192 protein-coding genes, 1 other RNA gene, 5 pseudogenes and 1 riboswitch (2 of these 199 running past the window's edge) are annotated in these 230686 nt (G+C 64.5%); of the genes and pseudogenes, 143 read left to right on the top strand and 55 right to left on the bottom strand.

Annotated features, from left to right (window positions below; all coding sequences use genetic code 11):
* The 3 genes from ABKF58_RS19090 to ABKF58_RS19080 form a co-directional block, all read right to left on the bottom strand.
* A protein-coding gene (locus ABKF58_RS19090; RefSeq protein ID WP_482582772.1) for an MFS transporter crosses the window boundary here: on the bottom strand, positions 1-1132 show its 5' portion. 335 nt of this gene lie to the left of the window's left edge; 1132 of the gene's 1467 nt are visible here — the first part of the coding sequence; it begins with the start codon at positions 1130-1132; its stop codon lies beyond the left edge, outside the window.
* Between the two features lie 451 nt (positions 1133-1583).
* The gene (locus ABKF58_RS19085) at positions 1584-2345 is read right to left on the bottom strand and encodes an ABC transporter permease (protein ID WP_008955500.1); all 762 of its coding nucleotides are present in this window, start codon (positions 2343-2345) and stop codon (positions 1584-1586) included.
* Complete coding sequence (locus tag ABKF58_RS19080; RefSeq protein ID WP_008955499.1) at positions 2342-3268, bottom strand: ABC transporter ATP-binding protein; 927 nt, start codon at positions 3266-3268, stop codon at positions 2342-2344. Before ABKF58_RS19080 ends, ABKF58_RS19085 begins: the two co-directional genes overlap by 4 nt.
* A 195-nt stretch (positions 3269-3463) precedes the next feature.
* Here ABKF58_RS19080 and ABKF58_RS19075 point away from each other — a divergent pair, with 195 nt between their 5' ends.
* A complete protein-coding gene (locus tag ABKF58_RS19075) occupies positions 3464-4438 on the top strand; it encodes a LysR family transcriptional regulator (RefSeq protein ID WP_482582770.1) in 975 nt (324 codons plus the stop codon).
* Between the two features lie 23 nt (positions 4439-4461).
* On the opposite strand, the gene katG is transcribed toward ABKF58_RS19075, so the two are convergent.
* The 3 genes from katG to purU all read right to left on the bottom strand — a co-directional run bounded on the left by katG (position 4462) and on the right by purU (position 9953).
* Positions 4462-6642 carry a catalase/peroxidase HPI gene (gene katG / locus ABKF58_RS19070; RefSeq protein ID WP_482584404.1) on the bottom strand — a complete coding sequence of 727 codons (2181 nt, stop codon included), beginning with the start codon at positions 6640-6642 and terminating at the stop codon, positions 4462-4464.
* Positions 6643-6981: 339 nt separating this feature from the next.
* Entirely contained in the window at positions 6982-8958 is a 1977-nt protein-coding gene (locus ABKF58_RS19065; RefSeq protein WP_482582769.1) for a helicase-related protein, read from the bottom strand.
* A gap of 131 nt (positions 8959-9089) precedes the next feature.
* Complete coding sequence (purU, locus tag ABKF58_RS19060; RefSeq protein ID WP_014086599.1) at positions 9090-9953, bottom strand: formyltetrahydrofolate deformylase; 864 nt, start codon at positions 9951-9953, stop codon at positions 9090-9092.
* A gap of 373 nt (positions 9954-10326) precedes the next feature.
* Here purU and ABKF58_RS19055 point away from each other — a divergent pair, with 373 nt between their 5' ends.
* From ABKF58_RS19055 to ABKF58_RS19035, 5 genes are all read left to right on the top strand, one after another.
* The gene (locus tag ABKF58_RS19055; RefSeq protein ID WP_008955494.1) at positions 10327-11580 is read left to right on the top strand and encodes a sarcosine oxidase subunit beta family protein; all 1254 of its coding nucleotides are present in this window, start codon (positions 10327-10329) and stop codon (positions 11578-11580) included.
* 10 nt (positions 11581-11590) lie between these two features.
* Positions 11591-11887, top strand: coding sequence for a sarcosine oxidase subunit delta (locus tag ABKF58_RS19050; protein ID WP_008955493.1), 297 nt, complete (start codon positions 11591-11593; stop codon positions 11885-11887).
* A complete protein-coding gene (locus tag ABKF58_RS19045) occupies positions 11884-14901 on the top strand; it encodes a sarcosine oxidase subunit alpha family protein (protein ID WP_482582766.1) in 3018 nt (1005 codons plus the stop codon). Before ABKF58_RS19050 ends, ABKF58_RS19045 begins: the two co-directional genes overlap by 4 nt.
* Complete coding sequence (locus ABKF58_RS19040) at positions 14894-15568, top strand: sarcosine oxidase subunit gamma (protein ID WP_482582765.1); 675 nt, start codon at positions 14894-14896, stop codon at positions 15566-15568. The genes ABKF58_RS19045 and ABKF58_RS19040 overlap by 8 nt, the downstream gene beginning before the upstream one ends.
* A gap of 233 nt (positions 15569-15801) precedes the next feature.
* A complete protein-coding gene (locus ABKF58_RS19035; RefSeq protein ID WP_482582763.1) occupies positions 15802-16719 on the top strand; it encodes a dipeptidase in 918 nt (305 codons plus the stop codon).
* Between the two features lie 234 nt (positions 16720-16953).
* Here ABKF58_RS19035 and ABKF58_RS19030 read toward each other — a convergent pair whose 3' ends face one another.
* Together ABKF58_RS19030 and ABKF58_RS19025 are read right to left on the bottom strand one after the other, a co-directional pair.
* Entirely contained in the window at positions 16954-17472 is a 519-nt protein-coding gene (locus ABKF58_RS19030; protein ID WP_008955488.1) for a ComEA family DNA-binding protein, read from the bottom strand.
* 293 nt (positions 17473-17765) lie between these two features.
* Complete coding sequence (locus tag ABKF58_RS19025; protein WP_014086604.1) at positions 17766-18419, bottom strand: peroxiredoxin; 654 nt, start codon at positions 18417-18419, stop codon at positions 17766-17768.
* A 448-nt stretch (positions 18420-18867) separates the two neighbouring features.
* Between ABKF58_RS19025 and ABKF58_RS19020 the strand changes: the two genes are divergently transcribed.
* The 26 genes and pseudogenes from ABKF58_RS19020 (at position 18868) to msrA (ending at position 47382) form a co-directional block, all read left to right on the top strand.
* Positions 18868-19923, top strand: a complete 1056-nt coding sequence (locus ABKF58_RS19020; protein WP_482582760.1) for an HAD family hydrolase — start codon at positions 18868-18870, stop codon at positions 19921-19923.
* A gap of 88 nt (positions 19924-20011) precedes the next feature.
* Complete coding sequence (locus tag ABKF58_RS19015; RefSeq protein WP_008955484.1) at positions 20012-20860, top strand: glycine betaine ABC transporter substrate-binding protein; 849 nt, start codon at positions 20012-20014, stop codon at positions 20858-20860.
* A gap of 519 nt (positions 20861-21379) precedes the next feature.
* Positions 21380-24301, top strand: a complete 2922-nt coding sequence (locus ABKF58_RS19010; protein WP_482582758.1) for a type VI secretion system Vgr family protein — start codon at positions 21380-21382, stop codon at positions 24299-24301.
* Positions 24291-24668 (top strand): hypothetical protein, encoded by a 378-nt coding sequence (locus ABKF58_RS19005; protein ID WP_482582756.1) that lies wholly within the window; start codon positions 24291-24293, stop codon positions 24666-24668. The genes ABKF58_RS19010 and ABKF58_RS19005 overlap by 11 nt, the downstream gene beginning before the upstream one ends.
* A gap of 47 nt (positions 24669-24715) precedes the next feature.
* Positions 24716-25189, top strand: coding sequence for a hypothetical protein (locus ABKF58_RS19000; RefSeq protein ID WP_482582754.1), 474 nt, complete (start codon positions 24716-24718; stop codon positions 25187-25189).
* 23 nt (positions 25190-25212) lie between these two features.
* On the top strand, positions 25213-25719 hold the full coding sequence (locus ABKF58_RS18995; RefSeq protein ID WP_482582752.1) for a hypothetical protein: 507 nt from the start codon (positions 25213-25215) through the stop codon (positions 25717-25719).
* A 289-nt stretch (positions 25720-26008) separates the two neighbouring features.
* The gene (locus tag ABKF58_RS18990) at positions 26009-26314 is read left to right on the top strand and encodes a hypothetical protein (RefSeq protein ID WP_482582750.1); all 306 of its coding nucleotides are present in this window, start codon (positions 26009-26011) and stop codon (positions 26312-26314) included.
* Positions 26315-26567: 253 nt separating this feature from the next.
* Positions 26568-27035, top strand: coding sequence for a hypothetical protein (locus tag ABKF58_RS18985; RefSeq protein WP_482582748.1), 468 nt, complete (start codon positions 26568-26570; stop codon positions 27033-27035).
* Between the two features lie 521 nt (positions 27036-27556).
* Complete coding sequence (locus ABKF58_RS18980; protein ID WP_482582746.1) at positions 27557-27748, top strand: hypothetical protein; 192 nt, start codon at positions 27557-27559, stop codon at positions 27746-27748.
* 278 nt (positions 27749-28026) lie between these two features.
* On the top strand, positions 28027-28560 hold the full coding sequence (locus ABKF58_RS18975; protein ID WP_482582744.1) for a DUF5943 domain-containing protein: 534 nt from the start codon (positions 28027-28029) through the stop codon (positions 28558-28560).
* Positions 28561-28569: 9 nt separating this feature from the next.
* Positions 28570-28698 (top strand): annotated as a pseudogene (locus ABKF58_RS18970) (hypothetical protein); the annotation flags it as partial.
* 151 nt (positions 28699-28849) lie between these two features.
* Positions 28850-30631, top strand: a complete 1782-nt coding sequence (locus ABKF58_RS18965; RefSeq protein ID WP_482582743.1) for an oxidoreductase — start codon at positions 28850-28852, stop codon at positions 30629-30631.
* 1 nt (position 30632) lies between these two features.
* On the top strand, positions 30633-32534 hold the full coding sequence (locus tag ABKF58_RS18960; RefSeq protein ID WP_482582741.1) for a DUF3483 domain-containing protein: 1902 nt from the start codon (positions 30633-30635) through the stop codon (positions 32532-32534).
* A gap of 14 nt (positions 32535-32548) precedes the next feature.
* Complete coding sequence (locus tag ABKF58_RS18955; RefSeq protein WP_482582739.1) at positions 32549-33676, top strand: electron transfer flavoprotein subunit alpha/FixB family protein; 1128 nt, start codon at positions 32549-32551, stop codon at positions 33674-33676.
* Positions 33673-34446 carry an electron transfer flavoprotein subunit beta gene (locus tag ABKF58_RS18950; protein ID WP_482582737.1) on the top strand — a complete coding sequence of 258 codons (774 nt, stop codon included), beginning with the start codon at positions 33673-33675 and terminating at the stop codon, positions 34444-34446. The genes ABKF58_RS18955 and ABKF58_RS18950 overlap by 4 nt, the downstream gene beginning before the upstream one ends.
* A gap of 78 nt (positions 34447-34524) precedes the next feature.
* Positions 34525-35784, top strand: coding sequence for an aromatic ring-hydroxylating oxygenase subunit alpha (locus tag ABKF58_RS18945; protein ID WP_294864858.1), 1260 nt, complete (start codon positions 34525-34527; stop codon positions 35782-35784).
* Between the two features lie 153 nt (positions 35785-35937).
* Entirely contained in the window at positions 35938-37041 is a 1104-nt protein-coding gene (locus ABKF58_RS18940) for an FAD-binding oxidoreductase (protein ID WP_482582734.1), read from the top strand.
* A gap of 369 nt (positions 37042-37410) precedes the next feature.
* Positions 37411-38589, top strand: coding sequence for a quaternary amine ABC transporter ATP-binding protein (locus ABKF58_RS18935; protein ID WP_482582732.1), 1179 nt, complete (start codon positions 37411-37413; stop codon positions 38587-38589).
* 64 nt (positions 38590-38653) lie between these two features.
* Entirely contained in the window at positions 38654-39526 is an 873-nt protein-coding gene (locus ABKF58_RS18930) for an ABC transporter permease (protein ID WP_482582730.1), read from the top strand.
* Between the two features lie 148 nt (positions 39527-39674).
* Positions 39675-40658: a GlxA family transcriptional regulator gene (locus tag ABKF58_RS18925; RefSeq protein ID WP_014086619.1), complete on the top strand. Its 984-nt coding sequence runs from the start codon at positions 39675-39677 to the stop codon at positions 40656-40658.
* Between the two features lie 209 nt (positions 40659-40867).
* Positions 40868-41806, top strand: coding sequence for a choline ABC transporter substrate-binding protein (locus tag ABKF58_RS18920; RefSeq protein ID WP_482582728.1), 939 nt, complete (start codon positions 40868-40870; stop codon positions 41804-41806).
* Between the two features lie 854 nt (positions 41807-42660).
* A complete protein-coding gene (locus ABKF58_RS18915; protein ID WP_482582726.1) occupies positions 42661-44019 on the top strand; it encodes an MFS transporter in 1359 nt (452 codons plus the stop codon).
* A gap of 234 nt (positions 44020-44253) precedes the next feature.
* On the top strand, positions 44254-44754 hold the full coding sequence (msrB, locus tag ABKF58_RS18910) for a peptide-methionine (R)-S-oxide reductase MsrB (RefSeq protein WP_482582724.1): 501 nt from the start codon (positions 44254-44256) through the stop codon (positions 44752-44754).
* A 16-nt stretch (positions 44755-44770) separates the two neighbouring features.
* Positions 44771-46393, top strand: a complete 1623-nt coding sequence (locus ABKF58_RS18905) for a cytochrome c biogenesis protein DipZ (RefSeq protein WP_482582722.1) — start codon at positions 44771-44773, stop codon at positions 46391-46393.
* The gene (locus ABKF58_RS18900; protein WP_482582720.1) at positions 46326-46523 is read left to right on the top strand and encodes a hypothetical protein; all 198 of its coding nucleotides are present in this window, start codon (positions 46326-46328) and stop codon (positions 46521-46523) included. The genes ABKF58_RS18905 and ABKF58_RS18900 overlap by 68 nt, the downstream gene beginning before the upstream one ends.
* 214 nt (positions 46524-46737) lie before the next feature.
* Entirely contained in the window at positions 46738-47382 is a 645-nt protein-coding gene (gene msrA, locus ABKF58_RS18895) for a peptide-methionine (S)-S-oxide reductase MsrA (RefSeq protein ID WP_482582719.1), read from the top strand.
* Between the two features lie 74 nt (positions 47383-47456).
* Here msrA and ABKF58_RS18890 read toward each other — a convergent pair whose 3' ends face one another.
* The 3 genes from ABKF58_RS18890 to cobA (ABKF58_RS18880) form a co-directional block, all read right to left on the bottom strand.
* Positions 47457-48857 carry an L-serine ammonia-lyase gene (locus ABKF58_RS18890; RefSeq protein WP_482582717.1) on the bottom strand — a complete coding sequence of 467 codons (1401 nt, stop codon included), beginning with the start codon at positions 48855-48857 and terminating at the stop codon, positions 47457-47459.
* Positions 48858-49087: 230 nt separating this feature from the next.
* Positions 49088-50344 (bottom strand): serine hydroxymethyltransferase, encoded by a 1257-nt coding sequence (gene glyA / locus ABKF58_RS18885; RefSeq protein WP_482582715.1) that lies wholly within the window; start codon positions 50342-50344, stop codon positions 49088-49090.
* 254 nt (positions 50345-50598) lie between these two features.
* Positions 50599-50687: riboswitch (glycine riboswitch) on the bottom strand.
* A 263-nt stretch (positions 50688-50950) separates the two neighbouring features.
* Positions 50951-51691: a uroporphyrinogen-III C-methyltransferase gene (gene cobA, locus ABKF58_RS18880; protein ID WP_482584403.1), complete on the bottom strand. Its 741-nt coding sequence runs from the start codon at positions 51689-51691 to the stop codon at positions 50951-50953.
* A gap of 250 nt (positions 51692-51941) precedes the next feature.
* Here cobA (ABKF58_RS18880) and ABKF58_RS18875 point away from each other — a divergent pair, with 250 nt between their 5' ends.
* From ABKF58_RS18875 to ABKF58_RS18810, 14 genes are all read left to right on the top strand, one after another.
* On the top strand, positions 51942-52367 hold the full coding sequence (locus ABKF58_RS18875; protein ID WP_008953030.1) for a c-type cytochrome: 426 nt from the start codon (positions 51942-51944) through the stop codon (positions 52365-52367).
* A 45-nt stretch (positions 52368-52412) separates the two neighbouring features.
* Positions 52413-53858 (top strand): cbb3-type cytochrome c oxidase subunit I, encoded by a 1446-nt coding sequence (locus ABKF58_RS18870; RefSeq protein WP_482582713.1) that lies wholly within the window; start codon positions 52413-52415, stop codon positions 53856-53858.
* A gap of 113 nt (positions 53859-53971) precedes the next feature.
* Complete coding sequence (locus tag ABKF58_RS18865; protein ID WP_482582711.1) at positions 53972-54562, top strand: cytochrome c oxidase subunit 3 family protein; 591 nt, start codon at positions 53972-53974, stop codon at positions 54560-54562.
* A gap of 157 nt (positions 54563-54719) precedes the next feature.
* Positions 54720-54980 (top strand): cytochrome C oxidase subunit IV family protein, encoded by a 261-nt coding sequence (locus ABKF58_RS18860; protein ID WP_014086629.1) that lies wholly within the window; start codon positions 54720-54722, stop codon positions 54978-54980.
* A gap of 9 nt (positions 54981-54989) precedes the next feature.
* The gene (locus ABKF58_RS18855; protein WP_008953026.1) at positions 54990-55796 is read left to right on the top strand and encodes a CbbQ/NirQ/NorQ/GpvN family protein; all 807 of its coding nucleotides are present in this window, start codon (positions 54990-54992) and stop codon (positions 55794-55796) included.
* A 1-nt stretch (position 55797) separates the two neighbouring features.
* Positions 55798-56193, top strand: coding sequence for a hypothetical protein (locus tag ABKF58_RS18850; RefSeq protein WP_482582708.1), 396 nt, complete (start codon positions 55798-55800; stop codon positions 56191-56193).
* Between the two features lie 2 nt (positions 56194-56195).
* Positions 56196-58031 carry a nitric oxide reductase activation protein NorD gene (locus ABKF58_RS18845; RefSeq protein ID WP_482582706.1) on the top strand — a complete coding sequence of 612 codons (1836 nt, stop codon included), beginning with the start codon at positions 56196-56198 and terminating at the stop codon, positions 58029-58031.
* Positions 58032-58156: 125 nt separating this feature from the next.
* Entirely contained in the window at positions 58157-59878 is a 1722-nt protein-coding gene (locus ABKF58_RS18840) for a cytochrome D1 domain-containing protein (RefSeq protein ID WP_482582704.1), read from the top strand.
* Positions 59879-59940: 62 nt separating this feature from the next.
* Positions 59941-60252, top strand: coding sequence for a c-type cytochrome (locus tag ABKF58_RS18835; RefSeq protein WP_008953022.1), 312 nt, complete (start codon positions 59941-59943; stop codon positions 60250-60252).
* 185 nt (positions 60253-60437) lie between these two features.
* On the top strand, positions 60438-60755 hold the full coding sequence (locus ABKF58_RS18830; RefSeq protein ID WP_482582702.1) for a c-type cytochrome: 318 nt from the start codon (positions 60438-60440) through the stop codon (positions 60753-60755).
* Positions 60756-60994: 239 nt separating this feature from the next.
* Entirely contained in the window at positions 60995-62104 is a 1110-nt protein-coding gene (locus ABKF58_RS18825; RefSeq protein ID WP_482582700.1) for a cytochrome D1 domain-containing protein, read from the top strand.
* A 3-nt stretch (positions 62105-62107) separates the two neighbouring features.
* Positions 62108-63142, top strand: coding sequence for a siroheme decarboxylase subunit beta (ahbB, locus tag ABKF58_RS18820; protein ID WP_482582698.1), 1035 nt, complete (start codon positions 62108-62110; stop codon positions 63140-63142).
* Positions 63135-64112: a siroheme decarboxylase subunit beta gene (ahbB, locus tag ABKF58_RS18815; protein ID WP_482582696.1), complete on the top strand. Its 978-nt coding sequence runs from the start codon at positions 63135-63137 to the stop codon at positions 64110-64112. The genes ahbB (ABKF58_RS18820) and ahbB (ABKF58_RS18815) overlap by 8 nt, the downstream gene beginning before the upstream one ends.
* Before the next feature lie 405 nt (positions 64113-64517).
* The gene (locus ABKF58_RS18810; protein ID WP_482582694.1) at positions 64518-65141 is read left to right on the top strand and encodes a glutathione S-transferase family protein; all 624 of its coding nucleotides are present in this window, start codon (positions 64518-64520) and stop codon (positions 65139-65141) included.
* Between the two features lie 102 nt (positions 65142-65243).
* Here the strand turns inward: ABKF58_RS18810 and ABKF58_RS18805 are convergent, their stop codons facing one another.
* A complete protein-coding gene (locus tag ABKF58_RS18805) occupies positions 65244-66113 on the bottom strand; it encodes a DMT family transporter (protein ID WP_482582692.1) in 870 nt (289 codons plus the stop codon).
* A 339-nt stretch (positions 66114-66452) separates the two neighbouring features.
* On the opposite strand from ABKF58_RS18805, the gene nirJ reads away from it, so the two are divergent.
* From nirJ to narI, 9 genes are all read left to right on the top strand, one after another.
* Positions 66453-67658, top strand: coding sequence for a heme d1 biosynthesis radical SAM protein NirJ (gene nirJ / locus ABKF58_RS18800; RefSeq protein WP_482582691.1), 1206 nt, complete (start codon positions 66453-66455; stop codon positions 67656-67658).
* The gene (locus ABKF58_RS18795) at positions 67655-69196 is read left to right on the top strand and encodes a cytochrome D1 domain-containing protein (RefSeq protein WP_482582689.1); all 1542 of its coding nucleotides are present in this window, start codon (positions 67655-67657) and stop codon (positions 69194-69196) included. Before nirJ ends, ABKF58_RS18795 begins: the two co-directional genes overlap by 4 nt.
* Positions 69197-69626: 430 nt before the next feature.
* On the top strand, positions 69627-70316 hold the full coding sequence (locus tag ABKF58_RS18790; protein WP_482582687.1) for a Crp/Fnr family transcriptional regulator: 690 nt from the start codon (positions 69627-69629) through the stop codon (positions 70314-70316).
* Between the two features lie 275 nt (positions 70317-70591).
* A complete protein-coding gene (locus ABKF58_RS18785; protein WP_482582685.1) occupies positions 70592-71848 on the top strand; it encodes an MFS transporter in 1257 nt (418 codons plus the stop codon).
* Between the two features lie 59 nt (positions 71849-71907).
* Positions 71908-73290 (top strand): NarK family nitrate/nitrite MFS transporter, encoded by a 1383-nt coding sequence (locus ABKF58_RS18780; RefSeq protein WP_482582683.1) that lies wholly within the window; start codon positions 71908-71910, stop codon positions 73288-73290.
* Between the two features lie 311 nt (positions 73291-73601).
* Positions 73602-77288 (top strand): nitrate reductase subunit alpha, encoded by a 3687-nt coding sequence (locus tag ABKF58_RS18775; RefSeq protein WP_482584402.1) that lies wholly within the window; start codon positions 73602-73604, stop codon positions 77286-77288.
* 147 nt (positions 77289-77435) lie between these two features.
* On the top strand, positions 77436-78986 hold the full coding sequence (gene narH, locus ABKF58_RS18770; RefSeq protein ID WP_008953007.1) for a nitrate reductase subunit beta: 1551 nt from the start codon (positions 77436-77438) through the stop codon (positions 78984-78986).
* Between the two features lie 11 nt (positions 78987-78997).
* Positions 78998-79639 (top strand): nitrate reductase molybdenum cofactor assembly chaperone, encoded by a 642-nt coding sequence (gene narJ / locus ABKF58_RS18765; RefSeq protein ID WP_294864868.1) that lies wholly within the window; start codon positions 78998-79000, stop codon positions 79637-79639.
* A gap of 60 nt (positions 79640-79699) precedes the next feature.
* Positions 79700-80386, top strand: a complete 687-nt coding sequence (narI, locus tag ABKF58_RS18760) for a respiratory nitrate reductase subunit gamma (protein WP_008953005.1) — start codon at positions 79700-79702, stop codon at positions 80384-80386.
* Positions 80387-80454: 68 nt separating this feature from the next.
* On the opposite strand, the gene ABKF58_RS18755 is transcribed toward narI, so the two are convergent.
* Entirely contained in the window at positions 80455-82479 is a 2025-nt protein-coding gene (locus tag ABKF58_RS18755) for a site-specific recombinase (RefSeq protein ID WP_482582681.1), read from the bottom strand.
* 498 nt (positions 82480-82977) lie between these two features.
* Here ABKF58_RS18755 and ABKF58_RS18750 point away from each other — a divergent pair, with 498 nt between their 5' ends.
* From ABKF58_RS18750 to ABKF58_RS18720, 7 genes are all read left to right on the top strand, one after another.
* The gene (locus ABKF58_RS18750) at positions 82978-84948 is read left to right on the top strand and encodes a methyl-accepting chemotaxis protein (protein ID WP_482582679.1); all 1971 of its coding nucleotides are present in this window, start codon (positions 82978-82980) and stop codon (positions 84946-84948) included.
* Between the two features lie 166 nt (positions 84949-85114).
* On the top strand, positions 85115-86089 hold the full coding sequence (gene moaA / locus ABKF58_RS18745) for a GTP 3',8-cyclase MoaA (RefSeq protein WP_008953002.1): 975 nt from the start codon (positions 85115-85117) through the stop codon (positions 86087-86089).
* Position 86090: 1 nt separating this feature from the next.
* Positions 86091-86738: a carbonic anhydrase gene (locus ABKF58_RS18740; RefSeq protein ID WP_482582677.1), complete on the top strand. Its 648-nt coding sequence runs from the start codon at positions 86091-86093 to the stop codon at positions 86736-86738.
* 175 nt (positions 86739-86913) lie between these two features.
* Complete coding sequence (locus tag ABKF58_RS18735; RefSeq protein WP_482582675.1) at positions 86914-88671, top strand: ATP-binding protein; 1758 nt, start codon at positions 86914-86916, stop codon at positions 88669-88671.
* Positions 88672-88702: 31 nt separating this feature from the next.
* The gene (locus ABKF58_RS18730) at positions 88703-89371 is read left to right on the top strand and encodes a response regulator (protein ID WP_008952999.1); all 669 of its coding nucleotides are present in this window, start codon (positions 88703-88705) and stop codon (positions 89369-89371) included.
* An 11-nt stretch (positions 89372-89382) separates the two neighbouring features.
* Positions 89383-89691 (top strand): hypothetical protein, encoded by a 309-nt coding sequence (locus ABKF58_RS18725; RefSeq protein WP_482582674.1) that lies wholly within the window; start codon positions 89383-89385, stop codon positions 89689-89691.
* Positions 89692-90050: 359 nt separating this feature from the next.
* Positions 90051-90806 carry a sulfite exporter TauE/SafE family protein gene (locus ABKF58_RS18720; RefSeq protein ID WP_482582673.1) on the top strand — a complete coding sequence of 252 codons (756 nt, stop codon included), beginning with the start codon at positions 90051-90053 and terminating at the stop codon, positions 90804-90806.
* A 113-nt stretch (positions 90807-90919) separates the two neighbouring features.
* Here the strand turns inward: ABKF58_RS18720 and ABKF58_RS18715 are convergent, their stop codons facing one another.
* Positions 90920-91696 (bottom strand): helix-turn-helix domain-containing protein, encoded by a 777-nt coding sequence (locus ABKF58_RS18715; protein WP_482582671.1) that lies wholly within the window; start codon positions 91694-91696, stop codon positions 90920-90922.
* 405 nt (positions 91697-92101) lie between these two features.
* On the opposite strand from ABKF58_RS18715, the gene ABKF58_RS18710 reads away from it, so the two are divergent.
* The 8 genes and pseudogenes from ABKF58_RS18710 (at position 92102) to ABKF58_RS18675 (ending at position 100130) form a co-directional block, all read left to right on the top strand.
* On the top strand, positions 92102-92923 hold the full coding sequence (locus ABKF58_RS18710) for a proline racemase family protein (RefSeq protein WP_482582669.1): 822 nt from the start codon (positions 92102-92104) through the stop codon (positions 92921-92923).
* Entirely contained in the window at positions 92841-93029 is a 189-nt protein-coding gene (locus ABKF58_RS18705) for a proline racemase family protein (RefSeq protein WP_482584401.1), read from the top strand. The genes ABKF58_RS18710 and ABKF58_RS18705 overlap by 83 nt, the downstream gene beginning before the upstream one ends.
* 217 nt (positions 93030-93246) lie before the next feature.
* Positions 93247-94194 carry a dihydrodipicolinate synthase family protein gene (locus ABKF58_RS18700; protein ID WP_014086655.1) on the top strand — a complete coding sequence of 316 codons (948 nt, stop codon included), beginning with the start codon at positions 93247-93249 and terminating at the stop codon, positions 94192-94194.
* A 108-nt stretch (positions 94195-94302) separates the two neighbouring features.
* On the top strand, positions 94303-95874 hold the full coding sequence (locus tag ABKF58_RS18695; RefSeq protein WP_482582668.1) for an aldehyde dehydrogenase (NADP(+)): 1572 nt from the start codon (positions 94303-94305) through the stop codon (positions 95872-95874).
* Between the two features lie 3 nt (positions 95875-95877).
* Positions 95878-97139, top strand: a pseudogene (locus ABKF58_RS18690) (NAD(P)/FAD-dependent oxidoreductase).
* Between the two features lie 44 nt (positions 97140-97183).
* Positions 97184-98329, top strand: coding sequence for a branched-chain amino acid ABC transporter substrate-binding protein (locus ABKF58_RS18685; RefSeq protein WP_482582666.1), 1146 nt, complete (start codon positions 97184-97186; stop codon positions 98327-98329).
* A 132-nt stretch (positions 98330-98461) separates the two neighbouring features.
* Positions 98462-99466, top strand: a complete 1005-nt coding sequence (locus tag ABKF58_RS18680; protein WP_482582664.1) for a proline racemase family protein — start codon at positions 98462-98464, stop codon at positions 99464-99466.
* Between the two features lie 238 nt (positions 99467-99704).
* On the top strand, positions 99705-100130 hold the full coding sequence (locus tag ABKF58_RS18675; protein ID WP_482582662.1) for an acyl-CoA thioesterase: 426 nt from the start codon (positions 99705-99707) through the stop codon (positions 100128-100130).
* 88 nt (positions 100131-100218) lie between these two features.
* Here ABKF58_RS18675 and mnmC read toward each other — a convergent pair whose 3' ends face one another.
* From mnmC to mnmH, 3 genes are read right to left on the bottom strand one after another with little or no spacing between them, the layout of a single operon-like run.
* Positions 100219-102207, bottom strand: a complete 1989-nt coding sequence (gene mnmC / locus ABKF58_RS18670) for a bifunctional tRNA (5-methylaminomethyl-2-thiouridine)(34)-methyltransferase MnmC2/FAD-dependent 5-carboxymethylaminomethyl-2-thiouridine(34) oxidoreductase MnmC1 (protein ID WP_482582660.1) — start codon at positions 102205-102207, stop codon at positions 100219-100221.
* 48 nt (positions 102208-102255) lie between these two features.
* Positions 102256-102762 carry a tRNA 2-selenouridine(34) synthase MnmH gene (locus ABKF58_RS18665; RefSeq protein WP_482582658.1) on the bottom strand — a complete coding sequence of 169 codons (507 nt, stop codon included), beginning with the start codon at positions 102760-102762 and terminating at the stop codon, positions 102256-102258.
* Positions 102644-103297: a tRNA 2-selenouridine(34) synthase MnmH gene (mnmH, locus tag ABKF58_RS18660; RefSeq protein ID WP_482582656.1), complete on the bottom strand. Its 654-nt coding sequence runs from the start codon at positions 103295-103297 to the stop codon at positions 102644-102646. Before mnmH ends, ABKF58_RS18665 begins: the two co-directional genes overlap by 119 nt.
* Before the next feature lie 33 nt (positions 103298-103330).
* Between mnmH and selD the strand changes: the two genes are divergently transcribed.
* The 5 genes from selD to ABKF58_RS18635 all read left to right on the top strand — a co-directional run bounded on the left by selD (position 103331) and on the right by ABKF58_RS18635 (position 109819).
* The gene (gene selD, locus ABKF58_RS18655) at positions 103331-104356 is read left to right on the top strand and encodes a selenide, water dikinase SelD (RefSeq protein WP_482582653.1); all 1026 of its coding nucleotides are present in this window, start codon (positions 103331-103333) and stop codon (positions 104354-104356) included.
* A 3-nt stretch (positions 104357-104359) separates the two neighbouring features.
* Positions 104360-104890 (top strand): LexA family protein, encoded by a 531-nt coding sequence (locus ABKF58_RS18650; RefSeq protein WP_482582651.1) that lies wholly within the window; start codon positions 104360-104362, stop codon positions 104888-104890.
* A gap of 288 nt (positions 104891-105178) precedes the next feature.
* Entirely contained in the window at positions 105179-107755 is a 2577-nt protein-coding gene (gene clpB / locus ABKF58_RS18645) for an ATP-dependent chaperone ClpB (protein ID WP_482582649.1), read from the top strand.
* Positions 107756-108068: 313 nt separating this feature from the next.
* Positions 108069-109352, top strand: a complete 1284-nt coding sequence (locus ABKF58_RS18640; RefSeq protein WP_482582647.1) for a sensor domain-containing phosphodiesterase — start codon at positions 108069-108071, stop codon at positions 109350-109352.
* Positions 109353-109516: 164 nt separating this feature from the next.
* Complete coding sequence (locus ABKF58_RS18635; RefSeq protein WP_008953678.1) at positions 109517-109819, top strand: hypothetical protein; 303 nt, start codon at positions 109517-109519, stop codon at positions 109817-109819.
* Positions 109820-109929: 110 nt separating this feature from the next.
* Here the strand turns inward: ABKF58_RS18635 and ABKF58_RS18630 are convergent, their stop codons facing one another.
* Entirely contained in the window at positions 109930-110502 is a 573-nt protein-coding gene (locus tag ABKF58_RS18630; RefSeq protein WP_482582645.1) for a DNA-3-methyladenine glycosylase I, read from the bottom strand.
* Between the two features lie 180 nt (positions 110503-110682).
* Here ABKF58_RS18630 and ABKF58_RS18625 point away from each other — a divergent pair, with 180 nt between their 5' ends.
* The 6 genes from ABKF58_RS18625 (at position 110683) to ABKF58_RS18600 (ending at position 118085) form a co-directional block, all read left to right on the top strand.
* Positions 110683-111261, top strand: a complete 579-nt coding sequence (locus ABKF58_RS18625) for an ANTAR domain-containing response regulator (RefSeq protein ID WP_482582643.1) — start codon at positions 110683-110685, stop codon at positions 111259-111261.
* A 247-nt stretch (positions 111262-111508) separates the two neighbouring features.
* Positions 111509-112789 (top strand): CmpA/NrtA family ABC transporter substrate-binding protein, encoded by a 1281-nt coding sequence (locus ABKF58_RS18620; RefSeq protein ID WP_482582641.1) that lies wholly within the window; start codon positions 111509-111511, stop codon positions 112787-112789.
* 24 nt (positions 112790-112813) lie between these two features.
* Positions 112814-113728: a nitrate ABC transporter permease gene (ntrB, locus tag ABKF58_RS18615; RefSeq protein ID WP_482582639.1), complete on the top strand. Its 915-nt coding sequence runs from the start codon at positions 112814-112816 to the stop codon at positions 113726-113728.
* 3 nt (positions 113729-113731) lie between these two features.
* The gene (locus ABKF58_RS18610; protein ID WP_482582637.1) at positions 113732-114523 is read left to right on the top strand and encodes an ABC transporter ATP-binding protein; all 792 of its coding nucleotides are present in this window, start codon (positions 113732-113734) and stop codon (positions 114521-114523) included.
* A gap of 518 nt (positions 114524-115041) precedes the next feature.
* Positions 115042-116253, top strand: a complete 1212-nt coding sequence (locus tag ABKF58_RS18605; protein ID WP_008953684.1) for a nitrate/nitrite transporter — start codon at positions 115042-115044, stop codon at positions 116251-116253.
* A 161-nt stretch (positions 116254-116414) separates the two neighbouring features.
* Entirely contained in the window at positions 116415-118085 is a 1671-nt protein-coding gene (locus ABKF58_RS18600; protein WP_482582635.1) for a bifunctional protein-serine/threonine kinase/phosphatase, read from the top strand.
* 10 nt (positions 118086-118095) lie between these two features.
* Here ABKF58_RS18600 and ABKF58_RS18595 read toward each other — a convergent pair whose 3' ends face one another.
* Entirely contained in the window at positions 118096-118980 is an 885-nt protein-coding gene (locus tag ABKF58_RS18595) for a LysR family transcriptional regulator (protein WP_482582633.1), read from the bottom strand.
* A gap of 94 nt (positions 118981-119074) precedes the next feature.
* Between ABKF58_RS18595 and ABKF58_RS18590 the strand changes: the two genes are divergently transcribed.
* From ABKF58_RS18590 to ABKF58_RS18555, 8 genes and pseudogenes are all read left to right on the top strand, one after another.
* Positions 119075-119485 carry an EamA family transporter gene (locus ABKF58_RS18590; RefSeq protein WP_014086677.1) on the top strand — a complete coding sequence of 137 codons (411 nt, stop codon included), beginning with the start codon at positions 119075-119077 and terminating at the stop codon, positions 119483-119485.
* A gap of 285 nt (positions 119486-119770) precedes the next feature.
* Positions 119771-122203: a nitrite reductase large subunit NirB gene (gene nirB / locus ABKF58_RS18585; protein WP_482582631.1), complete on the top strand. Its 2433-nt coding sequence runs from the start codon at positions 119771-119773 to the stop codon at positions 122201-122203.
* A gap of 68 nt (positions 122204-122271) precedes the next feature.
* A complete protein-coding gene (gene nirD, locus ABKF58_RS18580) occupies positions 122272-122583 on the top strand; it encodes a nitrite reductase small subunit NirD (RefSeq protein WP_008953689.1) in 312 nt (103 codons plus the stop codon).
* A 158-nt stretch (positions 122584-122741) separates the two neighbouring features.
* Positions 122742-123716, top strand: a pseudogene (locus ABKF58_RS18575) (molybdopterin-dependent oxidoreductase); the annotation flags it as partial.
* Positions 123717-123795: 79 nt separating this feature from the next.
* Positions 123796-125448, top strand: coding sequence for a molybdopterin-dependent oxidoreductase (locus ABKF58_RS18570; protein WP_482582629.1), 1653 nt, complete (start codon positions 123796-123798; stop codon positions 125446-125448).
* Position 125449: 1 nt separating this feature from the next.
* The gene (gene cobA / locus ABKF58_RS18565; protein WP_482582628.1) at positions 125450-126205 is read left to right on the top strand and encodes a uroporphyrinogen-III C-methyltransferase; all 756 of its coding nucleotides are present in this window, start codon (positions 125450-125452) and stop codon (positions 126203-126205) included.
* Between the two features lie 477 nt (positions 126206-126682).
* The gene (locus ABKF58_RS18560) at positions 126683-127744 is read left to right on the top strand and encodes a porin (protein ID WP_014086681.1); all 1062 of its coding nucleotides are present in this window, start codon (positions 126683-126685) and stop codon (positions 127742-127744) included.
* Between the two features lie 196 nt (positions 127745-127940).
* Positions 127941-129137 (top strand): amino acid aminotransferase, encoded by a 1197-nt coding sequence (locus tag ABKF58_RS18555; protein ID WP_482582626.1) that lies wholly within the window; start codon positions 127941-127943, stop codon positions 129135-129137.
* A 306-nt stretch (positions 129138-129443) separates the two neighbouring features.
* On the opposite strand, the gene fliW is transcribed toward ABKF58_RS18555, so the two are convergent.
* Positions 129444-129890, bottom strand: coding sequence for a flagellar assembly protein FliW (gene fliW / locus ABKF58_RS18550; protein ID WP_014086683.1), 447 nt, complete (start codon positions 129888-129890; stop codon positions 129444-129446).
* A 186-nt stretch (positions 129891-130076) separates the two neighbouring features.
* On the opposite strand from fliW, the gene ABKF58_RS18545 reads away from it, so the two are divergent.
* From ABKF58_RS18545 to argS, 4 genes are all read left to right on the top strand, one after another.
* Entirely contained in the window at positions 130077-130289 is a 213-nt protein-coding gene (locus ABKF58_RS18545; RefSeq protein WP_008953695.1) for a hypothetical protein, read from the top strand.
* A 167-nt stretch (positions 130290-130456) separates the two neighbouring features.
* Complete coding sequence (locus ABKF58_RS18540) at positions 130457-130876, top strand: hypothetical protein (protein ID WP_008953696.1); 420 nt, start codon at positions 130457-130459, stop codon at positions 130874-130876.
* Positions 130877-130897: 21 nt separating this feature from the next.
* A complete protein-coding gene (trhP, locus tag ABKF58_RS18535) occupies positions 130898-132241 on the top strand; it encodes a prephenate-dependent tRNA uridine(34) hydroxylase TrhP (protein WP_482582623.1) in 1344 nt (447 codons plus the stop codon).
* A 341-nt stretch (positions 132242-132582) separates the two neighbouring features.
* A complete protein-coding gene (gene argS, locus ABKF58_RS18530) occupies positions 132583-134301 on the top strand; it encodes an arginine--tRNA ligase (protein WP_482582621.1) in 1719 nt (572 codons plus the stop codon).
* A gap of 56 nt (positions 134302-134357) precedes the next feature.
* Here the strand turns inward: argS and ABKF58_RS18525 are convergent, their stop codons facing one another.
* From ABKF58_RS18525 to ABKF58_RS18515, 3 genes are all read right to left on the bottom strand, one after another.
* Complete coding sequence (locus ABKF58_RS18525) at positions 134358-135185, bottom strand: substrate-binding periplasmic protein (protein ID WP_482582619.1); 828 nt, start codon at positions 135183-135185, stop codon at positions 134358-134360.
* Positions 135186-135305: 120 nt separating this feature from the next.
* On the bottom strand, positions 135306-136487 hold the full coding sequence (locus ABKF58_RS18520) for an acetyl-CoA C-acetyltransferase (protein ID WP_014086687.1): 1182 nt from the start codon (positions 136485-136487) through the stop codon (positions 135306-135308).
* A 94-nt stretch (positions 136488-136581) separates the two neighbouring features.
* The gene (locus tag ABKF58_RS18515; protein ID WP_482582617.1) at positions 136582-138351 is read right to left on the bottom strand and encodes a PHA/PHB synthase family protein; all 1770 of its coding nucleotides are present in this window, start codon (positions 138349-138351) and stop codon (positions 136582-136584) included.
* Between the two features lie 307 nt (positions 138352-138658).
* On the opposite strand from ABKF58_RS18515, the gene ABKF58_RS18510 reads away from it, so the two are divergent.
* Together ABKF58_RS18510 and ABKF58_RS18505 are read left to right on the top strand one after the other, a co-directional pair.
* Positions 138659-139312 (top strand): fumarylacetoacetate hydrolase family protein, encoded by a 654-nt coding sequence (locus ABKF58_RS18510; RefSeq protein ID WP_482582615.1) that lies wholly within the window; start codon positions 138659-138661, stop codon positions 139310-139312.
* On the top strand, positions 139309-139719 hold the full coding sequence (locus tag ABKF58_RS18505; protein WP_482582613.1) for an RNA-binding S4 domain-containing protein: 411 nt from the start codon (positions 139309-139311) through the stop codon (positions 139717-139719). The genes ABKF58_RS18510 and ABKF58_RS18505 overlap by 4 nt, the downstream gene beginning before the upstream one ends.
* A 60-nt stretch (positions 139720-139779) precedes the next feature.
* On the opposite strand, the gene ABKF58_RS18500 is transcribed toward ABKF58_RS18505, so the two are convergent.
* Complete coding sequence (locus ABKF58_RS18500; RefSeq protein WP_482582612.1) at positions 139780-140565, bottom strand: helix-turn-helix transcriptional regulator; 786 nt, start codon at positions 140563-140565, stop codon at positions 139780-139782.
* Between the two features lie 314 nt (positions 140566-140879).
* Between ABKF58_RS18500 and leuC the strand changes: the two genes are divergently transcribed.
* The 16 genes and pseudogenes from leuC to accD all read left to right on the top strand — a co-directional run bounded on the left by leuC (position 140880) and on the right by accD (position 156675).
* Positions 140880-142286, top strand: coding sequence for a 3-isopropylmalate dehydratase large subunit (gene leuC / locus ABKF58_RS18495; RefSeq protein WP_482582610.1), 1407 nt, complete (start codon positions 140880-140882; stop codon positions 142284-142286).
* Positions 142270-142557: an entericidin A/B family lipoprotein gene (locus tag ABKF58_RS18490; protein WP_008953706.1), complete on the top strand. Its 288-nt coding sequence runs from the start codon at positions 142270-142272 to the stop codon at positions 142555-142557. Before leuC ends, ABKF58_RS18490 begins: the two co-directional genes overlap by 17 nt.
* 33 nt (positions 142558-142590) lie before the next feature.
* Positions 142591-143229 (top strand): 3-isopropylmalate dehydratase small subunit, encoded by a 639-nt coding sequence (gene leuD, locus ABKF58_RS18485; RefSeq protein ID WP_482582608.1) that lies wholly within the window; start codon positions 142591-142593, stop codon positions 143227-143229.
* A 63-nt stretch (positions 143230-143292) separates the two neighbouring features.
* Entirely contained in the window at positions 143293-144357 is a 1065-nt protein-coding gene (leuB, locus tag ABKF58_RS18480; protein WP_014086695.1) for a 3-isopropylmalate dehydrogenase, read from the top strand.
* Positions 144358-144695: 338 nt separating this feature from the next.
* Positions 144696-145808, top strand: coding sequence for an aspartate-semialdehyde dehydrogenase (asd, locus tag ABKF58_RS18475; RefSeq protein ID WP_482582606.1), 1113 nt, complete (start codon positions 144696-144698; stop codon positions 145806-145808).
* Between the two features lie 93 nt (positions 145809-145901).
* The gene (locus ABKF58_RS18470; RefSeq protein WP_482582604.1) at positions 145902-146240 is read left to right on the top strand and encodes a hypothetical protein; all 339 of its coding nucleotides are present in this window, start codon (positions 145902-145904) and stop codon (positions 146238-146240) included.
* Positions 146147-146914: an aspartate-semialdehyde dehydrogenase gene (locus ABKF58_RS18465; protein WP_482582602.1), complete on the top strand. Its 768-nt coding sequence runs from the start codon at positions 146147-146149 to the stop codon at positions 146912-146914. The genes ABKF58_RS18470 and ABKF58_RS18465 overlap by 94 nt, the downstream gene beginning before the upstream one ends.
* A 174-nt stretch (positions 146915-147088) precedes the next feature.
* Positions 147089-149425, top strand: a complete 2337-nt coding sequence (locus tag ABKF58_RS18460) for a motility hub landmark protein FimV (protein WP_482582600.1) — start codon at positions 147089-147091, stop codon at positions 149423-149425.
* Positions 149426-149503: 78 nt separating this feature from the next.
* Positions 149504-150451, top strand: coding sequence for a type IV pilus assembly protein FimV (locus ABKF58_RS18455; RefSeq protein WP_482582598.1), 948 nt, complete (start codon positions 149504-149506; stop codon positions 150449-150451).
* Positions 150439-151695 (top strand): type IV pilus assembly protein FimV, encoded by a 1257-nt coding sequence (locus tag ABKF58_RS18450; protein WP_482582596.1) that lies wholly within the window; start codon positions 150439-150441, stop codon positions 151693-151695. The genes ABKF58_RS18455 and ABKF58_RS18450 overlap by 13 nt, the downstream gene beginning before the upstream one ends.
* 31 nt (positions 151696-151726) lie before the next feature.
* The gene (locus tag ABKF58_RS18445) at positions 151727-152326 is read left to right on the top strand and encodes a hypothetical protein (RefSeq protein ID WP_482582594.1); all 600 of its coding nucleotides are present in this window, start codon (positions 151727-151729) and stop codon (positions 152324-152326) included.
* Positions 152323-153109 (top strand): annotated as a pseudogene (truA, locus tag ABKF58_RS18440) (tRNA pseudouridine(38-40) synthase TruA). The gene ABKF58_RS18445 and the pseudogene truA overlap by 4 nt, the downstream one beginning before the upstream one ends.
* A 1-nt stretch (position 153110) precedes the next feature.
* Positions 153111-153734: a phosphoribosylanthranilate isomerase gene (locus ABKF58_RS18435; RefSeq protein ID WP_482582592.1), complete on the top strand. Its 624-nt coding sequence runs from the start codon at positions 153111-153113 to the stop codon at positions 153732-153734.
* Entirely contained in the window at positions 153721-154920 is a 1200-nt protein-coding gene (trpB, locus tag ABKF58_RS18430) for a tryptophan synthase subunit beta (protein ID WP_482582590.1), read from the top strand. Before ABKF58_RS18435 ends, trpB begins: the two co-directional genes overlap by 14 nt.
* A 12-nt stretch (positions 154921-154932) precedes the next feature.
* On the top strand, positions 154933-155721 hold the full coding sequence (gene trpA / locus ABKF58_RS18425; RefSeq protein WP_008953717.1) for a tryptophan synthase subunit alpha: 789 nt from the start codon (positions 154933-154935) through the stop codon (positions 155719-155721).
* 84 nt (positions 155722-155805) lie between these two features.
* Positions 155806-156675 (top strand): acetyl-CoA carboxylase, carboxyltransferase subunit beta, encoded by an 870-nt coding sequence (gene accD, locus ABKF58_RS18420; RefSeq protein ID WP_014086704.1) that lies wholly within the window; start codon positions 155806-155808, stop codon positions 156673-156675.
* 89 nt (positions 156676-156764) lie between these two features.
* On the opposite strand, the gene serA is transcribed toward accD, so the two are convergent.
* Entirely contained in the window at positions 156765-157994 is a 1230-nt protein-coding gene (serA, locus tag ABKF58_RS18415; RefSeq protein WP_482582589.1) for a phosphoglycerate dehydrogenase, read from the bottom strand.
* An 81-nt stretch (positions 157995-158075) separates the two neighbouring features.
* Between serA and ABKF58_RS18410 the strand changes: the two genes are divergently transcribed.
* Positions 158076-159464, top strand: coding sequence for an FAD-binding oxidoreductase (locus ABKF58_RS18410; RefSeq protein WP_482582588.1), 1389 nt, complete (start codon positions 158076-158078; stop codon positions 159462-159464).
* Between the two features lie 305 nt (positions 159465-159769).
* Here the strand turns inward: ABKF58_RS18410 and ABKF58_RS18405 are convergent, their stop codons facing one another.
* A complete protein-coding gene (locus ABKF58_RS18405) occupies positions 159770-160486 on the bottom strand; it encodes a glutathione S-transferase N-terminal domain-containing protein (protein ID WP_482582587.1) in 717 nt (238 codons plus the stop codon).
* Between the two features lie 360 nt (positions 160487-160846).
* On the opposite strand from ABKF58_RS18405, the gene ABKF58_RS18400 reads away from it, so the two are divergent.
* Positions 160847-161284: a GFA family protein gene (locus tag ABKF58_RS18400; protein WP_482582585.1), complete on the top strand. Its 438-nt coding sequence runs from the start codon at positions 160847-160849 to the stop codon at positions 161282-161284.
* 195 nt (positions 161285-161479) lie between these two features.
* Here ABKF58_RS18400 and ABKF58_RS18395 read toward each other — a convergent pair whose 3' ends face one another.
* From ABKF58_RS18395 to ABKF58_RS18335, 13 genes are all read right to left on the bottom strand, one after another.
* Entirely contained in the window at positions 161480-162244 is a 765-nt protein-coding gene (locus ABKF58_RS18395; RefSeq protein ID WP_482582584.1) for an EAL domain-containing protein, read from the bottom strand.
* Positions 162196-162720: a response regulator transcription factor gene (locus ABKF58_RS18390; RefSeq protein ID WP_482582583.1), complete on the bottom strand. Its 525-nt coding sequence runs from the start codon at positions 162718-162720 to the stop codon at positions 162196-162198. Before ABKF58_RS18390 ends, ABKF58_RS18395 begins: the two co-directional genes overlap by 49 nt.
* On the bottom strand, positions 162710-163810 hold the full coding sequence (locus ABKF58_RS18385; RefSeq protein ID WP_482582582.1) for a protein-glutamate methylesterase/protein-glutamine glutaminase: 1101 nt from the start codon (positions 163808-163810) through the stop codon (positions 162710-162712). Before ABKF58_RS18385 ends, ABKF58_RS18390 begins: the two co-directional genes overlap by 11 nt.
* 73 nt (positions 163811-163883) lie before the next feature.
* Complete coding sequence (locus tag ABKF58_RS18380) at positions 163884-164732, bottom strand: CheR family methyltransferase (RefSeq protein ID WP_482582581.1); 849 nt, start codon at positions 164730-164732, stop codon at positions 163884-163886.
* 169 nt (positions 164733-164901) lie between these two features.
* Positions 164902-165462 (bottom strand): chemotaxis protein CheW, encoded by a 561-nt coding sequence (locus tag ABKF58_RS18375; protein ID WP_482582580.1) that lies wholly within the window; start codon positions 165460-165462, stop codon positions 164902-164904.
* Positions 165463-165471: 9 nt separating this feature from the next.
* Entirely contained in the window at positions 165472-167112 is a 1641-nt protein-coding gene (locus ABKF58_RS18370; RefSeq protein WP_482582579.1) for a methyl-accepting chemotaxis protein, read from the bottom strand.
* Positions 167113-167151: 39 nt separating this feature from the next.
* The gene (locus tag ABKF58_RS18365; RefSeq protein WP_482582578.1) at positions 167152-168840 is read right to left on the bottom strand and encodes a chemotaxis protein CheA; all 1689 of its coding nucleotides are present in this window, start codon (positions 168838-168840) and stop codon (positions 167152-167154) included.
* Positions 168816-169319, bottom strand: a complete 504-nt coding sequence (locus tag ABKF58_RS18360) for an Hpt domain-containing protein (protein ID WP_482582577.1) — start codon at positions 169317-169319, stop codon at positions 168816-168818. The genes ABKF58_RS18365 and ABKF58_RS18360 overlap by 25 nt, the downstream gene beginning before the upstream one ends.
* A gap of 20 nt (positions 169320-169339) precedes the next feature.
* The gene (locus ABKF58_RS18355; RefSeq protein WP_482582576.1) at positions 169340-169657 is read right to left on the bottom strand and encodes an STAS domain-containing protein; all 318 of its coding nucleotides are present in this window, start codon (positions 169655-169657) and stop codon (positions 169340-169342) included.
* An 8-nt stretch (positions 169658-169665) separates the two neighbouring features.
* Entirely contained in the window at positions 169666-170871 is a 1206-nt protein-coding gene (locus tag ABKF58_RS18350; protein WP_482582575.1) for a methyl-accepting chemotaxis protein, read from the bottom strand.
* Positions 170872-170930: 59 nt separating this feature from the next.
* Positions 170931-171296: a response regulator gene (locus ABKF58_RS18345; RefSeq protein WP_482582574.1), complete on the bottom strand. Its 366-nt coding sequence runs from the start codon at positions 171294-171296 to the stop codon at positions 170931-170933.
* A 402-nt stretch (positions 171297-171698) separates the two neighbouring features.
* Entirely contained in the window at positions 171699-173012 is a 1314-nt protein-coding gene (locus ABKF58_RS18340) for an MFS transporter (protein ID WP_482582573.1), read from the bottom strand.
* 103 nt (positions 173013-173115) lie between these two features.
* Positions 173116-174285: a M20 aminoacylase family protein gene (locus ABKF58_RS18335; protein WP_482582572.1), complete on the bottom strand. Its 1170-nt coding sequence runs from the start codon at positions 174283-174285 to the stop codon at positions 173116-173118.
* 126 nt (positions 174286-174411) lie between these two features.
* On the opposite strand from ABKF58_RS18335, the gene ABKF58_RS18330 reads away from it, so the two are divergent.
* Complete coding sequence (locus ABKF58_RS18330; protein WP_482582570.1) at positions 174412-175365, top strand: LysR substrate-binding domain-containing protein; 954 nt, start codon at positions 174412-174414, stop codon at positions 175363-175365.
* Positions 175366-175412: 47 nt separating this feature from the next.
* Here ABKF58_RS18330 and ABKF58_RS18325 read toward each other — a convergent pair whose 3' ends face one another.
* The 3 genes from ABKF58_RS18325 to ABKF58_RS18315 form a co-directional block, all read right to left on the bottom strand.
* The gene (locus tag ABKF58_RS18325; RefSeq protein ID WP_482582568.1) at positions 175413-176402 is read right to left on the bottom strand and encodes a CobW family GTP-binding protein; all 990 of its coding nucleotides are present in this window, start codon (positions 176400-176402) and stop codon (positions 175413-175415) included.
* 276 nt (positions 176403-176678) lie between these two features.
* The gene (locus tag ABKF58_RS18320; protein WP_482582566.1) at positions 176679-176882 is read right to left on the bottom strand and encodes a YbdD/YjiX family protein; all 204 of its coding nucleotides are present in this window, start codon (positions 176880-176882) and stop codon (positions 176679-176681) included.
* Complete coding sequence (locus ABKF58_RS18315) at positions 176854-178959, bottom strand: carbon starvation CstA family protein (protein ID WP_482582564.1); 2106 nt, start codon at positions 178957-178959, stop codon at positions 176854-176856. The genes ABKF58_RS18320 and ABKF58_RS18315 overlap by 29 nt, the downstream gene beginning before the upstream one ends.
* Positions 178960-179239: 280 nt before the next feature.
* Here ABKF58_RS18315 and ABKF58_RS18310 point away from each other — a divergent pair, with 280 nt between their 5' ends.
* Positions 179240-180580 (top strand): cache domain-containing protein, encoded by a 1341-nt coding sequence (locus ABKF58_RS18310; protein WP_008953784.1) that lies wholly within the window; start codon positions 179240-179242, stop codon positions 180578-180580.
* A 145-nt stretch (positions 180581-180725) separates the two neighbouring features.
* Complete coding sequence (locus ABKF58_RS18305) at positions 180726-181373, top strand: response regulator (RefSeq protein WP_482582562.1); 648 nt, start codon at positions 180726-180728, stop codon at positions 181371-181373.
* Between the two features lie 272 nt (positions 181374-181645).
* Here ABKF58_RS18305 and ABKF58_RS18300 read toward each other — a convergent pair.
* Positions 181646-183554, bottom strand: a pseudogene (locus ABKF58_RS18300) (ATP-binding cassette domain-containing protein).
* A 188-nt stretch (positions 183555-183742) separates the two neighbouring features.
* Positions 183743-184768: a tRNA (adenosine(37)-N6)-threonylcarbamoyltransferase complex transferase subunit TsaD gene (gene tsaD, locus ABKF58_RS18295; protein WP_482584400.1), complete on the bottom strand. Its 1026-nt coding sequence runs from the start codon at positions 184766-184768 to the stop codon at positions 183743-183745.
* A gap of 308 nt (positions 184769-185076) precedes the next feature.
* Here tsaD and ABKF58_RS18290 point away from each other — a divergent pair, with 308 nt between their 5' ends.
* The 12 genes from ABKF58_RS18290 (at position 185077) to flgL (ending at position 195824) form a co-directional block, all read left to right on the top strand.
* A complete protein-coding gene (locus ABKF58_RS18290; protein WP_008953788.1) occupies positions 185077-185496 on the top strand; it encodes an OsmC family protein in 420 nt (139 codons plus the stop codon).
* Positions 185497-185716: 220 nt separating this feature from the next.
* Positions 185717-186127, top strand: a complete 411-nt coding sequence (gene flgB / locus ABKF58_RS18285; protein WP_014086724.1) for a flagellar basal body rod protein FlgB — start codon at positions 185717-185719, stop codon at positions 186125-186127.
* 2 nt (positions 186128-186129) lie between these two features.
* Positions 186130-186540: a flagellar basal body rod protein FlgC gene (flgC, locus tag ABKF58_RS18280; protein ID WP_008953790.1), complete on the top strand. Its 411-nt coding sequence runs from the start codon at positions 186130-186132 to the stop codon at positions 186538-186540.
* 17 nt (positions 186541-186557) lie between these two features.
* A complete protein-coding gene (locus tag ABKF58_RS18275) occupies positions 186558-187250 on the top strand; it encodes a flagellar hook assembly protein FlgD (protein ID WP_008953791.1) in 693 nt (230 codons plus the stop codon).
* 36 nt (positions 187251-187286) lie between these two features.
* Entirely contained in the window at positions 187287-188546 is a 1260-nt protein-coding gene (gene flgE / locus ABKF58_RS18270; protein ID WP_482582559.1) for a flagellar hook protein FlgE, read from the top strand.
* A 22-nt stretch (positions 188547-188568) separates the two neighbouring features.
* Positions 188569-189309, top strand: a complete 741-nt coding sequence (gene flgF / locus ABKF58_RS18265) for a flagellar basal-body rod protein FlgF (protein WP_008953793.1) — start codon at positions 188569-188571, stop codon at positions 189307-189309.
* A 36-nt stretch (positions 189310-189345) separates the two neighbouring features.
* Positions 189346-190128, top strand: coding sequence for a flagellar basal-body rod protein FlgG (gene flgG, locus ABKF58_RS18260; RefSeq protein WP_008953794.1), 783 nt, complete (start codon positions 189346-189348; stop codon positions 190126-190128).
* Between the two features lie 30 nt (positions 190129-190158).
* Positions 190159-190842, top strand: a complete 684-nt coding sequence (locus tag ABKF58_RS18255) for a flagellar basal body L-ring protein FlgH (protein WP_482582557.1) — start codon at positions 190159-190161, stop codon at positions 190840-190842.
* A gap of 36 nt (positions 190843-190878) precedes the next feature.
* On the top strand, positions 190879-191979 hold the full coding sequence (locus tag ABKF58_RS18250) for a flagellar basal body P-ring protein FlgI (protein WP_014086727.1): 1101 nt from the start codon (positions 190879-190881) through the stop codon (positions 191977-191979).
* Between the two features lie 92 nt (positions 191980-192071).
* Positions 192072-193040, top strand: coding sequence for a flagellar assembly peptidoglycan hydrolase FlgJ (gene flgJ / locus ABKF58_RS18245; RefSeq protein WP_482582555.1), 969 nt, complete (start codon positions 192072-192074; stop codon positions 193038-193040).
* Positions 193041-193088: 48 nt separating this feature from the next.
* Positions 193089-194885 carry a flagellar hook-associated protein FlgK gene (gene flgK, locus ABKF58_RS18240; RefSeq protein WP_482582553.1) on the top strand — a complete coding sequence of 599 codons (1797 nt, stop codon included), beginning with the start codon at positions 193089-193091 and terminating at the stop codon, positions 194883-194885.
* Positions 194886-194909: 24 nt separating this feature from the next.
* Positions 194910-195824, top strand: a complete 915-nt coding sequence (gene flgL / locus ABKF58_RS18235) for a flagellar hook-associated protein FlgL (RefSeq protein ID WP_041702881.1) — start codon at positions 194910-194912, stop codon at positions 195822-195824.
* 64 nt (positions 195825-195888) lie between these two features.
* On the opposite strand, the gene astE is transcribed toward flgL, so the two are convergent.
* From astE to ABKF58_RS18220, 3 genes are all read right to left on the bottom strand, one after another.
* On the bottom strand, positions 195889-196902 hold the full coding sequence (gene astE / locus ABKF58_RS18230; protein WP_482582551.1) for a succinylglutamate desuccinylase: 1014 nt from the start codon (positions 196900-196902) through the stop codon (positions 195889-195891).
* 225 nt (positions 196903-197127) lie between these two features.
* Complete coding sequence (locus ABKF58_RS18225; protein ID WP_482582549.1) at positions 197128-197919, bottom strand: enoyl-CoA hydratase-related protein; 792 nt, start codon at positions 197917-197919, stop codon at positions 197128-197130.
* Between the two features lie 20 nt (positions 197920-197939).
* Positions 197940-198728 (bottom strand): alpha/beta fold hydrolase, encoded by a 789-nt coding sequence (locus ABKF58_RS18220; RefSeq protein ID WP_482582547.1) that lies wholly within the window; start codon positions 198726-198728, stop codon positions 197940-197942.
* Positions 198729-198934: 206 nt separating this feature from the next.
* Here ABKF58_RS18220 and ABKF58_RS18215 point away from each other — a divergent pair, with 206 nt between their 5' ends.
* The 11 genes from ABKF58_RS18215 (at position 198935) to aauR (ending at position 213328) form a co-directional block, all read left to right on the top strand.
* Positions 198935-200608, top strand: coding sequence for a GGDEF domain-containing protein (locus ABKF58_RS18215; RefSeq protein ID WP_482582545.1), 1674 nt, complete (start codon positions 198935-198937; stop codon positions 200606-200608).
* The gene (locus ABKF58_RS18210) at positions 200568-200708 is read left to right on the top strand and encodes a hypothetical protein (RefSeq protein ID WP_482582544.1); all 141 of its coding nucleotides are present in this window, start codon (positions 200568-200570) and stop codon (positions 200706-200708) included. The genes ABKF58_RS18215 and ABKF58_RS18210 overlap by 41 nt, the downstream gene beginning before the upstream one ends.
* Positions 200709-201242: 534 nt before the next feature.
* Entirely contained in the window at positions 201243-202388 is a 1146-nt protein-coding gene (locus ABKF58_RS18205) for an ABC transporter ATP-binding protein (protein WP_482582542.1), read from the top strand.
* 10 nt (positions 202389-202398) lie between these two features.
* A complete protein-coding gene (locus ABKF58_RS18200; protein WP_482582540.1) occupies positions 202399-203319 on the top strand; it encodes an ABC transporter permease subunit in 921 nt (306 codons plus the stop codon).
* Positions 203312-204211 (top strand): ABC transporter permease subunit, encoded by a 900-nt coding sequence (locus ABKF58_RS18195; protein ID WP_482582538.1) that lies wholly within the window; start codon positions 203312-203314, stop codon positions 204209-204211. Before ABKF58_RS18200 ends, ABKF58_RS18195 begins: the two co-directional genes overlap by 8 nt.
* 178 nt (positions 204212-204389) lie before the next feature.
* Complete coding sequence (locus tag ABKF58_RS18190) at positions 204390-205772, top strand: sensor domain-containing protein (RefSeq protein WP_482582536.1); 1383 nt, start codon at positions 204390-204392, stop codon at positions 205770-205772.
* Between the two features lie 290 nt (positions 205773-206062).
* On the top strand, positions 206063-206380 hold the full coding sequence (locus tag ABKF58_RS18185) for a hypothetical protein (protein WP_482582534.1): 318 nt from the start codon (positions 206063-206065) through the stop codon (positions 206378-206380).
* The gene (gene speA / locus ABKF58_RS18180) at positions 206361-208250 is read left to right on the top strand and encodes an arginine decarboxylase (protein ID WP_482582532.1); all 1890 of its coding nucleotides are present in this window, start codon (positions 206361-206363) and stop codon (positions 208248-208250) included. Before ABKF58_RS18185 ends, speA begins: the two co-directional genes overlap by 20 nt.
* A 460-nt stretch (positions 208251-208710) precedes the next feature.
* The gene (locus ABKF58_RS18175) at positions 208711-210012 is read left to right on the top strand and encodes a dicarboxylate/amino acid:cation symporter (RefSeq protein ID WP_482582530.1); all 1302 of its coding nucleotides are present in this window, start codon (positions 208711-208713) and stop codon (positions 210010-210012) included.
* Between the two features lie 135 nt (positions 210013-210147).
* Positions 210148-212010 carry a sensor histidine kinase gene (locus tag ABKF58_RS18170; RefSeq protein ID WP_014086741.1) on the top strand — a complete coding sequence of 621 codons (1863 nt, stop codon included), beginning with the start codon at positions 210148-210150 and terminating at the stop codon, positions 212008-212010.
* Complete coding sequence (gene aauR, locus ABKF58_RS18165; RefSeq protein WP_014086742.1) at positions 212003-213328, top strand: two-component response regulator AauR; 1326 nt, start codon at positions 212003-212005, stop codon at positions 213326-213328. The genes ABKF58_RS18170 and aauR overlap by 8 nt, the downstream gene beginning before the upstream one ends.
* Positions 213329-213380: 52 nt before the next feature.
* Here aauR and ABKF58_RS18160 read toward each other — a convergent pair whose 3' ends face one another.
* Positions 213381-215534, bottom strand: coding sequence for a methyl-accepting chemotaxis protein (locus ABKF58_RS18160; RefSeq protein ID WP_482582528.1), 2154 nt, complete (start codon positions 215532-215534; stop codon positions 213381-213383).
* Between the two features lie 241 nt (positions 215535-215775).
* On the opposite strand from ABKF58_RS18160, the gene mmuM reads away from it, so the two are divergent.
* Positions 215776-216741 (top strand): homocysteine S-methyltransferase, encoded by a 966-nt coding sequence (mmuM, locus tag ABKF58_RS18155; protein ID WP_482582526.1) that lies wholly within the window; start codon positions 215776-215778, stop codon positions 216739-216741.
* A 261-nt stretch (positions 216742-217002) separates the two neighbouring features.
* Here mmuM and kdpE read toward each other — a convergent pair whose 3' ends face one another.
* The 7 genes from kdpE to kdpF form a co-directional block, all read right to left on the bottom strand.
* Entirely contained in the window at positions 217003-217686 is a 684-nt protein-coding gene (kdpE, locus tag ABKF58_RS18150; RefSeq protein ID WP_482582524.1) for a two-component system response regulator KdpE, read from the bottom strand.
* 2 nt (positions 217687-217688) lie between these two features.
* Entirely contained in the window at positions 217689-220361 is a 2673-nt protein-coding gene (locus tag ABKF58_RS18145) for a DUF4118 domain-containing protein (protein WP_482582522.1), read from the bottom strand.
* Positions 220362-220374: 13 nt separating this feature from the next.
* Positions 220375-220950: a potassium-transporting ATPase subunit KdpC gene (kdpC, locus tag ABKF58_RS18140; protein WP_482582520.1), complete on the bottom strand. Its 576-nt coding sequence runs from the start codon at positions 220948-220950 to the stop codon at positions 220375-220377.
* Between the two features lie 23 nt (positions 220951-220973).
* Entirely contained in the window at positions 220974-223175 is a 2202-nt protein-coding gene (gene kdpB, locus ABKF58_RS18135) for a potassium-transporting ATPase subunit KdpB (RefSeq protein WP_482582518.1), read from the bottom strand.
* An 18-nt stretch (positions 223176-223193) separates the two neighbouring features.
* Positions 223194-223269, bottom strand: a non-coding RNA gene (locus ABKF58_RS18130) — sX9 sRNA.
* Positions 223270-223331: 62 nt separating this feature from the next.
* Positions 223332-225119 (bottom strand): potassium-transporting ATPase subunit KdpA, encoded by a 1788-nt coding sequence (kdpA, locus tag ABKF58_RS18125; protein WP_482582517.1) that lies wholly within the window; start codon positions 225117-225119, stop codon positions 223332-223334.
* A complete protein-coding gene (gene kdpF / locus ABKF58_RS18120) occupies positions 225116-225208 on the bottom strand; it encodes a K(+)-transporting ATPase subunit F (RefSeq protein WP_008953820.1) in 93 nt (30 codons plus the stop codon). The genes kdpA and kdpF overlap by 4 nt, the downstream gene beginning before the upstream one ends.
* A 499-nt stretch (positions 225209-225707) precedes the next feature.
* On the opposite strand from kdpF, the gene ABKF58_RS18115 reads away from it, so the two are divergent.
* The 3 genes from ABKF58_RS18115 to ABKF58_RS18105 form a co-directional block, all read left to right on the top strand.
* Positions 225708-227579, top strand: coding sequence for a methyl-accepting chemotaxis protein (locus ABKF58_RS18115; RefSeq protein WP_482582515.1), 1872 nt, complete (start codon positions 225708-225710; stop codon positions 227577-227579).
* Between the two features lie 710 nt (positions 227580-228289).
* Complete coding sequence (locus ABKF58_RS18110; RefSeq protein WP_482582513.1) at positions 228290-230338, top strand: HDOD domain-containing protein; 2049 nt, start codon at positions 228290-228292, stop codon at positions 230336-230338.
* Between the two features lie 121 nt (positions 230339-230459).
* A protein-coding gene (locus tag ABKF58_RS18105) for a PAS domain-containing protein (RefSeq protein ID WP_482582512.1) crosses the window boundary here: on the top strand, positions 230460-230686 show its beginning. Its footprint extends 484 nt past the window's final position; the window shows 227 of its 711 coding nt (coding positions 1-227); the start codon lies at positions 230460-230462; the stop codon falls past the right edge of the window.

Here is a 230686-nt window from a genome sequence, read left to right as displayed (position 1 = left end):
CGATGGCGGCAAGGTAGCCCGCCACGCCGAATACCCCAGGGAGCAGCGCGAGTGCCGACAACCCCGCGGCCATGACGACCAGCCCCGCGGTGGTCATGGCGGGCGCACCCCAGCGGTCGACGCCGCGTCCCGCCGGGACACCGCTCAATGCCGAAATGATCGGGCCCATCGCCAGGACGATTCCGACCGCCGCCTCGCCCAGGCCGAGCGCGCGTGACAGGTAGAACGGCCCGACCACCAGCGTCGCCATCATCACCGTGGAGACGAGCCCGTTCATGGCGAGACTCGCGCTCAGCTCGCTGTTGCGGAACGCCGCCAGGCGGATCAATGGCGACGCCACGCGCGCCTCCACCAACACGAAAAGGCCCCCAGCCAGAACCGCTGCTAGCAACAGGGCCAGGTTCAGTCCAGCGAAGCGGCCTCTCCCCAGCGTCACGGCGAGCGCATACGCCGCGAGCGAAGCCCCAATCAGCAGCGTGCCCACTGTGTCGAAGCCTGCCTGATCCGTCAGCGATGCCCTGCGATCGACGGGCAGGGCGCGATAGGCGAGCAAGAAAGCCAGGATGCCCAGCGGCACGTTGACGAGGAAGATGGCGCGCCAGCCGAAGCCAGCGATGAGCGTGCCGCCGAGCGCTGGCCCCAGCGCGGTGCCCATCGCGGACATGGTGCCGAGCAGGCCCATGGCGCTGCCGGTTTTGTCCTTCGGAACCGCGTCCCCGACAAACGCCATGGTGAGGGCCATCATGATGGCCGCGCCCAAGCCCTGCGCTGTGCGTGCGGCAATCAGCAGCCACAGCGAGGGCGCCACGCCGCACAGCACCGAGGCCAGCGTGAATAGAAAGAGGCCGAACAATAACAGCCGGCGTCGCCCGGCCAGGTCGCCGAGCCGCCCGACGCTGACGATCAGGGTGGTGATGGCAAGCAGATAAGCCAGGATGATCCACTGGACCTCCTGGAAGGAAGCGGCGAACACCCTGGCCAGCGTCGGCAGGGCGACATTGGCAATGCTGGTGCCGAGCGAGGACAGCAGCATGGAGAGCGACAGGCAGGCCAGCACCCATGTCGTCGACGGTGGGGCTTTCCCCTCGGCGGCGACGGCCTCGTCGCCTGCTTGAGTGAGTGGTTTCAACATGAACTCCTTCTTCCGGGTGCCCCGAAGCGGGGCTTTCAGAGAGGAGTCTAGGTGGCAGCCGAATAGGGCGGAAGGCGCAGCATTTGCACTTAATTCGTGCATTAAACGCCATGTCACGATCAAGCGTGCCAGGGCTGGAACACGTTTTGTTCCTGTCTATTGAAGTCGAAAACTGAACCGCCCCGGGTGTCGTGGCTGGCCTCTTCGCATCGGCGGCGCGACAGGGGGTGAGGCCAGCGGCCCGGTTACCTCGCCTGCCCGTGCCGCGCGTATTTCGAGGGCTACGTCATGGGTCCGGGATGCCGGATTGACCGGCCGGTCCTGCCTGCTGTCTCCGGTCCCGACCTGCCAGGGCGCTACTTCAACCAGGCCGTTGGCATGACTTATCGAATCCGCACGCTGAGTGTGTCAGCTATTGGCTCTCAGAAAGAAACAGGATGCGGATGATGGCCTAGGCCTTGATGCGATAGCCGGTCTTGAAAATCCACGCCACGATCGCCGTGAACAGCGCCAAAAAGCCGATTGTCATGGCGAGGCTGATGCCGACGCTGACGTCGGCAATGCCATAGAAGCTCCAGCGAAAGCCGCTGATCAGGTAGACCACCGGGTTGAACAGTGCGGCGGTCTGCCAGAACGGCGGCAGGATATCGATGGAGTAAAAGCTGCCGCCGAGAAACGTCAACGGCGTGATGATCAGCAGCGGGATGATCTGCAGCTTTTCGAAGCCATCCGCCCAGATGCCGATGATGAAGCCGAACAGGCTGAACGTTACCGAGGTCAGCACCAGGAACAGCAGCATCCACAGGGGGTGGGCCACCTGCAGCGGCACGAACAGGCCCGCCGTCGCCAGGATGATCAGGCCGAGAATCACCGACTTGGTCGCCGCCGCCCCGACATAGCTCACCACCAGCTCCAGATAGGAAACCGGCGCCGACAGCAACTCGTAGATCGTCCCCGTGAACTTGGGGAAATAGATGCCGAACGAGGCGTTGGCGATGCTCTGCGTCAGCAGCGACAGCATGATCAGCCCCGGCACCAGGAAAGCACCGTAGCTGATGCCATGGGTTTCGGGGATGCGCGAGCCGATGGCGGCGCCGAACACGACAAAATAGAGCGAGGTGGAGATCACCGGGGAGATGATGCTCTGCATCAGCGTGCGCCCGGCGCGGGCCATCTCGAAGCGGTAAATCGCACAGACTGCATACAGGTTCATTTTCTCTCCCTCACCAGGCTGACGAAGATGTCCTCCAGCGAGCTTTGCGTCGTTTGCAGGTCCTTGAAGCGTATCCCCGCCGCGTTGAGAGCCTGCAACAGCGCGAGGATGCCGGAGCGTTCGCCCTGCGCGTCGTAGGTATAGACCAGCTCGCTGCGGCCATTCGCCAGATCCAGCTCGTAGCCGCCAAGCTCGGAAGGAATGCTCTCGAGCGGGGCCTCCAGTTGCAGCGTCAGCTGTTTCTTGCCGAGCTTGCGCATCAATTCGGCCTTCTCGTCCACCAGGATGATCTCGCCCTTGCGGATCACCCCGATGCGGTCGGCCATCTCCTCGGCTTCGTCGATGTAGTGGGTGGTCAGGATGATGGTCACCCCCCGCTCTTGCAGCGAGCGCACCAGCTGCCACATGTCCTGGCGCAGTTCGACATCAACCCCCGCCGTTGGCTCGTCGAGAAACAGGATCGACGGCTCGTGCGACAGCGCCTTGGCAATCAGCACGCGCCGCTTCATGCCGCCCGACAGCGTCATGATGCGGTTGTCCTTCTTGTCCCACAACGACAGCGCCTTGAGCACTTCTTCGATGTAGGCCGGGTTCTTGCGTTTGCCGAACAGGCCGCGGCTGAACGACACCGTGGCCCACACCGATTCGAAGGCGTCGGTGGTCAGCTCCTGCGGCACCAGGCCAATCATGGCGCGGGCCGCGCGGTAGTCGGTCACGATGTCGTGGCCATCAACCAGAATCCGGCCTTCGCTCGGATTGACGATGCCGCAGATCGTGCTGATCAACGTGGTCTTGCCGGCCCCGTTCGGGCCCAGCAAGGCGAAGATTTCTCCGCGCCGGATCTCCAGATTGACGCCCTTCAAGGCCTGGAAGCCTGAAGCGTAGGATTTGGAGAGATTCGATATGGTGATGATGGGTTGCATAGATAGGACGATAGCAGATGGCGGGCTTTTGGTGGCGTCGGCGGCGGCGCATTTTATCCAAACGGTATTGATCGTATGGCCCGGCATGCTATCAATGGTGCATTCACCTCCAGCCTGCTGGCGTGCTCCTTAACAGGGCCTCTGGACGCCTTGCGGGAGCTGGAGCTTGCTTTCGAATTCAATAGGCCAGAATACATGTCGACACCCGATTTCAATTTGCTTGTCACCCTTGACGTGCTGCTCGCCGAAGGCAGCGTGGCGCGCGCTGCCCGGCGCTTGCGGCTGAGCCCCTCGGCGATGAGCCGGGCTCTGGCGCGCTTGCGCGAGACGACGGGCGACCCCTTGCTGGTCAGGGCGGGGCGCGGGCTGGTGCCCACCCCGCGTGCGCTTGAACTGCGCGAGCAGGTCAGCCAGCTCGTTCAGGACGCCGCAGCGGTGCTGCGCCCGGCAGAGAAGCTCGATCTCACCCAGCTCGTCCGCACCTTCACGCTGCGCGTCGGCGATGGTTTCGTGGAAAATTTCGGGCCGAGTCTCATCGCTCGGGTCGGCGAGGCTGCTCCCGGGGTCCGGCTGCGTTTCATGCCGAAATCGAACAAAGACACCGCGCCGCTGCGCGACGGCAGCGTCGATCTGGATACCGGCGTGGTGGGGGAGGGAACAGGCCCGGAGGTGCGTGTGCGCGCTTTGTTCCAAGACCGTTTCATCGGTGTCGTGCGCCAGGGGCACCCGCTCTGCCGGGGGGAGATCACCCCCGTCCGTTATGCGGCGGGCCGGCATGTCCTGGTCTCCCGGCGGGGGAGCGACAAGGGGCCGGTTGATGAAACCTTGAGGACGATCGGGCTGGAACGGGAGATCATGACCATCGTCGGCGGTTTTGCCCCGGCGCTGGCGTTGGCGCGGGCCACGGATCTGGTCGCCACGGTTCCCGAGCGCCATACCGGCACCCTGCGTGACGGGATGCACAGCTTTGCCCTTCCGTTTCCCGCTCCTGAGATCACGGTTTCCCTGCTCTGGCATCCGCGAATGGATGCCGATCTGGCGCATCGCTGGCTGCGCGGTTGCGTGCGGGAGGTTTGCACAGCAACGCTCGCCAATTCAGTGACAGTGGCAAGCGCAGCCGCTGAGGGCGTGTCATCCCTGCTATCCGACTCTGCGCCGGAGAAACACTAGACGACACGCCCTGGGGGCGAGCATCACGCCAGGTCGAAGCGGTCGAGGTTCATCACCTTGTTCCAGGCGGCGACAAAGTCATGGACGAACTTTTCCTGGGCGTCCGCGCTGCCATAGACTTCCGCCAAGGCCCGCAGTTGGGAGTTCGAGCCGAAGACCAGATCGACACGGGTGCCGGTCCATTTGAGTTGCCCCGTGGCGCGATCGCGCCCTTCGAACACGTCCTTGGCGTCTGACGTGGCCTTCCACGCCGTGCCCATGTCGAGCAGGTTCAGGAAGAAATCGTTGCTCAATACCTCTGGTCTTTGAGTGAAGACCCCGTGCCGGCTCTGCCTGACATTGGTGCCCAGAACCCGCAGGCCGCCCACCAGCACCGTCATCTCCGGCGCCGTCAGCGTCAGCAATTGCGCCTTGTCGACCAGCAGGGCCTCGGCCGGGACGGCGTATCTGCCCTTGAGGTAGTTGCGGAAGCCGTCCGCGATGGGTTCGAGCACCGCCATGGAGACCACGTCGGTTTGCTCTTGGGAAGCGTCCATGCGGCCCGGTGCAAACGGCACCGTCACGGTGTGGCCAGCCTTCTTCGCCGCCTGCTCGACGCCGGTGCAACCGCCCAGCACGATCAGGTCGGCGAGCGAGACCTTCTTGCCGCCGGACTGGGCGTTGTTGAACGCGTGCCGAATGCCTTGCAGGGTCTCGAGTACTTTCGCCAGTTGCTCGGGCTGGTTGACTTCCCAATCTTTCTGCGGCACGAGGCGAATACGGGCACCGTTGGCACCGCCGCGCTTGTCGGAGCCGCGGAAGGTGAACGCCGACGCCCAGGCGGTGGAGACCAGTTGCGAGACGGACAGGCCCGACGCCAGAATCTTGCCCTTGAGGGCGGCAATGTCCTGTTCGTCGATCAACTTGTGATCGAGCGCGGGGATGGGGTCTTGCCAGAGGAGCTCTTCTGCCGGCACTTCCGGGCCGAGATAGCGTGCGCGCGGCCCCATGTCGCGGTGCGTGAGCTTGAACCACGCCCGGGCAAACGCGTCGGCGAACTGGTCCGGGTTCTCGTAGAAACGTCGCGAGATCTTTTCATAGGCCGGGTCGAAGCGCAGCGAAAGATCGGTGGTCAGCATCGTCGGAGCGTGATGCTTCGACGGATCGTGCGCGTCCGGAATGGCCCCCGCACCCGCGCCGTCCTTGGCGACCCACTGGTGCGCGCCGGCCGGGCTCTTGCTCAGCTCCCATTCGTAGCCGAACAGGTTCTCGAAGAAGTTGTTGCTCCACCGGGTCGGCGTGGTGGTCCAGGTCACTTCCAGGCCGCTGGTGATGGTGTCGCCGCCTTTGCCGGTGCCGAAGCGGCTCCTCCAGCCGAGCCCCTGCTCTTCAAGGCCGGCGGCTTCCGGCTCGGCCCCTACATGGGATGCCGGGCCGGCGCCGTGGGTCTTGCCGAAGGTGTGGCCGCCTGCAATGAGCGCCACCGTCTCTTCATCGTTCATCGCCATGCGGGCAAAGGTCTCGCGGATATCCTTGGCCGCCGCGAGCGGGTCCGGGTTGCCGTCCGGGCCTTCCGGGTTCACGTAGATCAGGCCCATCTGCACGGCGCCGAGCGGATTTTCCAGATCCCGCTCGCCGGAATAGCGTTTGTTTTCCAGCCAGGTGGTTTCGGCGCCCCAGTAGACGTCTTCTTCCGGCTCCCAGACGTCTTTCCGCCCGCCGGCGAAGCCGAAGGTCTTGAACCCCATCGACTCCAGCGCGACGTTGCCGGCGAGAATCATCAGGTCGGCCCAGGAGATCTTCCGGCCGTACTTCTGCTTGATCGGCCACAGCAGCCGGCGCGCCTTGTCGAGGTTGGCGTTGTCGGGCCAGCTGTTGAGCGGGGCGAAGCGTTGCTGGCCGGCTCCGGCGCCGCCACGGCCGTCGCCGATGCGGTAGGTGCCGGCGCTGTGCCAGGCCATGCGGATGAACAAGGGTCCGTAGTGACCAAAATCCGCCGGCCACCAGTCCTGCGAGTTAGTCATCAGCGCCAGGAGGTCCTTCTTCACGGCCGCCAGATCGAGATTCTTGAATGCTTTGGCGTAGTCGAAGTCCTCGCCCATGGGGTCGGACAGCGACGAGTGTTGGTGCAGGATTTTCAGGTTCAGCTGATTGGGCCACCAGTCCTGGTTCGACGTGCCACCGCCTGCGGTATGTTTGAAAGGGCATTTCGATTCAGTCGACATGGGTTCTCTCCTGGGGACATTGGCACTCACACCCGGCTCCATGTGGAATACATGAGCCTCTCCTAAAGAGTAAGTAGTCTCAATTTAGTCGGGAAATTGATTTATTCGATGACCAGGAAATAAAAAAACTAAGACCCGTGTTTAGCTGTCTTCGGGGCCCTGTTCAACGATCGCGAACAGGTTCTGACGTCACCTGCACGGCATGGCCTCCTGTTGCGGGGCTGGGCATGAGGCTAACCGCGGCTGGCGCCGAGGGGGGGACGGGGTGGCGAGAGGCCCCGTGCCCGGAAGCCAAGCAGGCCACATCCCCGCCTGGGCTTCCGGGCACGGTATCCGGGCTCAGCGCCGCCCGGGCTTGAGCTGTCGGGGTTTGCCGTTGCCGGGCTGGCGGCGTTGGTCCTGCGGCGCGCGGCGGCCGTGGCGGCGGGTGTTCTGGGCCTGCAACAAGGCGTCGATCTTGTCGGAGGTGGACTGCATCAGTGTCTGCGCCATCTCGCCGTGCGGGAAGGTGTCGGCCATGCGGTAGCCCAGCCAGGCGTAGGCGGCGTAGAGCTTGCAGGTGTCTTCGAGGTATTGCAGTTCGTTACGCCCGCCCATGCCTTCCATGCGCAACAGCGGCGCCTCGCGGCCGTCGGCGCGGTACTGCGCCCAGTCCTGCAGCGCGCGTTCCAGCATCGGAATCTTGGTCGATACCGGGCACAGGCTGAAGGTGACGCGGTCGGCCAGCGTCAGCGGCAGGGCGTCGAGCCAGCGCGCCTTCTCGATCTGGTCGGCGAGGTTGGCGGGCAGGAAGAATTCGTCGTGCACATTGATGTGCTTGGTGAACAGCTCCAGCAGCGCCTGCAGCTTGCTCTGGCCGGTGGCGGCGGCGATCTGCTGCAGGTAGTCGAGGCTGGGCGCGACGTAGAAGCCGGAGGCCGGCAGCGGCTCGGTCGTTTCCTTGAGCAGATTGGCGATGATCTGGTGGGTATGGCTGTCGAGCCCGGCGACGTAGCCCGCTTCGTGCGCGCCGAAGCGGCCGGCGCGCCCGGCGATCTGCTTGGCCAGCGCGGCCGGGATTTCGCCTTCGCTGTAGCCGTCCCACTTGCTGGCGGTGGTGAAGATGACGCGCCGCGCCGGGGTGTTGAGGCCCATGCCGATGGCGTCGGTGCCGACCACGATCTTGGTTTCGCCGTCGATGAAGCGTTCCGCCTGCGCCTGGCGCACTTCCGGCGACAGGTTGCCGTAGATCGCCGACACCGCGAAGCCCTGTTCGATGGCCTGGTCGCGCCAGTTGAGCACTTCGCGGCGCGAGAAGGCGATCAGCACGTCGCCCGCCTGCAGGTTCTTGAGCGAGCCCAGCGGTTTCTTTTCCATCACCAGCGGCGATTTGCGCTGCAGCTTCTTCACTTCCAGCGTGCCGCCGACGCGCTTGACCAAGGCCTCGATCGCCGGCTCCGCTTCCAGCGCGCCCAGCAGGTACACGGTGCTGGCCGGCACGCCGCACACCGCGGCGGTCCAGGCGGCGCCGCGGTCGGGGTCGTCGAGCAGCTGGATTTCATCGATCACCGCCACGTCGAGCGGACGGTTCGGGTTGAGCATCTCCACCGTGCTCGCCACGTGGGTGGCGTCCGGGTGCAGCTTGCGCTGTTCGCCGGTGATCAGGCTGACCGCCACGCCGGCGTCGAGCAGGCGCTGGTAGTTTTCCAGCGCCAACAGCCGCAGCGGGGCGAGATAGGCGCCGGTGCCGGCCTGGGCCAGGTGTTCCATCGCGGCGTGGGTCTTGCCGGAGTTGGTGGGGCCCAGCACGGCGATGAAGTGGCGGCGCATGCTTTGCGCCAGCGTGAACGATTCCGGGTAGAGCGACAGGTTGACCGCGTTGCGGGTCTTTTCGGCCTGACGCGTGGCGGCGTGGCTGTCGCGCAGCGCGGCGATGCGGTCGAGCGCCAGCGAGCAGCGCCGCTTTGCCAGTTCGTACTTGGCAAGAAAGGCCTGCAGCGCGCCGGTGGGGTCGAGCTCGTATTGTTCGGCCAACGTCAGCACGCGCTCGGCGCACTCGCGCACGTGCGCTTCCAGCCGGGCGCGCGTCGCGCTGTTCCAGCGTTCCTGCACCAATGCCGGGCGCGCCGCATCGTCGAGCTTGCGCCACTTGGCGGTCTTGCCGAGGAAGCCTTCGTCCGGCACCAGGTGATAAGGCACGCGGCGCGCGCCGACGAGGATGTCGCCGTGCACCGACAGGGCGTAGCTGCCGTCGGTGGTGACCAGTTTGGCCTGGTGGGCGTCGAGGTAGGCGTCGAGGGCGGTGATATCGGCGATATCGGTGGACGTGTCGGTCATGGAGCGGGGGAGGAAATGAGGCAAATGACCGGCATGATAGGGCAGGATGCCGTGCGCGAACAGTGCGTTGCAGCAAAAGCGTTGCAGGGCCCCGCGGACGACGTGCCAGCGCCGCCGCGGGGCAGGGTGGGTCAGCGCAGTACCACGGTACGGTTGCCGTTGAGGAACACGCGCCGTTCGAGGTGGAAGCGCACCGCGCGCGCCAGCGCCAGGCACTCCATGTCGCGCCCGGCGGCCAGCAGCTGCTCCGGGCGGTAGGCGTGGTCGACGCGCTCCACCACCTGCTCGATGATCGGACCTTCGTCCAGATCGTCGGTGATGTAGTGGGCGGTGGCGCCGATCAGCTTGACGCCGCGTTCGTGCGCCTGGTGGTAGGGCTTGGCGCCCTTGAAACCGGGCAGGAAGGAATGGTGGATGTTGATGGCGCGTCCCGAGAGCTTCTTCGACATCTCCGGCGACAGCACCTGCATGTAGCGCGCCAGGATCACCAGCTCGGATTGGGTTTCTCGCACCAGTTCCAGCAGTGCCGCTTCCTGCTGCGGCTTGGTGTCGTGGGTGACCGGCAGGTGGTGGTAGGTCAGGCCGTGCGCGGCGGCGATCGGCGCCAGGTCGGCATGGTTGGAGACGATCGCGGTCACTTCCATGTCGAGGTCGCCCATCTTGCAGCGGTAGAGCAGGTCGTTCAGGCAGTGGTCGAGTTTCGACACCATGATCAGCACACGCGGACGGGTGTGCGTGTCATGCAGCGTCCATTGCATGTCGTAGTGGCCAGCCATGTCGGCGAGGCCGGCTTCCAGAGCGGCGCGGTCGAAGCCGTCGCCGAGCGAGTGGAAGGTGCAGCGCACGAAGAAGCGCTGGGTGTCCTCGTCGTCGAACACCGCCAGCTCGTCGATATAGCAGTGGTGCGCGTCGAGTAGTTGCGTGGCGCGGGCGATCTGGCCCGGTGCGCTTTTACAGGTGAAGGCCAGGATGTATCTGAGTTGGGACTGGGACATGTTCGTTTTCTCGGTCACCGGCTGGCGGTGTGCCGCTCCTTTGGCTATCCGTTGATCGACGCTGTCGTTGGCCGGTTTGTTACCGACGACGCTGCTTCACCTTAGCGCGCGCGAAAAGGGGGCTCTGGCCGTCAGCCGCCAGGTTTTGTCGTTTTTTGGACATGGATTTTGGCGGGGCATGGCGAGGGTTTCGGCCAACCTTGGGTGCCTTGCCGAGGCTTTCAAGGGGGCGAGGGGATAAATATCGGGTAAATGATCTGGGTCAAGGGCGCTTTGTCGTAAATCGGCAAGTGATCGTCCTTTCCAGTCAATCGGAACGGGGCCGGCTCGCCAAGAATGAACTCACCTTGGCACCTCAATACGGACCCGTCCCATGGCAAACCGTTACTCCCTCTGGAGCCTGTTGAAGAACGGGCTCAAACATAATGAAAGCTGGCAGCCGGCCTGGCGCAGTCCGCAGGCGAAGCCTCGTTACGACGTGATCATCGTCGGCGGCGGCGGCCATGGTCTGGCGACAGCTTATTACTTGGCCAAAAACCACGGCGTGAAGAATGTCGCGGTACTGGAAAAAGGCTACCTCGGCGGCGGCAACACCGCGCGCAATACCACCATCGTGCGTTCCAACTACCTGTGGGACGAGGCGGCGCAGTTGTACGAACACGCCATGAAACTGTGGGAAGGCCTGTCGCTGGATTTGAACTTCAACGTGATGTTCAGCCAGCGCGGGGTGATGAACCTCGGCCACACCCTGCAGGACATGCGCGACATCGAGCGCCGCGTCAACGCCAACAACCTGAACGGTATCGACGGCGTGGTGCTTTCGCCGAAGGAAATTCAGGACATCGTGCCGCTGATGGACATCAGCGCCAAGACGCGCTATCCGGTGATGGGCGCCAGCTACCAGCCGCGCGGCGGCGTGGCGCGCCACGACGCGGTGGCCTGGGGCTTCGCCCGCGGCGCCAGCGAGCTGGGCGTCGACATCATCGAGCAGTGCGAAGTCATCGACATGATCATCGAAGACGGCCGCATCAAGGGCGTCAAGACCACCAAGGGCGACATCTTCGCCGACCGCGTCGGTTGCGTGGCCGCCGGCAACTCGACGCCGCTGGCCAAGATGGCCGGCGTGCGCCTGCCGCTGGAAAGCCACCCGCTGCAGGCCTTCGTGTCCGAATCGATGAAGCCGTGCCTGGACACGGTGGTGATGTCGAACGCTGTGCACGGCTACGTCAGCCAGTCCGACAAGGGCGAGCTGGTGATCGGCGCCGGTATCGACAGCTATCTCGGCTACGGCCAGCGCGGCAGCCCGCACGTGATCGAGCATACCGCGGCGGCGATCATCGAACTGTTCCCCAGCTTCTCGCGCGTGCGCATGAACCGCCAGTGGGGCGGCATCGTGGACGTGGCGCCGGATGCCTGTCCGATCATCAGCAAGACCAAGGTCAAGGGCCTGTACTTCAACTGCGGTTGGGGCACCGGTGGCTTCAAGGCCACCCCGGGTTCGGGCTATGTGTTCGCGCACACCATCGCCAACGATGAGGCGCATCCGCTGAACAAGGCGTTCGCGCTCGACCGCTTCAATACCGGTCATCTGATTGACGAGCACGGCGCCGCCGGCGTTGCGCACTAAGGAGCCGCAGATGTTCCAGATTCATTGTCCGCACTGCGGGGCAACCCGCGAGGAAGAAGAATTCAGTTACGCCGGCGAGGCCTACATCCCCCGTCCGGCCAACCCGGAAGAGGCGACCGAAGCCGAATGGGGTGATTACCTGTTCATGCGCAAGAACACGCGCGGCTGGTTTTGGGAGCAATGGCAGCACACCGCCGGTTGCCGCAAGGTGTTTGCGGTCAAGCGCAACACCGTGAGCTATGAAATCGCCGGCACCTGGACGCTGGCCGCAGGCAAAGAGCTGTATCTGAAGGAGAGCGAAGCATGAGCGCTTACCGTGTCCACCGTAGCAGCCAGCGCATCAACGAAAAGGCGCCGCTGACCTTCCGCTTCGACGGCAAGAAATACCAGGCCTTCGCCGGCGACACGCTGGCCTCGGCCCTGATCGCCAACGGCGTGAAACTGATCGGCCGCAGCTTCAAGTACGGCCGCCCGCGCGGCATCGTCGGCCACGGCGCCGAAGAGCCGAACGCGCTGATCCAGCTCGAGACCGGCGGCCATACCGTACCGGACCTGAAAGCGACCCAGGTGGAGATGTACGAGGGGCTGTCCGCCACCACCACCACCGGCTTCCCGTCGCTCAACTTCGACCTGAAGGGGCTGGCCGGCCAGTTCAGCCGCTTCATGCCGCCCGGTTTCTACTACAAGACCTTCATGGGTCCGGCGAAAGCCTGGCCGTTTTATGAAGAGATCATCCGTAAGGCCGCCGGCTACGGCCGCGCTCCGGTCGATCCGGATCCGGAATTCTACGACCACCTGCACCACCACGTGGATGTGCTGGTGGTGGGCGGCGGCGCCTGCGGCCTGTGGGCCGCTACGCTGGCCGGCCGTGCCGGCCTCAAGACCCTGCTGGTCGACGAGCAGAGCGAGGCGGGCGGCTGGATGCTGTCTGATGCCCGCGCCGTGATCGACGGCAAGCCGGCGATGAAGTGGGTCAGTGAGCGCCTGGCAGAATTGAAGAGCCTGTCCAACGTCACCGTGCTGACCCGCACCACGGCGTTCGCCCACCACGAGCAGAACCTGGTGCAGGCGGTCGAGCTGGTGCAGGACCACCTGCCGATCGCGCAGCGCGTCGCCACCCTGCCGCGTCAGCGCCTGCACAAGATCCGCGCGCACCACGTGGTGCTGGCCACCGGCGCCATCGAGCGTCCGCTGGTCTACGGCAACAACGACCGCCCGGGCGTGCTCACCGCCGCCGCCGGCCATACCTACCTGAACCGCTACGGCGTGGCGGTCGGCCGCAAGGTGCTGCTGCTCACCCATAACGACGCGTCGTACGACACCGCGCTGGACCTGGCCGAGGCCGGCAGCCGCGTGACCCTGATCGACACCCGTCAGCGCGGCGCCGCCGCCTGGCGCCTGGATGCGGCGAAGAAGGCCGGCGTCGAGCTGCTGCTCGGCTACGGTATCGCCGAGGTGCAGGGCGGCAAGGCCGCCAGCGGCGCCAAGCTGGTCAAGCTCGACCCGCACTGCCTGACCGTGACCGGCAAAGGCCCGACCCTGTCGGCCGACGCCATCCTGTCCTCCGGCGGCCTGACCTCGACCGTGCACCTGTTCTGCCACAACAACGGCCGCCCGTACTGGAACGAAGAACGCCTGTCCTTCGTCACCCCGGACGAAGGCCGCCAGGGCATCAGCGTGGCCGGCGCCATCACTGGCCGCTGGGGCCTGGGTGAGGCGCTGGCGCAGACGCACGCCTCGGTCAGCGCGATGCTGATCGGCTTCGGCCGTACGTCGTCCAGCACCTGCCCGGTCAGCGAAGACAAGGACATCCAGCCGACCCGCCGCGTGTTCCGTGTACCGGACGGCAAGCCGGAAGGGCACGGTGCCAAGGCGCTGGTCGACTTCCAGAACGACGTGGCCGCCGCCGACATCCATCTGGCCGTGCGCGAGAACTACCGCTCGATCGAACACGTCAAGCGCTACACCGCGCTGGGCTTCGGTACCGATCAGGGCAAGCTGTCCAACGTCAACGGCTTCGCCATCGCCGCCGAGGCGCTCGGCATGCCGATCTCGCAAGTGGGCACCACCACCTACCGTCCGGCCTACACCCCGGTGACCTTCGGTGCGCTGGCGGGCAGCCACGTCGGCGATACCTTCGACCCGCGCCGCTACACCGCGATGCAGTCGTCGCACGTCGCCCGCGGTGCGCTGTTCGAGACCGTTGGCCAGTGGATGCGCCCCTGGTACTTCCCCAAGGGCAACGAAACCATGCACCAGGCGGTGGACCGCGAGTGCCTGGCGACTCGAAATAGTGTTGGCGTGATGGACGCGTCGACCCTGGGCAAGATCGACATCAAGGGCCCGGACGCGCGCGAATTCCTCAACCGCATCTACTCCAACGCCTGGACCAAGCTCGACCCGGGCAAGTGCCGCTACGGCCTGATGCTGGACGAGAACGGCATGGTGATGGACGACGGTGTGACTGCCTGCATCGCCGACGACCACTTCTACATGACCACCACCACCGGCGGCGCCGCGCGTGTGCTGAACTGGCTGGAGCGCTGGCACCAGACCGAATGGCCGGAGCTGAAGGTGCGCTTCACCTCGGTCACCGACCACTGGAGCACCACCGCCGTGGTCGGCCCGAAGAGCCGTGCCGTGCTGCAGAAGCTCTCCAGCGACATCGACCTGTCCGCCGACACCTTCAAGTTCATGGACTGGCGTGAAGGCACCGTCGCCGGCGTGCCGGCCCGCGTGTGCCGCATCTCGTTCTCCGGCGAGCTGGCGTATGAAATCAACGTCGACGCCTGCTACGGCCACTACATCTGGGAACAGGTGATGGAAGCCGGCAAGGAGTTCGGCATCACGCCGTACGGCACCGAGACCATGCACGTGCTGCGTGCCGAGAAGGGCTTCATCATCGTGGGCCAGGACACCGACGGTTCGATGAGCCCGATCGACCTGAACATGGCCTGGGCGGTGGGCATGAAGAAGCCGTTCAGCTTCCTCGGCAAGCGTTCGCTGTCGCGTTCCGACACCTCGCGCTCCGACCGCAAGCAGCTGGTGGGCCTGTACACCGAAGACCCGAAGGTGGTGCTGGCCGAAGGCGCGCAGATCCTGTCGAGCCGCAACACGCAGGCGCCGGCCGACATGCAGGGCCACGTGACTTCCAGCTACCACAGCGCCTTCCTCGGCCGCTCCATCGCGATGGCGGTGCTCAAGGGCGGTCTGAAGCGCGAAGGCGACACGGTGTACGTGTGGGCGCATGGCAAGATGCACCCGGCCAAGGTGGTTTCCTCCGTATTCGTCGATCAAGAAGGGGTGCGTCAACATGCCTAACTTCCAACCCTACCTGCAATCGCCGCTGGTCAACTTCAACCTGCCGGCGCTGACGGTACCGGCCGACGCCAGCCAAAAGGTGCGCGCCAACGAACTGCCGCTCTTGGGCTACATTGTGTTGCGCGGCGACCTCTCCGACGCTGCCGTGGCCCAGGCCATCAGCCGGGCCACCGGCCCGGCGGTGCCCGCCGCCAGCCGCTTCAGCAGCGGTGAGGCCGGCGTGCTGATCTGGCAATCGCCGGACGAATGCCTGCTGATCACCGCCCGCGCTGCCGTGCCGGCGCTGCTGGCGGCCTGCGGCAAGCACTTCGACGGGCTGTTCGCCCAGGCGGTGGACAATAGCGGTGGCCTGACCACGGTCTACCTGTCCGGCGTCGAGCACGTCACGCTGCTGCGCCACCTCGGCGTGTACGACTTCGAATCGATCGAGGCGGGCGACGCGGCCAGCACGGTGCTGGGCAAGGCCGGCGGACTGGTGTGCCGGGTGGACGGTGACGGCGTGTTCCTGGTGATCCGCCGCAGTTTCGCCGACTACCTGTGGCTGCTGATCACCAAGGCGGCGATACCGTACCGCTTCGCCGTGGCCAAGCTGCCCTCGGCCGGCAAGAGCCCGTTCCTGCGGCTGGTCGATGCGGGCAGTCCAAGCAAGCGCCCGGTGGCGGCCTGACCTTCCTATCTGTTCCCGGTGGTTATTACCATCCCTTCATGCCCCTTCGGGGGCTTTTTCATTTCTCTTGTCGCGCCATGCCATGTCGGTCTGCGGCAAAAACCGGTCGTTGCTGCCGAGGTTGGCCGAAACCGCCTCGTGCACCATTTCTCAAGGCGGGTGGGGTGCCCGCGAGGAGAAAAAATGTCACTGCATAACGACAGCATCGTCATCGACGGCCTGATCATCGCCAAGTGGGAACGCTCGGTGTTCGACGACATGCGCAAGGGGGGCTCACCGCCGCCAACTGTACCGTGTCGGTGTGGGAGGGCTTCACCGATACCGTCGACAACATCGCCGAGATGAAGCAGAAGATTCGCGACTACAGCGACATCCTGTCGCTGGTACGCACCACCGAGGACATCCGCCAGGCCAAGCGCGACGGCAAGACCGGCATCATCCTGGGCTTCCAGAACGCCCACGCCTTCGAGGACAACATCGGCTACATCGAGGCGTTCGCCGACATGGGCGTGCGCGTGGTGCAGCTGTGCTACAACACGCAGAACCTGATCGGCACCGGCTGCTACGAGCGCGACGGCGGCCTGTCAGGCTTCGGCCGCGAGGTCATCGCCGAGATGAACCGCGTTGGCATCATGGTGGACCTGTCGCACGTTGGCAGCCAGACCTCGAAAGAGGCGATCCTGGAGTCGAAGAAGCCGGTGACCTACTCGCACTGCCTGCCGTCCGGCCTGAAGGAGCACCCGCGCAACAAGAGCGACGAGGAGCTCAAGTTCATCGCCGACCACGGCGGCTTCATCGGCGTCACCATGTTCCCGCCGTTCCTCAAGCGCGGCATCGAAGCCACGGTGGACGACTACGTCGAGGCGATGGATTACATCATCAACCTGGTGGGCGAGGACTGCGTCGGCTTCGGCACCGACTTCACCCAGGGCTACGACAAGGGCTTCTTCGACTGGATCACCCACGACAAGGGCCGTTACCGCCGCCTGACCAACTTCGGGACCATTTTGAATCCGGAAGGCATCCGCACCATCGGCGAGACGCCGAACCTGACCGTGGCGATGGAGAAGGCCGGCTGGGGCGAGCGCAAGATTCAGAAGGTGCTGGGCGAGAACTGGCTGCGCGTGTTCGGCGAGGTGTGGGGCGCCTGACCCCGGTTCCGATCACGCAAGAAGAACGGCGTGGGTGGCGACGGATGTCGCTCCCACGCCGTTTTTGCTGCGGCTGGTCGTGAAATGTCGGGGCCAATGCGGGCGGAAGAACCAGCCAGCAACAGGCTCCGCGCTGGCGTTAAAAAGCCCGGCCATGCCCAAGGGCCTGACCGAGCTGTATCCGGGTCAAGGGCGAGGCACTGATCTCAGTGCGCCCCAGAGCCGGGGATGGGGTTACTGGCCGATACCGATGCCAACGCCACCCTGGGTTTTGACGCCTGCGGCTCCGCCGCTGCTGCCGGCTCCAACACCGACACCAACCCCTACGCCGACACCGGCCCCAGCTCCAACTCCAGCGCCGGCATTGGCGCCACTGGAGGTTTCCATCGGACGCTGATCAGCAGAGGCGCTACCGGCCCCCGCGGCGCCGGTCTTGCCCGCGGGGGCTTGACCCGCTGCCGTGGCCGCGCCTTCGGCACGAACCGCCGCACTGGCGTCGCTATTGAGCTTGTCGTTCACTTTCTGAAGTGTCGCCTTGGTGACACCCTTGACCTTGAGTAAATCGGACGACGACCGGAAATCGCCATGCGCCTTGTGGTAAGCCACGATTCTTTCGGCCTGCGTCTTACTGAAGCCGGCTTGCACCAGCTCAACAGAGCTGGCGGCATTGATATCCAGTGCCAGAGCGGCGGAACTGCTCACTGCGAGAAGCAGGGCACCAACGAGGTGGGAACGAATCGGATGGTATTTCATTAAGGCTCCTTTTCCCTGACGGGTTTTCAAAGGGACCTTGATGGTAGCCAAGGGGTTATTCGAAACTGTTAATGAATTCCTTCATTTTGTTAAGTTTCTTTTCGTGATGACGCGGAAGGCCGGTTCCGTTCCCCGCCGATAGCGGCCGCCACCCACGGCTGTAGCACGGCCACCGGCACGTCAACTCCCCATGCCGACACATCGCGCCGAGCAGCGGCCAGCCGCTGCCCGACAACGGAAGAGGGATATGCCAGGGCTGCCTGCGGCGACCCTGGCGCGCGGAGCATCAAGGTCTACTTCGGCTGCGCCACCATGCGCAGGTAGGGTTTCAGCGTCTTGTAGCCCTCTGGGTATTTCTTCTGCGCCTCCTCATCCGATACTGAGGTCGGGATGATCACGTCGTCGCCTGGGCGCCAGTTCACCGGCGTGGCGACGGTGTGCTTGGCGTTGAGCTGCAGCGCGTCGAGCAGGCGCAGCACTTCGTCGAAGTTGCGCCCGGCGCTCATCGGGTAGACCAGCATCGCCTTCACCTTCTTGTCCGGGCCGATCAGGAACACCGAGCGCACCGTGGCGTTGTCGACGGCGGTGCGCGGCCCGGGGCTGGCGTTGGGATGGATCATGTCGTAGAGCTTGGCCACGTTCAGGTCGGCGTCGCCGATCATGGGGTAGTTGACGGCGTGGCCCTGGGTCTCGGCGATGTCGCCGACCCAGGCCTTGTGGTCGCTGACCGGGTCGATCGAGAGGCCGATGATCTTGGTGTGGCGTTTGTCGAATTCCGGTTTGAGCTTGGCCATATAGCCCAGCTCGGTGGTGCAGACCGGGGTGAAGTCTTTCGGGTGCGAGAACAGGATGGCCCAACTGTCGCCGATCCATTCGTGAAAGTGGATGGTGCCTTCGGTGGTATCGGCAGTGAAATCGGGCGCTTCATCGCCAATGCGGATTGCCATGATCTTCCTCCTTGTGTACGTCGGGCTGGCGCCGCCGAAGCGGCTGCGGGCGGATGCCTGCTGCGCGCTGACATCGCAGCAGGCGGAGTCAGTATAGATACTGCGGCGCTGCGTGCCGGACCATCTTCACCATGTCGTTCACTAACAAGAACAGGTCGTCACAATGCCGCTGGGCTGGAACAGGGTTCGGCACCATGGTGTGCAAGGAAAGTTCGACGAGGCCTGCGATCGCCATGCGCGGCGACGGCCCAGCCCACATAGTCAGGTATGCCCATGTACATGTCGGAGACCGGTTGGGACGAGGCCAGGCAGCACAAGTTGCTGGGTGAGCACGACGTGCGCGTGCTCACGAAGGTAAGGGGAGAGTGAGTCGTGAGTTACCCGGCGTGCGAGGCATGCCGGGTTTTTTTGTTTCATCAGTGTCGGTCCAACCCACAGGAGTGAGCGGATGAGTCGTTTGAAACGCGTTGCATTGTCGTTGTCGTTGCTGCTGGCCACGGCCGGAGCCCAGGCCACCGAGCTCAAGCACTGGCCGGGCGACGTCGCCCAGAAGCTGAACACCATGATCGCCGCCAACGCCCACAAGGGCGCCTACGCGGTGTTCGACATGGACAACACCAGTTACCGCTACGACCTGGAAGAGGCCTTGCTGCCGTTCCTCGAGATGAAGGGCGTGCTGACGCGCGACAAACTCGATCCCTCGCTCAAATTGCTGCCGTTCAAGGACACGCCGGGGTTCAAGGAGAGCCTGAACAGCTATTACTACCGGCTGTGCGAGGTGGACGACCTAGTGTGCTATCCGTGGGTGGCACAGGTGTTCTCCGGCTTCACGCTGAAACAGCTCAAGGGCTACGTCGACGAGCTGATGGCCTACGACAAGCCGATCCCGATCAAGTACTACAGCGGCGACAAAGTCGTGGAGGGGACGGTTAACCGCCCGCATCTCTACACTGGTATGCAGGAGCTCTACAACCGCCTGCAGGAAAACGGCATCGAGGTCTACGTCATGTCCGCCGCCGGCGAGGAGCTGGCACGCATGGTCGTCAGCGACCCCAAGTACGGCTACAACGTCAAGCCGCAGAACGTCATCGGCGTCAACATGCTGCTCAAGGATCGGACGAGCGGCGAGCTGACCAGCTCGCGGCTGCAGATCAAGAAGGGCAAGTACGACCCGGCGCGCAACCTCGACCTGGAACTGACCCCCTACCTGATGAACCCGATGACTTGGTATGAAGGCAAGCTGGGCTCCATCGTCGGCTGGATCGACCAGTGGAAGAAGCCGGTGTTGGTGGGCGGCGACACCCCGATCTCCGACGGCTACATGCTGCTCAACAGTACCGACGTCGAGAAGGGCGGGGTGCGGGTATGGGTCAATCGCAAGGCCAAGTACATGCCGGCCATGCAGTCGTGGTGGGAAGAATCGGCCAAGCGCCAAGCTTCGCTGGGCCAGACGGTGACCGCCGACAAGAACTGGCTGGTGGTGAAGCCGGAAGACATCCAATAAATCAAACGATAAGCGGGACCACCCGCAGTAGCACGTAAAGCAGCAGAACGGGACTATTCCCATCTTTTATCCATGTAGAGGAGTTGGCATGAAGCAAGTTCGCAACAGTGTCAAGCTGCTGGCCGCCATCGGCCTGGTCTGTTCCAGCGCCAGTTGGGCGGCCGACAAACCGCTGATCAAGATCGGCTACGTCGAAGGCTGGGCCGACAGCGTGGCCACCACGCAGGTCGCCGCTGCCATCATCAAGACCAAGCTGGGCTACCCGGTGGAGCTGGTGCCGGTTGCCGCCGGCATCATGTGGCAGGGGGTGGCGCGCGGCGATCTCGACGCCACGCTGTCGGCCTGGCTGCCGGTGACGCATGGTGACTACTACCAGCAGCTCAAGGACAAGGTCACCGATCTGGGACCCAACTACCCCGGTGCCAAGATCGGCCTGATCGTGCCCGAGTACGTGCCGGCCAAGAGCCTGGCCGACCTCAACAAGTACAAGGACGCCTTCCAGGGCCGCATCGTCGGTATCGACGCAGGCGCCGGCGTGATGAAGAAGACCGAACTGGCGATCAAGGACTACAACCTCGACTACAAGCTGATGCCGAGCTCCGGTCCGGGCATGGCGTCCGAACTGGCGCGCTCGATCAACGCCAAGAAGCCGATCGCGGTGACCGGTTGGATTCCGCACTGGATGTTCGCCAAGTGGAAGCTGCGCTTCCTGGAGGATCCGAAGAAGGTGTACGGCGAGGAAGAACACGTCGACACCGTGATCAACCCCGGCCTGAACGCCAAGGCACCGCAAGTGGTGAGCTTCCTGAAGAAATTCTCCTGGAAGCCGGAGGAAATCGGCGCGGTGATGCTGGAGGTCGAGAACGGCGCCAAGCCGGCGGCAGCGGCCGAGAAATGGGTTGGCGCCAACGGCAAACGCGTGGCGGGCTGGCTGTAAGCTTCGTTCCCGGTAGTAAACATTCTCTCTCTTGAAGCCCCTTCGGGGGCTTTTTTCATGGCTCCGTCGATTTGGCGTATTACCCGCCCGGCAAGCCGCGCCATTGTTGGGTTTTGTGATGGCTTGAACCCGAAAGCGGGGCCGGTGTGTGGTGTCGTCCCGCCGTTTCTCTGCTGGTCATTCAGGAAGAAACCGCTGAGCTGATGGCGGGGGAGGAAGAGGCGGACGGTTTGGTGCCGTTAGCACCAAGCTAGCTTTCGCTAAAAAACATTGTCATCAATTTTTCGGGTGCCGTCATGGTGACGGGTGCTCGTCGGATGCCTCCGGTCAGGCTATCCAGTGCGGACAAATGGCCTCCAAAGCATAGCCAGCCGATAGATGGAGTTGGATAGTTCCCGCTTTCTCTATCTGCGCAAGCTTGCTGTATGGAATTGCCAATAGCATAAATATTGCGGAAAATGCCGTATTCAAAATTGCCATTCTTGCCATCAGGCGACCCCGGCCATCCACCCGATACTCATGACCATTCACTCACTCCTTGCCAGCTTCGCCGCCGCCTTCAGCCAGGAGCAGCGCCTCCTCACCCTGCAACTGGGCGACGGCCAGCGCTGGGGCGAGACGCTGCTGCCGCTCGCCGTGCACGGCGACGAGGCCGTCTCCGACCGCTACCGCTACCGCATCGAGTGCCTGTCGCCCGACGCCGGGCTCGAACTCAAGAGCCTGCTCGGCGTCCCGGTGCGGCTCGGTCTCGCCGGGGCGGACGGGACCGAGCAGGTGCGCGGCGGTGTGGTCAGCGCTGTCGACAGCCTGGGGGCCGACGGCGGCTTTGCCCAGTACGCCCTCACCGTCGAACCGCCGTTCGCGCTGCTGCGCCTGCGCCGTACCAGCCGGGTGTTCCAGGACCTCTCGGTGCCCGACATCGTGCGCCAGGTGTTCGCCGAACACGCCGCCGCCAACCCGGTGTTCGCGGCGGTGCAGCGTCTCGACTTCGTGCTCGTGGGCGAGCTGCCCTCCCGCAGTTACTGCCTGCAATACCGCGAGAGCGACTACGACTTCCTCGTGCGCCTGCTGCACGAGGAAGGGCTGGCCTGGCGCTTCGAGCATGGAGAGGGAGCGAGCGAGCAAGGTCGCGCCGCGTCGCGAGGGGCTCTCCCGCAGGTCCAGCTCGTCGCCTTCGACGACCCGTATTCGCCGCCGGCCGCCGGGGTGGGGCGGGTGCGCTTCCACCGCAGCGATGCCACCGAGGACGAAGATGGCCTCACCCGCTGGGACGGCACGCGCCAGATCGTCAGTGGCGGCGTGGCGCTGGCCAGCTTCGACTACCAGCCGGTCGCCACCGTCCACAGCGGTGATAGCAGCGCCGTCGAGCAGGGCTCCGATGGGACGCGGTTGCAAAGCAGCCTGCAGGACTACGACGTCCCCGGCCCCTACTACGCCGGCGATGCCGACCAGCTCGCCCACTACGCCCGGCTGCGCCAGCAGGCGCACGACGCGCAGGCCAAGCGCTTCGACGGTGGCGGCTCGGTGCGCGGGCTCGCCGCCGGGCAGTGGTTCCGCCTCGACGACCACCCGGCGCACGAGGGGGACGCTCCCGAACAGCGCGAATTCGTCGTCACGCGCCAGACCTTCACCGCCCGCAACAACCTGCCGACCGACCTGGCACGGGCGCTGCCGCCCAGCCTTCGGCCAACCTCGACCGCCGGCGCGGGGGCCGACACGTCGGCAAGCGACGTTCCGTACCACACCACCTTCAGCGCCCAGCGCCGCGGCCTGCCGCTCACCCCGGCCTACGCCGGCACCGCGTTGGCCAAGCCCACTGCGCGCGGCGCCCAGACCGCCACCGTGGTCGGGCCTGCGGGGGAAGAGATCCACACCGACGCCCACGGCCGCATCAAGGTGCAGTTCCACTGGCAGCGTCCCGACGAACACCCGACGATCGGCGCCAACCTCGACGACACCTCCAGCTGCTGGCTGCGCGTCGCCATGCCCGCGGCCGGCGCCGGCTGGGGCCACCAGTTCATCCCGCGTATCGGCCAGGAAGTGCTGGTCGACTTCCTCGAAGGCGACATCGACCGCCCGGTCATCACCGGCGTGCTGTACAACGGCAGCCACCCGCCGCCCGCCTTCAGCGGCGCCGGCAACCTGCCGGCCAACAAGACCCTGTCCGGCATCAAGTCGAAAGAGCACCACGGCGGCCAGTACAACGAACTCTTGTTCGACGACACCCCCGGCGAAGTGCGCGCCAAACTGTCGTCCGAACACGGCGCCACCCAGCTCAACCAGGGCTACCTCGTCCACCCGCGTGCCGACGGCAAGGCCACGCCGCGTGGGGACGGCTTCGAACTGCGCACCGACCGCCACGGCGCGATCCGCGCCGGCCACGGCCTGCTGCTCAGCACCGAAGCGCAGTCCTCAGCCTCTGGCAAACAGCTGGCGCGCGACGGCGCCCAGAACCAGCTCGACGCCGCGCTGAGCCTGAGCCAATCGCTGGGCGAGACCGCTACCGCGCAGCTGGCCGATACCGTTGAAATCGGGCCGGAGACGATTCAGCCGGACAACGGCAAGGGAGCGAAGAAAGCCGACGGCCACCTGCAGCACCACGCCGCGGCGCTGAAGGCGTGGGAAGCCGGAACTAACACTATTCCTTCGCGACGCTCCGCTACCTCGCTCAGTCATAAAGAATCCAACATCGCTCCAACAGGTGAGGGATTGGCTCAAGCCGGCCAGCAGCCACTGATGATCCTCAGCGCCCCGGCCGGCCTCGCCGCAACGACCGACAACAGCCTCACCCTGGCCGCCGGCACCAATCTCGACCAAATCGCCCAGCGCGATACCCAACAGACCTCGGGCCGGCGCTGGCTGCACAACGTGGGGCAGCACATCAGCCTGTTCGTCGCCGGGGTGAAGGACCGGATTGCGCTCAAGCTGATCGCGGCCAAGGGCAAGGTGCAGGTCCAGGCGCAGAGCGACGCCATGGAGCTGACGGCGGACAAGGATGTGACCGTGACCTCGTGTAAGGACAAGATTCACATTGCAGCGGCTCAAGAAATCCTGCTCAACGTCGGCGGTGGCGCCTACATCGGCATGTCAGGGGGTAACATCGAGGTGCATTGCCCGGGGACGGTGAGTGTGAAAGGGGAGAGCCATAAGCTGGATGGGGCTGATTCATTAGGTGTGGCAATGCCATGGTTTAAAGAATCACATAATCACAGTGTACAATTTGAAGTTCACGACGAATCAGGGACGCCTATTCCTAATTTTTCTTACTCCATGGAAACGAAATGTGGTTTGTTATATCAAGGTGTAACTGATTTAAATGGGTTGACGCAAAGGATTTACTCGCCAGAAGAAAAAGATTTTTCTATCAAGAAGCGAATAATAAAGAATGCCCACGAGATTGATTTGCAACCGCCATCGGAAAAATTTTTTGATGATGAATAAAAAAACTCTAGGAAAATCACATCCAAATTCTGATCATGAACATAAAGAGCTAGTGAAATTAGACTGTTCGTGCGATAGAGGGATTTCTCTTGATGAGCTAGTGGAGGCGTATCCAAGTCAAAAAGAAAAAGTATTAAAAGAGTTTTTGCCATATATAAATGCTACCTTCAAAATATACGATCTGAATACATGTATTAGGAGGGCGCATTTTTTGGCTCAAGTTGGCCACGAATCCGGTTGCTTGCGATTTGCTGCCGAAGTTTTAAAGAAGGGGGTGAAGGAATCTGATGTGTACGATGGCTACAAGGGTAGGGGGCTTATGCAAATAACATGGAAGATAAATTATGAAAATTATGGGCCTATATAGGACAAGATCTGCTTGGGGAAAACAAAATTAAATTAGAAGAAAAATACTTGGCTACAGATTCCGCTGGCTGGTTCTGGAGGTATGGGAAAGAGTATGATCTCAATACATTGGCTGATCCTAATGATCTGATTGCTATTTCAATTGCAATTAATGGTGGATTTAACGGTTTTAGCCATAGGCACTCTTTGCTAATAAATGCTTGCAGGGCTTTAAATTTGGGGGCTTGTAAGAATTTAAAGGTGCTAAGGGAGAGCATGCCTAAAGAAGCGGAAAATTCATTTTCAATAGAAGAATATTTACTTAAGGATAGCAAGGCCTACAGCAATGCCAGGAGTGCTTTTGCATGGGGGTATTGGCATGACCCAAATAGCAAGAGGGAGGGCGTAAAAAAGGATGTTAATAAGGCCAAGGAAGGCTACAAACGGTTTCTTGAGCTGTCCGAAAAGAAGCCGTTAAAAAAGAAAGCCTTTGGACTAACCCCAGAGAAAATGCAAGAAATTGCAAAAAAATTCATACAATGAACCCCTCAATATAGGAGTTAGCAATGTATAAGCTGAAATTAATATTGGCGGCTGCGGTATTTCCACTGATTTCATTTTCTCAGCCAATTCTGCTTGGCGACACCGAAATCTCGGAAATTACAAAAGAAATTCAGTCAATTGAAATAAAAAAAGGGGTGCAGGCGCCAAGTTTCATTCAGTATATTCAGAAGGGGAGGAGGACGCCATCTTGTACATTGTTTTCGTCAGATTTCAAAAGCAGGGTAGATATCATAAAATTTGATTCGGGCGATGAGGATGATTACTCTAATTGTAATAAAATTTACCCTCCGATTATAGTGGTGAATCAAACGGTAAATTATGCCGTATTTCGGTATTTGGAGGAGGAGACAAAAGGAAGTGTGATAAATAACTACTTTACGGTCAGGGTGGTGGGTAATGAATTTAAGGAATGTGAGAATAATGAGGAGATATCAAGAAAAATAGTTCAGGCAAAATCTAAAACTAAGGATGAGATCAGGAAAATAATATCGGCATTGGGTTGCAAATAAAGAGTATCTAGTTATCTTATCTAGCATGATCACCTGGGGCATGCTTCTCTCTTGGTTTTTCCCGGGTGAACTCCCGGTTCTCAATGGCGCCCTTCTGCTACTGGCTGCACCTTCCATGTCTTCGGCAATGCCGGCTGGGGTCACTAGGTCATTCTGTGCATTGGTTAGGAGAAAGTGCTGGTCAACATCCAATCACAGCCTCATTTCTGTTGCAAAAACCATTATCAAACACCTGCTTCTAAAAAATGTGATGACTTAGTAAACAGAATAGCTACATGGGATATGGTTGATGATTAAGAAAATGGCTAAATTGATTCTGATAAGTGCAGCAATAGTCAGCTTGGATGCAACTATGGCTGCAATTGATAACGGTAGCCTCTTTTCTTACCTTTCAAACCCTAGGGGGCTCGTGGGTAAAAGCAGCAAGCCTCTGGTCTTGTTTCTGGAAAAAAACTGCAAGCTTGGGAGTGCTGATGGAGGTAAACTTAGAGGCAACTATAGCGAAATTTACGAATGCCAGCTGAATGAGAAGAGCATTACTGTTGGTGTTAATATCCAAAAAAAACCAAGACAATCGAATATTTTTCCCTTTTAGCCCCAGAGGAGTTGTACCCAAATATCTTTAAGAAAATTGAGGAGAAAAATGGTAGGGGCTCTAAGATGGATGAATCCGGTGGCTCCTATAAGATCAACGGATGGACTATCTCTCACTCGATTAGCAAGAATGTCAGTCTGGAAATTGAAATTATCAAGAAAGATAAAAAAGTTCTTCTGCAGGCACACGTAGAAGGGAATGAAGGACCGTAAGCCATGAAAAAACTCTTACGATTGCACTGTGCGCCGTATCCATGCCGTGTTTTGCGGAGATCGTAAAGCTCAGCTCCTCCGATAAGGCGGAAAGCATCATTTACAGTTGCAATGATGGCGGATGCTCCGCATGGATTGATTCCGACGGCAGCAAGGCCGGTTTTTTCAAGGATGTGCCAACAAGCACGGTCAGCGCGAAATGGCGCTCGCTCAGCCTGGTCGAGGTGACCTTGTCCTGTGGCAGCCCGTGCAATGTGAGCTTCTTTTACAGGAAGGAGAACGGGGTGTCGAAGCCCTTGCACGATGTACTGGCGGTGGACGCCAGGCGGGCCTGCGTACTAAAGCCGACGGACGATGGTAAGGGCATAGAGATAGCGCCTATCTTCAATAAAAATGGTGCCAAGTATTACTGGCAGGCCAGGTACAGTGATCCCAAGTTCGGCTTTTACACCCAGTCCGCAGTGATTTTTCCACGATCAAGGGAACGTTCGAAGCCGATGGAAAGCTGAAACTGAGCTATTTGAACAAGGATGGTGACAACACCGAAAAGCTGATTGACCCGAAATGCTCAGATTAAAATTCTACAAAACTACTGGCGATGGCGGAAGAGGCACTTTTTCTGCTTGCTGAATTCTGGGGTTCTCAATCGCTATAAAGGTGTTCCGAAGGCGCGTAAGAGACTGTCAATACGCATCAAATCCAATTAACACACTCAATAGTCTCGTATTGTAATGAAAAACAAATTATTTATATTGGCGCTTTCCTTGTTCATGTTGGTCTCAACATTGTATGCGGCAACGCCGACACTCTGCGAGCCCAACGAGACTGTGGCGTTCAGTTGTGTATTGAGAAAACCAAAGAAGATCATTTCGATATGCACATCAAGAAGATTGACTGAATCCACTGGCTATGTCCAGTATCGATTCGGGTTGCCCGGGAAAATAGAGTTTGTTTTTCCGGGGGAAGGGATGGAAGTCAAGATCGATTCGTCTACTCGCGTTATACGCGTCCTATGGTTACTAGAATTAGCTTGAGCTTCAAAAATAATGGATATGATTATGAGGTTTATAGTGATCAAGAGCATGAGGAAGGTTTCGATCCGGTAGGTTTTGTCGAACTTTCTGTCTCAGGTAAGAACATGTATTGCGCCCCGAATGCCGTGGGTAGCCTGATGTCATTGGAAGATGTGCTTCCCAACGATCCGGACGGGTGGATGCACTGACAGCAGCATGTCTCAAGCCTGCAGGATTCCTTTGCCCGGAGGTGAGGCAGGGGTCTGTAGCAAGGCCCCTTACCCCCTAGCCAGGCCCTAGTGCTTCCACATCCTCCCACCCCTGCTGAGCTCCCTCCTCAGTCGTCTCTTTACGCCACCCCGTGTCGGTCTGCGGCAAAAACCGGTCGCTGCTGCCGACGTTGGCCGAAACCGCCTCGTGCACCATTTCTCCTGACTGACGGCGTGCCCCCTGTGCGCCGTGCCACGACAACGTGCAGGAGATTCTGATGCAACCACTCGTTCCTATCGACGTAGATCCGGATTCCGGTGTGTGGACTACCAACGGCCTGCCGATGCTGTATGTGCCGCGCCACTTCTTCGTCAACAACCACATGGCCGTCGAAGCGGCGCTGGGCAAGGGCACCTATTCCGAGGCGCTGTACGACGCCGGTTACCGCTCGGCCTACTTCTGGTGCGACAGCGAAGCGCGCACTCATGGCCTGGAAGGCATGGAGGTGTTCGAGCATTACCTCAACCGTCTGTCGCAGCGTGGTTGGGGCCAGTTCTCCTTCATCGAAGCCGACGCCGCCACCGGCCATGCCAAGATCCGCCTCGACAACTCCTGCTTCGTACTGGCGCAGGGCGTGGCCGGCGCGCCGCAGAGCGAAGGCAAGACCTGTTACATGTTTGCCGGCTGGTTCGCGGGCGCGATGGACTGGGTGGGCGAGAAGCTGGGCTACGACTACCACACCATCAGCGCCGAAACCCAGTGCGCCGGCCACGGCGCCGACTACTGCGTCTTCACCGTCGAGCCGAAGTAAGGGGGCATCATGCGCTATCCGCACCTGTTTTCGCCGATCACGCTGAACAAGCTGACGCTGCGCAACCGTATCGTCAGCACCGCGCACGCCGAGGTGTACGCCGAGCCCGGCGGCCTGCCCGGTGAGCGCTACATCCGCTACTACGAGGAAAAGGCCAAGGGCGGCCTCGGTCTCGCCATCTGCGGCGGTTCCAGTCCGGTGTCGATCGACAGCCCGCAAAGCTGGTGGAAGTCGGTGAACCTGTCCACCGACAGGATCATCGACCCGCTCGCCGAGGTTGGCCGAAGCCATGCACCGCCACGGCGCCAAGATCATGATCCAGGCCACCCACATGGGGCGCCGCTCGAGCTACTACGGCGAGCACTGGCCGCACCTGGTGAGCCCGTCCGGGGTCCGCGAGCCGGTGCACCGCGGCAACGCCAAGATCATCGAAGCGCACGAGATCAAGCGCATTATCGGCGACTTCAAGCAGGCCGCGCGCCGCATCAAGGCGTCGGGTCTCGACGGCATGGAAGTGTCGGCCGCGCACCAGCACCTGATCGACCAGTTCTGGAGCCCGCGCACCAACTTCCGTACCGACCAATACGGCGGCTCGCTGGAGAACCGCATGCGCTTCGGCATCGAGGTGTTCCAGGCGATCCGCGAGGAAGTCGGCGCCGACTTCTGCGTCGGACTGCGCATGTGCGGTGACGAATTCCACGAAGACGGCCTGACCCACGACATGCTCAAGGACATCGCCCAGGCGATGTCGGAAACCGGCCTGATCGACTACCTGTCGGTGGTCGGCTCGGGCGGCGACACCCATAACACCCTGGCCAACTGCATGCCGCCGATGGCGCTGCCGCCGGAACCGTTCGTGCACCTGGCCGCCGGCATCAAGTCGGTGTCGAAGGTGCCGGTGATGCACGCGCAGAGCATCCGCGACCCGAACCAGGCCGAGCGCATCCTGTCCTCCGGCATGGTCGACATGGTCGGCATGACGCGCGCCCACATCGCCGACCCGCACCTGGTGATCAAGATCCGCGACGGCAAGGAAGACCAGATCCGCCAGTGCGTCGGCGCCAACTACTGCATCGACCGCCAGTACTTCGGCCAGGACGTGCTCTGTATCCAGAACGCCGCCACCAGCCGCGAAGCGACCATGCCGCACACCTTCGAGAAGGCCAAGCACAAGCGCAAGGTGGTCGTCGTCGGCGCCGGCCCGGCCGGGCTGGAAGCCGCCCGCGTCGCCCGCGAGCGCGGCCACGACGTGGTGCTGTTCGAGAAGAACGACGTGGTCGGCGGCCAGATCGTGCTCGCCGCCAAGGCGCCGCAGCGCGAGCAGATGGCCGGCATCGTGCGCTGGCTCGACATGGAAACCCAGCGCCTGGGTGTGGACCGTCGTCTCGGCACCGCCGCCGACGAAGCCATGATCCTGGCCGAGAAGCCGGACATCGTGGTGCTCGCCACCGGCGGCGTGCCCAACAGCGGCATGGTGCCGGGCTGGGGCGTGGCCGAAGGCTTGGCCGTCACCGGCTGGGACATCCTCTCGGGCAAGGTCGAGCCGAAGAAGAACGTGCTGGTGTACGACGCCGTTAGCAGCCATGCCGGCTTCGGCGTGGCCGACTTCCTGGCCAGCCGCGGCAGCCAGGTGGAAATCGTTACCCCGGACGTGAAGGTGGGCGACGACACCGGCGGCACGACCTTCCCGATCTTCTACCGCCGCCTCTACGCGCAGGGCATGATCCCGACCCCCAACTACTGGATGGACAAGGTCTACCAGGAGGGCGACAAGCTGATCGCGGTGCTGCGCAACGAATACACCGAGGCGCTGGAAGAGCGCGCGGTCGACCAGGTGGTAATCGAGAACGGCATCCTGCCGAACGACACGCTGTACTGGTCGCTCAAGGAACGCTCGAAGAACCAGGGTATCACCGACGTGCACACGCTGTTCGCCTCGCAGCCGCAGCCGTGCCTGTCCGAGCCGCTCAGTGGCGACGAGTTCCTGCTGTTCCGCGTCGGCGACTGCATCTCCATGCACAACATCCACGGTGCGATCTATGACGCACTGCGTCTGGTGAAGGACTTCTGACATGACATTCACCCTGGCTTATGCACTCACCGGCCTGTTCTGGCTGGGCGCGGCGCTGCTGTCGCTGGGGCTGGTGCGCCGGGCCGCGCTGTGGCGGCAGGGGCGCGCCGCCCCCGTGGCGCTGGGCTGGCTCATGACCATCCCCAAGCGCTATTTCGTCGACCTGCACCACGTGGTGGCGCGCGACCCCTTCATCGCCAAGGCCCACGTGGCCGTGGCCGGCGGGGCTGTGGCGGTGCTGGCGCTGGCGGCGCTCAACTACGGTCTGATGCTGTACCTGCCGGCGCTCGACGCCCTGATGCTGCTGGCCGCGCTGTTGATGCTGTTCGGCGCGGTGTTGGTGCGTTTGCGTCGCAAGGCGCCGCCGGCTCGGCTCTCCAAAGGGCCGTGGAACCGTCTGCCCAAGAGTCTGCTGGCGTTCGCCGTCGGCAGCGCGCTGGCGGCGCTGCTGGCCCTGAGCGGTAACGCCTTCGGCGCCGCCGCGCAGGGCCTGGCCTTGCTGGCGCTGGCGGGTCTCGTTCTGGGCGGTGCCGAGCTGGCCCTCGGCGTTGGCCTCGGCGGCCCGATGAAGCACGCCGTGGCCGGCTTGCTGCACCCGGCCTTCCACCCGCGCCAGGACCGCTTCAGCGGCGACAAACGTTCCACCGACCTGAAACCGATCAACCTGGTCGGCAAGGACTACGGTGTCGAAACGCCGTCCGACTTCGCCTGGAACCGCCTGCTGTCGTTCGACGCCTGCGTGCAGTGCGGCAAGTGCGAGGCCGCCTGTCCGGCCTACGCCGCCGGCCAGCCGCTCAACCCGAAGAAGCTGATCCAGGACATGGTCACCGGCATGGCTGCCGGCAGCGGCCCGGCCTACGCCGGCAACCCGCATCCGGGCCAGGCCGGCAAGGTGCGCCAGGGCAACCCACATCAGCCCATCGTCGGCGGCCTGCTCGATCCCGAAACGCTGTGGTCGTGCACCACCTGCCGCGCCTGCGTCGAGGAGTGCCCGATGCTGATCGAGCACGTCGACACCGTGGTCAGCCTGCGCCGTCACGTCACGCTGACGCGTGGCGAGGTGCCGGGCAAGGGCCGCGAGGCGCTGGCCAACCTGCGCGATACCGATACCGTCGGTGGCTACCCGCTGGCCGCGCGCTACCACTGGGCCATCGACCTCAACGTGCCGGTGCTGCTGCCGGGCGAGCATACCGACTGGCTGCTGATGGCGGGCGAGGGCGCTTTCGACATGCGCTATCAGCGCGCGCTGCGTGCGCTGGTCAAGGTGCTCAAGGCTGCCGGCTTGAAAGTGGCGGTGCTGGGCGAGGTGGAACCCGATTGCGGTGATTTGGCGCGCCGTCTCGGTGACGAGGCGACCTTCCAGCAACTCGCCGGCAAGATGATGAACACACTGGGGCGTTATCGCTTCAACCGCATCGTCACCCCCGACCCGCACCTGTTCCATTGCCTGAAGAACGAGTATCCGGTGCTGGGTGGACGCTACGACGTGGAGCATCACAGCCAGGTGCTGGCCGACCTGCTGGAACGCGGCGCCGTACCGCTCAAGGCCGACGCCGCGCCGCTGCCGGCCACCACTTACCACGACCCGTGCTACCTCGGCCGCTACAACGGCGAGACCGATGCGCCACGTCGTGTGTTCAAGGGTATCGGCATCAAGGTGGTGGAGATGGAACGTTCCGGGCGCAAGGGCCGCTGCTGCGGCTGGGGCGGTGGGGCGTCGTTCACCGACATTCCGGGCGAGCGCCGCATCCCTGACATGCGCATGGACGACATTCGCGCCACCGGTGCCGAACAAGTGGCGGTAGCCTGCCCCAACTGCACCGCGATGCTGGAAGGCGTGGTGGGGCCGCGACCGGAAGTGGTCGAGCTGGCTGAATTGGTAGCCGCACGGCTGGCTAACTGAGAGCGGGAGAAAGCATGTACAACGATCGACCCATTCCGCGCATCGACCCGCGCCGGCCCTATGTGATCGGGCCGTCCGGACTCAAGCGCATCGTGCTGGGCGAGAGCGTCGGCAGCCGCGAGCCGCTGCTCGCCGGCCACGCTCACAGCCAGCAAAAAACGCAGCGCAGCGCCGGCCCGTTCACCAGGCGTTCGCTGGTGGTGATCCATACCGACCGCGGCGCACTCGACGAGGCGGCACGCGAAACCCTGGCCGCCGCCGCCATCATGGCCACGGCTGATACCGAGGTGCTGGTCGTACTGTTCGGCGCGCAGGCCGAGGCGCTGGGCGATGCCGCGGCGCTGGCCGGTGCCGACCGCGTGCTGTGCGTGGAAGACCCGGGCTACGCCCCGGAGCGCAAGCTCGCGCTGCTCGCCCAGCTGTGGAAGCAGGAGGCGCCGCAACAGGTGTGCTTCCCCGACCGTGGCGCCGATGCCGATCTGGGACGGCGCTTCGCCTGCCGCCAGCGCCTGGCCATGGCCAGCGACGTGATCGAGGTGGTGGCCGGGCGCGAAGTGCGCCGGCTGGCGCCGGGCGGGCGCTTCGCCGTGCGCGACATTCCGCCGGTGCTGCTGTTGGCGCGCAAGGTGGCCGATGCCCGGCTGCCGTTCCGCGGCGCCGGCGTGGCGATGCCCGACCTCAAGCTGCCGTCGGTGCCGGACCGGATCCGCGATCTGGGCAGCCGTAGCTGCCCGGCCTCGCAGCTTGCGCTGGAAGAAGCCGACCTGATCGTTTCCGCCGGCAACGGTGTGCAGGATACCGCCGGCCTGCGTGAGTTGGCCGAAACCATGGGCGCGGCCGTCGGGGCCTCGCGCGTGGCGGTGGACGACGGCCGTTTCACCCGCGACAAACAGGTCGGTGCCACCGGCAAGACGGTGCAGGCCAGCGCCTATCTGGCGTTCGGCATCTCCGGCGCGGTGCAGCACCTGCAGGGCATCAAGGAATGCCGGCATGTCATCGCCGTCAACCTGGACGCCTCCGCGCCCATCGTCAAACGCGCCGATCTCACCCTGGTGGAAGATTGCCAGGCGCTGATCGCCGCACTGAACAAGCTGCTGGCCGCGGAACGCTCGGCCAGACCCGTGACGGAGAACACCCGATGAGCACTCCGATGCTGAAAGTGGCCGTGCTGGTGGCCCCGGCCATCCACCCGGTGAGCGGCCGCCCGTGTACCCATCCCGCCGACAGCGCCGCGCTGGCGCTGGGACTCAAGCTCGCCGGGTCATCCGAGCGGCTCACCGTGTTGTACGCCGGCGCCGCCGCGGACGAGGCGCTGGCGGGCTATCTCGCTCAGGGCGCGTCGTGTGTCACGGTGCTGCCCACCGCCGAAGACGCCGACATCGCGCCGTTGTTGGCGGCGCAGATCGCCGACGCCGAGCTGGTGCTGTGCGGCACCCGCTCCGGCGGCGGGCAGGGCAGTGCGCTGTTGCCCTACCAGTTGGCCGAAGAACTCGAGGCCCCGTTGTTGCCCGATGCGCTCTCGGTGGCGATCAAGGGTGGCTCGGTCGAAATTGAGCAATTCCTGCCCAAGGGGCAGCGCCGCTCGCTCGCCGCCGCACTGCCGGTGGTGGTCACGGTGCACGAGCGTGCCGTGCCGGCTCTGCCGTACTCCCATGCGCGCAAGGAAGCGGGCAAGGTGCGCAGGCTGATGCCGGTGGTCGCCAAGGCTGCCGAGTGGCGCTATGAGCCGGCCGGCCGTCGCGCCCGTCCGCTGGTCGCCGCCAGCCGCGCCAGCGGGCATGAACGCATGCTGGGGGCGATTGCCGCCGATGACGGAAAAACGACTGGCCTGGTCGTAAAACAAGGTGATCCAGTCGAAAAAGCACAAGTTCTGCTCGATTACCTGCGCGACCATCAGCTCGTCGATTTCTGACAACAACTTGCCGCCACCCGCCCCACCCGGGGGCGGCTTTATAACCCGAAGCAGCGTTGTTTTTGGAGAACTATCATCATGACCAGCAGCACGATCGCGTTTCATCCGAGCCTGAACTTGCGCGAACTGGTGGCCCGCCGTGTGCCGGGTTACAGCCTGGAAGCGCCGTTCTACACCTCGCCGGCGGTATTCGACGCCGACATGGAGCACATCTTCGGCAAGCACTGGATCTATGTCGGCGTGTCGATTGACGTGCCGGAGGCGGGTGATTACATGACCGTGCAGATCGGCTCGCAGCCGATCCTGATCGTGCGCGACGACGACAACGAAATCCGTGCCTTCCACAACGTCTGCCGTCACCGCGGCTCGCGTCTGTGCGCGGAAGAGAAGGGCACGGTCGGCAACCTGGTGTGCCCGTACCACCAGTGGACTTACGACCTGACCGGCAAGCTGATCTTCGCCGACCATATGGCCGAAGGTTTCGACCTGTCGCATCATAGCCTCAAGCCGGTGCACCTGCGCAACATGGCCGGCCTGCTGTTCATCTGCCTGGCCGATAACCCGCCGGAAGACTTCGACGTCATGGCCGAGGCCATGACCCCGTACATCGCCCCGCACAAGATCGACGACTGCAAGGTCGCGGTGCAGGTCGACATCATCGAGCAGGGCAACTGGAAGCTCACGCTGGAAAACAACCGCGAGTGCTACCACTGCACCGCCAACCACCCCGAACTGACCGTGTCGCTGTTCGCCTATAGCTACGGCTTCGCGCCCAAGGCCGAAACCGCCGAGGGGCTCCGTCAGTACGACGAGATGGTGGCCGATCGTCACCAGCACTGGGAGTCCTGTGGCCTGCCTTCGACCGAAGTCGAGCGCCTTTCCGACGTCACCGGCTTCCGCACCATGCGCATGCCGCTCGACCGTGCCGGCCAGTCGCAGACGCTGGACACCAAGGCCGCGTGCAAGAAGCTCCTGGCCGACTTCAAGGATGCCTCGATCGGCGGCCTGTCGTTCTGGACCCAGCCCAACTCCTGGCACCACTTCATGGCCGACCACATCGTCACCTTCAGCGTGATTCCGCTGACGGCCGACACCACGCTGGTGCGCACCAAGTGGCTGGTGCACAAGGACGCCGTGGAAGGCGTTGATTACGACGTCGAGAACCTCACTGCAGTGTGGAACGCCACCAACGACCAGGACCGTCGCCTGGTGGAAGAATCCCATCAAGGCGCCAAGAGCTCGGCCTACCAGCCCGGCCCGTACTCGCCGTACACCGAGACGCTGGTCGAGAAGTTCTCCGAGTGGTACATCAACCGCCTGAGCGCCGGGCTGGAGTAAAGCCGTCCCCGGGCCGGCGCCGGCCGGCCCGTTTTTCAAGTTTTCAGAACCTGTTCACCTTCTGTCGCGAGCGGGCAGGGCGGGCGCAACGCCCGAACCGGCCCGACCCGGGCGGCAAGACGCGAAGCAGGCTTACACAGGTAGGGCACGATCATGAATGCACCCATCCACTCCGCCATCTTCACCGAACCGGCACCGTACTGGCAGCCCGGGGTGGACGACACGCTCGAATGCGTGGCCGTGCACGACGAAACCCACGACGTGCGCACCTTCACTTTCCGTGCCGTACCGGCGCGCCGCTTCGCCTATCTGCCGGGCCAGTTCATCACGCTGGAGCTGGAGATCGACGGCCAAACCGTCAACCGCTGCTACACCCTGTCGTCGACGCCGACGCGGCCCGATACCGTCACCATCACCGTCAAGCGCGTGCCGGGCGGTCAGGTCTCCAACTGGCTGCACGACAACATGAAGCCGGGGCAGCTCGTCAGCGTGCTGGGGCCCTCCGGCGAATTCAGCTACGCCTCCGCCCCTGTCCGGTCTTACTTGTTCCTGTCGGCGGGCAGCGGTATCACCCCGCTGATGTCGATGAGCCGGGCCCTCTCCGACCTCGGTCCGCAGCTCGACATCGCCTTCGTGCACAGCGCGCGTACCCCGGCCGACCTGATCTTCCGTCATGAACTGGTGCAGATCGCGCGCATGCGCCCCGGCTTCCGTCAGGCGGCCATTGTGCAAAGCCGCCACCCCGAGCCGGAGTGGCATGGCCTGGAAGGTTTCCTCGATCTGCCTGCATTGGAGCGGCTGGTACCCGATTTCCGCCAGCGCGCGGTCTACTGCTGTGGCCCGGCGCCGTACATGTCCGCGGTGCGCAAACTGCTGGCTGACGCCGGCTACGACATGGCGCTGTATCACGAGGAAAGTTTCAATTTCGCCGAACTGGCGGCGTCTCCCGTCGTGGAGGAGGCCGGGTGTCAGGCCGAGTCGGCGGGATGCGAGGGCGGTTTCGAAGTCCGCTTCGCCAAGCTCGGCGACGTCGTTACCACCGCGCCCGGTCAGACCGTGCTGGCCGCCGCGCAGCAACAGGGATTGCGCTTGCCCTCCTCGTGCTCGCAGGGGGTGTGCGGTACCTGCAAGACCAAGCTGCTGGAAGGCAAGGTCGACATGAAGCACGGCGGCGGCATCCGCCAGCGCGAGATCGACCAAGGCTGGATACTGCCGTGCTGCAGCATCCCGCTGACGCCTCTCGTGCTCGACCGTTAACTAATTATCATAGCCGGCCTTCGTGCCGGCTTTGTTTTACTGGCGGTATCCGGCCGCTCAGACCGTCTTGGTGTTGTATTGCTGCCAGTGCACATGCACTGAAAAAGGGCTGCTCGTGGTGCACGAACAGCCCTTTTTCTTCAATGTCTTACCGTTCTGGTGCAGGGGACCCGGATGTCGTTTAAAGACAAGTTGCCGTCGGCTGTCGATTGTTTTGCCTAGCCGAACCCCCCTATCTTTTGCCTTGATTAAGATCAATTATTACAACTGTTGAGGCGAATCAGGCCCTTTTCCACCTGTCGTGGGTGAGGTGTCCGGCACGGTGCTGTTTCATCGTACATCGGCCACGCCGAGGCAAAGGAGAAAGCGATGCAGTCTGGCAAGATCGTTGTGGAGAACCTGTACAAGGTATTCGGCGACAAGCCGCAGGACGCCATGCGGCTCCTGAAGGCGGGTGAGAGCAAGGAAACCGTGTTTGCCAAAACCGGTCAGGTGGTCGGTGTCAACAACGTGTCGTTCTCGGTCGACGAGGGCGAAATCTTTGTGCTGATGGGCTTGTCGGGCTCGGGCAAATCCTCGCTGATCCGTCTGATCAACCGCCTGATGGACCCGACCGACGGACGCATCCTGCTCGATGGCCAGGATATCACCCGGCTGTCGCAACCGGAACTGGTGGCCCTGCGCCGCCGCGACATGAGCATGGTGTTCCAGAGCTTCGCCCTGATGCCGCACCGCTCGGTGCTGGAGAACGCCGCCTTCGGTCTGGAAATCGCCGGTGTCGGCCGCAAGGAGCGCGAAACGCGTGCCATGAAGGTGCTGGAGCAGGTCGGCCTGGCGCCGTTTGCCCGCAAGTCCCCGCACGAACTGTCGGGCGGCATGCAGCAGCGCGTCGGCCTGGTGCGCGCGCTGGCGGTCAACCCGTCGCTGATGCTGATGGACGAAGCGTTCTCCGCGCTCGACCCGCTCAAGCGCGCCGAGATGCAGGACATCCTGCTCGACCTGCAGCGCGGCCAGAGCCGCACCATCTTCTTTGTCTCGCACGATCTGGAAGAAGCGCTGCGTATCGGTACCCGCATTGCCATCATGGAAGGCGGCCGCCTGGTGCAGGTGGGTACGCCGCAAGAGATCATCGAAAACCCGGCCGATGACTACGTGCGCGAGTTCTTCAAGAGCGTGGACACCTCGCGCTATCTGCAAGCCAAGGACCTGATCGACCCGAGCGCGGCCGGCCTAGTGGTGAACGGTCACCCCGCCAACCACGCCGAACTCGACAAGCACAGCTGGGTGGCCTGTGTCTCCAAGGACCACAAACTGCTGGGCCTGGTTGGCCGCGAAACGCTGCGCAGCGAAGGCTGCATCCCGAGCGAACGTTGTGTGCCGGTGTCCCCGGTCGCTCCGGCCTCCTGTCTGCCGGATGTGCTGCAGCGCCTGTTGGGACAGAGCGAGCCGCTGCCGGTGGCCGATGGCGAGGGCCGCTACCTCGGCGTGATCACCGCCACCAGCGTGCTGTCCAAGCTGTCCGCACATCGCCTGCAAAGCGCCCACTGACCGTCGTCCCGAACAAATCTTGTGGACGGCGCCCGCGGCGCGTCCCTGAATGGAGCATCCAGCCATGTCCGACTTCTTGCATCACCTAATCAGCAACCCGCACGATTTCTTGCCCATCGGTGAATGGGTCAACCAGTTCATCCATTTCCTGCTGGACCATAACGGCGGTGCCTTCGACGCCTTCGGCCGCGCGGTCGATCTGTTCGCCGAGTCGATCGAGGTGGCGCTGCTGTCGCTGCCGCCCTGGCTGATCATGGGCTTCTTCATCGGTCTCGGCGTATGGCGCCTGGGCTGGCGCTTCGCCGGCTTCGTATTGGCCGCCTTGGCGCTGATCTTCGGCACCGGCTTCTGGCCGCAGACCGTGTCGACGCTGGCGCTGACGCTGTCGGCTACGTTGATCAGCCTGATGATCGGCATCCCCACCGGCATCTGGTGCGCGCGCAGCAAGCGCGTCAATACCCTGGTGCGCCCGGTGCTTGACTTCATGCAGACCATGCCTGCCTTCGTCTACCTGATCCCGGCCGCGATGTTCTTCGGCCTGGGCCGCGTACCGGGCATCCTGGCGACCGTGGTGTTCGCCGTGCCGCCGGCGGTGCGCCTGACCAGCCTGGGGATTCGCCAGGTCAACAAGGAACAGGTCGAGGCCGGCCATGCCTTCGGCTGTACCTCGACCCAGCTCTTGTTCAAGGTGCAGTTGCCGATCGCGCTGCCGGCGATCATGGCGGGCGTGAACCAGACCATCATGATGGCGCTGTCGATGGTGATCATCGCCTCGATGGTGGGGGCCGGTGGCCTCGGCAACGACGTGCTGTCGAGCATCCAGCGCCTCGACGTCGGTCTCGGCTTCGAGAGTGGTCTGGCCGTGGTATTGCTCGCCATCATCCTGGACCGCCTGACCGAAAGCTTCGGCCGAGGCCAAGCGGCACGCCAGGGTTAAACGTAGTCCGGCCAAGCCCCGCTGCCGGCAGGACGGCGGTGGGGCTGGCCTGTTTTTTGCTGTACCAGAAAAATTACGATTGATTTAGCAGCGCCCGTCACGAGGCGCCCCGAATGTCCGCACACTCACAGAAAGCTAGGAGGTCACCATGAGCCCGCAACAACTCGGTTCGCTGGCGCATATCGGTTTCCTGATGTTGCCCAACTTTTCCATGATCGCTTTCACCAACGCGGTCGAGCCGCTGCGCATGGCCAACCACCTGTCGCGCAAGAGGCTTTACCGCTGGTCGGTGCTGTCCTGTGACGGTCAGCCGGTGGCGGCCAGCAATGGCCTGTCGGTGGCGCCGATCACGGCGCCGGCCGACCCGTCGGAGTACGACCTGCTCATCGTCTGCGGCGGTATCCAGGTGCGCGAGGGGGTGACGGATCAGGTGCTGTCGGTGATCCGCCGTTTTGCCGCCGCCGACGTACCGTTGGGAGCGGTCTGTACCGGCTCCTTCGCGCTGGCCAAGGCTGGTGTGCTCAACGGCTACCGCAGCAGCATCCACTGGGAAAACCTTTCGGCCATCCGCGAGGAGTTTCCCAAGGTACTGTTCTCCAGCGAATTGTTCGTGATCGACCGCGATCGCTTCACCTGTAGCGGTGGCACCGCGCCGCTCGACCTGATGTGCAACCTGATCCGCTTCAAGGGCGGCAAGAGCCTGGCGGCGGACGTGTCGGAGCAGTTCATCGTCGACCGCATCCGCGACCAGCACGACCACCAGCACATCCCCTTGCTGGCCCGCGTCGGTACCGGTCACGAATCATTGATCGACGCCGCGCTGGCCATGGAGATGAACATCGAGAATCCGCGCTCGCTCGACGAGCTGGCTGCGGAGCTCGGCGTGTCGCTGCGCCACCTCGAGCGTCTGTTCAAACGCTATCTCGGCAGCACGCCGGCGCAGTATTACCTCGACCTGCGCCTGCGCCGCGCGCGCGAGCTGCTGCTGCAGACCAATATGAGCGTGATGGAAGTGACCGTCGCCACCGGTTTCCTGTCCTCGTCGCATTTTTCCAAGTCCTACCGCAGCCTGTTCGGCTACCCGCCGAGCCGTGAGCGTCAACAGGTAACGCTCGAAGCCGCCATCATGTAAGGCTTCAGCAACGGCCCCGGCAAGACAGCGTCTTCTACCGGGGCCGTTGTCCATCCAGGCGACGTTTCACGGCAAATCGTGGTCGCCATCGAACAAGTTGTCCCTTCCTGACGTGGCAATCTGCTGGCGACCGTCGGTTTTCTTGGCTGTCAAAACACGGTGCGGCATGCACCGGCCAATTCTTATAAATTGCATCGGAGAGGTGAGTCATGAAGCTGTACAAGATTGCAGGAGCGCTCGTCATGGGTGCGTTCACCAGCATGGCGATGGCGAACGATCCGGCCCAGTGCCAGAAGGTGCGTTTCGCCGACGTCGGCTGGACCGATATCGCCGCCACCACCGGCATGGCCAGCGTGGTGCTGGAAGGGCTGGGTTACAAGCCGGTCACCACCATCGCCTCGGTGCCGATCACCTTCGCCGGCATCAAGAACAAGCAGATCGACGCCTTTCTCGGTTACTGGAACCCCAGCATGACCCCGATGATCGAGCCCTTCGTCAAGGCGGGCCAGATCAAGGTGCTGGACAAGCCCAACCTGGTCGGCGCCAAGTACACCCTGGCGGTGCCGGACTACGTCGCCGCAGGCGGCCTCAAGACCTTCGCCGACATTGCCAAGTTCAAGGACAAGCTGGATGGCAGGATCTACGGCATCGAGCCGGGCAACGACGGCAACAAGCTGATCGACGACATGATCAAGAAGAACCAGTTCGGGCTCTCCGGGTTCAAGCTGGTCGAGTCGAGCGAGGCCGGCATGATGGCGGAAGTGGAGCGTGCCATCCGCCAGAAGAAATGGGTGGTGTTCCTGGGTTGGGAGCCGCACCCGATGAACGTCAAGTTCAAGATGAACTATCTGGCCGGAGGGGATGACGTCTTCGGACCCAACTTCGGCGAAGCCAAGGTGTTCACCGGGATGGCCACCGACTACCAGACCCGTTGTCCGAACGTGGCGCGCCTTTTGACCAACCTGCAGTTCTCCACCGACATGGAAAACCACGTGATGGGTCCGATCATGGACAAGGTCAAGCCAGAACAGGCCGCGCGCGACTACCTGAAGAAGAACCCGAACGTGCTGAAGAGCTGGCTGGCCGGTGTGAAAACTTTTGACGGCAAGGACGGTCTGACCAAGGTCAATCAGTATTTGGCGAAGTAAGCACGGGCGTGTAGAGCGCTCCTAATAGCCGGTTCCTCCTCCAGGAGGGCCGGCTTTTTTTGTCTGCCGTGTCTCAGAGAGAAGGCCGGGCGCTTTTTTTGGGGGGGGCTCAAGCCGCCGTTCTTCCCAGTACCGGGCTGGGTGCGCTGAGCGGTTCCATATCCCCTTCCGCCCCGATGAGGCTCTTGCCTGGCGCTGCATCCAGCCGAGCTTGGCCGCCGCCGCAAAAAGACCTTGAACAGGCTCTGCAACGGTCATGAAAATCACATTGCGAGAGAAGCAGTCCACTCTTGAAATAAATGCGCCACCGGTGGCTTATCCAACTGATCTGACCCAGTAACAATCGCTTTGTCAGATTCCAATCGATCCCCTCCGGCCTCTTGCGCGGCTCGCCCCATCCCCGTGTCGGTGTCGTTTACTGTCGAATTCCGGACGCGTGGGTTAGCGTCCGGACTTGTGCCAATTAATACACTGCACTGCCCAAGTGATGTCGCCTGGCGCGTTTTGTGCATGTTGAAGAATCGGCATGGCATGAATGAGCATGGCGAAGACCATGGAATGCTGGCCGGCCAGAGCCTAGGGTAAGCGCTCTGTGGCCGCGTGCGAGTCGCAGGAAGCGGTCAATCGAACCGCAACTGTACTCGACGACCTGTCGCCGCTGCGACTGCACCAATCCCTTTTTCCTCTTCCGGCGATCGGGGCACGATCAATCGATGTAATGCACCACCGGGCTGGAGACAGCCGGTGGTCGTGGCTTGTGCAGTTTTAAGAAAATGGTGTGTTTGTGGCGACCGACAGAGCGGGTGTGCGCCGCCTTCCGGTCCCGGGCATGCCGCAAAACAAAGGAGATATGGATGGCCTCGTTACAAAAGGAAGCGGTTGTTTCCGCCGTAGCGATTGAGGATGAGACATCAGCAGCGTTCAAGCGGCGCTTCATGATCAGAATGATCCTTGTCCTGACCGGCGGCACGTTTCTGGATGGTTATATCCTCGGGATTGTCGGCCCGGTGGCCGGCAAGATGACTGCCGAGCTCGGCATATCGGTGGTTTGGGAGGGGCTGATCGCGGCTGGCGCGCTGTTCGGCATTCTCTTCGGCTCGCCGTTGGGCGGGTGGGCGGGCGACAAGTTCGGCCGCAAACCGCTGTTCATGCTCGACATCGGATTGTTCGTGATCGCGTCGGTCATGCAGTTTTTCACAAACTCGCCTCTGGAACTGTTCGTGGTGCGGTTGCTGATGGGCGTCGCAATCGGCGCAGAATACTCCGTCGGTTGGCCGATGCTGTCGGAATTCTCCCCAGCCCGGCACCGTGGACGGCTCATGGGTCTGACCCTCATTGCTTGGTACGCCGGTTTTATGTTCGCCTTCGTCGTGGGCTATCTGCTGAACCAGCATACGGACCTCGGCTGGCGAAACATTCTCGGCACGAGCACGTTCATCGCGGTGGCGTTGTTCCTCGGCCGACTTGGCATGCCCGAATCGCCGCGCTGGCTGTGGAGCAAGGGCCGTACGGAGCAGGCGCGCTCCGTGGCGCGTCGGTATATGGGAAGTGCCTCCGACTTGGCCGACATTGAGAAGGAGGTGGCCCACTCGGGCGGAGGCTTCCGGAAGCTGTTCTCCCGTCAGTATTGGCGGTCCACGCTGTTCGTGTCGCTGTTCTTTTTCTGTGTCGTCACGCCGTACTTCGCGATCGCCACGTTCGCCGACAGCGTGTTGCAGAAATTCGGTCTCGGCGGCGGTCTGGCCGGTGGTGTCGGGCTGTCTGCGGTGGCGTTGGCCGGCAGTGTGGCCACGGTCCTGTTGATCGACAAGGCGGGCCGCCGTGTGCTCACGGTGCCGCCGCAGTGGATCATCACCGTGCTTCTCGTGATTCTCGGCTTGTGGACAGATGCGCCGGGGATGGCCGTGCTGGGCCTGTTCCTCGCGTTTTCGTTCTTTAACGCAGGCTGCGGTACGCTGACCTGTATCTACCCGGGCGAAGTATTCCCGACCGAGATACGCGGGGTCGGGACGGGCTTTGCCGCCGCCTTCAGCCGGATCGGGGCCGGCCTCGGTACGTTCCTGATGCCCTGGGCCATGAGCAATCTCGGCCCCTCGGTGACCATTCTGATCGCTGCCGGCATCGCCGCTGTCGGTGCCGGCGTGTCGCAATGGCTGGCCCCCGAAACCAAGGGCAAGAGCCTCAGCGAAACGGCCTCGGGGTTTTCGCACTAGCATCAGCAGGAGTTGTCGGCAAAGCGTGGTTCGGGGCAGCGGGAAACTTTCCGGAAGGACGGGATGTCCTTTCGGCATGTGCGTGTCCTCTCGGAACACCTTTTATCGTTTGGTCCGCCGGTCGGAGTGTAAGGAATAGCCTCCCGGCGCGACTAAAAGGGGAAGGGAGGTCCTGATCATGAAACGTCGACAATTTCTGCGCTGCCTGAGCGGGGGGGCGTTGCGCTGCTCGCGATGCATCGCACCGCCCGCGCCGCCACCTCCGCGCTCGCTCCCCGGATGGTGACGGTGATCAAGTTCTCGGATGCGGGAACGCCGCTCGGCCCGGTTACCCTGCCGCTGGTGCAGAAGGACGCCGAATGGCGGCGCGTGCTGTCGCCCTTGGCGTATGCCGTGACGCGCCGGCAAGGCACCGAGCCCCCGTTTTCCATTCATGGCTACGACCGGCACGATGCCGGGGTCTACCGTTGTGTCTGTTGCGGCAACGCCCTGTTCAGTTCCCGGACCAAGTATGACTCGCACACCGGCTGGCCCAGTTTCTGGCAACCGATTGCCGCGCAGAACATCGCCACGCACAGCGACGTGACGCTCGGCATGGTGCGCACCGAGGTGCTCTGTGCCCTGTGCGAGGCGCACCTGGGTCACGTGTTCGACGATGGCCCGCCGCCGACCGGGCTGCGCTACTGCATGAATACCGTGGCGCTGCGTTTCGTTCCGCTGGCCAAGGCATCCTGAAAGCGGAGGTGGTGCGATGTTATTGCTGATGCTTTCCTACCTTGGCGGTGTGCTGACCATCTTCAGCCCGTGTGTGCTGCCGGTGATCCCGTTCGTGTTCGCCCGTGCCGACCAGCCGTTCCGGCGCGCCGGCCTGCCGATCCTGCTCGGCATGGCGCTCACCTTCGCCGGCGTGGCCACGCTCGCCGCGGTCGGCGGCAGCTGGGTGGTGGCGGCCAATCAATACGGTCGTATCGCGGCGCTGGTGCTGATGGCACTGCTCGGGCTGACCCTGCTGCTGCCGGCGCTGGCCGAGCGCGTGATGCGGCCGCTGGTACGGCTGGGCGGACAATTGCAGCAGCAGGCCGAGCACCAGGGCAGCGTCAAGGGTGCGCTGTTGCTGGGCGTGGCGATCGGCTTTCTGTGGGCGCCGTGCGCCGGGCCGATCCTGGGGCTGGTGCTGGCCGGCGCCGCGCTGAACGGTGCCAACGCGCACACGGCGCTGCTGCTGTTGGCCTTTGCCGCCGGCGCCGGCACCTCGCTGGCCGGGGCGCTGTTCGCCGGCAGCCGTCTCTTCCGGCTGATGAAGCGCGGACTGGGGGCCGAGGAGTGGATCCGGCGCGGGCTCGGCGTCGCGGTACTGGCCGGGGTGACGGCGATCGCGCTCGGGCTGGACACCCAATATCTCGCAAAAATCTCCTACGCCAGCACCGCCGGCACCGAGCAGGCGCTGATCAACACGCTGTCGGCTCGCGCGAGGCCGCCTGCCGTGCCTGCGCCGAACGCCGGCGTGATGCCGGTGGCGGGCACGCTCAAACTGGCGGATGAAGGGCCTGCGCCGGCGCTCACCGGGGCCACGCGCTGGCTCAATTCGCCGCCGTTGAGCCTGGCAGCGTTGCGCGGCAAGGTGGTGCTGGTGGATTTCTGGACCTACTCCTGCATCAACTGCCTGCGCACCTTGCCCTACCTGAAGTCGTGGTGGGACAACTATCAACGCCAGGGCCTGGTGATCATCGGCGTGCACGCCCCGGAGTTCGCCTTCGAGCGCGACGAGGGCAATGTGCGCAAAGCCATCCGCGACCTCGGCATCCCTTACCCGGTGGCGATGGACAACGATTTCTCCATCTGGAACGCCTACCACAACCAGTACTGGCCGGCGCACTACCTGATCGATGCCCAGGGCCGGGTACGCGACCACACCTTCGGCGAGGGCGACTACGCCCACACCGAAGCGGCGATCCGCCAGTTGCTGGCGGAGGCCCACTCCAAGGTGTCCGGCCCGATGGCCCGGGTGCTGCCGTTGCCCGCCCAGGGCGTGATGGCGGCCGGTGGTGGCGACGTCAATGTCTCGCCGGAAACCTATATCGGCAGTGAACGCGCCGAGCATTTCGCTTCGCCCGAGCGCTTCCGGCCGGATCGTGTCGCCCTGTATTCGGTGCCGCCTGCTCCAGTGCTCAACCAATGGGGGCTCGCTGGCCGCTGGAAGGTGGGGGGCGAATCGGCCACGTTGGCGCGCCCGCAGGGGGCCATCGTCTATCGCTTCCGCGGCCGCGACCTGCATCTGGTGCTGGGTAATCCGCACTGGCTCGCCGGTGCGCTTCCGCGTCACGCTCGATGGTGCGGCACCGGGAGCCGACCACGGTGCCGACGTCGGTGCTGACGGCAGCGGTACAGTCGACGGCAACCGGCTGTACCAGCTGGTGCGTCAGCAGGCAGGTGCACGGGAACGCACCTTCCAGATCGAGTTTCTCGACGCCGGGGTGCAGGCGTTCGCGTTTACCTTCGGCTAAACGGCGCTGACAAAACCGGTGCCACGTTCCTGGCCGGGCGGGCGCTGGCAGAAAACGCGACTTGGCCGACGTTTTTGCGACGCTACGGTACACGTCGTGCGGCAAAAGCTTGCTGGGTGAACCTAAGGATTCGCACGCGGGCAACGACGCCAGCAGGGTTTTGCCGGCGGCGCCCGGCGTCACGTTCCCATCCCACTTGCTGAGGAGGAAGACCATGATTCGCATCCGTACCCTGTTGTTGGTGCTGTCGGTCGGCTGCGGGCTGCTGGCGCCGGCTCGTGCCCAGACCGTGCCTGCCTTTGCCGGCGTGCCTCTCCCCGAGCACGGCAGCCAGGTCGCCGTGCTCGCCGGTGGCTGTTTCTGGGGTGTCGACGCGGTGTTCAAGCACGTCAAGGGCGTCACCAGCGTGGTCTCGGGCTACTCGGGCGGCAGCGCCGCCAGCGCCCGGTACGAGACCGTCAGTAGCGGGACCACCGGCCACGCCGAATCGGTGAAGATCACCTACGACCCCGCCAAGGTCTCGTACGGCCAGCTGTTGCAGGTGTTCTTCGCGGTGGCGCACGACCCGACCGAGCTGAACCGCCAGGGGCCGGATCACGGCACGCAGTACCGCTCGGCGATATTCTATGCCGACGCCGGCCAGAAACAGGTGGCGCAGGCCTATATTGCGCAGCTGGACAAGGCGCGCGTGTTCGGCCAACCCATCGTCACCCAGGTAGTGCCGCTCAAGGCGTTCTATCCGGCCGAGGGTTACCACCAAAACTTCCTGGCGCTGCACCCGGACAACCCTTACATCGTGATCAACGATCTGCCCAAGCTCGACGCCCTGCACCGCGCGTTTCCGGCGCTGTATCGCTGAGCCGGACCAGACAAAAAAGAACCCCCGGCGAGCGGGGGAAGAGACGTCAGAGGAAGGGTGCCGAGGGCACGCGGTCAGCATTCCACGATGTTGACCGGCACCTCGACAATGTTCACGGCCAGGCCGCCGCGGGCGGTTTCCTTGTACTTGGTGCTCATGTCGCGGCCGGTGTCGCGCATGGTCTTGATGACGCGGTCGAGCGAGACGAAGTGCTGGCCGTCGCCGCGCAGCGCCATGCGCACGGCGTTGATGGCCTTGACCGAGGCCATGGCGTTGCGTTCGATGCAGGGCACCTGCACCAGGCCGCCCACCGGGTCGCAAGTCAGGCCGAGGTTGTGTTCCATGCCGATCTCGGCGGCGTTTTCCACCTGCTCCGGGGTGCCACCCATCACTTCGGCCAACCCGCCCGCCGCCATCGAACAGGCCGAGCCGACTTCGCCCTGGCAGCCGACTTCCGCCCCCGAGATCGAGGCGTTGAGCTTGAACAGGATGCCGATGGCGCCGGCCGTCAAGAGGAAGCGCACCACGCCGTCTTCATTGGCGCCGGGCACGAAGCGGGAATAGTAGTGCAGCACCGCCGGCACGATGCCGGCCGCGCCGTTGGTCGGCGCGGTCACCACGCGGCCGCCGCCGGCGTTCTCTTCGTTTACCGCCAGCGCGTAGAGGTTGACCCAGTCGATCACCGTGAGCGGGTCGCGCAGGCTGGCCTCGGGCGCCGCCAGCAGCTTGCGGTGCATATCGGCGGCGCGGCGCTTGACCTTCATGCCGCCGGGCAGGATGCCTTCGTGGGCGCAGCCGCGCTTCACGCACGCCTGCATCACGTGCCAGATGTTGAGCAGACCGGCGCGCACTTCTTCCTCGCTGCGCCAGGCCAGTTCGTTCTCCAGCATGATCTGGCTGATCGGCTTGCCGTGTTCCTTGCACAGCGCCAGCAGCTCGGCGGCGTTGTTGAAGGGATGGCGCAGCTCGGTGGCGCCGGGCGGCACGAAGCCGGCCTCCACCGCCGCCTCGTCCACCACGAAGCCACCACCTACCGAGTAGTAGGCGCGCTTGTCGAGCACGTTGCCGGCGTCGTCGCGGGCCTCGAAGGTCATGCCGTTGGGGTGGAAGGGCAGCGACTTGCGCTTGTGCAGCACCAGGTGCTCCGGCTCGGTGAACACCACTTCGTGCTGGCCGAGCAGCGACAGCCGTTTGTTGCTGCGGATTGCTGCCACCATGGCCGGCACCGCGTCGGTGTCGACTTCGTCCGGCAGTTCGCCCTGCAGGCCGAGCAGTACCGCCACGTCCGAGCCGTGGCCCTTGCCGGTGGCGCCGAGCGAGCCGAACAGTTCGCTGCGCACGCTGGCCACTCGTTCCAGCAGGCCGTCCTTCTCCAGCCGGGCGACGAACTGACGCGCGGCGCGCATTGGCCCCACGGTGTGCGAACTGGACGGGCCGATACCGATCTTGAACAGGTCAAAGACGCTGATTGCCATGGTTGCTTCTCTTGCTACGGCACCCCGCTAGGCGGGGGCCTGATGAATTCGGGAGACAACCCCCGGCCGTTTCCGGCCGGGGTAAAACTCGATCAAGGGTCACGATCCTGCCACGTTTCCGAGAGGGCTGTTGGCATTGTCCTCATCGCAGGATGGGGAATCCATCGATGATGGGTTCCTCTGAATTGCCCCCATCCTGCGGCGTGCGCGACCGATCGTGAGGCGGGTTCTTAGCCGCGGTACACCGGGAAAGCTGCGCACAGCTCGGCCACCTGATGCTTGACGCGCTCGATCACCGCCGGGTTCTCGATATCGTCGAGAATGTCGCAGATCCAGCCTGCCACGCGCTCCACTTCGGCTTCCTTGAAGCCGCGCGTGGTGACGGCCGGGGTGCCGATGCGGATGCCGCTGGTGACGAACGGGCTTTGCGGGTCGTTCGGCACGGCGTTCTTGTTGACGGTGATGTGCGCCGCGCCCAGTGCCGCGTCGGCTGCCTTGCCGGTCAGCCCCTGGCTGATCAGCGACAGCAGGAACAGGTGGTCGTCCGTCTTGTTGGACACCACGCTGTAACCGCGGTTCTGGAACACCGTGACCATGGCGCGGGCGTTGGCGATGACCTGTTGCTGGTAGGCCTTGAACTCGGGCTGCTGCGCCTCGAGGAAGGCCACCGCCTTGGCGGCGATGACGTGCATCAGCGGGCCGCCCTGGATGCCGGGGAACACCAGCGAGCTGAACTTCTTCTCCAGCTCCGGGTTGCTCTTGCACAGGATCAGGCCGCCGCGCGGGCCGCGGAGGGTCTTGTGGGTGGTGGTGGTGACGACGTCGGCGAACGGCACCGGGTTCGGGTACAGGCCGGCGGCGACCAGGCCGGCGACGTGCGCCATGTCGACGAACAGGTAGGCGCCGACGCTGTCGGCGATCTGGCGGAAGCGGGCGAAGTCGAGCACCAGGGAGTAAGCCGAGAAGCCGGCCACGATCATCTTCGGCTTGTGTTCTTCGGCCAACCTTTGCACTTCGTCGTAGTCGATCTCGCCGGTGTCCGGGTTGAGGCCGTACTGCACCGCGTGGTAGATCTTGCCGGAGAAGTTGACCTTGGCGCCGTGGGTGAGATGGCCGCCGTGCGCCGGGCTCATGCCCAGCACGGTGTCGTGCGGTTCCAAGAGCGCCATGTAGACGGCGGCGTTGGCCTGCGAGCCGGAGTGCGGCTGCACGTTGGCGTAGTCGGCGCCGAACAGCTGCTTGGCGCGGTCGATGGCGAGCTGCTCGACCACGTCGACGTGTTCGCAGCCGCCGTAGTAGCGCTTGCCGGGGTAGCCTTCGGCGTACTTGTTGGTGAGTTGCGAGCCCTGCGCCTGCATCACGCGCGGGCTGGTGTAGTTTTCGGAGGCGATCAGCTCGATGTGATCTTCCTGGCGCTGGCGCTCGGCCTCCAGCGCGTTCCACAGGGCGTCGTCGAAGCCGGCAATCTGCATATCCTGGGTAAACATGTGCTGTCCTTGTTGTTGCAGGGCCGGCGGCCAATGGCGGCCGCCGCGTGCCCGGTCGTTGGTGTCGACCTGTGGCCCGCACGGGCGAGGGAAGGGGTAAAGGGCGGGTGCAACGGCACGGACGCGGGTCCCCATCCGACACAGGTCAGATGACGCCCCCTCTGTCCTTTTGCCTGAGAGATTACGGCGGGGTGACGGGCACCCGGCCATGCTTCCTTCGGCGAGGCCTCACGGGCCTACTCTCCAGAGAGCCGAACGACATTGCGGTTCTTTTGCCTGAGAGTTTCTGGGGCGATACCCCTTCGGCGCCACCGCTCAAGGTGGTCTCTCCCGCAATGTTTGACGCGGCTGGTGCCGAATCTAGAGATGCCGCCGCAGCCTGTCAACGTGATTCGTCACGCGCCGGCGGCGGCACGGACGCGGCGCAGCGGGCAGGGTGTCGGCGGTGCCCGCCGACACGGGGAGCCGGCGGGGAGAATAGTCGCTTTGGTGACGAAACTGGTCGGCTGTTGAGCTGCCGAGCCGCTACCGCCGGGCCGATGCGCACCGGCCCTGCTCGGGGCCGGTGTCGGGTCGATGCAACACTTCCGGCGCGTGCCGGCAGGCTCATGCCGGCGCGGCTGCCACGGTGGCTGAGGCGGCGCTCAGCGTCGGGTAGAGCCGCACCACCTCGCCGATGATCAGCAAGGCTGGCGGACGCACGCCGGCCGCCGCGATGCGTGCCGGCAGGGTGGCCAGGTCGGCGCTGACGATGCGCTGCTGCGGCGTGGTGGCGCGCTCGATCACGGCGGCGGGGGTGGTGCCGGGGCGGCCGTGGCGCATCAGCTCGGCACAGATGCGCGCCGCTTCGGCCAGGCCCATGTAGATCACCAGGGTTTCCTCGGCGCCGGTGTGGCGCGTCCACTCGAGTTCGTCTTCGCCGTCGCGGCGGTGGCCGGTGACGAAGCTCACGCCTTGGGCGTGGTCGCGGTGGGTGAGCGGGATCAGCCCGCGCGCCGCGGCACCGCAGGCGGCGGTGATGCCGGGGATCACTTCGCACGGAATGCCGGCCTCGGCCAGCGCCTGGACCTCTTCGCCGCCGCGGCCGAACAGGAACGGGTCGCCGCCCTTGAGGCGCGCCACGCGCCGGCCCTGGCGTGCCTGGCGGATCAGCAGGGCGTTGATCTCGCCCTGCGGCAAGGTGTGGCGGCTGGCTTCCTTGCCGACGTCAATGCGCCAGGCCGAGGGCGACGCCAGTGCCAGCACGGCGGGGTCGACCAGGTGGTCGTACAGCACCACCTCGGCTCGTTGCAACCGGGCCAGTCCCTTGACCGTGATGAGTTCCGGATCGCCCGGTCCGGCGCCGATCAGGCAGACCGTGCCGGGGGGAAGTCGTCGTTGGCGGAGGCGGTCTGAGCGGCGCTGGTGGCCGCTGTCGAGAGGGGGGAGAGGCGGGGTGGTTCATGCGGACTCCTGCAGCAAGGCGATGACAATGGCGCAAGTGTAGGAATGGCGCGGCCGGGAAATCGTTGATTCGCATCAATGTCGTAAACATGTATCGCCCATACAGTTTACCCCAGGCACCGGGTGTTTCCGGTGATATGTGATAGGAGGCCGTATGAGCGCCAGCTTCACCAAGTCGACCGCCCGCAATATTTTCTATGGTGGGGCGGTGTTTTTCTTTCTGTTGTTTCTTGCATTGACGTTCGATACCACCCAGGCGCTGCCCAAGCGCGACAACCGCGTCAACCTGACCGAGCAGGTCGCACGCGGCAAGAACATCTGGGAGACGCGCAACTGTATCGGCTGCCACACCCTGTTGGGTGAGGGCGCCTACTTTGCGCCGGAACTGGGCAACGTCTACCAGCGCCGCGGACCGGAGTTCATCAAGGCCTGGATCAAGGGTCAGCCGACCGGCGCCCCGGGTCGTCGCCAGATGCCGCAGTTCCATCTGACCGACGGCGAACTGGACGACCTGGTCGCCTTCCTCAAGTACAGCTCCGAGATCAATACCAACAACTGGCCGCCCAACATCGAAGGCTAAGGCTGCCGAGCGGGATGAATTCTTGTCAGATTTAGGGAGATTCGCATGAGTACCTCGACCACGGCGGTTCTCGACACCCCTCGGGGTGTGGAGGAACACGCCGCCACCCGGCTGAAATACCGCTCGCAGGCGGTAGCCAAGCCTTACTTCATTGCCGCCATCGGGCTGTTCTTCGGCCAGATCGTGTTCGGCCTGATCATGGGCCTGCAGTACGTGATCGGTGATTTCCTGTTCCCGGAAATTCCGTTCAACGTGGCGCGCATGGTGCACACCAACCTGTTGATCGTGTGGCTGCTGTTCGGCTTCATGGGCGCCGGTTACTACATGATTCCGGAGGAGTCGGAACGGGAGCTGCACAGTCCTAAACTCGCCATCATCACCTTCTGGGTGTTCCTGGTGGCGGGCGCCCTGACCATCGTCGGCTACCTGTCGGTACCGTACGCCACGCTGGCCCAGCTGACCCACAACGAAATCCTGCCGACCATGGGACGCGAGTTCCTGGAGCAGCCCACCATCACCAAGGTGGGGATCGTGCTGGTGGCGCTGTCCTTCCTCTACAACCTGTCGATGACCGTGCTGTCCGGCCGCAAGACCAGCGTCAGCCTGGTGATGATGCTGGGGCTGTGGGGCTTGGCGATCTTCTTCCTGTTCTCGTTCTACAACCCGACCAACCTGGTGCTGGACAAGTACTTCTGGTGGTACGTGGTGCACCTGTGGGTGGAAGGCGTGTGGGAACTGATCATGGGCGCCATGCTGGCCTTCGTGCTGATCAAGGTGACCGGCGTCGACCGCGAGGTGGTGGAGAAGTGGCTGTACGTGATCATCGCCATGACGCTGATCTCCGGCATCATCGGCACCGGTCACCACTACTACTGGATCGGTACCCCGGGGTACTGGCAGTGGTGGGGCTCGATCTTCTCGGCGATCGAACCGATTCCGTTCTTCATGATGACGCTGTTCGCCTTCAACATGGTCAACCGTCGCCGTCGCGAACACCCGAACAAGGCCGCCGTGCTGTGGGCCCTGGGGACCGGTGTGATGGCCTTCCTCGGCGCCGGGGTGTGGGGCTTCCTGCATACGCTGGCTCCGGTGAACTACCTGACGCACGGCACCCAGCTCACCGCCGCGCACGGTCACATGGCCTTCTACGGTGCCTACGCCATGGTGGTGATCACGATGATCTCCTACACCATGCCCAAGCTGCGTGGTCGCGAGGCCAACAGCCGCGGCGCCCAGAAACTGGAGATGGTGTCGTTCTGGCTGATGACCCTCGCCATGGTGGCCATCACGCTGTTCCTGACCGCCGCCGGCTACGTGCAGGTGTCGCTGCAGCGCATGGGTACCACGCCGATGCCGTTCATGGCCGCTCAGGACCATGCCGCGACCTACTACTGGCTGCGTGAAGCCAGCGGTGTGGTGTTCTTCATCGGTCTCGCGCTCTACATCATCAGCTTCTTCGTCAAGGGCAAGACCGACGAAGCCGCCCACTGAGTGTGTGTAGCTAAAGGCGGCCCGGGGGGATTCGGGTCGCCTTTTTTTATCGGAAGCCGGTTTGGCCCGCTGCGTGTGCGATGCGGGGCCGGGCCGGATCCTGGGAGGCAAATATGAACCAGAGCGTAACCCTGTCGGCTTCGGCCAACCCGCGCGAGGTGCCGGGCGATCTGGCGATGTGGTTCTTCATCCTCGCCGAGCTGCTGGTGTTCGGGGTGTTCTTTCTCGCCTACGGCTATGCCCGGGCGCACGACCCTGCCACCTTCGTCGCCGGCCAGCGCCAGCTGGCGCTGGGCGTGCCCACCGTCAATACCCTGCTGCTGATTGCCGGCAGCGCCAGCGTGTCGGCGGCGGTGCGGGCCTTCGTGCTCGATCGCCAGCGCACCGCCCGCCGTCTGCTGTGGCTGACCGTGGCGCTGGGAATGGGCTTCGTGGTGCTCAAGTGCGGCGAGTTCGCCGGAAAGTTCGCCGCCGGCATCACGCTGTCGAGCGACACCTTCTGGATGTTCTACCTGTCGCTCACCTTCTTCCACTTCCTGCACGTCATCCTCGGCATGGTGATCGTCGGTGCCGTGGCAGTGTACGCCCGCGACGGGCGCTACCGGCCGGGCCAGCTCGCCGGTGTGGAGACCGCCGCCGCCTACTGGCACATGGTGGACCTGGTGTGGGTGGTGCTGTTCGCGCTGGTGTACGTGGCACGTTAGAGCCTGTCCACGATCGTGTTGCACGTCCCTGATCGGGACGCCATGGCGTAGCCCAGCCGAGGGCCACCCGCGACACATCCTGAACCGGTTCTGAGTGATTTTTATTGCTTGCCCTTGGTCAAGGTGAGGCCGGGGCCCGACGCGTAAGTTGATGACTATGAACGCTTTGAGAGATTTCCCTACCGTCTGGCGGGTGTGGCTGTGGTTGACCGCGCTGACCCTGCTGGCGGCTTTTCTTGCTGACGCTCACCTCACCCCCGGCCACCTTGCGCTGGCGGCGTTGTCGGTGGCCTGGCTCAAGGGCCTGGCCATCGTCGAGCACTACATGGCCCTGCGCCACGCCCCAGCCTGGCTGCGGCTGACCGTGCACGGCTGGCTGGCGCTGGTGAGCGCCGTGTTGATTTTTAGTTTCCTGTGAGAGAACGCCATGAACGCACCCACCGTTTCGGCCCAGCTTGATGTTCCTTTCTACCAGCCGGTCGGCTCCGAATGCGAGCTGTTCGAGGCCGCCTGGCGTCAGCAGCTGCCGGTGCTGATCAAGGGCCCCACCGGCTGCGGCAAGACCCGCTTCGTCGCCCACATGGCGGCGCGCCTCGGCCTGCCGCTGATCACCGTGTCCTGCCACGACGACCTGACCGCCGCCGATCTGGTCGGCCGCCACCTGATCGGCGATGGCGCCACCTACTGGAGCGATGGCCCGCTCACCCGCGCCGTGCGCGAGGGCGGCATCTGCTATCTCGACGAAGTGGTCGAGGCGCGCAAGGACACCACCGTGGTGCTGCACCCGCTCACCGACGACCGCCGCATCCTGCCGATCGAGCGCACCGGCGAGGTGCTAGAGGCCTCGCCCGACTTCATGCTGGTGGTGTCGTACAACCCCGGCTACCAGCACGTGCTGAAGACCCTCAAGCCGTCGACGCGGCAGCGCTTCGTGGCGATGTCCTTCGACTTCCCGCAGCCCGAGGTGGAGCACGCCGTGGTGGTGCGCGAGAGCGGCATCGACGCCGGGCGCGCCAAGCAACTGGTGACGCTGGCGGGCCAGCTGCGCCGCCTTACCGGCTACGACCTGGACGAATCGGTCAGCACCCGCCTCCTGGTCTACGCCGCTAAGCTGATGGCCGCCGGCATGGCACCGCTCACCGCCTGCCGCACCGCGTTGGCCGAGCCGCTGACCGACGACGCCGACACCCTGGCGGCGCTCCTGGCCGTCATCGACACCCAGTTCGCCGCCTGACATGGGCGACGACGAACGGCAGGACGAACAGCACAAGGTGGTGCTGGCCCACGCGCTGTATCTCGCCAACCTGCTCTTGGCCCCCGGCATCGCCTTCCTGTTGCTGTGCTGGTGCCGCCGGCGCTGGCGCGGCCAGGCCACGCCCAGGTTGGCCGAAGCCCTGCACCAGTCCTGGGGGGCCTCCTGGCGCGCCGGCATGCTGCTGGTCCCGCTGGCGCTGAGCGGCCTGCTGCTGGACCCGTCCCGCGCCGCCGGCTGGCTGCCGCTGATCCTCTCCTTCCTCGCGTTGCACGCCGTGCTGGCGCTGATGGGGATCGCGGCGCTGGCCCGGGTGCTGGCCGACCAGCCTTTCTGCTACCCGCTGCCCGGTTTGTGGCGGCACCGTCAGGAGCATTGACGATGGAAGATATTGTCGGAGGCTGGTGGGACCGGCTGATCACCCGCGCCGCCTACCGCGGCCACCCGCAGGCGGCAGTGACGCTGGCCGGCGTGACCCGGTTGGCGCCGCCGTTTTTCCGTGCCATGGGCGGCGACCCGGCGCTGGTGCTGCGCTCCACCGTCGGCACCGAGCACGGCGCGCGCCGCTCGCTGCTCGAGCGCGTGGCCGGCATCGGCGAGAAGGTGGAACTGGCCTGGAGCGACCGCCGGGCGCTGTATCTGCCGGAGAAACTCGATCTGTTCCCGTCCGCCATGCTCAACCGCGCGCTGTACTTCTGGCTCATGGCGCTGGCCGCCGAGCCGGCGCCGCGCGGCGACTGGCTGACGCGCAACCGCTTGGCGACGCAGCGTTGCACGGCACGCATGCCCGGGCTCGCCGCCAGCTACCACCAGCTGGTGGGCGCCTTGCTCGCCTTGCGCCCCGACCCGGCGCGGCTGTCGGCGCCCGAGGCCGCGGTGGAGCAGGCCATCCGCCGGGCGCTGCAGCACCCCGAACGCGAGGTGGCGTTGCCCGAGGTCAAGCGTCCGCCGCAGCCGGTGCCGCTGTGGCTGCACCCGGCGCCGCCCACCGGCGCCGAAAATGGCGGCGCCGCGGGGGAGTCCCCGGCCGACGACGACAGCGAGCACAAGGCGCGCGAGAGCGCGCAGAAGCGCCGCCGCTACCGCGCCCAGCGCATCGTGCCGGAGGACAAGAAGGACGGCATGCTGATGGTGTTCCGCGCCGAAAGCCTGTTCACCTGGGACGAGTACGTCAAGGTCAACCGCCACAACGACGAGGATGAAGACGAGGACAACGCCGCCGCCGCCGAGGACATGAACAAGCTCAGCATCGCCGCCGACAGCAAGACGCGCGGCAGCCGCCTCAAGTTCGACCTCGACCTGCCCTCCGCCGAGTACGACGACACCCCGCTCGGCCCCGGCCTGCTGTTGCCGGAATGGGACTGGAAACGGCAACGGCTGATCGACGACCACTGCCGCCTGCTGCCGATGCACCCGCGCGACGCCAGCCCGGCGCCGCTGCCGGATCGGCTGCTGCCGCTGGCACGGCGGCTGCGCCGCCAGTTCCAGGCGCTGGCGCCGGAACGCACGCGCAAGAGCGGCGAAACCAACGGGCCCGACATCGACCTCGACCGCGTCATTCGTTTCATGGCCGAACGCCAGAGCGGCGTGGCGCAGGGCGAGCCGGGGCTGTACCAGGCCTGGCCGCCGGGCGAGCGCAACCTGGCCTGCCTGCTGTTGGCCGACCTGTCGCTCTCCACCGAGAGCTGGGTCGGGGAGGCGGGCCGCGTGATCGACGTCATCAAGGACAGCCTGCTGCTGTTCGCCGAGGCGCTCTCGGCCAGCGGTGACGCCTTCGGCCTCTACGGCTTCTCGTCGCTCAAGCGCCACGAAGTGCGCTACCTGCTGTTGAAGGACTTCGCCGACGCCTTCGACGACGCCGCGCGCGGCCGCATCATGGCGCTGCGTCCCGGCTACTACACGCGCATGGGCGCGGCGATCCGCCAGTCGGCGCGCATCCTCGTGCAGCAGCCGGCGCAGCGGCGCCTGCTGTTGATCGTCTCCGACGGCAAGCCCAACGACATGGACCACTACGAGGGACGCTACGGCATCGAGGACACGCGCCAGGCCATCCTCGAGGCGCGCCGCGACGGCGTGACGCCGTTCTGCGTCACCATCGACCGCGAGGCCGGCGACTACCTGCCGCACCTGTTTGGCAGCCGCGGCTACGTGGTGGTGCAGCGCGCCGAGACCCTGCCGCAGGTGCTGACCACGCTGTATGCGCAGCTGACGCGCTGAGAGCGAAAAGGTTCACCCCTTTTGCATATTTGCCTGAGCAAGCGTTGACGCGCATCAAGGAGGGGGAGGGGCGGCAGGCCGATGATGCCGGTGTCAATTCCTTACCCTTCAAAGGAGTATGCACCATGAGCACACCGAGGATGTCCGTACTGGTCAAGAGAGCCGTCATGGCGGCGTTGCCGCTGGCAGTGACAGCGGCGTTCGCCGCCCCTCCCGGCGCCAGCGCGCCGGAACTGGCCTACCAGGCTGGCGGCTCGCCCCTGGCCGGCCAGGAGATGCACCAGAACATCAATCCCAAGGCCCCGCCGATGACCAAGGCGGAATTCGCGCAGGCACGCCAGATCTACTTCGAGCGCTGCGCCGGCTGTCATGGTGTGCTGCGCAAGGGGGCGACCGGCAAGCCGCTGACCACCGACATCACGCTGGAGCGCGGCACCGAGTACCTGAAGACCTTCATCAAGTACGGCTCGCCCGCCGGCATGCCGAACTGGGGCACCTCGGGCGAGCTGTCCGATGCCCAGGTCGACCTGATGGCGCGCTACGTGCAGCAGGAACCGCCGACCCCGCCGGAATACTCGCTGGCCGACATCGAGAAGACGCGCAAGGTGCTGATCCCGGTCGACAAGCGTCCGACCAAGAAGATGAACAAGTACAACCTCGACAACCTGTTCTCGGTGACGCTGCGCGACAGCGGCGAGATCGCGCTGATCGACGGTGACAGCAAGCAGATCATCAGCATCATCAAGACCGGCTACGCGGTGCACATCTCGCGCGTGTCGGCCTCCGGCCGCTATCTCTACGTGATCGGCCGCGACGCCAAGATCAACCTGATCGACCTGTGGATGGAGCATCCCGAAACCGTGGCCGAGATCAAGGTCGGGCTGGAAGCGCGCTCGGTCGAGACCTCCAAGTTCAAGGGCTGGGAAGACAAGATCGCCGTGGCCGGCACCTACTGGCCGCCGCAGTACGTGATCATGGACGGCGACACCCTCAAGCCGCAGAAAGTGGTGTCGACGCGCGGCATGACGGTGGACAACGAGTACCATCCCGAGCCGCGCGTGGCCTCCATCGTGTCCAGCCACTACAAGCCGGAGTTCGTGATCAACGCCAAGGAAACCGGCAAGATCATGATGGTCAACTACTCTGACCTCAACAACCTCAAGACCACCACCATCAACGCCGCCAAGTTCCTGCACGACGGCGGTTTCGATCGCACCGGCCGCTACTTCTTCGTCGCCGCCAACGCCTCCAACAAGATCGCCGTGGTCGACACCAAGGAAGACAAGCTGGCGGGCCCGGTCGACGTCGGCAAGACCCCGCACCCAGGCCGCGGCGCCAACTTTGTGCACCCGAAATTCGGTCCGGTCTGGGCCACCGGCCACCTCGGCGACGACAGCATCGCGCTGATCGGCTCCGACCCGGTCAAGCACAAGCAGTACGCCTGGAAAATGGTCGCCAGCATCCAGGGCCAGGGCGGCGGCTCCTTGTTCATCAAGACCCATCCCAAGTCGAAGAACCTGTGGGTGGACACCACGCTGAACCCGGATTCGGCGGTGAGCCAATCGGTAGCGGTGTACGACATCGACCACCTCGACAAGGGCTTCGTACGGCTGCCGGTGGGCGAGTGGGCCGGCCTTGGCGACGGTGCCAAGCGCGTGGTGCAGCCGGAGTACAACAAGGCGGGCGACGAGGTGTGGTTCTCGGTATGGAGCGCCAAGGACAAGCAGTCGGCCATCGTGGTGGTGGACGACAAGACGCGCAAGCTCAAGGCCGTGATCAAGGACCCGCGCCTGGTGACGCCGACCGGCAAGTTCAACGTGTTTAACACCCAGCACGATATTTACTAAGCGCAGCAATTATCGATCAGTGGCCGGCGTTCACCGCCGGCCGCGGCAGAAGGAGTCACAACATGAAAACCAATCAATGGATCATGGCCGCCGTGCTGGCCGGTCTGGCTTCGGCCAACGTGCTGGCCGCCACCCCGCAGGACATGGCCAAGCAGTACAACTGCCTGGCCTGCCACAGCGTCGACAAGAAAGTGGTCGGCCCGGCCTTCAAGGACGTCGCCGCCAAGTACAAGGGGCAGAGCGTCGAAGCCAAGCTGATGGACAAGGTGAAGAAGGGCGGTTCCGGCAGTTTCGGACCGGTCCCGATGTCGCCCAACCCCAGCGTGCCCGATGCCGACCTGAAGGTCCTGGTGAAGTGGGTACTGTCGCAGTAACCACCCGCCTCATCGGGCTGCGGCGCCTTCACCGCTTGAGCGCCGGGCGGGCTGCGTGCGCATCGTTGATGCGCTCAGCGCGCAGGACTCCTCATGTACGACGAGTACATTCCGGTTCCTGTGCGCCGGCGGCGCCCAAGCCGCTTTGGCCCGCCCGCCCGCTGAGACGGGCACTACGCGACGTCGTGGCCGGGCTGGCGCTGCTGGTTTCGGCCAACCTGGCGCTGGCGGCGCCGCAGGTCTCGGCGCCGCCGCCGGAGCGCGCGGCGGTGATCCGCCATCTGGTGCGCCAGGATTGCGGCTCCTGTCACGGCCTCACGCTCAAGGGCGGGCTGGGCAGCCCGCTCACCGCCGAGGCCCTGGCCGCCCGCCCGGACGAGGCGCTGCTGGCCACGATATTGAACGGCCGCCCCGGTACCGCGATGCCGCCATGGCGGCCGTTTTTGACGGAAGAAGAAGCCAAATGGGTCATACAGTGGCTGAAAGACGGCGCTCCCGAGTAGTCCATTTTGTTAGGCGGCTGCGCCTTCGCATCTTGAGTGACGGAGGTGCTCTGAGCGTGCGAATCTCTCATGGAGATTCGCTCAGCCATGATCCTCATGGACTCCGTGCCCATTCCGGTTCCTGCGCTCCGGCGGCCCACAAGCTGCCTGGGCTCGCTCGCCTACTGAAATGGGCGATAAGCGGCACGGGGGTGCTCTGTGCCAGCCTGCTATTGGCAGGCTGCTCTACGACTACGGCTGTGCGCGGCAGTGGCGACCTCGGCGTCGTCATCGAACGCGCCAGCGGCAGTGTGCAGCTGGTCGACAACACCCGCAGCGAACGGCTCGCCACGGTCACGGGGCTGGGCGACCTGTCGCACGCCTCGGTGGTGTTCTCGCGCGACGCGCGCTACGCCTACGTGTTCGGGCGCGACGGCGGGCTGTCCAAGGTCGATATCCTGACCGGCCGCCTAGTGAAGCGGGTGATGCAGGCCGGCAACAGCATCGGCGGCGCCATCTCCAGCGACGGTCGCGTCGTCGCCGCGCAGAACTACGAACCGGGCGGGGTCAAGCTGTTCGACGCCGACACCCTGGAACTGCTGGCCGAGGTCAGTACGCGCGACGCGGCCAGCGGGCACAGCTCCAAGGTGGTCGGCCTGGCCGATCTGCCCGGCCAGCGCTTTGCCTTTTCCCTGTTCGAAGCCGGCGAGATCTGGGTGATCGACGTCGCCGACCCGCGTCACCCGGTCACCACGCGTTACCCCAATGTCGGCCGCCAACCCTACGACGGGCTCGCCAGCCAGGACGGCCGCTATTACCTGGCCGGGCTGTTCGGCGAAGACGGCCTGGCGCTGCTCGATACCCGGCACCCCGAAGCCGGGGTGCGCCGCGTGCTCGACGGCTACGGCCGCGGCACGGAAAAACTACCGGTCTACAAAATGCCGCACCTGCGCGGCTGGGCATTGTCCGGCGGTCAGGCCTTCCTGCCCGCCATCGGTCACAACGAGGTGCTGGTGGCCGATACCCGCGACTGGGAGCTGCGCGCCAAGATTCCGGTGCATGGCCAGCCGGTGTTCGTCATGGCCGAGCCGTCCGGGCGCCGCGTCTGGGTCAACTTTGCCTTCCCGCACAACGACACGGTGCAGGTGATCGACGTGCCGACGTTGACCGTGGTCAAAACGCTCAAACCCGGCCGTGGCATCCTGCACATGGAATTTACGCCGCGCGGCGACGAGGTCTGGTTGTCGAGCCGCGACGACGACAAGCTGGTCATCGTCGACACCGCCACACTCGCCGTACGGCGCGAACTGCCGGCGGCCAGCCCCTCGGGCATCTTCTTCAGCTGGCGTGCCAGCCGTATCGGAATGTGAGTCATGACAAGAATCCTTCGCTCGCCGGCATTCCCGCCGGCCACCCCACTGCTCAGCGCCCCGACGCTGGCCCTGCTCAACCGTTTCCAGCACCGCTTCCCGCTGGCCCTGCGTCCTTACGCCGGGTTGGCCGAAGAGGCGGGAGAGGGGTGGAGCGAGGACGGCATCATCGACGCCCTGGCCACGGCGCACCAACAGGGTGTGCTGGGCCGGGTTGGCGCCATCTTCGCCCCCAATACCGTCGGTGCCAGTACCCTGGCGGCGATGGCGGTGCCGCCGGAGCGGCTCGACGCCGTGGCGCACTACGTCAGCAGCCTGCCCGAGGTGAACCACAACTACGCCCGCGCGCATCATGTCAACTTGTGGTTCGTGGTCACCGCGTCCGACCGCAGTCGTGTCGCCGAAGTGCTGGCGCGCATCTACCTCGCCACCGGCATCAAGCCGCTCCACCTGCCGCTGCTCAAGGAATACCACATCGACCTGGGCTTCTCTTTCCTGCCCGGCGACCAGCCGCGCCCGCGCGAATGCCTGCAGGGAATGGGCTCGCTCAGCCTGAGCCAGTCTGAACGCCGCCTGGTCGGCGCGCTGGAAGACGGCCTGGCGCTCGAGCCGGAGCCGTATCGCCTGCTGGCCGAGCGCGCCGGCCTGAGCCGCGAAGAGGTGCTGCACATCCTCACCGACTGGTGCGACAGCGGGGTGATCCGCCGTTTCGGCCTGGTGGTGCGCCACCGTGAGCTGGGCTACCATGCCAACGCCATGTGTGTGTGGCGCGTCGAGGACGAAGAAGAGCGCGACGACCTTGGCGTCAAACTCGCCGCCGAGCAGGCGGTAACGCTGTGCTACGCCCGCCCGGCGCGCCCGCCGCTGTGGCCGTACAACCTGTTCTGCATGATCCACGCCCCGGACGCTCTGACCGTGCGCCAGACCGTGGACGAACTGCGCGCCCGCCACGACGTGATGCACCTGCCGCATTCGGTGCTGATCTCGACCCGCCGCTATACCCAGCGCGGTGCGCGCTACGGCTACCGTCATGACTGAACTGGACGGGATCGACCGGCGTCTCATCGACCAGCTGCAGGGTGGTTTTCCACTCAGCCCACGGCCGTTCGCCGAGGCTGCCGCACCGCTCGGGATCACCGAAACCGAGTTGATCGCCCGTCTCAACCGCCTGTTGCAGCACCGCACCCTGACCCGCTTCGGTCCGCTGTTCCAGATCGAACGTATGGGTGGCGCCTTCGTGCTGGCCGCGCTGGCGGTGCCGGAACAACGCTTCGACGAGGTGGCGGAGCAGGTCAACGCCCTGCCCGAAGTGGCGCACAACTACCGCCGCGAGCATCGCCTCAACATGTGGTTCGTGCTCGCCACCGAAACCCCGCAGGGCATCGCCGCCGTCACCGCCCGCATCGAAGCCGCCACCGGCCTCACCGTGCACGCTTTCCCCAAGGAGCGCGAATACTTCGTCGGCATGCGCTTCGCCGTCGGCGGCACGGCACCGGTGGGGCAGGGCGCGTCCCGCCCGGCGGACGCCGGCCCGGTGACGCTCGACGACCTCGACCGCGCCCTGGTCCGTGCCACCCAAGCCGGCCTGCCGCGCCTGCCCCGGCCCTATCACACCCTCGCCGAGGCGTTGGGCTGCGACGAGCACGACGTGCTGACGCGACTCGAGGCCATGCTGCACAACGGTGTCATCCGCCGCATCGGCGCCGTGCCCAACCACTACGCCATCGGCTACACCGCCAACGGCATGGCGGTGTTCGACGTGGCGGACGACGCCATCGACCGCCTTGGCGAACAACTCGGCGCCGACCCCGCCGTCTCTCACTGTTACCGCCGCCCCCGCGCCCTCCCGCACTGGCCCTACAACCTGTTCGCCATGGTCCACGGTGCCAGCCACGACCAGGTCCGCGCCGAGGTGGCGCGGCTGGTCGACCGCCTCGGCCCCGCCTGCCGCAGCCACGACATCCTGTTCTCCAGCCGGATACTGAAGAAGAGCGGCTTGCGGATCTGAGGGGCGGAGCTCGCCCGTGGGGGCTATTCCTGTTGAGGTTTTTGAATACGTGCACCGGGGTTGTCGGCCGCAGCGGACGATCCGACCCGGTGGTCGAGATGGCTAGTCCCGGTCAGGTGTCGATGCCCAGCAGTCCCATGAAGCGATCATTCGAGCGATCGGTTCGATCTGAAGCCAGCCGCATAGCGAATGCGCTAGCTGCCTCAGTCCTCTGTGTTTCCACACTGCCTCCGTAGATAGCTGCCGTAAAACCGACACTCCCTTGAAGGTCTGAACAGGGTCGTTAGCCGCCATCGTTTAGCCGGTAATCAACGGCGGTCATGGCGGGGAACCGGGATGGCTCCCTGCCTGCTCAAACCTTGAGTACCATTCACCCTTTGCGCCGTCGTAAAGGTCACCAAACCCATGCTGAAAATCCTCGGCAAGTCTTCCTCCATCAACGTGCGCAAGGTGCTGTGGCTCTGCGAGGAGCTTGGGCTTCCCTATGAGCAGGAGCAGTACGGTTCGGGGTTCCAGGCAACCGACACCCCGGAATTCATGGCGCTCAACCCCAATGCCATGGTTCCCGTGCTGATCGATGATGACTTCGTGCTTTGGGAATCGAATACCATCTGCCGCTACCTCGCGGAGCGGGAGCAGCGGTTCGACCTGCTGCCCTGCGCCCCCAGGGAGCGTGCGCTGGTCGAGAAGTGGATGGATTGGCAGGCCACCGAACTCAACAACTCGTGGCGCTACGCCTTCATGGCGCTGGTCCGGCAAAGCCCTGCGCATGCGGACCCTGAGGCGATCGAGGCCGGCGTAGCGGGCTGGAACCGTCACATGGCGATGGTCGAGGCGCAGTTGTCTCGCACCGGGGCGTACATCGCCGGCGCGTCGTTCACGCTCGCTGACATCGTCATCGGCTTGTCTACCCATCGCTGGTACATGACACCGATGCCGCGCCCGGCGTTGCCGGCGGTAGCGGCATACTACGAACGCCTGAGCGAGCGGCCCGGTTACCGGCTGCATGGGCGCAATGGCACGCCGTAGCCGCATGGCGGCTGGCCCCCATCGAGCGGGCACCTGAACACGCGGCGGCCGGTCTCGGTGATGGCCCCCATGGGTAGGCCTCCCGACCCGGTCAGCGCGCGCTCACCCTGCCGCCGTTACCCACTCCAGCCGCCCGCGCCGGTTGAGCCACAGCGAGGCGAGGATCACGCCGCCGCCCAACGCCAGGCGCGGCAGGTCGGCGTCGCGGTTCCAGATCAGCACATTGACCAGCAGCCCCGCCGGGACGTGCAGTTCGTTCAGGATCGCCAGCGTGCCGGCGCTGACTTCCACGCTGCCCTTCACCCACCAGTACATGCCGAGCGCGGTGGCGAACAGGCCCATCCATGCCAGCACGCCCCATTGCAGCGCCGTGTGTGGCAGGCGGCTGGCGTCGCCGAACAGCAGGAAGGACGGCAGCACCAACAGCAGCGCACCGAGGAAGAAGTGGCCGAAGTAGCGGTACAGCGGCTGCGGTACTGGGTGCTGTTGCTGCAGGCGGCGGCACAGCACCTGGCCGGCGGCAAAGGTGAGGTTGGCGAGCTGCAGCAGCAGGAAGCCGACCAGGTACTCGCCCGCCAGCGGCTGGAAGCGGATGATGACGCCGCCGCCCACGGCGACCACGGCGGCCAGCAGCGCCCAGCGGTTGAAGCGGTGCGCCAGCGCGTCGTCGAGCAGGGTGACGTAGATCGGCGTCATCACGGTGAACAGCAACACCTCCGGGACGGTCAGCACGCTGAAACTGCGGTACAGGCATAGGTAGGTGACGCCAAACTGCAGCGCCCCGGCGAGCCAGAAACCGCCGACGAGCCGGCCGGGCAGGCCGCGCCATTGCGTGAAGGGGATGAATACGGCGGCGGCGATCAGTACGCGCAGCAGCACGGCGAAATCGCTGTCCACCTGTCCGGCCAGGTATTGGCCGATCAGGCTGAAGGAAAAGGCCCATAGCAGGGTGACGGCAAGCAGGTAGCGCATCGGTCCGGAGGATCAGGCAGTGACGGGGTAGCGATGATAGGCCGCCGGCGGGGAATGCGCCATCGGCGGGGTGGGTTTTGGCGTCGATTGCCGCTTCATGGCGTTAGCTTCCGTCGTCACGGTTGGATGGCGCGGCGGGGGGCGTGGGGACGCCGTCCATGCCCGTCCGGCAGCGTGCCTCCCGTGCATGACGGATTTCCCTGCGAGGATGGAAAAGCACGATCTGCATCAAGCATCCGCGCTCGGGGAAGGCCCGGCCTCCGGTGGTTGACCATGGTCAATGCAGAATAGGGGGCGATGCCGTGAAATGACGCCAATGTCATTGACGGAGCCACCCCGATGCTGCGCCTCACCCCATACCTGCAGTCCGTCGCCCATCCCGTGCCGCTGGTACCGCCGCGCCAGCCCACCGGGCCGGTGGTGATCTGGAACCTGATCCGGCGCTGCAACCTGACCTGCAAGCACTGTTATTCGGTGTCGGCCGATACCGTCTTCCCGGGCGAACTGTCCACCGCCGAGGTGTTCACCGTGATGGAGGATTTGCGGGCCTTCGGGGTGCCGGTGCTGATCCTCTCCGGTGGCGAGCCGCTGATGCGGCCGGATATCTACGACATCGGCCAGCGCGCCAAGCAGCTCGGTTTCTACGTTGGGCTGTCGAGCAACGGCACCCTGATCGACCGGGGCAACGTCGGGCGCATTGCCGCCGTGGGCTTCGACTACGTCGGCATCAGCCTCGACGGCCTGCGCGCCACCCACGACCGCTTCCGCCGCCTCGACGGCGCCTTCGACAGTTCGCTCGCGGCGCTCAGATTGTGTCGCGACGCCGGCATGAAGGTGGGCGTGCGCTACACCATGACCGAGGACAACGCCCACGACCTGCCGGCGCTGCTGCAACTGGTGGACGACGAGGGCATCGACAAGTTCTATTTCTCCCACCTCAACTACGCCGGGCGCGGCAACAAGCACCGCGCCGACGACGCGCGCCATGCCCGCACGCGCTGGGCCATGGACTTGCTGATCGAGAGCTGCTGGCAGCACATCCAGGCCGGCCGGCCCAAGGATTTCGTCACCGGCAACAACGACGCCGACGGCGTCTATCTGCTGCAGTGGGTCGAACGCCATCACCCGACGTTGGCCGAAGACCTGCGCCGGCGCCTGGAGCAGTGGGGCGGCAACGCCTCCGGCGTCAACGTGGCGAATATCGACAACCTCGGCAACGTCCACCCCGACACCATGTGGTGGAAGATCGGCCTCGGCAACGTCAAGGAGCGGCCATTCTCCGCGATCTGGCCCGATACCACGCACCCGCTGATGGCCGGCCTCAAGCAGCGTCCGCGCCCGGTTACCGGGCGCTGCGGCGCCTGCCGGCACCTGGCCATCTGCAACGGCAACACCCGGGTGCGCGCCTGGGAACTGACCGGCGACTTCTGGGCCGCCGATCCCGCCTGCTACCTGACCGACGCCGAAATCGGCGTGGCCGAGGGCGAGCATCCGCTGGCCGAGCTGACGCCGTACCCGCGCCGCCGCCGGGAGGTCCAGGCATGAAGGCGCTGCTTCCCCTGGCCCTGCTGGCGGCACTGGGCTCGCTCCAGCCGGCTTCGGCCAACCCTGCCGCGCTCTACCAGCAGCACTGCCAGAGTTGCCATGGCGACAACCGCATGGGGGCCATGGCGCCGGCGCTGCTGCCGCAGAGCCTGGAGCGCCTCAAGCCGGCCGATATTCTCGACACCATCCGCCACGGCCGCAGCGCCACCCAGATGCCGGCCTTCGCCGAGCGCCTGGCCGACGCCGACATCCAGGCGCTGGCGGGCTACCTGAAGACGGCGCCGGAACAGCCGGCGCGCTGGAGCGAGGCCGACACGGCCGCCTCGCGCGTGGTCTATGCCGATCCGGCACGCCTGCCGGCGAAGCCGGTGCACCGGGCCGACCCGCAGAACCTGTTCGTGGTGGTGGAAGCGGGCGACCATCACGTCTCGGTGCTGGATGGCGACACGCTCAGCCCGATCGCCCGTTTCCAGAGCCGTTTCGCGCTGCACGGCGGCCCCAAGTTCTCGCCGGACGGCCGCTTCGTCTATTTCGCCAGCCGCGACGGCTGGGTGACGCAGTATGACCTCTACACGCTGCAAAACGTCGCCGAAATCCGCGTCGGGCTCAATACCCGCAACGTCGCGGTGTCCAGCGACGGGCGCTGGGTGCTGGCCGGCAACACCCTGCCGGAAACGCTGGTGTTGCTCGACGCCAACGGCCTCAAGCCGGTCAAGACCCTTGCCGTGCGCGACGCCGCCGGCAAGACCTCGCGCGTCTCGGCGGTGTACGACGCCGCTCCGCGCCACAGCTTCATCGTGGCGCTGAAGGACGTGCCGGAGCTGTGGGAAATTTCCTACGATCCGAAGGCGGCCAGGGTCTACCCCGGCCACGTGCACGATTACAAGATGGGCGAGGCGCTGAGCGTCGACGGCTTTCTCAACCCGCGCGTGACGCCGCTCGACCTGGTGCTGGACGATTTCTTCTTCGACCCGGCCTACCGCCACGTCATCGGCGCCTCGCGCGAAGGCCGGGCGCAGGTGATCAACCTCGACATCCGGCGCAAGGTGGCCGAGCTGCCGCTCGACGGCATGCCGCATCTGGGCTCCGGCATCGCCTTCGAAGAGGGCGGCCACCGCTACATGGCCACCCCCAATCTCAGCAGCGGCCGGGTGACGGTGATCGATCTCGACAGCTGGCAACGCGTCAAGGACATCCCGACACTGGGGCCGGGCTTCTTCCTGCGCAGTCACGAAAACACCCCGTACGCCTGGGTCGACGCCATGATGGGGGCGAAGAAGGACACGCTGGCGATCATCGACAAACGCACCCTGGAAGTGGTGAAGACCGTGACGCCGCGCCCGGGTACAACCACCGCCCACGTCGAATTCACCCGCGATGGCCGTTACGCGCTGGTGAGCGTGATGGAGAACCCGGGCGAACTGCTGGTGCTCGACGCCGCCACCTTCCGCGAAGTGAAGTCGTTGCCGATGGCCAAGCCGATCGGCAAGTACAACGTGTTCAACAAGGTGACCCGCTCCGAGGGCACCAGCCATTAAGCTTGCGAATAAATCTGCTGTGCACCCCCATCCCGGCCCTGCGATGCGCGCCGTACCCTTTGTACGGCTGTGCTTCTCGAACCAGCCTGGGGCCGCTCGCAACGATTTCTTTCGCAAGCTCGGATATATGTAGTGCGTAGGATGGGTGAAGGCGGTTCTGCCGCAACCCATCGCTGATGGGGGCGCTGCGCTTCACTCCTCCTGCGGTTCTGGGAATCAGGCAAGGGAAGTGCGCTCGTCCGCCTGTCCCCGCCATTATCGAAGCGTCTTCAAACGGCTTCCGGGCTCTCGGCCTCCTAAGCCGTTTGGATGATCAGGGGTGTACTTCCGGTTCATGGTGCCGTGCTGGCGGAGCCGGTATGGTGAGCGCTGCTTGGCGCTTTACCTGCGCTTCCCACACCACCACCCCGTCGCACAGGAATAGCAGACCATGAGTCAGATCGATATCCGTTCGTTCTTGCGGCACCAGCCGCTGTTTCAAGAGTTATCGGACGGCCAGCTCTCGGCGCTGGTGCCGTGCACCCACGAGGTGCGCGGCCAGAAAGGCCAGATCATCTTCCAGAAGGGCGACCCGTGCGAGGGCATGTACCTGGTCGTCTACGGCCGGATCAAGCTGTCGATCTCGTCGGCGCAGGGCGCCGAGAAGGTGATCGAGATCATCCATCCGGGGCAGAGTTTTGCCGAGGCGGTGATGTTCCTTGGCAGGCCGTGCCCGGTGATGGCGCAGTTTCTCGAGGACGGCCTGCTGCTGCAGGTGGAGGCGCGCTCGATCTTTGCCGCCATCGCCCGCGATGCCGCCTTCGCCCATCGTCTGCTGGCCGGCCTCAGCCTGCGCCTGCACGGCCTGGTGCGCGACGTCGAGCGCTACTCGGTGGAAAACGCGCTGCAGCGCGTGATCGGCTACCTGCTGCAGGGCGAGGACCACCCCGGTCAGCCCAACCGCGTGGTGACGCTGCCAGTGAACAAGAACCTGATCGCCTCGCGCCTCAACCTGACGCCGGAAACCTTCTCGCGCGTGCTGCACCAGCTCTCCGACGCCGGCCTGGTGGCGGTCAACGGCCGCGAGATCACGCTGATCGATATGAACCGCCTGGCCGATTTCGGCAGTGTGGCGAGCTAGCGCTCCGTCTGTTGCTGGGTTGGCCGAAGGCCGGCCCGGCATCCCCTCGCCGCGACTTGTCGCCGGTCTGGCCATGCCCGCGCCGTCCGGCGCGGATTGGCCGTCGCTGTCTTCCGCCCGCGTCTCCTCCTAAAGTACTAGACCCTGCCGGCCTTAAGGGTATACCCGGCTAGCTCTTTTCCCTCGGCATATGCCCACGTTAGGTGAATGGGAATCCGCTGGCGCAAAGCGTACCTTTCATAGCGAGAAATCAGCTCACAACGAGGGGGCCAGCCATGGCGTCGCACAGTTACAAACAATACGCGGTACTCGTTTCCAGTACGGTGTCGTTCACCGTCTGTTTCATGATCTGGATGATGTTTGCGGTACTGGGGATACCGCTGAAGCAGCAGCTCGGCCTGAATGAAACCGAATTTGGCATCCTGGCTGCCACGCCAGTGTTGACCGGCTCGCTGATCCGCGTGCCGCTGGGTATCTGGACCGACCGTTTCGGCGGCCGCATCGTGCTGTTCTCGCTGATGATCGCCACCATTATCCCGATCTACGCCATGCAGTTCGCGACCCAGTACTGGCAGTTCCTGATGATCGGCCTGTTCGTCGGCCTGGCCGGTGGGTCGTTCTCGGTCGGCACGCCCTACGTGGCGCGCTGGTTCAAGAAAGAGCAGCAGGGGCTGGCGATGGGCGTGTTTGGCGCCGGTAACGCTGGTTCGGCTCTGACCAAGCTGGTGGCGCCGTCGATTGTCGCCGCCTGGGGCTGGAAGATGGTGCCGACGGTGTACGCCGTGATCATGCTGGTGGTGGCGCTGAGCTTCTGGCTGTTCAGCTATCACGATCCCAAACACGTGGTGTCGTCCAAGGTATCGCTCAAGCAGCAGCTCGCCCTGATGAAGAACCCGGCGGTGCTGCGCTACTGTCAGTACTACTCGGTGGTGTTCGGTGGCTACGTTGCCCTGGCGCTGTGGATGATCCATTACTACGTCGGCGAATACGGCTTCGACATGAAGCACGCCGCCTTCCTGGCCGCCTGTTTCTCGCTGCCGGGCGGAGTGCTGCGCGCCTTCGGCGGCTGGCTCAGCGACAAGTGGGGGCCGTTCAAGGTGACCTGGGGCGTGATGTGGGTGTGCTGGGTGGTGTTCTTCCTGCTCTCGTATCCGCCGACCCAGATGGTGGTCAATACTATCAAGGGCCCGGTGTCGTTCGATGTCCGTCTGACCCCGACGCTGTTCACCGTACTGCTGTTCGTGGTCGGCGTGGCCATGGCGGTGGGCAAGGCCTCGGTGTTCAAGTTCATCTCCGAAGAGTTCCCCGACAACATCGGCGCGGTGTCCGGCGTGGTGGGCCTGGCGGGTGGTCTGGGCGGCTTCTTGCTGCCTATCCTGTTCGGCGCCCTGGTCGATCTGACCGGCGTGCGCTCCAGCTCCTTCATGCTGCTCTACGGCACCGTCTGCGTCAGCCTGATCTGGATGCACTGGTCGTTCAAGGCGGTCCGTCGCGCCGAAGAGGCGGGCGAGCTGGCCACCGTTAAATCCTGATATCGAATTTTAATGAAGGAGGGCTCCCCCTGGAGCCCTCTCCCTGGAGGACTCTTACCATGACGTCTTACGTACTGACACGCTGGGAGCCGGAAAACTCGGCGTTCTGGCAGGATGAGGGCAAGGCGGTGGCCCGGCGCAACCTGTGGATTTCGATCCCGGCGCTGACGCTGGCCTTCGTGATCTGGCAGGTGTGGAGCGTGGCGGTGTTGAACATGCCGAACATCGGCTTCAACTACACACAGAACCAGCTGTTCTGGCTCGCCGCGCTGCCGGCCCTGTCCGGCGCCACGCTGCGCATCTTCTACTCCTTCATGGTGCCAATCTTCGGTGGCCGCAAGTGGACCGCGTTTTCCACCGCCACGCTGCTGCTGCCGGCGGTAGGCATCGGCTTCGCGGTGCAGGATACCTCCACCAGCTACGGCACCATGGCCTTCCTGGCGCTGCTGTGCGGCTTCGGCGGCGGCAACTTCAGCTCGTCGATGGCCAACATCAGCTTCTTCTTCCCGAAAGCGGAGAAGGGTACCGCGCTCGGCCTCAACGCCGGCCTCGGCAACCTCGGCGTGTCGCTGGTGCAGTTCGTGGTGCCGCTGGTGATCACCGCCGGCGTGTTCGGCGCCTTCGGCGGCGAGCCGCAGACCTGGATCAAGGGTAGCCAGACCAAGCTGATGTGGCTGCAGAACGCCGGCTTCATCTGGGTGCCGTTCATCGTGCTGTCGACGCTGGCGGCATGGTTCGGCATGAACGACATTGCTTCGGCCAAGGCCTCGTTCGCCGACCGGGCGGTGATCTTCAAGCGCAAGCACAACTGGCTGATGTGCTGGCTCTACATCGGCACCTTCGGTTCCTTCATCGGCTTTGCCGCTGGCTTCCCGCTGCTGGTGAAAGGCCAGTTCCCGGATATCGACCCGACCAAGTACGCCTTCCTCGGCCCGCTGATTGGTGCCCTGGCACGCCCGGTGGGCGGCTGGCTGGCCGACAAGATCGGTGGCGCCAAGGTGACCCAGGCGGTATTCGCGCTGATGATCGCGGCGGTATTCGGCGTGCTGCAGTTCCTGCCGCACGGCGGCCATGGCGGCAGCTTCCAGGGCTTCTTCTCGATGTTCCTGTGCCTGTTCGCGCTGACCGGCATCGGCAACGGTTCCACCTTCATGCAGGTGCCGACCATCTTCCTGACCCTGCACAAGCGCATGGCCGGCAGCAGCGAGGCGGCACAGAAGCAGGCCGTGGCCAACGCCACCAAGGAGGCTGCTGCGGTGCTGGGCTTCTCCGGTGCGGTCGGTGCCTACGGCGGCTTCTTCATTCCGAAGAGCTACGGTACCTCGATTGCGCTGACCGGTGGCGTCGAGGCCGCGCTGTACGCCTTCATCGCCTTCTACCTCAGCTGCCTGGTGATCAACGGCTGGTACTACGCACGCAAGAACGCCGAAGTACCGTGCTGAGAACGGCACACTGACGAGGCTTGGGTCTCGTTGCCAGGGGTGCCGTCGACGGCACCCGTCCGCTTCCCTTTATGTCGACTCTTTGCCCCGCCCCGTGCGGGGATTTTTTTGCGCCGGCGGCGATGGGTCTGGGCGGGGTAGTTCTTTGGGAGTAGCCGGGATGGCCGGGCGGCAGGGGGAGGGGGTAGTGCCAATGCGCAGGCTTCGGCCAACCTTTGGCGAATGTCGTGCTGGACCGGGTTTCCCTAAGCTTTGCAATGTGACAACGGGTCAGCCGCGCCTCTCTTGCGCGGCCAATGTTTGGAGGCATGATGAGCCATTTTCTCGACCGCCTGAATTTTCTCGGCAAGGTCCGCAGCACCTTCTCCGACGGCCACGGCGCCGTCGTGAACGAGGATCGCAAGTGGGAGGACGCGTATCGCCAGCGCTGGCAGCACGACAAGATCGTCCGCTCCACCCATGGTGTCAACTGTACCGGCTCGTGCAGCTGGAAGGTCTACGTCAAGAACGGTCTGATCACCTGGGAAACCCAGCAGACCGACTATCCGCGCACCCGCCCGGACCTACCCAACCACGAACCGCGCGGCTGTCCGCGCGGCGCCTCGTACAGCTGGTACGTCTATTCCGCGCAGCGCGTGAAGTACCCGATGGTGCGTGGCCGCCTGATGCGCCTGTGGCGCGAGGCACGCAAGACCCTGGGTCCGATCGAGGCCTGGGCAAAGATCAGCCAGACCGCCGAAACCGCCAAGGAATACAAGTCCAAGCGTGGCCTGGGTGGTTTCGTGCGTTCCAACTGGGATGAAGTCAACGAGATCATCGCCGCCGCCAACGCGTTCACCGTGAAGAACTACGGACCGGACCGCGTGGTAGGCTTCTCGCCGATTCCGGCCATGTCGATGATCAGCTACGCCTCCGGCAGCCGCTACCTCAGCCTGATCGGTGGCGTGCCGCTGTCGTTCTACGACTGGTATTGCGACCTGCCGCCGTCCAGCCCGCAGATCTGGGGCGAGCAGACCGACGTCGCCGAATCGGCCGACTGGTACAACTCCACCTACCTGATGGTATGGGGTTCCAACATCCCGATGACGCGTACCCCGGACGCCCACTTCTACACCGAAGTGCGCTACAAGGGCACCAAGACCGTGGCGGTATCGTCCGACTTCGGCGAAATGGCCAAGTTCGGCGACATCTGGCTCGCGCCGAAGCAGGGTACCGATGCCGCGCTGGCGATGGCCATGGGCCACGTCATCCTCAACGAGTACCACAAGACCGGCAAGTCGGCCTACTTCAACGACTATGTGCGCCAGTACACCGACATGCCGATGCTGGTGCTGCTCAAGAACGGCGCCAAGGGTTACGAGCCGGACTACTTCCTGCGTGCCTCCAACCTGGTCGACCACCTGGGCGAAGACAACAACCCGGAATGGAAGACCCTGGTCTACGACGACAACACCGGCAACATCGTCGCCCCGACCGGTTCCATCGGCTTCCGCTGGGGTGAATCCGGCAAGTGGAGCCTGGAAGAGAAAGACGGCCACAGCGGCCGCGAAATCCAACAGCGCCTGTCGCTGCTGGACGACCGCGACGAAGTGGTCAGCGTCGGCTTCCCGTACTTCGGCGCCGAGCACGACGACCTGCTGATGCGCAACGTGCCGGCCAAGAAGGTACAGCTGGCCGACGGCAGCGAGGCGCTGGTCGCCACCGTGTTCGACCTGATGATGGCGCACTACGGCGTCGATCGCGGCCTGGGCGGCGGCAACGTGGCCACCTCCTACATGGACGACGTGCCGTATACCCCGGCCTGGCAGCAGAAGCACACCGGCGTGAAGCCGGAAATGGTGATTCAGGTGGCGCGCGAGTTCGCCGAGAACGCCGACAAGACCCAGGGCAAGTCCATGGTCATCGTCGGTGCCGCGCTGAACCACTGGTACCACATGGACATGACCTACCGCGGCATCATCAACATGCTGATGATGTGCGGCTGTGTCGGCCAGAGCGGTGGCGGCTGGTGCCACTACGTCGGCCAGGAAAAGCTGCGCCCGCAAACCGGCTGGGCACCGCTCGCCTTTGCCAGCGACTGGGTGCGCCCGTCGCGCCAGATGAACGGCACCTCGTTCTTCTACGCCCATACCAGCCAGTGGCGCCATGAAAAACTCGGCGCCAGCGAAATCCTGGCTCCGACCGCCGACGGCAAGATGGCCGAGATGTCGCTGATCGACTTCAACGCCAAGGCCGAACGCCTGGGCTGGCTGCCGTCCGCACCGCAGCTCGCCAAGAACCCGCTCGACGTCACCGCCGAAGCCGAGTCGCTGGGCAAGGACGCCGTGCAGCATGCCGTGGATAGCCTGCGCAACGGCCAGCTCGACATGTCCTGCGACGACCCGGACAATCCGGCCAACTTCCCGCGCAACATGTTCGTGTGGCGTTCCAACATCCTCGGTTCGTCCGGCAAGGGCCACGAGTACTTCCTGAAGTACCTGCTGGGCACCCAGAACGCGCTGATGGACGACGAGCAGACCGGCATCAAGCCGAAGGAAGTCAAAGTACGCCCGGCCGCCGAAGGCAAGCTCGATCTGCTGGTGGTGCTGGACTTCCGCATGTCGACCACCTGCCTGTACGCCGACATCGTGCTGCCGACCGCCACCTGGTACGAGAAGGACGACCTCAACACGTCCGACATGCACCCGTTCATCCACCCGCTGTCCGAAGCCGTGCAGCCGCTGTGGCAGAGCAAGTCCGACTGGGAAATCTACAAGGGCATCGCCAAGAAGTTCTCCGAATTGGCCGGCGACTACCTCGGCACCCGCAAGGACCTGGTGCTCACCCCGCTGATGCACGACACCCCGAGCGAACTGGGCCAGCCGTTCGACCCGCGCGACTGGAAGAAGGGCGAGTGCGAGCCGATTCCGGGCAAGACCATGCCGACCATGACCGTGGTCGAGCGCAACTATGGCGACATCTACAAGAAGTTCACCTCGATCGGCCCCTTGCTGGAAAAAGCCGGCAACGGCGGCAAGGGCATCGGCTGGAAGACCGGCCACGAAATCGAAGAGCTGCGCCACCTCAACCACGTCGTCACCGAGGAGGGCGTGTCCAAGGGCCAGCCCAAGCTCGACACCGCGATCGACGCGGCCGAGATGATCCTGACGCTGGCACCGGAAACCAACGGCCACGTCGCGGTCAAGGCCTGGGAAGCGCTGTCCAAGATCACCGGGCGTGACCACACCCACCTGGCGATCCCGCGCGAGCACGACAAGATCCGCTTCCGCGACGTACAGGCACAGCCGAGGAAGATCATCTCCTCGCCGACCTGGTCCGGCCTGGAAAGCGAAGAGGTCAGCTACAACGCCGGCTACACCAACGTGCACGAGCTGATTCCTTGGAGAACGATCACCGGTCGTCAGCAGTTCTATCAGGATCACCAGTGGATGCGTGCCTTCGGCGAAGGCTTCTCGAGCTACCGCCCGCACATCAACCTGAAGACCACCGGCGCCATGCTCGGGGCCAAGCCGAACGGCAACAAGGAGATCGTGCTGAACTGGATCACCCCGCACCAGAAGTGGGGCATCCACAGTACCTACTCTGACAACCTGCGCATGCTGACCTTGTCGCGTGGCGGTCCGCACGTGTGGATCTCCGAGGACGACGCCAAGGCGGCCGGCATCGTCGACAACGACTGGATCGAGGTGTTCAACGTCAACGGCACCCTGACCGCCCGTGCCGTGGTATCGCAGCGCGTGCCCAACGGCATGAGCCTGATGTACCACGCCCAGGAGAAGATCGTGAACGTGCCGGGTGCCGAAACCTCCGGCAAGCGCGGCGGTATCCACAACTCGGTGACGCGTGCGGTGACCAAGCCGACCCACATGATCGGTGGCTACGCCCAGCTCTCCTACGGCTTCAACTACTACGGCACGGTCGGTTCCAACCGCGATGAATTCGTGATCGTGCGCAAGATGAAGAACGTGGACTGGATGGATCGGCCGTCGGCTGAGTAGGGCGCGAGCCCGAAGGGCGTTTCGTCGGATGACGGCGAAACGCCCCTGTACTCCCTAATTCCATTGAAGTTCGGCGGAACGCCCCTGAGCGGGCAAGGCAAACACAGCGGTGCCAAGTAAGGGCTTCCGCCAAACTGGAGAATCAACATGAAAATCCGAGCCCAAATCGGCATGGTGCTCAACCTCGACAAGTGTATCGGCTGCCACACCTGTTCGGTGACCTGCAAGAACGTGTGGACCAGCCGCGACGGGGTGGAGTACGCCTGGTTCAACAACGTCGAAACCAAGCCCGGCGTCGGTTATCCCAAGGAATGGGAAAACCAGGACAAATGGAAGGGCGGCTGGGTACGCCGTTCCGACGGCAAGCTGGAACCGCGCCAGGGCAGCCGGCTGAAGATCCTGTCCAACATCTTCGCCAACCCCAACCTGCCGTCCATCGACGAGTACTACGAGCCGTTCACCTACGACTACGAGCACCTGCAGAACGCGCCGGAAATGATCACCCCGCCGACCGCACGGCCGGTGTCGGTGGTGACCGGCAAGAAGATGGACAAGATCGAATGGGGTCCGAACTGGGAAGACGACCTCGGCGGCGAATTCAGCAAGCGCTCCAAGGACGCGCTGTTCGAAGGTATCCAGAAGGAAATGTACTCGGCTTTCGAGAACACCTTCATGATGTACCTGCCGCGCCTGTGCGAACACTGCCTCAACCCGGCCTGCGTCGCCTCCTGCCCGTCCGGCTCCATCTACAAGCGTGAAGACGACGGCATCGTGCTGATCGACCAGGACAAGTGCCGCGGCTGGCGCATGTGCGTGTCGGGCTGCCCGTACAAGAAGATTTACTACAACTGGACCACCGGCAAGGCCGAGAAGTGCATCTTCTGCTACCCGCGTATCGAAGCCGGTCAGCCGACGGTGTGCTCCGAGACCTGTGTCGGCCGTATCCGTTACCTCGGCGTGCTGCTGTACGACGCCGACAAGATCGAAGCCGCCGCCAGCGTGGAAGATCCGAAGAGCCTGTACGAAGCGCAGCTGGGCGTGTTCCTCGACCCGAACGCGCCGGAGATCATCGCCGAAGCCAAGAAGCAGGGCATCCCGGATGCCTGGCTGACCGCCGCGCAGAAGTCGCCGGTGTACAAGATGGCGATGGAGTGGAAGGTCGCCTTCCCGCTGCACCCGGAATACCGCACGCTGCCGATGGTGTGGTACATCCCGCCGCTGTCGCCGATCCAGTCCGCGCTGGAAAACGGCCTGATCGGCGAGAATGGCATCATCCCGGACGTCAAGGACCTGCGCATCCCGATCCGCTACCTCGCCAACCTGCTCACCGCAGGCAAGGAAGAGCCGGTGGTCAAGGCGCTGGAAACCATGGTCGCCATGCGCCGCTACATGCGCAAGAAGAGCGTGGAAAAGGTCAGCGACGCCGCCACCCTGAAGGGCACGCATCTCAAGCCGCTGCAGGTGGAAGAGATGTACCGCGTGATGGCCATCGCCAACTACGAAGATCGTTTCGTGATCCCGACCACCCACAAGGAAATGGTCGAGAATACCTTCGACGACAAGGCCAGCTGCGGCTTCAGCTTCGGCAACGGCTGCTCCAGTGGGGCGACCGACCACAGTCTGTTCGGCAAGAAGAAGGCCACGCCGATCGTGTTCCACGACCTGCGTCGCGACCGCAAGGCTAACGCCGGCCAGTGAAGGAGAGCATGATGAAACACTTCAAGGCGCTGTCGGCGCTGCTGAGCTACCCTGAGCCGGAACTGCTCGAAGCCTTGCCGGATATTCGGACGCTGTTGGCTGACGCCGGGCTGGAACCGCAGGTGGCTCCGCTCCTGGCCGAGCTGGAAGCGGGCGAGCTGATCGCGCTGCAGGAGAACTACGTGCTGGTGTTCGACCGCAACCCGTCGCACTCGCTGCATCTGTTCGAGCATATTCACGGCGAGGACAGGGCGCGTGGCCAGGCCATGGTCGACCTGATGGAGGAGTACAAGGGCCACGGTTTCGAGATGATGACCAGCGAACTGCCGGATTACCTGCCGCTGTTCCTGGAGTTCCTGTCTCAGACCGATGCAGAGGAAGCGGGCCGACTGTTGTCCGACGCCGTGCACGTGGTGGCCCACGTTGCAGGCCGCCTGCGCGAGCACAACAGCGTTTACGCCGGCGTGCTCGATGCGGTGGTGTGGCTGTCCCCGGTAGCGCCGGAGCCGCTCACGGTGCCGCCGGTGCGCGATATGGACGAGGCGCTCGAAACCTTCGGTCCCGGTGCGGACGGCATCGAGCCCCTGCTCAAGCCGACGCTGCGTCCCGAAATCGCTCCGGTCAACTTCTATCCGCAACGGCCGCGTGCCTGATTATCACCTGCCGCTTTCGGCCGGCCGACAAGGTTGGCCGAAGCGGAATGGAGGAAAGTCATGAATACCTTGCATCAATTCCTGTTCGGGGTATACCCGTACATCGCCCTATCGATCTTCCTGCTGGGAAGTCTGGTGCGCTTCGACCGCGAGCAGTACAGCTGGAAGAGCGAGTCGAGCCAGCTGCTGCATCGCGGTAGCCTGCGCCTGGGCAACATCCTGTTCCACATCGGCATCATCGGCCTGTTCTTCGGCCACATGGTCGGTCTCCTGACTCCGGTGGCAGTGTGGGACGCGCTGGGCGTCGCCCACTCCTTCAAGCAGGTGTTCGCCATGACCGCCGGCGGCATCATGGGCACGCTGTGCCTGATCGGCGTGCTGATCCTGCTGCAGCGCCGCTTCGGCAACGACCGCCTGGCCGTCAACAGCACCTGGCGCGACAAGCTGGTGATGGTGTGGATCCTGCTGACGCTGCTGTTGGGCCTGTCCACCATCTTCGTCTCCGCCGGCCATCTGGACGGCCACGAAATGGTCCTGCTGATGACCTGGGCGCAGCACATCATCACCCTGCGGGGCGACGCGGCCAGCTACATCGCCGGTGCCTCGATCGTGTTCAAGATGCACCTGTTCATGGGCATGAGCCTGTTCCTGATCTTCCCGTTCACCCGTCTGGTGCACGTGTGGAGCGGTTTCGCCGCCGTGGGCTACCTCGGCCGTGCCTGGCAGCTGGTGCGCCCGCGCGCCTGAGCCGGCTCATCTTCGCAACACTAAAAAGCGCTGCCCGCGGGCAGCGCTTTTCTATGCTGGATGGCCGGTCAACGCGGGCCTGCTTCCAGCGTCTCGACCATGGCCTCGTCCTCCGTCGCCGGACGGCGTGGTGGCCAGAAGAAGTCCAGCGGCCGGTGCAGGAAGTGGCGCGCCACCGCCGGCAGCAGCGGCAGCGCGTCGCGCAGCGTCAGCTTGCGTGAACGCAACGCCACCCACAGTGCCAGGTTGAAGCTCACCAACAGGTTGAGCAGCCCGATCAGGCCGATACCCAACACCGACCACGTCAGCGTCTGCCAACTGATGGCGTAGTCGAGCCCCACCGCCGCGAAGGCCAGGTTGGCCGAAGCGAAGGTGATGTGACGGATGTCGATCGGCAGCCCCAGCAGCAGGCCGATGGTGCCTGTCAGCCCCAGGAAAAGGCCGAAATAGAAGTTGCCGGCCAGCGCCCCCAGGTTGTGTTCCACGTATTGCGCCAGGCGTCGCGTGCGATGCTCGCCGATCAGGCGGTTGAGCCACGGCAGCGCGGCCAGCCGCTCCGGAATACGCTGGTAGATCGCCAGGTTGTCATAGTAGCCGGCGATCAGGCCCGCCAGGAACAGGTACACCCCGGCAATGGCGGCGTGAAACAGCGACAGGCTGGCCAGCGGGTCGATCTCGTGCAACAGGTGCTGCGCCTTGGCCACACTCACCGCCTGGGAGCCGAACAGATGTTTCCAGCCCTCGGCGATCGCCCAGGCCACCGGCAGCGCCATCACCACGTTGCCGACGATGGCGATGAACTGGGTGCGCAGCACGCTGACCACCAGCTCCGTCAGCTCGCTCAACTGTGCCTTGCCGCCGTTCGGGGTGTGGATCGCGGCGGCCAGGCGTGCGGCCGTCATCGCCGGCTGCTTGGTGGCAATGGTGAAATGCAGCAGCTGGATCAGCATGAAGCCGAAGGCATAGTTCAGGCCGAAGGCCATCCCTTCCAGCAATAGGGGCAGGTGCGCCTGCGCCAGCGTCAGCTTGATCAGCGCCATGAAGCCCACCAGCAGCCCCGCTCCCATCGCCGCCTTGGCCATGCCCAGCCACTCGCTGCGGCTCTCGGCGATGTAGTGCTCGCCGCGCTGGCCGGCGTGTTCGGTCACCTGCAGCGCCAATAGCTCGATGTTCGAGGTGAACAGGTCGGACAGCTTGTGGTGGCGGTTGTCGGCGCGTACCAGCTCGCCGAGGAACTGGAACAGCGTCGGGTCGGCCACCGGGTCGTAGCCCGGGGTCAGTAGTGTCAATACCTGGCGCAGGCGGTGGATGTGCTGTTGCAGTCGCTGCAGATGGTAGGTCAGGCTGACCGAAATACCGTAGCGCGCGGCGTTCTTGCGGATGCGCAGGACGATGCCCTCGCACTGTTCCAGCAGCACCAGGATGTGTTTCTCGTCCTCGCCGGTCTCGCTGTCGTCGGTCGCGGCGTGGTGTTGGCTTTCGACGAAGCGGAACACCTCGGCGTTCAAGTGCAGGAACGGCGATTCGAAGCGCTCGATGTCCGGGTGCACGCGCACCAGCTCCGGTTCCAGACCGATCGCCACGATGCGCGAGGAGAGCACCTGCACGGCTTCCAGCAGCTGCCAGCGGGTATGCGCGCGCGCCTCGGTGTCGGTTTCTTCCTCCCAGTGCAGCGCGCGCCACACGTCGCCGCACACTTCCTGCGGCAATTGCTGCACCCACTGGTAATCGCGCTTGCCACGGAACAGGCTGCTGAACACGTCTTTCAGGTAATCCGGGTTCTGCGGCGGCGGCAGCAGCCTCTCGCCGATACACATCTTCATCGACGAAAAGAAACCGGCGTTCGACAGGATGCCGACGTCGGTATAGAGCTGGATCTGGCGCGTGCTGCTCAGCTGTTGCAGCAGGCAGCGGCGCAGGTTGGCGCGGTAATCCGGGCGCTGCTCCAGCAGGTAGCTCAGCGCCCGCACGTTCTTGATTGCCTGGGCGCTGTCGGAAGGGTGGGCGGGCCGGACCAAGTCGATCAGACCGGCCAGCAGCGAAGTCGGGGAGTGCGCTTGACCATCGGCCAGCGCACGCAGCAAGGTATCCATAGGCAAGTTCTCCGGCCGGCAAGCGCCGGCGAGTGGATAGGATGGCCTAAGTTGGCCTGCTTGAAAGAGGGGCGGATGCCCGGGGAAACCCGTCGGCAAGCGGGCGCACATTTCGGATCGGGTACCGCGATGCACCACAGCAGGGCGGTTGCTGCCAGGGCCTTGCCCTGGCGCGGGGCGGATGCCCGGCCATTTGCGAACGGGTAGTCAGAACTCCATGCAAATCATGACAGACCATGGCACGGCGCAATTAGTTCTTTCGGATGAGTGTGTCATGTCGTCGTAATCGTTACCATGCGCATGGGTGCTGCCGCCCTCGGCTGCTGCTGTGCACCGCCTCGCCGACACGTACCGGGGCCGCCGTTTCCTGTCGTTTTCCACCCCCGCGTGCCCACGATCACGAGTGTGGCAGCTGAGCATTTCATGGCCATGTTGCAGGCGTATTGCGCATGGTGTGCTTATTGCTTGCTCACGAGTATTTAACTGGAGTCGATGTCGATGCTGTCCCGCCTTTCTCTTGCCGCCAAGCTGCTGCTGTTGCTGGTGCCCTTCGCCCTCGTGACGATCGGCCTGGCATCGGTGATCTCCATGGAACGCTGGCACGGGGTGCGGCAACTGGAGCTGTCGCAACGACAGGTGCAGATGGCGGGGCTGGCCAGCGGGCTGATCCATGCCCTGCAGGTGGAGCGCGGCTTGAGCAACGGCTACCTGCACGCCCAGGGAAGTGTACCGCCGGCGCTGAACGAGGCACGCGGCCAGACCGGTACGGCGTTCGCCGCCTTCAAGGCCGGCCTCGCCGAGCTCGACGCAGCGGGGCAGGGTAGTGCGCAGGTGGCCAGCATCGAGGCGCTGCTGCAACAGCGCCCGGCGGTCGACGCGCGCAGCGTGGCTGCACCGGCCCTGTTTGCGGCGTTTTCCGAGCGCATCGAGGCGCTGACCGGGCTGATCGCGCAACTGGCCAAGTCCGGCCAGGAGCCGGAAGCGTTGCGCGAGACCACGGTGCTGCTCAACGTCCTGTGCGAGAAGGAGTTCGCCGGCCGCGAGCGTGGCTTCGTCAACGGTGTGCTGGTCCGGGGGAACTTCGATCAGGCCAGCATGAGCCAGTTCGATGCCCTCGCCGCCAAGCAGGAAGCGTGCGCTGCGCAGGCGCGCCAACTGGGGTCGGAGCGCTTCCTGCAGCAGGCCGATGCGCAGGCGCACAGTGCCGACGGGCAGGCTGTGCTGGCGCTGCGCCAGGCGCTGCGCAGCCAGCCGCTCGGCGGGCCGGCCGGCGTGGCGCCGGAACGCTGGTTCGCCGATTCCACACGCCGCATGGCCGGTCTCAAAACCCTACAGGACAGCCTGCTCGCCGACATGGCGACCCGCCTCGCCGCCGCCCGCGCCAGCGCCCGTAGCGACCTGGTGCTCACCATCGGCGGAACCGTGCTGGCGCTGCTGCTGCTGGCGACGCTGGCGTTGTCGATCTACCGTGGCATCTGCAACCCGGTGCGGCGTCTGGAGCGCGTCATGACCGGGATGAGCCAGGATCTGGATCTGTCGGCGCGTGCCAAGGTTCCCGGTAGCGACGAAATGGCGCGCATGGGCCAGGCGTTCGATCATCTGGTCGACGCGTTCGCGGCGACGCTGACGCAGGTCAAGCACAATGCCCACCAGCTGGTCGGCGCCGCCGATGCGTTGCAGGCGGTCTCCGCCCGGGCCGCGCGTGCCGCCGAGACCCAGACCGCGTCCTCCACCGAGATCGCCGCGGCGGTCGAGGAAATGGCCAGCGGCATCGCCATGGTCAAGGACAATACCCACGAGTCGCAGCAGACCGTGTTCGTCATGCAGGACAGCCTGGACGCCGGCCGCGCCCGCATGGGGGAAACCACCGGCGTGATGCGCGACACCTCGTCGGCGCTGGGCCGGGCCGGCGAGTCGATCGGGCAGTTGCGCGAGAAGTCGCAGCACATCAGCGCCATCATCACGGCAATTCGCGACATCGCCGACCAGACCAACCTCCTGGCACTCAACGCCGCCATCGAGGCGGCCCGTGCCGGCGAGACCGGCCGTGGTTTTGCCGTGGTGGCCGACGAAGTACGCAAGCTGGCCGAACGCACCAGCCAGCAGACGCTGGAAATCACCACCCTGGTCGACGGTATCCGCCAGGAGACCTTTGCCGCAGCCGGGCTGATGGACTCCGCCCGCAGTCAGATGAACGTCGGGCTGGAGCGGGTCGGCCTCACCGTGGCCGATCTCGACGGCATCCACCGTCAGGCCAGCGATTCGGCGCTCAAGTGCGAGGAAACCGCCGCCGCCATGCAGCAGCAGACCGCCGCCAGCGCCGAAGTGGCGCAGAACATCGCGCGCATCGCCGCGTTGGCCGAAGACAACTCGACCATCGTGCACCAGGCGGCGGAGCTGGCCACCCAGCTCAACCAGACCGCCGGCGACCTGGTCGCCATGGTCGACCGCTTCAAGCACGCCGGCTAGCCGCCGTCTCCCGGCCGTGTGCGCCCCTCCGCCAGGGGGTGAACCCGGCCTAGTTACTTCGGCATAGCTCGGGGTGGTCGTTTGTGGGAATGTGCGCGTCTTTTGCCTTCTATATACTGAACAATGAAGAGCTTAAGTTCGGGGAACATGCCCCGCTGGAGTTGATATGCTGACCGACCGTTTCGGCCGTACCATCGAGTACCTGCGGCTCTCGGTGACCGACCGCTGTGATTTGCGCTGTACCTACTGTATTCCCAAGGGCTTCAAGGATTTCGAGGAGCCGGAAAACTGGCTCACGTTCGACGAGATCGAGCGCGTGGTCGCCGCCTTCGTGCGCTTGGGGACGCGGCGCGTCCGCCTGACCGGCGGTGAGCCGCTGCTGCGCCGCAATCTGCCGCAACTGGCGGGGCGCCTGTCCGCACTCGACGGTCTCGACGACCTCTCGCTCACCACCAATGCCACTCAGCTTTCGCGTCATGCCGAAGCGCTGTTCCAGGGCGGCGTGAACCGCCTCAACATCAGCCTCGATTCGCTCAAGCGCGAATGCATGCACGAGATCACCGGTCGCGACAGTCTGCCGCAGATCATGGAAGGTCTGAAGGCCGCCAAGGCCGTCGGCTTCGCCCCGATCAAGATCAACATGGTGGCGATGAAGGACGTCAACGAATCCGAAATCGAAAGCATGGCGGCGTTCTGTATCGAGCAAGGGTTCGTGCTGCGCTTGATCGAAGCCATGCCGATGGGGGAAACCGGGCAGTCGGCGCACTACCTCGACTTGCAGCCGGTGCTGGAAAACCTGCGCCGCACCTTCGACCTGGTGCCGCAGGCCGAAACGTTGGGTGGCGGCCCTGCCCGTTACTGGAAGACCCGCGACAACGCGTTCTCGCTCGGCGTCATCACGCCGATTTCGCAGCACTTCTGTGCTACCTGCAACCGCCTGCGCCTGTCGGTGGATGGCACGCTCTACATGTGCCTGGGGCAGGAAGAACGTTTCGAGTTGCGCCCCCTGTTGCGTGCCGGTATCAGCGATGCCGGCCTGGAAGACGCCATCCGTGCTGCCATCGAGCTCAAGCCGGAAAAGCACGAGTTCCGCGAGAAACCGACCAAGATCCTGCGCTTCATGTCGATGACCGGGGGGTGACGTGCGTTCGGTTGAACCCCTGCTGCAAGGATTCCGCCGTTTCCAGTCCCGCTACTTTGGCGAATTGGACCTCTTTGACGAATTGCGCCACGGCCAGCGCCCCAGCACGCTGGTGATCGGTTGCTGCGATTCGCGCGTGCACCCCGCCACCCTGACCGGCTCCGAACCGGGCGAGCTGTTCATCGTACGCAACGTCGCCAACCTGGTGCCGCCTTGCGACGAGACGCTGACGCACGCCAGTGTGGCGGCGGCACTCGAATTTGCGGTATTGTCGCTCAAGGTAGAACGCATTATCGTGTTCGGACACGCCAGTTGTGGCGGCATCCGGGCCCTGATGCAGCGTTCTGTCGATGAGGCCAGCGCCCTGAAGCGCTGGCTGGATATCGCCGAGCCGGCACGGCGTTTCGTCGAGTCGAGCTACGACGACGTGAGCGAGGAAGAGCGCCTGCGTCAATGCGAAAAGGCGGCTATTCTGGTTTCCATCAACAATCTGCTGTCCTACCCTTGGCTGCGCGAGCGCGTCGAACAGGGCTCGCTCCTGCTCGATGGCTGGTATTTCGACATCCATGAGGGTGCGTTGTGGGGATTCGACCCGCAGCAGGACCGCTTCGTACCACTGGTGTGCCCGATTCAGAAGCCCGACCCATGACCCTCCCGCCCCCCGCCGACTTGTCCCGCCCGCTGGGGTTTCGTTTGTCGGCCAAGATCATTGGCGCCCTCCTGGCGGTGCTGCTGATGGCGCTCAGCGCCATCGGGGCGACGCTGTGGCTGTCTTGGCAACTCGAAGGGGGGCCGCCGCCATCAACGACGCCGGGAGCCTGCGCATGCGCGCCACCCGGCTGTCACTCGATGTGCAGCGCTTCCACGACGGCAAGCTGCCGCGCGAAGTGGTGCAAAATTCCATCGTCCGCTATGACCAGACCTTAGCGGTATTGCGCAGGGGTGATAGCGCCCGCCCCTTGCTGGTGCCGCGCACCGCAAAAATCCTGCTCGATTTCAAGAATGTCTCCGACCAGTGGCACGGGCGCATCCGCCCATTGGGGCAGGCCATTCTGGCGGCGGGCAGCGAGGCCAGCCCGCAGTCGATTGCTCGTTTCCAGTCCATGACCAGCGACTACGTCGACTTGATCAATCGTTTCGTCGCCGACATGGAGGCCTACAACGCGCGCAACACCGAGTACCTGCGCTATTGCCAACTGATGTTGGCGGCCCTGGCCGTGGTGGGTACGGTCGCCCTGATCTACATGATGATGCTGCTGGTGCTCAATCCGCTCGACAAGCTGCATCAGGGTATCCAGCTCCTGGCCGAAGGCCAGCTCGACGTCTCGGTGCCGGTCGAGTCTGACGATGAGTTCGCCCAGGTGAGCCAGGGCTTCAACCTGATGGCGCAACGCCTGGCCGAAGCGCGCGCCACGCTGGAAGAGCGGGTCCGCGCCAAGACCGCTTCGCTGCAGCAGAAGAACAAGGAACTGGCGCTACTCTATGAAATCTCCGCTTTCCTGAACCAGCCGCAATCGCTGGAAAGCCTGTGCCAGGGTTTCCTGGCCAAGGTGATGGCGGCGTACCGCGCCGACGGCGGGGCGGTTCGCCTCACCGATCACGAGCAGGGCATCGTCTACGTGGTAGCGGATCAGGGCATGCCGGAGGCCCTGCTCAAGGAAGAGCATTGCATGCGCGTGGGCGACTGCCTGTGCGGCGAGGTGGCCGAACACTCGTCCAGCCGGGTGGAGACGCTGAGTGTGGCGGACAACAAGAGCTGCAGCCGGGAGGGCTATCGCGTTATTTCCGCCTTCCCGATCACGGTGCAGGGGCGTTCCCTGGGCTTGTTCAACCTGCATTACCGTCAGTCCGTCATCATGACGCCGCAGCAGACCCGCTTGCTCGAGGTACTGGGACAAAACCTGGCCGTGGCCATCGAGAACCAGCGCCTGTTCGCCAAGGAGCGCGAGTTGGCGGTGCTGGAAGAGCGCAACCTGGTGGCGCAGGGGCTGCACGACAGCATTGCCCAGGGCTTGTCCTTCCTGAACCTGCAGGCCCAGATGCTGCGCCAGGCGCTGCAGCTTGGCGACAAGGAGTTGCTGGACGACACCGTCGGCCTGATCGAGACCGGCATCAAGGAAAGCTACGACGATGTGCGGGAGCTGCTCAACAATTTCCGCTCCAAGCTCTCGGAGAGCCTGATGCAGGCCATCTCCACCGTGCTCGAGCGCTTCCGCCGCCAGACCGGCATCAAGGTGGAACTGCGCTCCGAGGGACTGACGGTGCCGCTGATGCCGGAACAGCAGCTGCAGATACTGTTCATCCTGCAGGAGGTGCTGTCGAACGTGCGCAAGCACGCCCAGGCTACGCAGGTGGTGGTTCATCTCAAGGACGATGGGAGTGCGTTCGAGCTCGATATCAAGGACAATGGCGTCGGCTTCGCCATGGCGACGGTGGCGGGCAAGGCCGATACCCATTTCGGCTTGTCCATCATGAAGGAGCGTGCCGCGCGTGCCGGCGTGGCCCTGCGTATCTCCAGTCAGCCGGGCCGGGGCACTTCGGTGCACCTGCATCTGCCGCGGGCCCAGCGCAAGGCCGCCTGAGCCGAATATCGACCTTAACCAAGAGAGACTTATGCCTGATACCCCGATCCGCATCCTGTTGGTCGACGACCACACCCTGTTTCGCAGTGGCATCCGCATGCTGCTGTCGCGCCAGCCCGAGCTGGCCGTCGTGGGCGAGGCCGCCGATGGGGCGGAAGGGGTGAAACTGGCAAAGCAGCTGATGCCGGATGTGGTGCTACTCGATCTGCACATGCCGGGTATCTCGGGTGTGGAAGCGCTGGGCTTGCTGTTGCAGGACAACCCGACGCTGGCGGTGGTGATGCTGACGGTGTCGGAAGACGCCGACGACCTCACTGCCGCGCTGAAGGCCGGCGCACGTGGTTACCTGCTGAAGAACATCGATGCCGACTTCCTCAAGCAGTCCATCATCAAGGCCGCCGCCGGCGAGTCGGTGATGAGCGAGGCCATGACCGCCAAACTGATGGCGCATTTCCGTGCCGGTGCGCCGGCGCCGTCGCAACAGCAGCAGGAGCTGGAGAAGCTGACGCCACGCGAACGGGAGATTCTCGGTTTCCTGGCGCAAGGCCAGAGCAACAAGGAAATCGCACGCACGCTCGACTTGGCCGAGAGCACGGTGAAAATCCACGTGCAGAACATCCTGAAAAAGCTGGGGCTATCGAGCCGGGTGCAGGCGGCGGTGTACGCAGTGGAGCACGGCGTGGCGCGCCGCAGCGAGTAGGTGGGGAAAGCATGAAACAAAAAAGGCGGCCTTGGCCGCTTTTTTTGTTGTGGCGGCAGGAAGTGACGGCGCTGGAGCCGTCGGATGGCACCAGCACGCCCCCCGGCCACGGTTGGCCAGTACGGGCAATGTTCCCCAGCTGGGGTCAATCAGAAAATATCGTCACACCGTTCGGCGAGAAAGCGGGCATCGTCCCGGTCGTGCGCCCGTTGGCGAACTTTTTGCTGCCGGACTTTTTCCGCTTCACTGAGTTGAGGTTTGGCTACCGCGTAAAGAAAGCTTTCGTGCTGGTCGCGGGCCTGTTTTCGTCGAACGCTTAGAGGGATACGAGAGATCATCCTGTCACCTCATCACTGCATTGCTGGCTTGTACACCAGAAGGCATTCGCTTTACAAAATGACCCTAATTAATTCTTTTGTAAAGCATAAATGGGCATCGGTTCCGGAAATGTTGCAGGAATGTCCTTGACGGTCAGCTTGCCGCCGATTCATTTCGATTTCATGTCAGGACGGAAGTCTTCGTATGCTGTTTTGATGGACAGCGGTGCCCCGGGCAGATGGATAGTGATCTTTTAGAATATTGATTAAATTAGAAAATCTATTTGGTTATAACGCTAATCGGTTACTCTCCTATATCGTTTTCGAGTGCATCTGGGGGTCGTATGGAGTTGGGCTATATCGTGGCCGGTCTTCTCGTTGGTTTTGTCGTCGGACTGACCGGTGTGGGCGGTGGCTCGCTGATGACCCCTATCCTGGTGTGGTTCGGCATTCCCCCGGCCACCGCGGTCGGTACCGATTTGCTGTACGCGGCCATTACCAAGGCCGGCGGCGTGATGATTCATCACCGTCAGCGCCATGTCGACTGGGGCATTACGAGGCGCCTGGCGACCGGCAGCCTGCCGGCGGCGCTGCTGACCCTGTTCGCGCTGTCCCGTATCGACCTGCCTACCGCCACCATCAATGCCGTGATCAAGGTGAGCCTGGGAGCGGCGCTGATCCTGACCGCACTCGCCATTCTGTTCAAGCCGCTGCTGGTGAAACTGGCGCATCGCATCAACCCGTCGTTGCTGGATGAGTCCCGCTCGCGCACCGTGCCGACGGTGCTGATCGGCGTGATGCTGGGCGTGCTGGTGACGCTGAGCTCGATCGGTGCCGGTGCCCTGGGGACCTTGGCCCTGTTCCTGCTCTACCCGGTGCTGCCGACCACGCGTCTGGTGGGGACCGAGATTGCCCACGCCGTGCCGCTGACGCTGGTGGCGGGGATCGGTCATGCCAGTCTCGGCAACCTCGATTACGGCCTCTTGGTTAACCTGCTGATGGGGTCGCTGCCCGGTATCTGGATGGGCAGCCGCCTCACCAAGAAGATGGCGGAGCGCTGGATGCGTCCGGCACTGGCGATCATGCTGGCCATCGTCGGAACCAAGCTGGTGTACTGATCGAGACAATGTCTTTTCCCGAGCCCGGGGCGCCGATGGCAACATCGGCGCCCCGGGCTTTTGTGCGTCTTGGGATGCGTGAGATGCGGGAGGCTGTGGTAAAGCCTTATCTATCAGCTGCGCTCTGTAGCCTGACGATACTGCCGTGGTGTGAAGCCAGTCAGCGCCTTGAATTGCCGGCTGAATGCGCTGTGGTCGGTGTAACCGCACTGCAGTGCCACATCGGTAATCGGTATTTGGGTATGAAGTAAGCGATGCGCATGCTCCAGGCGCGCCTTATGGATCATTTGCCGGGGTGTCAGATGGAAGACTCGTTTGCAGTACCGTTCCAATTGTGCGGCTGAAATGCCGGCAATCCGCGTCAACTCACCCATGGTGATGGGGCGATTGAAATGCGCACGAATGTATTCGTCCACGGCGACAAGGTGCTGATAAGCGGGATGCGTATTGCTGGCCGATTGCAGGTCGACCGATATACCCATCAAGCCGATGATTTCGCCTTTGCTGTTGTACAACGGCCATTTGTACGTCAGGCACCAACCCGGTTCGCGGCTCTTGTAAAGGTGCAGTTCTAGCTGGCTTTCAAGAACCAATCCCTGCTCCAGGACCCGTCGATCCTGCTCTGTATAGCCAGGACCCAGCTGAGCCGGGAAGACTTCAGCACTGGTTTTACCCAGCAGGGGTTGTAGCTGTTTCAGGCCGCAGCGCTGTACCAGCGTGTGATTGGCAATGAGGTAGCGTGCCTCCACATCCTTGATGAATATCGCCGCATTCGGGATGACATCCAGTACAGGTAGCAACGGTGCCACTCCAGCCAGCCATTCCTCGATGGTTTCAGGGCGTCGTTGCTCGTCGCCCTGGCACAGCATGGCAAGTGCGTTCGGTGTCATGACTTCCACTCCCCGGTATCCGTGCTCCCCCTCCAGTACCTGCTTCAGGGGCAAAGCAAGCAGCTTGCAGCACGGCTTGCGTCATGTCGAGCCACCCGTGAGGCTGCCACGCCAGTCGCACACCACCAAAACAAACTATGCCGATTTCGTCATCAAAGATGAAGATAAGCATCAAGATTATGGGCATCGATGAGTCCATTCTATGGCCTGGAAACTGACTGCAGGGCTCAACCCCGATTGGCTCTTCTAAGAACCCATTCACGATCTGTCGCGAGCAGCCCTCAGCGGGGTGAAGAGCAGCGCAGGAACCGGAATGTACTGGAGTACATGAGGATTTCGAGCAGCACATGAGCCCCGATCAGGATGCGCAGCAAGATCGGGAACAGGTTCTAAATGGACAGGGTTATGAAACAGATACACATCATCGATTCCCACACTGGCGGTGAACCCACTCGCCTGGTGATGAAAGGCTTTCCCGAACTTACGGGCAGCACCATGGCCGAGAAGCGCGACGCGTTGCGCGAGCAGCACGACAAGTGGCGCCGTGCCTGCCTGCTGGAGCCGCGGGGCAACGATGTGCTGGTGGGTGCGCTGTATTGCGAGTCGGTATCGCCAGACGCCACCTGCGGCGTGATTTTCTTCAACAATGCCGGCTACCTCGGCATGTGCGGCCACGGCACCATCGGCCTGGTCGCCTCCTTGCACCACTTGGGGCAGATCCAGCCCGGCGTGCACAAAATCGACACTCCGGTCGGCCCGGTCAGCGCCACCCTGCATGACGACGGCGCGGTGACTCTGCGCAACGTCCCGGCCTACCGCTACCGTCAGCAGGTCCCGGTAGACGTGCCCGGCCACGGCCGCGTCTACGGCGATGTTGCCTGGGGCGGCAACTGGTTCTTCCTGGTCGCCGATCACGGCCAGTCGCTACGGCTCGAGAATGTCGAAGCCCTGACGGAGTTCACCTGGGCGATGCTCAGGGCCCTGGAGGACCAGGGCATCCACGGCGAAGACGGCGCCCTGATCGACCATGTCGAGCTGTTTGCCGACGACGACCAAGCCGACAGCCGCAACTTCGTCATGTGTCCAGGCAAGGCCTACGACCGTTCGCCCTGCGGCACCGGTACCAGCGCCAAGCTGGCGTGCACTGGCGGCCGATGGCAAGCTGGCCGAGGGCGAGGGCTGGGTTCAGGCCGGCATCACGGGCAGCCGGTTCGAAGGCCGTTATGAATGGGAAGGCGAGCGTATCCGCCCGTTCATTACCGGCCGTGCCTACATGACCGCCGACAGCACGCTGCTGATCGACGAACAGGATCCCTTCGCGTGGGGCATTTGAGCCCGCACGTCTGAGAACCGGTTCACGATCGGTCGCGAGCAGCCCTCAGCGGGGTGAAGAGCAGCACAGAAGCCGGAATGGACTGGAGTCCATGAGGGTTTCGAGCAGCACATGAGCCCTGATCAGGATGCGCAGCAAGATCGTGAACAGGTTCTGACGCCGCCCCGGCGGCCCCTTTACCTCCATCATCCGAATAAATGCTGTAAGGAGCAAAACAATGAGCGACAACATCTTCACCGGTTGCATTCCTGCCCTGATGACCCCGTGCACTGCCGACCGCAAACCGGACTTCGATGCCCTGGTAGCCAAGGGCCGCGAGCTGATCGAGATCGGCATGAGCGCCGTGGTGTACTGCGGCTCCATGGGCGACTGGCCGCTGCTCACCGAAGCCGAACGTCAGGAAGGCGTGGCGCGTCTGGTGGCGGCCGGCATCCCGACCATCGTCGGCACCGGCGCGGTCAATACCCGCGAGGCTGTCTCCCACGCCGCCCACGCCGCCAAAGTCGGCGCCCATGGCCTGATGGTGATTCCTCGCGTGCTCTCCCGTGGCGCCTCGCCGGCCGCGCAGAAAGCGCATTTCGCCGCCATCCTCAAAGCCGCTCCGGGCCTGCCGGCGGTGATCTACAACAGCCCTTACTACGGCTTCGCCACCCGGGCCGACCTGTTCTTCGAGCTGCGCCGCGACTACCCGAACCTGATCGGCTTCAAGGAATTCGGTGGCGGCGCCGACCTGCGCTACGCGGCCGAGAACATCACTTCCAAGGACGATGAGATCACCCTCATGGTCGGTGTTGATACCCAGGTCGTGCACGGCTTTGTCAATTGCAACGCTACCGGCGCCATCACCGGTATCGGCAACGTTCTGCCGCGCGAAGTGTTGCAGCTGGTGGCCCTGAGCAAGCAGGCCGCCAAGGGCGACGCCAAGGCCCGCCGCCTTGCCGGCGAGCTGGAATCGGCGCTGGCGGTGCTGTCGTCTTTCGATGAGGGCTGCGACCTGGTGCTCTACTACAAGCATCTGATGGTGCTCAACGGCGACAAGGAATACACCCTGCACTTCAACGAGAGCGATGTGCTCAGCGATGCCCAGCGTCGTTATGCCGAGAACCAGTACGCGCTGTTCCGCGAGTGGTACGGCAATTGGTCGGCAGAACAGAACGTCGCCTGACGCACAGCCCCGGCGCACGGCGGCGCTCCGATGCGCGCCGCCTCTGTTTGCCCCCACTGTGCAACTTCCTGTTGCGTAGCTGGGTTACCTACTTTCGCAGGAGTCACCATGAACTTGACAGGCAAGATGCTGATTGGCGGGCAAGCCGTCGCCGGCAGCCGCGAAGCGGTCCAGGCAATCGATCCGGCCACCGGCAAACTGCTTGAGCCGGCCTATCCCGGCGGCACCGGCGAGCAGGTGGAACAGGCCTGTGCCCTGGCCTGGGCCGCCTTTGACCGCTATCGTGAGACGTCGCTGGCGGTCCGTGCCCACTTCCTCGAAACCATTGCCGACGAGATCGAAGCCCTTGGCGATGAGCTGGTCGAGCGCGCCGTGGTCGAGAGCGGACTGCCGCGTGCCCGGATTCAGGGCGAACGGAGTCGCACCTGCGGACAACTGCGCACCTTTGCCCGCACCGTGCGTGCCGGGGAATGGCTGGACGTGCGGGTCGATACCGCCCAACCGGAGCGCCAGCCCTTGCCCCGCGCAGACCTGCGCCAGCGTCACGTGTCGCTGGGCCCGGTGGCGGTGTTCGGTGCGAGCAATTTCCCGCTGGCCTTTTCCGTCGCCGGCGGTGACACAGCCTCGGCCCTGGCGGCGGGCTGCCCGGTGATCGTCAAGGCCCATGGCGCCCACCCCGGCACCAGTGAACTGGTCGGCCAAGCCGTGGCCCGGGCCGTGGCGAAAGGCGAACTCCCTGAAGGCGTGTTCTCGCTGCTGTTCGGCTCTGGCCGTGAAGTGGGTATCGCCCTGGTCAGCGACCCGCGCATCAAGGCGGTCGGCTTCACCGGTTCGCGCAGCGGCGGCATCGCCTTGTGCCGGGCTGCCCAGGCCCGCCCCGAGCCGATCCCGGTCTATGCGGAGATGAGCTCGATCAACCCGGTGTTCCTCTTCCCGGCGGCCCTGCACGCACGGGCCGAAGCATTGGCGCAGGGGTTCGTCGCCTCGCTGACTCAGGGCGCGGGCCAGTTCTGCACCAACCCCGGCCTGGTGATTGCCCTCCAGGGGCCGGACCTGGACCGCTTCAGCGCCGCGGCGGCGGATGCCGTCCAGCGCAGCGGCGCGCAAACCATGCTTACTCCGGGCATCTTCGACGCCTATCAGGCGGGTGTCGGCGTGCTGGCCAGCCATGCCCGACCGCTTGCCGCCGGCCTGAGCACCGAAGGCCCGAACCAGTGTCAGCCCCGGCTGTTCATGACATCGGCGCGGGACTTTCTTGCCAACTCGGCCCTGCAGACCGAGGTCTTCGGCGCCGCCTCGTTGATCGTGCAATGTGCCGACGGCGAGGAGATCCGCCAGGTCGCCGAGCACCTGGAGGGCCAATTGACCGCCACACTGCACCTGGACGACGGCGACCTGCAAGCCGCCACAGCCTTGCTGCCGACCCTGGAGCGCAAGGCCGGCCGCTTGCTGGTCAATGGCTGGCCAACCGGTGTCGAGGTGTGCGATGCCATGGTCCATGGCGGGCCGTTCCCGGCCACCTCCGATGCGCGCAGCACCTCGGTCGGGACGGCCGCGATCCAGCGTTTCCTGCGTCCGGTCTGCTACCAGGGTTTCCCGGACAGCCTGTTGCCTGCGGCGCTGCGGCACGGTAATCCGCTGCAGCTGCGTCGTCTGCTCGATGGCCAGAGAGAGGCCTAGGCCATGTCGAACTCCCCGACTTCACGTGCGCACATCGTCGTGGTGGGGGCCGGCATCGTCGGCATCGCCACCGCCTTGCAACTGCGCCTGGCCGGCTGCGAGGTGACGCTGGTCGATCGCGGCGAACCAGCGATGGAAACCAGCTACGGCAACGCCGGCGCCTTCGCGGTGAGCGACGTGATTCCCCTGGCCGAGCCGGGCGTCTTGCGCAAGGTGCCGGGCTGGATGCTCGATCCGCTGGGGCCGCTGGCTTTGCGCTGGCGCTATCTGCCGACGCTGGTGCCGTGGCTGCTGCGCTTCGTCGCTGCCAGCCGGCCGAGTCGGGTGGCCGAACTCACCCGTGCCATGGCCGCGCTCTTGAACCGGGTCAACGACGACTACGCGCCGCTGATCGAGCGCGCCGGCCTCACTCATCTGTGGCGGCGCCACGGCAATCTGACGCTGTACCGCAGCGAGGCCGAGTTTGCCGCCGCCGAAGCCACTTGGCATGCCAAGCGTGCGCACGGTGTCGAATGGCGCAAGCTCGGCCGTGCCGAACTCGAGCGCACCGCGCCGCAGGTCGGCAAGGAGTGGCAGGTGGCTGTGAACGTGCCGGCCTGGTCGCACGTGGACGATCCCTACACCTTCAGCCGCGGGCTGTTCGACGCCTTCATCCGCGAGGGGGGCGCTTCGTGCAGGACGAGGTGCTGGCCACCGTCAGCGCGGCCGGGCGCATTGCCGGCGTGGAGACCGCCAACCGCGGCCGGCTCGAGGCCGACGCGGTGGTGATCGCCTGCGGCATCTGGAGCGACCGCTTCACGGCACAGCACCAATACCGGATTCCGCTGGAGAGCGAGCGTGGCTATCACGTGACGCTGCCCAACGCCGGCGTGGCATTGCATCACTTCATCCAGTGCGCCAGCGAGAGCTTCGTGATCCTGCCCATGGGCAACGGCGGGCTGCGGCTGGCCGGCACCGTGGAGCTGGCGCACCGCGATGCACCGCCCGACTGGCGCCGTGCCCACATTCTGATCGACAAGGCCAAGCGCATCGTCGGCGATTTCGACGCCAGCGACATGAGCGTATGGATGGGCAACCGCCCCTCCGTGCCGGATACCGTGCCGGTGATCGGCCCGGCGCCGGATTCCGCCGGCCTGTACTTTGCCACTGGCCACGGCCACCTCGGCCTGACGCTGGCGGCCACCACGGGCGCGCTGCTGACCGACATGATCCAGCGGCGTCCCAGCAGTTTCGATGTTTCACCGTACCGGCTCAACCGGTTCTGACCGGCCTTTCGGCCAACCTTAAAAAGAGAAGCAAAGGAGAAATCATGAAGCAGCGCTTTCCTCGCAGCATGACCATGGTGTTGGCCCTGGGTGGCATGATGGCCCCGTTCGCCATCACGGCTGCGCAAGCGGATACCGTGGTTAAGATTGGCTTTTCCTCGCCGCTGTCCGGCCCACAGGCGCATTACGGCAAGGACAACGAGAACGCCACCAAGATGGCGATCGACGATCTCAACGCCAAGCCGCTGACTATCGCCGGGCAGAAGGTGACCTTCGAACTGGTGTCCGAGGACGATCAGGCCGACCCGCGCGTCGGCACCCAGGTCGCGCAGCGCCTGGTGGACTCCGGTGTGAAGGCGGTGATCGGCCACTTCAATTCCGGCGTCTCGATCCCGGCATCCCGTATCTACTCGGATGCCGGCATCCCGCAGCTGTCGGTCTCCACCAACCCGGCCTTCACCACCGCCGGCTACAAGACCACCTTCCGCCTGGTGGGTAGCGACAGCCAGGTGGGCGGCGCGCTGGGGCTCTATGCCGTGGCCCAGCTCAAGGCACAGCGCATCGCGGTGATCGACGACCGCACCGCCTACGGCCAGGGCATCGCCGACGAATTCATCAAGTCCATCCAGGGGTTGGGCAAGCAGCCGGTCAAGCGCGAGTACACCAACGACAAAGCTTCCGACTTCACCGCCATCCTCACCTCGCTCAAGGCGGTCCATCCGGACGTGATCTTCTACGGCGGCGCGGACGCGCAGGCCGCACCGATGGCCAAGCAGATGAAACGCCTGGGCCTCAACGCCAAGCTGATGGGCGGCGACATGCTGAGCACCCCCACCTTCATCAAGCTGGCCGGTACCGATGCCGTCGGCCACTTCTCGGCGGTACCGGGTGGTGAGCTTGGCGCGCGTCCGGCCGGCAAGGACTTCGAGGCCCGTTACAAGGCCCGCTACAAGCAGGACGTGGTGCTGCTGGGGCCGCAGTTCTACGACGGCGTGATGATCGTGGCCGATGCCATGAAGCGCGCCAACTCCACCGAGCCGGCCAAGTTCCTGCCGCTGATCGCCAAGACCGCCTACAAGGGGGTGACCGCCGATTTCAGCTTCGATAGCGCCGGCAACCTGAAACACGCCCCGGTGACCATCTCGGCGGTGGAAGGCAGCAACTGGAAAGTGAAGACCGTGGTGCAGTAAGACCGCTGGCGTGCGGGTGCGGCAGGCGTCGCCCCCGCACGCGGCGGGGGGGGGGCACCCGGCATGCCGCTGATACGGCCGCCCTGGCCGTCGCCCCGGTGAGTGGGCTTTTTCCCCGAAGAGAACCGATCCATGACCGAAACCTGGCAAAGCAACGAGTTCGACACCGTCGAGATGCACACCGGCGGCGAGCCGGTACGCATTATCCCCGGGCTGCTCGACGCCATTCGTGGCGACGACATCCTGGCCAAGCGCCGCGACATGCGCGACCGGCTGGACGGCGTGCGCCGCATGCTGATGTTCGAGCCGCGCGGCCACTACGACATGTACGGCGCGGTGCTGGTGCGTCCCAGCCTGCCGGGGGCGGATCTCGCCGTGCTGTTCATCCACAACGAGGGCTACAGCACCATGTGCGGCCACGCCGTGATTGCGCTGGCGCGCTACGCGGTGGAGCAGGGCTTGGTGGCGCGCAGCATGCCGCTGACGCGGGTAGGCATCGAATGCCCGTGCGGCCTGGTCTGCGCCTGGGTGGCGGAAGACGGCAGCGTCAGCTTCGACAGCGTGCCGGCCTTCGCCTTCGCGCTGGATCACCAAGTGGACGTGCCGGGCATCGGCAGCATCAGCGTGGATATCGGCTATGGCGGCGCCTTCTACGCCGTGGTGGATGCCGCGCGCCTGGGCGTGTCCCTGGATGGCCGCCTGCGCGATCTGGTAGAGGCGGCCACGGCATTGTCGGACGCGGTGCGCCGCAGCATCCGTGTGCGCCACCCCGACGCCGACGACCTGGGCTTCCTCTACGGCAGCATCCTCACCGATGGCCGCGAGCGCGCCGGCGACGGCCCCAGCCGCAACGTCTGCGTGTTCGCCGACGCCGAAGTGGATCGCAGCCCCACCGGCTCTGGCGTCACCACCCGCATGGCGCTGCGCCACGCGCGTGGTCTGGTGGACAGTGGCGAAGCCTGCGTGTTCGAGAGCATTACCGGTGCGCGCTTCGGCGCCAGTGTCAACGGTCCGGCCGTGCTGCCGGGTCACCACGCGGTGACCGTGCGTGTCAGCGGGAGCGCCCATTACAGCGGCCGCGCCCGCTGGTCACTGGAGCCGGGTGACGAGATCGGGCGCGGATTCCTGTTGCGTTGATGGTTCGGGCGTGATGCGCCGAACCGGCCGCACGGAGGGGCGGCGCGAATGCCGTGGCGCCGGGTACGGGTGCCCGGGGCGATCGATTTCCTCTGCGTAGTTTTTGCGCCAGCCTCCGGGCTGGTTTTTTTGCGGTGGAGTTGAGCCTGGCAGAGAAGGGGGCTCTATGCGCAGGGTATGACGAGGCCCGGCGATGCGGTTATGATGACGTGTAATTACGTTAACGTAAGGTGAACATATGGAAAACCGCTTCCCGGTGATCGACCGCCGGACCATTGCCATGCGCTGGGGCGATATGGACGCTGTCGGCCATCTCAACAACACCAATTACTTCCGCTACCTGGAGCAGATCCGCATCGAGTGGCTGGATGAACTGGGGCACGGCATCAACCCCGATGGCGTCGGCCCGGTGCTGGCCAGCACCTCCTGCGTGTACCGCAAGGAGCTGGTCTACCCGGCCACGGTGGTGGTGACCATCGAGTTGGAGAAGCTTGGCAACTCCAGTCTCAAGCTGCGCCATCGCTTCTTCCTCGACGACGATGACGAGACGGTGTACGCCGAGGCCGAGGCGGCGCTGGTGTGGGTGGATTACCGCAGCGGACAGACGGTGCGCATCCCCGAGCCGATCCGCGCCGCGATCAGCAGCGAGGGGGTGGCGGCCTGAATCCAGCGGCGGATCGGCCGCCTCCTCGTCGGGACGCGCACGGGTGAAGGCGGCCCCGCGCGGCGTAGTGGCCGGGCGGGCCGGGGGCTCAGGCCTTGTGTTTCTGCCGGATCAGGTCACGCAACAGGAAGCGGCTGGGGTGGATGGCGTCGAGCAGCGGCTTGGGCAGCGGCGCCGGTTCGTTGTCGAGGTAGGCGGCGAGGATTTCGCCCGAGAGCGGCGCGGTGATCATGCCGCGCGAGCCGTGCGCGGTGTTGACGTACAACCCCTCCACCCACGGCGCCGGGTTGTCGAGCCGGCGCGTGGCATCCTGCCCCAGCGCCCGGTAGCCTTCGAGGAAGGCGGCACGGTCGACCACCGGGCCGACGATCGGCAGGTAGTCCGGGCTGGTGCAGCGGAACGCGGCGCGCCCTGCCAGCGCCTCCTCGGGCAACTGTTCGCCGCCCAGCGCCCGGTACAGCGACGGGCACAGGCCGGAGAGCATGGCGAGGTTCTCCTGATGTTCGGCCGGCTCGACGCTGAGGTCGTCGGTGTTGAACTTGAAGGTGGCGCCGAAGCAGTGGCTGTCGTGGCGTGCCGGCGAGACGTAGCCTTCGCCGCACAGCACAGTCTTGAGCCCGCGGCTCTCCGCCGTGGCCGGCGCCACCGTGACCTGGCCGCGGATGCGTTTGAGCGGCAGGTGTTGCGTGAGATCGAAGGCGGCCGCTTCGGCGCCGCCGGCGATCACCACCACCGCGCCGACGGCGAGCGGGCCGTCCTGCCCGTAGGCCGTCCACAGTCGCTCGACCGGGTTCCAGTCCAGCTCGGTGACCCGGGCTCCGAGCACTTGGCGGATGTTGGGGTGGTCGGCCAGGCGGGCGATCAGCTGGGCCGGATTGAGCCAGCCCGCCTGCGGAAAGAACAGGCCGCCGCTGGGCAGCTCGAGGCCGGCCAGCTCGCTGGCTTCGTGCTGATCCACCTGGCGCAGAAAACCTTCCGGCCAGCCCGTACCGGCCAGCTCGGCCAGTTCGGCCTGCTTTTGCGGGCTGTCCCCGGCGTGCGGCAGCTGGAGCACGCCGCAGGCCTGCCAGGTGGTTTCGCCCTGCGGCAGTTCCTTGTGCAGGGTACGCAGACTATAGCCGTAGCCCGCCAGCACCAGCCGCGTCAGCGGCGGAAAGTGCGGCGACAGCTTGGTGTACAGCACGCCTTGGGGATTACCGGAGGCTTCCTGTGCCAGCTGCCCGTGGCGTTCCAGCAGGGTGACCTGCCAGCCGCGGCGGGCCAGGCTGGCCGCGCTGCAGGCGCCGGCGATGCCGCCGCCGATGACGATGACGCTGCGTTCCGCCGGCGGGGCGGGTGGCCGGGCGAACCACGGCGCCTGCCAGCCGCGTTCCGGCGCGTGCTCCAGGTGGCCGCAGCACATCTCGCGCTTGTGGCCGTAACCCGGCACTTTTTCCACGGTGAAACCGGCGGCGGTCAGGCCGCGGCGCACCGCCCCCGCGCTGGTGAAGGTGGCGAAGCTGGCGCCGGGCGCCGATAGCCGCGCCATCTGCTCGAACAGCGCCGGTTGCCACATTTCGGGGTTCTTGGCCGGGGCGAAGCCGTCGAGGAACCAGGCGTCGATGCGGGCGTCCAGCTCGGGCAGGGTGTCGAGCGCGTCGCCGACCAGCAGCGTCAGCGTCAGCCGACCGCCGCGCAGCACGAAGCGATGCCAGCCCGGCGTCAGGATGTCGTACTGGGCCAGCAGCTCGCTGGAATACGACGCCAGCTCGGGCCACAGCGCCAGCGCCTGCTGCAGATCGGCGGGCGCCAGCGGGAATTTCTCGGTACTGACAAAGTGCAGCCGCGCCGTGGCCGGGGCGTGCTGCTCGAAGCATTGCCAGGCGCACAGGAAGTTGAGGCCGGTGCCGAAACCGGTCTCGCCGATGCAGAACTGACCGTGCTCGGGCAGGGCGGCGAAGCGCTCGGCCAGCGCGTTGTGGTGCAAAAAGACGTGGCGCGTCTCCTCCAGCCCCGAGGCGCGGGAGAAGTAGACGTCGCCGAAAGCGCGGGAAAAGGGTTGGCCGTCGTGCCAGTCGAGTTGGGCGTGGTGCGTCATCCGGTTCTTCAGTACGGGTCAGGCGTTCAAGGTTGGCCGAAGAGCAGCTCAGTGGGGCAGGGCCTGGGCGGTCGTCGCCAGCACGCCCGGCGACAGGTTCGGCAGACGGATGTCGAGGGCCTGGTCGAGGCGCTGGTAATGATTGCCCTGCGAGCGGTGGTAGAGCGGGTCGTAGTGCTGCTCCAGCAGTTCCTGGACCAGTTGCTCGAAGCGGCCCCCGCGCACCAGCTCGGCCCAGCTGTCCATCTGGGCGCGCGAGTGCAGGTTCTTCAGGAAGTTCAGCTGCTCCAGCAGGCGCTCCGGCTCGGCGACGTAGAAGTCGTAATCTTCCAGCAGGAAGCGCACGCGCTCGGCGAGCGGTACCTCGAGGCGCAGGCACTCGCCCTGGTGCATGGCCTTGAACAGCGCGTCGGGCAGGGCGATCTGGCCGATCCTCTTACTCTCCGCCTCGATGTAGACCGGGCGTTCCGGATCGAGCTGGCGCAACTGCAGCGCCAACTGGCTGTCGAAGCCTTTCTGCGTCGGCTGGGGCTGGCGCGGCAGCAGGCCGAGCACCGAGCCGCGATGGCAGGCCAGCCGCTCCAGGTCGAGCACCTCGGTGGCCGGCCGCCGCCAGCGCCTCCAGCAGACGGCTCTTGCCCGAGCCGGTCGGGCCGCACAGCACGCGGAAGTTGAATGCCGCCGGCCGCTCGGCCAGTTCCTCCAGCACCTGGCGCCGGTAGGACTTGTAGCCGCCCTCCAGCTGGTGGGCGTTCCAGCCCACCTGCGCGAGCACGATGGCCATCGCCCCGGAGCGCTGACCGCCGCGCCAGCAGTAGATCAGCGGTTTCCACGACTTGGGGCGGTCGTGGAAGCGTTCTTCGATGTGGCGGGCGATGTTCTTCGCCACCAGCGCGGCGCCGACCTTGCGCGCGGCGAACGGCGAGACCTGCTTGTACAGCGTGCCGACGCGGATACGCTCCTCGTCGTCGAGCACGGGGCAGTTGATGGCGCCGGGGATGTGGTCCTCGGCGAATTCCGCCGGGGTGCGCACGTCGATGATCTCGTCAAACCCGGTGAGCTGTGATACGTTCGCGACCTTGAAATACATGGTATGTGGTGAGAACCGATGGCTGAAATACGATTGACCCAATTGTCTCATGGCGGCGGCTGCGGCTGCAAAATTGCCCCGTCGGTGCTGGAATCCATCCTGTCCGGCGCCAAGGAAAAAATGCCGTTTCCCAACCTGCTGGTGGGCGCTGAAACCAGCGACGACGCGGCGGTGTACAAGCTCAACGACAGCCAGGCCATCGTCGCCACCACCGACTTCTTCATGCCCATCGTCGACGATGCGCGCGACTTCGGCCGCATCGCCGCCACCAACGCGCTGTCCGACATCTACGCCATGGGCGCCACGCCGATCATGGCGCTGGCCATCGTCGGCATGCCGGTCAACACCCTGCCGCTGGAGACCATCCGCGACATCCTCGACGGTGGCGAATCGGTGTGCCGCGAGGCCGGCATTCCGCTCGCCGGCGGTCACTCCATCGACGCCCCCGAGCCGATCTACGGCCTGGTGGCGCTGGGCGTGGTGCACCCGGACCAGCTCAAGCGCAACTGCGACGCGCGCGACGGCGACGTGCTGATCCTCGGCAAGGGCCTGGGCGTGGGCGTGCTGGCGCAGGCGATGAAGAAGGGCGTGCTGGACGACGCTGGCTACGCCGCACTGATCGGCTCCACCACCCAGCTCAATACCGTCGGCGCGCAGCTCGCGGCTCTGTCCGGGGTGCACGCGCTGACCGACGTCACCGGCTTCGGCCTGCTGGGGCATCTGCTGGAAATCTGCAAGGGCTCGGGGTTGACGGCCGAGGTCGAGATGGCGGCGGTGCCGGTGATCGCCGAGGCGCGCCCGCTGGCCGAACAGGGCTATGGCCCCGGCGCCATCGAGCGCAATTGGGCAAGTTTCGGCGCCCATGTTCGTTTCGCCGACTCGGTGCCGGAGTGGCAGCGGCGCCTGCTGGCGGATCCCCAGACCAGTGGCGGGCTGCTGGTGGCGGTGGCGCCGGAGCAGGCCGAGGCGGTGCTGGCGCGCTTCAAGGAGAGCGGCTTCGGCTACGCCGCGGTGATCGGCTCGCTGCATCAGGGCGAACCGCGGATCAGCGTGCGCTGAGTCATGGCCGAACCATTCTCCTCCGACTCCGCTAATGGCATCCCGTTCGCGCCGCCTGGGCGAGAGGCGCTGGATGCCTTGATCGCGCGTTTTCCGCTCCAGGCGTTCCGGGCGGCGGAGGTGCTCTCCGAGACCGAGCTGCCGCTCTATGCTTCCCGTGTGCCGGCGGGCTTTCCATCCCCGGCCGACGACTACCTGGAAGCCTCACTCAATCTCAACGACTACCTGATTCGCCACCCCGAATCGACCTTCTTCGTCAGGGTGTCCGGTGAATCGATGAGCGGCGCCGGCATCTTCGACGGCGACATGCTGGTGGTCGACCGCCTGCTGCGGCCGCACCACCGCGACGTGGTGATCGCGGTGGTGGCGGGCGAACTCACGGTGAAGCGGCTGGAGCTGCGCGCCGACGGTCCCTGGCTGGTGCCGGATCATCCCGATTATCCGGCGCTGCGCGCCAACCCGGAGGCCGGCTTCGACGTGTGGGGCGTGGTCACGGCGGTGGTGCGTTCGCTCAAGCCGCCCCACAAGGCTTAAGCCCATCCCGCGCAGCCGCTGTTGAGCTGCAGCGGCTGCGTCCGACGCTGTTCAATAAGTCGCACGGAGAGGCGTAATCCTCTTCGTTTACTTCCCCGTTCCCGTTTCGGTGTTCCCCCCGCACTCCGCCTAGTGTGGCTCGTTCAACGATTCGGCCAGGCTCTTGCCCTTGGCCGATCGTTTCTCGGGTAGCCCCTGTCCCGCTGGTGGAGGTATTCCCTGCCTGCGCTCTTGAAATCGCCAAAACCCCGCCCAAAATAGGGATTAACAGCGATTCAGGAGTCCCTCATGCGATTCGACAAACTGACCACCAAATTCCAGCAAGCTCTGGCCGATGCGCAGAGCCTGGCGCTCTCTCACGATCATGCCTACATCGAGCCGCAGCATCTCTTGGCAGCGATGCTGGACGACGCCGACAGCGGCGTCGGCAGCCTGCTGGCGCGGGCCGGTGTCAACGTGGCGGGGTTGCGTGGCGGGCTCAAGTCCGCCATCGACCGCCTGCCCAAGGTGCAGGGCACCGGGGGCGAGATCACGGTGTCGCGCGATCTGGGCAACCTGCTCAACCTGACCGATAAGGCGGCGATGAAACGCGGCGATGCCTTCATCGCCAGCGAACTGTTCCTGCTGGCGCTGCTGGACGACAAGGGCGAAACCGGACGTCTGCTCAAGGACAACGGCGGCTCCGCCAATGCGCTGAACGCCGCCATCGATGCGGTACGCGGCGGCGCCAACGTGGAGAGCCAGGACGCCGAGAGCCAGCGCGAGGCACTGAAGAAGTACACCCTGGACCTCACCGAGCGGGCGCGTCAGGGCAAGCTCGACCCGGTGATCGGCCGCGACGACGAGATCCGCCGCGCCATCCAGGTGTTGCAACGGCGCACCAAGAACAACCCGGTGCTGATCGGCGAGCCCGGCGTCGGCAAGACCGCCATCGTCGAGGGGCTGGCGCAGCGCATCGTCAACGGCGAGGTGCCGGAAAGCCTGAAGCACAAGAAGCTGCTGGTGCTCGACCTGGCCGCACTGCTGGCCGGCGCCAAGTACCGTGGCGATTTCGAGGAGCGGCTGAAGGCGGTGCTGAGCGACCTGGCCAAGGACGAAGGCAATACGCTGATCTTCATCGACGAAATCCACACCCTGGTCGGTGCCGGCAAGGCGGAAGGGGCGATGGACGCGGGCAACATGCTGAAACCGGCGCTGGCGCGCGGCGAACTGCACTGCCTGGGCGCCACCACGCTCGATGAATACCGCAAGTACATCGAGAAGGACGCCGCGCTTGAGCGCCGCTTCCAGAAGGTGCTGGTGGACGAGCCCTCGGTGGAGGACACCATTGCCATCCTGCGCGGCCTGCAGGAGAAATACGAAATTCACCATGGGGTGGATATCACCGACCCGGCCATCGTCGCCGCGGCGGAGTTGAGCCACCGCTACATCACCGACCGTTTCCTGCCGGACAAGGCGATCGACCTTATCGACGAGGCCGCCAGCCGCATCAAGATGGAGCTGGACTCCAAGCCGGAAGAGATGGACAAGCTCGACCGCCGCCTGATCCAGCTCAAGATCGAGCGCGAGGCGGTGAAGAAGGAGAGCGACGAGGCGTCGCAGAAGCGGCTGGGCCTGATCGAGGACGAGATCGACCGGTTGTCGCGTGAATACGCCGACCTGGAGGAAATCTGGAAGGCCGAGAAGGCCACGGCGCAGGGCAGCCAGAGCATCAAGGAGGAGATCGACCGCCTCAAGGTGGAGATGGAGGATCTCAAGCGCCAGGGCGACTGGCAGAAGCTGGCCGAATTGCAGTACGGCAAGCTGCCGCAGCTGGAAGCGCGCCTGAAGGAGGCGGAAGCGGCCGGTGCCGGTACCCAGAAGCCGAACCGCCTGCTGCGGACTCAGGTCGGCGCCGAGGAGATCGCCGAGGTGGTGTCGCGCATGACCGGTATCCCGGTGTCGAAGATGCTGGCCGGCGAGCGCGAGAAGCTCCTCCGGATGGAAGAGGTGATGCACGAGCGCCTGGTGGGGCAGGACGAGGCGGTGCGCGCGGTGTCCGATGCCATCCGTCGCAGCCGCTCCGGCCTGTCCGACCCCAACCGGCCGTACGGCTCCTTCCTGTTCCTCGGGCCGACCGGAGTGGGCAAGACCGAGCTGTGCAAGACGCTGGCCGGCTTTCTGTTCGACAGCGAAGATCATCTGATCCGCATCGACATGTCGGAGTACATGGAGAAGCATTCGGTGGCGCGGCTGATCGGCGCGCCTCCAGGCTATGTCGGCTACGAGGAGGGCGGCCAGCTCACCGAGCAGGTGCGCAGGAAGCCCTATAGCGTGATCCTGCTGGATGAAGTGGAGAAGGCGCACCCCGAGGTGTTCAACATCTTGCTGCAGGTGTTGGACGACGGCCGCCTGACCGACGGCCAGGGCCGTACCGTGGACTTCAAGAACACCGTGGTGGTGATGACCTCGAACATCGGCAGCCAGCATATCCAGGCCATGGGCAGCGACGACTACCAGGTCATCAAGCTGGCGGTGATGGCCGAGGTGAAGGGCTACTTCCGCCCCGAGTTCATCAACCGCATCGACGAGGTGGTGGTGTTCCACGCCCTGGGCAGCGCGCAGATCCGCTCCATCGCCCGCATCCAGCTCAAGTCGCTGGAGCGGCGCCTGGCCAAGCTGGAGCTGTCGCTGCAGGTCACCGACGCGGCGCTCGACGCCATCGCCGAGGCCGGCTTCGACCCGGTGTACGGCGCGCGGCCGCTGAAACGGGCGATCCAGTCCGACATCGAGAACCCCTTGGCCAAGGCCATCCTGGCCGGCAAGTACGAGCCCAAGGCGACGGTGCTGGTGGACGCGCAAAACGGCCAGATCGTGTTCGGGTGAGCACACGACCGCCCGCCTGAAGGCGGGTGACGTGGACCCCCGGTTCGGTGACGTGTTTCAAGACACGTCGTCAGGGCCGGGGGTCTTTTGCTTCCTGGCTCGGGCGGGGCGGGGAGTGCACTGTTGCAGTGCAATATGCGCCAATGCCGGGCGAATGGAGGTCGCTATCCAGCCATTTTGATGGCATGGCGGAGCGGGACGCTGGCACAGCGATTGCTAAATAGCCGGCAGGCGGACCAACGGCGGTCCGCACTTGAAAGGGACAACGGCGTCCCCGGGGCAGACCGGCCCGGGGACGCCTTTTTTTGCCACTATGCAATCACTCTCCGCTTTGCCGCTGTCGTCGCCCGACCTGTGCCTGCCGCTGGGCGACATCACGCGCTCCATCCTCCCCGAAGCCGGCCGTGCCATCGGCCGCTTCCGCGAGCTGTCCCTGGATAGCCACTTCCAGCCGATCTACAGTCTGGCGCACAGCCGCATTGTCGGCCACGAGGCGCTGCTGCGGGCGCGGCAGTCCGACGGCAGCCCGGTGGGGCCGCTGCAGGCGCTGGCCAGCGCGCAAGGTGACGAGGAGCGGGTCTTTCTCGACCGGCTGTGCCGTGCCCTGCACCTCGCCAACTACCGTGACGCCGGGGGGCTGGACGACGCTCAGACCTGGCTGTTTCTCAATGTGTCGACCCAGGTCGTCGTGCGGGCCGGCCAGTCCGAGCCGTTCTTCGCCGGGCTGCTGGCGCACAGCGCTTTTCCCGCCCGGCGCGTGGTGGTGGAAATCCTCGAGGGCACCATTGCCGACCAGTCGTTGTTGAGCGAGGCGGTGACCAATTACCGCCGTATGGGTTGCCTGGTGGCGCTGGACGACTTCGGCGCCGACGCCTCCAACATCGAGCGCATCTGGCGTGCCGCGCCCGACATCGTCAAGCTCGACCGCAAGCTGATCGCCGCCGCCGAGCACTCGCCGCGGGCACGGCGCGTGCTGCCGGCCACGGTGGCGCTGATCCACGAGGCGGGCAGCCTGGCGCTGATCGAGGGGGTCGAGAATGAAGAGCAGGCCGCCATCGCGCTGGATAGCGATGCCGACCTGGTGCAGGGCTTTCACTTCGCGCGGCCGGCGCCGCAGCCGCTGCGCCAGGGCGACGGCGGCATCGCTGCGCTGTCGGCCCGGCACGCCGCGGCGCAGGCCTCGGCGCGCCAGCGCCGGGAGTTGCAGGTCTACGCCAGCGCCTTCCAGCGCGCGGCGCAGCGGCTGTGGACCGAGCAGGGCCTGGCCCCGGCTTGCGCCGAGCTGCTGGCGATGCCGCAAGTGGACCGCTGTTACCTGATCGGCGCGGACGGGGTGCAGATCGGCGCCAGCGTGCTGCGTGCCGACCACGAACCGGCGTCCTCGCGCTTCGCCCCGCTGGAGGAGGCGCAGGGCGCCAACTGGGCGCGCAAACCCTACCACTACCGTGCCCTGGCTCACCCCGGCCAGCTGCAAGTCAGCAGCCCTTACCTGTCGGTCGCCAATTCCCGGCTGTGCGTGACGCTGTCGCTGACGGTGCCGTTGGCGCAGGGGCAGCGGGTGCTGTGTTGCGACATCAAACTGGAAGGGCTGGCCTGACGATGGCTCCGTACGCCAGGACGTCAGGCGAGAGATCTTCGGCCGGGCCGGCGGCGTAAGCATCAGGCTTAACAATTGTTAGTACTTCTTGACAGCGCCCGGCGGCGATCTTGGTTATGATGCCGCCGTTGATGATTACTGCACTAGCCTTAAGGAACACAGCCATGAACAAGAACCGTTGGATGGTCGCCCTGCTGGCCGGCAGCCTGTTGCTGACCGGCTCGGCCTACGCCATGGACAGCAACGCCGTGCTCGGCGGCGCGCTGGGCGGTGGTGCCGGCGCGGCGGTCGGTTCGGCATTGGGTGGGCGGGATGGCGCGATGATCGGCGCGGCGGCCGGTGCCGCCATCGGTACCGGTGTCGCGACCCGGCCCGAACCGCGTCGCACCATCGTAGAGCATCGTTATGTCGAAGAGCGCGGCTGGAAGCGCGGGCACCGCCACCATCACCATCGCTACGACGATTAAGAGCTAAAAAAGCCGCATCGAATCGCTTGTGTCAGCAAGGCGCGCAGCCGGTGTCCGGGGTTCCCGGCACCGGCTTTTTGTTGCGTGAGGCGCTAGCGGGCGAGCGCGGCTCAGCCTTGCCGTTGCGGGTGACGGTGACAGCCGATCAGGTGGTCGTTGACCACGCCGGTGGCCTGCAGGAAGGCGTAGATCACCGTGCTGCCGACGAAGTTCATGCCGGCCTTCTTCAGCTGTTTGCTGATGGCGTCGGACAGGGGCGTGGAGGCGGGGCATTCGGACAGACTGCCCCAGTGGTTGACCACCGGCTGGCCGTCGACCTGTGCCCACAGCCAGGCGGCGAAGCTGCCGTGGCGGCGTTGCAGGTCGAGAAACACGCGGGCGTTGCGGATGGCGCTGTGGATCTTCAGCCGGTTGCGCACGATGGCCGGGTTCTGCAGCAGGCGCTCGACGTCGGCCTCGTCCATGGTCGCGACGCGTGCCGGGTCGAAGCCGTGGAACGCGGCGCGGTAGCCTTCGCGTTTCCTGAGGATGGTGATCCACGACAGCCCGGCCTGGGCGCCTTCCAGCACCAGCATTTCGAACAACTTGCGGTCGTCGTGCACCGGCACGCCCCATTCCAGGTCGTGGTAGGCCACGTAGAGCGGGTCATCGCCGCACCACGGGCAGCGCGTTGCAGTAATCATGGTCTTCGGCCAACCTTAAAGTAAGCCCACGCTGCGTTGGGTCTCCGCCGTATCGAGCCGTTTGCCTTTTGGGGGCCCGAGACAGGTTGCACGCAGATCGTGGACAGGTAGTTTGCATGGAAAGAGCATCGACCCGGCATGGTGCTTGCTTCACCTTTTCTGTGCAATAGGGAGATAACAGTGCTGACGGTAATGCTGGTGAACGATGGATCGGGCAAGGCGGCTGCGCTCAAGGAGGCGCTGACGCAGGCCGGCGTGCGCGTGATCGCGGAGGTGGAGGTGTCGCTGCGGCTGGGTGAGATGATCGACAGCATCCGCCCCGACATCGTGCTGATCGACTCCGATGCCCCATCGCGGGACATGCTGGAGCACGTCTGCGTCAGCAGCGCGCACAGCGAGCGGCCGGTGGTGATGTTTACCGACGACGCCCGCCGCGACACCATCCGCGCCGCGCTCGCGGCCGGGGTGGCCGCCTACGTGGTGGGGGACGTGGTGCCCGAGCGCATCCAGCCGCTGTTGGAGGTGGCGATAGAGCGTTATTCGCTCGACAAGGAGCGGCGTGAAGAGCTGGACGGCATGCGCCAGCGCCTGGCCGACCGCCAGGTGGTGGAGAAGGCCAAGGGTTTGCTGATGCAGATGAAGGGCATCGGCGAGGACGAGGCCTATCGCCAGTTGCGCGAGCGCGCCATGAAGTCGCAGAAGAAGCTGGGCGACGTGGCGCGCGAAGTGGTGGAGCTAGCGAACTGGCTCAAAGGCTGAGCGTGCGTTGGTGCAGAACGCACGTGTGCAGTGCACAAAAGCGTAGGTCGGAAAAAATATTCCTTTAAAAACAGACGATTGTTGTCTGGCATGGTAGTTGCGTATGGCGTGGTGACCGGGTAGGCCACCAACGGCGGCGGCTCCATCCGGACAGGCAACGGCGCCTGTCGCACCCTTTCCGACGCGGAGCGGGACGACAGGCGCTTTTTGTTTTCGGCTGTTTTTTTCTGCAATGAGGGAGAAGGAAATGGATGACACGCGCACATCGATCGACAGCAGTTCGCCCGCGGCGCCGGCGCGACGCACTTTTCTCAAGGGAGCACTGACCGCCATGGGGTCCACCACCTTGCTGGCCGCCTTGCCGGCCGGCATCGCCAGCAGCGCCTGGGCTGCCGGCAGCGACAAGCCGGAAAAAACCGAAGTCAGAGTCGGCTTCATTCCCCTGACCGACTGCGCCTCGGTGATCGTGGCCTCCAAGATGGGCTTCGACAAGAAGTACGGCATCACCATCGTGCCGTCCAAGGAGGCGAGCTGGGCCGCGGTGCGCGACAAGCTGGTCAACGGCGAGCTGGACGCCGCCCACGTGCTGTACGGCCTGGTGTACGGTGTGCATTTGGGCATCGGCGGTCCGAAGAAGGACATGGCGGTGTTGATGACGCTGAACCAGAACGGCCAGGGCATCACGCTCTCCAATCAGCTCAAGGCCAAGGGCGTGACCTCCGGCCCGGCGCTCGCCAAGCTGATCAAGGCCGAGCCGCGCGAATACACCTTCGCCCAGACCTTCCCCACCGGCACCCACGCCATGTGGCTCTACTACTGGCTGGCCGCACAGGGCGTCAACCCGATGAGCGACGTCAAGACCATCGTGGTGCCGCCGCCGCAGATGGTGGCCAACATGCGCGTCGACAATATGGACGGCTACTGCGTCGGCGAGCCGTGGAACGCGCGCGCCATCGCCGACAACGTCGGCTTCACCGTGGCCACCACCCAGCAGATCTGGGCCGGCCACCCGGAAAAGGTGCTGGGCAGCACCGGCGACTGGGTCAAGCAGCACCCCAATACCGCGCGCGCGCTGACCGCGGCGCTGCTGGAAGCCTCGCGCTACATCGACGATGTCAAGAATCGCGCCAGCGTGGCCAAACTGATTTCCGACAAGGCCTACGTCAACGCGCCGGAGCCGGTCATCGAGGGGCGCTTCCTTGGTTCCTACGAAGACGGCCTGGGCAAGAAGTGGCAAGACCCCCACCTGATGAAGTTCTTCGACGAGGGCAGGGTCAACTTCCCGTATCTCTCCGACGGCATGTGGTTCCTCACCCAGCACAAGCGCTGGGGCTTGCTGAAGGCCGATCCGGACTACCTGGGCGTGGCGCGACAGATCAACCAGATCGCGCTCTACAAGGAAGCCGCTGCGCTCGCCAAGGTCGCGGTGCCGCACTCGGACCTGCGCTCGGCCAAGCTGATCGACGGCGTGGTGTGGGACGGCAAGGACCCGAAAGGCTACGCCGCTTCGTTCAAGATTCGCGCCTGAGCCACGGAATAGGGGAGAACCACCATGCAAGCCATCAAGCATGAAGCCCGTGTCGTGAGCGGCACAGAGAGCAAGACCGTGGAACAGACACTGCCGGCGCGCACCGCGTCGAAACGCCGTTTCCCGTCGCTGGAATCGGCCGACACCTCGCCCGCCGTGCGCCTGCTGGTGCAGGCGATCAAGACCGTGGTGCCGCCGCTGTTGGGGCTCGCGCTGCTGGTGCTGGTCTGGGCTGTGGTCGCCAAGTCGCGCAGCGGCCTGCCGGGGCCGCTGTCCACCTGGGAATCGGCCAAGCTGCTGTTCGCCGATCCGTTCTACCGCAACGGGCCGAATGACCAGGGCGTGGGCTGGAACATCCTCAATTCGCTCGGGCGCGTCGGCATCGGCTTCGGCCTGGCGGCGCTGGTGGGCATTCCCGCCGGCTTCATCCTCGGCCGCTTCGCCTTCGTCTCGGCGATGTTCGCGCCGGTGATCAGCCTGCTGCGACCGGTTTCGCCGCTCGCCTGGCTGCCGATCGGCCTGCTGGTGTTCAAGGCCGCGAGCCCGGCATCGATCTGGGTGATCTTCATCTCCAGCGTGTGGCCGATGATCCTCAACACCGCCGCCGGGGTGCGCGCGGTGCCGCAGGATTACCTCAACGTGGCGCGCGTGCTGAGATTGTCCGAGTTCAAGGTGTTCACCACCATCCTGTTCCCGTCGGTGCTGCCGCACGTGTTGACTGGAGTGCGCCTGTCGATCGGCGTGGCCTGGCTGGTGATCGTGGCGGCCGAGATGCTCACCGGCGGCGTCGGCATCGGCTTCTGGGTGTGGGACGAGTGGAACAACCTCAACGTCGAGCACATCATCATCGCCATTTTCGTCGTCGGCTTGGTCGGCTTGCTCTTGGAGCAGGCGCTGATTCTGCTGGCGCGCCGCTTCAGCTTCGGTCAGGGAGTGTGAGTCATGGAAAAATTCGTCGAATTGCAGGGCGTGGGCAAGAGCTTCGCTAGCCGCCAGGGCCGTTTCGTGGCGCTGCGCGACGTCAACCTCACCATCCGCCAGGGCGAGTTCGTGTCGCTGATCGGCCACTCCGGCTGCGGCAAGTCCACCGTGCTCAACATCGTCGCCGGGCTGTACGACCCCGATGCCGGCATCGCCTTGTGCGGCGGGCGCGAGATCGACGGGCCGGGGCCGGAACGCGCCGTGGTGTTCCAGAACCACAGCCTGCTGCCGTGGCTGACCTGTTACGGCAACATCTACCTCGCGGTGGAAAAGGTCTTCGTCCAACGTGAGGGCAAGGCCCAGCTCAAGGCGCGCTGTGAGGCGGCGCTGGCGCTGGTCAACCTCAGCCATGCCAGCGACAAGTACCCGCATGAGGTGTCGGGCGGCATGAAGCAGCGTGTCGGCATCGCCCGGGCGCTGGCGATGGAGCCCAAGGTGCTGCTGATGGACGAGCCCTTTGGGGCGTTGGATGCCCTGACCCGCGCCAACCTGCAGGACGAGCTGGTGAAGATCGTTGAGGCTACCCGCGCCACCGTGGTGATGGTGACGCACGACGTGGACGAGGCGGTGCTCTTGTCCGACCGCATCGTGATGATGACCAACGGCCCGGCCGCCACCGTCGGCGAGGTTCTCGAAGTGGCGCTGCCGCGTCCACGCGAGCGGCTGGCGCTGGCCAACGACAGCGCCTACCACGGCTATCGCAGCGCGGTGCTGGAGTTTTTGTATCAGAAGCATCTGCGACCGGCAGCGTAAAACACCATAAATCAGCCGGCGATTGAAGGCGGGGAAGACGAGAGTCTTCCCCGCTTTTTCATGGCGCGGGCGCCGATGTGCCCGGCTGGTGCATCGGCGCACTTGTGCAGTGCGCCAGACGGCGTGCGACGGCACCAAGGCCCGCCTGGCGTGGCTTTCGGGGCTGGCACGCTAGTTGCTATATCAACCTCGAACAATTCAGCTCCGGCACGCCGGGCCAACGGAGGCCAGGCTCGCCGGATGGCAGGGGAAGACCAATGTGGGTCTTTCGCCTGAGAACCTGTTCACGATCTTGCTGCGCAGCCTGATCGGGGCTCATGTGCTGCTCGGAATCCTCATGTACTCCAGTACATTCCGGTGCCTGTGCTGCTCTTCACCCCGCTGAGGGCTGCTCGCGACAGATCGTGAATAGGTTCTGAGACGGACAACGGCGTCCGCTACCACGCAGCCAACACTGCGCGGCGGCGGACGTTTTTTTTGCGCGGCGACTGGTTCGCATCGATATCGGGAGAAGGTACATGAACAAGAGTTTCTGGAAGGCCGGGCACTGGCCCACTCTGCTGGCCGCGTTTCTCTACTTCGACTTGAGCTTCATGGTCTGGTACATCCTCGGGCCCTTGGCGATCCAGATCGCCGACAGCCTGTCGCTGTCCGCGCAGCAGCGCGGCATGATGGTGGCCACGCCGATCCTGGCGGGCGCGGTGCTACGTTTCGCCATTGGCCTGATGGTGGACCGCCTGTCGCCCAAGACCGCCGGCATCGTCGGCCAGGTGGTGGTGATCGCGGCTCTGGGCACCGCCTGGCACTTCGGCATCCACTCCTTCCACCAGGCGCTGCTGCTGGGCCTGTTCCTCGGCGTGGCCGGTGCCTCGTTCGCGGTGTCGCTGCCGCTGGCGTCGCAGTGGTATCCGCCGGAGCACCAGGGCAAGGCGATGGGCATCGCCGGCGCCGGCAACTCCGGCACGGTGTTCGCGGCCTTGCTGGCACCGGGGCTGGCCTCGGTCTACGGCTGGGAGAACGTGTTCGGCTTCGCGCTGATCCCGCTGTCGATCGTGTTCGTGGTGTTCTGTCTGTTGGCCAAGAATGCGCCCAACCGCGCGCCGGCCAAGTCGCTGGCCGATTACCTCAAGGTGCTGGGCGACAAGGATAGCTGGTGGTTCATGTTCTTCTACAGCATGACCTTCGGCGGCTTCGTCGGCCTGGCCGGCGCCTTGCCGGGCTACTTCCACGACCAGTATGGCCTGAACGCGGTGACCGCCGGCTACTACACCGCCGCCTGCGTGTTCGCCGGTTCGATGATGCGCCCGCTGGGCGGCGCGCTGGCCGACCGCGTCGGCGGCATCCGCACCCTGCTGGTGATGTACACCATCGCCGCGCTGATGCTGGGCGTGGTCGGCTTCAACCTGCCGCAGGCCTACGCCGCGCTGGCGCTGTTCGTCGGTGCCATGCTGGCGCTCGGTTGCGGTAACGGCGCGGTGTTCCAGCTGGTGCCGCAGCGCTTCCGCAAGGAAATCGGCGTGATGACCGGCCTGGTCGGCATGGCGGGCGGCATCGGCGGCTTCCTGCTGGCGGCGGGCCTGGGCTTCGTCAAGCAATCCACCGGCAACTACCAGATCGGGCTGTGGCTGTTCGCCAGCCTGGGCTTGGTGGCCTGGTTCGGCCTGCACAGCGTCAAGCTGCGCTGGCGCACCACCTGGGGTGCGGCCAGCGTGACCTCGGCCCGGGTATAGTTCGAACAGGAGGACCCGCGCGCCGGCTGTATCGGGTAGGGACGGCGGGGCGCGTTGGACGAATCTCTCGCCGGCCCAGAGTGGCCCGCGAGAGATTCGCACACTGACCACCCCCATCCGCCGACGCCATCGCCGAGGCGGATGGGAACAAGGATTCGATCATGTCGCTCGCCCTGACCGTCGGTCACGCCACCGCTGCCGGCCCTAAGCCGCGCAACGAGGATGCGCTGGCCTGCGTGACGCCGGAGGCCGGTCTCCTGACCAGCAAGGGCGCGCTGTTCGTGCTGGCCGACGGCGTGTCGAGCTGCGCCGACGGCAAGCTCGCGGCCCAGTCCAGCGTGCGCGCGGTGGCGGCGGACTACTACGCCACGCCGGAAACCTGGGAGGTCGGCACCGCGCTCGACCGCCTGCTGACCGCGCATAACCGCTGGCTGCGCTCGCAGGGCAAGACGCTGGTGGCGACGCTCACCGCGCTGGTGTTGCGCGGCCGGCGCTTCACCGTAGCGCACGTCGGCGACAGCCGGCTCTACCGTCTCACCGGGGGGCGGCTGTTCTGCCTCACCACCGATCACGTCTGGGACGAGCCCTCGATGCGCCACGTGCTCAAGCGCGCCATGGGGCTCGACGAGCACGTCATGGCCGACTTCCTCGACGGCGACGTGGCCGAGGGTGACGTGTTCCTGCTGGTCAGCGATGGCATATGGGGGCCGCTGCCCGACAAGCGCCTGGACGAAGTGCTGCGGCTGCACGTCGACCCGCAGCGCGCGGCCCAGGTGCTGGTGGAGGAGGCCATCGCCGCCGGCTCCGGCGACAACCTGTCGGCCATCGTGCTGCGCGTCGACGGCCTGCCTTCGGCCAACCTTGGCGACGAGCTGGCGCGCGGCGCCTTCCAGTCGTTGCCGCCGCGGCTCAAGCCGGGGCAGGAGTTCGACGGCCTCACCGTGGAGGCGGTGCTGAACGACGCCCCGTCCGGGCTCGCCTACCGCGTGCTCGACAGCGCTGGCAAACGCTGGGTGATGAAGACGCTGCCGCCGACCTTGGCCGGCGACAGCCAGGCCGAGCAGGCGCTGCTAGTCGAGGAGTGGCTGCAGAAACGCCTGACCGCGCATTACTTCGCCGAGGTCAAGCCGCTGCCGGCACGGCAGCACCTCTACTACCTGCTGCGCTGGTACGCCGGCGAAAACCTGGCGGAACGGCGCCAGCGTGAGGGCGGCAGCATCGGTCTGAGCGAGGTGGTGAAGATCGGCCTGCGCCTGACGCGCGCGCTGGCGGCGCTGCACCGGCTCAACATCGTGCATCGCGACGTCAAGCCGGAAAACGTCCATATCGATCACGACGACAAGCTGCGCCTGCTGGACCTGGGCGTGGCGTACTGCCCCGGGCTCACCGTCGACCGCGACGGTGCGGTGCCGGGCACGCCGAGCTACATGGCGCCGGAGCTGTTCGAGGGCGCTTCGGCCAACGTGCGCACCGATCTCTACGCCGCTGGCGTGACGCTGTACTGGCTGCTGACCGGCCACTACCCCTACGGCGAGGTGGAACCGTTCCAGCACCCGCGTTTCGGCACCCCGGAACTGCCGACGCGCTACCGCCCGGATCTGCCGCTGTGGCTGGAAAACGTGCTGCTGAAGGCGGTCGAGCGCGACCCGGCACGCCGTTTCGAGACCGAGGAAGAATTGCTGCTGGCGTTGGAAAAGGGCGACGCGCAGCCGGTTTCCGTGCGCCGCCGCGTGCCGTGGGCCGAGCGCGCGCCGCTCAAACTGTGGCGCGCCATCGCCCTGGTGTCGCTGCTGCTCAACCTGGTGCTGGTGTACCTGCTGCTGGTGTGGTGAGCGGCGGGGCTCAGGCTGCCGTCGCTACGGGCATGTCCAACTCGCGGCAGAACAATTCCGCCAGTTGCCGCGTCAGCGGGTCGCCGTCGCCGTTTTGACGGTAGACGCCGACCGGCATGCCGGGCAGCGGCGGCAGGCTGCCGTCGTTGATGCAGCGGCTGTGGTCGGGCGGCGTGTCCGCCAGCATCGCCGCCACCCCCAGGCCGGCCTCCACCGCCGCCTGGATGGCGGGCAGGCTGGCGCTTTCGAACACGATATGCCAGGGCTGGCCGGCCCGGTTCAGGGTCGCCAGCGTCTGTTCGCGCCACGAGCAGGGGGCACTGAAAATCACCAGCGGCAAGGAGGATGACGACGACGGCAGCACCTTGCCGCGCGCGGCGAACCACGCCAGTGGGCACAGGAACTGGGCGTCCGGCTTCGGCAGCAGGCCGCTGTCGGCCAGTGGCGAACTCACCATGACGTCGAGTTCGCCGGCGTTCATCGCGGCGAACAGCTCCGCCTTCAGCCCCACCGTCACCGACAGGCGCAGTCCCGGATGCACGCTGGCGAAATCCGCCAGCACGCGCGGCAACCGGGTGCCGGTGAAATCCTCCATGATGCCGATGCGGCGGTGCTGCACGCTGGCGGGCAGGCCGCCCAGCCCCGGCACCAACTGGTCGGTCAGTGTCAGCAGGCGCTCGGCGTAGGGCAGCAGCGCCTCGCCGGCCCCGGTCAGCCGGATGCCGCGTGGCGAACGCTCCAGCAGGGGCTGGCCAAGCTGCTGCTCCAGTTTGCGGATCTGCAGGCTGACGGCGGGCTGGGTGCGCTGCAGCATGGTGGCGGCGCGGTTGATGCTGCCATGGCGCACCACGCTGACGAAAGCGCGCAGCAAGGCGGTATCCAGGTCTATAGCCATAAAAATTCCTTATAACCGGCATAGTAAACGACAGTCTACCTATACCCGATTCGGGCCGATAGCATGGAGGCATCCACTTTATAGGGAGTCCATCATGTATCTGTCTGCCTTGTTGCTGGCGGTCGCCGGCTCGGTGATCTACCACTTGTCGCTCAAGCACGTACCGCAAGCGGTGAATCCGTTCCTGACCCTGGCCGTGAGCTACGGCCTGGCCATGCTGCTGTGCCTCGTCGGCATGCTGTTCAGCCCCGGCAGCCGCAGCCTGCTGGCGGTGAACTGGAGCAGCAGCGGCGTCGCGCTCGGCATCCTCGGTATCGAGCTGGGTTTTCTGCTGGCCTACCGCGCCGGCTGGCAGATGGGCGTGGCCTCGCTCAGCGCCAACGTGATCAGCACCCTGGTGCTGCTGCCGCTGGGCTTCTTGCTGTTTCGTGAGCAACCCTCGCTACTGCGCCTGGGCGGGGCCATGGTAAGCCTGGCCGGCTTGTGGTTGATGCTGCAGAAATAGCGGGCGTGACGCACCGTGCACGCTCTTGGTGCGTTGGTGCACTGCAACGTACTGGTCGCAACCGGGCAATGGCCTGGAACCCCCGCCAAAGGGGCATCCTGAAGCTGGCACGGTGCTTGCTAGTAATGCAGCAGACAACAATGCCCGGTTTGCCAATGGCGGTGAAGCGGGTAAGGACAAAGAGGTCCGTTCAACATGGGGGAATCCATGGGAACGGACTTTTTTTATTTGGTCTCGCTGCGGCAAGGGTGAATGCGGCGTAGCCACGATGCTAAGGAGATCCCGATGAACAAACCGAAACTCGTCATGGTAGGCAACGGCATGGCCGGCGTACGCACGCTGGAAGAGCTGCTCAAGCTCATGCCCGACTTCTACGACATCACCGTCTTCGGCGCCGAGCCGCACCCCAACTACAACCGCATCCTGCTGTCGCCGGTGCTGTCGGGAGAACAGACGCTGAAGGAGATCATGCTCAACGAGGTGGAGTGGTACGCCGAAAACGGCATCACCCTGCACATGGGCAAGGAAGTCACCGAGATCGACCGCGTCAAGCGCGTGGTGCGCACCTCCGACGGCACCGAGGCGCCGTACGACCGCCTGCTGCTCGCCACCGGCTCCAACCCCTTCATCCTGCCGGTGCCGGGCAAGGACCTCGACGGCGTGGTGACCTTCCGCGACATCCGCGACGTCAACCTGATGATCGAGGCCAGCCAGAAGTACAAGAAAGCCGTGGTCATCGGCGGCGGCCTGTTGGGCCTGGAAGCCGCCAACGGCCTGATGGCGCGCGGCATGGAGGTGAGCGTGGTGCATCTCGGCGAATGGCTGCTCGATCGCCAGCTCGACCGTACCGCCGCCAAGCTGCTGCAGCAGAGCCTGGAAGACCGCGGCATCGCCTTCCACCTGCAGAAGCAGACCGCCGCGCTGCTCGACAACGGCACCGGCCGCGTTGCCGGCCTGCGCTTCGCCGACGGCGAGGAAATCCCGGGCGACCTGGTGGTGATGGCCGTCGGCATCCGCCCGAACGCCGAGTTGGCCGAAAAATCCGGTCTCTACTGCAACCGCGGTGTGGTGGTGAACGACACCATGCAGACCTACGACCCGCGCGTCTACGCCGTCGGCGAGTGCGTCAGCCACCGCGGCGTGGCCTACGGCCTGGTCGCCCCGCTGTTCGACATGGCCAAGGTCGCCGCCAACCACCTGGCGCACTACGGCATCGGTCGTTACGTGCCGGCCGCCACCTCGACCAAGCTCAAGGTCACCGGCATCGACCTATTCTCTGCCGGCGACTTCATGGGCGACGACGGCACCGAGGCCATCACCCTGTCCGACCCGATGGGTGGCCTCTACAAGAAGCTGGTGCTGAAGGACAACAAACTGGTTGGCGCCTGCCTGTACGGCGACACCGCCGACGGCGCCTGGTACTTCCGCCTGATCCGCGAAGGCAAGTCGGTGGCCGAGATGCGCGACGTGCTGATGCTGGGCGAAGGCGGGCAGGGCGACGTCGGCCACGCCGGCCAGAGCAAAGTCGTCGGCATGCCGGACGACGCCGAAGTGTGCGGCTGCAACGGCGTGTGCAAGGGCACCATCGTCAAGGCGATCCAGGAAAAGGGCCTGTTCACCGTCGACGAGATCAAGAAGCACACCAAGGCCGCCAGCTCCTGCGGTTCGTGCACCGGCCTGGTCGAGCAGATCCTGATCAACTGCGTCGGCGGTGCCGCCGACGTCAAGCCCAAGTCCGAGAAACCGGTGTGCGGCTGTACCGAACACACCCATGGCGGCGTGCGCAAGGTGATCCGCGAACAGCACCTGACCAGCCTGCGCCAGGTGATGGACTTCCTCGAATGGCGCACCCCGGACGGCTGCGCCACCTGCCGCCCGGCGATCAACTACTACCTGATTTCGACCTGGCCGGGCGAAGCCAAGGACGATCCGCAGTCGCGCTTCATCAACGAGCGCGTGCACGCCAACATCCAGAAGGACGGCACCTACTCGGTGATCCCGCGCATGTGGGGCGGCGTCACCAACGCCTCCGAGCTGCGCCGCATCGCCGACGTCGCCGACAAGTACGCCATCCCGATGGTGAAAGTCACCGGCGGCCAGCGCATCGACCTCTTGGGCGTGAAGAAGGAAGACCTGCCCAAGGTCTGGGCCGACCTCGACATGCCGTCCGGCCACGCCTACGGCAAGAGCCTGCGCACCGTGAAGACCTGCGTCGGCTCCGAGTTCTGCCGCTTCGGCACGCAGGATTCCACCCAGATGGGCATCGACCTGGAGAAGGACCTCACCGGCATGTGGAGCCCGGCCAAGGTCAAGCTGGCGGTCTCCGGCTGCCCGCGCAACTGCGCCGAATCGGGCATCAAGGACGTCGGCATCATCGGCGTCGACTCCGGCTGGGAGCTCTACATCGGAGGCAACGGCGGCATCAAGACCGAGGTGGCGCAGTTCCTGGCCAAGGTGAAGACACGCGAGGAAGTGCTGGAACTCTCCGGCGCCTTCCTGCAGCTCTACCGCGAGGAAGCCTTCTACCTCGAGCGCACCGTGCACTACCTGCACCGCGTCGGCCTCGATTTCATCAAGGCCCAGGTGGTCGACAACCTGGAAAACCGCAAGGCCCTGTACGAGCGGCTGCGCTTCGCCCTGTCCTTCGAGAAGGACCCGTGGACCGAGCGCGTCAAGGAAGGTGTCGCCCGTCACGAATTCGAACCGCTCACCGTGTAATGCCAGACCGCCGCGGGAGCACGTTGTCAGCACCCGTGCTCCCGGCACGAATGGACAAGGAGATCAGCATGAACTGGAAAACCGTTTGCACCATCAATGACATCCCGAAGCAGGGCGCCCGCGTCCTCAAGCGCGAGGGTCAGGACGACATCGCCATCTTCCGCGCCGAGGACGACTACGTGTTCGCGCTGGTCGACCGCTGCCCGCACAAGGGCGGCCCGCTGTCGCAGGGCATCATCTCCGGCCACACCGTGGCCTGCCCGCTGCACAACTGGGTGGTCGACCTCAAGACCGGCGAGGCCTGCGCGCCTGATGTCGGCTGCACCGGTCACATCCCGGTACGCGTCGAAGACGGCCAGGTCTCGCTGGACCTGAAATGAGCCGTAACGGGGCGCTCCGCCGAAGCCGGGCCGAAACGAGCTGACGTAGGGCGTTCTGCGTGAGCGCGGCACGCCCGCCTCGACGGAACGCCCAGCTCGGCGCGGCTTCCGCCCCACGACAAGGCTCCATCAAGATTGATCGCATTGGGAGACATCACATGACAGACACCACGGGACGCAACAAGACTGTCTCCTCGATCTGCTGTTACTGCGGCACCGGCTGCGGTGTCCTGATCCAGTCCGACGGCCAGCGCCTGACCTCGGTGGAAGGCGATCCCGCGCACCCGGCCAACCTCGGCCGGTTGTGCAGCAAGGGCCGCACCCTGGCCGACACCACCGGCAAGCCGGGCGCGCGCCTGCTCTATCCCGAGCTGCGCCACGACAAGGCCGCCCCGCGCCAGCGCATCGCCTGGGACGACGCCATCGCCGGCGCCGCCGACCGCATCGCGGCGGCCGTCGCCGAGCACGGCCCCAACTCGGTGGCGTTCTACCTCTCCGGCCAACTGCTGACCGAGGACTACTACGTCTTCAACAAGCTGACGCGCGCCGTGGTCGGCACCAACAACGTCGACACCAACTCGCGGCTGTGCATGTCGAGCGCGGTGGCGGGCTACAAGGCCACGCTCGGTGCCGACGCGCCGCCGGCCTGTTACGAAGACATCGACCAGGCCGAGGTGGTGCTGATCGCCGGCTCCAACATGGCCTACGCCCACCCGGTGCTGTTCCGCCGGCTGGAAGCCGCCAAGGCGGCCAACCCGGCGCTCAAGGTCATCGTCATCGACCCGCGCCGCACCGACACCGCCAGTCTCGCCGACCTCTACCTGCCGATCTTGCCCGGCACCGATGTGGCGCTGTTCCACGCCATGCTCAACGTGCTGGTGTGGGACGACCTGCTCGATCGCGACTACATCGAGCAGCACACCGAAGGCTTCGCCCAGCTCAAGGAGCGGCTGCGCGAATTCACCCCGCGTGCCGCCGCCGACATCTGCGGCATCAGCGAAGAGGACATCGTCACCGCCGCGCGCTGGTTCGGCCGCGCCGGCGCGGCGCTGTCGTTCTACACCATGGGCCTGAACCAGTCCGCCGCCGGCACCGACAAGAACGCCGCGCTGATCCACCTGCACCTGGCCACCGGCCAGATCGGCAAGCCCGGCGCCGGCCCGTTCTCGCTCACCGGCCAGCCCAACGCCATGGGCGGGCGCGAAGTAGGGGTTGGCCAACCTGCTGTCGGCGCACCGCGACCTCGCCAACCCCGCGCACCGCGCCGAAGTGGCGGCGATCTGGGGCGTGGACAGCATCCCGGCCGAGCCCGGCCTGCCCGCCATCGAACTGTTCGAGGCCGCCTCGAAAGGGCAGATCAAGGTGTTGTGGGTGGTCTGCACCAACCCGGCGCAATCGCTGCCGGACCAGGCGCTGGTACGCCGCGCGCTGGAGAAGGTCGACTTCGTCATCGTGCAGGAAGCCTTCGCCGGCTCGGAAACGCTGCCGTACGCCGACCTCGTGCTGCCGGCCAGCACCTGGCCGGAGAAGGACGGCACCGTCACCAACTCCGAGCGCCGCATCAGCCGCGTGCGCGCCGCGCTGCCGGCGCCGGGCGAGGCGCGCCATGACTGGATCATCGCGCGCGACGTGGCGCAGGCGCTGGAAGCGCGTCTGCATCCGCTTCGGCCAACCTTGTTTGGCTACGAAGAAGCGTCCCAGGTGTTCGCCGAGCACGTCGTCACCACCGCCGGGCGCGACCTCGACATCACCGGCTTGAGCTACGCCGTGCTCGACCAGATCGGCCCGCAGCAATGGCCGTTCCCGGCCGGCGCCACCGCCGGCCAGGCGCGGCTCTATCAGGACGGCCGCTTCGCCACGCCGTCCGGCCGCGCCCGCTTCGTCGACATCGGCTACCGCCCGGTGGCGGAGAACGTCTCGGCGCAGTACCCGCTGCGCCTGACCACCGGCCGCCTGCGCGACCACTGGCACACCATGAGCCGCACCGCGCTGGTGCCGGGGCTGACCCGTCACGTCGAAGAACCGGTGCTGTCGCTCAACCCGCGCGACCTCGACCGCTACCACCTCAAGGAGGGTGACCCGGCGCGCATCAAGTCGCGGCGTGGCGCCATCGTGCTGCCGGTCGCGGCCGACGACAACCTGCGCCCCGGCATGGCCTTCCTGCCGATGCACTGGGGTGGTGCCTACATGGCCGGCAACGGTGTCAATGCCCTGACCTTGGGCAAGGTCGACCCGGTATCGCGCCAGCCCGAACTCAAGCACGCCGCCATCGCGCTGGAGCCGGCGCGTCTGCCGTGGCGGCTCACCCTGCTGGTCAAGGGCGACGTGGCCCAGCTGCGCCAGCGCCTGACCCCGTGGCTGGCACGCTTCCCCTACGCCGTGCTGCTGACGGTGGTTGCCGGCGGCGCCGCGGTGCGCCTCAAGCTCGCGGCGGAAGCCGCCCCCGAGGCCGGCCTGCTCGAGGCGCTGGCCGACACGGTGACGCCCGCCGACGCCATGCTCGCCGCCTTCGACGACCCGGCACGAAGTGTGCTTAGAAGAGTATGGCTGAACGGCAAAGTGCCTTGCGCCTACCTGCTGGCCGGCGACGTGCGCGCCGACGAGGCGCTGGCCGACTGGTTCGACGACGGCGAAACGCCGGACAGCCTGGCGCGGCTGTTGATGGGCGGAGGCACTCTGATCCACCGTTCACGTGTAGTATGCGCCTGCACCGGGGTGCGCGAGGACGCCATCGTCCAGGCGATCGCCGCCGGTTGCGATGTTGAAGGGCTGAAATCGGGACTCGGCTGCGGCAGCGGCTGCGGTTCCTGTGTGCCGGAATTGACGAGGATGGTGGCTGCCGCCCAGGCGGCCCAGGGAGCATGAGATGCATACAGGCAAGGTCTATCTGATCGGGGCGGGTCCGGGCGATCCGGAACTGCTGACGCTCAAGGCGGTGAAGGCCCTTCAGGCCGCCGACGTCTGGCTGGTGGACGACTTGGTCAGCCGCGAGGTGCTGGGCTTCGCCCGCCCCGACGCGCGCATCGTGCACGTCGGCAAGCGCGGCGGCTGCCGCTCCACGCCGCAAGCCTTCATCCATCGCCTGATGCTGCGCTACGCCCGCCACGGCAAGGTGGTGGCGCGCGTCAAGGGCGGCGATCCCTTCATCTTCGGCCGCGGCGGTGAAGAATGGCAGTGGCTGGCCGAGCGCGGCGTCACGGTCGAAGCCGTCGGCGGCCTCACCGCCGGTCTCGCGGTCGGCCCGGCGCTCGGCCTGCCGCTGACCCATCGCGGCCTCAGCCGCGGCGTGACGCTGGTCACCGCGCACACCCAGGACGGCAGCCCGCTGCCATGGGCGGCGCTGGCGCAATCCGGGCTCACCGTGGTGTGCTACATGGGCATGAGCGACCTGCCGTCGCTGACCGCCGCCTGGCGCGAAGCCGGCTTCGCCGCCGATCTGCCAGTGGCGGTGGTGCACCGCGTCGGCTGTCCGGAGCAGCGTGCCGTGGTCAGCACGCTGGCCAACCTGGTCGCCGACGTGCGCGAGGCCCGGCTCGCCAGCCCCGCCGTCATCGTGCTGGGCGAAGTCGCCGGCCTGGCTGCCTTGCAGCCGCAACTGGAGCAGGCGTGCAGGGTTGCATAGGACAACACCCGTAGCGGGGCGGGGTCATGCCGCTACGGGAAGGTCACAACAAAAGCGCCGGTCATGGGGAGTGACCGGCGCTTTTGTGTCTGAATCCCAGAACCTGTTCATCTGTCGCGAGCGGCCCTCAGCGGGACAGCCCAGCACGGAAATCAGGATGTACATGGGGTACATGAGGATCATGGCTGAGCAAATCGGGGATTCGCACACGCAGAGCAGCGCATGAGCCCCGATCAGGTACGCGCCGCAAGATCATGAACAGGTTCTCACGGCCAAGGTAATCGGCTTGATGGCCGTCAACGCGGTGACTCGGCGGCCTGTTTATGCTTTATGCCGTGTGGCGATAAAGTCTAAATCCCCCTTGTGGTGTCGCGATTTAACATCACCGTAATAGGAAAGACACATTGAGTGTCTATATTTCGCCACACGTTTCACCCGACGAAGCGTGAAATACAACAACCCTAGTGAGTTATCGCAATGAAGAAGAATCTGCTTGCCCTGGCGGTCGCCTCCGCCCTGATCGCCCCGGCCGCCCTGGCCGACGTGACCCTCTACGGCACCATCAGCGAATCGATCGAATCGGTCAAGGCCACCGGCGCTGTCGATTCGACCAAGGACATCAAGTCCACCACCCGTGTCAGCTCCAACGTGTCCAAGCTGGGCTTCAAGGGCAATGAAGACCTGGGCGACGGCCTGAAAGCCATCTGGCAGGTCGAGCAGGAAATCTCCGTCGATGACGGCGGCACCCGCAAGGGCACTTTTGCCACCCGCAACAGCTTCGTCGGTCTGGACGGCGCCTTCGGTAAGGCCTTCATGGGCTACAACGACAGCGCCTACAAGGCTCTGCTCAAGCCGATCCTGGTCAACCCGATGGCTGACACTATCGCCGAAATCTGCACCGACAAGTCGGTGTTCTGCCATGGCGACACGCGTCTGGCCAACTCGGTGCATTACTACACCCCGAACTTCGCCGGCTTCCAGGCTGCCGTGTCCTATGGCACCGACGAAACTCGCGCTATCGTCGGCACCGACCGTACCAACAAGGACGTCTGGAGCCTGGCCGCAGCCTACTCGATCGACGGCTTCAACGTCGGCGTGGGCTACGACCGTCGCAACGACAAGAACGCCGTGGCCGGCGACGCCAACCTGAACCAGTCCTTCTGGAAAGTGGCCGCCAGCTACAAGTTCGGCGACACCAAGATCGGTGCCGGCTTCGAGCAGGAGCGTAACGACACGACCACCGGCGATACCAAGCAGAACGCCTGGACCGTCGGCGCCGAGCAGAAATTCGGCAACTTCGGTGTGAGCCTGGCCTACGCCAAGCTGCAAGAGTCCAAGTCCGACGCCAAGGACGGTGCCAACCAGTGGACCCTGGGCGCCACCTACGATCTGTCCAAGCGCACCCAGACCTACGCCTACTACACCCGCATCGCCAACGACGACAACGCCAGCCGCACCTTCGGCAACGCCGGCCTGACCGGCGTCGGTGCCGGTTCCAACCCGACCGGCTTCGGTGTTGGCCTGAAGCACTCGTTCTAAGCGAACGCCCGCGTCTCTCCCCGCCGCCTGCGACCTCCGGTCGCCGGCGGTTTTTCGTTTGTGAGGCCAGGGCGGGGAGGGCGATGCCATCTCGAAGTGCTCCGTCCCGCACTACGCCTCGGCGGCCGTTTCATGGTACGGTTAGCGCCTGCTTGTTTCGCTCATCAACCAACACTACGAGACTGTGGCCCGCACCATGTTCGAACACGTTGACGCCTACGCCGGCGACCCGATCCTCACCCTCGTCGAAACCTTCAATAACGACCCGCGCCCGAACAAGGTCAACCTCGGCATCGGCCTGTACTACGACGAACAAGGACGCATTCCGCTGTTGCCGTCGGTGCAGAAGGCTGAGGTGGCGCGTGTGCAAGCCGCCGGCCCGCGCTCCTACCTGCCGATGGAAGGCGCCGCCAACTACCGCCGGGCGGTGCAGGAGCTGCTGTTCGGTGCCGGGCACGAGGCCGTCACGTCCGACCGCATCGCCACCATCCAGACCATCGGCGGCTCCGGTGCGTTGAAGATCGGCGCCGATCTGTTGAAGCGCTACTTCCCCGAGAGCGAAGTCTGGGTCAGCAGCCCGACCTGGGACAATCACCGCGCCATGTTCGAAGGCGCCGGCTTCGTGGTGCATGACTACCCCTACTACGACGCAGTCAGCGGCGGCGTCAAATTCGACGAGATGATCACCTGCTTCAAGCAACTGTCGGCCAAGGCCGTGGTGTTGCTGCACCCGTGCTGCCACAACCCGACCGGTGTCGATCTCTCCAACGCGCAGTGGCGCGAGGTGATCGCCGTGGTCAAAGAGCGCGAGCTGATCCCCTTTCTCGACATCGCCTACCAGGGCTTCGGCGACGGGCTGAACGAAGACGCCTACGCCATCCGCACTATGGCCGACGCTGGTATCAGCTTCTTCGTCAGCAACTCGTTCTCCAAGAACCTGTCGTTCTACGGCGAGCGCTGTGGTGGTCTGTCGGTGGTGTGCCAGGATGCCGAAGAAGCCGGGCGCGTGCTGGGCCAGATGAAGGCCACGGTGCGCCGCAACTATTCCAGCCCGCCGACCCATGGCGGCCAGGTCACCGCCATGGTGATGAATGATGCGGTGCTGCGCCAGGAATGGGAGGGCGAGGTCGCCGAAATGCGCGAGCGCATCAAGGCCATGCGCCAGAAGCTGTATGAGGTGCTGGCCGCCAAGGTGCCGGGCCGTGATTTCAGCTACTTCATCAAGCAGCGCGGCATGTTCAGCTACACCGGTCTGACCCCGGAGCAGGTCGATCGTCTGCGTGAGGAGTTCGCCGTCTACCTGGTGCGTTCCGGCCGCATGTGCGTCGCCGGCCTCAACAGCCGTAACGTCGAGTATGTGGCGGATGCGATGGCCGAGGTGCTGAAGGGCTGAGAATCTATTCCACCAGGCGGCTGCGCCTTCGCATCTTGAGTGCCGGCAGCACTGCGTGCGAATCTATCGCTGAGCAAATCGAAGATTTGCACGCAGGGATTCGCTCAGCGATACGGAATCCTCATGTACTCCGTGTACATTCCGGTTCCTGTGCGCTGGCGGCACTCAATCTGCTTTGGCTCGCTCGCTTGGTGGGGTAGATTCTGTGTCTGCATGTTGCTGGCAAGGATGAAAACGGCCGCCCGTATGGGGCGGCCGTTTTCATTGTGGATGAGGGAAGGCGCAGCCGGCTAATGAAACAGGCGCTCAGCCGCGGTTGTGGAACAGGATGTCACACCCCAGCCCGGCCTTCTGCAAACCACGGCGCGCCGCCAGGTTGATTACCAGCGGGTTGCGCACGTTGGCTCTGAGCGGGGCCAGTACCGGGTGTGCCTCGTCGGCCTGCTCCTGCGGCTTGTACACCATCAGCAGGATGGCCGCATCCTCCGGGTGGCTCAATCCGAGTGCGGTCACGTCGTCTTCACTCAGCTCGATTTCGTAGCGCAGTCCCAACTCAGTGGGCGACACCACGCTGAACAGAACGTCGGGGTTGTCGAGCGACTGCATCCAGAACACGCTGGGTTCGGCCTTGTCCTGATCGTGAAACAGCTGGAAGCGGGTGCAGTTTTCAAATGCGGGAATACCATGGGGGAAGAGCAGGGTGGTGGCTTCGTTCACCTCGACTTCGCCCAGCAGGCTCGATCTGAATAGCATGGTTGGCTCCTAACGGGGGTCTGGTCGCTCATTATGCCTGATGGGTGATTGTCTGGCGGGCAAAATCCGTCCGGTGTGCCAAGGCGCGCCAGGGCCGGCCGTCGTATTACAATCGTGGGCTGTACAAGGCTCGCCGCCTCCCCTTGGGGGTCGGGCCGTGACTGTTTCATCACAAGGTGCCATGCCATGCTTCAACTGTTTTTCCGCCGCCTGCGTCAGGACCGCCGCCTCGCGATCCTGGTGCTGTTGTTGTCCACGCTGTTGCTGGCACTGGCCGGTGCCGGCATGCAGTCGTCTTCGGCGAACGGTCTGCTGCCGTCGCTGCTCTGGTCCGGGCTGATGGTGGTCGGCGTGGTGGGGCAGTTCACCGCGCTGGTGGCGCTGATGAAAAAACCATGAAGTAAAAAGGGCATTCAAAACAGTATCTTAAACCACCGGGGTTTGGGGCGGGTCGCAGTTGACTGTGGCCGGGGCGGGGCGCATAATCGCGCCGCACAATAGATCGAAAACAAGGCTCCACTGCCGGTGGGGCCTTGTTCTTTTTCTCTTCAGGAGTGTTCCTCGTCATGGACCACCACGGGTTGCTGCGACAGCTGGAAACGTTGGCGCTGCCTGAAGCCGACTTCAACCACGAAGCCCATCTGCTGGCGGCCTGGGCCTACCGGCGCCAGTACCCGGCACGCGAGGCGGCGGCACGTTGCGCCCGCACCCTGTCGCGCTACGCCATGGCCAAGGGCGCGGCGCACAAGTACCACCACACGCTGACCATGGCGGCGCTGGCCATCCTCTACAGCCGCCTCGACGCGAAGCCGGAATTGCTGGACGACTGGCCCGCCTTCCTGGCGTGCTGCCCGGACGTGCGCGACGACCTGCCAAGCCTGTTGCGGCAACACTATTCCGAAGAAAAACTGCATGACGAGACCGCGCGCCGAGCCTTTGTCGCGCCGGACCTCAAGCCGCTGCCCGCCAGCGCCATGCTGCACTGAAAAACTGGAACCGAAAGCCTGATGAAAGCCCCGGAACTGCTGCTCCCCGCCGGCTCGCTCGACAAGATGCGTGCCGCCTACGACTATGGCGCCGACGCCGTCTACGCCGGCCAGCCGCGTTACTCGCTGCGCGCCCGCAACAACGAATTCAAGCTGGAAGAACTGCGCCAGGGCATCGAAGAGGCGCATGCACGCGGCAAGCAGTTCTTCGTCGCCAGCAACATCCTGCCGCACAACGCCAAGCTCAAGACCTATCTCGCCGACATGGAGCCGGTGATCGCCATGAAGCCGGACGCGCTGATCATGGCCGACCCCGGCCTGATCATGATGGTGCGCGAGAAATGGCCGGAGGTGAATATCCACCTCTCGGTGCAGGCCAATACCACCAACCTGATGGGCGTGAAGTTCTGGCAGAAGATCGGCCTGACCCGCGTCATCCTGTCGCGCGAACTCTCCCTCGACGAAATCGCCGAGATCCGTCAGGAATGCCCGGACATGGAGCTCGAAGTGTTCGTGCACGGCGCGCTGTGCATCGCCTACTCCGGCCGCTGCCTGCTGTCCGGCTACTTCAACCACCGCGACCCGAACCAGGGCACCTGTACCAACGCCTGCCGCTGGGACTACAAAATGCACGACACCCAGGGCGACGACGCCGGCGACGTGCAGACCATCAAGTTCGACTTCAACAAGGCGCTGGAAGAAGCCAATCAGAGCTTCGCCGCTTGTGGCGGTGCCGAGCGCCACCCGCTGGCCGACAAGACCTATTTGATCGAAGAGGGCAGCCGTCCGGGCGAGCTGATGCCGATCATCGAGGACGAGCACGGCACCTACATCATGAACTCCAAGGACCTGCGCGCCATCGAGCAGGTGGAGAAACTGGTGAAGATCGGGGTCGACTCGCTCAAGATCGAAGGCCGTACCAAGTCGATCTACTACGTGTCGCGTACCGCCCAGGCCTACCGCAAGGCGATCGACGACGCCGTCGCCGGCCGCCCGTTCGACTTCTCGCTGCTGTCCGACCTCGAAGGCCTGGCTAACCGTGGCTATACCCCGGGCTTCCTCGAGCGTCACCAGACCCAGGAATACCAGAACTACCTCACCGGCCACTCCCAGGCCAAGCGCAGCCAGTACGTCGGCGAAGTGCTGGAAGTGGACGGCGAGGGCTGGGCGCTGATCGACGTGAAGAACCGCTTCGCCGTCGGCGACAAGCTGGAAATCATCCACCCGAGCGGCAACCGCATCGTCGACCTTACCACCATGACGCGTGACGGCGCGGCCACCGAGGTGGCGCCGGGCAATGGCGTCAAGGTCAAGATCCCGGGCATGGAAGGGATGGAGAAGGCGCTGATCGCGCGTCTCCTCTGAGAGCTTGCGAATAAATCTACTGCGCGTCCCGATCCCGGTCCTGTGATGCTCGCCGTACCACTTGTACGGCTGAGTCTCTCCGATTTTCTTGGGTCGAACCGGCCTCGGGCCGCGGTGATGACCGCAGGGAATCCCTGTGGGGCGATTTCTTTCACAAGCTCCAGGCCGGCATGCAGTGTGGCCAAAGCGCGGCGTCTCCTCCTGGAGCGCCGCGCTTGGCTTTGAACGCCGTACGCTGCACTGCGGCAAAGTTTGCCCTGGCCAGTGGCGAGCGCTTACAATTTCACCCTGATATCGCGCAGGGGCCGCGAGCCGCTTGTGCCAGACCTTTCGGGACCGACATGACCATTTTGCAACTCATTTCCGCGCGGGTGCAGGCTGCACTCGCCGCCGCCGGCGCGCCTGACGCTTCGGCCAACGTCCAGCCGGCCAGCAAGCCGGGATTCGGCGACTACCAGGCCAACGGTGTGATGGCCGCCGCCAAGCAGCTCAAGACCAACCCGCGCGAACTGGCCCAGAAAGTGCTGGCCGTGCTCGACCTCGAGGGCATCGCCAGCAAGCTGGAAATCGCCGGCCCCGGCTTCATCAACATCCACCTCGACCCGGCCTTCCTCGCCCGCCGCGCCGAAGCGGCGCTGGCCGATGAAGCCTTGGGTATTACCAAGGTCGACGCCAAGAAGGTCATGGTGGAGTATTCCTCGGTCAACCTCGCCAAGGAAATGCACATCGGCCACCTGCGCGGCGGCATCATTGGCGACGCGCTGGTCCGCGTGAACAGCTTCATCGGCCATAATGTGGTGCGCCAGAACCATGTGGGGGACTGGGGTACCCAGTTCGGCATGCTGGTAGCCTACATGGTGGAAATCAGCAAGAGCGGTCAGGCCGACCTTGAGCTCAAAGACCTCGACACGTTCTACAAGCACTCCAAGAAGCGTTTTGACGAAGATACGGCCTTTGCCGACACCGCCCGCGATTATGTGGTGAAACTGCAGTCCGGCGATGCCGAAGTGCTGAAACTGTGGCAGCAGTTCGTCAAGCTGTCGCTGACCCACTGCAACGCCATTTACCAGAAGCTCGGCCTGCAGTTGAACGACGACGATGTGCGCGGCGAAAGCTTCTACAACGACGACCTGCCGGTACTGGTGGAAGAGCTGCGCCAGAAAGGCCTGCTGGTCGAAGACCAGGGCGCGCAAGTCGTCTTCCTCGACGAATTCAAAAACAAGGAAGGCGAACCGGCTGCCTTCATCGTCCAGAAGCAGGGCGGTGGCTACCTGTACGCCACCACCGACCTCGGCGCCATCCGCTTCCGCGTGAACAAGCTGGGGCTGGATCGCTGCCTGTACGTGGTCGATTCGCGCCAGAGCCTGCACTTCCAGCAGCTGTTCAGCACCGCACGCAAGGCGGGCTGGCTGCCGGAAGAAGCCGACTTCCAGCACATCGGCCATGGCACCATCATGGGGCCGGACGGCAAGCCGCTGAAAACCCGTTCCGGCGAGAACGTCAAGCTGGTGGAACTGCTGGACGAGGCGGTGGAACGCGCTTTCCAGCTGGTTACCAGCAAGAACCCGGAGCTGCCGGAAGCCGAGCGTCGTCAGATCGCCGCGGTGGTGGGCATCGGTGCGCTGAAATACGCCGATCTGAGCAAGAGCCGCAATACCGACTACATCTTCGACTGGGACGCCATGCTCAGTTTCGAGGGCAACACCGCGCCGTACCTGCAGTATGCCTACACACGCGTGCAGAGCGTGTTCCGCAAGGCCGAGGACTTCGACCCGGCGGCCAAGGTACTGATCACCGAGGTGGCGGAAAAGCAGCTGGCGGTCGCGCTGGCGCAATTCGAAGACGTGCTGTTCGCCGTGGCCGACAGCAGCCAGCCGCACCACCTGTGCGGCTATCTGTACAATGTCGCCACGCTGTTCTCGCGCTTTTACGAGGCCTGCCCGATCCTGAAGAGCGAGGGTGAAGTGCGTGCCAGCCGCCTGCAACTGGCGGCGTTGACGGCCAAAACCCTTCAGAGCGGCCTCGGCCTGCTCGGCATCGAGGTGCTCGACGCGATGTAAGCGCGCTCTCGACGACAGCAAGAAGCCCAACCGTTTGGTTGGGCTTTTTTGTCTCTTCAGGGCTCGAGTCCGAGGCGCATGACCTGCAGTGGCGGCGCTTCACCGGGGAGCCAACGCTGATGGATCGCCTGAAAGGTACCGTCCTTCTTCATGTCGCGTAGCGCAGCCTGCCATTGCAGGATGGTCTCGCGGTCGGTGCCGCGCGAAAAGGCGAGGTAGAGGTCGAGCGAATCCAGGGTTATGACGCGGGCCACGCGGCCGGGCGGGATGGCTAGCCGTTGCAGGGTCTGGGCCACCGCGACATTCCCTTCCACCCATAGGTCCACCCGCTTGGCGAGCAGCATGCGCGCACCTTCCTCGCTGCTGCCGGTCTCCCGGATGCTGGAAAACCCCTTGTTGCGCGCCGTACTCTCGAAGATGCTGCCCTGGTAGGCGGCCACTTCCCGTTTCAGGATGTCGCTGCCGAGTGCTTGCAATGCCAGGACGTCTTCGTTGCGCGCCAGCAGCACGGTGCTCGACATGGCGATCGGCCCCAGCAGGGTCATGTTGCGTTCGCGCTCGGCGTTGCGCCCGACGGTGAACAGCAGGACGTTGGGGCGGGTCAGCAACTGATTGTAGCCGCGTATCCAGGGCACCACGGCGATCGGGTTGTTCTGTCCCGTGCGCCGCAGTATCTCGTTCACCACCTCGACGGCCATGCCATCCGGCACCCCTCTGTTGTTGGTAAAGGACATGGGTGGCCACTCTTCGGTGTAGAGGGGGAGCCTGGGCGCCGCCTGGCAGGCCGTTATCAGCAGCAGGCCGGCAGCGAGACCGCCGAGCAGCCGCTTCAGGCTGGGTAGGGCAAGGCCAAGCAGGGGGAGGGTGAGTGCAGCGAAAGTCATGGCCGTCCGGTCCGATTTGCAGCGAGCGAGTATAAGGGGACTCGCGCGGCCTGTCAGTGCCGTATGGCATGAAAAAAGCCGGGAAAACATTCCCGGCTTGTCTGTGCTTCAGGGGTGGAGTCAGTCGCGCTCGACCGCCAGTGCCACGCCCATGCCGCCGCCGATACACAGCGTGGCCAGACCCTTCTTGGCGTCACGGCGCTGCATTTCGTGCAGCAGGCTGACTAGGATGCGGCAGCCGGAAGCGCCGATCGGGTGACCGATGGCGATGGCGCCACCGTTGACGTTGACCTTGTCGGCATCCCACTGCAGTTCTCGAGCCACACCCAACGCCTGAGCCGCGAAGGCTTCGTTGGCTTCGATCAGGTCGACTTCGCCCAGGCTCCAGCCGGCACGTTCCAGCACGCGCTGGGTGGCTGGTACCGGGCCCATGCCCATGATCGACGGCTCGACGCCGGCCGAGGCGTAGGCCTTGATGCGGGCCAGCGGCTTCAGGCCGAGCTCGGCGGCTTTCTTCGCGGTCATCATGATCACCGCGGCGGCGCCATCGTTCACGCCGGAGGCGTTGCCGGCGGTGACGGTGCCATCCTTCTTGAAGGCCGGGCGCAGCTTGCCCAGTCCTTCGGCGGTAGCGCCGGCCTTGATGAATTCGTCGGTGGCGAAGGCAACCGGGTCGCCCTTGCGTTGCGGCACCATCACCGGAATGATCTCGTCGACGAACTTGCCGGCAGCCCGGGCGGCTTCCGCCTTGTTCTGCGACGCGGCGGAGAAGGCATCCTGCTCTTCACGCGAAATGCCGTACTTGGCGGCGATGTTCTCGGCGGTAACGCCCATGTGGTACTGGTTATAGACGTCGGTCAGGCCGTCGTACACCATGGTGTCGACCAGGGTGGCCGGACCCATGCGGAAGCCATCACGCGAACCCGGCAGAATGTGCGGGGACATGCTCATGCTTTCCTGGCCACCGGCAATCACGATCTCGGCATCGCCGCAGGCGATGGCTTGAGCGGCCAGGTGGGTCACCTTCAGGCCGGAACCGCACACTTGGTTGATGGTCATGGCCGGCACGTGGACCGGAATGCCGGCCTTGATCAGTGCCTGGCGGGCCGGGTTCTGGCCGACGCCGGCGGTCAGCACCTGACCCATGATCACTTCGGAGACCTGTTCCGGGGCGATGCCGGTCTTTTCCAGCAGGGCCTTGATCACCGTGGCGCCCAGTTCCGGCGCCGGAATCTTCGCGAGCGAGCCACCAAAGTTGCCGACAGCGGTGCGGCCAGCAGCGACGATAACGATCTCTTCCATCAGTCTTCTCCGTTCATTGAACTAAAATTGCCAGCATCTTGGGCCGACAATGGCATGTTGAAAACGGCCCCGATCGCTCGGGACCGGGTCCGGATCATTGCAGCGAAGCCACCACCGCCGGCAGGGCCTTGGCGCGGACGTACGTCCCCGGTGCCGGTTCGAGCGGGGGCAGTTCCTTGTTGCCCATGGTCTTGGGTGTGACTACCTGCTTGCCCGATTGCGGAGCGAGCCAGGCGTCCCAGTCCTTCCACCAGCTGCCCGGACGGCTTTCCGCGGTTTCCAGCCAGTCTTCCGGGTCTGCCGGGAGGGCTTCGTTGACCCAGTAGTTGCGCTTGTCCTTGGTCACCGGGTTGATCGAACCGGCGATGTGGCCGGAAGCGCCGAGCACGAAGCGGCGGCTTGGCGTGCCGGTCAGGTACTTCACGCCGGAGTAGGCCGAGGTCCACAGCACGATGTGATCTTCGCGGGCAGCGAAGATATACACCGGGATGTCAATCTTCGACACGTCGATCGGTACGCCGCACAGGGTGATGGCGCCCGGCTTGGTCAGCGAGTTCTTGAGGTTGATCTCGCGCAGGAAGAAGGTATGCATCGGCAACGGCAGGTCGACCGCGTCGTTGTTCCAGTAGAGCAGGTCGAACGGTGCCGGGGTCTTGCCCAGCAGGTAGTTGTTCACCACGTAGTTCCACACCAGATCGTTGGCGCGCAGCGAGGCGAAGGTGCGTCCCAGCTCCTTGCCGCTGATGATGCCGCCGCTGGCCAGCTTCTGTTCGCGGCTGCGCACCACGTTCTCGTCGATGAACACCTTGATCTCGCCCGGATCGGTATGGTCGAGCAGCGAGGTCATGAAGGTGGCGGAATCGATCCAGTTCATGCCCTTGGCCTGCATCACGCACAGCGCCGTGGTGAGGATGACGCCACCGATGCAGAAGCCCAGGGCGTTCATCGAGGGCTGGCGGGTGATTTTCTTGACCGTCTCGGCGGCGGCGATGACGCCTTTCTCGATGTAGGTTTCCCAGGTGAACTGTTTCATCTCCGGGGTGGCCGAGCGCCAGGAGATCAGGAACACGCGGTAACCCTGGGCCACGAAATGGCGCACCATCGAGTTGTCCGGCTGCAGGTCCATCAGGTAGTACTTGTTGATGCAGGGCGGAACGATCAGGAGCGGCTTTTCGTAAACCTTTTCCGTGGTCGGGGTGTACTGGATCAGCTCGATCAGTTCGTTGCGGAACACTACCTCGCCGGGCGTGGTCACGATGTTGACGCCGATCTCGAACTTGCTTTCATCGGACATCGAGATGTGACCCTTCTTGATGTCCTCCATCATGTTCTTCATGCCTTCGGACAGGCTCTCGCCCTTGGTCTCGATGGCGCGCTTGATCACCTCGGGGTTGGTCAGCATGAAGTTGGTCGGCGCCATGGCGTCGATGTACTGTCGGGTGATGAAGGTCAGCTTGTCCTTGGCCTCCGCGTCCAGCTGGGCCTGGTCGACCAGTTCGGTCATCCACTTCGAGGTGGCCAGGTAGCTTTGCTTGAGCAGGCTGTAGAACGGGTGATCGTTCCACTCCGGCGCGGCAAAGCGGCGGTCGCTGTTCGGGGCTGCTGCTTCGTCGCCAGAGGCGTTGCCCTGGCCGAGGAATTTCATCCAGAGGCCCATCTGTTGCTGGTAGAGCTGGCTCTGCATGGCAAACAGCTGGTTGGCATGGTTCATCATGCCTGCCCACGGGTTGGCCGCGCCATCGACAGGAGCGCCCATGGTGCCTCCCAGCGTCAGGGAATTGACGAACTGCTGCATCCACTGTTGATTGGCCTCGGAGAGGCTGGCAAAAAACTTCTCAAGCGAGATGGGTGCTTCCTGGCTCAATGTACTCTCCTTGCGCGTATCTGTCGGGGCAGTCCGCCGATCAGCTTGTCCTGACGCGCGGGCCCCTTGAGGGTGCTGCTGGTTTTGGCAAACTCTAACAGTGGTAAATGACAATTTCACACGAAACGACCATTCACGCCAGAGGTTTTGTTGCAGACCAGCAAATGTTGCAGTGCAACAAAATAATATATGACGGCGTGGTCGTTGTCACGTGCAATCTGCGTCTGTCCGCACTGCCGTTCGCGGGGCTTCGGCGCTATAGTTGAGAGTTGCCGTTAGCCGTGTTTAACCAGGGGAGAGTCAAAGTATGGCGGTAGTTCAATTGAACGGGCAGAGCATCCGCGTGGGCAATGTGTTCTGTATCGGCCGGAACTACGCCGCACATGCGGCGGAACTCGGCAACGCCGTCGAGGCGGAACCGCTGGTGTTCCTGAAGCCGACGTCGGCGCTGGCCGTTGAAGGCGAGCCGATTCGGCTGCCGGCCTATTCCGGTGATGTTCATCACGAATGTGAACTGGTGCTGCTGATTGGCAAGGGTGGAAATGACATCCCTGAATCTGCCGCGCTGCAGCATGTGGCGGGCTATGCCATCGGCCTCGACATGACCGCGCGCGACGTCCAGGGCATTGCCAAGCAAAAGGGTCTACCATGGACCAAGGCCAAGGGCTTTCGCAGTGCGGCCACGGTTTCGGCCTTCGTTCCCGCGGAACGCGTCGCGGACCCAGGGCACCTCGAGTTTACCCTGCAGGTCAACGGCGAGACGCGTCAGCGGGGCGATACCCGTCTGATGCTGTTTTCCGTTCCCGCCATCATCCATTACCTTTCCACGGTCTACGGCCTGAGCGAGGGAGACCTTATCTATACCGGCACCCCGGGGGGCGTCGCGGCGGTCAAGCCGGGCGACCGCCTGCGGCTCGATCTGCAGGGGTGGGTGTCGGCCGAGTGGAGCGTGGTCGAATGAGCCGGCAAAATCCTGCGCCGGACGAGGAAGGCAAGGTCCGACTCGACAAGTGGCTGTGGGCGGCGCGCTTCTATAAGACCCGGCAACTGGCGCACGAAGCGCTGGAGTTGGGGAGGGTGACGCTGGGCGGGGAGCGGGTCAAGGCCTCGCGCGTAGTCAAGGTGGGGGACCGCCTGCACTTGCGGATCAACCAGCTGGAGTACGATATCGAGGTACTCTCTTTGACCTCGCAGCGGCGTTCGGCCAGCGAGGCTCAGTTGTTGTACGCCGAAAGCGAAGCCTCGCGACTGGCGCGCGAGGAGAAGCAGGCCTTGCTCAAGGCCGAACGGGTGTCCTTCCCGCACGGTGCCGGGCGCCCGACCAAGAAGGATCGACGCGAAATCCAGCGTTTCAAGAATGGTTCCTGAGGCGGGGCCACGCTGTTGGCCATGCCCTTCAAACGTTGGCCGAAGAGCTGGAGATGCGCCTCAAGGGGTGGACGGGGCCGGTAGCAGCATTACCAGCTTGAGGTCGCGACGGGTAGCCGGGTAAAAGGTGACCTGTTCGTACACCAGTCGACCGCGTTGTGGGTGCTGGAACACCCGTATCCCGCCTTCACGCCCGGTGACCTCGTAGTCCTGCCAGAACGCGGTGAATTCGGCGCTGCTCTGGCACAGCTCGGTGATCAACGGTTGCATCTCGGCATCGTCGACGCTGCGGCCGCAGTCGGCACGGAACTCCGCCACCAGGCGCTTGGCCCGGTAGGACCAGTTGTCGATCAGGTGCCGCGCCTGCGGCGCTAGGAAAGTAAATCGCAGCAGATTGCGTGCTGGTGTTCCGGCGCCAGTGTCCAGCCAGCCATGGAACAGCTGCTCTGCCGCGGTATTCCAGGCGCGGGCATTCCATTGCCGGTCGAGCACGTAGGCTGGCGCGGTGACGTGTGCCACGCTGGCCACGATGGCGTCCGCCGCGCTGGCATCGCTTTGTTCGCCGGACAAATCCAGCTTGCCCGCCAGGGTGAACAGGTAATGCCGTTCCGCCGCCGTCAGTTGCAGCACCTCGGCCAGGCGGGACAGCACCTCGGTCGATGCGGACACCTCCCTGCCTTGTTCCAGCCAGGTAATCCAGGTGGGGCTGACGGCGCACAGTTGGGCCAGTTCTTCGCGTCGTAAACCGGGTGTGCGGCGACGCCCGGTGGTGCGCAGTCCGGCGTCTTCCGGCTGCAGGCGTTCACGGTGTTTGCGGATGAACTGGCCAAGGTTGTGTGGCGGCATGGGGTATCGTCTGGCGAAGGCTGGTAGAGTTTTATACTAGGATAAAATAGGGGCTTGTTCCAGTAGCCAGCGTTTTTTATCCTGATCTTCAGAGGCTGGGTTCACCGCTCTGTTTCGACATTGTCACCGCGGTACCGTGGATGTGATGTTGACGCGGCGAACCGGATGGCGCCGGGTTCCTTTAGGTGCCGTCGAACGTTTCAAACTGGCGTTTTTGCATTGCGGCAAGGTTTGCTTGAATGAGGGGTAAACGCTATGCCAGAATGGATTTCACGCTATTTCGCCACCGTTAGATTTCGACAAGACATAGAGACATGACCGCGCAGACCCTTTACGACAAGCTCTGGTCCAGCCACGTAGTGACGGAAGAAGCCGACGGCACCGTGCTTCTTTATATCGATCGCCACCTGGTGCACGAAGTGACCAGTCCGCAGGCCTTCGAAGGCCTGAAACTGGCCGGCCGCAAGCCGTGGCGAGTATCGTCCATCGTGGCGACCGCCGACCACAACACCCCGACCGATCACTGGGACGAGGGTATCAAGGATCCGATCTCGCGCCAGCAGGTCGAAACCCTGGATAGCAACATCAAGGAATTCGGCGCACTGGCCTACTTCCCGTTCAAGGACAAGGGTCAGGGCATCGTGCACGTGATGGGGCCGGAGCAGGGCGCCACCTTGCCGGGCATGACCGTGGTGTGCGGCGATAGCCATACCTCGACGCACGGCGCCTTCGGCGCGCTGGCGCACGGCATCGGCACCTCCGAGGTCGAGCACGTCATGGCCACCCAGACCCTGGTGGCGAAAAAATCCAAGAACATGCTGGTGCGCGTGGATGGCCAGCTGGCCGCCGGCATCACCGGCAAGGACGTGGCCCTGGCGATTATTGGAAAAATCGGCACCGCCGGCGGTACCGGCTACGCCATCGAGTTCGGTGGCGAGGCGATCCAGAGCCTGTCGATGGAAGGCCGCATGACGCTGTGCAATATGGCGATCGAGGCCGGTGCCCGCTCCGGCCTGGTGGCGGTCGACCAGAAAACCATCGACTACGTGCAGGGCCGGCCGTTTGCGCCCAAGGGCGAAGCGTGGGACAAGGCAGTCGCCTACTGGAACACGCTGCATTCCGACGAAGGCGCGCACTTCGACGCCGTGGTCACGCTGGATGCCGCCGAGATCAAGCCGCAAGTGACCTGGGGCACCTCGCCGGAAATGGTGACCGACATCAACGGCCACGTACCGGATCCGGCTCAGGAAAGCGACCCGGTGAAGAAGGGCTCCATCGAGCGCGCGCTGGCCTACATGGGCCTCAAGGCCAACACCCCGATCAGCGAGATCGCGGTGGATGTGGTGTTCATCGGCTCCTGTACCAACAGCCGCATCGAAGACCTGCGCGAAGCCGCCGCCGTGGCCAAGGGGCGCAAGAAGGCGGCTAACGTCAAGCAGGTGCTGGTGGTGCCGGGCTCGGGCCTGGTCAAGGCCCAGGCCGAGGCCGAAGGGCTCGACAAGGTGTTTGTCGAAGCCGGCTTCGAATGGCGCGAGCCGGGCTGCTCCATGTGCCTGGCGATGAATGCCGACCGCCTGCAGCCGGGCGAGCGTTGCGCCTCGACTTCCAACCGCAACTTCGAGGGCCGCCAGGGGCAGGGCGGGCGTACTCACCTGGTGAGCCCGGCCATGGCCGCGGCCGCCGCGATTGCAGGCCACTTCGTCGATGTTAGTCATTTCTAAGCGCGCGCTGCGCCGTTTGCTGCCGCTGACGGGTGTCCTGCTGCTTGGCGCTTGCAACACCGTGCACGGCCTGGGTCAGGACATCAACCAGGGCGGCGAGGCCGTCGGCCATGCTCTGCATCGCGGTGGCGAAGCGGTCGGCCACGCCGTGCAGCGCGGCGGTGAAGCGGTATCGGATACCGCCAAGCGCGTGGGCGACAAGATAGACGATGCGACGCGTCCGAGCCCGCCGGCCCCCGTGGTCAACGGCACGGCGCCGCAAGGCAACTAACGTATTGGGAGAGGGCTTGGCCCTACAGGAACAATGAAAGCATTTACCACATTGAATGGGCTCGTGTGCCCGCTCGATCGCGCCAATGTCGACACCGATGCGATCATCCCGAAGCAGTTTCTCAAGTCGATCAAGCGCTCCGGTTTCGGCCCGAACCTGTTCGACGAGTGGCGCTATCTCGACCACGGCGAGCCGGGCATGGACAACAGCGTTCGCCCGCTCAACCCGGACTTCGTGCTGAACTATCCGCGCTACGCCGGTGCCCGGGTACTGCTGGCGCGCGAGAACTTCGGCTGCGGCTCCAGCCGCGAGCACGCGCCGTGGGCGCTGGAAGATTATGGTTTCCGCGTGGTCATCGCGCCGAGCTTCGCCGACATTTTCTTCAACAACTGCTACAAGAACGGCCTGCTGCCGATCGTGCTGCCGGCGGAGGCGGTCGACCAGTTGTTCAAGGAAAGCCAGGCAACCGAAGGCTACCGTCTGGACATCGATCTCGCGGCCCAGACCGTGACCACCCCGTCCGGTCAATCCTTCGCCTTCGATATTACCGAGCATCGCAAGCATTGCCTGCTCAACGGACTCGATGAAATTGGCCTCACCCTGGCGCAGGCCGACAAGATTCGCGCCTACGAGGAAAAGCTCAAGGCTGAGAAGCCCTGGTTGTTGGCCTGATTCCGGCCAGTGCGGGCAGCCCTGCTGCCCGTCCATGCTAAAGAGAACGCAAGGGACACGATTATGAAAATTGCAGTATTGCCCGGTGACGGCATCGGCCCGGAAATCATTGCCCAGGCGCGCCGCGTGCTGGACGTATTGCGTCAGGATGGCCTGCCGCTGGAAATGGAAGAGGCACCGCTGGGCGGGGCCGGTTACGATGCCTTCGGCCAACCTTACCCAGAATTCACCCAGAAGCTGTGCCGCGCCGCCGATGCCGTGTTGCTGGGTGCCGTGGGCGGCCCGCAGTACGACAACCTCGACCGCCCGCTGCGCCCGGAGCGCGGTCTGCTGGCGATCCGCAAGGATCTCAACCTGTTCGCCAACCTGCGTCCGGCCATTCTCTACCCCGAACTGGCCAACGCTTCCACGCTCAAGCCGGAAGTGGTGTCGGGTCTCGACATCATGATCGTGCGCGAGCTGACCGGCGACATCTACTTCGGCCAGCCGCGTGGCATCGCCGTCAACGAGCTGGGCGAGCGCGAGGCGTACAACACCATGCGCTACAGCGAGAGCGAAATCCGCCGTATCGCCCACGTGGCGTTCGGCATCGCCATGAAGCGCAACAAAAAGCTGTGTTCGGTGGACAAGGCCAACGTGCTGGAAACCACCGAGTTCTGGAAGGAAATCTTCATCGACGTGGCGCGCGAGTATCCGGAGGTGGAGCTCAGCCACATGTACGTCGACAACGCCGCGATGCAACTGGTGCGTAATCCCAAGCAGTTCGACGTGATGGTCACCGGCAACATCTTCGGCGACATCCTGTCCGACGAAGCCTCGATGCTGACCGGTTCGATCGGCATGCTGCCGTCGGCCTCGCTCGACCAGAACAACAAGGGCCTGTACGAGCCTTCGCACGGTTCCGCGCCGGATATCGCCGGCAAGAACCTGGCCAACCCGCTCGCCACCATCCTCTCCGCCGCCATGATGCTGCGTTACACCTTCGGTCAGGAAGAGGCGGCCCTGCGTGTCGAGAGTGCGGTGAAGACGGTGCTGAAGCAGGGCTACCGTACCGCCGATATCTTCGAGGCGGGCTGCGAGAAAGTCAGCTGCTCGGGCATGGGCGACGCCGTGGTCGCCGCGCTGTAAGAGCCGCTAACAAAACCCTCTTGGCGTTGTTGCGCTCGCGTGCGAATCTCTAGCCGAGATTCGCTCAGCAAGCTCTTGCCGTACTACTTGCATGTAGCTTCGCTGAAACTTCGGCTGCGCCTCGTTTTCTGCGGCCGCGCCTAGCCAAGACCGCTGCGCTGGGTTTTGTTGACAACTCCAGTGGCGTGGTAAATGCGGTTCAAATAAAACGCGCCAACCCCATTGTGTGAGCCGCTGTTGCCCTGCACAATGGGGTTGATCACCAGATAAGACCGGCCTCGATGAGCAGGCCGGCGAAATAGCTTCCTCTATCCGACGACATTCAGGAGATATTTATCGTGCGAGTAGGTTTTGTTGGCTGGCGCGGCATGGTCGGTTCCGTGCTGATGCAGCGCATGCGTGAAGAAAACGATTTTGCCCAGATCAGCGAGCCGGTGTTCTTCACCACCTCCAACGTTGGCGGCAAGGGTCCCGATATCGGCCGTGACGTGCCGGCATTGAAAGATGCCAAGAATATCGATGATCTGCTGGCGATGGACGCCATCGTCACCTGCCAGGGGGGCGACTACACCTCCGAGGTGTTCCCGAAACTGCGTGCCGCCGGCTGGACAGGCTACTGGATCGACGCCGCCTCCACGCTGCGCATGGAAAACGACGCCATCATCATTCTCGATCCAGTCAACATGAACGTGATCAAGGACGGCCTGGCGAACGGCGTGAAGAACTACGTCGGCGGCAACTGCACCGTATCACTGATGCTGATGGCGCTGGGCGGCCTGTTCCAGAACGACCTGGTCGAGTGGGTTACCTCGATGACCTACCAGGCGGCATCGGGTGCCGGCGCGCAGAACATGCGCGAGCTGATCTCCGGTATGGGGGCTATTCACGCCCAAGTAGCCGACAAGCTGGCCGATCCGGCTTCCGCCATCCTCGACATCGATCGCAAGGTATCCGACTTCCTGCGCTCGGACGAGTACCCGAGCCAGAACTTCGGCGTGCCGCTGGCTGGCAGCCTGATTCCGTGGATCGACAAGGACCTCGGCAACGGCCAGTCCAAGGAAGAGTGGAAGGGCGGCGTTGAAACCAACAAGATTCTCGGTCGTTCGGCCAACCCGGTACCGGTGGATGGCCTGTGCGTGCGTGTCGGCGCCATGCGCTGCCACAGCCAGGCGCTGACCATCAAACTGAAGAAGGACGTGCCGCTCGACGAGATCGAAGCGATGCTGGCTGCCGCCAACCCGTGGGCCAAGGTTGTGCCGAATACCCGCGAAGCCTCGATGCGTGATCTGACCCCGGCTGCCGTGACCGGCACGCTGACCACGCCAGTGGGCCGTCTGCGCAAGCTGGCCATGGGCGGCGACTACCTGTCCGCCTTTACCGTCGGTGATCAGTTGCTGTGGGGGGCTGCCGAGCCTCTGCGCCGCATGCTGCGCATCCTGATTGAGCGTTAAAATACGCTCATCGCTCGAACCGGCCTGAGTGCCGGTTCTGTTTTTCCCAAAGGGCGCTTTGCGCCCTTTATGCATTTCTAACAGGAATTCACCATGTCTCATCCCATTCAGGTTGCCGTCGTTGGAGCAACCGGTCTCGTCGGCCAGGCCGTGCTCGACTTGCTCGCCAGCCGTGACTTCCCCTCCAGCCGCGTGTTTGCCGTGGATACCCAGGATCACGATGGGGAAACCGTCTCCTTTGGCAACCTTGAGCTGAATGTTCACCCGGTCGACGAGTTTGGCTTCGAGGTGACGCCGTTGGCCATTTTCGTGGGGGGAGTGAGATTTCTCGGCAGTACGTGCCGCTGGCGCGCGAGGCAGGCGCCACCGTCATCGATTTCAGCTCGGCTTATCGCCAGGATGATGAAGTGCCGCTGCTCGTTCCTGCCCTGAACGGTAGCCTGGTGGCCGACCTGCCGGAGAGCGCCCTGATCGCCGTGCCCAATTGCACGGTCACGCCGCTGGCCATCGCCTTGAAGGCGCTGGCTGAGCATGGTCTGAAACGGGTGACGGTATCCACCTACCAATCCGTATCCGGAAGCGGTCAGGCCGCGCTCGAGGAACTGGCCAATCAGACCACGGCGCTGTTCACCCAGCGCGAGGCCGAGTGCGAAGTCTACGCCAAGCGCATCGCCTACAACCTGCTGCCCAAGATCGGTGATGCCAACGAGAGTGGCGCGACTGAAGAAGAGTCGTCCATCGTCAATGAACTGCACCGTCTGTTCGGCAGCAATGAGCTCGCTGTCGAGGCGACCTGTGTCAGGGTGCCGGTGTTCTTTGGCCACGCGTGGTCGGTCACGGTGGAAACCGATACCGAAGTTGAGGTTTCGCGTGCCCGGAACCTGTTTGCATCGCTCGGGCTGCACGTGGTGGACCAGCCGCAGCAGGCGGATGGCTATGCCACGCCAATGGAAGTCGCCGGCAACGACCGGGTCTGGGTAAGCCGTGTCCGCCGTACCGGAAAGACCCTCAGCTTCTGGCTTACGGCTGACAACGTCAGAGCCGCCGCGGCAATGAGCTGCGTCACCGTGGCCGAAGCTTTGCAAAATGCAGGGCACTTCGGATAAAGGAACAAGGTGGCAGTCTTTGCCGCCTTTTTTCTTGGTATGAAATCTAGCTAAAGAGCTTGTTAAAGCCTAAGATGGCACTGATAAAGGACTGCCTTCACTATGGGGTAGTTGTTGAAAAAAACATCTAAGCAGGTTGTTGCCGGAAGGTGAACTGTGGCAAATCGGGCAAAAATGAAGCTGAGCGCTCTCGCCGTTGCGGTACTTTTTTCCGCTAATGCGTGGGCGGGGCTGGGGAAAATCAATGTCAGATCCTATCTGGGTGAAACATTTCGCGCCGAGATCAATCTGACCGATGTTAATGCCGCCGAACTGTCCTCGGCACGGGTCGGCCTGGCCGGAATGGACACTTTCCGGGACCTTAACGTCGATTATTCGGGCATTCTGAGTTCGCTGAAGTTTTCGGTGGAGCCGAGTGGAAGAGGTGCCATCGTTCGCGTTTCATCTTCCGCCCCGATCAACGAGCCGTATTTGCGCTTTGTGGTGGAGGCTAGAACCAGTTCCGGGCGTTCGGTGCGCGAGTACACCGTTTTACTCGACCCGATCGATTATCAGGTCAGCAACAAGCCTTCCTTTGTTCAGTCCTTGCCGAAGGCGGCGCCTAGCCTCGCAAGCCAATACCGTGGCAACGTGGCCCGCGAGGGTGCGGTAGCGCCAAGGCGTACCTCTGCCGATTCGCTTTACGTGGCTCCGGGGGCGACGCTGAATACGCTGGCGGCTCAGGTGCGGCCACAAGGCGCCACCCTCGAACAAACCATGGCGGCCTTGGTCAAGAACAATCCTTCGGCTTTCATCGCGGGGGACCCAAACCGCATCAAGGCCGCCGTCAACCTGAAGGTGCCGCCGGCGGCCAAGATTCGTGCCATTGCTCCGGCCGAGGCCCGTCGTCTGCTGGCTCCGGCCTCTGCACTCGCTGCCAATGCGGCGCCCCCCGCGGCACAAGCCAGTCCCGAACCACCGCCGGCAGCCGCGCCCAAGCCGGCTGCCGCTGCCACGCAGGCGGCCCAGCCGGTCAAGGGTGGGGAGGTGCTGAAACTGATGGCGCCGGAAACGTCGGCGCCTACGGACGAAAAATTGTCCGATGTAGAGCAGCAAGTGGCCAGCCGCGAGCAGGCATTGAAAGATGCCGAAAAGCGCATTGCTACACTCGAGGCTCAAATCAAGGCGTTGCAGAACAGTCATGAAGTTGCCAAGCCGGCGGCCGGTGGCGGCGCCAAGACCGGGGATGCGGCGGCTGGACCGTCGTGGGTCGATTCGCTGGTCGACAATCTGCCACTGGTCGGTGGTGGCGCCGCCATTGCGCTGTTGGCAGCCTTGGGAGTGGTGGTGGCGCGCCGTCGCCGTCAGGCCCCGTCCTTGTCTTCTGCACTCAAGCTTTCGTCCGGCAATGCCGGTGCCGTGCTCGGTAGCGGAGCCAGCTCCAACATCAACCTCCAGGGTGGGGCGTCGGCCATCGGCGGAGGCCATTCTTTCATGGCCAACTTCACGCAGTCGGTGGGGGCTATCGACACGGCCGAGGTTGATCCGATTGCCGAGGCGGAGGTGTATATCGCCTACGGTAGGGATGCGCAGGCCGAGGAGATTCTCAAAGATGCGCTGAGCCGCGATCCGTCACGCCACGAAGTACGTTTGAAATTGATGGAAATCCACGCCGGGCGGCAGGACAAGGAAGGCTTTGAGTCGCGCGCGCGCGAACTGTATGCGGCATTCGACGGCAAGGGCCCGCATTGGGCCAAGGCGGCGGCGATGGGGGCGGTACTCGATCCGGGTAATCCACTGTATCAGCTGCTTGACTCTGCCCCGGGGGCGAGCGCCCAGACTGCGGCGCCGGCGGCGGCGATTGACCTTGATCACGAACTGTTCGGGCAGCCCTCGGCCCCTGCTTCCCCGCCGATGCCGGCAGAAAACGCCGCTGCTCCCCGCGAGCCAGCAAAGGCACCGAGCGCTCCTGTTACACAATCCAGTCTGGCCGAAAGCGACGACCCGTTGCGCGCCGCTCTGTTTGCCGAAGCACCACCCTCCGGGCTTGCGGAGGAGGCCAATCCGGGGAATATGCTCGATTTCGACCTGGATGCCGCTTTTGACCTCTCTGCCAAGAAGCCGGAGGCGGGCGCCACACAGGGTGACCCGGCAGCCTCGGAGGCGATGCAGGAAAATCTGCTCGATTTCGACTTCAATCTCGATTCGATGTTGAGCGAGCCGTCCGGCAAGGCTGGGCAGCAGGGTAAAGCCGATACGGCTCCCGATCTGGGGCTCGAAGAGACAGGTTCGGCCGGTTTTGACGCCCTCTACGAAGGTATGCTGGGGGCCGAGTCGGCACCGGAGGCCGCCTCGCTGGAGGGCTTGTCGGTCAATGACGATCCTTTGTCCACCAAACTCGATCTGGCCAAGGTTTATCTGGATATGGGAGATAAGGACGGCGCCAAGGAAGTGCTGGAAGATCTGCTTTCCGAAGCCCAGGGTGGGCTGAAGGCGGAGGCGGAACAATTGCTGGCCAAGATAGGTTCTTGATCGTGAAACTCCGGCCCTCCTTCGAGGGCTGGTTCGTTTCGGCTCCACCGGAGGCTTGCTAGACAGGGAATGAACAGAATGGACTCTGTCATCAGAATGACGGCGATTGCCGCTTTGCTGTCTTCTTTGGGGGTCGCGGTGCAGGCCCATGCCGGGTTGGGGCCGATCAAGGTGCTGTCCTCGGACGGGGAGCCTTTTGAGGCGGAAATTCCCCTGGTCGATGAAGCCGTTGGCGCCAACGCGTCAATTGGACTAGCCGACCGCAATCACTACCCTCTGATCTCCCCGTACACGCCATCAGCCGGCAAGCTCCAGTTCTCTCTGGTGCAGCAGGCCGATGGAACGCTCTCGAAAGTACGTGTTGCCGGCCCAGCCAATTTCGATGAGCCCACGCTGCATTTTGCCGTGGAAATCAGCTGGCCTGCCGGGCGCCTGGTGCGCGAATTCGACGTGGATTACCGCCGCGATGGGCCACGCCACCCAAAACGTCACCCCCTGCCTGATGACGAAGGCAAGAAAGCTGCTGTCACTGCCGATCATCATGCCCGGCTAACACCGCTGGGACTTGGTGAACTCAAGGTGCAGTCCTTTGTTGGCGAGCCCTTGCTTGCCGAAGTGGAGGTGTTGGGGCGGCTTCATGCCGAGCACAAGCAGCTCTCTGCCGTGGTGCTGCCCAGTGGTGCGGTGAGGGCACAGCAGGCCCATTTGCTAGCGTCGATAGGCTACGAGTTTGTCAAGTCAGCGAGCGGTAAGACGGTGCTGCGGCTTTTCTCCTCTCAAATCGTCGAAGAACCCATGCTCTCGCTGCGGCTCGAGGTCGGAGTCGGCACCCTTAAACTGGCAAGAAGCTATTCGCTGTTGTTCGACCCCCTGAAACTGCCCGTCAGATTGCCGGTTCTTCTCGGGGAGAGGCTGCCGGCGTGGTTCGTGATGCGGCAAAGACTAAGGTCTATCGGGTCGGGCGCGGGGACACGCTCGGGGCTATCGCGCAGCGCACTGAGGGCGCGGGCTCGGTGGGGCAGGTGATTCGCCGGCTGCATACCGCCAATCCGCAAGCCTTTATCGCCGGTGATGTCGACAGGCTGAAAGCCGGGGCGCAACTGGCCTATCCGGCAAATTGGCGCATTGGCGAGGCGCCACCGGGTGGCAATAAGGCAACCGTGAAAGAGCCTTCTGCTGCTCCAGCTCAGCTTGCTGCTCCCGTGCCAGCAACTGCTCCTGTGGTCGCTCCAGCTGCGGCTGCGGCCGTGCCTGTGGTCGGCGATAAGGTTGTACAGCCCAGCAAGGAGGCGCAGAGGGAGGAACAGTTGAAACGCCGGCTTCAGCAGCAGGACCAACTGCTCGCGGTGGCGGAGCAGCGCCTTCAGGCGCTGCAGCAACGGCTGAATGCCTTGCAGCAGGAGGCAGCCCATTCTGCCCCGCTCAAGGCGCCTACAACCAAGACCGCGCCGGTCGGAAACGCTGCCGGTACTGAGCCCGGCGCGATGGAGAGCCTGGGCAAGGCATTGGGCGACAATTCTCCTTATCTCTATAGTGCCGGTGCTGCGGGCGTGGCATTGCTGGGCGGGGGGTGGTGGTGGTTGCGGCGACGCCGGAATCGGCAAGCCGGCAGTGCGAACGGGCTTGCAACGGCGTTGAGCGTTGGTGCCAATCCGTCCCTGCTGACGATGGGGCCGCTCACCACCTTGATGGCGGGCGGCAAGCAGGGCGGGGGAATCGACTTGAGCCCGGTCGACCTGGTGGCCGAGGCGGAGGTCTATCTTGCTTATGGCCGTACCGATCAGGCCTTGGCCTTGCTGCGAGAAGGGCTGGTGCGGGAGCCGATGCGGCAGGATGTACGGTTTAAATTGCTGGAAGCCTTGTCCGCGCTGCCGGACAAACAGCCCTTCATCCTCGAGGCGACGGCGGCGAAAGGCGTGTTTGGCAAGGATAGTACCTTGTGGCAGCGTGTCTGCGAGCTGGGGCGGGTAACCCTGCCGGGCAATCCGTTATTTGACATGGAGCCGCTTGCGCGCGCCGAAGGTGTCGCGGCGGCGGCAGCAGCGTCTATTCCGGCTGCTGGTGTGGTGGCACGAGCGGCGGTTCCCCCCGTCGTGCCAGGTGATGGATCGGCCGTGCCAACCCAGGCCTCCCTTGCTGCTGAGGTTCCCCTGGCCGCCGAGGTACCTCAATCGGCTTCGGACAAACAGAAACTGGCGCGGCTGTACATGGAGATGGGGGATACTGAGGCGGCCAAGGCCTTGTTGAAGGAGTCTGAAGATTCGGCTTGATCTGACTGAGACGTTCCATCCCGCGGCAATCTTGCTGTGTTGGCTGATGGCGGCACTGGTGGTGCAGTTTCTACCCCTGGTGCCGTTGTCGTTCTTGGCCGTGGTCGCCGCGGTGCTGCTCAACGTGCAAGAGCGGACGGGGGTAGGGCAGTCGCTGCGCCGGATGCGCTGGCTGTTGCTGACGTTGTGGTTGACCATGGGGTGGTCGGTGCCGGGCGATGCCTTGTTCGATGCCGCCTGGGCGCCGACGCGTGAGGGGTTGGCCGAAGGAGCGCGTCATGTCTTGCGGCTGCTCATTCTGGTGTGGCTGATTCGTGGTATCTGGTTGGCGGTGGGACGGGATGGGGTGCTGGCTGGCCTGCTGTTCCTCCTACGTCCCTTGCACTGGGTGGGCCTGTCATCGGAGCGTTTTGCCTTGCGCCTGTGCTTGACCCTTTCCTATGCCGAGCAGTTGCTGGCGGCGACGCGGCCGCGCACGCGAAGTGCCTGGCGCTCCCTCGTGGCCGAAGCCATGGCGTTACCTGCGCCGGATGGGGTACAGTTGAGGGTTTACCGCTGGAGGGCATCCGATAGCGTGGTACTGGTGTCGTTGGCGGTGGGTATGGGAGTGGTCATGAAGGCGGTTGCATGAGAGTGGCGTTGGGGGTCGAGTACGACGGCAGGGCGTTTGCAGGCTGGCAAAGCCAGCCGCACGGCAATACCGTGCAGGACAAACTGAATCTGGCCTTGTCGCACATCGCCTGCGCACCAATAAATACGGTGGCCGCCGGCCGGACCGATGCCGGAGTCCATGCCCTGATGCAGGTGGTGCATTTCGATGTGGAGGTCGAGCGTCCGGAGAATGCCTGGGTGCGTGGCGTCAACAGCCACCTGCCGGCGGACATCGCCGTGGTCTGGGCCAAGCAGGTGGGCGAGGAGTTCCATGCGCGCTTCTCGGCCTTTTCGCGTTCCTACAGCTATTTCCTGCTGACCCACCCGGTGCGCAGCTGCCTCCTGGCGGGCAAGGTAGGCTGGTATCACCAGCCGCTGGATGTGGAGGCGATGCGGGAAGCGGCTGCTCATCTGTTGGGACGGCACGATTTTTCCAGCTTCCGGGCTGCCGAATGCCGGGCCAAGTCGCCGGTCAAACACCTGCAGCGGCTGGATATTCACGAGGCGGACGGTTTCATCCGCTTCGACCTGCTGGCGGATGCCTTTCTGCATCACATGGTGCGCAACATCGTCGGCGCACTGGTGTATATCGGCAAGGGGACGCTCAGTCCGGAGGACATGGTCGATCTGTTGTCGGCTCGGGACCGTCGTCACGCCCCCTACCTTCATGCCGGATGGCCTGTATCTGACCGGAGTAGGGTACCCCGAGTCGTTTGGCGTGACGGCGGCGAGCGACCCCGCCCGGCTGACATTGTGGAGATGAGATGCTTCCCCGAGTAAAAATTTGCGGTATCACCCGGCCGGAAGACGGGGTCGAAGCGGCCCGTTTGGGTGCCGACGCCATCGGCCTGGTGTTTTACGAGAAAAGCCCGCGCAATCTCTCGTTGGAGCAGGCGCGGACCATCGTGCGGGTGCTGCCGCCTTTCGTCAGTGTGGTGGCCCTGTTCGTTAATCCTGACGAAGCTTTCGTGCGCCGTGTGCTCGACGCCTGCCCGGTAGACATTCTGCAGTTCCACGGCGAGGAGTCTCCCGAGTTTTGCCGCTCGTTCTCCCGACCCTATCTCAAGGCTGTGCGGGTCAGGCCGGGGGTGGATTTGCTAGAATGGGCGGCGGCCTATCACGATGCGCGTGGTTTGCTGGCCGACGCCTTCGTTGAGGGCGCTCATGGCGGTACCGGCGCGGTGTTCGACTGGACGCTGCTGCCAGCGAATCTGCCGTTGCCGCTGATCCTGTCCGGGGGGTTGACGCCGGACAATGTGCAGGATGCTGTGACAAAGGTTCAACCCGCCGCCGTGGATGTGTCGAGCGGGGTGGAGCAAGGAAAAGGAATCAAGGATGCGGCCAAGATGGCGGCATTCATATCAGGAGCAAGGCATGGATCGGTATGATTTTCCGGATGTCCGCGGCCATTTCGGTCCGTATGGTGGCATCTACGTCGCCGAAACGCTGATGGCGGCATTGGCTGAACTCAACGAAGAATACGCACACGCCAAGGCTGACCCGGCGTTCTGGGAAGAGTTTCATTACGAACTGAAGCATTATGTCGGCCGCCCTTCGCCGATCTACCACGCCAAACGCTGGTCCGAACTGCTGGGCGGGGCGCAGATCTATCTCAAGCGCGAAGACCTGAATCACACCGGCGCGCACAAGGTCAACAACACCATCGGCCAGGCATTGCTGGCCCGGCGCATGGGCAAGAAGCGCGTGATCGCCGAGACCGGAGCCGGCCAGCACGGCGTGGCGTCGGCCACCGTGGCCGCCCGTTATGGCCTCGAATGCGTGGTGTACATGGGGGCGGAAGACGTCAAGCGCCAGTCGCCCAACGTGTACCGCATGAAGCTGCTGGGCGCCACCGTGGTGCCGGTCGAATCCGGCTCCAAGACGCTCAAGGATGCGCTCAACGAAGCGATGCGCGACTGGGTGACCAACGTCGACAGCACGTTCTACATCCTGGGTACTGCCGCCGGTCCGCATCCCTACCCGATGCTGGTGCGCGACTTCCAGACCGTGATCGGCGAGGAATGCAAGGTGCAGATGCCGGAAATGATCGGTCGCCAGCCGGACGTGGTGGTGGCGTGTGTCGGTGGCGGTTCCAACGCCATTGGCCTGTTCTATCCGTACATCGGCGTCGACGGCGTGCGCATGGTTGGTGTCGAGGCGGGTGGGGACGGTGTCGAGACCGGTCGCCATGCCGCACCGCTGTCCATCGGCAAGCCGGGCGTGCTGCACGGCTTCAAGAGTTACCTGATGCAGGATGAAGACGGTCAGATCATCGAGACGCACTCGGTGTCCGCCGGCCTGGACTACCCGGGGGTGGGCCCGGAACACAGCTACCTCAAGGATATCGGTCGCGCCGAATACACCGCGATCAATGACGACGAGGCGCTCAAGGCATTCCACGACCTGTGCCGCTACGAGGGTATCATCCCGGCGCTCGAGTCCAGCCACGCCCTGGCATGGGCGGCCAAGACGGCACCGACCATGAGCAAGGATCAGGTCATTCTGGTCAACCTGTCCGGTCGCGGCGACAAGGACATCAATACCGTGGCCAGCCTGTCCGGCCTGACCTTGTAAGCAGGAGTAAGCATGTCACGTATTGCAGCATGTTTTGCCGCACTGGCCGGCAAGAAGGCCCTGATTCCGTTCATTACCGCTGGGGATCCTCATCCGGATCTGACCGTGAGCCTGATGCATGGCCTGGTCGAGGGCGGCGCCGACATCATCGAGCTGGGGGTGCCGTTTTCCGATCCGATGGCCGACGGTCCGGTGATTCAAAGAGCCTCCGAGCGCGCGCTGGCACACAAGGTCGGCCTGCGCCATGTGCTCGACATGGTCGCCGAGTTCCGCAAGACCAACAGCACCACGCCGGTGGTGCTGATGGGTTACCTGAATCCGCTGTGTGCCATGGGCTATGCTGAATTTGCCAAGCGTGCCGCCGCCGCCGGGGTGGACGGTATGTTGACGGTCGATTGCCCGCCGGAAGAGGCGGAGGAACTGGCCACTGCGCTGCAACAGGAAAGTATCGACCCGATCTTCCTGTTGGCGCCGACCACACCGCTCCAGCGGGTGGCCGAGATCGCTCGTCATGCGCGCGGCTATGTTTACTATGTGTCACTGAAAGGCGTGACCGGTGCTGGAAATCTGGACATTGACGACGTAGCGCGTAAAATTGCCGCCCTTAGACAATACATTCATGTGCCTATCGGTGTCGGCTTCGGTATTCGCGACGGTGCAACCGCGCGTGCCATTGCCGTCACGGCCGATGCTGTCGTGGTGGGAAGCCGTCTGGTCCAGGAAATCGAGGCGGCAACGCCCGAGACCGCTCGCGAGCGGTTGACGCCCCTGGTCGCCGAACTGAAGGCCGCCATTAGTTAGTACATGTCCCCGCGGTTTCGTGCCGCGGGGCAATCATGCTTCGGCCAACCTGTTGTTGCCGGAGCGAATGAGCAAGGAGTCAGCATGAGCTGGTTGAATAAACTCCTGCCGCCGAAGATCAAGCGCGAGAATCGCGCCGAAAAGTCCTCGGCGGTACCGGAGGGGCTGTGGAGCAAGTGCCCGGCCTGTGAAGCGGTGCTGTATTACACCGACCTGGAAAGCAATCTGCAGGTTTGCCCGAAGTGTAACCATCATCACGCGGTCTCTGCACGGGATCGCCTGGGTATGTTGCTGGATACCGAAGGCCGCCGCGAGATCGGTGCCGAAGTCAAACCGGTTGATATCCTGAAGTTCAAGGACGGCAAGCGTTACCCCGATCGTCTGGTGGCGGCGCAGAACGCCACCGGCGAAGACGACGCCCTGGTGGTGATGCAGGGCAGCATCCTGACGCTGCCGGCGGTGGTGGCGTCGTTCGAATTCAAGTTCATCGGTGGTTCGATGGGCTCGGTGGTGGGGGAGCGTTTCGTGCGCGGCGTACAAGCTGCGGTGGAAGCCAAGGCGCCGTTCATCTGCGTTTCCGCCTCCGGCGGCGCGCGCATGCAGGAAGGCCTGAACTCGCTGATGCAGATGGCCAAGACCAGTGCCGCGCTGCAATTGCTGACCGACCACAAGCTGCCGTTCATCTCGATCCTGACCGACCCGACCATGGGCGGCGTTTCGGCTTCGTTCGCCTTCCTCGGCGACGTGGTGATCGGTGAGCCGGGTGCGCTGATCGGTTTTGCCGGTCCGCGTGTCATCGAGCAGACCGTGCGCGAGACCCTGCCGGAAGGCTTCCAGCGTTCCGAGTTTCTGCTGGAGAAGGGCGCCATCGACATGATCGTCGATCGCCGCGAGCTCAAGGCCAAGGTGGCCTCGCTGATCTCGATCCTGATGAAGGAACCCGCGGTCGCCTGATCCTTTCGCGCGGTTGTCCGCTCGAACTAAAAACCCCGCCGGTTGGCGGGGTTTTGCTTTTTCCGGAGGGGGCTTTGGCGGAGGAGTGCTTAGTACAGCACGCGGCAGCGCAGGGTGCCCTCAATGCGCTGCAGGGTCTCCAGCGCGGTCTGACTGGCGGCGCTGTCGATCTCGATCACCACGTAGCCGATCTCCTCGTTGGTCTGCAGGTACTGGCCGGCGATGTTGATGCCGGCGCGCGAAAACTCGTCGTTGATGCGCGCCAGTACGCCGGGCTGATTCTTGTGGATGTGCAGCAGCCGGCATTTGCCGCGATGCTCGGGCAGCGAGACCTCCGGGAAGTTCACCGCGGTCAGCGTCGAGCCGTTGTTGGAGTATTTGATCAGCTTGGCGGCCACTTCGCCGCCGATGTTGGCCTGCGCCTCCAGCGTGCTGCCGCCGATGTGCGGAGTCAGGATCACGTTGTCGAACTCGCATAGCGGCGAGCTGAACGCCTCGCCGTTGCCCTCGGGCTCGACAGGAAAGACATCGATGGCGGCGCCGTGCAGGTGCTTGCGGCGCAGCGCTTCGGCCAACGCTTCAATGTCCACCACGGTGCCGCGCGAGGCGTTGATCAGGTGGGCGCCGGGTTTCATCGCCGAAAGCTCGGTGGCGCCGATCATGTCCTGGGTGTCAGGCGTTTCCGGCACGTGCAGCGTGACCACGTCGGCTTGGCTGAGTAGTTCCTTGAGCGTTGCGACTTGGTGGGCGTTCCCTAGCGGCAGCTTGTTCTCCGTGTCGTAGAACGCCACCTTCATGCCGAGGGATTCGGCGAGGATGCCGACCTGGGTACCGATGTGGCCATAGCCGACGATGCCCAGCGTCTTGCCGCGCACCTCGTAGCTGTTGTCGGCCGATTTCAACCAGCCGCCGCGATGGGCCAGCGTGCTTTTCTCCGGGATGCCGCGCATCAGCATGATCGCCTCGGCAATCACCAGTTCGGCGACGGAACGGGTATTGGAGAACGGCGCGTTGAATACGGGGATGCCGTGGCGGGCGGCGGCCTTGAGGTTGACCTGGTTGGTGCCGATGCAGAAACAGCCGACCGCCATCAGCTTGTTGGCGGCGGCGAAGACCTCGTCGGTCAGCCGGCTGCGCGAGCGGATGCCGATGATATGGGCGTCGGCGATGCGTTCGAGCAGCTCTTCCGGGGCCAGTGCCTTCTTGTGATAGTCGATCTGGCTGTAACCGTCCTGACGGAAGCTGTCGACTGCCGTCTGGTGGACTCCCTCCAGAAGCAGTATCTTGATCTTGTCCTTGGCGAGCGAAAGGTTTTGCATGCCGGGTTCCGTTGTTGACCAAAAAACTCAAGTATTATTCATTATTACTCCGGATTTTCCGTCTTGACCAGAGAGTTGCCGATGATCGCTCCCCGCCTGCTTGCCGAGCTGCATGCCATGTTCAGTGCCGACCGCGTTGCCACCGATGCCGATTCCCTGGCCCGCTACGGGCTGGACTGGACCCGCTACTACCAGCCCGCGCCGTCCGCCGTGGTGTTCCCGCAAACCGTGGACGAGGTCGTTGCCGTCGTGCAGTGGGCCAACCGTGAGCAGGTAGCGCTGGTGCCGTCCGGCGGCCGTACCGGATTGTCCGGCGGGGCCGTGGCGCGGCAGGGCGAGGTGGTGGTGTCGTTCGACCGCATGAAGGCCATCAGCGACTTCGACCCGGTCGCGCGCACCGTGCGCTGCCAGGCCGGCGTCATCACCGAGGTACTGCAGCAGTTCGCTGCCGAAAATGGGCTCTACTACCCGGTGGACTTCGCCTCGCGCGGATCGAGTCAGATCGGCGGCAACATCGCCACCAACGCAGGCGGTATCAAGGTGGTGCGCTACGGAATGACGCGCGAGTGGGTGGCGGGGCTGACCGTGGTCACCGGCAAAGGTGAAGTGCTGCGGCTGAATAATGGGCTCGCCAAGAACAATACCGGCTACGACCTGCGCCACCTCTTCGTCGGCTCGGAAGGGACGCTCGGCTTCATCGTCGATGCCACCCTGAAGCTGGCTCGTCAGCCGGCCGAGCTGGGGGTAATGGTGTTGGCGGTGCCGCAGTTGACCGACATCATGAAGCTGTTCCACGCCTTCCGCGAACGGCTCGATCTCAACGCCTTCGAGTTTTTCTCGGAAAAAGCGATGCGCCACGTCCTGGCGCGCGGCCACGTCAAGCGGCCGTTCGAGGGCGAAGCCGACTACTACGTGCTGCTAGAGTTCGAGAAACTGGCCGCCGATGCCGAGGAGGTGGCCCTGGCCGTGTTTGAGGCGTGCGTCGAACAGGGCTGGCTGGTGGACGGGGTGCTGTCGCAGTCCGAGCAGCAGACCAAGGACCTGTGGCGGCTGCGCGAGGACATCAGCGAGTCGATCACCCCCTACAAGCCTTACAAGAACGACATCGCGGTAACGGTGAGCCGGGTGCCGGCCTTCGTCGAACGGCTCGATGCCATCCTGTCGCGCGAATACCCGGATTTCGAGGTGCTGTGGTATGGCCATATCGGCGACGGCAACCTGCACATCAATATCCTGAAGCCCGACGAGCTGGAACTGGACGACTTCCGCCGCGCCTGCGAGCAGGTCAACGAACACGTTTTCTCCCTGGTGGGGGAATTCGGCGGCAGCATGTCGGCCGAACACGGCGTCGGCCTCTTGAAGCGCGATTATCTGGATGTGACGCGCAGTGTCGAGGAGATCGCGCTGATGCGTGCCATCAAGGCAGTGTTCGATCCGAACGGGGTGATGAACCCGGGTAAATTGCTGTAAAACCTTGCCGAAGAGGGCGCGTATGTCACGAGGGATTTCGTTGGTGTAACACGCTTTTGCCTATTTTTTAACCGGCTTGATTTTCCTCTTTTGTAACAATATCTTGTTGCTGTTTTCCACAGATTGTCCACGGCACTATTCAGCCGGGTTGTGAGTTTGTGGGGAAATCTTGCAGGATTTTGACGGTTTTTTGGGCGGTAACGGCAAGTGGCTAACCCGAAAAGGGTTTTTCGGGTTATTCATGGCTTATCCACAGGGTTATTCAGCGATGGCTGTGGATAGCTTGATGAGGCTTTCGTACGGTCTTACACAGGAGCTGCGTTTCGGCTGGGAATGGTCAGTCCTCTTGCCACGGCGGGGCGTGCAAGGAATTGATCCAACGCGCGTGTGACATGCGGAAAATCCGCAATCCCCACCAGTTCACCGGCCTCGTAGTAACCGATCAGGTTGCGCACCCAGGGGAAGGTCGCTATGTCGGCAATCGTGTAGGCCTCTCCCATGATCCACTTGCGGTCGGCGAGTCTCTGGTTGAGTACGCCAAGCAAGCGTCTGGACTCGGCAATGTAGCGGTCGCGCGGTCGCTTGTCTTCGTACTCCCTGCCGGCGAACTTGTTGAAGAACCCCACCTGTCCAAACATCGGGCCGATGCCGCCCATCTGGAACATCAGCCATTGCAGCGTCTCGTAGCGGCCCGCCGGATCCTGCGGCATGAATTTCCCCGCCTTGTCGGCAAGATGGACGAGAATCGCACCGGATTCGAACAGCGGCAGCGGCTTTCCTCCCGGACCGTTCGGATCGATGATTGCCGGAATCTTGTTGTTCGGATTGAGCGACAGGAACTCCGGCGACATCTGGTCGTTGGTTTCGAAGCTTACGAGATGCGGCTCGTAAGCCAGGCCGGTTTCTTCCAGCATGATCGATACCTTGACGCCGTTGGGCGTCGGCAAGGAATAGAGCTGGATACGGTCAGGATGGTGTGCGGGCCATTTCTTCGTGATGGGAAAAGCGGAAAGATCGATCATGGTTTCCTTGGCATGTTGTTTGCAATCAAAGTAACCAATATAAACACTGGGGCGATTTTTGTCCCGAGAGGGCTTTTTCGTCTGCTTTGGCACAGCCATATCGCCCCTCTTGACATATTGTGTCTATGATTGGTGAACATTTTTCCTGGCTAGGCAAAATTTTTCGGCGACAGTGGGGGGCTATGATGAGCTCCTCCTCTTGAAGACCGATCCCCATGTCGAGGACCGGCCCGCAGGGTGTTTCAGGGGTAGAGCAATAGCCACCGTCGGCAAGGAACAAAGCAGGTCGGGGGCGGCAGGGACATGGGAATGGATGTCTGTCAGGATGTTGTCTTTGATTCAGGCATCGGGGGAGTTGTCATGCACAGACTGAACGGCGGGTGTCATTGCGGAAATATCCACTTCGAAATGACGCTTCCCCATGTCCCGGAAACGTATCGCCCGCGGGCATGCGACTGCGATTTTTGCCATAAGCACGGCGCGGCGTATGTGGCTGACCCGGATGGTTCGCTGCTCATTCGTCTGCAAGACGAGCACATGGTGACGCGATATCGCCAAGGTGCGGGGATCGCGGATTGTCTGGTGTGCATGGCATGTGGTGTGCTGGTTGCCATTCATTATCAAGATGACCAAGGCGAGCGGCGGAGTTTCGCTGTCGTAAACAGCCGGGCTATCGATGGTGTTGTGCGCTTTGGCGAGAGCATTCCGGTTTCGCCGAAGGCGCTGACCGCCAGCGAGAAGGTGGAGCGCTGGAAAAGACTCTGGTTTCAGCGGGTCCGCATCATGACCTCGGCTTGATGTTCCTCAGGAGGGCATGGATAGAATTTGGCAAGATGAACGAGGTCTATTCGGCTTGCTTTGAAAGGGTGTGCTGCCTGTTCTGACAGCTTCAAGCTAAGGGCGGTTTGGTGCCCCGAGACTCAGAGGCAAATCCATCGAATTACGCTCGCGGCGCAACCGGCTGGGGCGGCTGGTCCGACAGACAATACGGGTTCAGCTGCCACGCCGACCATGGCGTCGCGTGTTTTGTGTTTTTACCCAGCCGGTGAAAGTTTCGCTGGGCATGGGCTTGGCAATAAAGTAGCCCTGCGCCAGGTTACATCCAAACTCCCGCAGCAATTTCCAGTCCTCGAGCGTTTCTATGCCTTCTGCCACCGTAACCAGGCTCATCTTGTGAGCCATGTCCAGGGCGGACTGCAGAATGACCCGCAGGTGCTCGCGCTGGTGGGCGCGATGCACGAAAGAGCGGTCGATCTTGAGTTCGGTGAAGGGGATGCGCGAGAGCTGCTGCATTGACGAAAAGCCGGTGCCATAGTCGTCGATGGACAGGCCGAACCCCTTCAGGCGCAGTCGTGCCAGATTGGCCAGTGCTATGCCAAGGTCGGCAGCCAGGGAGCTTTCGGTGACCTCCCAGATCACTTGTGCTGCGGGTAGCTGATACTGCTGCAACAAGGCGTCAACCTCGCTGACGAAATCGGGCAAATCCAGCAACCGAGGTGACAAGTTGACGGCAACCGTCAGGTGTACTCCGCTCCGTCGCCAATGGGCGGCCTGGGCAAAGGCCTGGCCCGCGATCTCCAGCGTCAGGTCGTGTATCAGCCTGTGCTTTTCGGCCAGTGGGATGAAGTGGTCCGGGGGAATGAAGCCCTTTTTAGCGTGGGGCCAGCGTGCCAGCACTTCCACACCGGTGATCGTGCCGCTTTTCAGGTCTATTTGAGGTTGATAATAAGGCAGGAGTTGATGGCGGGAGATGGCCAAAGCCAGCTCGTGGGCACCGGTGCTGGAGGCCTCCTTGTGGGTCTCTGGTGCTGAAGGGGAGGGGGCGGCCGATCCGGACTGTGGTGCAATATCTCGGCAAGGTGTTGCTTGGTCAGCGGTTTTTTCCAAGCGGCTAGGATGGGTATTCCCAGTGCTTGTGCCATATTCTCGACGCTGCAGATCAAGGAAAGATCCCTGTTCGATGAGATGACCAGGGGTGCCATGACGTTGCGCTTCATCATCTGCAGGATGAATTCGACGCCATCCATGCCCGGCATCTCGAGGTCGACTACGATCAGGTGTGGAAGCGTGTCGAGACCGGCCAGCAGCTCAAGTGCCTGCATGCCATCGACGGCCTCAAGAATGCCTTGTATGCCAAACTGTCGAAGTAGCCCCACCACATGCAGCCTTTGCACCAGGCTGTCATCGACGATCAGTACCGTTTCAACCCGCGGTGGTGACATATCAGTAACCATAATGTTCGATGATTGGGGCGATGCGATGCAGCGAAACGACCTCACTGACACCGCCGAGCGCGATGGCCTCCTTGGGCATGCCAAACACCACGCAGGTCGATTCGTCTTCGGCGATCGTCCTGGCGCCGGCCTCGTGCATTTCCTTGAGGCCACGTGCCCCGTCATCCCCCATGCCGGTCATGATCATGCCGAGGGCATTGCGTCCGGCGAACTTCGCACATGAGCGGAACAGGACATCCACCGAAGGGCGGTGCCGGTTAACCAGCGGTCCGTCGATGATTTCAACGGTATATTGGGCGCCATTGCGTGCCAGCAGCATATGCTTGCCTCCGGGAGCGATGAGGGCCCGCCCCGGCATCACGCGGTCGCCGTGGCGGGCCTCGCGCACTTCTATCTGGCACAGGCTGTTGAGGCGTTCGGCAAACATCGCGGTAAAGCGCTCCGGCATGTGCTGGACGATGACCATGCCCGGACATGTGGCAGGCAGCCGGGGCAGCACCGTCTCCAGTGCCTGGGTGCCGCCGGTGGAGGTGCCGATGGCGACGATACGTTCGGTGGTGCTGATCATGCTCGCCCCGCGACCGAGCCCGCTGCTGATGACGGCGTCGGCCGATAGCTTGGGCGAGGGGGCCAATGGCGGCCGCGTGCGTGACGCCAGGCGGCTGACATTGGCGCGAGAGGCGGCCCGGACGGCGTGTATGACGTCGTTGGCACTGTCTTCGAGAAACTGTTTCACCCCCATTTTGGGTTTGGTGATGATCGAAACGGCGCCGGCAGCCAGCGCATTCATCGCCGCGGCGGTGCCGGTTTCGGCCAGCGACGAGCAGATCACGACGGGGGTCGCCCGCTCGCTCATGATTTTTTTCAGAAAGGTCAGGCCATCCATACGCGGCATTTCGATGTCCAGCACGATCACATCCGGCCAGTCGCGTTGCATATGCGTCAGGGCGAACAGCGGGTCCGAGGCGGCTCCAATAACACGGATGCCTGGCTCGCGTTCCAGTGCCTGCCGGACGACTTGCCGTACCACGGCGGAGTCGTCGACGATCATTACCTTGATTGGCTCGCTCATTGTCTTGTGCTGGCTCATGTTGTGGATCGTTTCATCCCCTCTGCGGGAGGCTGTGTCACGCGCTGGTTTTCATCTGCCGCAACAGAGTCTTTCATCGTTTGCATTCGGGCCGGCAATACCGCGTCGGGCGCAGTGAAACCAGTTCGTCGGTCACCCCGTTCAGGGTTTCGGAGTGGCCGACGATGAACATGCCATCGCGCTTGAGATGCGGCAGCATTTTGGCCACGACGCTGCGCTTGGTGTCGCTATCGAAATAAATCATTACATTGCGCAGGAAGATGATGTCGAACTGGCCAATGCTATTGGCGCCGAGCGCTGCCAGGTTCAACTGGCAGAAGCGAACCCGCTCACGTAATGCCTGCCCGATCAGAAAGGTTCCGGTCTGGCTGCCGACTCCTTTAAGGCAGTAGGTTTTCAGCAATTCATCCGGGATGTTCTTGGCGCGCTCGATCGGATAGTGGCCGTGCTTCGCTTGTTCCAGTGTCGGCAGGCTGATGTCGGAAGCCACGATCTCCCAGGAGGCGGACAAGCCGAGGGTTTCGGCCAGCACCATGGCGATGGAGTAAGGCTCTTCGCCGGAAGAACAGGCGCCACTCCATACCCGGAACGCTGTGCCGCGCCGACTGACGGCGAAATCGTGCAGGAAGTCAAAGTGAGCAGCTTCACGGAAAAAACAGGTTTCATGGGTGGTTAGCAGGTCGACCATCAACTGCACCTCGGCCGGGTGCTCGCCGCTGGCGAGCAGGCGGTAGTATTCGTCGAAGTGGCTCAGCCCGTGATGGCGCAGGCGTTTGGCGAGACGACCGGCCAGCAGCACCTTCTTGCCGGTGGTCAGGTTGATGCCGGCCAGGCGATGGATCAGCCGCTGGAAGAGGGCAAACTCGTGATCGGAGAGGGGGGATTGTCCATAAGCACCTCGGTCTGGAACGAGAACACGCAATATTCATTGGCATGGCTTCAATACAGTGCTGCCGTCGTCTCATCGCCGACGAGATGACGCAAGGTGTGTGATTTGCTGGTGTGACCCGAGAGGGAACAAGGCAACGCCTGGCGATCGCTGGGCGTTGCCGGGTTCTCTCCATCCTTTCCAACCGTATCGCTGCTGTGCTTCAGGACGGCGCCAGTGCAGTCCCGGGATGAGCGAGCGTGGCAATCTGGCTCATCTCGGTGATCGACAGCACACGGTCGAGATCGAGAATGATGACGAAACCACCCGCCACTTTGCCCATGCCGCGGATGAAATCGGCACGGATGTTGGCACCGAAGGCCGGCGCCGGTTCGATTTCGCCGGAGGGTATCTCCAATACCTCGTTCACGCTGTCGACCAGGATGCCGATATCCTGCTGGACCTCGCTGTCATCCTCCTGGTGATGCATCTCGACAATGACGATGCAGGTGCGACGTGCAACCTCGGTCGGTCTTGCGCCGAAGCGTGCCGATAGGTCGATCACCGGTACCACCGCACCGCGTAGATTGATCACGCCGCGGATGAAGGCTGGCATCAACGGGATGCCGGTCAACTGGCCGTATTCGATGATCTCCTTGATGTTGAGGATGCCAACAGCAAATGCCTCGGCGTTCAGCATGAAGGTGAGGAATTGCTGGACTCCGGGGGCGGCCACGAATGTGGCCGGTGGGTCCTGACGGACAAGCGCAGTGCTCTGGTCCATGACGGCTCCTCAGAAATGTTCGAATTCCGGTTCGGTGCTCGCCAGGACGGGCGACTTGCTCGCCGGATGGCTCCGTGCCGGAACGGGGGAATGGGCCTGGGCGGCAGCGCCGTGGCGGGCTGGGCTACGTTGGCGGGCCGCGCTCTCGGTGCGGAAGAATGCCATCAGCCCTTGCAGCTGCTCTGCTTGGGCGCCCATTTCCTCGGCCGTGGCGGCCAGTTCCTCGGACGACGACGCACTCTGCTGGGTGGTCTGGTTGAGCTGGCCGACCGCCTGGTTGATCTGGGTCACGCCGGCGCTCTGCTCCTGGCTGGCGGAGGCAATTTCCTGCACCAGGTCGGAGGTCTTGCTGATCGACGGCACCATCGCGTCGAGCAGTTGGCCGGCGTGTTCGGCCAGCTTCACGCTGGAGCCGGCCAGCTCGCCAATTTCCTGAGCCGCCACCTGGCTGCGTTCGGCCAACTTGCGTACCTCGGCGGCAACCACGGCAAAGCCCTTGCCATGCTCGCCGGCACGGGCCGCCTCGATCGCGGCGTTCAGCGCCAGCAAGTTGGTCTGGTAGGCGATGTCGTCGATGATGCCGATCTTCTGTGCGATGGCCCGCATCGCGGTGACGGTTTCCTTGACCGCCGCGCCACCCTGGCCGGCTTCGCTGGCCGCTTTGGCGGCCATGCCATCGGTGACCCTGGCGTTTTCGGTGTTCTGTGCCACGGTGGCGGTGGTCTGCTCGAGGGTGGAGGAGATTTCCTCGACGGAAGCCGCCTGTTCGGCAGCGCCTTGCGACAGCGACTGCGAGGTGGCGCTGACCTGCTCGGCGGCGGCCGAGAGGTTGTCGGCCGCCGAGCGCACCTGGCCGATGGTGAGCGACAGCCGCTCGACCATGTTGCGCATCGCCGCCAGGAGGCTGGAGTTGTCGTTGGCGCGCAGCTCGATCTGCTGGGTCAGGTCGCCCTCGGCCACCTTGCGCGCAATGGCGGCGGCATGGTCGGGCTCGCCGCCGAGCTGTCGCATCAGATTGCGGGTGATCCAGAAGCCGACCGCGGCGGCGATGACGATGCCCGCTGCGATGAGCGCCAGCGTCAGGTTGCGTGCCTCGGCGTAAACCGCCTGGGCGTCCTTGGCCGAGCTGTCCATCAATTCGCCCTGGAACTGGACGAACTTCAGCGCATGTTCCTGGTAGGCGCGCAGGGTCGGCCGCAGCTCGTTCTGCAAGAAGGCCCGCGCTTCATCCTGGCGTTCCTCCTCGACCAGGCGGATCAGCGTTTCCTGCCCGGCGATGTATTTGATGCGCAGTTCCTTCAGCTGGGCCAGCATTTCCTTGCCGCGCGGCAAGGCGATCAACGATTCGAGCTTATCGACCGCGGTGTCGATGGCCTTGCGTGATTGCAGCACCCGCTCCTTGTCCCGCTGCCGATCCTCCTTGCTCGTCGACAGCATCATGTTGCGCAGGGCGATGGCGGTCTGGCTGGAGTTGTCTACGATCTGGTTCAACAGCACGGTCTTCGGCCAACGGTCGTTGGCCATGGTGCCGATCGCGTCGTTGAGATGTCCCATGCGCACGATGCCAATGGCTGAGATGGTGATCATGACCAGAATGACGATGCCGAAGCCGAAGCTTAGTTTGGCACCCACTTTCATGTTGGCGAACATAACGAACTCCCTTCTTCCTTCTAGGCTAACGTGGTCGGCTCAGGTGGCCGGAGTGGATGCCGCTTCGCGCGACTCGCGTCGTGTCGCGATGGCGACGAGTGCGGGAACGTCAAGAATCAGTGCCACCTCGCCGCTGCCGAGGATGGTCGAGCCGCCGATGCCGCGCAGGCTTTGGAACAGATGGCCGAGCGGTTTGATCACCGTCTGGAATTCGCCCAGCAGATGGTCAACGACGATGCCGACCTTCTGCGCGCCGGTACGCACCACGACCACGTTCTCGCGCGCCGGCCGCTTGCCCGGCAGGTTGAACAGCTCGTGCAGACGGATGAACGGCAGTACTTCGCCGCGCAGGTTGAGGTAATGGTTATCGCTGGTTTGCGGCGACAACTCGAGGCATTCGACCACCATGTCGAGCGGCACCACGTAGTTGGCCTGTCCCGTGCCGACCAGGAAGCCGTCGATGATGGCCATGGTCAGCGGCAGGCGGATGGAAAAGCGGGTGCCGGCGCCGGGAGCCGAGCGGACATCGACGTGGCCGCGCAGGCTCTGGATATTGCGCTTGACGACGTCCATGCCGACGCCACGGCCGGACAGGTTGGAGACGTGATCGGCGGTGGAGAAACCCGGCTCGAAGATCAGGTTGTCGATTTCCGCTTCGCTCAGGTTGTGGCCCGGCTGGAGCAGGCCGCGCTCGGTCGCCTTCGCCACGATTTTGTCGCGGTTGAGACCGCCTCCGTCGTCGCTGACGGTAATGACGATGCTGCCCGAATCATGCGAGGCGTTCAGTTCCAGCCGGCCGCGGGGTGGCTTGCCGGCGGCGGTACGGTGCGCGGTGGGTTCGATACCGTGGTCGATGGCGTTGCGTACCAGATGGATCAGCGGGTCGCCGATCTTCTCCACCACGCTCTTGTCGAGTTCGGTTTCTCCTCCGGTAATGACCAGTTCGATGTCCTTGCCAAGCTCTTTGGAGACATCGCGCACGATGCGGTTGAAGCGGCTGAAGGTTTCTCCAATCTGCACCATGCGCAGTTGCAATGCCGAATCGCGTGTGCTTTCGACCAGGCGCATCATCAGCGAGCTCGCCTCCAGAAGCTCGGCGCGACCGGTGCGACTGGCAAGCAGGCTGACGCTGGCGCTGGCAATCACCAGCTCGCCGACCAGGTCGATCAGGCGGTCGAGCTTGTCGGCCTGGATGCGGATCAGCCTCGCCTCGGCGGTTTTCTTGTCGCTGACCCGAGCCTGCCGGATGATGGCCGCCTCGACCAGCTTGGGCTGCACCACCTGCTGTTGCACCAGAATTTCTCCCAGTGGTACGACTTCGGGTGGCGCTGCGCCGGCCATGGGCGGCTGCTGCATCAGCAGCCCGTCGTCGAGCTCCGCTTGCGTGAGCGCGCCGATGCGAACCAGGATTTCGCCCAGCCGCATCGTGTCTTCCGGCAGGGACTGCAACAGATCGATGTAGTCGGCCAGGCGGCTGTCCGGCGGCAGGATGTGCAGGGTGCAGTCGTCGCGGACGAACTCGAATACCCGCTCGATCGTCGCCTTGTCGGCGCAGGAGGCAAAACGAATCTCGAAGCCGAGATAGCAGGCTTCCGCATCCATCTGATCTGCCGGCGGCATGGCATCGGCCACGGTTTCGAGGTGCACGATGGTGCCCAGCGTGCCGAGGTAGTGCAGGAAGGACAGCGGGTCCATGCCGTTCTTCAGCACATGGCGCTCGAAACGCAAGGAGATGTGCCAACATTCGCTCTCGAACAGGTCCCGGCCCAGGCTTGGCTGAGTGGTGGTGGATGCCCCGGCCGGGGGAGGCCGGGCGGTGCGGTCCGTGCGTCGCGCTGTAAACGTGCGAGCAAGGCATCGCCGGCCAGTTGCAATTCGGCCGTTGGGTGAACCCGGCGGATTTCGAACTCGCCCAACAGCAAGCCGATATGATCGCCGCAGGCCAAAAGCAAGGCGATGAGTTCGGCGCTGACCGCGATGTCGCCATTGCGCAGTTGGTCGAGCACGTTTTCGACCACGTGGGTGAAGGCGACGATGTAGTCGCATTCGATGACGCCGGCACCGCCCTTGATCGTGTGCGCGGCGCGAAAGATCGCATGCAGCGTGTCGGCGTCGCCGGAAGCTGCTTCGAGCTGTAGCAGCGCTGCTTCGAGCGCGGCCAACTGTTCGCGACTTTCCGTCACGAACACGGTCAGGAGTTCGTCCATGGGCGTTGCCTGTTCAGGATTCAGCTTTCCCGCGCGGGGATCAGCATCGGGTCGCCGAAGTCGGCGGCCACGTTGAAAAAGTCCACCACCTCACGCACCGCCGGGCTGTGCGCGACGATCAGCAGCGGCTTGTCCTGATGGCGTGCTTCTCGCTTGGCCAGCAGCAACAGCTGAAATCCGGCCGTGTCGATTTCGGCCACGGCGGAAAGATCGAGCTCGAGGCCGTCACCCGCCTGCAGGGCGTCGAGCAGCAGCTGCTTCTGTGCCGTGGCGTTGTAGATGGTCATGTCGTCGAGGAGGGTGAGGCGTTGGTGCTCCGGAGCCTGGCTGGGTGCCATGATAGTCCTCAGAACAATTCAACCTTGGGGCTGGCCGCCACCGTAGGCTGGTGGGTGACGGCGTGATGAGCCTGGCGCTGCTGATCCATCACGTAATCGCTGTAAATGGCTTCTAGATGGAGCGCGAGGGGCTTGTACTGGACACCTGGGTCGCCCGGCTGCTGCAGCCGCCGCACCAGTACGGCAAGATGGTCATCCAGGCGATGCAGGGCTTCCGCCGTATGCTCGATCTGCTGGCGGGTGACGTCCTGGAACTGCACGCTCGCCAGTGCATGCATGAACATCTGCATCAGCTCGGCGCTGCTGCTGCTCACGCTGTCGATGACGTGGGTCTGATGGCGAAGCAGATCCTGGTAGCTGTTGCCAAGTCCGGCGAGCTGATCGGCGAAATGCCCAAGCGTGGCTTGCTCGCGTTCAAGATTGGCCGTCGACAGCTTTTGCTGCAACTGAGCCTCGACCGTCATCCCCACGTCCATGATGCCCTGGCTGATCGCCACCACCGCTTTTTCGGTTTCGCCCGACAACTTGCGGACCTCGTCGGCCACCACGGCGAAGCCGCGCCCGGCTTCGCCGGCTCGGGCCGCCTCGATCGCCGCATTCAGCGCCAGCAGATTCGTTTGTGCCGCGATGTTCTTGATCAGAAGGGTGAGCGACTGCAACGAGCGTGTCTCGGCGACGACCCGGTGGGTTCGCTCTTGGTCCTGGCGAGCCTCCTGGAGGCGGTGATCGATGTAGTCGCGCATCGCACCGATCAGATGCTGGTTGTCGGCGATGTGCTGCTCGGAGTTCTGTGCCAGTTGGCTGGCGTGCGACGAACTCGTCGTGACAAAGTCGTTCAGCCTTGTCACGACGCCATCGATGGCCTGCAGCCGGTTGGTAATGTCGTAGGCCGCTTGCTCGGTCTGCTGCACCACGCTGCCCAGATGATTGCGCAGCACGTCACTATAGGTTGGTACCGCAAGGAGCTCTCCCGCCACCTCGTTGCTGGCCGTGCTCAGCTGTTCGCTCCCCTGCGCCAGTTGTGCCAGCCGGGATGACAACCCGCACTGCTGCTGGCGGAACAGCAGGAAGGGGATCAGCCAGACGCCGAGGCTGGCCGTGCTCACCAGCAGCACCGCCCCGATGGCATTGCCCAAGGGCTGCGACAGGCCGAGTGCCGGCAACAGGACGGTGGTGAATCCGTCGTTGAAGAAATACACGCTCAAGCCGGCCATGACGGTAACGACGCTGAACGAACCCAGGGTATATAGGAGGAAAGGTCGTTGCTGCATGATCAGCGCATCACCAGCTTGATGGTGTTGAGCAGATCGTCTGCCGAGGCCGGCTTGACGATCCAGCCTGAAGCACCGGCAGCTTTCGCCTCGGCCTTTTTCGATTGCTGTGACTCGGTGGTCAGGAACAGGATCGGCATGAAGCGATAGTTCGGCAGTTTGCGTACGTGTTGAATCAGCTCGATGCCGTTCATGCCGGGCATGTTGAGATCAGTGATCAATAGGTCGGACTTTATGCCGGCTTGAAACTGCCTTAATGCCTCTCCGGCATTCCCGGCTTTCGCGACCGCGTAGCCGGCCTTGGCGAGGATGTTGGAAACGGAGAGCAAAATGGTTGCCGAGTCGTCCACGAGGAAGATGGTTTTCATGAGTCGGGTTTACTCCGGCCAAGCATGAGGGGAGGGCGCAACAGGCGGTCAGCCTAGTCTTCTTTGGTTAGGGGGCGGGGAGGTTGTTTGCAAGGACAAATGAGTAAACCTACGAAGGCAGGCCAAATAAGATTGATTTAAATCAAATTTCTTCTTTGTTAATATAATTTTTATTAAAATACTTAAAATTGATTATTGAAAAATATCGCTATATGAAAATGTAGGATTACGTCATGGTGTGCTGGCGAAGGCGGCCGTTGAGGAGGGGCATTGCACCGCGACGAGCGCCGCTGAGCGGCGTGGGCGAGGTACTGGCGGGCTTGGACAGACTGCAGGGGAAAAGAAGCCCGCCGGGCCGGGTGGCGTTGCGGGCAGGGGCTTGCGTTCAGAGCCGGTGCGGGGTTATTCCAGCGGCCGGCCGGCGGTTTCGCGCACCATGGCCCAGCCCAGCAGGGATACCAGGCCGCAACCGATGACGTAGAGCGCCGGAGCGTTCGGGTTGCCGGTGAGGCGGATCAGGCCGGTGGCGAAGAACTGGGCGAAGCCACCGAAGATCAACACGCCAAAGCAGTACACCAGGGACATACCGGTGGCGCGTACGCGGCGCGGGAACAGTTCCGGCAGGATCACCACCGAGGGCACGCTGTTGAAAATCAGGAGCAGCGACAGTCCCGCCACCACCAGGAGCAAGGTGGCGAGGTTGGGGCTGGCGTTGAGCAGCATGAAGGCGGGGTAGATCAGCACCAGCATTGGTATGCGCGTCAGCAGGATGGCGCGTTTGCGGCCGATGCGGTCGCTCAGGATGCCGGCATACGGCGCCAGCAGCATGGAGACGGCGGCGGCGGCGAGCCCGGCCCACATGGCCTGCTTGAGCGGCAGGCCGAGCTGGGTGGCGGCGTAGTTGGTCATGTAGTTGAGGATGATGTAGTTGGCGGCGGTGCCGCCGATCACCAGCAGCACGCCGGCGACGAGCTCTCGGCGGAAGGGGCCGAACACGGCGGCCACGCTGCCTAGCCCTTCCTCGGCGTGGGTGCTGTCGGCGGTTTCATGCAGGTGGCGACGGATGTACATGCCGATCGGCACCACCAGCATGCCGAGCACGAAGGGCATGCGCCAGCCCCAGCTCTCCAGTGCGTCCGTCGGCAGTAGATAGGTCAGCGCGAGGCCGCACAGCGAGCCCAGCAGCACGCTCAGGGCCTGGCTGAACAACTGCCAGCTGCCGTAGTAGCCGCGCGAATGGTCGTCGGCATATTCCAGTAGCAGCGAGGTGGATGCGCCCAACTCGCCGCCGATGGCAAAGCCCTGGATCAGGCGTCCCAGCACGATCAGCACCGGCGCGGCGAGGCCGATCTGGGCATAGCTCGGCGTGATGACGAACATGGCCGAGCCCAGCGCCATCAGCCACAGCGTCAGCATCATGGCCGGCTTGCGTCCGGCGCGGTCGGCGTAGGCGCCGATGACGATGCCGCCCAGCGGGCGCATGGCGAAGCCGACGCCGAAGGTGGCGAGCGACAGCATGAGTTGGCCGAAAGCGGTATCGACCGGGAAGAACAGCCGGCCGATCAGGGTGGCGAAGAAGGTGTAGACAGTGAAATCGAAAAACTCCAGACCATTGCCCAGGGTGATGGCGGCGATGGAGCGGGCGCTGGCCGATCGGCTCGCCGGGGCGGTACGGTGAGCGGCCGTCCCGGCCGGCGAGGTGAGGCTGGTTGACATGATGGTTTCTCTCTCTTTGTAGATAGTGATATACGGTCCCGGTCGCCTTGTTGTTTTATTCGGCCGGACCGCCCGACCGGGTGGCGATCCGGTTGGCTATCTCTCAATCCAGGAAACGTTCGGCCAGCTTGACCCAGTAGCTCGCCCCCAGCGGCAGACAGGCGTCGTTGAAGTCGTAGCCGGGGTTGTGCACCATGCAGCCGCCTTCTCCGTCGCCGTTGCCGATGATCAGGTAGCAGCCGGGGCATTGTTGCAGCAGGAAGGCGAAGTCCTCGCTGCCGGTGAGGGGAACCATGCCGTCGATCAGGCCCTCTTCGCCGAGCCAGTCGTGCGCCACCGCGCGGGCGAGGGCGGTTTCGGCCGGGCTGTTCACCAGTACCGGGTAGCCGCGCCGGTAGTCGACCTCGGCCTTGGCGCCGAAGCCTTCCGCCTGCGCGTGCGCCAGGGCGGTGATGCGCTGTTCGAGCAGGTCGCGCACCGCCGGGTTGAGCGAGCGCACCGACAGCCGCATCTCGGCGCTGTCCGGGATCACGTTGGCGGCTTCGCCGGCGCGGATGGCGCCGACGGTGACGATGGCCATCTCCAGCGGCGGCACGTTGCGCGCCACCACGCTTTGCAGCGCCATGGTCAGGGAGGCGCAGACCACCACCGGGTCGACCGAGCGGTGCGGCATGGCGCCGTGGCCGCCACAGCCCTGGATGCGGATGGTGACTGTGTCGGACGAGGCCATGAAGGCGCCGGGCAGAAAGCCGAAACGCCCCGCCGGGTAGCCCGGCATGTTGTGCAGGGCGAAGACGGCGTCGCAGGGAAAGCGCTCGAACAGGCCGTCCTCGAGCATCTTGCGTGCCCCGGCCAAGCCTTCTTCGGCGGGCTGGAAGATCAGGTTGAGCGTGCCGTCGAAGCGACGTGATTCGGCCAGGTAGCGGGCGGCGGCCAGCAGCGTGGCGGTGTGGCCATCGTGACCGCAGGCGTGCATCTTGCCGGGGTGGCGGCTGGCGTAAGGCAGGCCGGTGGATTCCGTGATGGGCAGGGCGTCCATGTCGGCGCGCAGACCAAGGCGCTTGGTGCCCGAGCCATGCCGCAGCGTGGCGACCACGCCGGTGCCGCCGATGCCGCGATGCACGTCGTAACCCCAGGCGCTCAGGCATTCGGCGACGAGATCGCTGGTGGCGAACTCCTCGAAGCCGAGTTCGGGGTGAGCATGGATCTGGTGGCGCAGCGCGATCATCTCATTCTCGATGGCGCGGATGCCGGGCAGGACGGGGTCGGTCATGGCATTCTCCTCGGGCTAGGCCCGCCGTGGCGGGGGATGGGCTGAACTGATCTTAGTCAGCGCCTGGCTGTCCCGGGAGTACCAGTTTTGTTATCTTGATAACCTTTGGTTGTCGGGTGGAGCGGGATGAAGCTGCATCAATTGCAAGCGCTGGTGGCTATCGCCGAGAGCGGCAGCATCCGGGCCGCGGCGCGGCGGCTCGGGCTGTCGCAGGCGGCGGTGACCAAGGCGGTGCGCGAGCTGGAGGCCGAGCAGCACTTGCCGCTGCTGGTGCGTCACGCCAGTGGGGTGTCGTTCACCGAGTATGGCAGCGCCTTGCTCGGGCACGCGCGGCTGGTGGTGGGGCAGCTGCAGCGCGCCGACGCCGAACTGGCACGGCTGCGCGGCCAGGCGGAGGGGCGGCTCAGCATCGGCGTGACGCCGTTCATCGAGCTGACCTTTCTGCCGGAGGTGGTGCGGCGTTTTCGCGAAAAGATGCCCGAGGTGCGCCTCGAGCTGTTCGAGGGGCTGACCGCGGTGGCGCTGCCGCGCCTGCGCAACGGGGAGCTCGATTTCGTGGTGGGGCCGATGATTCCGGCGATGCCGGCGCCGGAGTTCGAGTGCGAGGATCTGCTGCTGTTCAACAGCGTGGTGATCGCGCGCCAGGGCCATGCGCTGGGCGGGAGCCGCTCGCTGCATGAACTCCTGGACGCGGATTGGGTGGTGAATTACGCCCCCAGTGCCTACGACGCCTTCATGCGCAACCTGTTCTGGCAGCACGGCGCGGCGATCGACGAGCTGCGCCTGGTGCGGGCTCACTCGCTGACCCTGTTGCTGTCGCTGATCCGCCACGCCGACATGCTGAGTTACTGCCCGGAGCCGCTGATCGTGGCCGAGCCCCTGCGCGACTGGGTGCAGGTGCTGAGGTTGGCCGAAGGCTTCGAGACCGGGCGGCTCGGCGTGATCAGCCGGCGCGACACCACGCGCAGCACTGCGGCGCAGTGCTTTGTCGATTGCCTGCTGCAGGAAATCCGCCGGCGCAGCCGCTCGGCGCGGGCAGAAGACCGCCAGCTGTGCGACCTGCTGCAATTGCTGGTGTGAGCCGGAAGAAAGGCCGCCGGCAGAGGCGACCTTGAGCGGGCAGGGCGTTAAGCCGGGCAGGCGGCGAAATCGGCGCGGATGGCGTCGGCCGGGAGTTGCTGGCCGATCAGCACGATGTCGGAGCGGGGCGTTTCGTCGTCCTGCCATTCCCGGCCGTAATCGAAGCCGGTGATGCGGTGCACGCCCTGGAACACCAGGCGGCGCGGTTCGCCGGCGATGGCCAGCACGCCCTTGTAGCGCAGCAGCTGTTCGGCATGCTGCTCGACCAGCCGGTTCATGAAGGCACTGATGCGTTGCAGGTCGAGCGGGCCGTCGTGGGCCAGATGGAGCGCGGCGATGTCGTCGGCGAACGAGCGCGTGGCGGCCGGGCGGAAGCTCAGGTTGCGCTCGCCTGTTGCCGGGCGCAGCAGGTTTTCGTCGAGGTGGAAACCGCGCACGCCGAACGCCAGCGCCGGCGCGATGCGACCCTGGACCAGCCGATGCTGCTCGGCCTGGCTATTGATGGCGGCAAGACGCGCGCCGAGGCGCTCGAGGCTGGCTTCGTCGACGAGGTCGGTCTTGGAGATCAAGAGGCGATCGGCGAAGCCGGCCTGTTTGCGCGCCACCAGATGCTCGTCCAGCTGCTGCGCGCCGTGCACGGCGTCGACCACGGCGAGCACGCCGTCGAGCGCGTAGGCTTCGGCCAACGTGTCGTCGCTGAAGAAGGTCTGGGCGATCGGCGTCGGGTCGGCGAGCCCGGTGGTTTCGATCACCAGCCGGGTGAAGGCGAGCTCGCCGTCGCGGCGGCGCTGGTAGAGCGAATGCAGATGGCGCGACAGGTCGCCGCGGATGGTGCAGCACAGGCAGCCGTTGGTCATTTCCACCAGTTCGTCGCGTTCGCGGATCAACAGTTCGCTGTCGATGCTGACCGGGCCGAACTCGTTCTCGATCACCACGATGCGCTCGCCGGCTTCGGCCAGCAAGTGGTTGAGCAGGGTGGTCTTGCCCGCGCCGAGAAAGCCGGTGAGCAGGGTGACGGGGATGGGGGTATGGGTCATGGGCATTTCCATGAGAAGGGCGTATCACACCCTGTGAGGATTAGAACCTGTTGTAGTAGGCGAGCGAGCCAAAGCAGGTTGGGCGCTGCCAGCGCACAGGAACCGGAGTGGACATATGGTCCATGAGGATTCCTGATCGCTGAGCCGATCACTGCGTGCAAATCCATCGCTGAGCCAATCGAAGATTGGCACGCAGGGATTTGCCCAGCGATAGATCGGCACGCAGTACTGCCGGCGCTCAAGATGCAAAGGCGCAGCCGCCTAATGCGACAGGTTTCAGCAGCAGCGTCCCACCTTGCCATTCCCCCCGCCGTAGCGGGCGTCCTGGCGCTCCCGGAAAAACTCCTCGTACGTCATCGGCGTCTGGTCCGGGTGGGTGGTACGCATGTGCTCCACGTAGGTGTCGTAGTCGGGCAGGCCCACCATCAGGTTGGCGGCCTGCCCGAGATACTTACCCAGTTTGCCAAGCTGGTCGAACATGGTCTGTGTCCGTCAGGCGCGGCCGGCTTCGGCCACCACCGGCGCGGTTTCCTGCGCGGTCGGGTGGGCGCTGCGCCAGTGCCTGCAGGCAGGCGCGCAGGCCGAAGCCCAGCACGCTCAGCACCACCAGGATGAACAGGATGGCGAGCCCGGCGTCCAGGCGGTCGTTGAACACGATCTGGTGCATCTGCTCGATGCTCTTGGCCGGAGCCAGCACCTTGCCTTCGACGATGGCGTTCTGGTACTTGGCGGCGTGCGCCAGGAAGCCCACTTTCGGGCTGTCGGCGAACACCTTGAGCCAGCCGGCGTACAGGGTGCAATACAGCAGCCAGGCCGTCGGCACGATGGTGACCCAGGCGTAGCGCTCGCGCTTGAGCTTGAACAGCACCACGGTGGAGAGGATCAGCGCCACGGCGGCCAGCATCTGGTTGGAGATGCCGAACAGCGGCCACAGCGTGTTGATGCCGCCCAGCGGATCGACCACGCCCTGGTACAGGAAGAAACCCCAGGCCGCCACGCACAGGCCGGTGGCGATCAGGTTGGCCGGCAGCGAGTCGGTCTTCTTGAACGACGGCACGAACACGCCCAGCAGGTCCTGCAGCATGAAGCGTCCGGCACGGGTGCCGGCGTCGACGGCGGTGAGGATGAACAGCGCCTCGAACAGAATGGCGAAGTGGTACCAGAACGCCTTCATGCCGTTGCCGCCGAACACCCCGGAGAGGATTTCGGCCATGCCGACGGCCAGCGTCGGGGCGCCGCCGGCGCGCGAGATGATGGTGTGCTCGCCCAGCGTCTGCGCGGTATGGGTCAGCATCTCGGGGGTGATGACGAAGCCGAATTGCGACACCGCCAGCGCGGCCGATTCGGCGGTGTGGCCGAGCAGGGCGGCCGGGCTGTTCATGGCGAAGTAGACGCCCGGCTCGATGCAGGCGGCGGCCACCAGCGCCATGATGGCGACGAACGACTCCATCAGCATGCCGCCGTAGCCGATGAACGGGGCGTGGGCTTCGTTTTCCAGCAGCTTCGGCGTGGTGCCGGAGGAGATCAGGGCGTGGAAGCCCGATACCGCGCCGCAGGCGATGGTAATGAACAGGAAGGGGAACACGCTGCCCGACCACACCGGGCCGCTGCCGTCGATGAAGCGGGTGACCGACGGCATCTTCAGTTCCGGCATGACGATCACGATGCCGATGGCGAGGCCGAGGATGGTGCCGACCTTGAGGAAGGTGGACAGGTAGTCGCGCGGAGCCAGCAGCAGCCACACCGGCAGCACCGAGGCGATGGCGCCGTAGCCGATCAGGATCCAGGTCAGTTCCTTGCCGGTGAAGGTGAACAGGCTGGCCAGTTCCGGATGCGACGCTACCTCGCCGCCGCCGACGATGGCGAGCATCAGCAGCACGAAGCCGATCAGCGAGATTTCGCCGATGCGACCCGGGCGGATGTAGCGGGTGTACACGCCCATGAACAGCGCGATGGGGATGGTGGCGCCCACGGTGAAGGTGCCCCACGGGCTGTCGGCCAGCGCCTTGACCACGATCAGCGCCAGCACGGCGAGGATGATCACCATGATCATGAAGGTGCCGAACAGCGCGATCACGCCGGGAACCGGGCCCAGCTCGGACTTGATCAGGTCGCCCAGCGAGCGGCCGTCGCGGCGCGTCGAGATGAACAGCACCATGAAGTCCTGTACCGCGCCGGCGAACACCGCCCCGGCGAGGATCCACAGCATGCCGGGCAGGTAGCCCAGCTGCGCGGCGAGCACCGGGCCCACCAGCGGACCGGCGCCGGCGATGGCGGCGAAGTGGTGGCCGAACAGCACGTTCTTGTTGGTCGGCACGTAGTCGAGGCCGTCGTTCAGGCGCACCGCCGGGGTGGCGCGGCGCGGGTCGAGCTGCATCACCTTGGTGGCGATGAAGCGGCTGTAGTAGCGGTAGGCGATCAGGTAGACGGATACCGCGGCGGCAACGATCCAGAGCGCATTGATCGTTTCGCCGCGATGCAGGGCGACGGTGCCGAGCGCGAACGCGCCGACAAGCGCCACCAGAAACCACCCGAGGTGGCCGGCAAGGCGTTGCATAGTGTCTCTCTCCAGTGTGGCGGCATGGTGTGTGGACATGCCTTCTTGTGTGCGTGCCGACGACGTCGGTGTAGGACGGTCGGCGGACGGCTCTACTATTCGCCATGTCGCGGTAAAGGAAAATTCGCACTACTACCGCAGTCGATCTACGTAGTTCTGCGTAGAGGCGGCTGGGCGCCCTGTTTTGCCGGGTGCGCGTAGTGGGGCTGGCGTTACAATGCGTCGTTGGCAGCTCGGCATTGCGGCCGTCTGCCGGTCTTCCATCACCCTTGCCGTCGCCATGCAGACCAAACACAAAGTCGTGCTGCTCACCATCCTGCCCTTGCTGCTGGCGATGCTGGCGCTGGGCGGCTTGCTGGTGCACCGCAGCCAGCGCCTGACCGAGCAGCAGACCCAGCTCATCGAAGAGACCCTGCTCGCCAGCAAGCAGGCCGAACTGCAGCATTACACCCAGCTGGCGATGACGGCGATCGGGCCGCTCTACGCCTCCGGCCGCAACGACGCCGCCACCCAGGAGCAGGCCAAGGCCATCCTGCGTGGCATCAGCTACGGCGAGGACGGCTATTTCTTCGTCTACGATCTTTCCGGCAACAACCTGGTGCATCCGCGCAAGCCGGGCCTGGTCGGCAAGAACCTGTGGGACCTCACCGACCCGCACGGCCGCCACGTGATCCGCTCGCTGCTGGCCGCGGCCACCAGCGGCACGGGGTTCCAGCGCTACGACTGGGAGAAGCCGTCGTCGCACCAGATGACCGAGAAACTGGGCTACGTGGTGCTGCTGGAGCGCTGGGGCTGGGTGCTGGGGACGGGGGTCTACATCGACGACATCGAGCACGCCACCGACCAGTTGCGCAGCCGCGCTTCGGCCAACGTGCGCGACACTTTGTGGGGCATTGCCGCCGTGGCCGGGGCGGCGGTGCTGCTGGTGTTCGCCGGCGGGGTGGTGCTCAACGTCAGCGAGCACCGCGTCGCCGACGCCAAGCTCAAGGCGCTGACGCAGCGCCTGGTGAATTCGCAGGAGCAGGAGCGGGCGCGCGTGTCGCGCGAGCTGCACGACGGCATCAGCCAGCTGCTGGTCTCGGTCAAGTTCCAGTTCGAGCTGGCGCAGCACAAGCTGGAAGCCGGCGAGCCGGCCCTGGCCGAAGTGGAGAAGGGGTTGGGCGGACTGGGCGACGCGCTGAGCGAGGTGCGCCGCATCTCGCACGATCTGCGGCCGTCGGTGCTCGACATGCTCGGCTTGTCGGCGGCGCTGGGACAGCTCTCCGCGGAATTCGAGCGCCGCAGCGGCATCCGCGTGGCGTTCGACAATACCCTGGACGATACCTGCCTCGACGATCGTCAGGCGGTGGCACTGTTCCGCATCGCCCAGGAGGCGTTTACCAACATCGAGCGTCACTCCCGCGCGCGCAACGTGACGCTGACCCTGTCCCGCGAGAGGTACGGCGTGCGCATGGCGGTGCGGGACGACGGCTGCGGCTTCGACGTCGACAATGTCGACCGCTCCCAGACCCGCGGCATCGGTCTGCGCAATATCCGCGAGCGCGCCGAGCACCTGGGCGGCAGTTGCCTGCTCGGTTCGCGTCCGGGAGAAACCGAGCTGGAAGTGCGGTTGCCGGTATGAGCGGGCGCCCGTCAGCGCACGCCGACGCACCCGGTGTAACGGCGGACTCCCCCGGCGTACAACGAAAACGGGAGTTGCCGTGAGCACCATCGCCTAGGCAAGATGGCGGCTTGTCCGGCCTCGCCGGCCCCTGCTGGAGTCTGAAATGAGTCTGCAACAACCGAATGCCGTGCCCCGTATCCGCCTGGTGCTGGTGGACGACCACCCCTTGGTGCGCGACGGGCTGCGTGCTCGTCTGGGCAGCGTGCCGCGTCTGGACGTGGTGGGGGAGGCCGGCTGCGGTCGCGAGGCGCTGGAGCTGGCCGACACCCTGCGCCCGGACATCATGCTGGTCGACATCGGCATGCGCGACATGAACGGCATCCAGCTCACCGCCGCGCTGCGCGAGCGCCATCCCGGCGTGGTGGTGGTGATCCTCAGCATGTACGACAACGCCGAATACGTTACCAGCGCGGTGCGCGCCGGCGCGCGCGGCTACGTGCTGAAGGACGCGCCATCGCAGGAGATCATCGCCGCCATCGAGGCCGCAGTGGCGGGCGGCAGCTATTACAGCCATGCCGTGACGCACGCCCTGATCGAGCCGGCGCCGCAGCCGGACCCGCTCACCGAGCGCGAGCGCGAGGTGCTGTTGTTGCTCGCCGCCGGGCACAGCAACAAGATGGTGGCGGCGAGCCTGGAGATCAGCGTGCGCACCGTCGAGGCGCACCGCTTGAACCTGCGCCGCAAGCTGGGGGCGGAGAACGTCGCGGCGCTGGTGAAGTACGCCATGGAGCGCGGCTGGATCAAGGGGTAAATCTATCCCATTAGGCGGCTGCGCCTTCGCATCGTGAGCGCCGGCAGTACCGCGTGCCGATCTATCGCTGGGCAAATCTCTGCGTGCCAATCTTCGATTGGCTCAGCGATGGATTTGCACGCAGTGATCGGCTCAGCGATCAGGAATCCTCATGGACTCCGGGTCCATCTCGGTTCCTGTGCACTGGCGGCACTCAAGCTGCGTTGGCCCGCTCGTTTACTGGAATAGAGGCTTACTACTGTGAGCTCCACGTGCCCGGCGCGTGCCAGTCGCTACGCCAGGTTGGCCGAAACCCCTTCCAGTTCGTCCTGCAGCAGCAGCCATTCCTCTTCGACCTCGGCCAGCTGCGCTGACACCTCGCCCTGGCGCTTGATGCTGTCGGCGAGCTTGGCCTTGTTGCCGTCCTGATAGGCTTCTTCCGAGGCGAGGAAGGCATCCAGCTCGGCCTTCTCGCCGGAGAGCTTTTCCAGTTCCTTTTCCAGCTTGCCAAGCTTGGCGAGCAAGGGCTTCTTCAGTGCCGATAGGCGTTGGCGCTCTTCAGCCTCCTGGCGCTTCTGCTCCTTGCGGTTGACGCTCTGGGCGTCGCCGGCGGAGGGCCTCGGCGCCTTCGGCCAACTGCTCGAGACGCCACTGGCGGTAGTCTTCCAGGTCGCCGTCGAACGGCCGCACCGTGCCGTCGGCGACCAGCCAGAACAGGTCGGTGGTCGATTCCAGCAGGGCGCGGTCGTGCGAGACCACCACCAGCGCGCCGGGGAAATCCTGCAGCGCCAGCGTCAGGGCGTGGCGCATTTCCAGGTCGAGGTGGTTGGTCGGTTCGTCGAGCAGCAGCAGGTTGGGCTTTTCCCATACGATCAGCGCCAGCGCCAGGCGCGCCTTCTCGCCGCCGGACATCGGCCCGACCGGGCTGGTGGCGGCGTCACCGCGGAAGTTGAAGCCGCCGAGGAAGGTGCGCAGTTCCTGTTCGCGCGCCTGCGGCGCCAGCCGCGCCAGGTGCTGCAGCGGCGTGTCGTCCATGCGCAGCGTTTCCAGCTGGTGCTGGGCGAAGTAGCCGATCTTCAGCATCTGCGCCCCGATCACTTCGCCTTCTAGCGCCTTCAACTCGCCCGCCAGCAGTTTGACCAGGGTCGACTTGCCGGCGCCGTTGACGCCCAGCAGGCCGATGCGGCTGCCGGCTTCCACCGACAGCGACACGCGCTGCAGGATCGGCGTGGCGCCGTAGCCGATGGCGACCTTGTCGAGCCGCAGCAGCGGGTTGGGCAGGGAGGCCGGCGTGGCAAAGGTGAAGTCGAACGGCGAATCGACGTGCGCCGGGGCGATGCGTTCCAGCTTCTCCAGCGCCTTGACCCGGCTCTGCGCCTGGCGTGCCTTGGTGGCCTTGGCCTTGAAGCGATTGATGAACGATTCGAGGTGGGCGATCTGGCGCTGCTGCTTGTCGAACTCGGACTGCTGACGCGCCAGCTTCTCGGCGCGCATGGTCTCGAACTGGCTGTAGTTGCCGGTGTAGAGCGTGAGCGTCTGGTTGGCCACTTCGACGATCTGGCCGCACACCGCGTCGAGGAAGTCGCGGTCGTGCGAGATCACCAGCAGCGTGCCGGGGTAGGCCTTGAGCCAGTCCTCCAGCCACAGCACGGTCTCGAGGTCGAGGTGGTTGGTCGGTTCGTCGAGCAGCAACAGGTCGGAGCGGCACATCAGCGCCTGCGCCAGGTTGAGGCGCATGCGCCAGCCCCCGGAGAAGCTGGCCACCGGCCGCTCCTGGGCTTCCGGGGCGAAGCCGAGGCCGGTCAGGAGCTTGGCGGCACGCGCCGGGGCGGCGTAGCCGTCGATGTGGTCGAGCTCGCCATGCAGCTGGCCGATGGCGGCGCCGTCGTTGGCCTGTTCGGCTTCGGCCAACTTGCGCTGCAGGTGACGCAGTTCGGCGTCGCCGTCGAGCACGTAGTCGAGCGCGGAGCACTCCAGTGCTGGCGTTTCCTGCGCCACGTGGGCGATGGTCCAGTGCGCCGGCACCGAGGCGTCGCCGCTGTCGGCGTGCAACTGGCCCATCAAGAGGGCGAACAGGCTGGACTTGCCGGCGCCGTTGGCCCCGACCACGCCGACCTTGTAGCCGGGGTTGAGGGTGAGGCTGGCGTTGTTGAGCAGCTCTTTCAGCCCGCGGCGCAGGCTGAGGTTTTGCAGTTGGATCATGGGGTTTCCTGCGCCGCTGACGGCGCGGTTCAAATCATCGTCGTGGAGACTATTTCAGTAGGTGAGCGAGCCAAAGCAGGCTGAGTGCCGCCAGCGCACAGGAACCGGAATGTACACGGAGTACATGAGGATTCCGAGCACTGCCGGCGCTCAAGATGCGCAGGCGTAGCCACCTAATGGGATAGGCTCTAGGCGGCGGGCAGGCTGCCCAAATCCCACCTCGGCTTGACGCTGTAGCCGCCGGCCGGCTGGGCGTACTTCAGGCGCATGGCGCCGGCGTAGGCGATCATCGCGCCGTTGTCGGTGCACAGCGCCAGGGGCGGGTAGAACACCTCGAAGCGGCCCTTGGCGGCCAGCGCGTCGAGCGCGGCGCGCAGCTGCTTGTTGGCGCCGACGCCGCCCGCCACCACCAGCCGTGCCATGTTGGCCTGCTTCAGCGCCTTGAGCGACTTGCCCACCAGAACGTCGACGATGGCGTCCTGGAAGGCGCGGCAGATGTCGTTGCGGGTCTGCGGGTCGATCGAGCCATGCTCGGCCTCCTGGTGCCGCACCAGCGTCAGCACCGCGGTCTTCAAGCCGGAAAAGCTCATGTCGAGATCGTCCGACTTCAGCATCGGGCGCGGCAGCGTGAAGCGGGCCGGATCGCCGCTTTCGGCCAACCTGGAGAGCGTCGGGCCGCCGGGGTAATCGAGGCCGAGCAGCTTGGCGGTCTTGTCGAAGGCTTCGCCGGCGGCATCGTCGAGCGTCTCGCCCAGCACGTCGTAATCGCCGACGCCGCGCACCGCCATCAACTGGGTGTGGCCGCCGGAGACCAGCAGGGCGACGAAAGGGAAGGCCGGCTTCGGCTCGGCCAAGAGCGGCGAGAGCAGGTGGCCCTCGAGGTGGTGCACGCCGACCACCGGGATGCCGAGCCCGAAGGCCAGCGCGTTGGCGATGCTGGCGCCGACCAGCAGCGCACCGCCCAGGCCCGGCCCTTGGGTGTAGGCCACGGCGTCCAGGTCGGCGAGCTGCTTGCCGGCCTCGGCCAGGCAGGCCTCGGTGAGCGGGATGGCGCGTCGGATGTGATCACGGCTCGCCAGCTCCGGCACCACACCGCCGTATTCGGCGTGCATCGCCATCTGCGTGTGCAGCTGATGGGCCAACAGGCCCTGTTCCGTGTCGTACAGTGCGACCCCGGTTTCGTCGCAGGACGATTCAATACCCAGTACCAGCATGGTCAATGTTTTCAAACCTGTTCATGATCTTGCCACGCCCCTGATCGGGGCTCATGTGCATTGCGTGCGAATCTTGCGCTGGGCACACCTGAAGATGCGCCCGCAGAGATTCGCTCAGCGATCGGAAATCCTCACGTACTGCGTGTAGATGCCGGTTTCTACGCTGCGCTTCGCCCCCGCCGAGGCCCGGTCGCGACAGGTCGCGAGCAGGTTCCCAGCGGGAAAATCTTTTCATTTTACCGGCGAATCTTTGTGAGCCCAAATCGGCAATGGTAGTCTTGCAGGCTTGATTGACCAGGAGGACAACAATGCAGGCCAAACTGAGATGGATCGACGGGGTGTGTTTCATGGGTGAGACCGGCAGCGGTCACGCCGTGGTGATGGACGGCGCGCCCGAAGGCGGCGGCCGCAACCTCGGCCCGCGCCCGATGGAACTGCTGCTGCTCGGCACCGCCGGCTGCACCAGCTACGACGTGCTGGGCATCCTGAAAAAGTCGCGCCAGGACGTGCACGACTGCTGGGTCGATATCGACGCCGACCGCGCCGACACCGACCCCAAGGTGTTCACCCGCATCCATTTTCACTTCGTCGTGGTCGGCCGCGAGCTGAAGCCCGACGCCGTCGAGCGCGCCATCAAGCTGTCCGCCGAAAAATACTGCTCGGCCTCGATCATGCTGGGCAAAACCGCCGACATCACCCACGATTTCGAGCTGCGCGAACCCGCCTGAGCCAGCGGGCTTCGGCCAACGTTGGCAGCGTGTCACGGCGCCACCTTAAGGGTGGCGTTTTTCATCGCTGCCGCCAGGGCGGCAATTGTTGCCGCTTTGCCGTCCTGTCCAGCTTGCCGCTCCGTCGTCCTCCGGGCGAATTCCCGTCTTTTCAAGCCCTTGCCCCTAGTGATCGTGTTGGCATGAAAAATGCTTTTGGGGTGTCATCCAGGAGAAGGTCATGCTCGACAAGATTGCCCACTATTTCGATTTCCAGCAGCAGGCGCTCACTCTGCGCGCCAAGCGCGCCGAGGTGATCGCCAGCAACATCGCCAACGCCGATACGCCGAACTACAAGGCGGTGGATCTCGATTTCGCGTCGGCGCTGCAGTCGGCGCAGGGCACGCAATCGCGTCTGGCCCTGAACGTCACCGACCCGGCGCATATCGCCTCGTCGTCTGGCGCGGGCGGAGCCGGCGCTCCCGAGCTCAAGTACCGCAGCGCGGTGCAGCGCAGCCTGGACGGCAACACCGTGGACATGGACGTCGAGCGCGCGGCCTTCACTGACAACGCCATGCAATACCAGTCCACGCTGACCTTTCTCAATCGCCGCATCTCCAGCCTGAACGAAGCCATCAAGGGAGGTCAGTAAGCATGTCGCTGAGCAACGTCTTCACCATTGCCGGTTCAGCGCTGACCGCGCAGTCGATGCGCCTCAACGTGGTCGCGAGCAACATCGCCAACGCCGAGAGCGCCACCAGCTCGACCGGCCAGCCCTACCAGGGGCGGCACGTGGTGTTCACCGCCATCCCGGTGTCGGCCACTCAGCCGCAGGTGGCCGGCGTGCGCGTGACCTCGGTGGTGGAAGACACCACCCCGCCGCGCCTCAAATACGACCCGGGCAACCCGCTGGCCGACCAGCGCGGCTACGTCAACCTGCCCAACGTCAACCCGGTGGAGGAGATGGCCGACATGATTTCCGCCGCGCGGTCCTACCAGACCAACGTCGAACTGATGAATACCGCCAAGAACCTGCTGCAGAAGACCCTGCAGCTGGGGCAATAAGCCTGGAGGGCTGAGACATGACCGTGACGTCCACGACCAATAATCCCTACACCGTTTTGAACACCGGCAACAGCACCTCGTCGTCCTCTGTCTCGGCGTCCTCGGCGGAAGGTATCCAGAACCGCTTCCTGACGCTCTTGACCACCCAGCTCAAGTCGCAGGACCCGCTGAATCCGATGGAAAACAACGAGATCACCTCGCAGATGGCGCAGATCAGCCAGGTGACCGGCCTCGAGAACCTAAGCAAATCGATCAACTCGCTGCTGCAGAGCCAGTACGGCACCCAGTCGCTGCTGGCGGCCTCGCTGGTCGGCAAGAGCGCGATGATCGACGGCAACACCCTCACCCTGGCGCAAGGCGGCACGGCGCAGGGCGGCGTGATTCTCGATGGCTCGGCGCAGAACCTGGCGATCACCGTGAAGAACGCGAACGGCGAGGTGATCGATACCTTCACCATGAACAATGTCGACAGCGGCCTGACCACTTTCAACTGGGACGGCACCGACAAGGACGGCAACGCCGCCGCCGCCGGGGTGTACACCTTCAGCGTCGCCGCCACCAACGAGAGCAACGGCAAGACCACGTCGGTGACGGCCGAGCCGCTCTCCAACCAGCACGTCGACGCCGTGGTGTGGGACAAGGGCAGCCCCTACATCGTGACGCCGCAAGGTGGCCGCGTGGCCATCGCCAATATCGTTCAAGTGTCTTGATGCTGCAGTACTGAAAGCGTACCGGGAGAGTAAGAAATGGGTTTCCAACAGGGTTTGAGTGGCCTGGCTGCAGCGTCCAAGCAACTGGAAGTGGTCGGCAACAACGTGGCCAACGCCAGCACCAACGGCTTCAAGCGTTCACGCTCCGAGTTCGCCGACATGTACGGCTCCAGCCTCTACGGTGTCTCCAACGCCCAGGCCGGCATCGGCGTACGCACGGCGGAGGTCAGCCAGTTGTTCGACCAGGGCAACATCAACTCCACCGGCAACAACCTGGACCTCGCCATTTCCGGCAAAGGCTTCTTCGTCCTGAAGTCGCCCAGTGCGGCGTCCAGCCAGGATGCCTACAGCCGCAACGGCGCCTTCCAGGTCGATGCCAACGGCTATCTGGTCAACGGCGACGGCTACAAGCTGCAAGGTTATGCCGCCCAGAACGGCGTGATCCAGTACACCGCCACCCCGGTCGACCTGCAATTCCAGACCAGCCTGATCTCGCCGACCGCGACCAGCAACGTCGATCTGGGCGTCAATCTGAACTCCAGTGCGACGGTCATCAGCCCGACGCCGACGGTGAACCCGACGGATACCAGTACTTACAATTCCGCCACCTCGGTCAAGGTCTACGACAGCCTGGGCAATACCCACGACCTCAGCTTCTACTTCGTCAAGGGCACGCCCACCGCGACCGGCACCGACTGGACCGTCAACCTCTATGTCGATGGCACGGCAGTCACCTCGCCCGCCGGGCCGCAGACGCTGAGCTTCGATACCAACGGCGTTTTGACCAGCGGTGGCGTACTCAGCAACATTCAGTACACGGCGACCACGCCTAACGGCAGCACGACGCCGATGACCATTGCCACGGTCGATCTCAGCAAGTCGACCCAGTTCAACTCCTCGTTCGGGGTCAACTCGCTGTCGGCCGACGGTAATGCGCCCGGCACCCTGACCAGCACCAACATCAACAACCAGGGCATCATCGAGGCCACCTATTCCAACGGCAAGACCGTGGCCATCGGCCAGGTGGCGCTGGCCAACTTCACCAACGTCCAGGGCTTGCAGTCGATGGGCGGCAACCTGTGGAAGGATGTGGCCAGCTCCACCGGCGGCGCCAAGGTCGGTGCGCCGATGTCCGCCGATCTGGGCGAAATCCAATCCCAGGCGCTGGAACAATCGAACGTCGATCTGAACTCCGAACTGGTGGACATGATCGTGGCGCAACGCTTCTACCAGGCCAACGCCCAGTCGATCAAGACCGAAGACACCATCCTGCAGACCCTGATCAACCTGCGCTGAGCATTAACAGGATAACGGCACCATGGACCGCATGATCTACCTGGCGATGACCGGCGCCAAACACGTGATGACGCAGCAGGCCACCACCTCGCAGAACCTGGCCAACGTGCACACCAACGGCTACAAGGCCGACCAGGTCTCGTTCCGCGCCTTGCCGGTGGTAGGCGACGGTGCGCCGACCCGCACCTACGTGGTCGACAACACCATCGGCCATGACCTGTCACAGGGCAGCCTGCAGCAGACCGGCAACGACACCGACTTCGCCCTGGGCACCCCGGGTTTCTTCACGGTGCAGACAGCCGATGGCCGCGAAGCCTATAGCCGCGACGGCGGCTTCGTCGCTGATCCCAACGGCATGCTGCGCACCCGCAGCGGCTTGCCCATCCTCGGCGATGGCGGGCCGATCACCGTCCCGACCGGCTCCAGCGTGGTGATCGGTCCGGATGGCACGGTGGTGACCACACCCACGAGCGGTGCCGATCGCACCCCGCAGATCGCCGGCCAGCTCAAGCTGGTCAACCCGGGCGAGCGCGCCGTGTACAAGGGAGAGGATGGCCTGTTCCGCCTCAACGCGGGCGGCAACGCCACGGCCTCGGACGACGTCAAGGTGGTGTCGGGGGCCTTGGAAGGCAGCAACGTCAATGCGGTGGAAAGCCTGGTGCAGATGATTTCCCATGCGCGCCAGTTCGATCTCAACGTCAAGCTGATGCAGACCTCCGACCAGAACGAACAAAAAGCCAGCCAGATTCTCGCCTTGAGCTGAGAGGTTGGCCGAAGCCCAAAATAAGGAACACTCGCCATGATGCGCGCCCTCTACATCGCCAAGACCGGCATGGACTCCAGCCAGTTCCAGCTGGACGTGGTCTCCAACAACCTGGCCAACTCCAATACCAAGGGGTTCAAGAAAGGCCACGCGGTCTTCGAAGATTTGTACTACCAGACCCTGCGCCAGCCGGGGTCGCAACTGACCAACGGCAACAGCCTGCCGACCGGGCTGCAAGTCGGTACCGGCTCCACCGTGGTGGCGACCGCGCGCATCCACTCACAAGGCAACCTGGAATCGACCGAACAGCCGCTCGACCTGGCCATCAACGGTGACGGCTTCTTCCGCGTGCAACAGCCGGATGGCACCATCGCCTACACCCGCAACGGCGAATTCCGTCGCAACGAGAACGGCGACATCGTCAACTCGTCCGGTTATCTGCTCGATCCGGCGATCAACATCCCGGCTAACGCCACCGGCATCACCATTTCGGAAGCGGGCGTGGTGCAATATACCCAGCCCAATAGCACCGCCCCCACCACCGCCGGCACCATCCAGCTGACCACCTTTATCAACCCGCAAGGTCTGCAGAGCATCGGCCAGAACCTCTACCTGCAAACCCAGGCGTCTGGCGACCCGCAGGATGGCGACCCCAACACCGATGGTCGCGGCAGTGTGCGCTCGGGCTTTCTCGAGGATTCCAACGTCAACGTCACCGAAGAGCTGGTCAACATGATCACCGCGCAGCGTTCGTTCGAAATGAACTCGCGTGCGATCAAGACAGCGGACGAGATGCTGCAGCGGATTGCCCAGTTATAATGCTGGCGTCGACCAGCTAGAGGCCCTGTGATGAAAGCGATTTTCGGTGTGATGGCCATGCTGGCCGTGGCGTTGTCCGGGTGTGCCGTGCCCGAGCCGCCCATCGTGCAGCAGCCGATGAGCGCGCGGCCCCAGCCGGCGCCGCAGGCCTTGCCCGGCAACGGCTCCATCTTCCAGGCCGGAAGCTACCAGCCCATCTTTGCCGACCGCGTTCCGGCACGGGTGGGCGATACGCTGACGGTCACCATCGAAGAGAAAACCACCACGGCGGCCTCCGAGCAGACCACCGGCAAGCGTACCTCGTCGCTCAGCAACAGCATGGGGGCGGGTCTGCAGCTTCCCTTCGTTCCCGATTATCTCGAAAAGAAACTGGCAGGGGCCTCCCTGTCGGCCGACGGCTCGGCCAGCTCGGGCGGCAAGGGCACCAACCAGGCGAGCTCCTCGTTCGTCAGCTCGATCACGGTGACCGTGATCGACGTGCTGGCCAACGGCAATCTGGTGGTGAGCGGGGAGAAGCAGGTACGGCTCAATGGCGATACCGAATACATCCGGCTGTCCGGGGTAGTGAACCCGCGTGACATCAAGACCGGCAATACGGTCTCCTCCACCAAGGTGGCCGATGCCCGTATCGAGCAGCAATCCAAGGGCAACAACCGCTCGTTTGCCGAGCCGGGCTGGCTGACCAAGTTTTTCATGACGGTGCTGCCATTCTGATGGTGGCGATGGCCGGTGCTTTATAGCGGGATGGGAATGAAACGTTTTCTAGGTATGCTGCTGGTCGGGGTGTTGGCCATGTCTCCGGCCTTGGCCACGCAGCGGCTCAAGGATATCGCCTCGATCGGCGGTGTTCGCACCAACCAGCTGATCGGCTATGGCCTGGTGGTCGGGCTCGACGGCAGTGGTGACAAGGCCACCTCGTCACCGTTCACATCGCAGTCGATGTCGAGCATGCTCAACCAGCTCGGGGTGCAGATCCCGGTCGGAACCAAGCTCGATCCGAAGAACGTCGCCGCCGTTACCGTCACCGGAACCCTGCCGCCGTTTGCGCGCCAGGGGCAGGCCATCGACGTGACCGTTTCCTCCATCGGTGACGCCAAGAGCCTGCGCGGCGGCACGCTGCTGATGTCACCACTGAAAGGTGCGGACGGGCAGATCTACGCGATGGCGCAGGGTAACGTGGTGGTGGGCGGCGCCGGGGCCTCTGCTGCCGGCAGTTCGGCACAGGTCAACCATCTGAGCGTCGGCCGCATTCCCGCCGGGGCGACGGTGGAACGCGAGGTTCCGACCGCGCTGGGCTCGGGCGGCGTAGTCCAGCTCGAGCTGTTCGAGTCCGACTTCACCACTGCCAATCGGGTGGTGCAGGCCATCAACCGCGAGCTTGGCGATGGCGTGGCCCGTGCGTTGGATGGCAGGCTGGTGGAAGTGGTCGCTCCACAAGACGCCAATCGCCGCGTGCAGTTCCTGTCCCGGATGGAAAATATTGCCGTGACACCGGCAGAAGCTTCCCCTCTGGTCATTCTCAATGCCCGTACCGGTTCGGTGGTGATGAACCAGTCCGTGACCATCGACCCCTGCGCCGTGGCGCACGGCAACCTCTCGGTCTCGGTCAGCAGCACCCCGCAGGTGAGCCAGCCGGCGCCCCTATCGGGTGGGCAGACGGTCGTCACCAACCAGGCCAGCGTCAACGTCAAGAGCGAAGGGGGCAAGGTGATCGGGCTGCCGCGCGGGGCCAACCTGTCCCAGGTGGTGAACGCGCTGAATGCGCTCGGCGCCACGCCACAGGACTTGTTGTCCATTTTGCAGGCCATGAAAGCGGCCGGCGCACTCAAGGCGGAGCTGCAGATCATCTGAGTGAAGCGGCCGGTGTTTGGTGGCAAGGGGAGGGATAGCCCTCCCTTTTTCATTGGCCCGTTTCTTGCTTTTTCTGCACCGAGGAGATCAGGATGAGTGTCAGTTTTCCAACGTTGCCGAACGATGCCAGCACGGCCAGCCAGCGCCTCGCCGTCGACCCCGGTCAGACCGCCGCCTTGCAGGTAGCCGCACGCAAAGACCCGCAAGCCGCGATCAAGGCCGCCGCACAACAGTTCGAGTCCCTGTTCATGGGAACCTTGTTGAAGACCATGCGCGAGACGTCGTTCGATGGCGAGGAGGACAGCAATGCCATGGGCACCTACCGCGGCATGCTGGACCAGCAATTGCTCCAGACCATGAGCAAATCGGGAGGGGTGGGCCTGGCCGATGTCCTGTCGCGGCAGCTGGCCCATGCCGCGCAACTGGATAATGATGCGTCCCCCACGGTCGAGCGCTTGGCACCGGCGTCCTCCATGTTGCCGATGGTCAACCAGGCCATCCGTGCGTATCAGACCATGCAGTCGAAGGCGGCTGTAGGGTTGACCAACCCCGCAAGCGAAGCCCCAAGCCTGACGACGGGCGCCGTGGGCGGCACGGCCGAATCCTTCGTGACCTCCCTGTTACCTCACGCCAGGGACGCCGCCCAGCAACTGGGGGTAGCGCCGGAACTGGTGCTGGCGCACGCCGCGCTCGAGAGCGGCTGGGGAAAACGCTCGATCAAGACGGCTGACGGCAAGGAGAGTCACAACCTGTTTGGCATCAAGGCCGGCGCCAACTGGCAGGGCGATTCCGTCGATGTCTTGACCACCGAGTACGTGAACGGCAATGCCGTCAAGAAAATAGATAAATTCCGCGCCTACGCGTCCTACAGTGAGGCCTTTGCCGACTACGCCAAGTTGCTCTCCGGTTCGTCGCGCTACCAGTCCGCCCTGAACCAGGGGGGCGACATGCTGGCATTCGCGCGAGGGCTGCAAAGTGGAGGCTATGCCACCGATCCCCACTACGCCCAGAAGCTGGTGGGGGTGATGGGTGCGGTTTCCCAGCGTTCTCGCGGGGCTTAAGGCTCAAGATCGTGCCGGGCAGGCCGATATAGCAATCAGAGGTGCGATATGGGTACGAGTATTTTTTCGATCGGCGTCAGCGGGCTGAATGCGGCGCAAGGCGCCCTGACGGTGACCAGCCACAACATCAGCAACGTCAACACTGCCGGCTACACCCGTCAGGTGACGCAGCAGGCTGCGCGTTACCCGCAGAGTGCCAGCTACGGTTTCATCGGGCAGGGGGTCGACCTGACCCACGTCAACCGGGTCTACGACGATTACCTGACCCAGCAGGTGCAAAGCGCCCAGGCCACGGATAGTTACTACTCGGGCCAGCTGGATTTCCTCAAGCAGGTGGACTCGCTGATGGCCGATTCGACGGTCGGTGTCAGTCCCTCGCTGCAGGACTTCTTCGGCAGCCTGCAAACCCTGTCGTCCGACCCGTCGGCCATCCCCAGCCGGCAGACGGCGATCAACAATGCCCAGGCATTGGCCACCAAGTTTCGCACCCTGGATGGCCAGCTGCAGGAAATGGCCAGCGGGGTGAGCACCCGCATCAAAGCCTCTGTGGACACCATCAATGGTTTGGCCAGCCAGATCGCGGACCTCAACCAGCGCATCTCCGGTCTGACCGTGAAGACCTCCGGCGGCACCACGCTCAGTGCCCCCAATGATCTCTTGGATCAGCGCGACCAGGCCATTCTGGAGCTCAACAAACAGGTGAAGGCCTCGGTGGTGCCGCAATCGGATGGCTCCTACAGCGTGTTCATCGGCAACGGACAGACCCTGGTGCTAGGTAACCAGGCCAACCAGCTCGCCACGCAGCCGGACCCGGCCGATCCACAGCAACTGCAACTGGTGTACCAGAGCACCAGTGGCAGCAATACGGTGATTCCGACCAGCCTGATCCAGGGAGGGGCGTTGGGTGGGCTGCTCGACTTTCGGGATAATACCCTGACCGAGGCACGGACCCGGCTGGGCAATCTGGCCATCGATTTCGCCACCGCGATCAATTATCAGCAGCAACTCGGGCTGGATCTGAATGGCCAGCCCGGCCAGCCCTTGTTCACCGACCTGAGCGCTTACGCCAGTGATCCGCGCGGTGCGGCCAGTGCCTTGCAGGTGACCATGACCGATCCGAAGGGATTGGCTACCGCATCCAACCTGAAACCGGGCAGCCCGGCGGTATCGCCGACCGGTAGTGGTCTCACCATCAGCGGGGTCTACAGTACCTTGCCGGGTAATTATGGCTGGTCGTCCGCCAGTGCCGCCGGCGCACCGGACGTGACCGCCCATCCGTCTTACAACCTGACCAGCCTTTCGATCGACAGCACGACCATGACGGCGACCGTCGTCAACGGTGCCGGGACGACCACGTACAACGTGGTGCCGCAGCCGAACGTCGAGAACGGATACAAGCTGGTATCGGGCAGCCCGGCCGTCGATGCCGGCATTGCATTCAAGCTCTCGGGCCAGTTGACCACGGGACTGACGCTGTCCGTCGTTCCCAATGCGGCCCCGATCGGAGCCGGTGACAACGCCAACCTGCTGGAAATGACCAAGCTGCAGACGCGGCCACTAGTCGACGATGACCGTGCCGATACCAGTTCGTCGCTGACCTCCTTCGCTTCCCACTATGCCAGCATGGTCAGTTATGTCGGCAGCGTGACCAACGAGGTGGCGGTGACCTCCACGGCCCAGACCAATGTCCTGCAGGAGGCGCAAAAAGCGCGCGACGCCATATCAGGGGTCAATCTCGACGAAGAGGCCGCCAACCTCATCAAGTATCAGCAGGCCTATCAGGCCTCGAGCAAGGTCATCCAGATCGCGCAGCAACTTTTCTCTTCGCTGCTGCAGATCGGCTAAGGCCAATACCGGAGACGTATAGCGATGCGAATCAGTACCAGCATGGTGTTCACTCAGGGCTACACCGGTATCCAGGGTAACCAGTACACCCTTAACAAGCTGCAGGAGCAATTGTCCACCCAGAAACGGGTCGTGGTGCCGTCGGACGATCCGGTGGCGTCGGCCCAGATGCTGGAGGTATCCCAGTCGGAAGGGCGTAACCTGCAGTTCGTCAAGAATGGCGACGCGGTCGAGTCCTCTCTGGCCATTTCTGAAACCTCGCTCAACAGTGCCAATGGTCTACTGGCCAGCTTGAAGGAGCTGGCGATTCAGGCCGGCAACGGCGGGCTGGCCACGACACAGCTGAAGATGATCCAGTCCGATGTGAAGGAGCGCTTCAATCAGCTGGTGAGTTACGCCAACACAAGCGACAGTCGCGGTAACTACCTCTATGGCGGCAACGCCATCGATAGCCCTCCCTTCGTGGCGGACAGCTCGCTCAACGTGACCTACACTGGCGATACGGGGCGTCGCGATGTGCAGATCAGCGCGGAACGGCAGGTGCCGATTACCGAGGTCGGGTCGGCCGTGTACGGAAACGCTAGCAGCGATACCGCGGTGTTCAATACGGTGCGGGATTTCTACAATCTGTTGGGTCAGGATCCGAAGCCGGCAAATTTTTCGACCCAGCTGAGCAGCATCCTCTCCGGGCTGGATGCCGCCCAAGTGAACCTGTCGACGGTCCAGGCCTCGATCGGTTCGCGGCGTAGCGAGAATGAAACACTGCAATCGGTCGGGCAGGATCTGGATGTCCAGTACAAGACGCGGCTCAGCAATTTGGACGATCTGGATCTGCCCAAGACCATCAGCGATTTCACCCTGGCACAGTCAGCGCTGCAGTATTCGCAGCTGACCTTCCAGAAGGTCAGTGGCTTGTCGCTGTTCAACTACCTGTCGTGACCCTAGGGGTGTGCTATCGAAAACAGCCGGGAAATCCCGGCTGTTTTGCTTTTAGGGCGGCTCTTCAGATGGCCACTGGCTCGATGACGATGCCGGCGCGCAGGCCATTTCCGACCTTGGGGTTGGGAAACAGGATGCGCTCGTTGCCGCCGTGGGCCTGGTAGCGCACGTCCAGGTCTTCGGCGATGACGAAGCCGTCTTCGAGCAGGGTGAAATTCTCGACCTGATCGTGCAGATAGAGATGGAACTGGTCGCTGTGTTTGACCAGGTCGTATTTGGCTCGGAACAGCTGGAAGCGTTCGTTGGCAAAGGCTGGCAGCGGATCCCGCTGGCCGCTCAGCAGCCGTCGCAAGGCCTGGTTGATGCCTTCGAAGCGTGACAGGTCGTTCTGGCCGAAGGGGCGGGCCTTGCCCAGTTCGAGGGTCAAGGCATCCGTCTGACAGTGACGGCTGGTGTAGTAAGTGAACGTGGCGGCAGGCTGGCTGTGCAGCAGCACCGTGGTGATGTCGGCCGACTCCAGCCAGCACAGCTGTTCGCGGTTGTAGTCGCGCTCGTGGAGGTAGGGGTAGATGGCAAAGCGCTCGAAGACCGAGCCGCGAATCGCGGTGTGCAGGTCGTAGTGCAGCCGCTGGCAGCCGTTCGGGGCCTGCTCGAAAAACGCCGCGGCGGCATTTTCCAGAACCTCCGCGCGCTGCGCTTCGCGGGTGGCTGGGTGCTTGGCGTGCTGGCCGTTGAACAGGCGGTTCATGTCGTAATCGAGGTAACGTTCTCCGGCCTGCATCGCGTCCGGATTGCCGAACATCAGCAGCAGGTGCACCGCCAGCGGCAGTCGGCCTTGCTCGATGTCGCGCAGAATGCCGTTGGCAACCTCGATCGGCGCGGTTTCGTTGCCGTGAACACCGCAGGAAATCAGTACGCGGTCGGTATGGTCGTCCAGTTGGGGCGGGACCAGCTCGAGAATGCCTCGCTCGCGCCAGCGTGCCGTCACACCGTTTGCCAACGGCCATTCACGTGCCATGGGAGGCTGGTCTTGCAGGGTGGCGGTAAGGAAGTCGTAGGAGAGGGAAGACTGGCTCATCGGGCACGCTTTTCGTGAGGAGGATGGCCCTATTCTTCACGAAAGGGCCGGTGCCGTCTGTAGCGGTGCCGCAGAGATGAAGTTTGATGGCGTAATTGCGGAAGTCCTTCTGCCTGGCCGGCAAGGTTGGCCGAAACGCGACCATGGCGGCGATCAGGCCGGCCCCACGTCACGCCCGTGACCGGGAGCTTGGCCGGTGCAATATCGCCGTGCCGCGGCTTGGGCTCACTCTCGATGAATCCAGGATGGTGCGCGTTGTTCGATAAACGCGGCGACGCCTTCCTGGCCTTCGGTACTGGCATGAACCTGGGCGATGCGCGCGATGGTCGTCTCGATCGCGTCAGCCGTGATGGCCCTGCCGCCCAGTTCGCGCACCAGCTGCTTGGCCTCGGCCATCGCCTGAGGGCCGTTGAGCAAGACCTGGCGGCACATCTGGGCCACCGCCATGTCCAGCTCCTCGTGCTCCACCACCAGATGGATCAGCCCCAGGCGCTTGGCCTTGCCGGCGTTGAAGCGCTCCGCAGTGATGAAGTAGCGCCGGGTGGCACGCTCGCCGATGGCGCGCATCACATACGGTGCCACCGAGGCCGGAATCATGCCGAGCTTGACGTCGGAGAAGCAAAACAGCGCTTCGGATGCGCCGATCGCGACATCGCAGCAGGCCAGCAGGCCGGCGCCGATGCCGAAGGCTGAACCCTGGACACGGGCGATGGTCGGTTTCGGGCAGTTGTCGAGGGTGCCGAGCAAGGTTGCCAGCAAGCGCGCATGCTGTTTGATTTCCTCTTGATCGAAGCCTGCCATGCGTTGCATCCAGGCGCTATCGTGGCCGGCGCAGAAGCTGATGCCTTCGGCCGCCAGCACGATGGCGCGGACGCGCGCATCCGCGATCAGGGTTTCCAGCGCGCTCGTGAGCTGGACGATCATCGTGTCGTCCAGGGCGTTATGCAGTTCCGCCCGGTTGAGCCGGAGGGTGGCAATGCCCTGGTCGTCGACGGAGTGCAGGATGGGATGCAACATGGAGGGTTCTCCCGAGTGTGTCAGGGCGTGCAGAAGCGCAGAATCTCGTGGGCGAAGATGTCCGGTGCTTCGATGTGCATGACGTGACCGATGGCCGGCAGCACATGCAGCGAGGCGCCGGGGATGCTGTTGGCGAGGATTTCCGACTGGTAGAGCGGCGTCAGGCGGTCTTCGTTGCCGACGATGACGCGGGTGGGAACCTTGATCTCGGCGAGCCAGGTGCGCGCGTCGTGGCGCTTGACCCCGGCGATCAGGCGGGTGACGGCGGGCCAGTCGACCATGCCGGCGATGATCTTCAGCTCGGCCAGCTGGGCGGCGTTGCCGACCAGGAAGCGGCTGGAGAAGAACCAGGGGATGCTCACGTCGTAGCGCAGGTCGAGGCCGCCGATAGCATCGGCGGCGATCCAGCTGTCGCTGATGCGGGAGTTCACCTCGTCCGACCAGGCCAGGGTCGAGGCCAGGAGCAGGTGCTCGAGGCATTCCGGGTGACGGTGGGCGAAGTACTGCGCCACCATGCCGCCGTAGGACAGGCCGGCCAGGTGCACCTTGTTGATCGACAGGTGTTGCAGCAGCTGCCACGCCAGCTCCGCCTGCTGTTCCAGCGGGTAGACGTCGGCGACCGGCTTGTCACTCAGGCCCTGACCGAGAAAGTCGAGCCGTAGCAGCTGGTAGTGCGCTTCGAGCGGCGGGGTCATCATGGTCCAGGCGGCCGTGGACATGGTGATGCCGTTGAACAGCACCAGCGTCTTGTCGCCGTGGCCGCTCAGTTCGTAATAGATGCTTTGTCCGTTCAGTGTGGCATGAGGCATGGCTGTGCGTCCCACCGGCATTATCCAGATTTCATTCTATTCCCAAGATTCGGCGCATGGCCAGTCAGCGTATTCCCGGTCTGAGCCACTGCACCGGCAAAACCTGCCTTTGTAATGATTGGGCGTTCATCGTCACGATCCTGTCATCCTTTAACGATATATTTCACTGCTGTTAAAAAAGTAGTTACACCAGAAACGAGCTTCTTATGCCTGTTTGCGATACCTCCCTTTGCCAGGAGCTGGAAATCATCATCAACGAGCGCAAGCTGTTGCCGGTCTTCCAGCCCATCGTGGACATGGAAGAGGGGAGTATCCTCGGTTATGAAGGGCTGATCCGCGGACCTTCCAACAGCCCGCTGCACTCGCCGCTCAATCTGTTCGCCGCGGCGGAACGATGTCGTGCGCTGGTCTCGCTGGAGCGGGCCTGCCGGCGTGTCACCGCCGAGGCGTTTATCGAGCATCAACTGCAGGGTTGTCTGTTCCTCAACATCAGTCCGCAGACCTTGCTGGCGCCGGAGCATAAATCGGGCGAGACGCTGGCGTTTCTCAACATGCTGGGGTTGCCCAGCGAACGCATCGTCATCGAGCTCACCGAAACCCACCCCAACGCCACGTACCAGGCGCTGCGCGAGGCGGCGAGCCATTACCGCGACAGTGGCTTCCGTATTGCGCTGGACGATTTGGGCGAGGGCTTCTCCAATATGCGGCTGTGGTCCGAGCTGCGTCCCGACGTGGTCAAGCTCGACAAGCATTTCGTCCAGGAAATCCAGCACGATCCGCTCAAGGAGCAGTTCGTGCGTTCGATGGTCGACATCGCGAGGCAATCCGGTGCCTTGCTGGTGGCCGAGGGCATCGAGACGGTAGACGAGTTGCGCGTACTGCGGCGGCTCGGGGTGCGCTACGGGCAAGGCTATCTGTTTGCCCGGCCGGCGCTGCTGCCGGCGCGCGAGGTGCCGGCCGAAGTACGTTCCCTTTTGTACGCCGAGGCGCGCGAGCGCTTGGGTGCGCCACGCCAGGCGATGGCGCGCGATCTGCTGGTCGAGGTCATGCCGTTGGAGCAGACGGTGGCAAACGAAGTTGCCTACCGGCTGTTCGTCGAGGCGCCGGAGCGCTTTGCCATTCCAGTGGTGAGTGGCGGCGTGCCGGTCGGGCTGCTGCGCCGGCACGATTTCCTGGAAAGCTTTGCCCGGCCGTTCAATCGTGAGTTGTACGGCAAGAAGCCGTGCCGCACCCTGATGGACCAGCAGCCGTTGATCGTCGGTGCCGAGATGGGCGTGCAGGAGCTGTCGAGCCTGGTGGTGGCCGCCGAGCGCCGGCACCTGATCGATGGCTTCATCATCACCGAAAACGGCCGCTATCTCGGTATGGGTACCGGCTACGACCTGATGCGCAAGATCACCGAGATGCAGATTTCGGCGGCACGCTACGCCAACCCCCTGACCGGGCTGCCCGGTAACGTGCCGATTTCCGAGACCATCGACCGCCTGCTCGACAGCGGCGAGCCTTTTATCGTGGCCTATGCCGACCTCGATCATTTCAAGCCGTTCAACGATCTCTACGGTTATGCCGCCGGCGATGACCTGATCCGCCTGCTGGGATACTTGCTGCAACAGGTGGCTGACCCGGCCCGCGACTGGGTGGGGCATATCGGCGGCGACGACTTTGTGTTGCTGATGCAGAGCGAGGGCTGGGAGGCGCGTCTGCTCGACGTGATCGCGGCCTTCGATCGCCAGTGTCCAGGTGCATTTCGGGCAGGAGCACCGCCTGATGGGGGGCTTCGAAGTGACGGCGCGCAACGGCGAGCTGATTTTCTTCCCGCTCACCAGCGTGTCGATCGGTGTGCTTCCCGCCAAGCCGGGACAGTTCCTGTCGCATCATGAGGTCTCGCTGGCGGTGGCCGATGCCAAGAAGATGGCCAAGAAGCAGGCCGGCAGCAGTCTGTTCATCGAGCGCCGGGGGAAGGGTACGGACAAGCGCTAGTCCATGTGCTTGATCGTTAAACAGGGCGGACCGGCATAAGCCGGTCTTTTTTATTGCCCGCTCTCGATGAAGGGGTCAGGCCTTGTGGCAAACCGTCGTTTCCTTGTGCGTTTCCGTCGTTCGGGCTGTTTTTGAATTGTCAATTTTATTGAACGGCACTACTCTTTTCCCATGCCGGCGGTGCTTGCCGCTGGAGAGGACGATGCGGATGCCGCGTGGTGGCTCGGGGGCGGAACGGGCGGGAGGCCGTGCTGCCGGGCGAGGGGGGCTGCCTGACTGGCATGGCGTTCGCTTATTGATTTCCATATGACCCCGGCAGATTAAAATGCGCCCTTTTGGGGCGGTTTTGGTATTCTTTCCCGGTTTAAGTGGAGGTGCGTGCCGCCTGGTCGGCACGCGACGCCAGGCAAGAACGCAGGTGTACCGGATTCGGTAACAGACGATAACCAGCACCCCGACGAGAGCGGGGGCATTCGATGAATCGGCGTATCGACGGCGGTGGTCCGACGTGCGCCAGAGGGAGATTTGACCATCATGATGGATGCTGTCGCACAGCCCAAGACGGCGGCCGGGGCTCAGGTTGACGAGAAGCCTTATCTGCAGATATCCGGGATCGTGAAGAAGTTTGGCGATCACTTCGCCGTCGATCATGTCGATCTCACCATTCGCCGTAATGAAATCTTCGCCCTGCTGGGGAGCTCCGGCTGCGGCAAGTCCACGCTGCTGCGCATGCTGGCCGGCATGGAACGGCCGACCGCCGGCAAGATCATCCTCGACGGCCAGGACATCACCGCTCTCGCGCCGTACGATCGGCCTATCAACATGATGTTCCAGAGCTACGCGCTGTTCCCGCACATGACGGTCGAGCAGAACATCGCGTTCGGCCTCAAGCAGGACAAGCTGCCCAAGGACCAGATCGCCGCACGCGTCACGGAGATGCTCGATCTGGTGCAACTGCGCAAGTTCGCCTCGCGCAAGCCCTACCAGCTCTCCGGCGGCCAGCAGCAGCGTGTGGCGCTGGCGAGAAGCCTCGCCAAGCGTCCGAAATTGCTGCTGCTGGACGAGCCCTTGGGCGCGCTGGACAAGAAGCTGCGTCAGCAGACCCAACTGGAGCTGGTCAACACGTTGGAAACCGTCGGCGTGACCTGCATCATGGTGACGCACGATCAGGAAGAGGCCATGACCATGGCTTCGCGCATCGGCATCATGAGCGAGGGCCGGCTGCTGCAAGTGGGTACCCCGACAGAAATCTACGACTTCCCGAATTGCCGCTTCACCGCGGAGTTCATCGGCGAAACCAATATCTTCGGGGGCCAGGTAGTGGTGGACGAGCCGGACGGCGTGGAAATCGAGTCCATCGAACTAGGTGGGCGCGTCCGGATCGATCACGGCATCACCGGACCCAAGGGCATGCAGGTCTGGGCCAGCATCCGTCCCGAGGACGTGCGGCTCGATCGTGGCGAATTCACCCCGGCGCCGAACGCGGCGCGCGGCAAGATCGAGGACATCGCCTACCTGGGCAGCTACTCGATCTATCACGTGCGGCTGCCCAGCGGCAAGGTGGTGAAGTCGGTGGTGCCGTCGTCGCGCTGGTACGAGGCGGGCGAAGAGCCGCCGACCTGGGGCGAGAGCGTGAACATCCGCTGGCGCCCCGACTTGCCTGTTGTGCTGACCATGTGAGGGAAGGGTGATGACTATGCTGCGTTCCATTCTCGAGCGTTTCAAGCCGGGCAAGGGGGCCGTGATCTCGGTGCCTTACTTGTGGCTGCTGGTGTTCTTCCTGGTGCCGTTCCTGATCGTGCTGAAGATCAGTTTCGTCGATCAGGATCTGGCGATTCCGCCGTTCACGCACCTGATCAAGTACGACGGCGACATGAGCACGCTGAACATCGCGCTCAACCTGTCCAATTTCCTGTTCATCTTCACCAACGAGCTGTATCTAGACACCTATGTGTCGTCGCTCGAGGTGGCCTTGTTCACCACGCTGGCCTGCCTGTTGATCGGCTACCCGATCGCCTATGCCATCGCCCGTGCCAACCCGGCCATCCGTAATGTGCTGCTGATGCTGGTGATGCTGCCGTTCTGGACCTCGTTCCTGCTGCGGGTGTACGCCTGGATGGGCTTGCTCCAGCCCAACGGCATCATCAACAACCTGCTGATGTCGATGGGGCTGATCAGCCAGCCCCTGGAGATGTTCCACAACCAGTTCTCGCTTTATCTGGTGATGGTGTACGCCTACCTGCCGTTCATGATCCTGCCGCTCTACGCGCACCTGGTGAAAATGGACGTGACCCTGCTGGAAGCGGCCAACGATCTGGGGGCGCGACCGCTCAAGACCTTCTGGACCATCACCTTGCCGCTGTCCAAGAACGGCATCATCGCCGGCGCGATGATGGTGTTCATCCCTGCGGTGGGCGAATTCGTGATTCCGGAACTGGTGGGCGGGCCGGACGTGCTGATGATCGGCAAGGTGTTGTGGAACGAGTTCTTCGACAACAATAACTGGCCGATGGCCTCGGCGGTGGCGACCATCATGGTGCTGTTCCTGATCGTGCCGATTGCGCTGTTCCACCGCTATGAAACCCGTCAGCTGGAGGGGAAAAATGTATAACGGCAATCCGCTGCCCAAGACGCTCAAGGGGGTGTTGCTGCTGGGTTTCCTGTTCCTTTATGTGCCGATCGTCAGCCTGATCATCTATTCGTTCAATGCCTCCAAGCTGGTGACGGTGTGGGGCGGTTTCTCGACGCGCTGGTACGTGTCGCTGATGCAGAACGATCAGATCATCTCGGCGGTGACGCTGTCGATCAAGATCGCGCTGGCCTCGGCGACGGCGGCGGTGGTGCTGGGGACCATCGCCGGCTTCGTGCTGGCGCGCTTCGGGCGTTTTCGCGGCAGCACCTTGTTCGCCGGCATGATGACGGCGCCGATGGTGATGCCGGAAGTGATCACCGGCCTGTCGATGCTGCTCTTGTTCATCTCGATGCAACAGTTCTTCGGCCAACCTTCGGAACGCGGCTTCTTCACCATCTGGGCCGGTCATACCACGCTGTGCATGGCCTACGTCGCCGTGGTGGTGCGCTCGCGCCTGATCGAGATCGACAAGAGCCTGGAAGAGGCGGCGATGGACCTGGGGGCCCGCCCGATGAAGATCTTTTTCCTGATCACGCTGCCGCTGGTGTCGCAGGCCATCGCCTCGGGCTTCCTGCTGTCGATCACGCTGTCGCTGGACGACCTGGTGACGACGTCCTTCCTGTCCGGGCCGGGGGCGACGACATTGCCGATGGTGATCTTCTCCAAGGTGCGCCTGGGCCTGAACCCGGAGATCAACGCGCTGGCGGCGATCACCGTGCTGCTGGTGGGGATTTTCGTGCTGGTTGCCAACTATCTGATGCTGAGCGCCCAGCGCAACCGGGCGCGTGCCATGGCCGCGGCCATGCGCGAAAACGACGCGCCGACCCCGCCTGGCAGCGGGGCGGGAGGGGCGGTGGCGACGGCCCCCTGATGGCTGGTCCGGAGGCGGGCGGATTCGCAAGAGTCTGTCCGCCTTCTTGCTTGGGAGCGGCGGATCGTGCGTGGCGGGGAGGATTCCCTGGTAGTGTGCGATGGCCGGCGCTAAATTGGCGGCACCGGACATCGATCGATTCCTAACGCTTTACCTTTTCAGGCAATATGCTTAGCTCATGGACACAAAAAACGGTGCGCCCTTGGCAAGCTTCATCGACCTTCTGCTCGACGCCATCTGTATCGTCGATATCGAGGGGCGCTTTGTTTTCGTCAGCGCCGCCTGCGAGCGCATCTTTGGCTATACGCAAGCGGAATTGATCGGCAAGCCGATGATCGAGCTGGTGTTGCCGGAAGATCGCGCCAGAACGCAGGAGGCGGCCCGCCAGATCATGGCGGGGGATGCCAAGCCGCATTTCGAGAATCGCTATGTGCGCAAGGACGGCCAGGTGGTCCACATCATGTGGTCGGCACGCTGGTCGGAGGCCGACCAGGTGAGGGTGGCCGTGGCCCGTGACATTACCGAGCGCAAGCGGGCGGAGTCGTTGCAGACGGCGCTGTACGCCATTTCCGAGGCGGCGCATGGGGCCGAGGATCTGCTGGCCTTGTTTCAGCATATTCGGCAGGTTGTCGGCAACCTGCTGCCGGCGCAGAAATTTTCCGTGGCGCTGTACGACGCGGGGCAAGAGCGCCTGAGTTTTCCGTACCATGTCGATGCCCGCAATCATTCCCCGGTGCCGCGCAACCCTGCCACTACCCTGCTGTGCGAAGAGGTCATCCGTACCGGGCAGCCGCTGCTGCTGGCCCCCGAGACGGCGGATGCCTTGCCTCCGCTTCTCAGGGCCGCGGTTTCTACGGATGCCGCCTGCTGGCTGGCGGTTCCGCTCAACTCGCTCAAGGGCATCATCGGCGCCCTGGTGCTGAAGAGCTATGCTGATGGCGTGCGTTACACCGAGAAAGACAAGGAGTTGCTGCAGTTCGTCTCGGCCCAGATTGCCACTGCGATCGAGCGCAAACAGCTGCATGCCAGACTGCAGCAGATGGCGCAGTACGACGAATTGACCAGCCTGCCCAACCGCCGCTTGCTGTACGGCCGCCTGAAAGCGGCGCTGGCAAGGGCGCGGCGCGAGCAGGGACGCTTGTCCCTGCTGTATCTCGATCTGGACAAGTTCAAGCAGGTGAACGACAGCTTTGGCCACGCCACTGGTGATCTGCTGCTGCAAGAGGTGGCCCGGCGGCTCAGGCAGTGTGTGCGGGAGAGCGATACCGTGGCGCGCATCGGCGGTGACGAATTCGTGGTGCTGCTGGAGAGCATTGCCTTGCCGGAGCACGCCTGGCTGGTGGCCGAGAAAATCCGCAGCGCCCTCGATCATCCGCTGAACCTCGACGGCCGGCACCTGCGCATCCTGCCGAGTATCGGGATCGCCCTGTTTCCCGAGCACGGCGACGAGGAGCAGCAGCTGCTCAAGCATGCCGATGACGCCATGTATCGTGCCAAGAAGACGGCGGAGGGCGCGGCGCAAAAGCTCGACGATGGCGCACGTGCCGAGTCATCGGTCTAAGCGCGCTGGCGATTCCCGAGGGGGCCGTCAACGCTGTCAGTCCAGGCCATGTGGGGAACGCTGCCGCGCTACGGGCGTCAAACACGGGCCAAAGGGTGGGGTGAGCGGCTTTCATCGTCCTGACATCGTCCGGGGCTACCCTGGCGGGACGGGGTGGCAGGACCGGGCGCTGGGTGACGGCGACGGCAACCCTCTGTCTTGTCTGCCGCCGTTGCACGGCTTGCCGGCACTTGGCGAAGCTGGTCTGACACGCATTGCCGGTCTCCGTGCTGATGGGAAGGGGGCGTGCCATGACCCTGTATTTCCAGTTGCTTTCCGCTGCGGCGCGGTATTGGGTAGCGTTGGCGGCCTCTCGTGGCAGCATGTTGAGCGGCGCTCAGGGCCTGCTGTGGCGCGATGGTGGCGCCGGCTCAAAATTCTCCTTGTCATCGTGCGTGATGTTGCTAAAATCCGCGCTCGTTTTGCATCGCAATAACGCACAAAAAGATTGTTTCGCTCCGACATCCCAGGCCCACATAAAAGCTCGCAAGCCCGAAAGCCGCGCACTAAGGAGCGGGGTTCTCCATCGAATCATTGAAGGAAAAACTCATGGCTTGGTCTGTGGCTGAGAGCCGGAGCCTGTACGGCATCCGGCATTGGGGGGCGGGGTATTTCGAGGTTGGGGACGACGGCCACGTCAAGGTCCGCCCCAATACCCGTCAGCAAAACTGCGAAATCGATCTGTACGACCTGGTGCACGCGCTGTCCGACAAGGGGCTGGACCTGCCGCTCTTGGTGCGCTTCCCGGACATCCTGCAAGACCGCGTGACCCGGCTGTGCGGCGCGTTCGACAAGGCCATCGCCGACGCCGGCTACGGCAGCCAGTACACCGCGCTCTATCCGATCAAGGTGAACCAGCAGGAGGCGGTGATCAAGAGCATCATCGCCACGCCGAGTGTCTCCATCGGGCTGGAAGCCGGCTCCAAGCCGGAGCTGATGGCGGTGCTGGCGCTGGCGCCCAAGGGCTGCACCATCACCTGCAACGGCTACAAGGACCGCGACTTCGTGCGCCTGGCCCTGATCGGGCAGAAGCTCGGCCACCGCGTCTTCATCGTGATCGAGAAGGAGGTCGAGGTCGACCTGGTGATCGAGGAGGCGCAGAAGCTCGGCGTGCGTCCGCTGGTCGGCGTGCGCGTGCGGCTGTCGTCGCTGAATTCCGATAACCAGTGGGCCGACACCGGCGGCGAGAAGGGCAAGTTCGGCTTGTCGGCATCGCAGCTGATCGACGTGGCGGGCAAGATGGACGCTGCCGGCATGGCCGATTGCGTGCGCCTCCTGCACTTCCACATGGGCTCGCAGATCGCCAACATCGCCGACTATCGCCTGGGCTTTCGCGAAGCGATCCGCTACTTCGGGGAGCTGCGCGATCTGGGGCTGCCGATCGACCATGTCGACGTCGGCGGCGGCCTGGGGGTCGATTACGACGGCACCCACTCGCGCAACGCCAGCTCGATCAACTACGACATGGAAGAGTACGCGCACGTGATCGTGTCGATGCTGGCCGAGTTCTGCGACGAGAACGGCCTGCCGCATCCGCGCATCATGTCCGAGTCGGGGCGCGCCATGACCGCGCACCATGCCGTGTTGATCATGAACGTAACCGACGTCGAGCGTCTGCCGGAAAGCGTGCCGGAACTGGACGATCTGGACATGCTGGCGCAGCCGGTGCGCAAGCTCTACGAGCTGACCCATCTCACCGACGCCGAGATGGTCACCGAAACCTACCACCGCGCCAGCCATTACGTGGCCGAGGTGGCCGAGATGTACGCCGAGGGCCGTCTGCGCCTGAAGGACAAGGCGACGGCGGAGCAGCTCTATTACGCGCTGTGCCGCCGCCTGCACGGGCAGTTGCAACTGACGCACCAGCGCTCGCAGCGCCAGGTGTTCGACCAGCTCACCGACAAGATGGCCGACAAGTATTTCTGCAACTTCTCGGTGTTCCAGTCGCTGCCGGATACCTGGGCCATCGACCAGGTGCTGCCGATCATGCCGGTGCATCGTCTCGACGAGCAGCCGACGCGGCGCGCGGTGCTGCAGGACCTGACCTGCGACTCGGACGGCAAGATCAAGCACTACGTCGATCAGCAGAGCATCGAGTCGACCATGGCGGTGCACGCGGTGAAGCCGGGTGACGAGTACCTGATCGCGACCTTCCTGGTCGGCGCCTACCAGGAGATTCTGGGCGACATGCACAACCTGTTCGGCGACACCGACTCGGTCAACGTGTTCGTGCGCGAGGGCTGCCGCCTGGAGTTTTCGGGCGTGGAGGAGCACGACACCATCGAGGACATGCTGCGTTACGTGCACCTGTCGCCGGAGGAAATCCTCAACCGTTACGAGGAAAAGGCGCGTGCCGCCAAGCTGTCGGCCGACGAGCGCAACACCTACTTCGCCGAGTTCTGCCGCGGACTGAAGCAGTCGTCCTACCTGTCGGTCTGATCGCCCCGTTTTTCCCTTGCCAAAGGTTGGCCGAAGCATCGTCTTCGGCCAACCTTTTTTCGTTTGGGCGGGCAGGAAAGCCGCCGCCGCCCGGTCCACCCGTTCGGATAACCGAACAGCGCCGAGGACGCCATTCCGCCCATCCGTATCCATGCCGATGTCGTTAAAAAAACTCAATAAAAACAGTGTGTTGCGAATTGTATTCGGGCCGTCCGGCTGGCACGCTTCGTGCAATATAAGGAGCCGCCGGCCAGGGTGACACCCACCAACCCTGGCGGGCCAACAACAAAACGATTTCCGGCCGCAGCGCAACAGCGCGCGCGCAGGGACCACCAAACGGTCCACCCCGGTCGCTCAGGCCGGATGGACGAGCAAAGGCGGGGACGGTTGGCAAGACCGCCCCCAACGCCCTGGCCACGACGATGGCCGCGGGGGCAGACCTTCACTGGAGAGGCATTTAGTGAAACTCAATAGACTGACCACCTTCATCCTGGCCGCCATGGTGCTGGGTATCCTGACCGGCTACGTATGGCGCGAGATGGCCACCGACGAGGCCGCGATCAAGTCGTTCGCCGACAACATTTCGATCCTGACCGATGTCTTCCTGCGACTGATCAAGATGATCATCGCCCCGCTGGTGTTCTCCACCCTGGTGGTCGGTATCGCCAAGATGGGCGACACCAAGACCGTCGGCCGCATCGGCGCCAAGACCATGGCGTGGTTCATGACCGCATCGTTCTTCTCGCTGAGCCTGGGCCTGGTCATGGTCAACCTGCTCAAGCCGGGTGTCGGCCTGGGTCTGCCGCTGCCGGACGTGCACGCTTCCAGCGGCATCGAGGCGGGCGCCATCACGCTGAAGGATTTCGTCACCCACGCCATTCCGAAGAGCGTGGTCGAGGCGATGGGCAAGAACGAGATCCTGCAGATCGTGGTGTTCTCGGTGTTCTTCGGCTGTGCCGGCGCCGCCATTGGCGATCGTGCCAAGCCGGTGGTCGACATGCTCGACTCCGTGGCGCACATCATGCTCAAGGTGACCGGCTACGTGATGAACTTCGCGCCGCTGGCCGTGTTCGCCGCGATTGCCGCCATGGTGGCCAAGGAAGGCCTGGGCATTCTTGCGACCTACGGCACCTTCATGGCCGAGTTCTATCTGTCGATCGGCGGGCTGTGGCTGGTGCTGGTCCTGGCCGGCGGCCTGTTCCTCGGTCGCCGCGTGCTGACTCTGATGAAGATGGTGCGCGAGCCGGCGCTGCTGGCGTTCTCCACCGCCAGCTCGGAAGCCGCTTACCCGAAGACGCTGGAACTGCTGGAGCGCTTCGGCTGCTCGCGCAAGGTGGCCAGCTTCGTGCTGCCGATGGGCTACTCGTTCAACCTTGACGGTTCGATGATGTACTGCACCTTCGCCACCATCTTCATCGCCCAGGCCTACGGCATCCATCTGACGCTGGCCCAGGAAATCACCATGATGCTGATCCTGATGGTGACCTCGAAGGGCATGGCCGGCGTGCCGCGCGCCTCGCTGGTGGTGATCGCCGCCACGCTGTCGCAGTTCAACATTCCGGAAGCCGGCCTGCTGCTGCTGTTGGGCATCGACCACTTCCTCGACATGGGCCGTTCCGCCACCAACGTAATCGGCAATGCTATCGCCGCCAGCGTGGTGGCCAAGTCCGAGGGTGCCCTGGGCGCCGGCGAGCTGGAAGGCGAGGACGACGATACCGATCCGGACGCCGAGGCCGACGACCTGGCACCGGCGCGTGCCTGATCCCCGCACCTAGCGTCATCCCGAACGGCCTCCTGCGCGAGGCCGTTTTCCTTGCAGGGCTGTCCTCGCCGACGGCTCTGTGATAGAACGATACAAGATCGTCTTCGCCGAATCCTCCGAATCGACCCCATCGTTATGCTGCGCATTCCCAAACGTTTTCTGCCCTACCTGCTGGCCGTGGTTTTCGGGCTGATGCTGGCCATCGGCTACATCACCTACCGGGTGAGCGAGAACAGCGGCATCGAGGCGCTGGCCGACAGCGGCACGCGCCAGCTTGAGCTGCACGCGCGCGGGCTCGAGAGCGAGATCGACAAGTACAGTTTCGTCCCCAACATCCTCGGGCTGGAGGAGCGCATTCTCAATGTGTTGACCTCGCCCGATCCGTTTCCCGGTCCGCAGAATCTGGCCAACCGCTACCTGGAAGAGCTGAACCAGCAGACCTCGACCAGCACCATCTACGTCATCAACACCGAAGGGCGGGTGCTGGCGTCGAGCAACTGGCGCCGCGCCGACAGCTACGTCGGCGAGGACCTGTCGTTTCGCGACTATTTCCAGGAAGCGCTCAAGGGCGGGCAGGGGCGTTCCTACGGCGTCGGCACCACGCGCGCCGAGCCCGGCTACTACCTGGCGCAAGGGCTGAAGAAGGACGGCAAGATCATCGGCGTGGCGGTGGTCAAGGTGCGGCTCGACCAGCTCGAACCGAGCTGGCAGTGGGCCGACACCGACGCCTTCGTCAGCGACGAGAACGGCGTTATCATCCTGGCCTCGGAGCCGGAGTGGAAGCTGCACACGCTGAATCCGCTGTCGCCGGCACGGCGCGAAGAGCTGGCGCGCAGCCTGCGCTACTACTGGGCGCCCTTGCCCTTGCTGCAGGTGGCGCAGCGCCGGACTCTGGACGTGGGGCTGGAGCGCTGGGCGCTGCAGATGCCGGGTGGCGTCAAGGGGGTGAACCGCCCCACCGACTTCCTGGCGCAGACGCGCAGCCTGAAAGATACCTCGTGGAAACTGACCCTGCTCACCCCGCTCAAGACGGTGCGCAAGACGGCGCTGAGCAACGCCGCGCTGGCGGTGGCGGGCTTCGTCATCCTGGTGATCCTGCTGGTGGCGTGGAACGAGCGGCGCAAGGTGCTGGCGGCGCGCTTCGCCGCGCGCGAGGCGCTGGAGCGCGCCAACAGCCAGCTCGAGCGCAAGATCGCCGAGCGCACCGCCGACCTGATCGCCAGCAACGACCGCCTCAAGGCCGAGATCCGCGAGCGCCAGCTTGCCGAGAACACGCTGCGCAAGGCGCAGGACGGGCTGGTGCAGGCGGGCAAGCTGGCGGTGATCGGGCAGATGTCGACCAGCATCGCGCACGAACTCAACCAGCCCCTGGCGGCGCTGCGCACGCTGTCGGGCAACACCATGAAGTTCCTGGCGCGTGGCAAGCTGGAGACGGCTTCGGCCAACCTGCAAACCATCAACGAGCTGGTGGAGCGCATGGGCAAGATCACCACCTCGCTGCGCTCGTTCGCGCGCAAGTCGACCGAGCCGATCGGCGAGGCTAGCGTGCTGCAGGCGGCGGACGCCGCGCTGTTCCTGCTGCAGCCGCGCCTGGCCAGCCCGCCGGTGAAGGTGGTGCGCGAGCTGGACGACTGCCGCGTGCTGATCGACCAGACCCGGCTCGAGCAAATCCTGGTCAACCTGATCGGCAACGCGCTCGACGCGATGCAGGCCAGCCCGCGGCGCGAGTTGCAGCTCTCGTTGCGCCTGCTTGGCGAGAACTGCCGGCTGTCGGTGCGCGACAGCGGGCCGGGCTTGCCGGAGGAAGTGCGCTCGCGCCTGTTCGAACCGTTTTTCACCACCAAGCCGGAAGGGCGCGGGCTGGGGCTGGGGCTGGCGCTGTCGGCCGGCATGGCCACCGAGGTCGGCGGCTCGCTGATCGCACAGAACCCGGACGGCGGTGGTGCCGAATTCATCCTGACGCTGCCGCTGGCGGCAGTAAAGCAGAACCATGACTGAAGAAGAATTGTTATCCGTCCTGATCGTCGAAGACGATCCTACCGTGCGCCTGGGCTGCGAGCAGGCGCTGCAGCTGGAAGACATCCCGGTGATCGGCGTGGACAGCGCCGAGGCGGCGCTCAAGCATGTCGGGCCGGATTTCGCCGGCATCGTCATCAGCGACATCCACCTGCCCGGCATGGACGGCATGGCGCTGATGCGCCGCCTCAAGGAGCAGGAGCGCGCGCTGCCGGTGGTGCTGATCACCGGCCACGGCGACGTGACGCTGGCGGTGCAGGCGATGAAGGACGGCGCCTACGATTTCGTCGAGAAGCCGTTCTCGCCCGAGCGCCTGGTGGACGTGGCGCGGCGCGCGCTGGAGCAGCGCCGCCTGACGCTGGAAGTGGCGGCGCTGCAGCGCCAGCTGCACGGCCGCACCGCGCTGGAGCAGCGCCTGATCGGCCGCTCGCCGGCGATCCAGCAGTTGCGCCAGCTGATCATGAACGTGGCCGATACTTCGGCCAACGTGCTGATCCACGGCGAGACCGGCACCGGCAAGGAGCTGGTGGCGAGCTGCCTGCACGAGTACAGCCGGCGCAACGCGCACAACTTCGTCGCGCTCAACTGCGGCGGCCTGCCGGAAAACCTGTTCGAGAGCGAGATCTTCGGCCACGAGGCCAACGCCTTCACCGGGGCCGGCAAGCGCCGCATCGGCAAGATCGAGCACGCCAACAAGGGCACGCTGTTCCTCGACGAAGTGGAAACCATGCCGATCAACCTGCAGATCAAGCTGTTGCGGGTGCTGCAGGAACACAAGCTGGAGCGGCTGGGCTCGAACCAGCTGGTGGACGTCGATTGCCGCCTGATCGCCGCCACCAAGGAAGACCTGGAGCTGCTGGGGCAGCAGGGGCGCTTCCGTTCCGACCTCTACTACCGCCTCAACGTGGTGACGCTGGAGCTGCCGCCGTTGCGCGAGCGGCGCGAGGACATCCCGCTGCTATTCGAATCGTTCCTGCAGCAGGCGGCGCTGCGCTACGGCCGCGAGGCGCCCGAGGCCGATCGCCAGACGCTGTCGCGCCTGATGGCGCACGACTGGCCGGGCAACGTGCGCGAGCTGCGCAACGTCGCCGAGCGCTTCGCGCTGGGCCTGCCGGTGTTCAAGGGCGCCGCCTCCGGCGACACCCCGCCGCCGAGCCTGGCCGAGGCGGTGGAGGCGTTCGAGAAGGCGATGATCGCCGAGGTGATGCGCCGCCACGACGGCAACCTGAGCCAGACCAGCGTGGCGCTCAACATGCCCAAGACCACGCTGTACGACAAGGTCAAGAAGTACGGGTTATAAGCACTGACAGGGTTGGCCGAAGCCGAGGCTTCGGCCAACCCCGGGCACCCCCTCAGGCTCCCTGGCCGCTGACCTGGAACTTGCCGGTGAGCATGGCCAGCTCGGCGATGGTGTGGCGCGTCTGTTCCACGCTCTGGGTCAGCGCCTGCTGCGCCAGCTGCATGCTGCCCGCCACCGAGCCGATGGCGTGGGTGTCGCTGGCGTGCTCCTGGCCGCTGTGGGTCAGGGTGCGGATGGTGTCGATCAGGCCATCGACGATCTCCCGCACCTCGCGGTTCTCCCCGGCCGAGGCTTCGGCCAACCTCAACCCCTCTTCGAGATGGCTCATGCCGCCTTGCATGGTGTCCACCGCGGCGGCCGCCTGGCGCTGCACCTTCTGGATCATCTGGTCGATTTCCTCGGTGTTGCGGCTGGTGCGCTCGGCCAGCTTGCGCACTTCGTCGGCCACCACGGCAAAGCCGCGCCCGGCCTCGCCGGCGCGCGCCGCCTCGATCGCGGCGTTGAGCGCCAGGAGGTTGGTCTGATCGGCGATCTCGTGGATCAGGCTGACCACCCGGCCGATGTCGCGCGTGCTGTTGCCCAGGTCGTTGATGATGTCTGCCGAGGCGCCGACGGTCTGGCGGATGGCCAGCGTCCGGCTGCTGACCTCGGCGAGCTGGCGCCGCGCCGCCTCGGCCTGCTGCGCCATCGCGGTCTGCATGCTGCCGGCGTGATGGTTGGCGTCGTCCAGCGCCGTCATCTGCTGGGCCAGGCCTTCCCGCGTCTTGTCGACGGTGCTGAACACCTGGCCCGCCGCCACCGCGGCGCCGGTATTGTGTTCGGCCATGCGGCGGTTGTGCTCTTCCAGGTGGCGGCTGACGCGCACCAGCCGCGCCAGCGTGGTGTCGAGATGGTCGATCAGGCTGTTGACCCACTGTGCCATCACCCCGGTTTCGTCGGCCGACAGCTGCTGGCGGTCGACGCGCAGCGTCAGGTTGCCGCCGCCCTCGGCGACGTTGCGGATCATGCCGGAAACGCCGCGCAGGCGCAGCGCCAGCGGCCGGGTGCAGAGCAGGCGGAAGGCCGTGGCGCCGGCCAGCAGCAGAGCGCCGTAGCCGGCAAGGCGCAGCCACAGCGGCAGGCCGTCGAGTGCCGAAGCCCCCAGCGTGGCCGCGCCCAACGCCAGCTGGATCAGCAGGAAACCGCGCATCAGCTGGTAGCTGATCGGGCGGTAGCGGTAGACCTCCTCCAGATCGGCCTCGCACATCATGCCCCAGGTGTCGGGGGAGCCGGGCAGCTGGAAGGTGATTCCCTTGCCAACCACCGGGATGTGGCGGTAGTCGGCATAGCCGGGGTAGGTGACGAACAGGTTCTGCCCCTGGCGGATGGTTTCGCGCACGCCCGGGTGGAGCTGGCCGGTGGCGGGGTCGTTGAAGGTCAATTCGAACTCGGTGTGCTCGCGCACGCTGACCGTGCCGTAGTCGGTCTTCACCCCGTCCTTGAGGTTGTCGCCACCGGTGAAGGCGCGGTCTTCGAAGCGCGAGCGCGACAGCGCGGTGCCCGGGGCGATGCCGGGGTCGAAGACGGAGCGGACCATGAACAGGTAGTTGTCGCCCGATTCGTGGAAGATGTGGCCGGCCTCGCGCTGGATCAGGTCGCCCAGCACGTCGTTGGGCACCCGTGCGCACAGGCAGCCGAGGGTGTCGCCGCCGCGGCGCAGCGGCAGGTAGAACATCATCGTCACCGCGTCGTGAAAGCGCGAGCTGCGCGCCCCCAGCGCGCGCGTCTCGGCGTCCAGGTAGGGGCCGTGCAGCCAGCGTTGCTGCAGACCCTTGTCGAGCGCCGCCGCCGTCACGCCCTGCTGGCCGCAGCGGCGTGGGGCGGTGGACGCCAAGACGCGGTTGGCGGGCGACACCACGAACAGCTCGGTGACTTCGACCAGACTCTGGTAATAGCCGCCCAGCAGCGCAGGCCAGTCGGCGGCGGGCTGGCTTGCCAGCTGTTCGCTCAGACCGGCCAGCGCCTGCCAGTGCTGCTCGGTCCATTGCGTCAGTGCTCTTACCCGGGTGCGGGCGAAGCTGTCGAACACGTGTTCCATCGTCGCGTAGCGGTCGCGGCTGAGAAAGCACGACCAGCGCATCGCGAGCTTGCCGGTCTTGCCAAACAGCGGCAGCCAGCGGCGCTCGGCCGCGCTCAAGTTCATCTGTCCGCTCTGTAATGACGACATGGTTTTCCCCTTTGGCTTGTTGTTGCTGTGACAACAAGCAAAATCGGTTCCCGTGCTATTCCAAAGGCGTAGTTCATTTGGCGTATTGCGAACTCTTCGATTATGAAAAATGGGCGGTCATGGTGCATACCATGGTGCACGGCTGGTGCGGCGCACCACGAGCGGGCGTATCGGCGATGGATTGAGCGTCCCCGTCATTGAACGCATAATTCCTCATCTTCCAACGCAGACCACGATAATCATGACTTCCCCAACCACCGACCCCGTCGCCGCCATCCTGGCCGACTATCCGGTGCTGATCCTGGACGGCGCCCTGGCCACCGAGCTGCAGCAACGCGGCTGCGACCTCAACGACCCGCTGTGGTCGGCGCGCGTGCTGATCGAAGAGCCCGAACTGATCCGCCAGGTGCACGAGGATTACTTCGCCGCCGGCGCCGACGTCGCCACCACCGCCAGCTACCAGGCCACCTTCGAAGGCTTCGCCCGGCGCGGCTACGACGCCGAGGCGGCAGCCGCGCTGATGCGCCGCGCCGTCACGCTGGCGGTCGAGGCACGCGATGCCTTCTGGAGCGACCCGGCGCACCGTCAGGGCCGACCGAAACCGCTGGTGGCGGCCTCGGTCGGCCCGTACGGCGCGATGCTGGCCGACGGCTCGGAATACCGCGGCGATTACGGCCTCGGCGAACAGCAGCTGATGGATTTCCACCGTCCGCGCCTCAAGGTGTTGCTCGAGGCCGGCGCCGATCTGCTGGCGTGCGAGACCATCCCCTGTCAGGTCGAGGCGCGCGCCCTGGCGCGGCTGCTGGCCGAGGAATTCCCGTCCGCCCGTGCCTGGATCAGTTTCAGCTGCAAGGATGGCGAGCATACTTGCCAGGGCGAGACGCTGGCGGCCGCGGTGGCGGAGCTCAATGAGGTGGAGCAGGTGGTGGCGGTGGGGGTGAACTGTACCGCGCCCGAGTTCATCCCTGCATTGGTGGAGGCGGCGCAGGGCGCCACCACCAAGCCGCTGCTGGTCTATCCGAACTCCGGCGAGCATTACGACCCCGAGCACAAGTGCTGGCACGGCCACGCCGACGCCAACCGCTTCGCCGAGGCGGCGCGCGGCTGGCACCTGGCCGGGGCGCGCCTGATCGGCGGCTGCTGCCGTACCACGCCGCAGGACATCCGCGCGGTGGCGGAGTGGGCGCGGCCGTCCGCCGGACACTGAGCCCCGCGGCGGCTTGGCGGGCGCATCGAGCCGTCTGGTCCGGGCAGGCTGTGCCACACGAGAAACCCGATCGAATTGATCGGGTTTTTTTGTTGCGGCTGGCGGCAGCGTCAGTGTCTCGTAGCCAGCTCACGCTCTCGCCAACGAAAGCGAGACAAGGCAAAAGCGGCCGGGGCGGCGGAGTTTGCACGTGGTCAATGAGCATTCCGAAGACGTTTTCGACACCGTATCGCCGCAGCGCAGCAGATCGTCAACCGGTTCTCAGGTCTGCAGCCGGTAGCCCACGCCCAGCTCGGTGAGCAGGTGCTTGGGCTGCGACGGGTCGTCTTCCAGCTTCTGGCGCAGGTGGCCCATGTAGATGCGCAGGTAGTGCGGGCGCTCGACGTAGTCCGGGCCCCAGGTGTCGAGCAGCAGCTGGCGGTGCGTCAGCACGCGGCCCTGGCCCTTGATCAGCGCGGCGAGCAGGCGGTATTCGACCGGGGTCAGGTGCACCTCGGTGCCGGCACGGCTGACGCGGCGCTGCGGCAGGTCGACGCAGACCTGGCCGAAGCTGACCCGGCTCTGCCCCGCGGCGGCGGTGGCGCCGCGCCGCAGCTGGGCGCGCAGCACGGCCAGCAGTTCCGGCACGCCGAAGGGCTTGACCAGGTAGTCGTCCGCCCCCTGATCGAGCGCGGCCACCTTTTCCTCTTCCTGGTGGCGTGCCGACAGCACCACGATGGGCACCGCCGACCAGCCGCGCAGCTCGCGGATCACCTCGCGCCCGTCCATGTCCGGCAGGCCGAGGTCGACGATCACCAGCTCGGGCTGGCGCGTGGCAGCCTCGATCAGGCCGCGTCCGCCGCTGTCGGCTTCGAATACGGCAAAACCTTCCGCCTCCAGCGCGGCGCGCAGGAAGCGGCGGATTTGCGGGTCGTCCTCGATGATCAGCAGGCGGCGGTCGTTCATTGTCATTCCAGTGCGTCGGGTGGGGGCGGGGGGTCGCCCAGCGGCAGGCGGAAGGTGAAGCGGGCTCCGCCTTCCGGGCGGTTTTCGGCGCGAATCTGGCCGCCGTGGGCGTCCAGTATGGTACGGCATAACGCCAGGCCCAGCCCGACGCCGGGGATGGCCGATTCGCCGTGGCCGCGCGTGAACTTGTCGAACAGCCGGGTGGGGTCTCCGGGCGGCAGGCCGGGACCGTTGTCGCTGACGCTGACCGCGAGCCACCGGCCGTCGACACGCGCGGAGAGCCGCACCTCGCTGCCTGGTGGGGTGTATTTGGCGGCGTTGTCGAGCAGGTTGACCAGCACGCGCTCGATCAGCAGCGCGTCGAACTCGCACAAGGGCAGCTCGGGAGGCAGGTCGGTGACGATGGCGTGGCGCGCCAGCGGAATGCTCATGTGGCGCAAGGCGCTGCCGGCCACTTCCTCGATCGATTGCCAGTCCTTCTTCAGCGTCACGCCCTCGGCCTGCAGCCGCGCCATGTCGAGCAGGTTGCCGACCAGGCTGCCCATGCGGCGCGCCTCGTCCTGCAGTGATTGCAGCAGCTCGTGCCGCGCACTGTCGGCCAGGTCGTCGCGCTGCAGGGTGTCGGCGACGCCGATCAGCGAGGTCAGCGGCGTGCGCAGGTCGTGCGACAGCGTGGTGAGCAAGGTATTGCGCAGCCGGTCGGATTCCATCGCCAGCAGCGCGTCCTGCGCCACTTCGACGTAGTGCACCCGTTCCAGCGCCAGCGCGATCTGCGCCACGCAGGTGTCCATCAGGCGGCGCTCTTCCGGGGCGGGCTCTGCTTCGTCAGCGACGAAGGCCAGCACGCCGCGCGTGCGCATCGGTGCCTTGAGCGGCAGGTAGCGCGCCGGGCTGGCCGGCAGCGTGGCGGTGCCGCGCCCGGCCGGGACCCGGTGGTCGTACACCCATTGCGCCACTGCGGCGTCCACCGCCAGCACCGCTTCGGCCGGCGCGCCGGCCGGCCGTATCCGCTCGTGCTGGTCCGGCAGCAGGATCACGCTGTCGACGCGGAACATGTCGCGGAAACCGAGCTCGGCGATTTCGACGATCTGCGCCGTGGTTAGCGCGGCGGAGAGCTCGCGGGCGAGGCGGGCGAGCTGGGCGGTGCCTCGCTCGCGCCGTTGCGCCGCCACCGCCTCGAAGCGCAGCCGCGCCGCCAGTTGGCCGATGATCAGCGCCACCGCCAGCATCAAGCTGAAGGTGAACAGGTACTGGGTGTCCGCCACCGTGAACGAGAAGCGCGGCGGCACGAAGAAGAAATCGAAGCCCAGCACCGCCAGGCAGGCGGCCAGCGCGCCCGGGCCGCGGCCGAAGCGGATCGAAATCAGCACCACGGCGAGCAGGTAGACCATCACCACGTTGGCCGGGTCGAACACTTTCAGCAACAGCGCGGCAGGCAGGGTGGTCAGCGCCGACAGGAAGGCGGCCCAGCCGTAAGCGCGCCAGTCGATGGGGCCGCGCGGGGCGGGCTTGGCCGGAGTCGCGGTGGCCGGGGCGGGCTCGGCGCTGACCGGGTGGATGTCGAGGTCGCGGGCGTGCCGGCCCAGCCGTTCCAGCAGCGTGCTGCCGGTCAGCCGTTGCCAGCGGTTGGGACGCGGCTGGCCGATGACCAGCTTGCCGGTGTTGCGGCTCTGGGCGTAGGCCGTGACCGTCGCGGCCAGGTCGGAACCGGCCAGCGCGACGGTTTCCGCGCCCAGTTCTTCGGCCAACCTCAGCACCGCCAGGGTGGCCTGGCGCGCCGCGTCCGGCCGGCGCTGCAAGGCCGGGGTTTCCACGTGCAGGGCGATCCAGTCGGCCTTGAGCGCGGCGGCCAGGCGGGCCGTGGCGCGCACCACCTTCTCGGCCTGGTCGTCGGCGCCGACGCAGGCCAGGAGCCGCTCCTTCACCTGCCAAACCCGTTCGATCTCCTGATCGGCGCGGTAGGCGCGCATCTGGGCGTCGACACGGTCGGCGGTGCGCCGCAGCGCCATTTCCCGGAGGGCGATCAGGTTGCCCTTGCGGAAAAAGTTCTGCCGCGCGTTGGCGGCGGCTTCCGGCATGTAGACCTTGCCCTCGTGCAGCCGCACCAGGAGTTCGTCCGGCGGCAGGTCGACCAGCGTCACCTCGTCGGCGGCGTCGAATACCCGGTCGGGCACGGTTTCGCGCACGCGGATGCCGGTGATGCTGCCGACCACGTCGTTGAGGCTCTCCAGGTGCTGCACGTTGAGCGTGCTGTAGACGTCGATGCCGGCCGCCAGTAACTCCTCGACGTCCTGCCAGCGCTTGGCGTGGCGGCTGCCGGGCACGTTGGAATGCGCCAGCTCGTCCACCAGCAACAGCGGCGGGTGGAGGGCCAGCGCGGCGTCGAGGTCGAACTCGGCCAGGGTGCGGCCGCGGTAGTCGATGGCGCGCGACGGCAGCAGCGGCAGGCCGTCGAGCAGGCGCGCGGTTTCGGCGCGGCCGTGGGTCTCGACGATGCCGGCCAGCACCGCCTCGCCTTCGGCCAACCTTTGCCGCGCCGCGCTCAGCATGGCGTAGGTCTTGCCGACGCCGGCGCAGGCGCCGAAGAAGATCTTCAGCCGGCCGTGCCGGGCGGCCTCCTCGTCGCGGCGCAGCTCGTCGAGCAGGCGGTCGGGATCGGGACGGTCGTCGTTCATGGGGTCGGTTTCATCATGGACGTTGCTGGTCCAGGGCCAGGTTGAGTTTCAGCACGTTGACGCGGGCTTGGCCGAACATCCCCCATTGTGGGCTCTCGGTATGCTGGGCCACCAGCGTGCGCAGTGCGGCGGCGCTCAGGCCACGGGCGCGGGCCACGCGTTCCACCTGATAGTAGGCCGCCGCCGGCGAGATGTCCGGATCGAGCCCGCTGGCCGAGGCGGTGGCGAGTTCCACCGGCACCGGGCCGGTCTCTTCGGGGTGGGCCGCATGCAGTGTGGCGACGCGTGCCTTCACCGCGTCGAGCAGCGCCGGGTTGGTCGGGCCCAAATTGGAACCGCCCGAAGCGCCGGCGTTGTAAGGCATCGGTGCCGTGGCCGACGGCCGGCTCCAGAAGTAGCGCGGGCCGCTGAACGATTGGCCGATCAGTGCGCTGCCGACTACCTCGCCGCCGCGGTGGATCAGGCTGCCGGCGGCCTGTTCGGGAAAGAACAGCCGGGCCAGGCCGGTGACGGCGGCCGGGTAGACGAGGCCGGTCAGCACGCTCAACAGCAGGAACAGCGTGAGAGCCGGGCGGATCAGGGTTTTCATGGTGGGGGTTTCTCCAGATTAGTTTAGTGGGAGGAGGGCGCTGTCTCCGTCTTGGGCATGGCCGAAGCGAAGTGCACGTCGCCCTCCTGGGCCGGCTCGCTTATGCCGAGGCCGAGCACGCCCAGCGCCACGTCGATCAGCTTGATGCCGACGAAGGGCACGATCAGCCCGCCCAGTCCGTAGACCAGCAGGTTGCGCCGCAGCAGCGCGCCGGCGCCGAGCGCGCGGTATTTCACTCCCTTCAGCGCCAGCGGGATCAGCACGATGATGATCAGCGCGTTGAAAATCACCGCCGACAGGATGGCCGAATCCGGGCTGTTGAGCCGCATCACGTCCAGCACCTTGAGCTGCGGATAGGTGGCGGCGAAGGCGGCCGGGATGATGGCGAAGTACTTGGCCACGTCGTTGGCCACGCTGAAGGTGGTCAGCGCGCCGCGCGTCATCAGCATTTGCTTGCCGGTCTCGACGATCTCGATCAGCTTGGTCGGGTTGGAATCGAGGTCGACCATGTTGCCGGCCTCCTTGGCCGCCTGGGTGCCCGAATTCATCGCCACCGCCACGTCGGCCTGCGCCAGCGCCGGCGCGTCGTTGGTGCCGTCGCCGGTCATCGCCACCAGCTTGCCCTCGGCCTGGGTGTCGCGGATCAGCTTGAGCTTGTCTTCCGGGCGCGCCTCGGCGAGGAAGTCGTCCACCCCGGCCTCGGCGGCGATGGCAGCGGCGGTGAGGCGGTTGTCGCCGGTGATCATCACGGTCTTGATGCCCATGGCGCGCAGCTCGGCAAAGCGCTCCTTGATGCCGCCCTTGACGATGTCCTTGAGCTCCACCACCCCCATCACGCGTTTGCCTTCGGCCACCACCAGCGGCGTGCCGCCGCGCCGGGCGACCTCGCTGGCGGCGTCGTTCACCGCCAGCGCCCACTGCCCGCCCAGTGCTTCCACGTGCGCCTTCACCGCCTCGGCCGCGCCCTTGCGGATCTCGCGCACGGCACCTGCCGCCGGAATGTCCACGCCGGACATGCGGGTCTGCGCGCTGAACGGGATGAAGTGCGCGTCGTGCAGTTCGCGTCCGCGCAGGCCGAAGCGCTCCTTGGCCAGCACCACGATGGAGCGGCCTTCCGGGGTCTCGTCCGAGAGCGAGGCGAGCTGCGCCACGTCGGCCAGCTCCTGTTCTGTCACCCCCGGCGCCGGCAGGAAGGCGCTGGCCTGGCGGTTGCCGAGCGTGATGGTGCCGGTCTTGTCCAACAGCAGCACGTCGACGTCGCCGGCCGCCTCCACGGCGCGGCCCGAAGTGGCGATCACGTTGGCCTGCATCATGCGGCTCATGCCCGCCACGCCGATGGCGGACAGCAGGCCGCCGATGGTGGTCGGGATCAGACACACCAACAGCGCCACCAGCACGGTGATGCCGACCGGGCTGCCGCCACCTGCGGCCTTCACGCTGTAGAGCGAGAACGGCAGCAGCGTGGCGCAGGCCAGCAGGAAGATCAGTGTCAGCGCCACCAAGAGGATGGTCAGCGCGATCTCGTTCGGCGTTTTCTTGCGACGCGCCCCTTCGACCATGGCGATCATGCGGTCGAGGAAGGCCTCGCCGGGGTTGGCGGTGACGCGCGCCACCAGCCAGTCGGACAGCACGCGCGTGCCGCCGGTGATGGCCGAGAAATCGCCGCCGGATTCGCGGATCACCGGGGCCGATTCGCCTGTGATGGCCGACTCGTCCACCGACGCCACCCCGTCGAGCACCTCGGCGTCGGCCGGCACGGTGTCGCCGGCCTCGATCAGCACGATATCGCCGCGGCGCAGGCTGGCCGAATCGATCACCGTGACCTTGGCGTCGTGGCGCGCCTCCGCCAGCTGCTTCGCCACCACGTTTCTGCGCGAGCCGCGCAGCGCCGCGGCCTGGGCCTTGCCACGGCCTTCGGCCAACGCTTCGGCGAAGTTGGCGAACAGCACGGTGAACCACAGCCAGGCCGCGATGCCGAGGATGAAGCCGGCCGGTGCCTCGCCCTGGCCGGCGAGCGCCTGCGCGCCGAGCACGGTGGTCAGCACGCTGCCCACCCACACCACGAACATCACCGGATTGCGCAGCTGGGCGCGTGGCGACAGCTTGCGGAACGACTCGGCGATAGCCGGCTTGACCAGCGTCGGGTCGAACAGCGCCAGTGCACGGGCGTGGCGTTGCGTCGGCGTGTGTTGCGGGAGGGATGAGGGTTTGGTCATATCGTTCATTTGGTTTCTCCTGGAAGCTGTTCTCAACGTGTAACGAGCGGTCGTCAGCGAGGGGCGGCTGGAGCGCAGGAACCGGAATGGACACGTAGTCCATGAGGATTCCGAGCACCTCCCAACCCGAGATCACGGCCGCGTAGTAACGTTGAGGACGGCTTCTCAATGGCCGAACAACTGCAGCTGCTCCACCACCGGACCCAGCGCCAGCGCTGGGATGTAGGTCAGCGCGCCGACGATGATCACGGCCCCCACCAGCAGCACCACGAACAGCGGGCCGTGCGTCGGCATGGTGCCGGCCGAGACCGCCAGGCGCGGCTTGGCAGCCAGTTTGCCGGCGATGGCCAGCACCGCGATGATCGGCACGAAGCGGCCGAACCACATCGCCAGCCCCAGCAGGATGTTGTAGAAGGGGGTGTTGGCGGACAGGCCGGCGAAGGCCGAACCGTTGTTGTTGGCGGCCGAGCTGAAGGCGTACAGCGCCTCGCTGAAGCCGTGCGCCGCCGGGTTGGCCAGACCGGCCAAGCCATCCTTGCTCAGCACCGCGACGGCGGTACCGCCCAGCACCAAGAGTGGGGTGATCAGGATGGCGATCGACACCATCTTCATCTCGAAGGCTTCGATCTTCTTGCCGAGGTACTCCGGGGTGCGACCGATCATCAGCCCGGCCAGGAACACGGCCAGCATGGCGAAGATCAGCATGCCGTAGAGTCCCGAGCCAACCCCGCCGAACACCACCTCGCCCAGTTGCATCAGCCACATCGGCACCATTCCGCCCAGCGGCAGCAGGCTGTCGTGCATGGCGTTCACCGCGCCGCAGCTGGCGGCCGTGGTGATGGTGGCGAACAGCGTCGAGGCGACGATGCCGAAGCGGGTTTCCTTGCCCTCCATGTTGCCGGCCGCGCCATCCACGCCGAGCTGGGTCAGGAGCGGGTTGGCGTGCATCTCGGACCACTGCACCACGGCGAACATGGCGATGAAGATCAGCGTCATCGCCGCCAACAGCGCCACGCCCTGGCGCATGTCGCCGACCAGACGGCCGAACATGAAGCACAGCGCCGCCGGGATCAGGAAGATCGACAGCATCTGGGCGAAGTTGGACAGTGGTGTCGGGTTCTCGAACGGATGTGCCGAATTGGCGTTGAAGAAGCCGCCGCCATTCACGCCCAGCATCTTGATCGCTTCTTGCGAGGCCACCGGGCCCATGGCCAGGGTCTGCTTGTCGGTTTTCAGGGTGTCCAGTGCCGGCTTGCCGGCGGCGTCGAGCACGGGCTGGCCGTGCGCGTCGGTCTTCGGCTGCTGGTAGGTGACCGGCTCGGTCAGCTTGACGTCCTGGTAGGCGCTGAAATTCTGGATCACGCCCTGGCCCACCAGGAACAGCGCGAACAGCAGCGACAATGGCAATAGCACGTAGCCGGTGGCGCGGCCGAGGTCGAGCCAAGCGTTGCCGAGACCGGCCGCCGAACGCCGCACGAAGCCGCGGATCAGCGCCACCACCACCGCCAGCGCCGTCGCCGCCGACAGGAAGTTCTGCACCGTCAGCGCCAGCATCTGGGTCAGGTAGCTCATCGTCGTCTCGCCGCCGTAACCCTGCCAGTTGGTGTTGGTGACGAAGGAGACGGCGGTGTTGAAGGCCGAGCCGGCCTCCACCGCCGTCATGCCAGCCGGGTTGAAGGGCAGGCCACCTTGCCGGCGCTGCACGGCGTACACCGCGAGCACCCCGGCGATGTTGAACAGCAGGATGGCCGTGGCGTAGCGCCACCACGGCATGTCCTCGTCCGGGTCGCTGCCGATCAGCCGGCACAAGCCGCGCTCGAAGCGGCCGAGCCAGGCACAGCGGGCGCTCAGGCGGCCGTCCAGCACGACGGCCAGGTAGCGCCCGAGCGGCCAGGCCAGGGTCAGCAGCACGATCAGGTAGAGGCCGAGCTGCCAGAGGGGAGAGGCGTTCATTCCAGTTCCTCCGCATTGAGCAGGGCGTACAGCAGGTAGGCCAGCAACAGCACGGCAATCAGCCCTGCCAGGGCGTACAGGGTGTTCATTTCTTGGCCTCCAGGCGGCGACAGGCGCTGACCAGAAGCAGCGCCAGCGCGCTGCATGCCGCGATCAGGGCCAGGTAGATCAAGTCCATGGTGGTCTCCATGACGGAATGGGTAGGGACGGTTGAAGCTTAGGGAAGGGGGCATAAACGGCGTGTCGTAATGCGGGGACGGGATATAAAAAAAACGTAAATGGCATGGCGGGCCGCGCCGGCCGGCACTGACAGCGGATGCACACTCAGCCAGCAGGGGGCGGCAGGGTGAGAGGGCCGGGCGCTGTCGCGAAAAAGCACTGGTAATCCGCACCTGCGGGGTTTATATGAAATTTGTATTAACTGTCGCGTGATTTTGTAAGCAGTTTTTGTATACTGTGTCCGCTCGACTGCGCCAAAGCGAAGCAAAGCGGGCAACAAGCAGCAATCAGGGGAACGCGGCAGCGTGCGAGGCGGGATGACACCGCCCTGCTGTCGTGAAGAACAATAGCCGTAACGAGACACACACTATGAAATCCTTACGTACTCGCATGATGGTCTTCGTCATCGCCGTGGTCGTGCTGCTGTCGGCACTGCTCACCGGCGCGGCCTACTGGCAGATGCGCAGCAGCTTGCTGGAGTCGATCCGCAACGAGATTCATCAAGCCGCCAGCGGCAAGGCCAGCTTTGTCACCGAATGGGTGCAGTCACGCCAGGCTGTCGTTGCCGCGGTACTGCCGCACTTTGGCCAGGGGGAACTGAAGCCGGTACTCGACCGGGCGCATGACGCCGGCGGTTTCGACGACATGTACCTGGGGCAGCCGGACAAGACCATGACCCAGTTCAGCAAGGCCGTGCCGGTGCCGCCGGGCTACGACCCGACCGGCCGCCCGTGGTACAAGGCCGCTGCCGCCTCCGAAGAGGCGATCGCCTCGCCGCCCTACATCGATGCCGCCACCAAGCGCCCGATCATCACCTTCGCCAAGGCGCGCCGCGACGGCGGCAACGTGGTGGCGGTGGCGGGCGGCGACGTCACGTTGCAGCGCGTGGTCGATGAAATCGTTTCGGCCAAGCTGCCCGGTGACGGCTACGCCTTCCTGATGACCCAGGATGGCCTCACCATCGCCCACCCGGCGCCGGATTCCGGCCTGAAGAAGATTACCGACGTGATGCCGGGCTACGATCCGGCGGCCGTCAGCAAGGATGGTCAGATTCAAGAGATCAGCCTGGGTGGCAAGACCTACCTGAGCACGCTCTACCCGGTCGGCAAGACCGGCTGGCTGCTGGGCGTGATGGTGCCGCTGGCGGCCGCCACCAGCCAGCTCGACCACTTGCTGCTGCTGATGGTCGGCCTGCTGGCGGTCGGCGTGGTGATCGCTTCGGTGGTGGTGTACGGCGGCGTGGCGCGCATGATGTCCGGCCTGTCGCTGATGCGCGACGCCATGCGCGACGTCGCCAGCGGTCACGGCGACCTGACGCTGCGCCTGCCTGTGAAGTCGCAGGACGAAGTGGGCCAGATCGCCGAAGCATTCAACCAGTTCATGGCCAAGCTGCGCGAGATGTTCCTGACCGTGCGCCACGAATCGCAGGCGCTGGCCGACGACGCCGCCCAGCTCAACCGCGTGGCCGAGCAGATCGCGGACGATTCGCGCGTGCAGTCGGGTGAACTGTCGGCCACGGCCGCCACCATCGAAGAGATCACCGTCAGCATCAACCACATCGCCGACCACGTCGGCGAGACCGAGACGCTGGTGTCCGAATCGCGCCAGAACTCGATCGAATCGCATAAGAGCATGGCCGAAGTGGCGCACGAGGTGGAATCCATCGTGCACTCGGTGGAGTCGCTGCAGCAGGTGATGAACGGCTTGTCCGGCCAGTCGGAAGAGATCAAGGGCATCGTGGCGGTGATCCGCGACATCGCCGACCAGACCAATCTGCTGGCGCTCAACGCGGCGATCGAGGCCGCGCGTGCCGGCGAGCAGGGCCGCGGCTTCGCCGTGGTGGCCGACGAAGTGCGCAAGCTGGCCGAGCGTACCGCGGTGGCCACGGTGCAGATCGCCCAGATGATCGACCGCGTCATGGAGCAGACCGGCCAGGCCATCGCCCACGCCGACACCACCAACGCCCGCGTCGCCACTGGCGTGGCGCTGTCGCGCGAGGCCGCCGGCAAGGTCGAGCGCATCAAGGGGCACGCCGAGGACATCTCGGTGCGCATGAGCGAGATCACCTCGTCCACCTCGGAACAGGGGGTGGCCACCAACGAGATGGCGCGCAGCGCCGAGCGCGTCAACGCCATGGCGCAGCAGACCGACGCCTCGCTGCAGGATGCGCTGAAGACCATCCAGACGCTGGCGCAGCGTGGTGACGAGCTGCGCAGCCTGGTGTCGAAGTTCAAGCTGTGACGATGTCCTAAAAACGCTAACCCAGTCTGGATGACTCGCCACGGTTTGCCGGGGCGGTTGGAGCAAAAACAGCGGGGATAATTCGAACCGGTTTCTCGCGATGAGTTAGCGCAGTACGCATGGCCATGGAGCGATCCATGGCCATTTTTCTTTCCTCTCTCCACTCCCTGTCGGCAACCAGCCTGCCTATATCAGCCATGGCGAAAACAGCGCCCAAGACATTCAATAGGCTATGGCCCTGAGGATTCAAGGCCGTTCGGTTTTCATCCGCCGGCAACGCCATCACGATCACCCTGATGGTTATAAATAAATGAATTTTTCATAAAAATATACAGGTTAAAAATCAGGAAAATAGATAATCGGATTTTTCAAAAACCATTATTTATGCAAATGGGTTTTTGGGGCGGTGGCGATGAGAAACACGAATACTGGGAGAGGTTGAATCAGGAAATAGGCAATTTAATTTGCGATGTGTATAAATATAAAAATCGGATATGCTGTTCTCCTGCTCCCGGTTTATGGTTGCGCCGATTATGATAAATGAAAATGCCGGATGCAGTTCGAGCCCAAGTGTGTATCTGAGTCTGTAAGCGGCTGGTGGTTGGGCTGCTGCAAAGGGAGGTCGTGACGACGATGGATAGACTGCTCGCCACCAAGGGGGGGACCCAAGCGCAGCCGGCTCGGCGCAGCGTGACATTGGCGGCAAGCTCATGCTTGCGCGCTTGCCCACAATGTCGCCCATCCTGGTGCAACTGTTGGATTTGTGCCAGCGCGATGATCTGAACTTGTCCGATCTGTCGGCGTTGATCGGTCGTGACGCCGGCATGGTCGCGCAGATATTTGCGCTATCCACCTCGGCCGCATTCCAGGGCCGCGCTCGCCCGGCCACGCTCGATCAATGCCTTTCCCTGCTTGGCATGAATACCATCAAGACGCTCGTGATCAATGGGTCGGTCATGCAGGTTTTCAACCGCCTGGTAGATTGGCAAGAAGTCGATCTGGGCGAATTCTGGGGCCACTCCCTGCGCACGGCGTTGATCGCCCGCGAACTGGCACGACGGATGCATTACCCCAGCCTGGAAGAAGCCTATCTGGGGGGCTTGGTGCATGACATTGGCCGCCTGGCTTTGCTGGCAACGGTCCCGGAGGATTACCAGAGCATCTTCCGCGACTACCGGGACGGCGAATCGCTGTGTGCGACGGAGCATGCCGCGTTTGGGCTCACCCACGTCGAAGTGGGCGCCTGGATGGTGGAAAAATGGCAGCTGGATTCGTTTCTTGGCGACAGCGTGCTGTATCACCACGAGCCGTTCGAGCGCATGGTGTCGGCGCCGCCGCTGGTTCGCATCGTTCTCCTCGCGGATTACCTGGCCGCTTTCAACAATCCGGAACAACCTCAGCCCGATGCTTCCGTCGTGGCGCTATGCGGCGCGCGGCTCGATGATCTGCCCGCCATGCTCGCAGCCGTCGAGCGTGACCTGCTGAGCATCGCCGAACAGCTGGGCATACGCCTTGCCGGCCCCAAGGAGGGCGAGCAGGCTTCTCAAGCCGATGCCCTGCTGGCCGCGCGCCTTCAGGACATGCTGCTGGTCAATCAGGCCCTGGGCCAAGCCGGCGGTAACGCCTCGGCCATGCAGATGGCGGTGCAAGCGCTCAAGATTCTGTTCGATCTGGATGCGACGCTTTGTTTCGAAGCGGTCGAGGGGGAAAGCGAGCGGTTCCGCGCCAAGCCGTTGGCTCACCATTCGGCCAAGCTGGCGCAACTGGAGTTCGTCCGCGGCAGCAGCACGTCTTTGCTGGCGCGGGCACTGGATGGCGTGCCGCAGCTGGTCATGCGCCAAGGGCAATTGCCCTTGCTCGACGACCAGGTGCTGCGCAGCCTGGGCGGAGAAGGCATGCTGCTGCTGCCGCTGCGTACGGCGTCGGCCCGGGTTGGCATGCTGGTGGCCGTGATCGACAGCGCGGATCGGGCTGCAGCGCTGGCGGCCAAGCTACCCTGTCTCGCGGTTTTTGGGCGCTTGAGCGCAGATCGCATTGCCATGCAGCTTCGCTCCGGCAATGCCGCGGCGCTGGGCGGCGGGGAGGCTGGCGCGGACAGCCGGCTCAATCGACTGGTGCATGAACTCAACAACCCGCTGGCGATCATCCGGAATTACGTCTCCATCCTCGAGGCAGCCAGCGCCGGCAAGGGCGCGCGCCAACCCGAGCTGGCCATCGTACGCGAGGAAATCGACCGGGTGGCTCACATGCTGCGCGCCGCACGCGAACAGCAGGCCGAGGGGGAGTCGGCGCGGGGGCCGGTCAAGCTCAACCGTATCGTGGAGGATCTGGCGACCTTGTTCCGAGGGTCCATTCCGTTTGCCGGCTTGGTCGATATTCGTCTCGATTTGGCCGAGGCGCTCCCGGACATCGTGTCCGACCGTGATCGGCTCAAGCAACTGCTGGTGAATTTGATCAAGAATGCCTTGGAGGCGATGCCGCAAGGCGGGCACGTGACGCTCTCGACGGCCGCCTGGGGCTTGGGCGAGGCAGGGCCGTCCCATGTCGAAATCCGGGTCGAGGACAACGGCCCCGGCATTCCCAAAGAGGTGCTCGCTCAGCTCTACCAACCGGTGGCGAGCCAGAAACCCGGCTCTCATCAAGGGCTTGGGCTAGCCATCGTGGGGCAGCTGGTGCGCGATCTGAACGGCTTGATCAACTGCCGTTCGGATCAGCAGGGAACGCGTTTCCAGGTATTGCTGCCGTTCGACCGGCAGTGACGAGAGTGCAGGCCCGTTTTCGATCTGCGCCAATGGCGGTATGGGTAGGCAAGGGGGCAAAGTGGCAGAGAATCACTTCGGTACAAACGCAAAATTATTGGTCGTGGACGATGAACCCCGCATGCGGGAAAGCCTGTGCCTGCTGTTGCAGGGGCGGAATTACGACGTGCGCGCCTGCCACGACGGCCAGTCGGCCCTGGAACAGCTCATGGCCGGCGGCGTGGATTTGATGCTGCTCGATCTGCACCTGGGCGACATGAACGGGCTCGACCTGCTGGAGATGATCCGGCGTGCCGGCATCGATACCGAGGTGCTGGTGGTGAGCGGCGACACGGCTTTCGATTCCGC

Source organism: Pseudogulbenkiania sp. AW2-16 (assembly GCF_056824575.1).
Note: the sequence above shows the minus strand (reverse complement) of the source record. Positions and strands in the feature narration are given on the sequence as shown.

Coding starts and splice junctions, on each gene's coding strand:
- ABKF58_RS19085 (WP_008955500.1), bottom strand. CDS start 2,345: ATGAACCTGTATGCAGTCTGTGCGATTTACCGCTTCGAGATGGCCCGC.
- ABKF58_RS19080 (WP_008955499.1), bottom strand. CDS start 3,268: ATGCAACCCATCATCACCATATCGAATCTCTCCAAATCCTACGCTTCA.
- ABKF58_RS19075 (WP_482582770.1), top strand. CDS start 3,464: ATGTCGACACCCGATTTCAATTTGCTTGTCACCCTTGACGTGCTGCTC.
- katG (WP_482584404.1), bottom strand. CDS start 6,642: ATGTCGACTGAATCGAAATGCCCTTTCAAACATACCGCAGGCGGTGGC.
- ABKF58_RS19065 (WP_482582769.1), bottom strand. CDS start 8,958: ATGACCGACACGTCCACCGATATCGCCGATATCACCGCCCTCGACGCC.
- purU (WP_014086599.1), bottom strand. CDS start 9,953: ATGTCCCAGTCCCAACTCAGATACATCCTGGCCTTCACCTGTAAAAGC.
- ABKF58_RS19055 (WP_008955494.1), top strand. CDS start 10,327: ATGGCAAACCGTTACTCCCTCTGGAGCCTGTTGAAGAACGGGCTCAAA.
- ABKF58_RS19050 (WP_008955493.1), top strand. CDS start 11,591: ATGTTCCAGATTCATTGTCCGCACTGCGGGGCAACCCGCGAGGAAGAA.
- ABKF58_RS19045 (WP_482582766.1), top strand. CDS start 11,884: ATGAGCGCTTACCGTGTCCACCGTAGCAGCCAGCGCATCAACGAAAAG.
- ABKF58_RS19040 (WP_482582765.1), top strand. CDS start 14,894: ATGCCTAACTTCCAACCCTACCTGCAATCGCCGCTGGTCAACTTCAAC.
- ABKF58_RS19030 (WP_008955488.1), bottom strand. CDS start 17,472: ATGAAATACCATCCGATTCGTTCCCACCTCGTTGGTGCCCTGCTTCTC.
- ABKF58_RS19025 (WP_014086604.1), bottom strand. CDS start 18,419: ATGGCAATCCGCATTGGCGATGAAGCGCCCGATTTCACTGCCGATACC.
- ABKF58_RS19020 (WP_482582760.1), top strand. CDS start 18,868: ATGAGTCGTTTGAAACGCGTTGCATTGTCGTTGTCGTTGCTGCTGGCC.
- ABKF58_RS19015 (WP_008955484.1), top strand. CDS start 20,012: ATGAAGCAAGTTCGCAACAGTGTCAAGCTGCTGGCCGCCATCGGCCTG.
- ABKF58_RS19010 (WP_482582758.1), top strand. CDS start 21,380: ATGACCATTCACTCACTCCTTGCCAGCTTCGCCGCCGCCTTCAGCCAG.
- ABKF58_RS19005 (WP_482582756.1), top strand. CDS start 24,291: ATGATGAATAAAAAAACTCTAGGAAAATCACATCCAAATTCTGATCAT.
- ABKF58_RS18995 (WP_482582752.1), top strand. CDS start 25,213: ATGTATAAGCTGAAATTAATATTGGCGGCTGCGGTATTTCCACTGATT.
- ABKF58_RS18990 (WP_482582750.1), top strand. CDS start 26,009: ATGATTAAGAAAATGGCTAAATTGATTCTGATAAGTGCAGCAATAGTC.
- ABKF58_RS18985 (WP_482582748.1), top strand. CDS start 26,568: ATGCCGTGTTTTGCGGAGATCGTAAAGCTCAGCTCCTCCGATAAGGCG.
- ABKF58_RS18975 (WP_482582744.1), top strand. CDS start 28,027: ATGCAACCACTCGTTCCTATCGACGTAGATCCGGATTCCGGTGTGTGG.
- ABKF58_RS18965 (WP_482582743.1), top strand. CDS start 28,850: ATGCACCGCCACGGCGCCAAGATCATGATCCAGGCCACCCACATGGGG.
- ABKF58_RS18960 (WP_482582741.1), top strand. CDS start 30,633: ATGACATTCACCCTGGCTTATGCACTCACCGGCCTGTTCTGGCTGGGC.
- ABKF58_RS18955 (WP_482582739.1), top strand. CDS start 32,549: ATGTACAACGATCGACCCATTCCGCGCATCGACCCGCGCCGGCCCTAT.
- ABKF58_RS18950 (WP_482582737.1), top strand. CDS start 33,673: ATGAGCACTCCGATGCTGAAAGTGGCCGTGCTGGTGGCCCCGGCCATC.
- ABKF58_RS18945 (WP_294864858.1), top strand. CDS start 34,525: ATGACCAGCAGCACGATCGCGTTTCATCCGAGCCTGAACTTGCGCGAA.
- ABKF58_RS18940 (WP_482582734.1), top strand. CDS start 35,938: ATGAATGCACCCATCCACTCCGCCATCTTCACCGAACCGGCACCGTAC.
- ABKF58_RS18935 (WP_482582732.1), top strand. CDS start 37,411: ATGCAGTCTGGCAAGATCGTTGTGGAGAACCTGTACAAGGTATTCGGC.
- ABKF58_RS18930 (WP_482582730.1), top strand. CDS start 38,654: ATGTCCGACTTCTTGCATCACCTAATCAGCAACCCGCACGATTTCTTG.
- ABKF58_RS18925 (WP_014086619.1), top strand. CDS start 39,675: ATGAGCCCGCAACAACTCGGTTCGCTGGCGCATATCGGTTTCCTGATG.
- ABKF58_RS18920 (WP_482582728.1), top strand. CDS start 40,868: ATGAAGCTGTACAAGATTGCAGGAGCGCTCGTCATGGGTGCGTTCACC.
- ABKF58_RS18915 (WP_482582726.1), top strand. CDS start 42,661: ATGGCCTCGTTACAAAAGGAAGCGGTTGTTTCCGCCGTAGCGATTGAG.
- msrB (WP_482582724.1), top strand. CDS start 44,254: ATGCATCGCACCGCCCGCGCCGCCACCTCCGCGCTCGCTCCCCGGATG.
- ABKF58_RS18905 (WP_482582722.1), top strand. CDS start 44,771: ATGTTATTGCTGATGCTTTCCTACCTTGGCGGTGTGCTGACCATCTTC.
- msrA (WP_482582719.1), top strand. CDS start 46,738: ATGATTCGCATCCGTACCCTGTTGTTGGTGCTGTCGGTCGGCTGCGGG.
- ABKF58_RS18890 (WP_482582717.1), bottom strand. CDS start 48,857: ATGGCAATCAGCGTCTTTGACCTGTTCAAGATCGGTATCGGCCCGTCC.
- glyA (WP_482582715.1), bottom strand. CDS start 50,344: ATGTTTACCCAGGATATGCAGATTGCCGGCTTCGACGACGCCCTGTGG.
- ABKF58_RS18875 (WP_008953030.1), top strand. CDS start 51,942: ATGAGCGCCAGCTTCACCAAGTCGACCGCCCGCAATATTTTCTATGGT.
- ABKF58_RS18870 (WP_482582713.1), top strand. CDS start 52,413: ATGAGTACCTCGACCACGGCGGTTCTCGACACCCCTCGGGGTGTGGAG.
- ABKF58_RS18865 (WP_482582711.1), top strand. CDS start 53,972: ATGAACCAGAGCGTAACCCTGTCGGCTTCGGCCAACCCGCGCGAGGTG.
- ABKF58_RS18860 (WP_014086629.1), top strand. CDS start 54,720: ATGAACGCTTTGAGAGATTTCCCTACCGTCTGGCGGGTGTGGCTGTGG.
- ABKF58_RS18855 (WP_008953026.1), top strand. CDS start 54,990: ATGAACGCACCCACCGTTTCGGCCCAGCTTGATGTTCCTTTCTACCAG.
- ABKF58_RS18850 (WP_482582708.1), top strand. CDS start 55,798: ATGGGCGACGACGAACGGCAGGACGAACAGCACAAGGTGGTGCTGGCC.
- ABKF58_RS18845 (WP_482582706.1), top strand. CDS start 56,196: ATGGAAGATATTGTCGGAGGCTGGTGGGACCGGCTGATCACCCGCGCC.
- ABKF58_RS18840 (WP_482582704.1), top strand. CDS start 58,157: ATGAGCACACCGAGGATGTCCGTACTGGTCAAGAGAGCCGTCATGGCG.
- ABKF58_RS18835 (WP_008953022.1), top strand. CDS start 59,941: ATGAAAACCAATCAATGGATCATGGCCGCCGTGCTGGCCGGTCTGGCT.
- ahbB (WP_482582698.1), top strand. CDS start 62,108: ATGACAAGAATCCTTCGCTCGCCGGCATTCCCGCCGGCCACCCCACTG.
- ahbB (WP_482582696.1), top strand. CDS start 63,135: ATGACTGAACTGGACGGGATCGACCGGCGTCTCATCGACCAGCTGCAG.
- ABKF58_RS18810 (WP_482582694.1), top strand. CDS start 64,518: ATGCTGAAAATCCTCGGCAAGTCTTCCTCCATCAACGTGCGCAAGGTG.
- ABKF58_RS18805 (WP_482582692.1), bottom strand. CDS start 66,113: ATGCGCTACCTGCTTGCCGTCACCCTGCTATGGGCCTTTTCCTTCAGC.
- nirJ (WP_482582691.1), top strand. CDS start 66,453: ATGCTGCGCCTCACCCCATACCTGCAGTCCGTCGCCCATCCCGTGCCG.
- ABKF58_RS18795 (WP_482582689.1), top strand. CDS start 67,655: ATGAAGGCGCTGCTTCCCCTGGCCCTGCTGGCGGCACTGGGCTCGCTC.
- ABKF58_RS18790 (WP_482582687.1), top strand. CDS start 69,627: ATGAGTCAGATCGATATCCGTTCGTTCTTGCGGCACCAGCCGCTGTTT.
- ABKF58_RS18785 (WP_482582685.1), top strand. CDS start 70,592: ATGGCGTCGCACAGTTACAAACAATACGCGGTACTCGTTTCCAGTACG.
- ABKF58_RS18780 (WP_482582683.1), top strand. CDS start 71,908: ATGACGTCTTACGTACTGACACGCTGGGAGCCGGAAAACTCGGCGTTC.
- ABKF58_RS18775 (WP_482584402.1), top strand. CDS start 73,602: ATGAGCCATTTTCTCGACCGCCTGAATTTTCTCGGCAAGGTCCGCAGC.
- narH (WP_008953007.1), top strand. CDS start 77,436: ATGAAAATCCGAGCCCAAATCGGCATGGTGCTCAACCTCGACAAGTGT.
- narJ (WP_294864868.1), top strand. CDS start 78,998: ATGAAACACTTCAAGGCGCTGTCGGCGCTGCTGAGCTACCCTGAGCCG.
- narI (WP_008953005.1), top strand. CDS start 79,700: ATGAATACCTTGCATCAATTCCTGTTCGGGGTATACCCGTACATCGCC.
- ABKF58_RS18755 (WP_482582681.1), bottom strand. CDS start 82,479: ATGGATACCTTGCTGCGTGCGCTGGCCGATGGTCAAGCGCACTCCCCG.
- ABKF58_RS18750 (WP_482582679.1), top strand. CDS start 82,978: ATGCTGTCCCGCCTTTCTCTTGCCGCCAAGCTGCTGCTGTTGCTGGTG.
- moaA (WP_008953002.1), top strand. CDS start 85,115: ATGCTGACCGACCGTTTCGGCCGTACCATCGAGTACCTGCGGCTCTCG.
- ABKF58_RS18735 (WP_482582675.1), top strand. CDS start 86,914: ATGCGCGCCACCCGGCTGTCACTCGATGTGCAGCGCTTCCACGACGGC.
- ABKF58_RS18730 (WP_008952999.1), top strand. CDS start 88,703: ATGCCTGATACCCCGATCCGCATCCTGTTGGTCGACGACCACACCCTG.
- ABKF58_RS18725 (WP_482582674.1), top strand. CDS start 89,383: ATGAAACAAAAAAGGCGGCCTTGGCCGCTTTTTTTGTTGTGGCGGCAG.
- ABKF58_RS18715 (WP_482582671.1), bottom strand. CDS start 91,696: ATGACACCGAACGCACTTGCCATGCTGTGCCAGGGCGACGAGCAACGA.
- ABKF58_RS18710 (WP_482582669.1), top strand. CDS start 92,102: ATGAAACAGATACACATCATCGATTCCCACACTGGCGGTGAACCCACT.
- ABKF58_RS18700 (WP_014086655.1), top strand. CDS start 93,247: ATGAGCGACAACATCTTCACCGGTTGCATTCCTGCCCTGATGACCCCG.
- ABKF58_RS18695 (WP_482582668.1), top strand. CDS start 94,303: ATGAACTTGACAGGCAAGATGCTGATTGGCGGGCAAGCCGTCGCCGGC.
- ABKF58_RS18685 (WP_482582666.1), top strand. CDS start 97,184: ATGAAGCAGCGCTTTCCTCGCAGCATGACCATGGTGTTGGCCCTGGGT.
- ABKF58_RS18680 (WP_482582664.1), top strand. CDS start 98,462: ATGACCGAAACCTGGCAAAGCAACGAGTTCGACACCGTCGAGATGCAC.
- ABKF58_RS18675 (WP_482582662.1), top strand. CDS start 99,705: ATGGAAAACCGCTTCCCGGTGATCGACCGCCGGACCATTGCCATGCGC.
- mnmC (WP_482582660.1), bottom strand. CDS start 102,207: ATGACGCACCACGCCCAACTCGACTGGCACGACGGCCAACCCTTTTCC.
- mnmH (WP_482582656.1), bottom strand. CDS start 103,297: ATGTATTTCAAGGTCGCGAACGTATCACAGCTCACCGGGTTTGACGAG.
- ABKF58_RS18650 (WP_482582651.1), top strand. CDS start 104,360: ATGGCCGAACCATTCTCCTCCGACTCCGCTAATGGCATCCCGTTCGCG.
- clpB (WP_482582649.1), top strand. CDS start 105,179: ATGCGATTCGACAAACTGACCACCAAATTCCAGCAAGCTCTGGCCGAT.
- ABKF58_RS18640 (WP_482582647.1), top strand. CDS start 108,069: ATGCAATCACTCTCCGCTTTGCCGCTGTCGTCGCCCGACCTGTGCCTG.
- ABKF58_RS18635 (WP_008953678.1), top strand. CDS start 109,517: ATGAACAAGAACCGTTGGATGGTCGCCCTGCTGGCCGGCAGCCTGTTG.
- ABKF58_RS18630 (WP_482582645.1), bottom strand. CDS start 110,502: ATGATTACTGCAACGCGCTGCCCGTGGTGCGGCGATGACCCGCTCTAC.
- ABKF58_RS18620 (WP_482582641.1), top strand. CDS start 111,509: ATGGATGACACGCGCACATCGATCGACAGCAGTTCGCCCGCGGCGCCG.
- ntrB (WP_482582639.1), top strand. CDS start 112,814: ATGCAAGCCATCAAGCATGAAGCCCGTGTCGTGAGCGGCACAGAGAGC.
- ABKF58_RS18610 (WP_482582637.1), top strand. CDS start 113,732: ATGGAAAAATTCGTCGAATTGCAGGGCGTGGGCAAGAGCTTCGCTAGC.
- ABKF58_RS18605 (WP_008953684.1), top strand. CDS start 115,042: ATGAACAAGAGTTTCTGGAAGGCCGGGCACTGGCCCACTCTGCTGGCC.
- ABKF58_RS18600 (WP_482582635.1), top strand. CDS start 116,415: ATGTCGCTCGCCCTGACCGTCGGTCACGCCACCGCTGCCGGCCCTAAG.
- ABKF58_RS18595 (WP_482582633.1), bottom strand. CDS start 118,980: ATGGCTATAGACCTGGATACCGCCTTGCTGCGCGCTTTCGTCAGCGTG.
- ABKF58_RS18590 (WP_014086677.1), top strand. CDS start 119,075: ATGTATCTGTCTGCCTTGTTGCTGGCGGTCGCCGGCTCGGTGATCTAC.
- nirB (WP_482582631.1), top strand. CDS start 119,771: ATGAACAAACCGAAACTCGTCATGGTAGGCAACGGCATGGCCGGCGTA.
- nirD (WP_008953689.1), top strand. CDS start 122,272: ATGAACTGGAAAACCGTTTGCACCATCAATGACATCCCGAAGCAGGGC.
- cobA (WP_482582628.1), top strand. CDS start 125,450: ATGCATACAGGCAAGGTCTATCTGATCGGGGCGGGTCCGGGCGATCCG.
- ABKF58_RS18560 (WP_014086681.1), top strand. CDS start 126,683: ATGAAGAAGAATCTGCTTGCCCTGGCGGTCGCCTCCGCCCTGATCGCC.
- ABKF58_RS18555 (WP_482582626.1), top strand. CDS start 127,941: ATGTTCGAACACGTTGACGCCTACGCCGGCGACCCGATCCTCACCCTC.
- fliW (WP_014086683.1), bottom strand. CDS start 129,890: ATGCTATTCAGATCGAGCCTGCTGGGCGAAGTCGAGGTGAACGAAGCC.
- ABKF58_RS18545 (WP_008953695.1), top strand. CDS start 130,077: ATGCTTCAACTGTTTTTCCGCCGCCTGCGTCAGGACCGCCGCCTCGCG.
- ABKF58_RS18540 (WP_008953696.1), top strand. CDS start 130,457: ATGGACCACCACGGGTTGCTGCGACAGCTGGAAACGTTGGCGCTGCCT.
- trhP (WP_482582623.1), top strand. CDS start 130,898: ATGAAAGCCCCGGAACTGCTGCTCCCCGCCGGCTCGCTCGACAAGATG.
- argS (WP_482582621.1), top strand. CDS start 132,583: ATGACCATTTTGCAACTCATTTCCGCGCGGGTGCAGGCTGCACTCGCC.
- ABKF58_RS18525 (WP_482582619.1), bottom strand. CDS start 135,185: ATGACTTTCGCTGCACTCACCCTCCCCCTGCTTGGCCTTGCCCTACCC.
- ABKF58_RS18520 (WP_014086687.1), bottom strand. CDS start 136,487: ATGGAAGAGATCGTTATCGTCGCTGCTGGCCGCACCGCTGTCGGCAAC.
- ABKF58_RS18510 (WP_482582615.1), top strand. CDS start 138,659: ATGGCGGTAGTTCAATTGAACGGGCAGAGCATCCGCGTGGGCAATGTG.
- ABKF58_RS18505 (WP_482582613.1), top strand. CDS start 139,309: ATGAGCCGGCAAAATCCTGCGCCGGACGAGGAAGGCAAGGTCCGACTC.
- ABKF58_RS18500 (WP_482582612.1), bottom strand. CDS start 140,565: ATGCCGCCACACAACCTTGGCCAGTTCATCCGCAAACACCGTGAACGC.
- leuC (WP_482582610.1), top strand. CDS start 140,880: ATGACCGCGCAGACCCTTTACGACAAGCTCTGGTCCAGCCACGTAGTG.
- ABKF58_RS18490 (WP_008953706.1), top strand. CDS start 142,270: ATGTTAGTCATTTCTAAGCGCGCGCTGCGCCGTTTGCTGCCGCTGACG.
- leuD (WP_482582608.1), top strand. CDS start 142,591: ATGAAAGCATTTACCACATTGAATGGGCTCGTGTGCCCGCTCGATCGC.
- leuB (WP_014086695.1), top strand. CDS start 143,293: ATGAAAATTGCAGTATTGCCCGGTGACGGCATCGGCCCGGAAATCATT.
- ABKF58_RS18470 (WP_482582604.1), top strand. CDS start 145,902: ATGTCTCATCCCATTCAGGTTGCCGTCGTTGGAGCAACCGGTCTCGTC.
- ABKF58_RS18460 (WP_482582600.1), top strand. CDS start 147,089: ATGAAGCTGAGCGCTCTCGCCGTTGCGGTACTTTTTTCCGCTAATGCG.
- ABKF58_RS18455 (WP_482582598.1), top strand. CDS start 149,504: ATGGACTCTGTCATCAGAATGACGGCGATTGCCGCTTTGCTGTCTTCT.
- ABKF58_RS18435 (WP_482582592.1), top strand. CDS start 153,111: ATGCTTCCCCGAGTAAAAATTTGCGGTATCACCCGGCCGGAAGACGGG.
- trpB (WP_482582590.1), top strand. CDS start 153,721: ATGGATCGGTATGATTTTCCGGATGTCCGCGGCCATTTCGGTCCGTAT.
- trpA (WP_008953717.1), top strand. CDS start 154,933: ATGTCACGTATTGCAGCATGTTTTGCCGCACTGGCCGGCAAGAAGGCC.
- accD (WP_014086704.1), top strand. CDS start 155,806: ATGAGCTGGTTGAATAAACTCCTGCCGCCGAAGATCAAGCGCGAGAAT.
- serA (WP_482582589.1), bottom strand. CDS start 157,994: ATGCAAAACCTTTCGCTCGCCAAGGACAAGATCAAGATACTGCTTCTG.
- ABKF58_RS18410 (WP_482582588.1), top strand. CDS start 158,076: ATGATCGCTCCCCGCCTGCTTGCCGAGCTGCATGCCATGTTCAGTGCC.
- ABKF58_RS18405 (WP_482582587.1), bottom strand. CDS start 160,486: ATGATCGATCTTTCCGCTTTTCCCATCACGAAGAAATGGCCCGCACAC.
- ABKF58_RS18400 (WP_482582585.1), top strand. CDS start 160,847: ATGCACAGACTGAACGGCGGGTGTCATTGCGGAAATATCCACTTCGAA.
- ABKF58_RS18390 (WP_482582583.1), bottom strand. CDS start 162,720: ATGGTTACTGATATGTCACCACCGCGGGTTGAAACGGTACTGATCGTC.
- ABKF58_RS18385 (WP_482582582.1), bottom strand. CDS start 163,810: ATGAGCCAGCACAAGACAATGAGCGAGCCAATCAAGGTAATGATCGTC.
- ABKF58_RS18375 (WP_482582580.1), bottom strand. CDS start 165,462: ATGGACCAGAGCACTGCGCTTGTCCGTCAGGACCCACCGGCCACATTC.
- ABKF58_RS18370 (WP_482582579.1), bottom strand. CDS start 167,112: ATGTTCGCCAACATGAAAGTGGGTGCCAAACTAAGCTTCGGCTTCGGC.
- ABKF58_RS18360 (WP_482582577.1), bottom strand. CDS start 169,319: ATGGACGAACTCCTGACCGTGTTCGTGACGGAAAGTCGCGAACAGTTG.
- ABKF58_RS18355 (WP_482582576.1), bottom strand. CDS start 169,657: ATGGCACCCAGCCAGGCTCCGGAGCACCAACGCCTCACCCTCCTCGAC.
- ABKF58_RS18350 (WP_482582575.1), bottom strand. CDS start 170,871: ATGGCCGGCTTGAGCGTGTATTTCTTCAACGACGGATTCACCACCGTC.
- ABKF58_RS18345 (WP_482582574.1), bottom strand. CDS start 171,296: ATGAAAACCATCTTCCTCGTGGACGACTCGGCAACCATTTTGCTCTCC.
- ABKF58_RS18340 (WP_482582573.1), bottom strand. CDS start 173,012: ATGTCAACCAGCCTCACCTCGCCGGCCGGGACGGCCGCTCACCGTACC.
- ABKF58_RS18335 (WP_482582572.1), bottom strand. CDS start 174,285: ATGACCGACCCCGTCCTGCCCGGCATCCGCGCCATCGAGAATGAGATG.
- ABKF58_RS18330 (WP_482582570.1), top strand. CDS start 174,412: ATGAAGCTGCATCAATTGCAAGCGCTGGTGGCTATCGCCGAGAGCGGC.
- ABKF58_RS18325 (WP_482582568.1), bottom strand. CDS start 176,402: ATGACCCATACCCCCATCCCCGTCACCCTGCTCACCGGCTTTCTCGGC.
- ABKF58_RS18320 (WP_482582566.1), bottom strand. CDS start 176,882: ATGTTCGACCAGCTTGGCAAACTGGGTAAGTATCTCGGGCAGGCCGCC.
- ABKF58_RS18315 (WP_482582564.1), bottom strand. CDS start 178,959: ATGCAACGCCTTGCCGGCCACCTCGGGTGGTTTCTGGTGGCGCTTGTC.
- ABKF58_RS18310 (WP_008953784.1), top strand. CDS start 179,240: ATGCAGACCAAACACAAAGTCGTGCTGCTCACCATCCTGCCCTTGCTG.
- ABKF58_RS18305 (WP_482582562.1), top strand. CDS start 180,726: ATGAGTCTGCAACAACCGAATGCCGTGCCCCGTATCCGCCTGGTGCTG.
- tsaD (WP_482584400.1), bottom strand. CDS start 184,768: ATGCTGGTACTGGGTATTGAATCGTCCTGCGACGAAACCGGGGTCGCA.
- ABKF58_RS18290 (WP_008953788.1), top strand. CDS start 185,077: ATGCAGGCCAAACTGAGATGGATCGACGGGGTGTGTTTCATGGGTGAG.
- flgB (WP_014086724.1), top strand. CDS start 185,717: ATGCTCGACAAGATTGCCCACTATTTCGATTTCCAGCAGCAGGCGCTC.
- flgC (WP_008953790.1), top strand. CDS start 186,130: ATGTCGCTGAGCAACGTCTTCACCATTGCCGGTTCAGCGCTGACCGCG.
- ABKF58_RS18275 (WP_008953791.1), top strand. CDS start 186,558: ATGACCGTGACGTCCACGACCAATAATCCCTACACCGTTTTGAACACC.
- flgE (WP_482582559.1), top strand. CDS start 187,287: ATGGGTTTCCAACAGGGTTTGAGTGGCCTGGCTGCAGCGTCCAAGCAA.
- flgF (WP_008953793.1), top strand. CDS start 188,569: ATGGACCGCATGATCTACCTGGCGATGACCGGCGCCAAACACGTGATG.
- flgG (WP_008953794.1), top strand. CDS start 189,346: ATGATGCGCGCCCTCTACATCGCCAAGACCGGCATGGACTCCAGCCAG.
- ABKF58_RS18255 (WP_482582557.1), top strand. CDS start 190,159: ATGAAAGCGATTTTCGGTGTGATGGCCATGCTGGCCGTGGCGTTGTCC.
- ABKF58_RS18250 (WP_014086727.1), top strand. CDS start 190,879: ATGAAACGTTTTCTAGGTATGCTGCTGGTCGGGGTGTTGGCCATGTCT.
- flgJ (WP_482582555.1), top strand. CDS start 192,072: ATGAGTGTCAGTTTTCCAACGTTGCCGAACGATGCCAGCACGGCCAGC.
- flgK (WP_482582553.1), top strand. CDS start 193,089: ATGGGTACGAGTATTTTTTCGATCGGCGTCAGCGGGCTGAATGCGGCG.
- flgL (WP_041702881.1), top strand. CDS start 194,910: ATGCGAATCAGTACCAGCATGGTGTTCACTCAGGGCTACACCGGTATC.
- astE (WP_482582551.1), bottom strand. CDS start 196,902: ATGAGCCAGTCTTCCCTCTCCTACGACTTCCTTACCGCCACCCTGCAA.
- ABKF58_RS18225 (WP_482582549.1), bottom strand. CDS start 197,919: ATGTTGCATCCCATCCTGCACTCCGTCGACGACCAGGGCATTGCCACC.
- ABKF58_RS18220 (WP_482582547.1), bottom strand. CDS start 198,728: ATGCCTCATGCCACACTGAACGGACAAAGCATCTATTACGAACTGAGC.
- ABKF58_RS18215 (WP_482582545.1), top strand. CDS start 198,935: ATGCCTGTTTGCGATACCTCCCTTTGCCAGGAGCTGGAAATCATCATC.
- ABKF58_RS18205 (WP_482582542.1), top strand. CDS start 201,243: ATGATGGATGCTGTCGCACAGCCCAAGACGGCGGCCGGGGCTCAGGTT.
- ABKF58_RS18200 (WP_482582540.1), top strand. CDS start 202,399: ATGACTATGCTGCGTTCCATTCTCGAGCGTTTCAAGCCGGGCAAGGGG.
- ABKF58_RS18195 (WP_482582538.1), top strand. CDS start 203,312: ATGTATAACGGCAATCCGCTGCCCAAGACGCTCAAGGGGGTGTTGCTG.
- ABKF58_RS18190 (WP_482582536.1), top strand. CDS start 204,390: ATGGACACAAAAAACGGTGCGCCCTTGGCAAGCTTCATCGACCTTCTG.
- ABKF58_RS18185 (WP_482582534.1), top strand. CDS start 206,063: ATGACCCTGTATTTCCAGTTGCTTTCCGCTGCGGCGCGGTATTGGGTA.
- speA (WP_482582532.1), top strand. CDS start 206,361: ATGGCTTGGTCTGTGGCTGAGAGCCGGAGCCTGTACGGCATCCGGCAT.
- ABKF58_RS18170 (WP_014086741.1), top strand. CDS start 210,148: ATGCTGCGCATTCCCAAACGTTTTCTGCCCTACCTGCTGGCCGTGGTT.
- aauR (WP_014086742.1), top strand. CDS start 212,003: ATGACTGAAGAAGAATTGTTATCCGTCCTGATCGTCGAAGACGATCCT.
- ABKF58_RS18160 (WP_482582528.1), bottom strand. CDS start 215,534: ATGTCGTCATTACAGAGCGGACAGATGAACTTGAGCGCGGCCGAGCGC.
- mmuM (WP_482582526.1), top strand. CDS start 215,776: ATGACTTCCCCAACCACCGACCCCGTCGCCGCCATCCTGGCCGACTAT.
- kdpE (WP_482582524.1), bottom strand. CDS start 217,686: ATGAACGACCGCCGCCTGCTGATCATCGAGGACGACCCGCAAATCCGC.
- ABKF58_RS18145 (WP_482582522.1), bottom strand. CDS start 220,361: ATGAACGACGACCGTCCCGATCCCGACCGCCTGCTCGACGAGCTGCGC.
- kdpC (WP_482582520.1), bottom strand. CDS start 220,950: ATGAAAACCCTGATCCGCCCGGCTCTCACGCTGTTCCTGCTGTTGAGC.
- kdpB (WP_482582518.1), bottom strand. CDS start 223,175: ATGAACGATATGACCAAACCCTCATCCCTCCCGCAACACACGCCGACG.
- kdpA (WP_482582517.1), bottom strand. CDS start 225,119: ATGAACGCCTCTCCCCTCTGGCAGCTCGGCCTCTACCTGATCGTGCTG.
- kdpF (WP_008953820.1), bottom strand. CDS start 225,208: ATGAACACCCTGTACGCCCTGGCAGGGCTGATTGCCGTGCTGTTGCTG.
- ABKF58_RS18115 (WP_482582515.1), top strand. CDS start 225,708: ATGAAATCCTTACGTACTCGCATGATGGTCTTCGTCATCGCCGTGGTC.
- ABKF58_RS18110 (WP_482582513.1), top strand. CDS start 228,290: ATGCTTGCGCGCTTGCCCACAATGTCGCCCATCCTGGTGCAACTGTTG.